We start from the raw sequence: 178,522 nt of genomic DNA on the forward strand, positions 1-178,522 counted from the left end.
ATTTTGATGCATTGAGTACGCATGAGCAGGGTTTTATTGAGGGCAATACCTGGAACTACAGCTTTTTTGTGCCGCATGATCCGGCGGCGATGATCGCCCTGATGGGTGGCGCAAAAAAAGTGGCTTCGCGCCTGGATTCCCTGTTTACCATGCACCTGCCGGATGAGTTTTTTGCGGATACGGAGGACATCACACGGGAAGGGATTATTGGTGGCTATGTACATGGCAATGAACCTGCGCATCATGTGGCCTATTTGTACAATTGGGTGGGCCAGCCCTGGAAAACCCAGGAAAAGGTACGAATGATTCTTAAAATGCAGTATAAGCCTACACCGGATGGCCTGGGTGGGAATGATGACTGCGGGCAGATGAGTGCCTGGTATATGTTTTCTGCATTGGGCTTTTATCCGGTTGCTCCGGGTGCTGATGTGTATTCATTGGGGAGCCCTGCGGTAAGATCGGCAGTGCTGACTTTGGAAAATGGAAAGAAGTTTAGGGTGGAAACACTTGGGCAAAGCGATAAGAATGTGTACGTGAAAGCGGTGTATTTGAATGGGAATCTGGTTAAGGGGCATAGCATCAGGCATTCGGATATTGTAAACGGGGGAACGCTGAGGTTTGTCATGAGTGGAAAAATTAAGTGATAGAAAAATTAAGTGATCTTTCTTCGGACTGGAAGATTTTCCCGATGAAGGATCGGGAAAAAATTCCTATGTCCTCTTAAAGACACTGAATTTTGTGGAAAGCGAGGGGGATAGGATAGTGCCGGATTAAAGGCCGGTCACACAACCGGCCTTTCTATATTACATTTTTAATTTGATAAATTGACTATTCTAAATGTTTAAACAAAAGCGGGTACGTCTGAGCGGGGATCGTTGCCCTGGATTTGGTTTTTGCGCATTTCGGCAGGTTCAGTGGGTTTTTTAATGATCTTCTTGTGGAGGCCGCTTGCGGCGCTGTACAACAGGATGCTGCCCAGGGTGATCTCTTCTATTCCCCGTAGGGTATGCTTACTGACGGTGCGGATGCCTCTTTGCAGTATGTAGATGCCGGCGATCACGGAAATGATTCTTTTTCCGGTATTTAATTCTTCGGTTTCGTAATTGGTTAATGAATTTATGATGGCCAGGGTAATTCGTTCTTTTGCTTGTTGTAACATAAAATTTGTATTAAATATATGGATTAGAACAGCTGAGGAGTAGATTTTGTTTGATTATTTTAAACAGGAGAGTTAGTTAGAGCTGATCGAGTACCATCTTGATGGCTTTATCGATCACCTTATCCGGCGCCTTGCTGAATTCAAAATTTGCCCTGCTGGCTAGTATGGCATTTACAGACAGGGCTTTGTGGCCCAGTACTTTTGCCAGGGCATATATGCCTGCGGTTTCCATCTCCAGATTGGTGATCCGGTATTGGTTGTGCCGGAAGGCCTGAAGTTGCCGGATGAGGTTGGGCACTGCGTTTTTTGCCCTGACCTGCCTGCCCTGAGGGGCGTAGAACCCCGGAGCGGTAACGGTGATTCCTTGCTCCATCTGTTTGCCTATGCTGCTTAACAGGCCATTATCAGCCGCTGTAACATAGGGATTGATGCCTTTATATTGGGAAAAATGGGTTTTTATACCATCGAGCAGGCTGTGTTCATCACCGGACAATTCATGGATATAGTAATTCATCAGGGCGTCGAGCCCGATGCCAAATGAAGAGGCCAGTATGGTACCTATAGGAATGTCTGGCTGTATAGCGCCAGAGGTACCGATACGGATGATGTTAAGGGAAGTCAGGTGTTCTTTTACTGTACGGGTAGCAAAATCAATGTTCACCAGGGCATCCAGTTCATTGAGTACGATGTCAATATTATCAGTGCCTATACCGGTAGACAATACAGTGATGCGTTTTTTGCCGAGGTAGCCGGTATGGGTGATGAATTCACGCTTGCCTTTTTGGAGTGCTATGCGGTCAAAATGCCTGGATATTTCAGAAACACGGTCGGGGTCTCCGACGGTGATGATGGTTTCGGCGATATCCTCTGGCAGGAGGTTGAGGTGATAAATGCTGCCATCAGGGTTAATGATGAGATCTGCCGGGGAGAGTTCTTTGGCCATGTCCGTTGGGTTTATGCGGTAAACTGGTATTTTACTTGAATGCCTTCAACTTTTTCTATTTTGCCGAGCACGGAATTGAGGGCTGATTTCCTGATTTCGAGCTGAATAATGCAAGAGTTATCAAAATTTTGAGACAGAATATTTAACTTTTCTTCTTTAACCAGTTTCATGACATCGTTCATCAGCAGGTAATCAAATCGGAGTTCGTAAACGTCATTCACTGTCTTTGTGATGATGCCTGCGGCCTGTATGGCTTCGGCAGCAGCTGTTTTATAGGCATTGATGAGCCCGGGCACGCCGAGTAAAGTACCTCCAAAATATCGGACTACAACCAGGAATACATTGGTCACATCTGCAGAAAGCAGGGTGTTCAATATAGGCCTTCCGGCAGTGCCGGAAGGCTCTCCATCGTCCTGGATGCGGAATATGCCGCGATCCGGACTTAGACGCAGGGCCCAGCAGAAATGCCTGGCTTTGGCATGTTCGGTCCGCAAACCGGCCAGCAAGGGTTTTATTTCGTCTTCTGAACGGATGGGGTAGGCGTAGCCTAAAAATTTACTACCCCTGTCCCGGAACAGGCCTTCTGCAGGGGCAGCTATGGTTTGATAGGTATCGTCGAATAACATTGAAATCTTCTGATTGTGCTTACCTGAACAACAGCAGCAAAGCCTGGTAGCTGGTTCCGATAACATTGGTGATGAGGACTATGGCCAGCAGGGCCAGCAACAATCCCCAGTAATTCAGTTTGTTTAATTTTTCTTTAAAAATGAAGATGCCAACCAGGCTGCCTGCAATAATAACTCCCATATTCATCGCCGCAAATACGACAGAGGGGTTATCGGCCATTGCCCGGTGTGCTTTGAGGTAAAAGAGAATGTTAAAGAAATTGAAAAAACCCAGGATACAACCGCAAATGAAGTTGATGAATTCCAGCTTTTGCTTCTTTACAGCCGAAAGGTAGAAAACTGAGGCCAGTGAAATGATAAAAGCAAGGATAAATACCACTATTAATGAACTGGTATAAGGGATCACTTTGATCTGGGCGATCTTTTTAAAGAGGATATCGATAATCCCAAAACCCAGGAAGACCAGTATCGGGTACAGCCAGTTTAAGCCCTGGTTCTTTTGGGCAGTCTTTTTATACAGGGTGAAAAATATAGCAACAAAACCGACCGCCAGCCCGGCTATTTTCAGGCTGCTGAATTGCTCTTTAAAAATAAAATAGGAGGCCAGGATAGGGATAAACAGGGATAATCGCTGGGCAATATCGGTTTTTACGATTCCGATACCTCTTATGGAGCCAGCCAGGAACCAGAATACAACAGGCAACAATACACCTAACGCGATATAAACTGAATTTACAGGTGCGGAAATGAGCTCGTTTAAACCGGGCCTGTAAAAAATGAAGCTGAGAAAAATGGCAAACAGGTAATTCCAGGTTACAGCCTGCACAATTTTGATTTTGTATCTTCTGGCCAGTTTTAAAAGGACGGCGACTGTAACGCTACAGCAAATACTAATGAACAGGTAGATCATAAAGGATTGTTTTTATAGATCGTCAATTGATCTTTTTCAACTGTAAACTGGTCTGTAATCGTTGATTTTTGAGGGTTAAGTTCAGGAGCGGGAATGCCTGTTTCCCAGGATTGCCCGGACCTGAATACCCTGGCCTCATCCCAGAGCCCTGCCTGTATAAATTGCCCGAGGATATTGGCTCCGCCTTCAATAATGACCGATTGCACATCCATCAGGTACAGCTGATAAGCAATTTTTTGTGGCAGGTAATACTGCATATCTTCCATTTCGATGAAATGTATGTTGTCCTGCACTGCTGTTTTTTGTTCGTTAAAAACGATCGTCTTTGCTTCTTTGTTGTAAATATGATGGTCTGAAGGGGTTTTCAGCTGGCTGTCGATCATGATCCTTATGGGATTCTTTCCTGGCCATTCCCGGGCCGTGAGCGCTGGATTGTCGAGGGTTGCGGTAAGCCGGCCAACCAGTATTGCATCTTCTTCTGTGCGCCATTTGTGCACCAGCTTTTTAGCTGCAGGGCCACTGATCCATTGCTGTGCTGGCTTTTCCGGTGCAAAGTAGCCATTTGCAGATGTTGCCCATTTTAAAATGATATAGGGGCGTTGCTGATAAATACGCGTGAAGAACCTGCGGTTAAGCGCTGTGCATTGTTGTGCCAGCATACCGGAAACAACTGTTATACCGGCATTTTTTAGCTTTTCTATGCCTTTGCCATTTACCCCTTCAAACGGATCCAGGTTGCCGATGACTACTTTTTTAAGGCGATGTTGGATGAGCAGGTCGGCACATGGGGGAGTTTTTCCGAAATGCGCACAGGGTTCGAGGCTTACATAGGCCGTAGCCTCTGCCAGTAAGGCAGCGGCCTCATCGCCGTATCGGGCGATCACGGATTTTATGGCGTTCACCTCTGCATGGGCCTCGCCAAATTTAGCATGATATCCTTCGCCAATGATCTGCCCATCCTTCACGATAACGCAGCCGACCATGGGATTCGGACTTACGCTACCCATTCCCATCATGGCGAGTTCAAGGCAGCGCTGCATGTATAATTCGTCCGTCATTACAGCAAAAATAGGATAAATTACCTGTTACAGTTAGAGATTATCGCTATTTTTACAAAATGACATTAAAGGATCTGGAGGCACATTTTGCCGGGGCTTTAAGTAGCAGTTATGGAAGGGAAGAAGCGCATGCCATTTTCCTGATGGCCATTGACCACCTGCTTGGCTATAAAAGGACGGATTATATCCTTAAAAAGACTGAATTACTTACTGACAGGCAATGGCTTCAACTGAAAAGCCTGCTAACTGAACTCCAAAGTGGTAAACCCATACAGTATGTGCTGGGGGAGACTGTTTTTTATGGATTACCCTTTAAAGTGAATCCTTCGGTGCTGATACCCAGGCCGGAAACGGAAGAACTGGTGGAATGGGTGCTGGAAAGTACTGCGCTGGATGCTGCGATAAGTACCAGACTGCGTTTGATAGATATCGGTACAGGTAGTGGCTGTATTGCTGTTTCTCTGAAGAAGAACCTGCCTGCGGCAGAAGTTTTTGCCCTGGATGTATCGCAAGCAGCATTGGATACCGCTAAAGCCAATGCCCTGTTAAATGGGGTGGATGTCACTTTTATATCCGCAGATATCCGGCAGTTCGGCAGCGGACAGAAATTTGATGTGGTGATCAGTAACCCGCCTTATGTTACTTTACAGGAAAAGGAGCAAATGCTGGACCATGTGCTGGATCATGAACCGCATCTGGCTTTGTTCGTTTCCAATGAAGATCCGCTGATATTTTATGAAGCGATCGCCGATTTTTCCTGGAATACCTTGCGTGATATGGGCCTGTTGTTTTTTGAAATCAACGAGTATTTAGCTAAGGAAACCATTGAACTGCTGAAAGCTAAATCGTTTACAAACATCGAGTTGAAGAAAGACATGCAGGGGAAGGACAGGATGATCAAATGCAGCAAGGGGACAGCAGTATAGTGTTTTAGCTTCTGGGATGGAATTCGGTGATTACACCTCTTAAATAGTCCCTGTCCAGGTGTGTATAGATCTCTGTAGTGGTAATGCTGGAATGGCCGAGCATTTCCTGTACAGCCCGCAGATCTGCGCCGCCTTCAATCAAATGCGTGGCAAAGGAGTGCCGGAAGGTATGGGGGCTGATGCTTTTTTTGAGCCCGGATTTAAGTGCCAGCGTTTTAATGATGCTGAAAACAGAAATCCTGGACAAACGGCTGCCACTGCGGTTTAAAAAGATATAATCTTCGAAACCTTTTTTGATGGGAAGGTGCAGCCGGCTTTCCTGTAAATAAATGTTAATGTATTTCAGTGCTGTATTTCCAATTGGAACCAGGCGTTCTTTATTTCCCTTACCAATGATGCGGATGAATTCATTTTCTTCGAAGACATCGGAAATTTTAAGGTTGATGAGCTCAGAAACCCTTAGGCCGCAACCGTACAAGGTCTCTAAAATGGCTTTGTTCCGCATGCCATCCGGTTTAGAGGCATCGATGGCATTGATCATGCCATTGATCTCATGGATATCAAGGGTATCGGGCAGGTGTTTGACCTGCCGGGGTGTCTGAAGCTGAGCAGCAGGATCATTCGTGATCACTTCTTCCAGCAGCAGGAAACTGAAAAATGATTTTAAACTGGATACGACCCGGGCCTGGGTGCTGGGCAGCATGCCCAATTCATTTATCCAACTGATAAAAAGCTTTAATTCATTGCTGCTAATCTCTTTTATATGAGGATATTGATCAACAGAGTCAAAGTATTGAAACAGTTTATTGACATCACCCAGATAGGCTTCAATGGAGTTAGCAGAAAGCGAACGCTCCAGTTTAAGGTAGTTTTTAAAAGGAGTTAAATAGGGATTGCTGATCACAAAATAAATTTTATACTCTTAATTTTTAAGGCTAAGTTTGAATTGATGAAGATACAAATTATTAACGGCCCAAATTTAAACCTTTTAGGACTTAGGGAACCTGGAATTTACGGAAGCCAGCGTTTTGAGGAATACCTGACTGAACTGCGCAACATATACAGCATTATTGAAATCGATTATTTTCAGAGTAATGTGGAAGGGGAACTGATCAATAAACTGCATGAAGTGGGCTTCAGTTATGATGGCATTGTGATCAACGGAGGGGCTTATACCCATACTTCGGTGGCCATAGCTGATGCCATTGCGGGCATTAAAACACCTGTAGTGGAGGTACATATCTCCAATATTTATGCCCGGGAAGAATTCAGGCATGTTTCCCTGACGGGAAAAAACTGCAAGGGTGTGCTGACAGGCTTTGGCATGGACGGTTACCGTTTAGCCATTGAAAGTCTGCTCAAACTTCAGCAATAGATCGGCTCTGTTACAACTGGCTGAAGATCCTGATCTTTTTGATGAAATAAGCCCATATGATACTGGATGGATATTGCCCGCTATGTTTTTGAAAGCGGATTTGCTGGTTTGTCCTTTTAGCCCCGTTTTTGGAGAGATTGATCAGAAAATGGTAATGTGCCTTATTTATTGCCCAGGCCATTTGTGTTTTGCCTTTTAACAGGAAATTCAGCCAGGCTACAAAATCAATAGCCATCCTGATGAAAATCCTGGAATACGCATCGTTTAAAGGCAGGTTTTTCTGCATGGTCACCAGGTTATTTCTAAAGTTCAGATAGGTTTTATAGGGGTTCTCTGCGCTAAGGGTACTTCCACCGAGATGATAGACTTCGGCAGCCGGGCAATAGATCACTTTATAACCCAGGTTTTTTAAACGCCAGCAAAGGTCGATCTCTTCCATATGAGCAAAAAAATCAGGATCAAGGCCACTGGATTCTTTCCAGCATTTGCTTTTGATAAAAAGGGCTGCACCACTGGCCCAGAAAATTTCTTTCTGGTCATTGTATTGCCCACTATCAGTTTCTATGGTATCGAACAGCCGCCCCCTGCAAAACGGGTAGCCATGCAGATCGAGGTAGCCACCGGCAGCACCGGCATACTCAAAACTGCGCTTGTCTTTTTGCCATTTAATTTTAGGCTGGGCAGCCGCAATGCTGACATCAGCCTCCATGGCTTCGATCACAGGCTGGATCCAGTTGGCCGGCACTTCAACATCAGAGTTGAGGAGGATATAATAATCGGCTTCAACCTGTTCCAGCAATTTATTATATCCTGCTGCAAAGCCATAATTATGGTCGTTCTCTATGACTTTTATTTGAGGGTAACTGGCTTTAACAAAGGCAACGGAATCGTCTGTAGAGGCATTGTCACCTACAATAAGCTGGAGGTTGGGATATACCGACTGGACTACACTGGGTAAAAATTGCTCCAGCAGGGCTTTTCCGTTCCAATTTAAAATTACTACTGCTACACTTGCTGCACTCATTATCCTTCGTGATCTGGTTTATGTTTCCATCGCCTGTGGCTCCAAAGCCAATAAGCGGGTTCTTCTTTAATGATGTTTTCCAACAGGTCAAATTGCATATCGGTGATCTGATGCCCTTCGGTTGATTTTGGATCAAGACAAAGGGGGATACAATCGATCTCATAATAACCTCTTTTTATTAGCCTGGATTTGAAATAAAATATGGGACGGTTGGTTTGGAGGGCTATTTTTTCAAGCCCGAGCAGTACGGCCGTTGGCTGGTTTAAAAAGTTGATCCAGTAATGTGCTTCTTCTTTTACGGGTGTTTGATCACCGGCAAAGCAGAACATCGTGGTTTCATTTCGGGTACCGGCTATGGTTCTTAAAGTTTGCCGCATCGGAATAAATTTGTTACCAAAACGGGTTCTGATGTGATAGAACCAATCGTCGTAGACCTTGTTGCTCAAGGGCTTATAGATGACATATTCCGGTTTAGAAAGATTTAACCCCAGGGCCAGCATACCGAGTTCCCAGTTGCCATAATGTCCTGTACAGGCTAGAACGCTTTCTCCTTTGTCAAAATAAGCTTCAACACGGTCCAGATTAACAAATTTAACCCGTTTATTTACTGCCGATTTAGATATGGAGCGCATTTTGATCACCTCAAAAACCATGGATACCAGGTTTTTAAAGAATTTCTTTTCAATAGCAATGCGCTCCTGGTTTGTTTTTTCCGGAAAAGCGTTGCTGAGGTTTTTCCGTACGATGTCTTTTCGATATGGGAATATATAGTATACGATGTAATAAGCCAGATCCGCTAAAAAAAATAAAAGGGAAAGGGGTAGCAGCGATAAAAAGTTTAAAAAAAATATTCCTATATGAGAAAAGGTTTTTTTTATCATTAATTTGGCGAATTGAGAATGCAAACATAAAATATCAGATGCAAAGTTCAGCTATATTCCCGCTTTTTTATCTTCCGCCTGTAAGTTATTTTTCTGGTCTAAAAGAATCGAATTACCATTTTTTACTGGAAAGGGAAGAGCATTTCCCTAAACAGACCTACAGGAACAGGGCTAAAATATATTCTCCAAACGGCAGCCTGGATCTGATCATACCGGTTATCAAGGGTTCCAAAGTACATACCAAAGTGAAAGACGTTAAGATCAGCAATGATTTTAACTGGCAAAGACTGCATTGGAAAAGTTTTGAAAGTTGTTACAGAAACGCTGCTTATTTTGAATATTATGAGGATGAGTTTGCTGTTTTTTATCAGCAAAAATTCAATTACCTTTTTGATTTTAACCTTCAGCTTTTGGAATGGCTGTTTAAAATGTTGAAATTAACACCTGTTTTTGATTTTACAACTGAATACCTGAAGGAAATTGATCCGGTCCTGGATTACCGCTCAAAGCTGCAGGTTAAACAGGCAACTGATGCCGGTAATTTTAAACCTTATTTTCAGGTTTTTGATGACCGGGAAGGATTTAAGCCAAACTTAAGTATAGCTGATCTGTTGTTCAATCAAGGTCCGCAATCCAAAAACTATCTCTGATCTTATGGGTAAACCAGCAAAACACAAACGTAAGCGCAAGCGTTATTCTTTACCGGTAGCAGGCTCCAGTCCGGGTGTGGTATACATTGATGAGCATGCTTTACAGCCTGTAATCAGGTTTCACAGTTACAATGACCACCATTATGCGGTTAAGGAGCTGGAAAACATTGAAAACCTTTCCAGGATACTGGCCAACCAGGAATTCAATTACTGGATAGAGATTAAGGGTTTTGGCTCTGTAGCCATGTTTGAAACACTGAGCAATGATTTTGGAATCAGTAAATTGGTGCTGGAAGACATTACCAGGACTTACCAGCGCCCGAAACTGGAGGAGTATGGCAGGTATGATTTTGCGGTGAGCAGAATGCTTCATTTTGATGAAAACAAGAACCTGGACAATGAACAGGTCTCCTTTATTTTAATGGAAAATGCTTTATTTACTTTTCAGGAGGGTTATGAAGATTGCCTGGAACCGGTGCGCATGCGTTTGAACGCCGGAAAAGGAAACATTAGGATAGCAGGCAGCAGTTACCTGATGTACGCCCTGATGGACATCATTATTGATACTTATTTTGAGATTTTGGGCGCATGGGGGGATGAGCTGGATTTGATCGAAGACCGCCTGTTTGATAAACCGGACAGAACGGTAATGTTTGACACCCAGATCGTTAAAAGAAACCTGATCAATGTAAGGCGGGTAGTTTGGCCGGAAAGGGACAAACTGAATGACATGCTGAGAAGCGACAGCAAACTGATCACTGACCAGAGCAAACTGTTTATCAGGGATGCTTACGACCACTGTATACAGATCATCGATATTGTAGAATCCTTAAAAGAGATATCGGCAAGCAATATCGATATGTATTTGTCCATCATCAGCAACCGGATGAACGAGATCATGAAGGTACTGACCATCATTTCTTCTATATTTATACCCCTTACTTTTATAGCGGGTATTTATGGGATGAACTTTGCAATTGAGGATCCTGTTACTGGTAAAGTATTGCCGCAAAATATGCCTGAACTGTACCAGGAACATGGTTATTTATATACTATGATTGTAATGGGGCTTATTGCTTTTCTGCAAATCATATATTTCTGGCGTAAAGGATGGTTCAAATAGAACCGATTATTACTACCTTTACCACCCATGCAATCTTTTGATCTAGACAAGACAGATTTATCTAAGATTAAGGTAGCCTTAAATGGTGATGATGAACAGCTCAAAGCTATTCTGGGGGAATATCATGCCTCTGAAATTGCCATTCTGTTTGAGAGTTTAAATAAGGACGACAAACAGAGGATCATCAATTTACTGGATGTGGAAACGGCTTCTGAGGTGATCTCGGAAATGCACGAGGAATCGCATCCTGAAGAACTGCTGTTGCAGCTTCATCCTGATAAACGTACGGAGATTGTTGAAGAGCTCGATTATGATGATGCAACAGACATCATTTCCCAGCTGGAAGAGCATGAGCAAAAAGAGATCCTGGCCGACCTGAGCGAGGATGATGCCTCTAACATCCGGAACTTATTGAGCTACCACGAAGAAACTGCGGGTGGCCTGATGAATACGGAGTTTATCCGGATCAACTTAAACCTGACCAAAAAGGACGCGATTGATGAGATCATCAGGCAAAGTGAGGAGATTGAAGAATTCTACACCATTTTCGTGGTAAATGATGAAAACATCTTCCAGGGGATCGTATCTTTAAAAGACATCATCAAGGCAAAAGGAAATGCCAAAATTACGGAACTTGTAAAATCTGAAGTAGCCTGGGTATACCCGGATACGGACCAGGAAGAAGTAGCCAGGCTGATCTCTCAGTATAACATTACCAGTATTCCGGTACTGGACAAGGACAGGAAGCTTTTGGGCCGGGTGACCTTTGACGATGTGATTGATGTACTGGAAGATGAGAATACGGAAGACATTTTAAAGATATCCGGGGTATCAGAAGATGAAGAACTGAGTGGTAACTGGGTGGAAGCGGTAAAATCCCGTTTGCCCTGGCTCATTTTAAACCTGGGGACTGCCTTTTTAGCCTCGGCAGTTATCCGGCATTTTGAGCCGACCATTAAGCTGATCCCGGTATTGCCTGCCTATATGACAATTATTGCCGGTATGGGTGGAAATACGGCTACACAGGCACTTGCAGTAACCATAAGAAGGATCTCATTATATGACCTGACAGATAACCAGGCTTACAGAACGGTATTGAAGGAACTCACTGTTGGGTTGATCAATGGGGCCTGTACAGGGATTATTGTATTTATATTTGCTTTATTATTTGATACCAATCCAATGCTTGGACTGGTTATTTTTCTGGCCATGACCGGTAATTTACTGATTGCCGGCGTTACGGGAGCGGGCATCCCGCTGATCTTAAAAAGGGTAGGGATAGATCCCGCCATTGCATCTTCCATAATTATTACCACATTTACCGACGTTTTCGGATTTTTGCTCTTGCTGGGACTGGCAAGTAAACTTTTACTTTAATTAATAAACGATATGCAACCAACTAAACACAACTGGACTAAAGAAGAGATATCGGCAATTTACCACAAGCCATTTCTGGATTTGGTTTATGAAGCTGCAACTATACACAGGGAGAACGAGGCTTACAATGAGGTTCAGGTAAGTTCATTGATCTCCATAAAAACGGGAGGTTGTGCGGAAGATTGTTCTTATTGCCCGCAGGCTGCACGTTACCATACCGACCTGGAAGTTCAGCCTTTAATGCAGCTTGGCCAGGTGGTAAGTGCAGCGGTGAAAGCGAAGGAGGGAGGTGCATCCCGTTTATGCATGGGTGCTGCCTGGCGTGAAGTTCGTGACAACCGCGATTTTGACCGGGTAATTGAAATGGTAAAAGCGGTTAATGACATGGATATGGAGGTTTGCTGTACCCTGGGTATGCTTACAGAGAATCAGGCGCAAAGACTTGCTGATGCAGGTTTATATGCCTACAACCATAACATCGACACCTCGGAAGAGGATTACAAACGCATCATTTCAACACGTACTTATGATGACCGGTTAAATACGATAAAAAATGTGCGTAAAGCAAAATTGACGGTATGCAGCGGGGGTATCATTGGTTTAGGGGAGACTACTGAAGACCGGGTGGCGATGTTACAGACCCTGGCCAATATGGAGGTACATCCCGAATCTGTTCCTGTAAATGCATTGGTGCCTGTAAAAGGAACCCCTTTGGAGGATCAGCCACGGGTACCGATCTGGGATATGGTAAGAATGATTGCTACCGCACGCATCGTAATGCCGAATTCGGTAGTGCGCTTATCTGCCGGAAGAAATGAAATGAGTACGCTGGAACAGGCTTTCTGTTTTATGGCCGGAGCAAGTTCAATCTTTGCGGGAGATAAATTGCTGACTACGCCAAACCCGGCTTTTGTAGACGACATGGCGATGTTTGAATTGCTTGGATTAAAAACAAGGGACGCGTTTAAGCACGGCAGACCTGTAAATACCATACCTAAAAGTGAAGAGGTAACAGCTATTTAAATAGCTGTTACCCTGGTTTCGATATTGCCTTTGGTAGCTTTGGAATAAGGACAGACCCGATTGGCTTTGTCGGCCAGTTTCTGGGTTTCTTCTACTGAAATGCCAGGGATATGTACATCAAGGTCAGCAGAGAGCAGGAAGGAATTGCCATCCTGGTTGAAGGAGACATGCACTTCTACTGTGGCTTCTGATGCATCAACACCATCGTGTTCTGCCACAGCTGCAAGTGCACCTAAGTAACAAGGCCCCCAGGCAGCGGCAAATAATTGTTCAGGATTTGTTGCACCGCCTTGCCCACCCATTTCCCTTGGTTTTCTCACATCAAATTCTATTGTCCCATCGCTGGATTTAATATGCCCGTTCCGTCCGCCTTTGGCTGTAACCGAGGCTGTATATAACTTTTCCATAATTTACTCTTGGTTTTTAACTGCTGATATAACAGTAAATAACACCCTAAAGTTTTTATATTTTAATTTTTTCGGATAGTTTGAAGATGTCATAGGCCACTTTTTGGATCAGGTCGATCTGTTCGGCAATGATGGTCTCATCTTGCGAGACTGGTTTATGCCCGTCAATATTTCTCCTGATCAGTGGAACATTACTTCCCTGTTCTTTGTTGACATGCAGGTTTTCTACCGCCAGGTTCAGCAGATATATGGTATTCTGGACGGTAGGATTAAGGTCTTCAAAATTGGCGACAATGAAGGCATGTTCTTTCTTATACAGGGACAGGGTTGCGATATAAGAGGAAAACAGGTGGTTAAGGGCGGTAAACTGATGCAATTCTTTGATCATCAACTGCTTGCTTTTAGGCTCTGAAAACATGCGTTGAAAAAGTGAGGCCAGATTAGCCGTTGCCACATATACTTCTTTTCGTGCTACTTTATAATTGGTCAGGTTATGCACCTCATCCACATAGAGTAGTATCACTTCTTCAAAATATTTCATATTTGCCTTTAGCGTATCAAGCATCGCTTCCTTCAGTTTTTCATGCTCCCAATTTGGGAAAAGAGAATAGCTGGCCAGCAGGGCAATGCCAGAGCCGATCAGTGTATCGTAAATCCTTTCCCTGGCTATGGACAGGCTCCCCATACCCAAAAAATCAAACAGGACCAGGATATAAGGGGTCATGAACAGAACGCTGACCACATAATTTTTGCGCTGGAAACTATAAGCACCGATCATGCAGAAGAGCAGGATCAAGAACAGGGTGTTTTTATCCTGCACATAGACCAGGATGCCCATTCCGATAAATGCACCGATGACGGTTCCAATGATCCGTTCGTAATTGCGTTGCTTGGTTAAACTGAAGCCAGGTTTTGAAATGACAAGGATGGTGAGCAGGATCCAGTAGCTATGGGAAAGATTTAGCGTTTTGGCTACAATGAATCCGACCAGCATCACAATGGCCACCCGCAGGGAATGCCTGAAAGTTGAAGAGCTAAAGGTCATGTTTTCATACAGCAATTTAGGATCGAGACTTTGCCTGGTTACAAATTTGTCTATTTCTATTTCCCTGGGCTTTAGATTTTTCTTCTCTTTTTTGTTGAAATAGCTGTTAATGGTTTTAACACGTGACAGGATATTTTCAATGTTGACCTCTATGTTTTTTAAGGCGATGATACCTAGTGTGCTGTATTTTCCATCGGTATTTTTGCGTTCAAGCCAGTTGATCTGATTCTTTAATCTTTGTACATCTTTAATCAGTGAGGTTGGCAGGCGGGGAGTACCACCGGTTTTCAGGGCAAATGCAATATCATCCAGTTCATCTGCTATTTTCTTGATTACGGATTCATAATGTCTTAAAATACCGGAGGAATCAAATTGTTCATGTAACTGCTTGTAGTTGTAATAAGTAGACATGACCTGTTCAAACAGATCGACCATGTCTACAAAAACCAGGAGGAGAAAACGTCCTTCGGGTGTAGATTCTCTTACAATTTCCCTGGTTTTAAACAACACTTCCCTGACCGCATCCTGTTTTTCATGCACGAGCACCTGAAGTTGCAGCAAATCGGCGTAATTTTCATCATAGTCGATATTTTTATGGTAAAACCTGGCCTTGGCCCTTAAAAAAAGACTGACTTCATGAATGGAATCACTTAAAGTTTGCTGAACCAAACGATAGGGGCGTATCCTGTAAAAAAAATAGCTCAACCCGGTATACCAGATGCTACCCAAAAAGATAAGTCCGGAGGAGAAAAGTACTTCCTGCCAGGGCCTGATGTCGTCAATACTCAATACCATGATCAGTAAGGCTGAAGTGCCAATTGAAGCAGCCCTGAGCCCATACAGAAAGAACATAGAAAAAACAAAGCTGAACAATACAATGAGTATGGCCGTAAAATAAATGTTGCTGTTGGTTAAACCGACAACAATGAAGATTAATGTGATCAGAGCGGTAGTGATCAGCATGGCATTCCTGCGGTGGACAATCGGGCCGGGTGAGTCGACAACACTGGCACACAACGCACCAAGTGATACCGTCATTCCATATTGCAGCAGGCCAAATTGTGCAAGGATCAATGAAGGGCAAAGAACGCCCAATGTTATGCGAAGGCCGTCAGCAAAATAAGTACTTAATAAAAAATCATGAATACTTCTGATCGGACGATTAAACATATTACAAATTTAGCGTTACCAGGACCTATCAATTATTTGACCATTTTAAGCTTAAGATCGGCATTTTTTAGATTTGTTCAATTGAAATGAGAAAATAAAAAAACAGATTGCGGAACCGGCAGGCAAATACAGGATATCTTTAAGTCACATAATTAATATTATGTTAAGTAATAGATTATACAATGCCCTATTTAGTCCGTTTGAGCCCATGGTACTAAAATTCTTCCAGCTTGCCTTTTAGTTCCTGTACTTTATCCAATCTGTTTTTACGGGTGTAGATCTCAATCAGCAATTGTACGGTGGCTTTGTCATTCTGATTGATCTCATGTGCCTGGAGCAATGCGATTTCAGCTCTGTTGATGTATGAGGCAAATTGCTGATTACGCTCGGCTTTTCCTGATTTGAAGGCTTCGTTTGCAGAATTGATATAAACCAGGCCCAGCTGGTATAATGCATCAAAATAATTTTCATCTAAACCTAAAGCTTTATTGTATGCCAATTCTGCAGTGCTGTTGTTGGCTTTATGTTGCTGTAAATAACCATACAGAAAATACAACAGTTTATTATTACTCTCTACCTTAAGTGTAGATTCGATGACTTGCATCGCCTCCGTATATTTTTCGTTGTCGAGCAACAGATTAATATAGTCATTGGTTAGAAAAACATTGTACGGATTTGCCTTAATTCCTTCTTCCAGTGTACGGATTGCCAGTTCATGCTCAAATTTTGAGGTATAAATACTAGACATATTCTGGAAAACAACAGGATTTTTAATTCCATTGTCTTTTGCCCTTTTAAAATAAACCAATGCTTTATCATAAGACTGGATATTTTGTGCAGCGAGTGCGGTATTAATTGCCAAAGTGGTATCCTTTGGCAACAAATCACTCACTTCTTTAAGCAATTCATAAGCGGCAGCAAAATCACCTTTTGCGTAAGCTGTATTTCCTTTCTTTTGTTTCCGGATATTTATATTAAATGCTGCAGCATCTATTAAACGGTAATTCGCCTGGAATTTATCGAGCCTTTTGGCAGAATCAATAGCCTGGATGGCAGAATTGTAATATTTATCAGCATTGCCCTCATTTTCATCAATGATGGAAATGTAAGAACTTAAATAGGCTTTAATTGCCCAGGTTTCCGGCCATTTTTTTGTTTTGTTGTCGTTTTGAGCAGCTTCTGCCGCCTTGATCCCCTCTCCCAATACGGCTAGCTGCTTCTTCTCATCTTGTTTGGCATTTATGGCCACCTGCAGCTTACCTACGCTATTGCGTGCAATCTGAAGCTGACTTTTTTGAGCGAAAGCAACGTTACAACTTAATGAAACCAGGACTATACTACTAACTAAAGATATCTTACTCATACAAAACGTGTTCTTGTTACAAACTTATAAAAAAAAAAGAGGGATAAAAATTACCCCTCTTTTTAATGTGTGATCAGGATGAATTATTGCTTTAATTCCGCCAGTTTTTTATTAACTACTTCATAGTTCACTTTATCATCTTTAAACAGGTAGATTATTTTCAGATTTTCCAAAGCGTTTACGTTTTTAGGGTCCAGTTCTAAAGCAGCTTTGTAATAAGGAACAGACTGGTCTATCAGTTTGGTCATCTTAACGCCCATCTCATTGAATTCCTTAGTTTTTTTCACATCTAAAGCATTTCTTTTGGTCTGGATCTCCAGTGCCTGCTTGTAATACGTATCGCCCATTAAGTATTGATAGATCGCATTTTTAGGATCTTTGGCAATCAGCTTTTGAAGCATTTCCTGAGATTTTGCAATGTCTCCTTTTTTAATATAAAGATCAGTTTCCATCCCAATAAAATAGGAATCATCAGGATATTTAGCGGAAGCTTCTTTTAAAAGTGCCAATCCGGCTACGCTGTCTTTGATTTTATCGAATGTAATACCAACAATTTCAGAGTACAGCACTTTTGCATCTTTATAATTCAGATCTATTGCCTTTTTGAAATTCTTCACCACTTCCGGATAATTTTTTAGTTCTTTCGCGGTTACCCCTGCATTTACGTACATGCTGGTGTCATTAGGGCTTTTGACAGTAATTTCATTAAATGCATCTAAAGCTGCAGCAAAATCTTTTTTATTGTAAGCATAGATCGCTCTGTTCCTCAATGCATTTTCTACGTTAACACTTGCTGTTTCGATATTCTCTTTTTCAGCGCCCTTGGTATCTAAAGTTTTCGCTTGTGCAATGGCCTCTTCAGCGATCTTTTGATTAGCCTTGGCATTATTCTGATCAACGGAATCCACTAATGCAATTCTGGATGCAAATAAAGCACGGTAAGACCATGCCTCAGGCATAATTTTAGATTTCTCATCTGCAATGGCTTTATCAGTATGTGCTAACCCACCATTTAATACTTTTAAATGGTCGGCTAAGGTTTTGCCTGAAGTAACCGCCAAAAGATTCCAGGCTTTCTTAGCCTCGTTAATTTCACTTTTTTGAGCGTTTGCAAATGAGGCAACACCTACAAACAATATACCTAAAAGTACCTTTTTCATTTTTCTATAATTTGTTCAACAATTATTATTTATTGGTATTAATGGGCCCGAGGGCCCGGTTAAATTTACTTTTCATCATTATCCTCAGCTGCATCTCCCTCCTCCTCATTCTCCTCTTCAGCTGGTTCATCTTCAACAGCTCCAGCTGGTTCACCATCGACAACTACATGGCTTTCTGTTTCTTCAACTTCTTCGTCCTCATGTTCAATTCTGGCCACAGATGCGATCTCATCGTTACCTTTCAGGTTAATTAAACGAACACCCTGTGTTGCCCTGCCCATAACCCTTAATTCACTTACTACAATCCGGATTACGATACCAGATTTATTGATGATCATCAGGTCATCTGCATCAGTAACGCTTTTTATAGCAACAAGGTTACCTGTTTTCTCTGTGACGTTTATGGTTTTAACACCTTTACCCCCCCTGTTGGTCACGCGATAATCTTCTATATCTGTACGTTTACCATAGCCTTTTTCTGAAACTACCAATATGGTTGCCCCCGGATCATCTACAGCAATCATGCCAACCACTTCATCTTTTTCATGAGCAAGGGTTACACCTCTTACACCAGTAGCTGTCCTGCCCATTGGTCTTACTTTTTCTTCGTTGAAACGAATGGCCCTTCCAGAGCGTAAGGCCATTACAATTTCGCTGGCGCCGGTGGTTAAACTGGCTTCCAGTAACTGGTCACCTTCATTGATGTTAATGGCATTGATACCATTTACCCTTGGTCTGGAATAAGCTTCTAACGAGGTTTTCTTAATTGTGCCCTTTTTGGTACACATGATGATGTAATTGTTTTCAAGATATTCCTGATCTTTCAGGTTTTTTACCTTAATAAAGGCCTTGATCTTCTCCTCTTTAGGAATGTTGATAATGTTCTGTATCGCCCTTCCTTTACTTAATCTTGTTCCTTCAGGAATTTCATAAACCCTTAACCAGAAGCAACGACCTGTTTCTGTAAAGAACAACATGTAATTGTGGTTAGAGGCTATAAGCAGGTGTTCAATAAAGTCTTCATTTCTGGAGTCACTTCCTTTGGATCCTTTTCCGCCCCTGCCCTGTGTACGGTATTCTGTTGCAGGAGTACGCTTAATGTAACCTTCATGTGAGATGGTAATTACCACTTCCTCATCTTCGATGAAGTCTTCCATGCTCATGTCTTCGGCTGAATGCACAATGGTCGTTCTGCGCTCATCGCCGTATTTATCCCTCATTTCCACAAGTTCGTCCTTGATGATCTCCATACGTTTACCTTCATCATCCAGAATAGACTGTAAGTATTCGATGGTTTTCATCAATTCATTGTATTCATCTTTGATCTTATCGCGTTCCAGACCTGTTAACCTGCGTAAGGTCATGTCCAGGATAGCTCTCGCCTGAATATCGGACAGGCCGAATTTCTCCATTAATCCGGTCCGGGCATCTTCCGGTGTATCTGAATTACGGATTAATTTGATGACTTCGTCTAAATGATCTAAAGCAATTAATAAGCCCTCTAAAATGTGTGCCCGTTTTTTAGCTTCGGACAACTCAAATTTAGTTCTGCGAACCACCACCTCATGTCTGTGTTCCACAAAATAGTGGATCAGGTCTTTCAGGTTTAACAATTGTGGTCTTCCCTTAACCAGCGCAATATTGTTTACGCTAAATGAGGTTTGTAAAGCTGTTTGCTTAAACAGGTTATTTAAAACTATCGAGGCATTTGCATCACGTTTAATCTCATAAACGATACGTATGCCATCTTTGTTGGATTCATCTTTGATGTTCGAAATGCCTTCCAGTTTTTTCTCACCAACCAGCTCAGCTGTGCGCTCGATCATCTGGGCCTTGTTTACCTGATAAGGTATCTCCGTTACAATAATAACTTCACGGTCTTTTACGGCTTCAATTTCTGCTTTGGCACGCATTACAATACGGCCACGCCCGGTTTCAAATGCTTCCTGAACACCTGTATAACCATAGATAATGGCTCCCGTAGGAAAGTCAGGTGCTTTGATGAACTTCATCAACTCTGCAATTGTTACCTCTTTGTTATCAATATAGGCTATAGTTGCATTAATGGTTTCGGTAATGTTATGCGGCGGCATATTTGTTGCCATACCTACCGCAATACCGGATGAACCATTGATCAGCAGGTTGGGTACTTTTGATGGAAGAACAGTTGGCTCTTGGAGGGAATCATCAAAGTTTAACTGGAAATCAACCGTATCCTTGTTGATGTCGGCCAGCATATCTTCTGCAATCTTTTGAAAGCGTGCTTCAGTATATCGCATTGCTGCAGGAGAATCGCCATCAATAGATCCATAGTTTCCTTGCCCCTCTACCATCAGGTAACGTAAGCTCCATTCCTGGGCCATCCTTACCATCGTATTGTATACCGATGCATCGCCATGTGGGTGGTACTTACCCAGTACCTCTCCAACAATACGTGCAGATTTTTTATATGGTTTATTGTTTGCCAAGCCCAGATCGAGCATTCCGTATAATACACGGCGGTGTACCGGTTTTAATCCATCCCGCACATCTGGTAAAGCCCTTGATACGATAACCGACATCGAATAATCGATGTATGCAGACCGCATTTGCTCGTCAATATCGATTCTAATTATTTTGTCGTTTTCCTGATTTTCTAAATCTTCTGCCATAAATATTAATGTTCCTTAAGAACGTTTTAAATGTGGTATTCTTATAACCTTGCGAAGCTAATAAAAAATGCGCCATTAAGACGCATTGTGGAAAAATTTTAACCTGTAAATGAATGCTTTTTTAAGGCATTTAAGCCCATACGATTCCCTTTTTGAGTTTACTTAGAGTATCAGACTCCAGGCTGCCCGAAACCGGCTGATAATTGTAGGTCCATTTGGCCATCGGAGGTAAACTCATGAGTATGGATTCTATGCGTCCATTGGTTTCGAGACCAAATTTGGTGCCTGCATCGTACACCAGATTAAATTCTGCGTACCGGCTTCGCCGCAGATATTGCCACTCTTGCTGCTGGGCTGTAAATTCCTGATCCCTGTTTCTTTCGATCAATTCTGTATAGGCAGGTATAAATGTGTTTCCAACAGCAACGGAAAAATCGAGCAGCTGCTCAAAAGATAATCCGGTATTTTCGGGTTTTAACCTGTCATAAAAAATACCGCCAACTCCCCTGGTTTCTTCTCTGTGCTTGATGTAGAAATAATCGTCAGCGTTGGTTTTAAATTTAGCGTAAAATGTGGGGTCAAACTGATCACAGGTCTGTTTTAAGAGGTGATGAAAAAACCTTGCATCGGTATCAATAACGTAATGTGGGGTCAGATCTATCCCTCCGCCAAACCACCTGGTTTGTTCATCCATTTCGAAATAACGGATGTTCATATGGATAATGGGTACAAAAGGATTCGCAGGATGCATGACAATGGAAACGCCTGTCGCAAAGAAATCGTCACTTTCTACATGGAAGGCTTTTTTCACTGCATCAGGTAATTTTCCATGTACTGCAGAAAAATTAACCCCTCCCTTTTCAATTACGTCTCCATGCTGCATGATACGGGTTCTTCCGCCACCACCGCCTGCCCTGTTCCAGATCTCTTGTTCAAACTTCGCCTTACCGTCAGCCAGTTCTAAACTGTTGCAGATCTCATCCTGAATTTTTTGATAGGCAGCTACTACTTTATCTTTAAACACCATCTTTTAAAACTAAACTCAAAGTTAACCTTAATAAAAAGTCATACCCCCTTAAATTTACAGATAGTACATTGTTTTGACACTATTCTTCTATAAAATTAAGGTCACGTCCGTAGGTTTCATCCAGGTTGTAGAGGGCGATGTAGGCCAGGCCAACTGTAAGTACTGCCAGGCATAACGCGGCATTGATAATCCCCATATGGCTACGCAGCCATTGGAAAAGAATGCTCACCAAAATTAATGAACCACGTACCATATTGGGTGCACTGGTGGTTACTGTAGCCCTTAAATTTGTGCCAAATTGTTCCGCTGCAATGGTCACAAATACCACCCAGTACCCCGTAAAAACGCCAAATAGGACACACAAGATATAAAAACCCGTGGCTGTCCATCCAGTATTTAACAGATAAAAAAGAATGGCGCAGAAAGTAAGTGTCAGGAAAATAAAAACAATTTTTTTTCTTGTCTTAAAAACCTGGCTCAGGGCGCCGGTCAGGAAATCGCCCAGGGAGATGCCGATATAAGCGAACATTACGCCTTTGCCATTATCCAATATTTCTCTGGCATTCAATGCTTTACCAAAATCAGGTGCTATACCTATCAGTATGCCTACCACAAACCAAAGCGGAACTGCGATCAGTATACAGTTGAGGTATTTAAAGAAGCGTTTCCGACTGGAAAAAAGCATCAGAAAATTCCCTTTCGGAACCTCTTTTTTAGCCATTATCTCAAACATCCCTGATTCAAAAACGCCAATGCGTAAAAGTAACAGGACAATACCCAATGCACCTCCTACGAAAAAAGCGGTACGCCATTCAAAATGATCGCCAACCATATATGCCGCTACTGCCCCACTTAAGCCAATAGCTGCAACCAGCATGGTTCCATAGCCTCTTTTTTCTTTGCTCATGCTTTCGCTTACCAGGGTAATTCCGGCTCCAAGCTCACCTGCCAAACCCAGGCCTGCAATAAACCTTAAAGCAGCGTACATGGGTATGCTGCTTACAAAACCGTTTGCAATGTTAGCCGTAGAATATAGGAGTATGGAACCGAAAAGCACCGAGAGCCGGCCCTTTTTATCGCCTAAAATGCCCCAGAATATTCCTCCGATAAGCAATCCAGCCATTTGCCAGTTCATCAGGTTTAAGCCGGTTTCCGTTATTTTATCAGCCGGAACGCCAAGGGCAGTTAAACTTTTGTTCTTAATGATTAAAAACAGCAGCAGATCATAAATGTCTACAAAATAGCCCAATGCGGCAACAAGGATCAAAAAAAATACATTTCTGTTTTTCTTTTCGGCAGTCATATCAAATTAGTTTGGGGAATGAAAGTACAAACAAATTTGATGATCAAAAATATTTAAATAAAAATAGGCCGACCATTTTCAGATCAGCCTATTTTGCTCGTTATTTTCTCCCCTTTTTTTAACTCAAATTATTGAGGTGGCATCTTAGTGGTATCAGGTGGCAATGTTTTAGTGGTATCAGGGGGCAATGTTTTGGTGGTATCCAGGGGTGCAGACATACTGGTATCTACTTTTGTAGTATCAGAAGTACCCGACATATTCTTCGTTGAGTTGCATGCAGAGACAGCTATACTTAATGTACCGGCAACCGCAAGGCTTAAAATTAGCTTTTTCATAGGATATCTATTTTAAATTCAACTAATTAACAAGCAGAAATACTTAATAGTTTTAAGTATTTAAAAAAATGAATGCAGGTAGGCGAGATTTATAGCTGATCACGGCCTGAAAACTTAATGATGAATCTTTAATTTGTCCAGCAGTTCGGGAGAAATATTTTCGGCATAAGCACCATAAGCATCTATAATTACCCCCTTCAAATTACCAACAGGAGATGAAATGGCATAAATTACCGAACTGTCATCAGGATCTGTCATTCCTTCAAAACGATAAAACTCATCGATTTCAAATTCTTCCGGCATGAGCTGAATATCAATGGCCTTGCATTCAATATATTCGGCTGATAAGTTAAAATCATATTCGTAGCCGCGCTTCTCAAGATCTGCGACAGCAGCAGTAAGGGTATCATATATATACATAATCCTAATTTACTAAAAAATTACCTTACGATCATATATATAATTTTATTGTTCAATAAACTTTCTGATATTTAAGCATCATGGTAGTATCAGAAAAAACCCTCAAATGGGCCTTATGTTTATATCCACCTTTATTGTTTCAACGCATCTGGGTTAAAAAATTTCATAATGGATTTCGTGGGGTTGACGTCAAGATTGTAAAAAGTTTGTGGAATAAGAATTATAACGGCTCCATTTTCGGAGGTACCATTTATGCAGCTACAGATCCCTTTTACGCGCTTCTTTTTGACCAGTTGTTACAAAGGGCCGGATTTAAAGTACGCGTATGGCTTAAAAGCGCGGCCATTCAATATCTGAAGCCAGGACGTGGCGATTTATATTTTACCATAAACATTACCGATGACATGCTAAATGAAGCCATAACAACGTTAAATACTACCGGCAAATTTATAAAAGCTTACCCCATGGAAATTACAAATGCTGAGGGAGAGATCTGTGCCACAGTAATGAACGAGGTTTATATCAGGAACCTGCATCAGGGAGAACAACCACGCATCGCTTATTAATGCTTTTAAGGAATACGCAAAATGAATATCAGGAAACTAATTTTACAGGGAGAAGGCACGACATTAGATTTTAAAAAAACGATCACCAGCAATGAGAAAATAGCAAAAAGCCTGGTGGCATTTGCAAACAATAAGGGCGGTCAGTTATTGATCGGTGTAGCTGATGATGGAAGCATCAAAGGTGTAAAATCTGAAGATGAGGAGCGTTATATGATCACCAAATCAGCCCATCAGTTTTGCAAGCCAGCGATAGAACCTGAATTTGAAGAGGTTTATATAGATGATAAGCTGGTACTTGTTGTTAAAATAGCACCAAGTGATATTAAGCCACATTACGCCCTGGATGAAAATAAAAAATGGTGGGTGTATTACAGGGTAAAGGACAAAAGTTTACTCGCCAGTAAGATCATTGTTGATGTGATTAAAAAAGGTAATGATAAAAATGATCAGCTGATTCCATATACGGATCAGGAAAAAAAACTTTTTGAGCACCTTGGCGAAAAAGGCCGGATTACCTTAAAGGAATTCAGCAAACTTACACGCAGTTCTTACAGGCAGGCCCAGAAGGTTCTGGTTAAGCTCATCATCAGTGGACTGATCATGCCGCACTCCTCTGAAAAAGAAGAATATTTTACCATAAATTAAGAGGCACATGTCATGCTAAATTCATTTCATGCTATCCAATATTATTTTAAACGTTTTAAAGCAGGTTTCTTGATTTATTTGGAGCAACGGTACTAAAATTGAGCTTGAAAAAGCCGATTTTTGCCAAAATGTTGACGAGCCTATACACAAAGTACAAACCTTATTATTCGGACAATTTACGTTTGGCAATGCCTATTGTGGTATCCCAATTGGGACACACCCTGGTACACCTCGCAGATAGTGTGATAGTTGGGCATTTTGCCGGCACCATACAGCTGGCAGCAGTATCTTTGGTAAACAGTCTGTTTATGCTTATTCTGGTTTTAGGTATGGGCCTTTCTTATGGGCTGACCCCCTTAATTGCACAGGAGAACGGACGGAAAAATTACGATGAATGTGGAAAACTGCTATCTAATAGCCTGATTATAAACTTTTTTACGGCTATACTTCTGTACGCACTGGTACACCTCGGCACTTTATTGGTCATAGACCATATAGGCCAGTCGCCTGAGGTGGTGGCTTATGCCAAGCCTTACCTGGGTTATTTAGGTTTTTCCATTATTCCACTAATGATCTTCCAGACCTTTAAACAGTTTGCTGAGGGGCTTGGCTTTACCAAACAGGCTATGTTTGTTTCTATTTGGGGAAATCTGCTCAATGTTATTCTTGGAGTGATCTTTGTAAAAGGAATGTTTGGTATAGAAGCTATGGGTGTTAAAGGCGTAGGATTAAGCACCCTGATAGACAGAACCCTGATGGCAATTGTAATGTCCGTTTACGTACTTAGATCCAGACACTTTAAGGTATATATACAAAGCTTCAAAATTAGCTTTATGGACAAGATAAGGAGCTTAAAAATTATAAAAATTGGTGCACCGGTAGCCTTACAATATTCTTTTGAAATCAGTGCTTTTAGTGGTGCGGCCATCTTGATCGGAACCATTGGTGCGGTAGAGCAGGCAGCACACCAGGTAGCGATAAATCTTGCAGCGGTAACTTATATGATGGGCAGTGGCATCGCTTCGGCAGCAACCATTAAAACAGGCAACAATTTTGGTAAGCGAAATTTCGGGGACCTTAGAAAATCTGCTATTGCCAGTTATCATGTTATCCTCTTATTTATGAGTATAACAGCTATACTGTTTATCGTTGCCAATAGCTTTCTTCCCTATATCTATACCGAAGACATGGCCGTAATAAACATAGCTGCCCAATTACTGATCATTGCAGGTTTTTTCCAGCTGTTCGATGGGACGCAAGTAGTTGGGCTTGGTATATTAAGGGGAATTGGGGATGTGAACATCCCTACTATTATCACCTTTATTGCCTACTGGATCATCGGTATCCCTTTGGGGTATTTATTGGGCATTGTATTGGGACTTGGTGTAAATGGGATCTGGTACGGCCTGACATTCGGTTTACTGACGGCCTCTACCCTGCTGTTCATCAGGTTTCAGCGAAGAACAAGGGCTTTGATCCTGAGTACCGTAGAATAAAAACCAGCTCCTTTTCCACTCCTTCGTTTTTAAAGCCCTGTAATTGGGCCTTACAGGTAATGTTGCGGGCTTTTAAAATTAACTCTATAAATTTAGTAGAATTATTTTGATTATTGAAAAACTTGGACTAATATTGTCGACTAATTCGATAGATATTATATAATGCAAGAGAACGAAATCAAGTTAACCATCCATCGTAAATCCCAGGAAAAGAAATGGAGACAGATCGCCTATTTATGTCTGCTTATTCTTGCGGCTTTGTTTGCCGGCTATGCGATGTATGCTTATTTATCCTACGAGTCTGTTTTGGCATTTGGCAAAGAAATGTATGGGCAAATGGATGAGAAATTCGTCTGGATGCTGGTGGTAGGCTTCATGGCCCAGCTGGTTGATGGTGCCCTTGGTATGGGATACGGCGTAGTTTCTACTACCCTGCTGTTGTCTGGCGGTTTAAACCCCGCTGTGATATCAGGCAGTATCCATACTGCAGAAATGTTTTCGAGTGGTGCATCCGGGTTCAGCCATTACCGGTTTGGCAATGTCAACAAGAAGTTATTTAAAACCTTATTGATTCCCGGCGTACTTGGCGCAATAGCCGGCGCACTCTTACTGGGTTATGCCGGAGAAGCTTTTTCTCAATGGATCAGACCATTGATATCTATTTACACCTTGTTACTTGGTATTAAAATTTTAAGCAATGCATTTAAGGATAAGCCTAAACCGCAGAAAGTGAAACGCGCTGGCTGGCTGGCTGGTGCAGGAGGTTTTTTAGATTCATTTGGCGGCGGTGGTTGGGGGCCTTTGGTTACTTCCACCCTCATTTCAAAAGGACGTACGCCAAAATATGTAATCGGTTCAGTGAGTTTAACCGAGTTTTTTGTAACCATGGCAAGTGCTATCACCTTCTTTTTCATCCTGGGTGTAAGCCACTGGCAGTCTATCATAGGGCTGATTGTAGGTGGTGTAATCGCAGCCCCCATAGCAGCCAGACTGGTTGGTAAACTTCCCATTAAAAAGATGTTTATCGGGGTGGCAGCAATCGTAATTATCTCCAGCATCCGTATCATATGGATGTCTGTTGGAAAACTGTTCTAAAAGAAAATAGCCCTGGTAAATCAGAAATTTGTCAGGATCATTGCTGATTTAAAAAGTTTAATCCAGCCGGTGTGATGGAAGCAGAATGCTGCACACTGTCCCTGTTTATCCGGATGTACCCCAGTTTTTCCAGCTCTTCATAAGTTTCTTCCATTCCACCTAATATAGAAGAACTCACCTGCTGGTCGATAATTTCCAATAATGATATCATAGCTTCTTTTTCCATAACGTTAAGTATTAATTTACTTAAAGATAGAGAAAATTAAACTTTTATTCTTTCTATTGTTTGGGTTTTAGTCGCTGTATTTACACCCTTCAACTCCACGTATTTTACATTAGGTAGCCAAAACGATCCCCCTTCAATCCTAAGAAAGATACGCTCCAGCTGTATTTTTTTCTTATTTACCGTAACGTATACATAGTATTTCTTGTCTTCCGGGGATTTCAAAAGATACATGGGAAACTTTTTATACGATACAAATTTTAGTTCGTACTGCCCATTACCAATATCCTTTGTTTGAATACCGTATGCAAATTTTTTCTGGATATAACTCAGATCTTCTTTTTTACCCTTTTCACCATAGCGGATCCAGTACACTTTTATCGGTTCTTTTCTGTCTAAATTACCATCTTCATTTACATTCAGTTCACAAATAATCGTATTGGTATTCGGATCTCTTTGCAGATAAAAAAGCTGATTAGTTATGCCTTGCGGAGTTGGAAATTTTAAAGGAGACGGATCACTGTGGTCAGCAGTTTGTCCGTATGCTCCAGGGTTTAAAAGTAACATGCCACAAAACCAAATGATCAAATGCGTACGGGTGCCCAAAACTGCTGGCTTCATATTTATTTTTTTTAAACTCAAATTTAGCTCAAAACAATTGCACAAGCAGGCCATGCTGGTTATTTTACATTACAACGATACTTGAGAAATGAAGATCAATTTAGTTCCCTTCAAAGACAACAGCTGAACTGTTTTGACTTAAAACATGAAAATCAATCCTTACAAAGTGATAATGCTTTTCACGTTTGGCGTTTGTTTTTTAAATATGTGTGCTTATTATTTTTCATTTAACAGATAATTTAAGATTAAATTAACAATAATTCAATCTTAAAAAACAGCCATAATCATATCAAAAAACGGATTATTTGAGAGAAATATTAAATTAATGTCATAATTATATTATTTCATTAGTGTATTATATACACTATATAAAATAAGTATGTATATTTGTCTTATTAAAAATGAACAACACTTCTACTCCGGATGCTAATCAATCCGGATAGAATTAAAGAGAAAACCCGTTCATACAGGTTTATATTTGGTTAGAATAGAGGATAGTCTGGATGGATAGCCTCTTTCTTTTTTTATAGGGGTTTTGTAATTATTTACATTGCTTAAAGCTATCATTAGCCGGATAGCTAAAATTATTCTGGAGAACCCACCTGGCCTTGTAAATTTTTAAGCCATTTTGTGAAAATACAGTATTTCCCTTTCCATCAATAACCTCATCCGACCACCAGGACTCCTTTGGCCTGAGCAGTATTACCGGAAAACCCTCAGGTCCGGAGGAAACACTTTTAATATCGGATTGCAATACCTCTGCCTGGCTAAGTTTTTTGGTCGCCATATCAAACTTATAAACATTTGTAGTATTGGTTAGCCATAAAGCATTTTCATTATACACAGGAAATAAGTCATGTGCTTCGGTACCTGGTATGTTTATGGACTCAACCTGAGTAAGGTCTGGATAATCACAATTAAAATTATATTTGAACGACTTTAACTGGTTCATAGCTGCCGACCAAAGCAATTGGTTTTTATGGTCCCAAACCACATTGTGTCCAAAATCAATAGGTATTGTTTTTACATATACCTGATCGGGAAAATTCAGTGTATCCACCCTGAACAAGGTCAAATAGTTACCGGTGCTGGAAGCACTTACAATATTTCCATCAGGAAGCAACTCTGCCGAATGTACATTTCCTCCTGCAAAAGCGTAAAACAAGGTCTTCTTATCCGTAATTCTCACCAGTGCTACGCCCCCTCCGGAGGCAGTTACCAATACATATTTTCCATTATACACCAATTTTGCATCGCTGATATTACTAAACCACTTTAATGCATCATTTTTGACATTGGCAGTTGAAGGACTCCATTCCCATATTATGGTTTTGGAAGCAACATCTGCAATCGCCACCCTGGTTTGAAGCTGTTCAGCAAGGATGATGCATTTTTTACAAGCTGCAACCGAAACCGGGGGATCAACCCCCGGAACGGTAACGGGTGGAGTGGTATTTTCTCCGGTCTCGGCTGTATAGCCTTTTTTCTTACATTGTGCTGCAAAAAATGAGATTGCAACAACAACAAATAAAAATTTTCTCATAAATATCTTCTAATAAACACCATTAATGATGCATAAGAAGCATCGTTTGACGCTTTTTATGCATCATTACGTTTTAATAATTATCGTTCTGTGCAAGGTTTGGATTGAGTTCTCTCTGGGTTTGTGCAATAGGCCACCAGTAATCCCTTAGCGGATTAAAATTGCGGATTACGATCTGCTGGTTTTGCGAATTAAATACAGGACCAGGTAATACCAGTTCCGCTATTTTCCATCTTCTGATATCGGTATAATAAAATCCCTCAAAGGCAAATTCTATTCTCCGCTCATGACGGATCAACTCGCGCATTTGGGGTTTGGTAAGTGTAACAGGTACCTGGTAAGGCACAAGCCCGGCACGCTGACGAACCAGTTCTACCGTATTTCGAACAGCAGCATCGGGAGCCGTTAGCACTTCATTTTGTGCTTCAGCATACATCAGCAGTATATCTGCATACCGTATGACCATATAATTGATCTGCGATCTTCCTGCACTGTTAATCAGATCGGCGGAAGGTACAGCTTCCTTGTCGTAGATGCCGTATTTTTTCACCCCATACCCGGTCTGTTTAAAAGTACTATTGGTGACAGGCGCTCCCAGATAGGTATCTCCAGGATAGACAATGCTTTGATACATGCGTGGATCCCGGTTTTCATAAGGTTTTGTGGCATCATACAAAGGCGATTGTGCAGGTGAAAGACCGTCTTTCATGTCATAAGCATTGATGAGATCCCGCAATGGAGCGTTTGTATTGTACAGGCGATTGATGAGGTCAAAAGAATTGCCAAACCCAGGAGCTGAAATGGTATATTGCACATCAAAAATTGTTTCCTGTTTGTTCTCGTTCGCTGGTAAAAACAATTGTCTGTAATTCGGAAATAAACCATAGCCAGCACCGGGAAGGTCCATTACCGCCTTGGCAGCATTTGCCGCCGCAGTCCATTTCACTGCATCTCCGGAAGGGTTATTGAGCGGGCTGGCTTCAAACAAAAGCATCCTGGCTTTTACCGCGAGCGCCGCGCCGCTCGTTGCCCGGCCAATGTCATTCCCGGTATATTTAGGCGGCAAAACTGCAGCAGCTTCATCCATATCCTTTATGACCTGCTGCACTACCTCTTGCCTGCTATTTCTTGGCAATTTACCCTGGGAATCCAGATCCGGGGGATCTAAAATCAATGGCGCCCCTCCATAATAAGTAGCCAGCAAAGAATAATACAGACCACGTAGAAATTTTGCTTCTGCTTTTGTCCTGTCTTTCAGCGCATCGGCCATGGGCACATCATTTACCTTCTTTAGAAAAGTATTGCAGCGGCCGATCCCGCGGTAACAATCTTTCCATCTTCCCTCAATAACACCGGTAACAATATTTCCAGTTTGGGCATTGCTTGCGGTATGGGTTCCAAGTGCAATGACACCGAAACCTGCAGAATTGTCATAATTGTATGCATTGGGTGTTGCTGTTTCCTCCCAAAGCGGTGTAGCATACCCATATAATGAATTTGAGGTTAAAACCTGGTAACATCCTGTTAAACCAGCCAAGGCTGTCTTTTCTGAGGTCCAGAACGTTTCTTCTGTGTACCTGTCATTCGGCTGGGTATCTAATGCATCTTTACAAGATGTAAACACAATGGCCAGCAAAAGTATAATTGATATCTGTTTCATATTATAATTTTTTAAAATGATGAAGCATATTGCTTCTAGAATGTTGCATTGATCCCGAAATTGAATGTTTTCAATGTTGGGTATTCATAAAAAGTATCAGATTTAATGTCTTTTTCCGGATCAAAGCCTTTAAACTTTGTAAAAGTGACCAGGTTTTCTGCGTTGACAAATAAAGACACCTTACTTAAAGACAGTTTCGAGATCCACTCCTTCTTAAAATCATATTTTAACTGTAGGCTTTTTAACCTCAAATAAGAGCCATCCTGTAACCAGAATGAAGAGGAATTTGGTGTGGAGTACATTTCAGGTGCACCTGTAGCGGTAGTAAGAATAGGTAATCTCGCTCCAGGATTTGAAGGTGTCCAGGAATCGGTCGCCCATTCCCTGGTGACACCAGCCCCATTATTAAATGGCTGGGCAAGATTTACGGTCGGATAAAGATCTATTCCCTGAACTCCCTGGAAGAAGGAATTCAGGCTTAAATTTTTATAAGCCAGATTTAAATTGAAGCTATAAGTAAACTGTGGATTGGACCTGCCTGTGATCACCCGGTCATCACCATCAATCTTATGGTCACCATTGATATCCTTATACCTTAAATAGCCAGGCCGCACGCCTGTACTTACTTTGGCACTGTTATCAACCTCCTGCTGGTTCTGGTAAATACCGTCTGCCTGGTAAATATAGTAAGAGTCAATCGGGTAACCCTCTTTGATGATCCTTCTGCCACTTATGATCGTTTCTCCATTTAAGCTGACTACCTTATTTTTCACATAACTTACCCCCCCGGTGAACGCATAGGTAAAATCGTTAATGGTATTGCGGTGCGACAAATTCAGGTCAAAACCAGTGTTATCTACTGTACCTACATTTTTTTGCGGGCCAGTTAGCCCGCCTACCTGTTGTGGAATTCCTACAGGCCGCAAGATACCGGAAGTTCTTTTCTTAAACACATCAAAGGTAAAACCAAGCAGTCCCTTCCAGCCTTCAAAATCCAATCCCAAATTTGTTGTTGTTGTCGTCTCCCAGGAAATGCTTGGATCATTGTAGGCGTTAACAGAGGCACCCGGACTAATTACATTGTTAAATGAATAATCTGAGCCCAGCCTTACTGAATTCAAATAACTGTAAAGCTCTACAGCCTGGTTACCCAGTTTGCCCCAGGAACCACGGAGCTTAAACTGATTGATGAATGGCATACCTTTCATGAAATTTTCCTGATCTATACGCCATGCAGCGGAAACGGATGGAAAAGCACCCCATTTATTTCCTGTCGAAAATCTGGAAGAGCCATCGTACCTGACAATTGCTTCCAGAATATACCGGTCATTAAAGGTATAGTTTAATCTTCCAAAATAAGAAGAAAGTACATCTTTGGTCCTGACTCCCAGCGTTGTAGGGTTAACTGAACCAGCAGAGAGGTCGGTTAAGGTGTTGTCGAAATAACCTTCTATCTGCCCGCTAAACCATTTCCGGTAAAAATTATTATAACTGGTACCAATTACCCCGGAAATGCTGTGCTTTTTGGCAATTAATTTATTCCAGGTTAAAGTCTGATAAAACGACATGTTTACCTCGTTCTCATTGTATTCATAAGAATTTGGATTGACATTATAATTGTTTACTGCTCCGGTAATAGGATGATAGGACATGATTAATGGGGTAAAAACACTGGCATAGCCATCTAACCTGTCAACCCCAAAATTGACACTGTATTTAAGGTCAAAAGGCAATTCGTAATCTGCAAAAACCTTTGCCAGTAAACGCTGGGGAGTACGAAAGTTCCGCCCTTCCTTAAGTAACATGATGGGGTTCTCGATGGTATTTCGTCCTGGGGTGGGAAATACAACTGATCCATATTTTCCGTCGGCAGTATAAGGGGTAAAAATAGGGAGCACACGCGTTAAGCGGGTGAAATAATAACTGGTTGCACTGCCAGAGTTTCCACCGAATGCGGGTTCTGTATAGCTACGGTAATTGCCCACAATATTTGTCCCGATCTTTAGTCTTTTCGTGATATCTGCTGAAATATTTGCATTTAAAGTATACCTGTTGGCATGATTAGCATCTATTAAAATTCCGTCCTGATCCATATAGCCCAGGCCTATATTGTACAGTACTTTATCAGTCCCTCCGGAGAACCTTAAATTGTGCTGCTGAATGTATCCGTTTTTTAGGACCAGGTCAAACCAATTCAGATTCGGATAGGCTATCGGGTTACTGGCCATTCCATTTTGGTACTCGGTAATCTGCGCGGCTGAATAATCAACGGCAGCAGCCGATTTACCCTCGTTGATCAGTGCCTGATTTTTCAGCTGCATATACTGTATGGGATCCCAAAGCACATCTGGTAAGGCAGTTGCTTCCTGTACACCATAGCTAAAATTATAATTAATCTCTGTTTTTCCTTTTATACCAGCTTTTGTAGTGACAAGGATAACTCCATTTGCCGCCCTTGAACCATAGATCGCAGCCGAAGCATCTTTTAAAACAGTCATCGTTTCAATAAAATCCGGATTGATTTCACTTAAAGGATACTCCACCCCATCCACTAATACAAGCGGGTTGTTGTTTCCAGATGCGCCTATCTGACTGATTCCCCTGATCCGGATGGTTCCTGCATCCTGCCCTGGCTTGCCACCGGCCTGGTTTACCCATAAACCTGAAACGCCCTGCAAAGCCTGACTGGCATTGGTAAGGGGCCTGTTCTCACGTGTAGACATGTCCAGGATAGACAAAGAACCCGTCAGGTTTACTTTTTTAACCGTACCGTAGCCTACCACAGCAACCTCGGTAAGCAGCTGCTGATCTTCTTTTAATTGTACGTTTATGTTTTTCCTGCCATCAACCTTAACTTCCTGGCTTAAAAAGCCAACATACTTAAAGATCAGGACAGCCTCATTATCTGGCGCCTTAATCAGGTATTGTCCATTTGCATCGGCCGTTGCAGCGATAGCGGTTCCTTTTACCATTACGGAGGCCCCAGGTAAGGGAGCACCATTTAAATCCGTAATTTTTCCGGTCACCTCAATAATCTTAAAATAATCAATGATTTTTTCTGTAAAGGTCTTTTCTTTCTCCCTGATTACAATGACGTTATTTTCAATGGTATAGGTTAAGGGAAACCCATCCAAACACCTGTCCAGTGCTTCCCGCAAGGGAATATTTTCAAAGTTCACGTGGATAAGCTGTGTATTCTTCACCTTTTTTGCAGACCATAATATGTTATAACCGGTTTGCTTGTTTATTTCATTAAAAACCCTTTTTAAAGTAGTTGATTTCTGATTAAGGGTAATGCGCTGTGCAAAACCCGAAGCGCTTACCTGCATTAATGTAACAAACATTAAAATCGTTGTAATTTTCATAATCAGCAGGAATTTCCTGATGCAGCCATGAGGCGTACAAAAAATCTTCGTAAAATTTTTATACATTTGAGTATCTGTTTAATTGAATAAAATTGTTTTCAGCAATGCATTTTGGTTTTATCAGATATTTGATCAGGAGCATTGCGAGTGTTCCTGATTTTTACCTTTAAAACCATTTCTGTTGCCCTTAAGTTGAGTTTTCTTTTTTCATCATGATTCTGGTTTATATTGGTTATTTATTTTGCGTTCAATACCCTGATCTGCCTGCCTTTAATTTGAAATTTAACTTCACCAGTCAGTTCCAGCATTCTCAGTAACTCAGATACATTGGTAAAACGAGTGGTTACACCAGCAAATGGTTCTTTCTTCAGCGCATCGTTTTCGAAAACAACTTCGATGTCATACCACCTGGATATTTTCCTCATTATACTTTCCAGTTTTTCATCATTAAAGCGGAAAAAGCCATTTTTCCAGGCCAGTTCTGTTTCGATATCTGCGGGCTCAATTTCCAGTTTATCCCCAGATAATATGCCCTGCTGACCGGGCTTTAACATGCCAGCAACTGCCTTTCCAATATTTATTCTCACCGACCCTTCCAATAAAGTAGTTTTTGTTGCCTCCTCATCGCCATATGCGTTTACGTTGAAATGTGTACCTAAAACTTCAACTTCCTGATCAGCTGTTTTCACAATAAAAGGACGTTCCTTATCCTTTGAAATTTCGAAATAAGCCTCTCCGTTAAGTTCAATTACCCTTTTTTTGAGCGCAGCAAAAGTTGAAGGATATTTAATGGAAGAAGCCGCATTGAGCCATACTTTAGAGCCATCCGGAAGGATGATCTGATACGTTTCTGATCTTGATGTAGTCAGGCTATTATAGGTTTGTTTTGCATCAGTTTGTACCGCAGGATCAATCTTATAAATCAATTGTCCGTCCGGGGTCTTAATAATGGAAACACCTGCCTGTTTCGCAATCTGCCCATTCAGCGCATCAGACAAAACAATTCTTTTACCATTTGCAAGTGTTAAAGTTGCCGTTTTTGTACCCGGTGCTACATCGTTGACATAAATATTTGAAGAACTAAGCGGTTTCCTGCTCTCCTGATGATTGTAAAAAAAAACTGAACCTGTGATGATAACTATCGCAGCAGCGACTGCAGAATACCAAAAACGATTTAAACCGGCAGATTTAACTTTCCGGTTTTTCATCAAAGCTTTGAATATCAATTCACTTTCTTCATCCAGTTCGGCTGCTGAAAGTTTAGAAATATCATCCTTATGAAAATAATGAAGCCAATATTTTGCTATTTCTTCCTCTTCTGCAGAAGCAGTGCCCGAATCTACTTTGTAAAGTATATTTTTGATATCCTTTCTGTCCATTACTTTTTTTAGAAAACCTTATATAAAGCAAAGGCAATTCAGAAAACTAAAATGGGTACAACCGGTAAAAATATTTTATCACTCAGAAATTAATGACAACGAGCACATAGATCAATAGACCAAGCTTTAATTTCAGGTGTTTCATTGCCCTTTTCATTTGTGTAGCTACGGTAGACTCCGCAATATCCAATTGTTGCGCAATTTCTTTGGCAGACAGGTATTGATTTCTTTTCAACTCATAAATCTCACGCATCCGCGCTGGCATAGCCAAAATTTCCTTTTCGATCAGCGCAGTAATGTCCTTTTCCCTGATTAGAAAATCCGTTTCTGAACTTTCCATATCGATATAATGATTACCCTCATCAGCATATTTCTTCAGTATCTGTTGGTGTTTAAACAAGTTAAATATCTTATTCAACACAGATTTATAAAGGTATCCGGAAAGTGTAGTTTTTAAATGGAGGGTATCCCGGTTGTTGAGCATCCATGCAAATACATCCTGAACAACATCCCTGGCTTCTTCTTTATTGCCTAGTTTATGATAAGCATACAGGTAAAGTAACTTGTCATACCGCAGATAAATCTCCTTAAATGCAGCATCATCGCCTGATACAAACAAGTCCATTAATTTTTGATCAGAATAGCTGGTATATGTTTCCATTGGTTATACAGTGATTACATTGCATCTCCGAATGATCACCCTCAAATGTAACAGCTCAATATTAAATATTTATTTTCATAAAATTAACTATTCATCCCGTCCATTTCTCAATTTTATCATTTTAACTATGCTCAATTTTATAAATCGTTGTTTGTTTATAAATCTCACCAGGTCTTAAAACTGTATTTGGAAACTGGGGTATATTAATCGCATTAGGATGGTGCTGTGTTTCTACACAAAAGGCTTCAAAAGGATGATAATCTTTTCCTGCTTTACCACCTTTCACGTCCATATATTTCGCTGTATAAAAATGCGCTACGGGTTCAGTTGTATATACAGATAGTTTTAGTCCCCCGCTTTGTTCTGAAGTTTCCGAAGCAAGTGTAAATTCCCCATACTCTTTATCAAGAACATAAGTCTGATCATATCCTTCTGCAGCATTCCAGTCACGTCCAATAGTTTTATCACCTAAAAAGTCATGTATCGTACCTGCTACCGGCAATAGTTTTCCGGTAACCACATAATTATCGTCCTGTTCCAGGTAATAACTGGCAGGCATCCTGTGCAAATGATCCGCCACTGAGCCACCATCAGGTGATAAATTAAAGTAACTATGATGAGTCAGGTTAATTGCCGTAGGGGCATCGGTTGTTGCTTTAAAGTCAAGAATCAACTCATTTTCATCCGTAAGCTTAAACGTAAGCTGAACAGTGAGGTTTCCTGGAAAATGCTCTTCACCTGCCGCACTGACATATTGCAGGGTAACGCTTGGATCAATTGTAGATAATACATCCCAAACCTTTCTGTCAAAACCAATATCTCCACCATGCAGGCAATCTCCGCCACTGGCTTGCGAAAGCTGATAGGTTTCACCATCTATCGAAAATCTTCCGTTTTTAATCCGGTTCGCATAACGGCCGATTACAGCGCCGAAATAAGGATAATTTTGCAGATAGTCCTCACTGGTATATTGATCTACATCATCAAAACCCAATACAATATCCTGTTTCTCTCCGTGCTTGTTGGCAACGATAAATTTGTTGATAATAGCGCCATAATTATATATTTTAACATAAGTGCCTTGCGTATTGGTCAGCTCTACACCTAATATCTCTTTCCCATCAATAATTTTTCCAGTCTTGATCAGCTTTGTTTTCATCTCTTTATTTATCGTTTTTTCATTTTTGATGGAACCATCCTGATCTTATCATCACCCTATGATATGATCCGTGAGATCATGATGGTTTCCCTGTTTATTCATTTCTTTTTTTGATGGAGTATCCTCGCTTTTTTATGTACTTTTTTACGAGTCCAAACCCATTTTGAGCTCATAAATCGTATCTTAGGAGCGTTGTTATTTAAAACAATACTATCAATACTTTATTTAAAACCGAAACTTAATTTAAAATATAATATTAAACCGAACAATGAAAACCGAAATGATCAGTAAATTCCTGGAGAAATATGGACATGAGCCAAAAAAGAACTATTTTACCCCCGGTCGTGTAAACCTTATTGGAGAACATATTGATTATAACGGAGGCTTGGTTATGCCCTGTGCCGTTACTTTAGGAACCTGGTTGAGCATTGCGCCCAACGACGATAATGTCATCCGGTTTAAGAGTGTAAACTTTCCTGAAGAACGTGAATTTGAACTTCAGTCTTCTTATACCAAAACCGGTCCTGAATGGTACAACTACCCATTGGGTGTGTTCCATGAAATCTTAAAAAAACACCAGATCCCAACAGGCTTAGATCTTCTGTTTTCCGGGAATATTCCAATTGGCTCAGGTTTATCTTCCTCAGCCTCTATAGAAGTAGCCATGGCTTATGCTTTAAATGATTATTTTAACCTTGGCTATGAAAAAATTGAAATCCCGTTATTGGCCCAAAAAGTGGAGAATGAATTTATCGGCGTAAATTGCGGTATCATGGACCAGTTTGCCGTTGCTTTTGGCGAGACAGACAAAGCCATCGTATTGAACTGCGACACCTTAAAATATAAAATTGTTGACTGTAATCTGGGCGACTACGTACTGGCCATCATCAATACCAATAAACCACGAAAACTGGCTGAGTCCAAATACAATGAGCGTGTGGCAGAATGTCAGACCGCATTGCAACAATTAAACCAGGAAATTACCCTGCATAATCTTTGCGAATTGACCGCGGAAAAATTTGCCTTGCACAGCCATCTGATTACAGATCCAACTGTGTTGAAAAGAGCAACCCATGTAATCCGGGAAAATGACCGTGTAAATTTAGCTGCCAAGGCTTTAAATGAGGGCAACTTAACTGAGTTTGGCCGATTGATGTATGCATCTCATCAGTCACTCAAGGACCTATATGAAGTAACAGGCGCAGAACTGGATGCTGTTGTGGAATTCTGTTCCGCTTATGAACACGTGATTGGTGCACGGATGACAGGTGCAGGCTTTGGTGGTTGCGCCATTGCTTTACTTAAGAAAGGCCAGGAAGATGACTTTGCCGGAAAGCTCGGTGATTTTTATGTAGCGCGCATCGGTTACCCTGCTGCCATTTATGTCAGTGAAATTGGTAATGGTGCTTCCGTGATTTAATTTTACTTTTGCCTTATGCAAAAGTTAAAATTAGATGAGCTGAACCGTGTAGGAGTTGAAGAATTTAAAGGGCAAGAGAAACTACCAGTTATAGTGGTATTAGACAACGTGCGCAGCATGCACAATATTGGCTCGGTTTTCAGAACAGCAGACGGCTTTGCCATTGAAAAACTATGTCTGTGCGGCATTACGGCCCGGCCACCGCACAGAGAAATTGAAAAAACAGCTTTAGGTGCTACACAATCAGTAGACTGGGTTCATTTTGAAACTACTCTTGATGCCATAGCTTCCCTAAAGGCCGATGGTTATCAGATCATTGGCATAGAACAGGCTGCCGGCAGTATCATGTTAAATACCTATAAGCCTTCCAGGTCTAAAAAATATGCACTAATTTTTGGCAATGAAGTGAATGGAGTTGCTGATGAGGTGATGGCCCGAATTGATGAGTGTATTGAAATTCCGCAGTTTGGCACCAAACACTCATTTAATATCGTTATCTCTGCAGGTATTGTACTTTGGGATTTCTTCGCTAAATTAAGATTGTAGCACTGCAACATGTACTTTAACAAGAAAGGCGCTGGTAAAATGCCAGCGCCTTCTTATTTCTTATCCTAATTACTTATGCGTAAGGAATACCATCTTTAGATGGTAAGCTGCTATGCCCCATCAGGTATTGGTCTACTTTGCGGGCAGCTTCCCTACCCTCAGAAATTGCCCAAACTACTAAAGACTGACCACGGCGCATGTCACCGGCAGCAAATATTTTAGCAATATTGGTCTGATATTTACCTTCCTCAGCTTTAACATTACCTCTGTTGTCTGTTTCCACACCTAATTTTTCAATTAAACCTTCTTTTTGCGGATGCAGGAACCCCATGGCTAACAATACCAGCTGGCAAGGCAAATCACGTTCTGTACCAGGTTTTTCCTTGAAGTTTAAAGGGCGGCCGGCAGGATCAATATCCCACTCTACATCCACCACTTTAACTGCTTTCAGGTTTCCATGCTCATCTTTGATAAACTCCTTGGTGTTCACCCCCCAGCCACGTTCACAACCCTCCTCGTGCGAGGTAGTTACTTTCAGCAGCATCGGATAAGTTGGCCATGGCATATTTGATGTACGTGCCGAAGCGGGCATTGGCATGATCTCGAACTGTGTTACCGATTTAGCACCCTGACGGTTAGAAGTTCCAATACAATCAGATCCGGTATCACCGCCACCAATTACAATCACATCTTTTCCGGTAGCTAAAATGTCTTCTCCTTCAACTGCAAAACCTCTTACACGTTTATTTTGCTGCTTTAAAAAGTCCATTGCAAAATGAACTCCTTTTGCTTCCCTGCCCTTAGCAGGGAGATCACGTGGAATGGTTGATCCGCCAGCAAGGATGATCGACTGATAATCCCTCAATAAGGTGTTCAGTTCTACATTCACACCCACGTTTGCATTACATTTAAATACGATACCTTCCTTCTCCATCAATGCAATACGCCTGGTTACCACATCTTTTTGCAGTTTAAAATCAGGAATGCCGTAATTTAATAAACCGCCCGGGGTATCGTCACGTTCGTAAACAACTACCTCATGTCCGGCTTTATTCAATTGTGCAGCAGCAGCTAAACCTGCAGGTCCAGAACCTATTACCGCAACTTTTTTACCTGTGCGGATCAGTGGCTGCTCAGCTTTGATGTAGCCTTTTGCAAAAGCAGTTTCGATGATGTGCTTCTCAATCTCTTCAATGGATACCGGAGACTTGTTGATACCCAGTACACATGCCGATTCGCATGGTGCCGGACAAATTCTACCCGTAAATTCAGGGAAATTATTGGTGCTCAGTAAAATAGTTGTTGCCAACTGCCAGTCACCTTTATATACAGCTTCGTTAAATTCAGGGATTACGTTACCCAGCGGACAGCCCGACTGGCAAAACGGCACCCCACAATCCATACATCTTGCTGCCTGTTTGTTCATTTGCTCAGCTTCAAAAGTTTCCACAAACTCGTTGTAATGTTTCAAACGAGTTTTAGCATCTTCTTTTACAGGAGCAGTTCTATCATACTCTAAAAATCCAGTTACTTTTCCCATTGTCTAAGCTATTTTTGAATTATTTATTCTGGTCATGTTTCTTTTTCGTTGATCTGTGAGTGGCTTAAACTTTAACTTTTTGAGCCCTGCTTTGTAATACTGCTTTGTATTCTTTAGGGAATACTTTGATGAAATGTGCAGATTGTGTAGTCCAGTCATTTAAAATGAACTTAGCCACATTACTGTCTGTCAATTGGATATGTCTTTTCAACAATACATTGATCCTCAGTTCGTCCTGCTCATCCAGTGGATCAAGATCTACCATTTCCTTATTGCATTTACTGGCAAAGTCACCTTTGGCATCATATACCCAGGCAATACCACCACTCATACCTGCAGCAAAATTGCTTCCTGTACCACCAATTACCAGTACTTCACCACCCGTCATGTACTCACAACCATGATCACCAAGTCCTTCAACAACGGCTGTGGCCCCAGAGTTTCTTACCGCAAAGCGCTCACCCGCCTGTCCGCGTACAAACAGCTCACCAGAAGTTGCACCATATAAAGCTACGTTACCAATGATGATATTTTGCTCAGGAACATACTTGATGTTACTGAAAGGATAAATGGCCAATCTTGCACCTGAAAGTCCTTTACCTACGTAATCGTTGGCTTCACCTTCCAATTGCAATGAAATACCTTTTGCTGCAAATGCACCAAAGCTTTGCCCGGCAGAACCTTTAAATTTAAAGTTGATGGTGTCTGCAGGTAAACCCTGGCTTTTATAGATTTTAGATACTTCATTAGAAAGCATAGTACCTATTGCGCGGTCTGTATTTTTCAATTCAAACTCTCTGTATATAGGCTCTTTGCTGGCTAAGGCCGGCTGTGCAGCTTTAATCAGTTCATGATCCAGCACGGTTGCCAGTCCATGATCCTGCTCTTCAGTCTGGTACAAGCTCAATCCGTTATCCGGTGCTTTATATAAAATGGCAGAAAGATCAAGGTCCTTTAATTTCCAGTCGGCCGGCTCTACCGCACGTACACTTAAAGCGTCTGCCTGTCCAACCATTTCCTGCACCGATCTGAAACCAAGTTCAGCCATAGTCTCCCTTAACTCTTCAGCCAAGAAATAGAACAGGTTAACTACATGTTCAGGTTCGCCTGTAAATAACTTCCTTAAATTAGGATCTTGTGTAGCCACCCCAACCGGACATGTATTTAAATGACACTTACGCATCATGATACAGCCAGAAGTTACCAGGGCTGCCGTAGCTACACCCCATTCTTCCGCCCCCAGTAAAGTTGCTATCGCGATATCTTTACCAGTTTTTAGCTGTCCGTCGGTTTGCAATACTACCCTGCTGCGCAACCGGTTTTTAACCAATGTCTGGTGCGCTTCCGCTAAACCAAGTTCCCATGGCAAACCAGCATGTTGTATGGACGTTAGAGGTGAAGCACCAGTACCACCGTCAAATCCTGATACCAGGATCACATCAGCATGCGCTTTAGCTACACCTGCGGCAATTGTACCGACGCCTGCTTTGGAAACCAGTTTAACATTGATCCTTGCCGCACGGTTGGCATTTTTAAGGTCGAAGATCAGCTGCGCCAAATCTTCGATAGAATAAATATCGTGGTGTGGAGGAGGTGAAATTAAACCTACTCCAGGGGTAGCATGACGAACCTTTCCGATCCAGTCGTCCACCTTTTCACCAGGCAACTGTCCACCTTCACCAGGTTTAGCACCCTGTGCCATTTTTATCTGCAGCTCATCTGCATTGCTCAGGTAATAACTGGTTACCCCAAAACGTGCCGATGCAATCTGTTTAATAGCAGAACGCATAGAATCGCCATTTGGAAGCAGCTCGTACCTCATTTCATCTTCACCACCCTCGCCGGTATTGCTTTTCCCGCCAATGCGGTTCATGGCGATGGCCAGGGTAGAGTGTGCCTCATGAGAGATAGATCCGAAAGACATTGCTCCGGTAGCAAAACGTTTCAATATGCCTTCAACCGGTTCCACTTCTTCCAATGGAACAGCCGGACGGTTATAATTAAATTCAAATAATCCCCTGATGGTAAAGGCCTGATTGGTTTGCTCATTTACCAGTTTTGAATATTGTTTGTAAACACTATAATCCTTTTTGCGGGTCGCGTTTTGCAGCAAGTGTATGGTTTGAGGGTTGAACAAATGTTGTTCACCTTTGCGTTTCCATTTGTAATTACCGCCGGTAGGTAATATCGGATCAGGACGATTGGCCAGTTTAAAGATCCTGTTGTGCTTGATTAAAGTCTCTCTGGCAATCTCATCTAAACCTAATCCACCAATTCTTGAAACCGCACCAGTAAAGTAATTGTCCACCACGCTTTTATTGATACCCAAAATCTCAAAGATCTGTGCACCATGGTAGGATTGCAAAGTAGAAATTCCCATTTTAGAGAAGATCTTCAGCAAACCGTTATTTACTGCATAAATATAATTCTGGAATAGTTTTTCTTTCTTAGCACCAAATTCCGTTTCAAAACCAGCGATGGTTTCCAGTGCCAGGTAAGGATTTACCGCAGTGGCACCAAAACCAATTAAAGTTGCAAAATGGTGCACTTCCCAAACATCACCTGCCTCCACAACGATACCTACCGCACCCCTGTGCCCTTTACGGATCAGGTGATGGTGAACCGTAGAAACAGCCAGTAATGAAGGGATGGCAGCATGTTCCGAATCCAATGCACGGTCTGAAAGGATGATCACCTGGAATCCGTCGTCTACCGCATCTACTGCATAACGACACAGACGATCCAGGGCCTTAGCTAAAGCTCCAGGCTGCCCATCTGCCCTGAAATAAGTTTGCAGGGTTTTGGCCTGGAATACACCGGTATCAATACTTCTTAATTTCTCCAGTTCTACATTGGTCAATATCGGATGCTTGATACCTACGCAATGACATTGCATGGCATTTTCTTCCAGTAAATTACCATTATTTCCCATAAAGCCGGCAAGGCTCATCACCACTTTTTCCCTGATCGGGTCAATCGGTGGGTTGGTTACCTGGGCAAACAATTGTTTAAAATAAGAAGAAAGGTGCTGTGGCTTTTGAGAAAGCACAGCTAAAGGAATATCAGTACCCATTGAACCGATAGGCTCCTTTCCATCTCTGGCCATTGGTTTTAAGATCAGGTCTACATCTTCCCTGCTGTAACCAAATACCTGCTGGTACCTGAAAATAGACTCCTGAGATAAACCACTGAACACTAATCTTGGTTCCGGCAATTCTTCCAGCCTGATCTGGTATTTGTTGATCCAGTCGCTGTAAGGTCTGCTTCCGCATACCTGTTGTTTAATTTCGTCATCGCTGATGATCCTGCCCTGTTCCATGTCTACCACGAACATTTTACCAGGAGTTAAACGACCTTTTTCAATGATCTTACTCTGATCCAATGCCAGGGCACCGGCCTCAGAAGCCATGATCACATGGTCATCTTCTGTAATGGCATACCTTTGCGGGCGTAAACCATTTCTATCCAGCGTAGCACCAATCAGGTTACCATCTGTAAAGGAAACAGCCGCAGGTCCATCCCATGGCTCCATTAAAGTAGCATGGAATTTATAGAATGCTTTTTTCAGTTCATCCATATCCTCATTACCATCCCAGGCTTCCGGGATCAGCATCATCAAAACATGAGGTAAAGAACGTCCTGAATGTAGCAACAGTTCAACAACATTATCTAAACATCCTGAATCAGAGTTGGTCTCATCAATTACAGGAAGCAACATATTTAATTCTTCAGTTGTAAAATAGGAAGATGCAAAAGACTTCACACTTGCCCTGAACCAGTTCAGGTTACCTTGTAAGGTGTTGATCTCGCCATTATGGGCAATATACCTGAAAGGCTGCGCCAGCTTCCATGATGGAAAAGTATTCGTTGCAAAACGGGAATGTACCAAACCAAAGGCCGAAACTACCCTTTTGTCGCTCAACTCCGTAAAATAAGACCGCACCTGCAGCGAAGTAAGCTGACCTTTATATACTATTGTTTTGGAAGAGAAGGAAGCAATATAAAACTCGCCATTGATACCTTTTACGGTGTTGTTAATGGTTTTAGACAGGTAATTCTTGAACACATATAATTTGCGCTCAAAATCAGCCCCGGCATTAATTGCATAAGGACGCGCGATAAAAACCTGTTCCATCTCCGGCTCTACTGATAAAGCCATATTCCCAATTCCTTCCGTATTGGTCAGCACCTTTCTAAAACCTAAAACCTCCAGGTTTAGTTTCTCAGCCGCACGATAAATAATCTCCCTGCATTCTTCTCTAGCTTTCACATCCTTTGGCAGGAAAAGCATCCCTACACCATAATCTCCCGATTCATTTAAGCTGAAGCCTATTTTAAGGCATTCATCATATAAGAATTCGTGAGGTATCTGTATCATAATACCGGCCCCATCGCCTGTATTGATCTCAGCTCCGACTGCCCCGCGGTGATCAAGATTTTCAAGAATAGTTATCGCGTCCGAAATGATTTGCTGCGACTTCCTGCCCTTAATATGAGCAACAAATCCAATGCCGCATGCATCATGTTCAAAACGTTGGTCGTATAACCCTTGGTTATCTTGTGTTAGTTCCATAAGTTCCGTTTAATAATAGTTTGGTATAGTGTATTTCGGACACTAAGATACGAATAAAAATTCATGAATTATAATATTGATATATTTTTTAGGAAATATACAACATATTGTAAATTAAACAACCTCCTATTAACATTATTGTAAAATACAACGATTGAAATTATAAAATTTACAACGCTGTTATTTAGAATAATTTTTCATAACAGGCAATACAGCGCCAGATCGCATTTTTTTTCTTTTCTTTCTAGCTATGAACCTGCAAAAACCTGCCAAACTTTATTGGCCATTTACCTGGATAGCTCAATAGCTATTATAAAAATAGTAAATAATTTCATTTTTTCAATATTCACAATTCATTTACCATCAATCAATTATAGGATTATAGCCCCAAAAGCGCAAATTATTCTGCTTTTACCTTTTGTAGATTAAACTCTTTTGCTACATTTGCGCCGGGCAAGTCTTTTACGATCAGCTCCTTTTGAACTCCCCCAGGGCGGGAACGAAGCAAGGGTAGAAGGTTGTAGCGATGCGATAAAAGTTGCTTGCCCATTTTTTACTTTTCTCCTGATGAAGTAAAAATTCATAAAATTCTATAATAATCTATTATTTCATAAAAGACCTCAGCGGAATTACCTAATTTTGGCTTCCGGTAATAGACAATAACTCATTAACCAATTTGATAATTAAAATAATATGAAATTTTTTATTGACACCGCTAATCTTGACCAGATAAAAGAAGCGCAGGACCTTGGGGTTTTAGACGGGGTAACCACAAACCCAAGCCTTATGGCTAAAGAAGGCATTACAGGTGCCGCCAATGTAATTGCACATTATAAAGCAATTTGCGCAATCGTTGATGACAATGTTAGTGCTGAAGTAATTTCAACGACTTACGAAGAGATCATTAAAGAAGGCGAAGCTTTGGCCAAATTAGACCCAAAGATCGTTGTTAAAGTTCCTATGATCAAAGATGGCGTAAAAGCGATCAAATATTTAACCTCAAAGGGTATCAGAACCAATTGTACTTTAATATTCTCTCCCGGACAGGCGCTTTTAGCAGCCAAAGCAGGTGCATCTTATGTTTCTCCATTTTTGGGCCGTTTAGATGATATCTCAACTGATGGCTTACAACTAATCGAAGACATCAGGTTAATATTTGACAATTATGGATATCCTACCGAGATCCTCGCCGCATCTATCCGCGGACCATTACATATTGTTGCCTGTGCTAAATTGGGTGCTGATGTAATTACAGCTCCATTGTCAGCCATCACTGCATTGTTAAAACACCCTTTAACTGATAGCGGATTGGCTACTTTCCTGGCAGATCATGCTAAAGCTTCTGGAAAACAATAGAAATTCACAACTATAAAAAAGCCTGTATCATGCGATACAGGCTTTTTTTTTATAGAAGCATAGGTTTTACTTTAAATCAGTCATTCCAGCACTGAGCGTCTGAAATTCATCGCCGGCAAGTACCTTTTTTACCAGGTGGTAATCAATTTGCTCATCTGGCACAATCAGTATCCCCTTTACTCCTGCCCCATTTGCAGCCTCAACATCACGCGGTTTGTCACCAATCATCACCGATAAGGCAGGATCAATATTATAGGTTGCAATGGCCTCCAAAAGCATTCCCGACTGAGGTTTTCTGCAATTACATGCCTCGGAAACTGTCGGATGATGCGGACAATGGTAAGCATGTGTGATCAATGCGCCCTGTTCTTCAAATTTAGCGTTTAAATCCCTGTGCATTTCATCAAGCACCTCCTCAGTGTAACGCTGCTGGGCAATTCCACCCTGATTGGTAATGATGATCAGCAGATACCCTTCATCATGAAGTTTCTTTAAGGGGGCTATCTGATATTCCAGTATCTTAAAATCTTCCAGCCTGGTAATGTAATCGTATATTTCATGGTTCAGTACACCATCCCGATCTAAAAAAATAGCTTTGTTCATTGTTGTTATGCTTTATGTACCCTTAGTTCTGTTTTCTTACATATTTGGTAAGAATAACAATCGTTTGTCCCTCAATTTTACCTTCAATCTGATCGGTATTGTTTTCAACCAGCCGGATGTTTTTTACCACGGTACCCAACTTTGCGCTCAAAGAAGATCCCTTAACATCCAGCGTTTTCGTCAATACCACTGAATTTCCGGCCTCCAGCAACTGTCCGTTACAATCTTTATGTACTTCATCGGCACCATTGCTTTCTTCATCAGCTCCGGCCTGCGCCCAGGCTAAAGTTTCCTCATCCAGATACATCATATCCAGGCTATCTGCAGCCCAGCTCTCCGTTTTCAAACGATTCAGCAAACGCCAGGTAATTACCTGCACACCAGGAACAGCACTCCACATGCTCGTCCTTAAACAATTCAAATGCTTAACATCCAAATCTTCTGTTTTTTCCACCTGCGCCAGGCATCTGTCACAGATCATGATGCAGTTATCTTCAGTTCTATCTGCCAGAGGCAACACCTCATATAACACTAAAGCTGCATCAGACTGACACAATTCGCACTTATTTTCGCTCCTTTTAAGTAACTCCTCTTCCAATATTTTCGTTGATTAAGTTAAGGCCATAAAGGTAGCGATTTCAAATGACTAAGCATTAAACCCGCCATCAATGGTAAGCGCCGTACCTGTAATGTATTTACCCTCATCACTGGCCAGAAAAAATACCAGGCCTGCCACATCATCTCCGGTACCATAATCTTTCAGCGCCATACGGCTCCTTAAAAAATCAGCCAGTTCCGTATCAGCCGGATTCATATCGGTATTGATAGGGCCTGGCTGTACCAGGTTCACTGTAATTTCACTTGAGCCCATGTCTCTGGCCAAACCTTTGGTAAATCCGCTCAGCGCAGATTTGCTCATCGCATATAACGTAGATTGCGGTGCTACCGCATTATCGGCCATATTACTCCCAATAGTAATGATCCTCCCGCCATTTGGCATGTGTTTAACAGCCGCCAGTGAAGCTACATAGACTGCACGCACATTTACAGCCATCACCGCTTCATAGTCTTCCAGCGTATGTTCTTCAAATGCTTTTCCAACATAAATACCGGCATTATTTACCAAAATATCAATATGCCCAAAGTCTGCAATGGTTTGATTAACTGCATTGGTCAGTTCTGCAGGATCAGCACTATCAGCCTTGATGGCTACAGCCTTCCCTCCTGTTGCGTTTATTTCCGCCGCCAGCTGCTCGGCCTGCGCTGCAGATTTTGAATAAGTCAATACCACAGTTGCACCTTCAGCAGCTAATCTTTTTGTAATGTTGGCCCCCATTCCACGACCTCCCCCTGTTACCAGGGCTATTTTGTTTTCTAAACGTATCATAATGATCTTTTTTATTATTTGTCATCAAAAGTAAGGTCTCAATGGTATATTTGTAAGTACGGACAAAATTGTTAGGTACTAACAAAACAGTAAGAAATGAGAAAAGATACTTCTACGAATGCTTTTAACGAAAAGCAGATCAATGACAGTTGTGGCATGGCCTACTCCTTGTCGGTTATCGGAGGCAGGTGGAAACCTGCAATTTTATGTAGGTTACTGTATGGAAAAATGCGTTACAGTGACTTAAGAAACTCGATTGCAAATATTTCTGAGCGCATGCTGGTTGCGCAACTGCGGGAGCTGGAAACCGATCAGGTGGTAAAGAGGATCGTACACCCCGTTGTTCCACCACGTGTGGAGTATGAATTAACGGAGCTGGGTTTAACCATGAAACCCATGCTAAAATCCATGTCTGATTGGGGCAACATGCACCGCAGTCAGGTTCAGCATATGGAAAAGTCAATCCCTGAGGATACTTGTTTGATAACGGAGGAACCATGAGCAAAAATGAAATTGTCGTATAAACATACCATCAAAACTCTTCCGCTGTTGACCTCCTCTCTAAACACCCATATATTCCTCAATAATATCCGATACGTTAATACCATCCGCATCACCAATACTATACTTTATAACCCTAAAGTCAGTACTTAATTCCCATTGCCCATTTTTTTTACGGGCTTTTCTAAAAAAGTGGGTTTGTTCATCATTGTCATAAAAGCTGATGGTATATTCAATGAGCAACCTGTTGTCATTCTTCGGATAACTGTACCACATCGCATTAATTACTGACGCCCGGTATTCCCCGATCAGCAATTGTTCCAGTTGTTTTTCATCATGAGCTGGAAGCTTTCGGCCAGCGCCTGGTTTAAGGACGATCATAGGGCTAATGTAACAGAAATCTGCTGATTTATCTTCAGCGCTACAAAATTCCCGGCATGGTTTAGTGAGAAGAAACTTTAAGCCTGAAGTATGCGAATTTTCAAAACTTAACGTTTAATTAATATTGAATCATTAAATTGGGTTAAAATCGCAAGGCTATGAACATCATCCAGGAATCGCTGAACGCGCAAGACTACAACAAAAAGATCCGTGCACTAACACTTAAAAGTGCGAAACTCAAAAAAAAATCGAAAGCGTTGAATGCACAGTTAAGTGCCACCTTAAAAGAATGTGATCATTTGCTGCATCCCGGGCAGAAAGAAAAGAAGTAAAAAACCAATTAAATTAGCACGATCAATTGTTTATAATTTATTTACCAATATTTTTAGTATTTTTAATTTTAACTTATAAATTTGTGTTATAAATTTAAATATTAACACATGTACAGGAGCATTGAAGATTTTACCAAAGATTGGGAAATGGAAACCCAGGGTACCTCAAAAGTACTTTCCACAATCACAGAAACCACCCGTAAAGAAAAGATCCATCCCGATGTCCGTTCCCTTGGCAGGCTGGGCTGGCATTTGACACAAACCGTTACTGAAATGGGACACAAGGCCGGCTTATTTGCCGAAGATGAGCTGGAATATATTCTACCCCCATCTGATTATACTGAACTCATCAGTTTATATCAGCAATATTGCGGGATATTAGCTAATTCAGTTCGCTTGAAATGGACGGACTCTGGTTTAATGGATCAGGTAGAAATGTATGGAGAACAATGGGAAAAAGGAAAAATTTTGCGGGTACTGATTGGCCATCAGACACACCACCGGGGCCAAATGACCATAATTATGCGGGTGCTGGGTTTACTGGTACCTGGGCTTTATGGGCCCGCTAAAGAAGAATGGGCAGAATTTGGCATGATGGCCCCAGAGTAATTGAGTATATGGATAAAGAAATAGAAATTAAGACTTTACACTTGTTCCCTTTGTTGAACAACATGCTGATCAACCTGTTAAAATCTTTAACAGATGAAGAATGGGCTGCCCAAACCATTGCAAAACTCTGGAAAGTTAAGGATGTTGCAGCCCACTTGCTGGATACAAATTTAAGGACATTATCCATATCAAGAGATGGCTACATCGGAGAGCGCACTGAAAACATAAACTCTTATCAGGAACTGGTAGCTTTTCTCAACAATTTGAACATGACCTGGACAAATGCCTGCAAAAGGCTTAGTCCTGACGTTTTGATATTTCTTTTAGAAAGCACAGGACAGCAATTGTCGCAGCACCTTAACGCGCTGGACCCATTTGAAGACGCAGTATTTCCGGTTGCCTGGGCAGGACAAAAAACTTCAGTAAACTGGTTCAATACCGCCAGAGAATACACGGAGAAGTTTCTGCATCAGCAACAAATCAGGGATGCGGTAGGCAAACAAGGTATAATGACAAGAGAACTCTATTACCCTTTTCTGGATACTTTTATGTATGCCTTCCCACATACTTTTAAAGATATTAAAGCAGACGATCGAACTGTGGTTTCCTTAATCGTAACCACTGAAATTGGTGGGCAATGGAACATTGTTAAAGATAAAGACATGTGGATATTGAATAAAGATACTAACCTGGAAGCAGCTGCGACTGTTAAAATTGCCCCTGATATTAGCTGGAAATTATTTTCTAAAAGCTGGACACCAAAACAGGTAATAGATGAGGTAGAAATGACAGGCAACGAACAATTGGGGCAACATGCTTTACAAATGGTATCCGTAATGGCCTGATATGATTTCATTTTCCATATCCTTCCTTCACTCATAGATTCTGGCTATTGAATTATAGATTTAATTGATTGTGATTATTTGATCCAATACCTTAAATTTATAATGCTTTGGAATTACCGGGCATAAGTACTGTAATATATAATTTATAAGACATGGAAAGAGATTCAAATGACATCAGTAAATGCCCCTTTCATAATGGCAGCATGAAACACAATGTTGGCGGCGGTGGTACCCGTAACCACGATTGGTGGCCCAACCAGTTAAAATTGAGCATCCTGCGTCAGCATTCGGCCTCATCCAATCCGATGGACGAAGATTTTAATTATGCCGAGGCTTTTAAAAGCCTGGATCTCGCAGCTGTAAAAAAAGACCTTCATGTGCTCATGACCGACTCACAGGACTGGTGGCCGGCAGATTTTGGTCACTATGGTGGTCTGTTCATCCGTATGGCATGGCACAGTGCAGGAACCTATCGGGTGGGCGACGGACGCGGTGGTGCCGGCGCAGGACTACAACGCTTTGCCCCCTTAAACAGCTGGCCTGATAACGTAAGTCTCGATAAAGCCCGCAGATTACTTTGGCCGGTTAAACAAAAATATGGCGCTAATATTTCATGGGCCGACCTGATGATCCTGACCGGTAATGTGGCCCTGGAATCCATGGGTTTTAAAACCTTTGGCTTTGCTGGCGGACGTGAAGATGTCTGGGAAGCAGATGAATCAGTATACTGGGGCGCTGAAAACACCTGGCTGGGTGGTGACCTGCGTTATGCACATGGTTCGCCTGGTGTAGCGGGTGATGGTGTATTGGTCACAGACGACAATGCCGATGGCGATATCCACTCCCGCAATCTGGAAAAACCACTTGCAGCTGTACAGATGGGATTGATCTACGTGAACCCGGAAGGCCCTGACGGCAACCCTGACCCTGTTGCTGCTGCCAGAGACATTCGCGATACTTTTGGCCGGATGGCCATGGACGATGAGGAAACAGTTGCGTTAATTGCCGGTGGGCATAGCTTTGGCAAAACTCATGGTGCAGCCTCTGCAGACCATGTAGGCAAAGAACCCGAGGCTGTTGATCTGGAAATGCAGGGCCTGGGTTGGAGCAACAGCTATGGATCCGGCAAAGGGGCCGACGCAATTACCAGCGGACTGGAAGTCATATGGACCAAAACACCTACCCAATGGAGCAATAACTTTTTTGAGAACCTGTTCAGCTTTGAATGGCAACTTACTAAAAGTCCTGCTGGTGCCCATCAATGGGTAGCTATAGATGCAGAAGCATTTATTCCTGATGCATTTGACAGTGAAAAAAAACACCTGCCAACCATGTTAACTACCGATCTCTCTTTAAGGTTTGATCCGGCTTACGAAAAGATATCACGACGCTTTCTAGAAAACCCCGATGCTTTTGCAGATGCTTTTGCACGTGCATGGTTTAAACTAACACACCGCGATATGGGGCCCAGAGAACGTTACCTCGGACCTGAAGTACCACAGGAAATATTGCTTTGGCAGGATCCTATTCCTGCAGTTAACCACATGCTGATTACAGAGAACGATGCCGCAGTACTGAAATCAAAAATTTTGGAATCTGGTTTAAGTGTAGCCGAACTGGTTTCCACAGCATGGGCTTCGGCTTCCACCTTCCGCGGCACAGACAAACGTGGCGGTGCCAATGGTGCACGCATTCGCCTTGCACCACAAAAATACTGGCAAGTGAACAATCCATCCCAATTGCAGAAAGTATTGGACCTACTGGAAAACATTCAAAAGGAATTTAATGCTGCACCAACAGACGGTAAAGAAGTATCGCTGGCAGATCTGATTGTACTGGCCGGTTGTGCAGGTATTGAAAAAGCGGCTGCAGCTGCAGGAAGCAGCATTAAGGTTCCTTTTACCCCTGGCCGAATGGATGCCACACAGGAACAGACCGATGTAGAATCTTTCGGTTACCTGGAGCCTGCTGCCGATGGTTTCCGTAACTACCGCAAATCTAAAGTTCCTGTATCTACCGAGGAGCTGCTGATCGACAAGGCACATTTACTGACACTCACCGCACCAGAACTAACGGTATTACTAGGTGGCCTGCGTGTATTGAATACTAATTTTGACGGTTCTAAACACGGGGTTTTCACTTCCCGTCCAGGTTTGCTGACCAATGATTTCTTTGTAAACCTGCTGGATATGGAAACCGCATGGAAAGCAATATCTGCAGACAGGGAAGTTTATGAAGGCCGGGATCGTGCGACTGACGAAATAAAATGGACAGGTAGCCGTGCAGACCTTGTTTTTGGCGCTAACGCAGAGCTCCGGGCTATTGCTGAAGTATATGCAGGCGCAGATGCTCAGGACAAATTCCTGAAAGATTTTGTAGCCGCCTGGACCAAAATAATGAACCTGGACAGGTTTGATATCACCTGATAGTAGATTATTTAAATAAGGAAATGAAAAAGGCACCTGATGAAGGTGCCTTCCTTACAAAGATCATCCGTTAAAACAACATGTTGTTTTTACCTGACAATCATTTTGACATCTGCATCATTCCATTTATCCGTCCTGAACAGCCCTACCGGAAGCCCGTTTGAAGATTTAAAATGCGTAAGATCGGTTTCCGTAAAGGCATAACGCAGCGCCACAGGCACAGGCACCGATTTACTCCATGCCCTCAGCTTATTACCCGAAATTTTGTATTCAGCAGGATAAAACTTTTTATCAGGCCCGGCAATATACAATTCGCTTATTTTTTCATTTTTGGAAACACTCAATTTTTCATTTCCCATAAAATAGAATTCCACAACAATCTGGTTTCCACTAATTGTATGACTTTTATAAACTGGTGAAAATGGATTAACCGATTTCGTTTTGTAGGTTTTTACCAAAGCAATATCAGCAAAACGATTGGCCACTTCATGCTTTCTGGTAGGATGTATATTCTTTACATCAGGCACCAGGTCAGAGGTAAGTACCATATATACATTATCATTATTCAGCATGGTTTTAGTTTGTGCTTCTCTGAGCAAAGCAGCTTTTGGCAACTCCTTGTTCTTATAATCATAAGGAGCTATTTGTGCAAAATAAAAAGGAAACTGATGGTTCCATGCTTTTCTCCAGGATTGTATCATCGCAGACATCAACTTTTCATACGAAAACCAGGTTCCTACATTATCCTCTCCCTGATACCACAATGCGCCTTTAATTGCATACCCCACCAGCGGATAAATCATACTGTTCCAGGTCCTGCCAGGTAAATTAGGTTTTCTTGGAGCCACTCCTTTTGCTAAAGAAGCCTTATGTAATACCGGATCTCCGCTTACCAGTTCTTCCGGAGTCCATACTTCGGCACATGTTCCACCCCAACTTGAATTGATGATACCGACGGGAACATTCAATTCCTTATGTAGTTTATCTGCATAAAAATAACCAATTGCGCTGAATGTAGAAGCCGATGCAGAATCGCAAACCGTCCAGGAGTCATTTAAATTATCTTGCGGATGATCCGCAGCAACATTGCCTACGTTCAACAAGCGGATGGAATTATTTTTTATTTTCGGTAAAATATCAATCATCTCCTGCAGTTTGTTAACCGAACTCCATTGCATATTGGACTGGCCGGAACACAACCAGACTTCCCCAAACAATATATCTTTTAAGACCAAAGTGTCCTTTAATGAAATGATGGTAAGCTGATGTGGTCCACCTGCGGCCCCGGTTTTGAGCTTGTATTGCCATTTGGCATTGCCTGTGGCAATCACCTTACTGGTATCATTATTCCAGCTTGGGATCAACTTAACTTCAGCCCCGGCTTTAGCCCAGCCCCAGACAAGCGTACTGGTATCACGCTGGATCACCATATGGTCTGAAAAAAAATTAGGCAGACGCAATTGTGCAGCTACCCTGTTTGTAAAAAATGTTCCGCTAGCGAATAGCAGTAAAATCAAATACTTCATTTAAGTTTATATTTAGGTTATGGTAAACGTACGACAAAATTGTTTAAACGTTTAAACAAGTATAGTAAATTGTTTAGATATTTAAAAATATGCTGGAAGTGATTTACCGTCAAATTCAGTAAATAGCATTAGCTTACCTCAGGACAAAGCGGAAATAAGCCATTTCATCTTAATCAAAACTTATTTTAAACAGATTGAAATAAAACACAACCATCTGATAAAAAAAAGTAACAAATTAAAAGAAAATATTAAATTAGCTATACAAACAACTGAATATTAGCAATTAACGCATGATAATAAAAAACAAATGGTCAGGTTTGACTGTTTTCGCCGGCCTCATCCTTGCATTCGCCATTTCGACAGCACTCATTACTGAAGAAGAACCACTGAAAATCATCCTTAGCCGCTTAGAGAAGTTTAGAGCATCCTACCCTCAGGAAAAGGTACACCTGCACCTGGACAAACCATTTTATGCCACTGGCGAGCAAATCTGGTTCAAAGCCTACGTGGTAACCGCCGAATCACATCAGCTATCCGGGCTGAGCAAAATCCTTAACGTAGAACTGATCAACGGCAGAGACTCGGTTACCCAAAGCCTCAGGCTACCACTAACTACCGGCATAACCTGGGGTGATTTCCAGTTGCCCGACAGCCTGCCGGAAGGAAATTACCGCATCAGGGCCTATACCAATTACATGCGCAACTTCGGCGATGAATATTTCTTTGACAAAACCATTCAGATAGGCAATGCTTTCAGCAGCGCCAACAACAGTCTTGACAAAACAAACGCAAAAAACACTGATGTACAATTCTTTCCCGAAGGTGGAAACCAGGTTTATGGCATACGTTCAAAAATAGCTTTTAAAGCACTTGGCGCAGATGGATTGAGCAAAGACATTAGCGGCTACATTTCTGATGGCAATGGTGAAAAAGTATTGGAATTTAAGTCTGAACATGCAGGAATGGGCATTTTCAGCCTGCAACAACTTAGCGGGCAAACTTACACCGCCACCGTTAAATTTCCTGATGGCTCCGAGAAAAAGACCATACTACCCAAAGCGCAAACAGAAGGTTTTGTATTGGGAACTGCAAACCTGGATAGCGCCTATCTGTGGGTAAAGATCAGTGCCAGTCCGGCAATGATCTCCGCCGGTGGGCAGCTTACGCTGGTTGCACAAAGCAATTCGGTAGTGAAATTTGTCTCTACAAATAAGCTGGACAACGCCACGTTTAGCGCCAAAATTCCTAAAAACCGTTTCTCAACCGGGATATTACAGCTCACCTTATTCGATCAGAAAAACCAACCTGTAGCTGAACGATTGGTGTTCATTAACCACAATGATTTTTTGAAGGTAAAGGTTAACGGGGCAAAAACAGCTGCCAGCCGTAAAAAAATGAAGATGGAACTGGAGGTACAAGATCCCTCCGGCAAACCTGTATTGGGCAGCTTCTCTATAGCTGTAACGGATGCCACTAAAGTCCCGCTGTCCACAGACAAGGAAACAACCATTTTAAACAACCTACTGCTCAGCTCGGACATCAGAGGTTATGTTGAACAGCCCAACTATTACTTTACGGCGACAGATGCGCAAAAGGTACGCGAACTGGACAACCTGATGATGACCCAGGGCTGGCGCAGGTTTACCTGGAAAAACATCCTGGCAGGCAATTTCCCTCAGCTTACTTATAAGGTGGAAGACGGCATTCACATCAGTGGCCGCATCAGTCAGAGTAAAAAGCCAGTTGCAGGCGGAAAGGTGACAATGATGTCGTCAAAGGATTTCTTTGTCATAGATACCCTCACCGACAACGATGGGCGCTTTGTTTTCAAAGACCTTGTTTTCCCCGACAGCACACGCTTTGTGATCCAGGCCAGAACAGCTAAAGACAAAAAGTTTGTGGATATTGAACTGGACCACATACTGCCGCAACGGGTTACTGAAAATAAAAATGCCGCGGAGATGGAAGCAGATGTGAACAAAAAGCTATTCGCTTACCTGCAAAACAACCGCGACCAGTTTGAAGAGATCCGCCGCAAATTTATGACGCAGAAAAACAACCTGCTTTCTGAAGTAAAGATTGTAAAGCGGGTAGAAAGAAAAGTGAAAGGTTCCGTAAATATGGCCGCCGGTGCAGATGTAATTGTAACTGGTGAAGAACTGGAAAACGGCATTACTTTAGACCAGGTGCTGCAAGGCAGAGTAGCGGGATTAACAATGATGGGTGGCGTGCCGTATATGGGCCGAAGTATGCACTCTTCCATAACAGGTCCTACAGCCATGGGTATTATACTTGATGGCGTAAGAGTAGAGTCTACCGCCCTTAGTGAAATCTACACCGACAATGTGGAAGGTGTAGAAGTATTGAAAGGTGCAAATGCAGCCATCTACGGCATGACCGGGTTTGGCGGCGTATTGATCGTAACCACTAAATCGGGAGGCGGAAAAACCGGCGCTAACCCTTATACCGCAGGCCTCATTACTTACAGCCCGAAAGCCTATGCCAGTGCCAGGGAGTTTTACATGCCCAATTATGATGATCCAAAAACAAACAAACAACTGCCCGATCTGAGGACGACGGTTTTCTGGCACCCCAACATCATCGTCAAGGGCGGAAAAGCATCCTTTGAATACTTCAACGCAGATGGCAAGGGACCATATAAAATAACCATAGAGGGCATTGATGGCGATGGTAAACTCGCCAGATATGTTTACGATTATATAGTAAATTAATATAAACAAAGAAGTATCATCAATGAAAGCAATGATGAAGAAACGCATAAAATCACAGTTGGCTGTTTTCGCCAGTCTTATCCTGGTATTTTTCTTTTCGGTAAGTCTCATTAACGAAAACGAAGCCCTTAAGGCGATGCTCAGCAAGCTGGAACTATACAGAATGAACTATCCTCAGGAAAAAGTGCAGCTGCACCTGGACAAACCATTTTATGCCACCGGCGATAACATCTGGTTCAAAGCCTATGTGGTAACTGCGGAATCACACCAGTTATCCGAACTGAGCAAAATCCTCAACGTAGAACTGATCAACGAAAAAGATTCCATCAGCCAAAGCCTCAGGTTGCCCCTTACGAATGGTATTACCTGGGGCGATTTTCAGTTGCCTGATAGCCTGCAGGAAGGAAATTACCGCATCAGGGCCTATACCAATTATATGCGCAACTTTGGCGATGACTATTTCTTTGACAGAACCATTCAGGTGGGAAATCCACTCAGCAACAAACTTGTTCACCCCAAAATTAAAAAAACGGCAGTTATCCCCATTTTAAACCAAACTGATGTACAATTCTTTCCCGAAGGCGGGAACCAGGTCTGCGGCATCAGCTCAAAAGTAGCCTTTAAAGCCATGGGGGCCGATGGACTGGGCAAAAATGTAACCGGCTACCTCTCCGACAGCAATGGTAAAAAAATATTGGAATTTAAGTCGGAATATGCAGGAATGGGTGTTTTCAGCCTGCAGCAACAGCCAGGACAAACCTATACCGCCACAGTTAAATTCCCCGATGGCAATGAAAAAAAACTGGTATTACCCAAAGCACTGGAACAAGGTTTTGTATTGGGCGCTACCAATCTGGACAGCACCTATCTTTCGGTAAAGATCAGCGCCAGCCCGGCAATGATCGTTGCAGGTGGACAGTTTACCCTGGTGGCGCAAAGCAATTCAGTGGTAAAATTTGTCTCCACAAACAAGCTGAACAATTCGGTATTCAGCTCCAGAATTCCCAAAAGCCGTTTCTCTTCAGGGATATTACAGCTCACCTTATTCGATCAGCAAAACCAACCTGTCGCAGAACGGCTGGTATTCATTAACCACAACAATGACGTATTGAAAGTAACAGTTAAGGCAGCAAGAGCAGCTGTCAGCCGAAAAAAAATGAAAATGGAAATGGAGGTGCAGGATGCCTCAGGTAAACCTGTCTTTGGCAGCTTTTCCGTATCGGTAACGGATGCTACCAAAGTTCCGGCTGATGGGTATAAGGAAAAAACCATTCTGAACAACCTGCTGCTTACCTCAGACATTAAGGGATATGTGGAACAGCCTAACTATTACTTTACAGCGACAGATCCGCAAAAAGTACACGAACTGGACAACCTGATGATGACCCAGGGCTGGCGCAGGTTTACCTGGAAAAAAATCCTGGCAGGCAATTTCCCACAGCTCATTTATAAGCCAGAAGATGGCATTCACATCAGTGGCCGCGTTACCCAAGGTAAAAAACCGGTTCCAGGAGGCAAGGTGACCCTGTTATCATCGAAGGAAAATTTATTTGTAATAGATACGCTGACCGATAACAATGGGCGTTTTGTTTTCAAAAATCTCGTTTTTCCCGACAGCACAAATTTTGTTGTTCAGGCCAGAACAGCTCAAGGCAAAAAGTTTGTAGATATTAAGTTAGACAATATTTTGCCGCAAGGAGTTGCCAAAAATAAAAATTTACCAGAAACTGAGGCTGATGTGAACAAAAAATTAGCTGCTTACCTGCAAAACAACCGCGACCAGTTTGAAGAAATCCGCCGCAAATTTATGCTGCAAAGAAACAACCTGCTTGCTGAGGTAAAGATTGTAAAACGGCTGGAAAGAAAAGTAAAAGGATCCGCAAATATTGCCGCTAGTGCCGATGCAATTATTACTGGTGAAGAACTGGAAAACGGCATAACTGTAGACCAGGTGCTGCAGGGCAGAGTGGCAGGGTTGATGGTGAGGAACGGCACCGCGATGTTGATGCGGAGCAGGCATGCTGCAATGGGCGTTATACTGGATGGTGTAAGGATGCCAGCCAACGCCCTCGGTGACATTTACACCCATGAAGTAGAGGCTATTGAAGTATTAAAGGGCGCATCTGCGTCTATTTATGGCATGACCGGGTTTGGGGGTGTTTTGATCATAACTACTAAATTTGCAGCCGGTAAACCTGTTCACTACCCCTATACCGCAGGCCTCATTACTTACAGCCCGAAAGCCTATACTAGCGCCAGGGAGTTTTACATGCCCAATTATGATGAGCCTAAATCAAATCAACAACTGTCCGATCTCCGGACAACCATTTTCTGGCACCCCAACATCATTGTCAAGGGTGGAAAAGCATCCTTTGAATATTTCAACGCAGATAGCAAGGGACCTTACAAGGTTACCATAGAAGGCATTGACGGCAATGGCAAACTGGCCAGACAGGTTGATAATTACACCGTAAATTAAGCCAATTTTACCAATCAATTTTGCTTAAACTTACTGTTTCGCTCATATTAACATTTGTTAAAATAAAAAACCCTGCTCATCTTGCGATTGCAGGGTTTTACGTTTTGATGATGAATCTTGTGATCCCGCTGGGATTCGAACCCAGGACCACTACATTAAAAGTGTAATGCTCTACCAGCTGAGCTACGGAATCATCGTTCTTGTTTGAACTTTTACTTTAAGCGTTTCCTTTTAAAGTGGTGCAAATATAGGGCTACGATACATATTGTGCAAATTATAAATTAAGAAATCTTTTATATCACTGATTCCTAGTTAGATTATTTGTAAATTCTCCTTAAAGCACATTTACAATCCCTAAATACTGGCTGTTACTGCGCCTTTTTCTATCTTCAGCCACAAAGGCAAGGTACACATGTACAGCTTTTCCTGAAAAATCTTCGCTCAGTTTAAATACCCCGGTCCTCATTCTGCGCTTTACGGCCGCGGTATCAAAATCAGCTGTAGCACCCTCGATATCATAAACCAGGAACATCGCCCGGTCATCGCCTTCACATTTACCACCTTCCCAGTTAAAAGTAATGGAATTCTCAGCCTCTGAAACTGCCGATGCGGTTGTGGCCTGTTCCTGATCGCCGAAACTCACCAGGGCAAGCGCCGGATCAATATGTGTGCCGGCATCATCTTTAACTAAAGCGTGTTTTGAGTTGTAAGATTTTGCGGCTACAAAACCCTCAAAGGTCGGCGCATAATCCTGAAATCCAACCCGGAGAAAAACGGTTAAAGGCTTTAGCCAGTACTGTAAATCTCCAAATCTCTGCTGGTTGGCGAGCTCTTTCTCTGTAAAGGGTTTGGTGCGCTCATTTGCTTCGCCACGCATAATCTCCTGCCCTTTTAGATGGTAGCCTATAACCGTGCCGACTTTGCCCTTAAAGCCTCCCAGAATACCGTTTTTAATGATTGCCATAGTTTAAATAGTTAAATAAGTTAGTACTAGTTGCCCAGTGAAATAATAATTAATTAATAATTATAAGAATATAATAAGGATTAAACAGGAATTTACCCCTGTTATCTCCCTGTTATATCCCTATTAAGTCCCTGTTTATTCCCTATTAATAATATTCGCTTCCATAAGCAAAGATTAGCAAAACCTCAACTTCATCCTCAGGAATTAACCAATAATTAAAATCCAATGCTAAACCTGGACAATTGCGGGAAATAAACCATGCAATATACTCAGTTATCGTTCAGTTTTGTCAGAATGGCCTAAGTTTTTTTCCGGATTTACCACATCCCGGACCAGTTGTTTCAATTCCTTTATCTCTGGAAAGCCACCCCGCTCCTTCCGGTCATATACTACCATTTCATTTACACTGATGGTATAGGCCCCTCCAATTGCTGCGGGTTTTAACAATACCCCATTGATGTCCTCGGTAAAAGTACCCAGCAGTTCCTGTGCCATATAAGCTGCCCGGAGCATCCAGCCACATCTGGGGCAATATTCTATAGTAATTGTTGGTTTCATTACTACAAATTAACATATAATTCACTCGTAAATTCTTTATTGGTTTAAATTTTATAAATTAAGCACATGCTAGCAAAAAAAGACATATTCGGCTATGAGCCCGATGCGCAGTACGATACTGCTGCCGCTTATTTTTCCATGGAGTTTGCCGTAGACCAGGCTTTAAAGATATACAGTGGCGGCCTGGGCTTCCTTGCTGGCTCTCACTTAAGGAGCGCTTATCAGTTAAAACAAAACCTGGTAGGGATAGGTATACTTTGGAAGTATGGCTATTACGACCAGGGCCGTGATAAGGACCAGCTGATGAAACCGGCCTATACCGAAAAACAATATGCCTATTTACAAGATACCGGGATACTTTTTACGGTTCCTGTGCACGATTCTCCGGTACATGTAAGGGCCTTTTTGCTCAAACCAGAAACCTTTGGCACTGCCCCACTGCTTTTACTCAGTACAGATGTACCGGAAAACGATTACCTGTCACGTACCATTACCCACCGTTTGTATGATCCGCATGAAACCACAAGAATTGCCCAATCTATCGTTTTAGGTACTGGTGGTGCTATGCTACTGGACATCCTGAATATGACACCCGATGTGTACCACATGAATGAAGGACACTCCGTATCACTCAATTTTTACCTGTATGCTAAGCATAAAAGTCTGGAGGAAGTTAAAAAACGTGTGGTATTTACCACGCATACACCAGAAATGGCAGGCAACGAAGAACACAGGTACAGCCTGCTCAAAGAGATGTCTTTCTTTTACCATCTGCAGGAGCATGAGGTGAAATATATACTGGGTATGGACGGCGATCAGTTCAGCTATACCCTTGCTGCACTTAAATTTTCAAGAAAAGCCAATGGGGTATCTAAATTGCACGGTAAGGTAGCACGGGAAATGTGGGGCCACTATCCGGGAATATGCGAAATTACCTCCATAACCAATGCCCAGAACCAGAAATACTGGGCCGATGAAGCAATGGCTAAGGCAATAGCAGGAAAGGATGATGCTGCTATACTGAAAAGAAAAAAAGAAATGAAGACGGCCTTGTTTAAAGTTGTAGCCGATCAATGTGGTAAGCTCTTCGACCCGGAGGTGCTCACCATAGTTTGGGCAAGGCGCTTTGCGGGCTATAAAAGGGCTGATCTGGTGATGCAGGACTGGAACAGGTTTTTAAGTCTGATCAGCAGCACAGCACTTCCGGTACAGCTGATCTGGGCAGGCAAGCCTTATCCCGAGGATTTCGGGGCCATCGGACTGTTTAACCAGATCATCTCGCGGGCATTGCCTTTAAAAAACTGTGCAGTACTTACCGGCTATGAGCTTGAATTATCAGCACTGCTGAAGAAAGGGTCTGATGTCTGGTTAAACAACCCCAGGATGTACCGTGAAGCCTCAGGCACCAGCGGCATGACTGCTGCCATGAATGGCAGCATCAACCTTTCATTACCAGATGGCTGGGTACCTGAATTTGCGGAAGATAAAGCAAATAGCTTTTTAATCCAGCCGGCACCGGATGGTTTACCCGAGCAGGAACAGGACAAACTGGAAAACATCAGCCTGATGGAAACACTGGAACAAACCGTAGTGCCCATGTATTACCAGCAGCAGGACAAATGGCTGAATATGGTAAAAAAAGCTGCTGCTGATGTGGTTCCGGCTTTCGAGTCGGGTAGAATGGCAAAGGCTTATGCTCAGGAAATGTACCGGGAATAACAACCTGCAGTTACAGGTGCAAGCGGCTTATGGAAATGAGCTGCATTTCTTTTTCTTTGCCCCGGAGCTTGATGGAGCCAAGGGTTTGCAGGATAAAACCATTCAGCTGAAGCACGGCGGCCAGGTCTGAAGATACAATGACCTCTGCATTGAATTCCCTGCAGATCCCTTGTATCCTGGAAGTGGTATTCAATACATCACCCGAATAGGTGATGTCTCTTTTGATGATGCCCACTTCCCCGGCTACGACCTTGCCACAATGAATACCCGCTTTAAATGAAGGCAGCAAACCATACTGTCTGAGGTACTTTTCTTTCCTTTCTTCCAGGTAGTTTTTAATGTCAAAAAAACACTGAATACATTTGCTGTCTTCAATTCCTTCTTTGTATTTCCAGGCAACTACAACCTCATCCCCTACGTACTGGTAAATTTCGCCATCATTGTCCAGTATCGGATTGGTAACATCGGTGAAGATATCTTTTAGAAGTTCATGGTATTTTTTGTCGCCCAGTTTCTCTGCAGTTGCCGTGGAAGAATTGAGATCAAAGAACATAAAGATCCTGAATTCTTCCTGTGGGGTATTGTACTTTCCGCGGATGATATTCCAGAAAACTCCCGGTCCGAATTTGCTGTTGACCTGCAATAAGAGCTGGGTAGTGGCCACCACTACTCCCCATACGAGCCCGCTTTTAAAAAGCCTGCTGGTATCGGAAAAGCCGATGTTGCGCAATAGAACATTGATCAGCAAAATGATCAGGATAAAGGAGCAGGTAACTGCTGTAACTGTGTATCCATAAGACCTGTCCTGGTACTTTACATTGATGTAAAATACAAGAAAGCTACCACCCAGCAAAGCACCGATTAATCCGGACCCCATGTTTATGATCACGGACAACAAAAAAGAGTAACCAGGGACCGGGCCTATTGAACTATGGGTATGTAACAGGAGATAATCGTATATGGAAATCAATAAGCCTATAATTAACCAGGCCAGCACAATGACCAGCAATTGTTTAAACTTATACCGGGTTCTTCTGTTCATGAACACTAATGTAATAAAAAAAGCCGTCCCTCCGGACGGCTTTACCAAAACACTAAAAAAACTATGGGTATTAATCTTTAACTGCTATTTTGATTTCTGTTTGAGCAGCTGTACTTCTTTTTTTAGCAACTCTATTTCAGCTTGTTGTTCTTTAATGGCAGCCACAAGTACGGGGATCAGGTTTTCTGTCTGTACCTCGTTGTATTTGGCTACTTTAGAATTGTTTTTACCGGACTCATACACCTTTGAAGCTTCGTAAACCATTGCCGGGAATTCGGGCTGTACATTGCTGGCCAAAAAGCCGTACTGCTCCCCGGCAGGAAGTTTCAGGTGTTTGTATTTATCTACATCGTATTTGTAGGTAACCGGTTCCAGGTTCTTTAAATGCTGGGTAGAATTGGAGATCTTACCCACATTTACCTTAAGTTCCTGTTCGTTAATTTTCTGTGCATTTGCTGTTATGGAAACAGCAGCTAATAAAAGGCCTATAACAGTACCTTTAAACAAAGTATAGTTCATAAAATTAAATTGAATGGTGTAAATATTTGCATGCAGGTTGTACTGGTGTACAGACCCGCTGATCCAGCTGTTAAATTATAATTTACAGCTGTTGGGAGGCGGATATGGCAGGGAAATATAAGGAGCCGTAATCTCTGGTACGATCAGATGGCCGGCTTTTTTTGAAAGTGTTAAAGAAGCCAGGTACAGGATGGGCTGATCAGGAAAATCCTCATCAACAGTTTCCAGCTGTTTGCTTTCCTTTTCTGCATCCGGGGTATTGGTCTTGTCATCAGTATCTTGTTGGGTGCTTATTACAACAGTATTTTGATCCTGTTGCTGCACAGCAAATAACGCGGTACTTTTTACCAGTAAAAACGAAAGTAAAATTAATATGCCCGTTATTCTTTTAAACATAAGCTGCTGACTCGTATAATCTTATATTGGATTGCCTGCAAATATAAGCGCTGACATTTGAATAGCCAGCGCCTGAATTGTATTTTTTTTGTCGGATTTTGTGTTACCTGCCTTATTTTGCAGCAGGGGGAATGCTTTTGTAAATAAAATTGTGCAAAGCGGTGGTGGTCGCTTTTAAATCGGCAGTAAGGTACCAGATGTTGTTGATTCTTTTCCCCGCACTTTGCCCATCCAGTGGAAACCTTGCCTGATCGATCACCTTATTTTTTGAATTCAACACGCTACTTGCAAAACTGAAGAGTGTCATTTGCCCCATGCTGGTTTCCAGGTTAGGCAATACTTGTGAAGCAATGGCCGGCAACATTTGCGAACCCGAGGTCTTAAGCGTACTGAAAAGTGCAACCAGCACATTTCTTTGGCGCTCTGTTCTCTCATAATCCCCGTTTCCTACACCTCTGATACGGGTATAGGCTACCGCCTGTCTGCCAGTTAACTTCTGAAGACCGGCAGTTTTTACCGGTACAGCAGGAATCTTTTCGTAAATGGCCAGTTCGTTCAGGTAATTATTTAAATAGGAAAGCTCAGGTTGTTTTACATTTACAGTTACCCCGCCCAGGGCATCCACAATCCTGGCCGCGCTGTAAAAATCGACATTGAGGTAGTCTTTAATGTCCAGATCAAAATTCTGGTTGATGGTTTTTATAGCCAGCTGAGGGCCTCCAAGGGCATAAGCAGCGTTGATTTTATCCATGCCATGACCATCTATGTTTACATAGGTATCTCTCATGATGGATGACATTTTTATTTTACCACTTTGCTGATCAATGGAGATGACCATGATCACATCGGAGTTTGCACGGTCCTCCGCCTTACGTCTGTCTACCGCAAACAACGCCATATTTACCGGCGGGTTTGGCATAGCTTTTACTTTAGCTGCAACTTTTGGCGATATCCCCAATGCTGCTGCACTCCTGTCCAATTGAACAGCCTGAGGCTTGGTATAGTTCTCGGGAGCGATGGCGGTACTGTCCTGCGCGTTAACCTTATGGGATAAGATCAGCAGAAAAACATAGCACAATAATTTCTTCATTGTTTAAATTTATAATCTGGTTTAAAATTACGAAAACGTTTGGACAATATTCCGGCCATATTTTTATGGAGGCCAGGAGCGCTGAAAAAGCATTTGGAATTTGATTTAAAAATTAATCATCTTTATATCAGCAAAACAGAACTTAATTAACCAATTCCATCATAAACCAGCTCATGATGGCTTCATAACAAAAGAACAAAATCAAACGACCATGAAAATCTTAAAAAAAGTATTGTTAGTTATTGTCGGGATTGTTATTCTGGCATTAGTAGTGGCATTGTTTCTGAAAAAGGATTATGCAGTTGAGCGAGAGGTAACGATCAACAAACCCGAACCAGAGGTATTCGAGTTCATTAAGCACATCAAAAACCAGGATCGGTACAGTGTATGGAACAACATAGACCCGGCCATGAAAAAGACCTATAAGGGTACAGATGGCACTGTTGGCTTTGTAGCTGGCTGGGAAAGTACCAACAAAGATGTAGGTAAAGGCGAACAGGAGATCACCAGCATTAAAGAAGGAGACAGAATTGACATGAAAATCCGTTTTAAAGAACCTTTTGAAACAGAAGATGATGCCTACATGGCAACCGAATCTGCGGGAGAAAGCCAAACCAGGGTAAAATGGGGCTTCAAAGGTAAAATGGCCTGGCCGATGAACCTGACGCTGTTGTGTATGGATATGGAAGGCATGCTGGGCAAGCATTTGCAGGATGGTTTGGATAAACTGAAAACGACACTCGAAAAGTAGCTTTTGGCGCTACGAAAACAAATTGCAGTACCGCACGTTGTTTATAGCAGCATACAAATATATCATGAGCATAACAGCTATTAATCCAACTGATGGGAAGGTCATTAAATCTTTCCGGGAAACGTCTGAGGCGCAAGTTATTAAAAAGATTGAGCAAACACATAAAGCCTGGACAATATGGCGGGAAAGCAGCTTTAAGCAAAGAGCTGCCCTATTAACAAAATTGGGAAACCAGTTGCTGATGCAAAGGGATGACCTGGCAAAGCTGATGGCTTTGGAAATGGGCAAACCTTTAAAAGATGGATTGGCCGAAATAGACAAATGTGCTGCTGTATGCAAGTATTATGCAGATAAAGGTGCTGGTTTCCTGGAAGATCAGCTGATCGAAACGGAGGCTTCAAAAAGTTATATCAGCTTTCAACCTTTGGGCGTCGTGCTGGCTGTGATGCCCTGGAATTTCCCTTACTGGCAGGTTTTCAGGTTCCTTGCCCCTGCTTTGATGGCCGGAAATTGTGGACTGCTGAAACATGCTGCTAATGTGCCCGCCTGTGCTTTGTCTATTGAAAAGCTGGTAAAAGATGCGGGTTATCCCGATCATGTATTTCAGACACTGATGATCGGCAGTAAGGCCGTAAGCAAGGTGATTGCCCATCCATTGGTAAAGGCTGTTACTTTAACAGGCAGTACAGAAGCCGGGATGAAAGTCGCGGCACAGGCAGGTATGCTGTTAAAGAAGACAGTGCTGGAACTTGGGGGCAGCGACCCTTACCTGGTGCTGGAGGATGCAGATCTGGAATTCGCTGCCGAAACCTGTGTAAACAGCAGGCTGATCAATAATGGTCAGAGCTGTATTGCGGCTAAAAGATTTATTGTTGTAAAAAAAGTAGCCAGGGAGTTTACCAGGCTTTTTGTGCAAAAAATGAAGGAGAAAATACTGGGTGATCCTTTTGAGGCAGCGACCAACCTGGGCCCCATGGCCCGGGCGGATCTGAGGGACGAATTGCATCAGCAAGTGCTGAAAAACATAGCAATGGGAGCAAAATGCCTACTTGGCGGCCAGATCCCGGCATTCAAGGGCAAGCATGCTTATTATGAACCTACTGTTCTTTCTGGTATAAAAAAAGGCATGCCTGCCTATGCTGAAGAAATGTTTGGCCCTGTGGCGGCAATATTGATCGTCAGGGATACCGAACAGGCTATTGAACTGGCAAATGACAGCGCATTCGGCCTTGGAGCTGCTGTTTTTACGCGCAATGAAAAACTGGCTGAAGAAATTGCAAGAACCCGCCTGCAGGCGGGCTCCTGCTTTGTAAATTCCCTGGTAAAATCCGATCCCAGGTTACCATTTGGCGGGATCAACCAATCTGGCTACGGCCGGGAACTGGGGGTATTTGGCATTCATGAATTTGTGAACATCAAAACCGTTTATGTAAAGTAATTTGACTTAACCACATAAATTTTCTTAATTTTGCAAGCTTAAAGATTAAAACACAATTATGTAGGATTCAATTTCTTTCAGAAAAATAAATCGGGCCGGCAAAGCGGGCCCAGGTATTGTTCAATTTATAGAAAGAAATCATGATTACCCTTCAAAATATTACCTATATACATCCCGACAGAGATTTATTGTTTAGTGGTTTAAACCTTATCATCAATAAAAAAGATAAAATTGCCCTGATCGGCGACAATGGAACAGGAAAATCTATCCTGATGAAAATCATGGCCGGAGCACTGAGCCCTTCGCAAGGAAGGGCAGAAATAAGTGCTAAACCTTATTATGTACCCCAGATTGTTGGTCAGTTTAATGATTACAGTGTTGCAAAAGCGCTTCAGGTAGCAGACAAGTTGCAGGCTTTGAACCTCATTTTAAATGGGGAGCTGAACCAGGAGCACCTGAACTGCCTGGATGAAGACTGGACGATTGAGGAGCGCTGTAAAAGTGCCCTTGCCCACTGGAAACTTGATGGCTTAGACCTGGAGCAAAAAATGGGGGGCCTGAGTGGCGGCCAGAAAACTAAGGTTCTTTTGGCAGGGATCCGTATACACCAGCCTGAAATTGTTTTACTGGACGAACCGAGCAATCATCTGGATGCCTGGAGCAGGAAAATGCTATATGATGATATCCGTTCAGCCGCACATACCCTGGTGGTGATCAGCCATGACAGGGCTTTATTGAACCTGTTAGACCATGTTGCTGAACTGAGCGAAAAGGGAATTGCAGTTTATGGGGGCAATTATGATTTTTATGGTGCACAGAAATCCATCGCAAACGAGGCATTGAACCAGGACCTGAAAAGTAAGGAAAAAGCACTGCGTAAAGCGAAGGAAACAGAAAAGATAGCTTTGGAAAGGCAGCAAAAGCTGGATGCCAGGGGGAAGAAAAAACAGGAAAAGGCCGGGCTCCCTACCATTTCCATGAATACGCTCCGGAACAATGCCGAAAAAAGTACTTCCCGTATGAAGGGTGTGCAGCAGGAAAAAGTTATTGCTGTTGCTAAAGAACTGGGTCAATTACGTGCCGCATTGCCGGATATTCATAAAATGAAAATGGATTTTAACCCTTCGCTACTGCATAGCGGAAAAATACTGATCACTGCTACTAACGTAAATTTTGGATATGCTGAACGAATGCTCTGGAAACAGGCTTTAAATTTTCAGGTGAGCAGTGGGGAACGCATTGTGATCAAAGGGGGAAATGGCTCCGGTAAAACGACTTTGATTCAAATGATTCTGGCCCGGATCGATCCCCTTTGCGGCAGTTTGAAAATGGCTGATGTTAAAGCCATTTACATTGACCAGGACTATTCATTAATTGAGGATGAGCTCAGTGTTTATGAACAGGCCCAGGCTTACAATTCGGGCGGTTTACAGGAACATGAGATCAAGATCCGCTTAAACCGCTTCCTGTTTGACAAAACCTTTTGGGACAAGCCTTGCGCTACGCTTAGTGGCGGCGAAAAAATGCGGCTGATGCTCTGTACTTTAACCATCGGTACGCAAGCTCCCGACCTGATGGTGCTGGATGAACCAACAAACAACCTGGATATTCAGAATACAGAGATTTTGACCGCAGCGGTTAATGCCTATGAGGGGACGCTCCTGGTGGTATCTCATGATGAATATTTTTTGAAAGAGATCGCGGTAACGCGTTCCATTGACCTGTAAGCTATGCCCGGATAACTGAACAAGTATTGTAAAACACTGAACATTTTGTGTTCAAATACCTGTGCAGTGCAAAACCGGGCATCTCTTTTCCAAAAGAATAATTTAAATTGAATGGACTAAAGCTACGCTGGCTATGCTATTTAATTCGATGAATTTTGCTTTTTTTCTCCCGGTGGTGTTGACCCTGTACTGGCTATTGGGGAAAAAAAAGTTGAGCTATCAGAATTCTCTGCTGCTGCTGGCCAGTTATTTCTTTTATGCCTGCTGGGATTGGCGCTTTCTATTTCTGCTGATCTTTTCAACGCTACTGGATTACTTTACAGGTTTAAAGATGTGCAGGGCGAGCCGGAAAAAGGAAAAAAGATTTTGGTTTTGGCTAAGTGTTACCGTAAATCTTGGTTTTTTGGGTGTTTTTAAATATTACAATTTCTTCATAGCATCTTTTGCAGCATTGCTTTCGGATGTTGGCTTACAGGTAAATCCCTGGTCGTTAAAAGTGATCTTACCTGTTGGGATCTCATTTTATACTTTCCATGGATTATCCTATGTGATAGACATTTATAAAAACCGGATCAAGGCAGAAAGAAATTTCATTGATTATTCGGTTTTTGTCAGTTTTTTTCCGCTTCTGGTTGCAGGCCCCATTGAACGGGCTACACACCTGTTGCCACAGCTTAAAAAGAAGCGTTTTTTTGATTATGGAAAGGCTATTGATGGGCTGAGACAGATCTTATGGGGATTATTTAAAAAGGTTGTGATTGCGGATTTATGTGCCGACACGGTGAATGCCATTTTCAGCAACTCAGCAAATGCGACGGGAAGTACTTTGGTTGTAGGTGCCGTACTTTTTGCTTTCCAGATCTACTGTGATTTTTCCGGCTATTCTGACATTGCCCTTGGTACGGCAAGGCTTTTTGGCATAGAACTCCTGAAAAACTTCGCCTTCCCTTACTTTTCCAGGGACATAGCGGAGTTTTGGAGGCGATGGCATATCTCCTTATCGTCCTGGTTCAGGGATTACCTGTATATCCCTTTGGGTGGAAGCAAGGGCGGCACCTGGATGAAAGTCAGAAATACCTTCATCATATTTATTGTCAGCGGGTTCTGGCATGGTGCAAACTGGACATTTATTGTTTGGGGCTCGTTAAACGCGCTGTACATTATGCCCTCCATCCTGTTTAGCTCCAACAGAAACCACCTTGATGTAGTGGCGGCAGGAAAGCTGTTGCCAAACCTCAGGGAACTTTTTTCCATGTGTTTCACTTTTGGTCTGACTGTTTTTGCCTGGATCTTTTTCAGGTCTGAAAGTCTGGGTTCGGCCTTTCATTACATTGCCGGCATCTGTTCGCCATCTTTGTTTTCTACTCCGGAGGTTTTACCCCGGATGTTAATTGTTTTAATCCTGATGTTTCTAATTGTTGAGTGGATTGGCCGTGAAGAATCCTATGCGATCAGCAAAATAGGATTGAATTGGCCAAGACCGATCAGATGGACTGCCTATTATAGTATTGTTCTGGCTATCTTCTATTTTGCAGGTCCCGAACAGAAGTTTATCTATTTTCAATTCTAACATGAAAAAATTCATACTTCAAATCGCGAAATTTAGTTTAGTCCTGCTTGTTCTGCTTGTTGCCGGACTACTATTCACGGCAAGTTACATCTCCAATAAATCCAATTTCAAAATTCCAGATTACGCTGATAAAATAATCATCGGGCACTCCCATCCGGAATGTGCTTTTAATGATTCTTTAATCACAAATACCATTAATATAGCCCAATCGGGCGAATCTTATTTCTATTCCTACTATAAGGTTAAACAATTGTTGCAGCAAAATAAAAATATTAAATATGTTTTTGTAGAGTTTACCAACAACCAGATTGAGAAAAAAATGGAAGAATGGATCTGGAGCGGGTTATTTCTATCTTATAAATACCATACATATGCCCCTTTCATTGATTATCAGGGCAACAGTTTGCTGATGAAAAACAATCCTAAAAGCCTGCTGAAGTTACAGATCAAAACACTGCTGAATAACATTAAAGTTATCCTGTTTAAGGATTACGATTATGCCAGGAAAACCGGCGGCTATCTGTACCTTGGAAAAAGTAAAACAGATTCGCTGATTAAATTAAAAGATATTACTATTGGTAAAAATGAAATACATGAATTATTACCTATTGAAAACTTAGCTTATTTAGACAGAATTGTGAATTTGTGCCAAATTAAGGGGGTAAAAGTAATATTGCTGAGAAGTCCGCTACATAAAAAATATCCGGGAATTAAGAATGAAAATGAGTTCAAAAAATTGCTGACTGTTAAGTACCGGCATATTCATTTTTTAGATTTTAAAAACTTCCCGCTTCAGGATGAGGAATTTGCAGATCTAGAGCACCTCAATTTTAAAGGGGCAAAGAAATTTTCTGCCTTCTTTAATGATTTGTTAGCGCATGGTTTAATGGATGTACCTGATCAGCAAAAAACAATAGACAGAAAAATATCATTGGCACATTTTGCAGTCGCAAAATAAAATTTAGTCCTGTTTTATGCCGTTTGATTTGTTAAACATCAAAAATCTTTTGGAATCACTTACCTTTTGCAGAATCGGAACGTTAGTGACTAAAGCATAATCTTCCGTGTTTCTATTGATAAATACGCCTGCCCCAATGATGTTGTTGGTTCCTATACAGACATCTTCTTTTACTGTAGAATGGATACCAAGGAAAGAATTGCTGCCAACAGTTACATTTCCGGCCAGGATGTTACCCGACAACAAGACGTTGTCTTTAATGGTGGAATGGTGGCCAATACGGGCGCCAAGTAGCATACAGTTGTTTCCAATGGTTACAAATGGGTGAATGTCACAGGCCTGATCAATAAATACATTTTTACCTATTGCTAAATTTGGCCAAAGGTTGGCTTTAGACGAAATGTAATTGGCGAAAGAATAACCGGCTTCTTCTACTTTGTAATATGCACTTTCCCGGGCACCGTTTCGGCCTATGGCAATATGCATCAGATGACTGTCATTAGGGTAAGCTTCTCTAACCTGATCGAAGCTAAGGATAGGTAATCCTAATAGTCTTGATCCTGCTTCCGGCACATAGACATCATCTACACAAAATGCCACCACTTTATGGGGGCTGTCATAATCAAAGGAATAACAGATCAATTCTGCCATTTTCCCTGTTCCGTACACAATAACTTTCATATTTGTAGATTTTAGATAATAATTTATTATAACTAAAGTTATTACTAAAATGTGTTTAAGTATAGTGCGGAATTATTTTTGACCAGAGCACTTTACAGTATGTGCAACCTTGGGGATGGGTTTAGCCAGAACGATTTGCGGAACGGTTATCAGACAAAATAACACAACAATCACAATATCAAATGCTTATTTTAAAACAACCTTACATGATATTGCAGTTGTAGCTGCCCGGAGATTAAATAAGAATCAACACAAGTTGTAAACTTACTTGGCAATATTGTCTGTTGTGATTATACATTATGATTTAATAGCTGCTATTGCAGCTGATGGGAAATCACTTAGAATATAAAACAAAAAAACCTCCTCAGAAATCGGAGGAGGTTTTTTGTGATCCCGCTGGGATTCGAACCCAGGACCACTACATTAAAAGTGTAATGCTCTACCAGCTGAGCTACGGAATCATCTTCTGTTTGAAGAGGGTGCAAAGATAGAATTATTAATTTATTTTGCTAAATATATTTAAAAATAATTATGACTAACTGATTCCCAGAATGGTTTTCGCTAAGTGTTGCCTCTTTGGTCTATTCTCCTCCTATGGAGAAGTTCGGTCATTTACGCGAATTGTAAATTCTGAACTTAGAAAAACTGTAAAATCTGTAAACATTTTAACAAAATGCTGGTCTTTTTGGCAATTTTTTATGTAAACATTTACAATTTAAAATACAACATGAACGGGCCTACATCTACCGGGCTTTTATTTCTATAACTTTATTCAACAAATTAAAGAATATCATTTAGTGAAATAATTTAACCTGGATCAAATGAAAAATTTATATTTTGCGCTTCTTTTAAGCCAGATTTTATTGTCTTGTTCTCCGCAGAGAAATTTGGTTTATTTCAGTAACCTTTCTGAGCTTACGAATAGCCAGATCAAAAACCAAGCTGAATTGAAGCTCCAGAAAAATGATCAGCTCAGTATTTCATTAAGCAGTTTAAATGTGGAATACGATGCACTGTTTGTAAGTGCTAATAATAATAATGCCATAAACGGCAGGCTTGGCTTTAGAGTAAATAATAATGGGAAAATTACCCTGCCCCGGATTGGCGATATCATGGTGGAGGGATTGAGCATCGAAGAGGCCCAGGGTTTAATCACAAAAGAACTTAAAAAACAGATTAAAGAACCTGTTGTTGTTGCCCAGCTCATCAATTTCAAAATCACGGTGATAGGCGAAGTGAACCGCCCCGCTTCGATAAATGTTCCCGGCGACGAGATCAATCTTCTGGAAGCGCTGGGAATGGCGGGCGATATGACTGTTTACGGCAAAAGGGAAAATGTACTGGTCATTCGTGAAGATAAGGGGGTACGCAATATGGTGCGGCTAAATCTGAATGACAAAAGCATTTATGAATCTCCATATTTTCAATTGAAACAGAACGACATCATCTATGTAGAGCCAGATAAAGCAAAGGAAAAAGAATTCAGTCCTAACAACCGCGCACTACCAATTATAACCGCCTGTATATCTGCTGTTGCCGTGTTGGCAACCGCCTTAATAAGATGATAGATTTTATTAAATAACAATGCCATGAACACGCCTACCCAGCCAAAAAAAAACATGCAGGAAAACCTGATAGAGATCGGGCAAAAATATCTTAAATACTGGTATTTCTTTGTGATAAGCATAGGTTTTTTCGGATTTGCTGCCTATTTATATTTACAGACTACATCACCAAGATATAAAGTTAGCAGTACCTTGCTGGTGCAGGATGATAAAAAAGGTAATGGCGAACTCAAAGAATCTGCATTCAGTGACCTGAATATGTTCCGAACAGACAGGAAAGCTGACAATGAAATAGAAGCGCTCCGCTCAAGAGATCTGGTCTTTAAAACCTTAAAAAGTCTTTCTTTAGAGGTGTCTTACTATAAAAAGGGCTTATTGAAGGACCTGGAACTCTATGGAAATGCGGTTCCCATAAAAGTCAGACTTATCGCTGTCAATGCTGCCGGATACAGCAAAAAACCCCAGATCAAACCCTTAAATGATACGCAGTTTGTTTTGAATGATAAAGATCGCCGTTTGGTGGCTTCCTATGGTGAAACAATACAGCAACCTGGATATAAAATCATAGTGAGTAAGGGGCCGGCCATAAATAAGTATCAAGGGTCAGTCCTGATAAACTTTAAAGATCTGTACAAGATGGCTGAGGCCTACAATATAGCCGGCCTGACGATAATGCCCGTAGTGAAGGAGGCAAATACCATAAAAATAAGTCTTAGCGACAACATTCCTCAAAGGGGAATTGACATACTTACCGTACTCATCGACACTTACAATAAGGAAAATGTGGTTAAAAAAAATATGATTGCTGTGAATACCATTAATTTTATAGATAACAGATTAAAGTATTTGAGTGAAGACTTATCTGTGGTGGAACACGATGTGGAGAACTATAAGCAAGACAATATGGTAACAGATGTGGGTATGGAGGCTCAGATGAATGTGACCAAATCGGGGGAGTATATCCAGATGTTAGCGAATACAAATGTGCAGCTTAGTGTACTGGCCTCGCTGGAAAGATACCTGAAGAACAACAGCTTAAACCTGGTACCTAGTTCTTTAAGCATCAACAACCTGACCTTGAACGAACTGACCAGTAAATTTAATGTCATACAGCAGGAAAGAACCAGAATGTTGCGGACTTCGGAAGAAGGCAATCCGCTGGTGCAAAACCTGACTGCACAACTCATCAGTCTAAAAGCCAATATCCAGGAAAACCTACAGAACATAAAAAGAGGATTGATTATTGAACGAAATAACCTGCAGGCCATGAACTCCAGGTTCAATTCTAAAATCCGGATGGTTCCTGCTGTAGAGCGGGGTATCCAGGAAAGAAACAGGGAACAAAGTGTAAAAGCAAGCTTATACAAATACCTGCTGCAAAAACGAGAAGAAACCACCCTGTCTCTTTCAGGAACGTTGCCTACTTCACAAATTATAGACAGGCCTGCTTACAGTAGTCTTCCGGTTTGGCCAAAACAAGAACTGATATACCTGGGAGCGTGTTTTATAGGTTGCCTTTTACCTGGCCTGGTGATTTACGGACGGTCTGTCCTGAATAATAAAGTAACAGATGTTAATGAAATCCAATTGCTTACAGGCGTGCCGGTATTAGGCGTAGTAAACCATATCAAAAAGAATGAGACTGCATTGATAGAGCGGAACAGCCGGTCAACCACATCTGAATTATTCAGATACATCAGGAGTAACCTTCATTTTATGAATTCAGGCATGCCTGACCAGGTGATGTTAATTACTTCCTGCATGAAATCTGAAGGAAAGACTTTTTTTGCCATTAATCTGGGCATCACTTTGGCTTCTGTTAATAAGAGGGTTGTTTTACTGGAGTTTGACATGCGTGAGCCGCAACTGCTGAATAAAATGCAGTTGAGTTCTAAAACAGGTATTACAGATTATTTGCTGAGGGCGGATTTTCCCCTTGACCAGCTCCTGGCTAATTCCAGGAAATATCATGACCTGCTGGTTGTAGATTGCGGACCAGTACCAGAAAACCCTGCTGAACTGATGATGCACCCGAAAATCGGGCAAATGGTAGAAGAGTTAAAGGCAAGGTTTGATTATGTAATTATTGATACTGCTCCTGTAGGTCAGGTAGCGGATGCTTTTAGTCTTTCGCCATATACGGATCTGAGCATATACCTGGTACGGTACAATTACACCGATAAATTACAACTGAATATTTTAAAAGATATCCTCTATTATAAGAAACTGACAAATCCACTGGTTGTATTTAATGATGCAAAGCCGGAAAATAACAAAATGTATGGATATGGAGGTTATGGCTACGGTTTGGAACTATCAAGAAACTAAATAAAATCACCCGGTTTGATCTTTTGAATGAAATCACTATGTAAGTGATATAGCGAAGCTATGTGACAAATCTACCTTACCGGTTATACATCAATACAATCTAAAATTTCTCAATTATGGAAACTAAATTTGGCTCCAGAACAGCCTGGAACAGACGCTGGCTGGTTGTTTACACCCGTCCGAGATGGGAGAAAAAAGTAGACAAACTGTTAAAGATGCAGGACATCAAATCGTATTGTCCACTGAGAAGGGTGACCAATCAATGGTCTGACAGGAAGAAAGTTGTGGACTTACCTCTTTTTAGTGGCTATGTATTTGTTTGGGTAAGTGAACGGGAAGAATATAAAGTAAGGCAAACCTTAGGGGTATTGAACTTCATCTATTACATGGCAAAACCTGCGGTGATCAGGGACAACGTCATTGAAAAAATCCAGAATTTAATGACGGCTGATGCAGACTATGAAATTGTCAGCTCGCAGGAATTAAATCTTGGAGACCGGATCCGGATCAAATGCGGTATATTTTATAATCAGGAAGGAACTGTGATCAAGGTTCGTGGCAAAAATGTACTCCTGGTCTTTGACCATCTGAATTGCGCACTGCTGAGCAATGTGCCCATCACTAACGTAATGCTGAGCACGGCGATATAACCGCTGAACCCTGGCAATTTATTTCTAACCTTAATTGTAATCTGATGATTCCTGTAACCAAACCATTTCTTCCAAAGGAAGAAGAATTTCAAGAATATGTTCACAGCATCTGGGAACGCCAATGGCTGACAAATAATGGGCCGCTGTTAAATGATTTTGAGTTGAAGTTGAAAGACTATCTGAACATTAAGCACCTGTTGTATGTTTGCAATGGTACTTTTGCCTTACAATTAGCCATAAGGGCCCTGCAGCTTAAAGGTGAAATTATCACTACTCCTTTCTCTTATGTGGCCACTACCAGCAGCATTGTATGGGAAGGCTGCCAACCTGTTTATGCAGACATCGATCCGGAGACTTTTAATATAGACCCAAAAAAAATAGAAGCAGCGATTACCCCGAGAACTTCGGCTATACTGGCCACACATGTTTATGGGAATCCATGTGACATTGAGGCCATACAAGATATCGCAGACAGGTACGGTTTGAAAGTAATTTATGATGCAGCGCATTGTTTTGGGACACGCTATAAAGGCAAATCGGTATTTGAGTATGGCGATATCAGCGCAACGAGCTTTCATGCAACGAAATTGTTCCACACCATTGAAGGTGGTGCCGTGATAACCAAAGATCCTGATCTGCTCAAGAAAATGTTATACCTCAGGAATTTTGGGCACAATGGTCCTGAAGCTTTTGCCGGTCTTGGCATCAATGGAAAAAACTGTGAATTTCATGCAGCAATGGGCTTATGCAATTTAACTTATGTAGATGAGATACTGGAAAGAAGGAAATTACTCTCCGAGCATTATTACCAAAGATTGGCTGATATTAAAGCGAAATTTCCAAAGCTTAACCAGGACAAGGATTATAATTATGCTTATTTTCCGATGTTATTTGACACAGAGAAATCGAGGCAAGAGGCCATGGACAACCTGGAGCTGGCTAAAATTTACTGCAGGAGATATTTTTCGCCTTCTCTGGCTACCCTGCCCTATGTTAAAAGGGTTAAAATGCCGGTATGTGATGAAGTGGTAAAAAGAATAGTCTGCCTTCCTTTATACCATAGCCTAACCTTTCCAGACCTGGATATGATTTGCCGCATCCTGATCAGAACTCAGAATTATGCGGCCAGTACACCTGTTGAAAATAAAAACTTCGGACTGGTCATCGCTGGTAAAATTGAAAAGGAGATCAATCACCTGAAGACCATAAACTGATCAGGGTATAAAAAAGCTATTACGTTTATTAAAATTTAAGGACATGAACATTTCATTTTCACCCCCCTTTATTGACCAGAATGTAATCAATGAAGTAGTGGACGCGCTAAAATCAGGCTGGATTACATCCGGACCGAAGGTTAAGGAACTGGAAGCAGAAATTTCCCATTTAACCAAGTCAAAATCTTCCATATGTGTAAATTCATGGACTTCAGGCGCCATAATGATGCTCAAATGGTTCGGCGTAAAAGAGGGTGATGAAGTGATCATACCGGCTTACTCCTACTGTGCAACGGCTTTATGTGTACTGCATTGCGGGGCTATCCCGGTAATGGTAGACATATCTGATGACCTGACGATAGATCCTTTGCAGGTCAAAAGGGCCATTACCGCTAAGACCAAGGCAATCATTGCCGTTGACATTGCCGGTCTGCCTTGTGATTACAATGCCATTAAAACCATCATCAAGAGCACCAGGAGCCGGAATTTATTTGTTGCGGAGTCAGAAAAACAGCTCAGGCTGGGCCGCATTCTGCTGATTTCGGATGCAGCACATTCCATTGGCGCTACCTATATGGGACATTCAGCTGCCCTGAGCAGCGACATAACCATTTTTTCTTTCCACGCCGTGAAAAACATTACGACAGCTGAAGGGGGCTGTATCTGTCTGAATCTTCCCGGGTTTTTCAACATCAATGAAGAATATGCTTTTCTGAAAATATTTTCCTTAAACGGACAGAACAAAGATGCCTATGCCAAATCAAGGGGTGCCAACTGGAAATATGACATCCTTTTTAAAGGCTTAAAGATAAACATGCCTGACATCTGCGCGGCAATTGGCCTGGCCCAGATCAGGCAATACAAAAGGGTTTTACTACCTGCCCGTAAAAGGATCGCTTTAAAATACTGCCAGGTACTGGGTAAATTTGACTGGTTCATTTCCCCTTCCTTAAAAGATTACACCAGAGAATCTTCCTATCATATTTTTCCGTTACGGATAAAAAACATTACTGAAGCACAACGGGACCAGATCATTGAGGATATTGTAACTCTTGGGATTACCGTGAATGTGCATTTTATTCCCATGCCAATGCTGAGTTATTTCAGGAAATCAGGTTACGATATTGTCAATTATCCAAATAGTTATAAGCAATATGCCTGTGAAATCTCCCTACCCATTTATCCCGGCCTGACGGACGAAGATACCGATTACATCATCGATGCGGTTGTTAATGTGGTTCAGGCTCAGCTAAGAAACAGCAAACTCAGGGAGCTGTCACTAACCTAATACCGACCTTACATTTGCCTTGTCCACGTAATATAAAAAAAAGAGGGTACCTGCAGCAGGTACCCTCTTTTTTTTATCCTTTAGTTTTAAAAATTATTGGTCTTTCGTAAAAGTTCGTTGTACTTTTCGAGCAAACTGATGTATTTGTTCATCCAGTAATTGACGGAATTGGTATAGGCATCATCCTCATGGTCATCCCCGTCGGTAAACAAAACGGCATTAGCCTTGCTTTCCTGGTTAGCAGCGATAAAATCATCGGGAAATTCTTTTGAAAAATCATGTTTAATGGCTTTTCCAATTTTATAGATGATTTCATAACTCAGTGTTTTTTGGTTGAACCAATTGTATATGGTTCTTCTGCTTACATGTAATTTTCTGGAGAGTTCACTGATTCCCACATGATCCTCTCTCACAATGTGTTCTATTACCCGACCTACATTTAAGTTCATAACAATGCATTTAGTTCATCAATTTTTAATTTATTTCATCAATAAGGTAGCAATCGATCTGTTCATACCTTGAGTTTTTACTTTTATAATCGGGAATAATTTCTTTCATTTTCTTTACCATATCAAAATCATTATTCAGGCTGTTCAGCGTTAACAACTCTTCGATGACATGTTGTACGTAAAAGAAACTATGGCTGATGATTTTTGAGATTTTAATTTTTGGATGGTAGGTAGGAATGGTTTGTTCTTCTACCAGCAGCAATTCTTCGTATAGCTTTTCGCCCGGCCTTAATCCTGAAAATACAATTTTAATGTCCTTATCGGGGATTAATCCTGCCAGTTTGATCATATTTGCGGCCAGGTCTGCAATCTTAACAGGTTCCCCCATATCAAACAGGTAAATCTCTCCTCCCTTTCCCATGGCAGCAGCTTCCAGTACCAGTTGAACAGATTCAGGTATGGTCATAAAATACCTGGTGATTTCCGGATGGGTAACCGTAACCGGCCCACCCCGTTCTATCTGCGCTTTAAATCTTGGAAGCACCGAGCCATTGGAGCCCAGCACATTGCCAAATCGGGTGGTGATGAATTTAGTGCTTACTTCTTCATTATTGAGGGATTGGATGTACATCTCGGCCAGGCGTTTGGAAGCCCCCATAATATTGGTTGGTCTTACGGCCTTGTCTGTAGAGATCATGATAAATTTATCTACCCCAGAATCTATGGCCAGATCGGATATGTTCTTGGTACCCAATACATTGGTCAATATGGCTTCTGAGGGATTGTTTTCCATCATTGGAACATGTTTGTAAGCTGCTGCATGAAAAACAATATGGGGAAGATATTCGTCAAAGATGGCTTTCATCCTGCTCCTGTTCTGGATATTTGCCATCACAATATATATTTTTGCCTCTGGAAAATCATCACAGATTTCGAGCTGCAGCTCGTGTAAAGGTGTTTCTGCCTGGTCGCAGAGTACCACATATTCGGGACTAAAGCTGATGACCTGACGGACGATCTCTGAACCGATAGACCCGGCTGCACCCGTTATTAAAATCCGTTTGCCCCTGATCTCCCTCAGGATATTATCTTTAGATAACACTATAGGCTCTCTGTGTAGTAAATCCTCGATTTTCAGGTCTTTGATCTGGTTGGGAGTTAATTTACCATATAGCCATTTATCTGACTGAGGAACAGTGAGCACCTTGATTCCCAACTCAATGCATTTGTCGATGGTGGATTTTTTTCCGTTCACATTCAGATCATCGCCCGTAAACAGGATCTTCTTAATATTGAATTTATCTTTTAAGGCAGCAATGGCGTTGGAATGATAAACGTGTTTTTGTTCGATATGCTTGTTTATTTTATCGGTATTGTCATCAACAAATGCAAATACGTTTAAATTGCTTGCCTTGCTGTCTTCCAAAGCTTTCTTAACTAAAATAGAGTCTGTCCCTGAGCCATATATCAATATATTTTCTTTCTCATCGCATGGCGCTATGGTTTTAAGGTAGCCGAATACACTTTTTACGGCAATTCTTAATAGGATCAGGAAGGAGGACGACACAAAAAAATTCATGATCAGGATCTCTGGAAACCAGCTGGCGGGCACAGCGGTATATGGGGTAAGAATGATATGGCATAAAGCCGTAAATATAAAGCCGGTGATCCAGGCAGCCATAAATATCCTAAAAATGTCTTCAGTATTGGAATACCTGATGATGCCGGTATGAATGCGCATAATGGTAAATACGATCAATGAAATCGCACAATACAGCGCCGTATACATAAAAAAATTAGAGTGCCATAGTTGTTGATAATCAAACTTATTGATTAACAGGAAAGAGACAAGAAGTGTGCAGAGTATGATCAATTGATCAATTAACAGGATCAACCAGCGTGAGTATATCTTTTCACGAAACAGGAATCTTTTCATAACATTATTATTTAGATTATCCAATGAAAACAACTGTAAGAAAGCATATTCATTACCGCCCGGTATAGCGGAAAAAAGTCGACATTAGCGTCTCTGTCTATTCCCTTTTGATCCACCAGTGAGCGATAAACTTCGTCATTGGCAATAAACCTTAAGCTTTTATAATTCAGATAGGAATCTGAAAACAGGGATTTCCATTTGAAGAGGGAGTCTTCTTTAAAACCAAAGCCTCCGCCCAGATGCATATATTTCATCCTTTCAGTTCTTCCAATCCTGGTGACTTCATCGACTAATAATTTAGCGGGAGAATCGTTAATATAGGCGGTTCTGGTGCCAATCAAATGGGCCTGAATGATTCCATGTGTAAAAGCGGCTATCATACCACTAATGGCCTCAGTTCCTTTAAACACCAAAAATAACCGGCAATCAAATTCATCGGAATACATGAGGTCGAGAAAATATTTTCGGCTAAAAAGGTAATAATCTGCAGAGTTTACACGCTCCATATTCTCTGTATAGATATCGATAAATGTCTCAATGTCTGCCGCGAGTTTAGTTTCCTTAACAACAAAGCCTTTTTTCCTGCTTTTTTTAATGGAATCAAAAACAGATGAATTGTATTTTTTATGCTGTTCTTCAATAGGTATGGTTAAATCAAGCACTACTGTTTTACCATTATCATAAGTGCCTTTAAAATCCCTTACCAGGATATCCTGGTTGAAAAAAGGGTTAAGCCTGGAAAAAACAGAAACAATCTGTTCATTTTTTAGAAAATTCAAAAACTCCTTTTTAAAATTATGGATCAGGTTTTTATTTAATCTTTTGCTTTCTCTGCTGGCAATAGGGCCCACATACCCGTATACAGAACTTAAATCAAAAAAACAGGTACCGGGTATCTTCCTTTTCATTACTGGAAATGCGATATAGTCATGATCTTCCTCGTAGACGAAGAGCAGGGCCATGCCAGTTTCATCCAGCGCGTGGTAGTACCAGGTATGGTACCAGTCATGTACAAAAGCATTGTCTATATAGAAATTCCAATCCTGCTTTTGAGTTAAAGTGAGTATCTTAATCATTGTACTTTGTTAGTTTAAATGGTACTGTCCAAGCAGAATTTCATTTCGGCGATGCGCTGGATTTTCAGCTAAGCTGACGATTTCCCTACCTCTGTTCCAGGTATAATTTTTCATTTTGGAAGTTTCATGATACAACCACAATGAAGTAAACAATACTAGGTAATTATCAAAATAATTGTGAAGGGTCATCATAAATAGGATCAGCGAAAAAGTGATGAAAAAGATGGAAGGATTCTTTTTGAAAAAATAAATTCCATTGACCAGCAGGTATCCGTATATCCATAAAAAAAGGAGAAAAACAAAAATGCCGGCTTCCCCGATAATCATTAAAAAAGTATTGTGCACCCCTACCCTGACGGTGAAAGTGTCTATTTCGCCCCCTGCCGTTTGGCCACTGAATGCTTTATATCCGCTGCCCCAAAGCGGGTGGCTTAATATTTTGTCATAGTAAAGGGCCCAGGTTTCTGTACGGGCACCTTCTTTCATTTTAGCATCTATCTTTCCACTTAAAATATCAGAAAACGCAGTCAGTCTTTGGGTATTGAGGTCAAACCTGTCACCGAAAGTGATGAATAAAGCGAACAATCCTATGCAGACAAAAATTTTGTAGACATTTTTATAATTCAGGAGTATGGACAACAGGTTGATAAGAACCCATATCAGTAAAAATGTACGCGAAAAAGTTACCAATCCTCCAATGGAGAATAAAAGCTGTCCAATTAACTTTAATCTCTTATTTTTAATGGACAACCCAAATGCATATCCAAAAATACAGCTGTAGGCAGCGAGATTTGCATTGAGATAAACCCCGCTGTAACGCCCTCCTATACCACTTACAAAAACTGCTTCATAAATAATACTGCTGCACCCTACCAGCAGAATGACATATACCTCTTCCGGCTTTAAGTCTTTGATCAGACTGGGCAGCATGATAATCACGATGAGATACTTGGTAAAGGTGACTAAAAATGTATCCGAATATTGCGCATCAACCAATAAGGAGATCAGCGAAAACCCGATACCTAAAATCACGAATTGGATGACAGGCTTTTCCTTTTCAGCCAGAAAATAATAAGCAATAATAGCAAGAAAGGTACTGTAACTTAAAAGACTGCCAAGGGTAGCCCCGGACTGCACCAGTGAATAGCCCGGAAGGTTACACAAGATCAACAGCAGAATAAAACGTTTTAACATTTTCATCAGTATTTAATTGTTTTTATCGGGGATGAAGCTATCATGAGCAATAGCATCTCGAAACGTCACAACTCCAGCAAGGGGTATTTGCGGCTAAAGCTTTCTCTGGTAAGGGTCATTTCCAAAAACCCATTTTTTTCATCTACACCGGTATAGGTAAAACCATTTTTTTCATAAATCTTATACGCGGCAACGTTTAAGGGATTAACAGACAGCTGCACGGATTTTAAGCCGAGTTCTGCAAAAGCATAGTACGTGACAATGGTTGTAGCTTTTTGTGAGATTCCCAATCCCCAAAGCTCCTTTTCACCAATAAAAATATGGAACCAGGCCTTCCCGTCTTGAATTTCCAGCAACTGGACATTACCTATATACTGATTGCTGTCGAGCAGGCAGATGGCGAATCTTTTTTCGTCTCTTTTTTTCAATTTGCGGCTTAGCCATTCGATCTCCATCTCAGGAGAAATATATCTGTCCGGCTTAAATCCGGTATATTCCCATATTTCAGGGTCATTTCTCCAACGGTAAGAAATATGGGCGTCTGCCAGTTCAAGCGGCCGTAGATAGATAAACAAATTCATATTATTTTTTTTATAACATTAACTATATACTCCATATCGTTCAGGCTGTACCGGTGATCTACCGGAAGGCAGACCATATACCTGGCCAGCTGATGTTCATACGTTTTGTATCCTGTCCATTTAAGTACATTAGGCCAGTAGGTGGGCACAAATATTTTTTTTGCGATCAGTTTTGACCTGATGTCTCTTTTTAACAGCAATAAAGGATACATCATTGCCGCCACTCCTTCAGGAAGAAAAAGTTCCAATTCATTGACAAGGAACAGCTGGTCGTTCAGATATTTAAAATTTTCTATGCGTTTATTTCTACACTCCTTGTAGTTTATACCTCGCAGCAGGGCCTGGGTTAACAAGGACATGGATTTGATGTCATTGTCTTTTAAGCAGAGCTCATTAGTTATGAAATCGGCATAACTATGTTCAATACCATAATCGATACTTCTTGTTAAATGCCCCACTCTATCAGCAGAATGATCTTTTTCGAGGATGAGACGGTCATCTGTATTGATTTGCAAGTACGCACCATCTGGCACACCGAAAAATTTACGGCAGGAATAAAAAGTATCTGAATACGGCAGCGGCCTTGAAAAAAAAGCCTGTGCATTATCGATAATCAGATTGCCGATGGTAGCTTTCAGTTGCTTTAAAACTGCATCTTTCAGTCCGAAATAATTGGTATACAGCAAACATTCTGTCGGCCCAACCTCAAAATCCAGGATTGGTTCCAGGTTCGGGTTTATCTTGTAAAATTGATAGGGAATATTTAACCTTATTAAGGGCTCCAATAGTACTTCACAGGTATAATAAGGGAAATACACCTTGGTATAGCCTTTAAGGATCAGGATGTATTCTAATGCATTCCGGGATGTATTCAATCGGATCAGTTCAGGATAGTATTCTTTACCCTGCACAAGCGTGAGGGGAAAATATCCTCCGATGGGTCTAACTGCCAGGCTTTCCATAATGCATTAACCTTGTCCGGGTTGATACATCCTTAAATGTACCGGTTGATAGAACTCATATAAATCGGCTGGTATGCGGGCATTATAGCCAACCACCTGCCTTAAATTTTCATCCAGGGAAATGCCAAATTCATAACCCAGAAAGCGGGGAAAATCAAACTGAGGCTTAAAATAAGGTTTCGTAAAACTCAGTGTAAGTACCCTGCGCGGTCCATCTGTTTCATTTTTTCCTGCCGCATGCCATAGATTTGAATCAAATACAATGATACTGCCTTTTTTTGCAATGGCCCTGTCTGCGTGTTTATAGAAAAACGCATCATCGGGCCTCGCATCTGTCTTATGAGATCCGGAAAGCAGATACGTGGCCCCGTTAGCTGTTGTAAAATCATCCAGCAGCACAATCATCTGTATCATCAGTTTCAGCGAGCCGGTAAAACTTCTTAAATCCCGGTGTACATTTTGTACATAGGGCCGGTCATTTTTCATGTTGATCACACCGCTCATTCCGTTCAGGATATAATTCCCGTCAAGAAAATGCCGCATTTCTTTGTCACAAAACATTTGTTCGAGGAAATGTAAGCCAAAATTATCGCGCTCCAGAATGTGATGAAGCGTCCCTTCCATATTGACTTCTATACCGTTCTCTATCTGAACCTGGCGCCGGGTATGGTATGCCGCTATCAGATCTTCCTGGATTTCACTGATCAGTTCCGGAGCCAAAGCATCTTCGTAAACTGCCCAACCATATTGGCTGATGGCATATTGAAAGTCGTCCAGGGTAGCTTCTCCGTAATTAAACTTATTTTTCATTGGAATATTAATTTGTCCTAAACATTTCTATATAAGGGAAAGTAACCTTTATCTTCTTCTATATTTTTTTGTGCAACCAGCTGGTTATAGCCTGGCTCGTCGCCAATGTAACACCAGATCTGATCTGCCATCAGCAGATCAGAAAACGAGCGTTTAAAATCGAACAGGGTATCTTCTTTACCACCTACACCTCCCCCAAGATGAAAAAACTTCATACCAAGCGTCCGTCCGATGATACTGATCTCGTCTGTCAGCAGTTTGCTGGGTGAAAACTGTACATGGGACTCGCTTGTTGCCGACAGATGATTACGGATGACCCCTCCCATCCACACCACTACAGCTCCGCAGATCATTTCTTCTCCTTCATAGACCAGGATCAGCTTGCAATTAAACTCTGAGTTTGTGAGCAGGGAAGAAAAGTATGCTTCATTATAAAAATAGCTGTTACCGGCCTGTAACCTGCGCATGTTCTGCTGATACATCTGGGTAAATAACTGAATCTCTTCCTGGCTATCGGCGTCTTTGATCTGGTATTCTCTTTTTCTGAGCTGCCTGATTTGCCGCTGCAACCTTTTAACGTATCCGGCCCTTTGCGCTTCCAGCGATTGTGTAAGGTCGATGTAAACCGTCCGTCCATTGCTCCTCAGGCCCCCCATTTTTTCCATCAGGCAGGATTGATGGAGAAAAGGGTTTAATCTGCAAAACACACTGACAGCCCTGTTATGCCGCATAAAACCTGCAAATGAACATTTAAAATTGTTCATGAAGCTATCGCTGAGCTGATCAAACTTTCTATTTGAAACTGGCCCCGCATACCCGTAACTGGAAGTAAGGTCACAAAAATCAGCCCCATCAATTCCTCTTTTTAAAAGTGGCAGGGCAATAAACATCCCTTCTTCTTCATAAACAAAGAGAATAGGCTCACCTCGGTTGTCTAATTTATGGTAATGAAGCGTATGATAAATATCATATGCTGCTGACTGCTTCATGTACCAGGCCCAGCGCTGAGCATCAGTAACCACCTGGTATTTTGGTTCGAATAAACAGTTTTCTGTATGAGACATCTTTTATATATTTAATTCAGCTGCATGATTTTGAGCATTGCAGCATTGACCAGGTTGACATCGAATTTTTCTTTGGCAAATTTTCTACCATTAACTCCGTAAATCAAAATATCTTTGGTATGATGGATATAATGTTCCATTTTGGAAGCCAGTGCAGTAATATTCTTCACCGGGATTAAAAATCCATTGGGCTGTTTAGCTGACGGGTTGATAGTTTCTCTGCAGCCAACAGAATCACAGGTAATGATTGCCCTGCCCATGGCCATTCCTTCCAGCATACACCTTGGAACACCTTCGCCATAGTAGGAAGGTAAGACCAGTATGGAAGCAGCCTTGATATGAGGCCTGACATCGTCAACCTGCCCAAGGTATTCCAGCACCTCCCCGGATCTGATCAGGGCATAAAGCTCCTGGTCTATGGCATCTATATTGTTGTCATAAGGCCCGAGGAGTTTAAATTTAATTTCAGGAAATTTTTGCTGCACCAGTTTGGCGGCCTCATAAAACTCTTTAACCCCTTTTGCATTGATCAGCCTCGAAATCATTAAAAAACTGATGTACCTGGTGTTGGGAATGGAATATTTATAGTTACTCAGGTCTACACCAGAGCCATTCACGATAAAAGCTTTGTGCCGCTTACTGATGATCCCTCCTTTCAGCAAAGTATGGTAATCGTCCTGGTTCTGAAAAATAATGTGCTGCCGTTCACTGTACAGCAGGCTCCACTTTAAGAGATGACCGGTAATGTGGCTAATGAAACTTCTTTTAGCTGCTTGCGGGGCAAAATTATAACCCAGGCCTGTTAGCATAGGGGTAATGCGGTTCACTTTGCAGAGCTTGGCAATTACAGTTCCATAAATTACCGGTTTGAAAGTGTAAGGAAAAAATATATCCGGCTTAATGGTACGAATCAGCTGAAAAAGCTGATAGATATATTTCAGGTCAGAAAAGACAGCTACATTACTGCCATTAAGGGCATTTTCATGAACAATTACCTGCATCGCCTTCAATTGATCAGCTGTCGCATCACAACAAATCTTAGGTGTAAAAACATGAACTTCATTACTTTTTACCAGTTCTGCTATCAGTTTACCCCGGAAACCCAGCAGTGTGGCAGAGGAATCGCAGGCGATCAGCACGCGTTTGCTTTTGTTTTCCATAACGCTATTGATTTGTAAATGAACCCAAAAAGCCACCTGACTCCCATCAGATGGCTTTTTAACCAGATATTTGAAACCTATTTAATATTACAAAGTTGCACCAGCACCTTTGGTGACTACTGCTGGAACATCCGCAGCAGCATGCAATGCTGATTTAAATTCATAACCAGGATCCCAGTTACCCGCCGGAGTGGTAATTTTTGGACTCCCGCTGTTCACATAGATATTGGTATTGGCCCCTGTAACAGTACCAGCAGTTTCACCAGCCTGATTGGTTGAAATCGGAACCGGGCAATTGGAGAAATAATCATTGTCTGTACGTAAGTTCACATTGGTTCTCGCGCCTATAGAGTAACCGCTGTTGTTCAGGTGATAGTTGTTAAACAGGTGCACACTTCCCCAACGTGTCAGTGGCTCCCTTTCTGAAATGTTATACCAGAAATTATGGTGCAGGGTTACATGCAGTTTACCTGCATCTGCTTCATGACCGGCACCACCGGCACTGATCAGCACAGAGAGGTTGTTGTCATGGAATTTATTCCAGGAAAGCGTTACATAATCTGATTGGGTGGTGATGGATACATCCTTACCCCAATATTCCCATCCCTGATTACGGTCAGTCGAAAACTCACAGTGGTCTACCCAAATGTGATGCGAACTTTCAGCAACCTGTACACCAGAGTAGGTTACATAATTTTTCATGACAAGGTTTTGAAAAATAATATTATTTACGCCAAACAACATAAATGATACCCCCTCTATTGACGAACCTGCCAAACCTATGACAGATTTATTTGAAGTCACATAAACTTTATTTATTCCGCTGGCCTTAATTGCACCTGATACGTAGATAATTTTTGCACCACTTGATCCAACTGCACTGATTAGGGCCTGTAAACTGGATACAGTAACTTCCGATCCGCCTTTACCACCGGTTGTTGAACCATTAACGGCTGCATAACCAATTAAAGTTGCAGTTCCTGCAGTTGGCGGTGTGGTAGGTGTAGTTGGTGTACCTGGTTCAACAGGTGTAACATTTGGCAGCCCACCGGTAGTGACGGTATATTTTCGGCCATTACTACGTGGATCTGAATTGTCTGAAGCAGTAAAAATTAAACTGCTGCCCCAATGGCTAAACCTACCATTTCCTTTAGTGCGGATATCTGCATGAAGGGTATGGGCGGGCCCTAATTCTTTACCATCTTCAAATACCCTGAGTTTTGAAATTGTGGGTTGCGAATTGGAATCGCCGGTAGTACCGAAATTCTGTGAAACCCTGTAAGCGAAGCCTTCATCTGTCGTAATTTTTGAGAGTGTTAAGGCGATTGGTGTGGTGTTGGAAACCGCACTTTGTGAATCTACCAATTCACTTTCATCATCAGTTGTTAAGTCGCCTGGAACTACGGGACTTTCTTTTTTGCATTGAGTGAATGTTAGAATTGTAGAGAGTAATAAACCTAATACAAGCACTCTTGTTAATTTGTCTTTCAATCTTTCCATTAATATTATTGTTTTTTAAGATACGCACTTTTAACGTGACAGTTAAAAATAAATTGTATTCTAAAAGTTACAAATACGGAAGGAAATCCAGGATTAATGAAAAAAAAACACGCTTAAATCTATCAAAAATAATGATTATACAATATTGTGTAATGTGTGAAATAACTTTACATTTAGGCTAAAACCGATTTTAATGACATTTATATGACCATTTGGCATAAACTAAAGGTTATCTTTTTGTAACTAAAACATTGTATTTAGTAACACCACCTAACCTAACGCGCTTCTTAGGTACTTCAACGCCATAAAATGTATCGTACCAGTTAATAAACTTTCTAACACCTTCTTTTACCGAAATTTTGGGAATATAACTTAATTGATTTTCCAAACCGGAAATATCAGCCCATGTTTCCGCGACATCTCCTTCCTGCATAGGTAAATATTTTTTATCAGCAAGCATACCGGTTACGTTTTCTATCTCCCAAATAAATTCTGAAAGACTTACCGGCGCGCCCCTTCCGATATTAAAAATCTGATATGGCGCTTTTGAACTTCCGGGATCTGGATTATGGGCATCCCAATCTGGATTGCCTTGGGAAGGCTTGTCTAAAATACGGACAATCCCTTCTACAATATCATCGATATAGGTAAAGTCCCTGCGCATGTTGCCATTGTTAAAAATCTCAATCGGTTTCCCTTCCAATATGGCTTTGGTAAAAATAAACAGGGCCATATCCGGCCGGCCCCATGGCCCATAAACCGTAAAGAAACGCAAAGCGGTACTTGGGATATCGAAAAGGTGACTATAAGCATGTGCCATTAATTCATTACTTTTTTTAGATGCAGCATACAGCGATACGGGATGGTCTACAGGATGTTGAACAGAAAATGGCATTTTTTTATTCAGGCCGTAAACACTGGATGAACTCGCATACAATAAATGTTTAATTTTAGTGCGCCTGCAGCATTCCAAGACATTCAAAAACCCATGGATATTGGCTTCTATATAGGCTTCCGGATTGGTTAAACTGTACCTCACCCCTGCCTGGGCAGCTAAATTACACACCGCATCAAAATGATAGGTATCAAACAGCTCTTCCATACCATGCTTATCACTAAGGTCTAACTTGACAAAAACATAGTTGCTGTATTTTGTGCTTACAACAGGGTTATTGTAAGTAATCAGTGCGCGCTCGATCCCGCTTTCTTTCAATCGGGCATACTTTAAGTTAACGTCATAATAGTCGTTAATGATGTCTATACCCACCACCTCGTCGCCCCTTTCTGCTATTTTTTTTGCCAGATGAAAGCCAATGAAGCCCGCAGTGCCTGTGATTAAAATTTTCATCGTCATGTGATTTGTTTTTATTTGTGATAGCATGCTGTTCCGCTCAATCAGATTCCTTTACGAACACGAACTGATTGGTTCCAGAATGATTGGTGTTCCTGATATTTTTGAGCTCAAAACCTTTGGGATGGAGAAAATTGAATATTTCCTCTACCGTGGCCACTTCAAATGGATAGCCGCCCAGCCAGTCAAACCAATCGTGCATAATGGACATGCCCCTGTTCTTTTTATAGGCTGCAAATTCATTTCTACTCCTGATAACACTGGATATCAATGTTTTGGAAAAAAAGTAGGGTATAAATATGGTTGATGTGATGGCTCTACCCAGGAGGCCGGAGCAGTAAAACTTCTTTATTTTTGTCCAGAGCCTTGATCGTCCGTCCTGGTTGTTATAAATCGCAATGAACAGGGTATTGTTTTTCTTTGCCAGCGAGGCTGCATTTTCAATTGCGGCCCACATATTTCCGGTATGGTGCAGTACCCCCCAGGAATAGATGAGGTCAAAACTGCCAACTGAGCTCAGGAAATCTCCGTCCAGTACAGAACCTTTTTCAACGATCCAGTTTGGATCTCCGGGAAAGTAGCGTGAGCGGAGCATTTTGGTACAGGCAACGGATGCCGGATCGTAATCGAACGAATGGACTTTTGCGCCCAGATTACGTGCTGCCAAAGAAAATAGTCCACTGCCGGAACCAATGTCTAAAACCCGTTTTCCTTTCAGATGCGCTACCTGTAACATCTCTTTTATGGAGTTCTCGGCTATTTTAATTCTTTCATCGGTTAAGGAGGACAAAAAGCTTTGCCAGTTCTTACCGAACTCAAAGCGTTGTCCTTGTTTAATTTCTTGTTCAAATGTTTTCATGTTGTTTTGCCGGATAAATTTGTTAATCATGATATGGCTGATAATTCGGAGGTATGAATGGCCTGATTTTTTGTGACCTGGTTAATTACAGCCTGCCAGTCTTGCATTACTTTTTCTTCCGAAAAATTTGTTGCGATGTATTGTCTTCCCCTGCTCCCTAGTATTGCTCTTTCCTGTAAAGAATAATTCATCACCTCGCTCATTTGCCGGGCAAGATCCTCAGCATCCTCCTGTTTAGAAAGAAAACCACATGCTGCTCCCTCCACCAATTCTTTATTGCAACTGATGTCCGTTGCTACTATGGGTTTTGCGTAAGCCATGGCTTCCATAAGGCTGTTGGACATGCCTTCACAAAACGAAGAAAGTACAAAGGCATCTGCGACTGCCAAATAGCTTTCGGGATTGTGCTTATGCCCCAGTAACTGGACAGATTCCTGAATTTTCAAAGCTTTAATCATCTGGTGAGGCCAGCTCTGGTTATGCAGGTTACCTACGATTTGCAAAAGAACATTGTTGCCTTTTATAAGTGACATGGCCTTAAACAGCGTTGGATAATCTTTGTTGTACTTGAAATGTGCTATACAGATCCAAACGAATGGTTTTGATTGTCGTAATGGAGAACCGTTGCTTTTAATAGCAGGAATATCAACGCTGTTGTTGATGACAATCCCCTCTTTAAGCACCAGTTTTTGATTTTCGAAACTAACTTTTGAGGAATAAGAATTGTAAACCACGGCATCATCTAAACCGCGGGTCATTTTAAAGAGCAGGTACCATTTTTTTTTAATTACAGATATCCTTATGGTAGATATCAATTTAAACCTGAACCAGATTTTTAATAAACGGGCAAATATAATGGCTATAAACATGAAAGCGATAACCACATCGGCCCGGTATGTGCCCAACGCTTTGAAAAGTGTAAAGCCGTTTGATACAAAGTGAGTTGACCAGTTTTTCAGATAAAGAACTGAAATGCCTTCCTTCTCCAGTTCAGTTCCAAAGGAGTTAATGGGTTTTAAGGAAATGACCATCACCTCGTGCTGTTTTGATTTAAAAAATCTGGCAACCTTAAGCAATTGTGTTTCGGCACCTCCTTTAAATAAGCCAGGCGTAATGAACAAAATTTTTTGTTTCATGAGCTGAAGGATTGAATTTGGGCAAAATCTTGCGCTGTCTTTTTTTGAGCTTTAAGCCACTGGGCCAGCACCAGCAATTTCCAGATCTGGGGATAACGGTTCCATCTGCCACTTAAATGTTCCTGTATAATTTCCAGTGTTCTGGGGATGTTGATCCCTGGAATATTTTTCAGCTCTCTTTCTGAAAGGTTATCCTGAACGTAATCTTTCAACTCTTTTCTGAACCAATGCTGGAAGGGCATGGTGAAGCCTGCTTTTGGCCTGTTAAAATAATGGGGAGGAATATGTTCGAAAAGCAGGTCTTTTAAGATTCTTTTTTGATTGCCTTTGTAAAATTTAAAATCAGTTGGCAATGTACGCGAAAACTCAATGATCCGGTAATCCATTAATGGCGATCTTGATTCCAGTGAAAATGCCATGGAGGCCCGGTCTACCTTGGTATTGATGTCTCCGTTTAAATAGGTTTTAATGTCAAAATCCGAAACACGTTCCAGCAGTGGTTTTAATGGATTATTTAAAATATGCATCATCGCATTATCCAAACCAATATCGTTTTTTAATACCCAGGAATTTTCCATGCCTGCAAATATTTTAACATAAAGCGCTGCTATGGTGGGCATGGAAATGCCCATCGCGATAAGTTTATGCCGGTATTTTGGGGAAAGCGCAATAAGAGCGGCAATTGCTTTTCTCATATGCAGAGGAAAACGAAACAACGGCTTCACATCATTGATCCACTTATAACGGTGGTAACCCAGAAAAGCTTCATCACCAGCATCACCACTTAAAGCTACAGTAACATGTTTCCGTGTGTGTTTGCTGAGCAGCAAAGAAGGGATTGCACTGGAATCTGCAAAAGGTTCATCATAGTACCTGGATACATTTTCTATCAGCGCTATCCCTTCCCTATAATCGCATACGATGGTATGGTGCTGGGTTCCCAGATGTCTGGCTACTTTTTCAGCATATACGCTCTCATCGAAACCATTTTCATTGAATTTGACCGAAAATGTCTTCACATTTTTAACCTGTTGTACCGCCAGTGCAGTGATCAGAGAAGAATCTATTCCTCCGGACAGGAAAACACCCAACGGCACATCGGCAAACATCCTGATCTTTACGGCATCAGTTAACAAGCTGGAAAGCTCCTGTTTAGCGTCCTGGTAAGTACCGGTAAACTTATTATCCCATTTGTAATCCAGGTCCCAGTACCGGGTGATATTCAATTTACCGCTAAAAAGATCAAAAGTAAAACGATGCGCCGCGGGTAATTTCTTCACTTCCTGATAAATGGATCTGGGTTCCGGAATATTGTTCCATACCAGGTACTCCTGAATTGCCGTTTCATCGATAGTTAATTTTTTTCCGATACTGAGCTGAGCTGGCTGACTGGCAAATTCGAACGAAGCTCCGGAATGGGCATAATAAAACGGCTTTTTACCCAGACGGTCCCTTGCACCAAATAACTCCTTTTTTATCGAATCATAAATTACGAAGGCAAACATTCCATTGAAATGATTTACACAATCGGCACCATAGGCGAGGTAAGCAGCACAAACCACTTCTGTATCGGAGCCTGTCCTGAAATGGTACTGCTGTTCTTTTAATGTTTTCCTGACATCCAGGTAATTGTATATCTCGCCGTTAAAAACAATATGAAGGTGCATATAACAAAATGGTTGGTTGGAACGGGGATCAAGATCAATAACCGACAAGCGGTTATGTCCTAAGGTAAGGCCATCGAATTGTTTAAAACCGGAAAAATCCGGGCCACGAAAATCAACACGGGCGAGTTTTTCACAAATGATCTCTTCACTGTACTTGACAGTAGAACCGTAAATACCACACATAATTGTTATTGGTTAGGATTTGAAAATTCAGTCTAACAAACATTCGTATTCAGGGACTACTTTATCTAAAGCATATTTGCTGAAAACATCAGCTTTAATTGCGGCGAAGTCCCAGGCCTGATTGCAGGTGGTTATGATCCGCGCTCTGAAAGCATCAAGATCATCCTGCTCCACGATGTAACCGTTAAATCCGTCTTTTAACAGGCTGTTTACACCGCCAACGCGAAAACTTACTACCGGAATACCAACGGACAACGATTCTAAAATTACATTTGGAAAACCTTCTGTCAATGAGCTCAGCACCAAACTATCATATTCAGGTAATATGCTGATGACATTACTTATGCTACCCAGCAGGTTCACTCTTTTGCTCAGTTTTAATGAAGCAATTTTTTCCAGAATTGCCTCCTTTAAAGGACCATCTCCGGCAATATTTAAAGTATAGGTTCCGGGCAGCCTCGAAAAAATATCCAGCAGGCGTTCCAGCCCTTTTTCTTTTGACAGACGGGCAATCACCAGTATCTTTTTGCGCACAGGTATTTTAAAGCCTTTATTTAACTCTTTAACTGTACTGGTATACAATACAGGATTCGGAATTACCACCAGGCGATTGGGGTCAAGGCGGTATTCAGAAAGAATTGACCTTTTCATTTCTCTTGTCTGACACACAATTACCTGGTATTTTCTATAGCTAAACCGGGTAAACAATGCCCAAAACCTTCCCTTAAATCCCTCATATTTTTTCATCTGATGAGGATTGTTTGATGCCCGGGCAATTAATTTTGGAATTTTAACAAACAGGGAAACGAAGGAAACCAGGATATTGATGTGATCTGTCGTGGAAAAAACTGCAAATGGCTTTTCCTTTTTAAATAGTTTATACATTTGAAAAAAAGACCTGGATGCTTTCCTGGTACCCAGGTCAATAAAGTTCACCCCAGGCAAATCTCTGGAAAATAAAGTTTTATCCGGATCGAGCAGAACCAGGCTCACATCGTATAAATTTTTATTAAAACCCTGACATAAAAGCCAGAATACCCGTTCCGAGCCGCCATCTTTCAGCGCAGTCATTACAAAAAAAACTTTCCGCTTCATACTAAATGATATTTTTCAAAAATTTGCCGTGTGCAGCACCTTTGGAATACCAGCTAATTGCTGAGCTCAATAGGCGATCAAACGCTTCAGTGTTAACCATAATATTTTAACATCTGTTAAAATATTATGGTCCCTGATGTACCTGAGGTTCTGACTGATTTTTTGCGGTATCAGCTGGTGTATGTAAAATGACTCGGGGTCTTCTACCTGTTCCAGCAACTCATTCTCATCATAAAACTCGATGGATGCCCAATCTGTAATTCCGGGTTTAACCGACAACACCTGCATCTGGTCGTTGTCATATAAGTTCACGTATTTTCTAACTTCCGGACGTGGCCCCACAAAACTCATGTCGCCTCTTAAAATATTGAGCAACTGCGGCAGTTCATCAAGTTTATATTTTCTGAGCAGGTATCCGATTTTAGTTATTCTGGAATCTTTTCCACCTATGGTAAGCAGGTTTTGATCTTCGTCATGAACATACATGCTGCGAAACTTATACAGATAGAAATCCTGCATATTCCTGCCAACTCTGATCTGCCGGTAAAATATTCCACCTTTGGAATCTAAGCCTACCAAAATACTGATCAGGATAAAAAGGGAGGCAAATGCAATCAGTCCGATTGTAGCCAATATAATGTCAAAAATCCTCTTGGTCATCATTTTCTTATTTGTTATGGTTTATCCGGTTCTATTTGGTAGCAACTCCTATAATGATATACTTGCTTGCACTTGGTATAATGGAATCAATCAGCCGGTCCAGTTTTCCAAGCATGATGCGTTGGTACTCATTTCTGCCCATACAGCCAAAAAAACCAACTGTAGTATAGGTTACCTTAGCGAATGAGGAGAAAACGGTTTCCACATCGCGAAGTTTAAGATAGTTCCAGTTTTTTGTACCAAACCATTTTCTTAAAATCTTATGAAAAATAGAAGCGTCCAGGTTTTCAGCAAACAATAGCTTGCCCCCGGGTTTAAGTGACTTGTACATCTCATTGATCACTTTAAGCTTAACCTGAGGTTCTTCGCCATTTATCCCACCTAAAATAGACTTAAACACGATATAATCGAAATGATCTGCATAGGGAATAGCAGTTGCGTCTATGGCTTCATATTGTATAGCGGAATGACAATTGTATTTCCTGTGGACCATTTGGGTATTCGCATCTGGTTTGTTTAAATTTGAACATGTGACCTTGTTTTTGTTTAAGGCCAACCATAAGGACAGACCACCTCCATAGGCACCGATCTCTAAACATTCATTGTTGGCCGTATTGATCTCCCCGAAACTTTCCCAAAAAGGCAATGCCCTTGACCAGTTTTCGATATCCCAGCCAATAATATCTTTCCTTAAATAGCTTTCCATAAGTTTTTGTTGATTAAGTTGGATCCAACAGCAGGTTGCGCCAGTGATTGGTTATATTTTTTACAGAATTTGCTTCGTTAATCAATTGTGCCTTCGCTGAAATTTTCTTTCTCAGGTTAGGGTTGAGCAGCAAATGATCAATAGCCTGGCTTAACTTGCCGAGGTTATTTTGTTCGATAAGGATCCCATTGAATCCGTTTTCTATGATTTCTGACGGGCCAAAATCACAATTTACGGCGATACAGGCACAGCCAAAACTCATTGCTTCTGTAAGGGCAATAGGATATCCTTCGTTCCTAGAGGGTAAAACAAACAATTCAGCCTGGTGATAATAATCTTGTAAATTGTCCTTTGAACCGATCAGTTTCACCCTGCCTGTTAGGTTCAATCTTTCAATCTGAATTTTCAGATTTTCGTATTCTGCCCCATCACCTGCGATAACCAGATCAATGTTGGAATTGTCAATATTGTTGTAAGCCTCAATCAAAATATCAAAACCTTTAACAAAAGACAACCGGCCTACTCCCAGAATAAATTTTTTATCATTTACGCTCCAATCAGAAGGTTCAGGAAATTCATTTATTGGATTTCTGATGAGTTTGAAATTATTTAAATTTCTGAAGGAATGATTTTCTTTAATGCGATCGGCGATACCTATGGACGGGACCACGACTGCGGTGGATTGTCTGTAAATAAGAAAAGACAGTTTTCTAAAAATATAATTGAAAGTATTGAGGGTGATATCGGGAGTGGTATGTTCAGATACGACAAAAGATACGCGTGTTAAGAGACATGCCAATCCCGTCCATAAATTTGACGTAGTCATAAAAGAAATGACATAAAATGGTTTTTCTTTCATTAACAAGATAATGAACCTGGAGTAGAGCAGACCAGCATACCACAGCCTGCTGAACGCATTTTCCCTGCCCCTTTTTTTTAACAGACTGATCACATTCACTTCCGGCAAAATCGTAAATGCAATATCAGCTTCATTAAGACAAACAATAGTAACCTCAAAATTTTGCTTATGAAGCTCGTTTGCTACTATCGATATCGCTCTTTCTGCTCCTCCTCTCTGAAGGCTGTTGATCACAAAAAACAACTTATTATTCATCACCATATCGTTCTTATCGTACTTAATGTTTCCTGCAAACCATGTTCCCTCAACTCAAAAAGAAAATACTTTTTCAAATAAAAAAAGAACAATTTTCCTTTCTGGATCCAGGTATACTTGAAGATCCTGATCATCATATACAGATCATTAAGTTCTTTCTGTTTCAAACTCCGGGGCTTTAATGAACTCCACATACCACCAGCATGCTGTCTGTAACAACTCATGGTCTCAGGCATAATGTAAATGCGCTTTCCAGATATAAACGTGGTATAAAGTTTAATAAATTTGTCCGGAGCATTACATCTTGTAAACCATTCTGCATCAAACATTTCCTGAATTTCCCTTGTATTCCTAAAAACGATAGTTAATGTGGATATTTCGGTCTTATTGCCCGACATGACATCGTCAAATGAGTAGATCAATGGCTTTGGGTTAAAATTCATATAATGTATTTCATCATTTTCTGAAATTCGTTTTGAATAATGCCCGCACATCACGTAATCTTCATTTTGCTCCAGAAAATCAATTTGCTTTTGCAGTTTTAAAGGATCTGTCCAGTAATCATCGCCATCACATACTGCAATGTATTCAGCGCCTGCAGCTTTAAAAACTCTTACCGCATTGACATTTGCACCAACATTAGCCGTTGAGGTAATTAACCGGATCTGATCAGGATATCGTGACTTGTAATCCTCTAAAATTATCCTGGTGTGATCTGTAGAACAGTCTTCTCCTACAATAATCTCAAAGGGAAAATTAGTCTTCTGCATCAAAAAACCTTCAATGGCCTGTGCAATGTAACGCTCATGGTTATAGGTGAGGCAGCAGATGCTCACCTTGATATCTTTTCTCATATTCCAGTTTAGTTTATTATCAATGGTATAATTTATATTAATCTTGACGCGCTTATGATCTTCCCTGAAGGATATACCTGAAGTCGGCAACTGCAGATAGTTTTACCAGGAAACCAAAGCCCAGATAACCTATGAAATATGCTGCAGCTGTTGCAGTGATCCTGAACAGGTCATTAAACTGAAAAGCATCAAAAAGATATTGGTCCAGCAAGTAACAACCCAGCCCTACCGAGCAGGAAATGAGCAGGGTTGGCAGGATATCTTCAATTTGTTTTAAAAATGGATAGCCGATGAACCTGACACTATAGATGGAGTTGATGTAAAAACCAAAAAAACTAAAAAACAATTGAAAGTATAACAGGCCGTAAATACCAAAAGGAAAAACACAACTGATGCCGATTACACAAAGCACCTTTTTTATGACTTCAAGTTTCAGGAACAGATGAGTTTGTCCCTTTACTTTTAATATATTGAGATTATAGGCATGCACCGGATACATAATACCAGCTATACATAAGATCCTGAAGTATGGAATAGCAGGTAGCCATTTATCCGTTAACACCAGCCGGAATAATGGTTCGGCAATTACACTCAACAGCACCAGCGATGGGGACATCCAAAAAAGTACCTGCAGCATTACTTTTTTATAAACGTTTGCCAGTTGTTCCTTATCGTGTGCAATTTTAACAAACATCGGAAAAGTAACTTTATTGATCGCGGATGAGATAATACCTACGGGCAGCTGACTGATCGATTCGGCCCTGGAATAAAAGCCAAGCTGGGCAGGTGCATAAAATTTACCGATCAATATGGTGTAAATGTTCTGGTAAACATTGTCAATCAATCCCGACAAGGTCAGTTTATAGCCATAATTGAAATGTTTTTTTAAACTGTCTGCACTAAACAAAATGACCGGCCGCCATGCTGAATACCACCAATGCAGCAGGGTGGATATCAGTGGATTCAGCAAGCCCATCCACACCAGGCTCCATACACCAAATCCCCGCTGCGCCAGTACAATTCCAAGAATCCCACCGCAAATGACTGAAGGAAGTTGAATCATTGTCATGGTTTTGAACCTCATTTCCTTTACCAGTAAAGTTTGCTGAATCACAAAAAAAGCATTAATAATTAAAGTTATACCGTACACCCTGATCACATTTTTTAATACTGGCTGATGATAAAACAAGGCAATTAAAGGCGCTGAAAAGAATAGCACACCATAAATAACCAGACTTCCCGCCAAATTAAAATAGAATACGGTAGTACAGTCTTTTTGCGTAACTTCTGGTGTCCGGATTAAAGACGAGCTTAAACCACTGTCCAGTAAGGAATTTCCAACCGCAATAAAAACAGATAGCATTGCAATCAGACCAAATTCGGCAGGCGACAAAAGCCTGGCCAGAACAATGGTGATAAAAAAGCTGATAAATTTTGAGCTCATTTCCTGGCCAATTGACCAGAGCACCCCATATATTGTTTTACTGCCTAAACTCATGATGCTTTACAAACTGGAATCTACCGATTCATCTGGTAGCAAAGATTTCACATCATAGATGACACTGTTTTTTTTGCATAGACTTTTTAAATCAATGGTTTTAAATTCCAGGTGTGCCACCGCCAATACGATTCCATCATATTTTCTGGTCTTTGATTCTCCATTCTCACATATAATTCCGTATTCATGCATAGCGAGTGCCACATTTGCCCAAGGGTCATGAACAGTAACCTGTATATGATATTCCTTTAAGCGGTTAATGACATCAATGACCTTGGTATTGCGCACATCAGGACAGTTTTCTTTAAAGGTGAAGCCCAGGACAAGTACTTTCGCCCCAATAATATGGATGTCTTTCTGAACCATTTGTTTGATGAGCTGATCTGCTACATAAGCCCCCATTCCATCATTCACCCGTCTCCCTGCCAGAATGATCTCGGGATGATAGCCAACTTCCTGTGCTTTTTGCGCCAGGTAGTAGGGATCAACACCAATGCAATGTCCGCCAACCAGCCCTGGTCTGAAGTTCAGGAAATTCCATTTCGTCGCCGCTGCATTTAAGACTTCAGTGGTATTGATCCCTAAGCGGTTAAAGATCATAGCCAGTTCATTGACAAAGGCAATGTTGATGTCCCGCTGGGCATTTTCTATAATTTTTGCAGCTTCCGCAACTTTAATGGAAGAAGCTCTGTACGTTCCTGCAAGGATAATGGAACCATAAAGCTTGTCAACGGTCTCGGCAGTTCCAGCTGTCGATCCTGAGGTTATTTTGAGAATATCAATCACAGTTCGGCTTTTATCACCGGGATTGATGCGCTCTGGCGAATAGCCTGCAAAAAAATCTACATTATAGGTTAAGCCCGAAGTTTTAGCTAAAACAGGTACACATTCCTCTTCTGTAACCCCTGGATATACAGTGGATTCATACACTACAATGTCTCCCTTTTTAAGTACGCGCCCAACGCTTGCACTTGCTTTTAAAAGAGGCGACAGGTCTGGGTGGTTATTTTTATCTACCGGTGTGGGTACAGTAACTATGTAAATGGTACAGCTGCTAATGTTCTCCAGCTCATTGGTACAATAAAGACCCAATGCCGAACTGCAGCTAGGTGTAAGTACCTGGTTTAATTCGGCCTTGCTTACTTCGAGTGTATGATCCGTTCCAGATTTGAGTGCTGATATACGGGATGCATCAATGTCAAAGCCCAGCACTTTATATTTTTTGGCAAACGCTACAGCCAGGGGCAAACCTACATATCCAAGCCCAATAACCGCAATTCTGGGCTGTACTGCTATCTTATTCATCATGTTTTGTCAATTAATAATCCCTGGATTTTTTAAATGAATGCAAGGCAACCAAGAAATTGGAAAAGAAGGTTTTATTTTTTATCTGTAAGAATTTTTATTTCCCAAAGAGATAATAAATTAAAATATAATTTTTATGGAAAGTGCAGAGCTGGTTTTGCTACAGCTTCGCTACATCAGTTACAGGAACCGATCTTTGAAGTTAAAGCTTATCAAAACGGATTTCAACCGTCATGACCTGGATTTTTATCGCTGCTCCATCTTTTCATACTGGGCGAAATATTCTTGTTTCTTTTGCCAGAACTATTTGCCATCAATTAATTTTATTAAATAAAGCTATGTAATATATCCCGGGAAGATATGCCTTTTTTAAAGTTGTAATTCTAATTGTATAGTTTGCACATATTGGTTTACAGATGTATACAAGAATCCCCTGATACTGTACAAACTGTAAACGAAATACGCCTATTCCACTCTAAATAAGCCTAATATATAAAATTGGGAAAAGACGGCATTACCAGGACATTTAACAATTATTATTATTATTTTCTATTAATGGTATTTTTTTTTTATCTTTCAATAAGATTAGCACATCCCTCTGATCTCAATATTTAGCTAATAGAATTAAGTATCATTTAAACTATTTACTAATGACTTCAAACAAAGGGGACGTAATCGAACGAATCGTACGCACCAAAATCGGAATCAGCGAACTCTCCAGAATACTACATGTAAGTAGAACATCTATTTATAACTGGTTTGAACACGGACATTTAAATCTGGAAACCATTTGCAAAATAGGCCAGGCAATAGACCACGATTTCACTAACGAATTTCCTGAGGAATTTGCAAAGGCCAAAAACCAGGTGTCAGCGGGCTTTACCGCAGTTCAAGACTTCAAAAACGAAAACTGCGAAAGCTCCATTCATTTTTGGATGAACAAATACATTACCCTGCTGGAAAAGTATAATGAACTGCTCACTGAAATTGCAAAACCCGATGCAAAACCGGGCCTGAAAAACCTTGGTAATATGCCTTATTATGGCTATGATACAGATGTAAACGATCGTTTTGACAAAAGAGACCAGAGCTTAAGCTGCATTTAGTGCAAAGCATAACATCATACTGATCAGTTGAACAAAATATAAGCGATAACCAGTGTAATCACAATATTGAATCCCTGAGCAATCAGAAAAGCATAGAAGGGTTTTTTGCTGTTTTTGCCAAAAAGATCTTTAAAGTTAGTTTCTAAACCTATACTCGTAAATGCCAGCGCAAACCAAAGACCTTGTAAATTTTTTAAACTTCCCTTCACTTCGGCATTTACTCCGGCTGAAATAAAAAAAGAAAACAAAACCGAAGCAGCGATAAATCCAAGTACAAATTTTGGAAAACGCTCCCATATTACTTTTAACGTAGGTTTGGCACGGGCACCTTTCCCCGCCGGATGCCGGGTATAGGTCCAGTATACAGAAATGGCAAATGCAGCAATTCCCAGTAGTACATTCTGAGAGAATTTAACAATCGTGCTGATCTTTAAGGCTTCCTCACCTACCAGGCTTCCTGAAGCAACAACTGCACCAGTGGTATCAATACTTCCCCCAAGCCAGGCACCGGTAACCGCCTGCGGGAAATTAAAATACTGCGCAATATAGGGCATAAAGATCATCATAGGTATGGCTGTGATCAAAACCATGGATATGACATAAGATAATTTCTTGGCATCTCCTTTTATGGCTCCTGAGGTTGCGATGGCAGCAGAAACACCACAGATAGACACCGCGCTGGAGATCATCATGGTCAGCTCCTCATCTATTTTTAACTTTTTACATAACCAGAAGGCAAAATACCATACAGACAAGACCACAACGAGGGCTTGTATCAAACCCAATGATCCAGCTTTCAGCACATCAGAAAAAATCACCGTTGTTCCTAGTAAGACCAAACCGATTTTTACAAATAATTCTGTTGACAAAGCCATTTTGAACCATTCCGGTAGGTTAAAGCAATTGCTGATCAGCAATCCTAAAGCAAGGCTAAAAATCACCGCTTCTAAATTCAATGCTTTTACCTGGCTGTTTCCGGCAAGAACAAGCGCAGCAATGGTTAACATATAAACAACAGGAAATGTAAGCAGCGCAGACTTGAGCTGCTTTCCGGTTAAAAATGCACCAACAGCGGCAATGACAATCACAAACAGGAACTGAAGGCCTATAAAGCTGAGATTTGAAGCTGAGCATACCGTACCAGAGAGTTCCCCGAAGTTTTTCCAGCCAAATACAGGCACGGGCAATAAAAGCCCTGATAAAGTTAACAGAATAGTTAATCCTCCGAGTATGACTACTACCCAGTCTTCATGTATGTTTAATTTTTGGTTTGCTGACATGCTGATCTGATTGCTGGTTATTACATTAACTCTTTCATGAGGTTATTAAAGGCTTCTTTTAACCCGGCCAGTTCTTCTTCTACTTTAGCTAAGCGTTCTTCCAGTTCAGTTGCAGGCTTTGCAAAGTTCTCCTGGCTTTCATACTGTTCTGGATCTGGTGTGCCGGCCAATAGGTGGACGTACCTCACTTCCTTCTGCCCCGCACGTTTAGGCAATTGCATTACGTAGGACATTTCAGGTTCAGAAAGCCTTTCCAATACCTCTTGCACCTCATCAAGAGATTCAAATTCATACATCCGGCCAGAATTGGTATTTAATTCACCAGGCGTTTGAGGGCCCCTTAACATCAACAGGCAAATTATGGCAACATCCTGTGGCAATACAGGAAATACAATGGCAAAATTATGCTTGTATTTAACACTCCTGCTGGAACCACCGGTTGCAGTAGAAACCAGACTTTTTCTTTTTAGGGTATCCAGCGCAAGTATTACGGTCTGTTCATCGTACTGCACTACAGGTTTTCTGGATGTTTTTTGATTGCAAGCGAGCGTTAAGGCATTGATCGTCATAGGATAATACTCTGGCGTTGTTTTGGATTTCTCCATGAGCACGCCTAAAACGCGAAGTTCAACACCATCAAGGATTGGTAAAATTTGTGAGGTTTCCATCCCTAAATATAGAAATAAATCACATGGGGCAAATAAAATTAAACATTAAGGGGCTGAAAGCGCCTGCTCAATCTGTTGAAGTTCAGTTTCGCTGAAACTGGTATTGTCCAGGCATTTTAAAGAGTCGGCGAGCTGTTCCGGTTTACTGGCACCAACCAACACAGAAGTAACGCGCTGATCTCTAAGTATCCAGGACAAAGCCATCTGCGCCAGTTTTTGTCCCCGGCTTTCTGCAATAGCATTCAACCGGTTCAGTTGCATAATTTTTTCAGCGGTAACCTGTTCCGTCTTTAAAAAACCATGCGGCTTCGCCGCCCTGGAATCTGCAGGAATTCCTTTCAGGTATTTATCGGTCAATAATCCCTGGGCAAGTGGCGAAAACGGAATGCAACCTACGCCTTCTTTTTCCAGAAGGTCAAGCAAACCGTCCTCTATCCAACGTTCGTACATGGAGTATTTAGGCTGGTGGATCAGACAGGGTGTTCCCAGATCTTTTAATATCCGGATAGCCTGCGCTGCCTCAGCTGGCTGATAATTGGAAATGCCTACATATAAGGCCTTGCCCTGGCGAACCAGGAGATCGAGGGCAGACATGCTCTCTTCCAGCGGTGTTTCCGGATCCGGACGGTGATGGTAAAAAATATCAACATAGTCAAGGTCCATGCGCTTCAAACTCTGCTCCAGGCTGGATACCAGGTATTTTTTTGAACCCCAGTCGCCATAAGGCCCATCCCACATGGTGTAACCGGCCTTGGTAGAAATAATCAGTTCATCCCTGTAAGCAGAAAAATCCCTTTTAAGCAAACGTCCAAAATTTTCTTCTGCTGAGCCTGGGGGCGGCCCGTAGTTATTGGCGAGATCAAAATGTGTGATACCATGATCAAAAGCAAGCTTTAAAATATTGCTGCAGTTTTCCAATTGATCTACATGTCCGAAATTATGCCATAAACCCAGCGAAATAGCAGGCAGTTTTAGTCCGCTTCTGCCGCATCGGCGATAGTTCATCTGGGTATACCTGGCTGGATTAGGGGTGTATAACATATTTCAAAAAAAATATCAGTAACCATCTGACCGGTTACTGATATTGGTGACCGGCTATTATTTACCGCTGTTTTTTTTCTCAGTTACTTCGGTACGGATGTCCTGAGCAAGTACTTTTAAATCCTGCATAGCTTTACGTACTCTCGTACCTGCAGCATTGTTACCTGCACTGTAAAATTTCTCAGCATCTGCTTCAATTGAAGCCAACAATTCTTTCACTTTTGAAAATTTTTCCATGTTTTTGTTTTTTCTTTTAATGGTGTGGAAACTGCATATACAGTTTCCGTGTTTTGATTTTCTAATTTAAGCCAAATATATATTTTTTTAGAAATAATCAAACAGAACTTGACCTGTATTGCATTTTTTCTACCTAAACTTTCGATTTACAAAACCTTTTAAGGAAAAACGGGTTGTTTTTACAATTGTCCTGTTGAGAATTATCTGGAAGTACGACGCGCAAATGGCTAAATATATATACATTGTTGAAGATGATGAAGACATTAGGTTTATTGTTGAATATGTACTGCGGGAAGAAGATTATACCGTCGAGTCTTTTGCTACCGCATCGGCATTTAATCTCGCAATTCAGGGCAATAAGCCAGATCTGATCATTCTGGATGTCATGTTGCCCGATGGTAATGGCATAGATATATGCAGAGCGTTAAAAACAAACAAAAGAACAGGCCACATTCCCATTATCATTATGTCTGCCCATGCAGCTGAAAAATCTGTACTGGAAGAAGCCTGCGCCGATGATTTCATCAGCAAGCCCTTTGACCTGAACCATTTCCTTCATCATGTTAAACAACAGTTGCGGGCTTAAACAGCAGTATTAGTGTGTGGGTAAGTCTTATCGGTGTCAATTAACAGAATTTACTTTGATTTTTAAAAAAAGCTGACGACCTTAGCCAGTAATGGAACAAAAAGGCATATATAGAGCTTTGATGGCGACTTACAATAAAAGTCAGCTGCAGGCCTATGCCCTGTTTAAAAAGTTTTTCAGGGAAAACTATCCACTGGGCTTCACCTTTCAAACGACCAGTAAAGACTTTATTATTTAAGCCCCGAATCAATCTTTTTTCTTCTTCGATTCAGGGGCTCAGAAATTTTCTGATAAATTATACTATACTAATTTTTAAAAAGAACATCATAACGCTGTATCTACCGGTACAGTGCTGCTGGCATTTTTAGCCCCGTCATCTAAATACAACATTAACATATCAAAATCATGGAAACAAAATCACTGTCGTTATCAAAAAGCGATTTCAAACTTTTAAAAGAGCATCTGGAAAAATCTAACATGAGTGCTTATAACAAAGAAAAACTACAGGCGGAACTTAAAGCTGCTACCATCTATTCTGCCGAGACGCTTCCTTCAGATGTTGTCTGCTTAAAATCAGAAGCAAGGATTGCAAATGTAAAAACCGGAAAAGAGTTTACGTTTAAACTGGTGATGCCGGAGGAAGCGAATATAAAAGTGCAGAAGGTATCTGTTTTTGCACCAATTGGCGTTGCTTTATTCGGGTATAGAACCGGCGACAGCATCAACTGGGAGATGCCCGACGGCATCCAGGAATTTAAGATACTGGAGGTGAGCAGGCCATAGCCGACTCCTACCTCCTTCCGGCCATTTTAATCATACGGTGCGCCAGGTCTTTACCCAGGTAGCCGTCGATAATGCCATGGACCAGGTATAAAATTGGAGTCATCAAAATGGCGACAACAAATTTGTAGGTATAATTAACCAGGCCAATAGCAGCAACCATTTGCCAGCTCCAGTGATACTGGGGATTTAAATAAAATGCAATAAAAATGACTACGAAACTGTCTATAAACTGTGAAACTACCGTTGAGCCGGTAGCCCGAAGCCATAAGGCTTTATCTCCGGTAATTTTTTTTATGCGGTGAAAGATCAGTACATCTGCGATCTGTCCAACTAAAAAGGCGACCACAGAACCAACAATAATCCACATCCCCTGTCCAAAAATACCCGCAAATGCGGCATTCATATTTACCATCTGTCCATTGATGTTTTGATTTATCCAGAAATCTGATGGTGTAAGGTGCATCGCTGCTCCTACAATAATAAAGGCATAGGAGATTAAAGTTGCTGTTAACACCGATAAAAAGCGTACCTGCCTGACACCAAAATATTCATTGATGATATCTGTCATGATAAATATCAATGGCCAGGTTAATACACCTGCCGACATATTAAAGGATAAATTGGGCACCCCCAGTAAACTAATGTCAAATTGTTTAATGCCAAGTGTGCCCTCAACAGTGAATATTTTCACTCCAATAAATTCGGAAAGTATGGCGTTGGCCACAAAAAAAGCTCCCAGAACGAGCAATAACTTGCTCTCTTTTGTTTTAAAAGTCATAGCAGGCTGAAATTATTAAATAAATCTGATATAAGCCGATAAAATATTATTTCTATTTTCGTTGTAACATGATAGCTATACAATCAAAACTACCACACACCGGCACTACCATCTTTACGGTAATGTCAAAATTAGCGGAAGAATATAAAGCCATTAATCTTTCCCAGGGCTTTCCCGATTACGATTGTGATCCGAAATTGCTGAATTTTGTTACCGAGGCTATGCAAAAAGGATACAATCAATACGCCCCGATGCCAGGATTACCTGCATTGAGAGCATTGATTGCGGAGAAAGTAAGTAAGCTTTATGGCGCAAATTATCATCCGGATACTGAAGTGACCATTACGGCAGGTGGTACACAGGCCATCTTTACTGCACTGAGCTCCTGCATCAGTTCGGGCGATGAGGTGATCATTTTTGAGCCGGCCTATGATTGTTATGCCCCAACGGTTAAGCTACTGGGCGGCCTGGTTAAGCCCTATGAGCTGGTTCCTCCCAACTACGAGATTGACTGGGAAATGGTCAAAAAACTGTTTACAGCCAATACCAAAATGATCATCCTGAACAGTCCGCAAAACCCAACAGGATGTATCTTATCAGAAAAGGACATTAAAGCCCTGATCAAGCTCACCAAAAATACCGATATTCTAGTCCTCAGTGATGAAGTATATGAGCACATCATTTTTGACAACAACAAACACCAGAGCATTGCTTTGTACCCCGAATTAAGAGAAAGAAGCTTTATTGCCGCTTCATTTGGCAAATTATTGCATACAACAGGTTGGAAACTGGGCTATTGCCTGGCCCCTGAACGTCTCATGAAAGAATTTAGAAAGGTGCACCAGTTTAATGTATTTAGCGTCAATACACCCATGCAGGTTGGTATCGCAAATTACCTGAAAGATGAGGAAACTTACAGGAGTTTAGCTTCATTCTTTCAGCAGAAACGCGATTTCTTCCGGCAGCTGCTGAAAGAAACCAGTTTTAATTTATTACCTTGTAACGGTTCTTATTTTCAATGCGTTAGTTATGAACATATGAGCGAAGAGAAGGATACAGATATGGCCATAAGACTGGTAAAGGAGTACGGGGTAGCCAGTATTCCCGTTTCCGCCTTTTATACCAGGAATACAGACCACAAAGTATTGCGATTTTGTTTTGCTAAAAAACAAGAAACATTGGAAAAAGCCGTTGAAAGACTAATGAAGTTATAATTTAAGCCCTATAAATTACAATGATGGAAAGTCCTAACTACTTAAATATAAATAACCTGAAGGTCACTATTTTCCAGGCCTACCTGTTTTGGGAGAACATTGACAAAAATCTGCAGAACCTTGCTTTACGCTTGTCGATTGGGGTCAAAGAAAAAACTGACCTTATCGTTTTGCCAGAAATGTTTAACACTGGTTTTAGCATGAATGCTGAAGCACTGGCAGAAGAAATGAATGGAAAAACCATGCAATGGATGATCCAGATTGCTGAGAAATACGAATGTGTAGTTGCAGGGAGCCTGATCATTAAAGAGCATGGCAAATACTACAACCGTTTGATCTGGATGCTGCCAAACGGTGATTTTAGCTATTACGATAAAAGACATTTGTTTGGCCTGGGTGAAGAAGATAAAAACTATAGTCCTGGTGCTGAAAAGATAATTGTTGAACTGAAAGGCTGGAAAATACGCCTGGCCATCTGTTACGATCTGCGTTTCCCGGTTTGGCTGCGTAATCAAAATGAAGAATATGATATATTGTTGCTGATTGCCAGCTGGCCTGATAAAAGATCTGCACATTGGAAAGCATTGATACCGGCCAGAGCAATTGAAAACCAGTGCTATGTTATAGCAGCCAACCGTATCGGACATGATGGCAAGGAGGTTTATTACAGCGGACATTCGATGTGTATAGACCCAATGGGTAAAACCGTTTACTACAAGCCGGAGGATGAAGATCTTTATACTTTCAGCATCGGTTATGAAGAATTGGTTAAAACCCGTCAAAACTTTCCGTTTTTAAAAGATGCGGACCATTTTAAGATCATTTAAATTAAAATTACCCCTATTTATCTACCTGAGCGTTTCCATTTAACGAAAGCATGGGCCACAATTAAATTACCCTGAAATAATCAAGGCAAAATCTTATATTTGCGCCACTGATGAAGCACATACGTAATTTTTGCATAATTGCACATATTGACCACGGTAAAAGCACTTTAGCTGACCGTTTATTGGAATACACTAAAACCATCAGCCAGCGTGAATCGCAGGCCCAGTTGCTGGATAATATGGATTTAGAGCGTGAACGTGGGATCACGATAAAAAGCCATGCCATACAAATGAATTATAAGGTCGGTGAAATTGAGTACAATTTCAACCTGATTGACACGCCGGGACACGTAGATTTTTCTTACGAAGTTTCCCGCTCTATTGCAGCCTGCGAAGGTGCGCTGCTTATTGTTGACGCATCTCAGGGAATTCAGGCGCAGACCATTTCAAACTTATACCTGGCTTTAGAGCATGACCTGGAGATTATCCCCATCTTAAATAAAATGGACTTGCCCGGAGCAATGCCTGAGGAAGTAAAAGACCAGATCATTGATTTAATTGGTTGCAAGCGTGAGGAAATTATCCCGGCATCAGGCAAAACAGGCATGGGTATTCCTGATATCATCCAGGCCATTGTAGACCGTGTCCCTGCTCCGGTAGGTGACCCGGAAGCACCATTACAGGCATTGATCTTTGACTCTGTTTTTAACCCGTTCAGAGGAATTATTGCTTATTATAAAGTAGTGAACGGCCAGATTAAAAAAGGAGATAAAGTTAAGTTCATTAACACAGGTAAACAATACCTGGCCGATGAAGTCGGTATCCTGAAACTGGACCTATCGCCACGTACTGTTGTTAAAACCGGAGATGTGGGCTATATCATTTCCGGCATAAAAGAAGCGCGTGAAGTTAAAGTTGGCGATACGATTACCACCGTTGACCGGCCTTCATTAGATTCTATACAAGGTTTTGAAGAAGTAAAACCCATGGTTTTTGCCGGCATTTACCCTGTAGATACGGACGAGTTTGAAGAACTGCGTGAGGCAATGCACAAACTGCAGCTAAATGACGCTTCTATAGTTTTTGAACCGGAAAGTTCCGCAGCTTTAGGTTTTGGTTTCCGTTGCGGTTTCCTGGGCATGCTGCACATGGAAATTATCCAGGAACGCCTGGAGCGCGAATTCGACATGACAGTGATTACCACTGTACCCAACGTTTCCTATATCGCACGCACCACCAAAGGCGAAGAAGTGATCGTGAACAACCCATCAGATCTGCCGGATCCAAGTAAACTGGATTCGGTAGAGGAACCCTACATCAAAGCAAATATCATCACCAAAGCCGAATTTGTTGGGCCGGTAATGTCACTTTGTATTCAGAAAAGGGGAATTATCGTCAATCAATCTTACCTGACCTCTGACCGGGTTGAACTGGTTTTTGAAATGCCTATGGGCGAAATTGTATTCGACTTTTACGATAAGCTAAAGACAATTTCCAAGGGCTATGCTTCATTTGACTATCACCAGATTGGTTACCGCAAATCAGATCTGGTAAGATTGGATATGTTGTTAAATGAAGAACCTGTTGATGCTTTATCTTCATTGATCCACCGTAGCAACGCTTACGATTTTGGGAAGAAGATCTGTGAGAAACTGAGAGAATTAATTCCACGTCAGCAATTCGAGATTAAAATACAGGCCTCTATCGGTGCAAAAGTTATTGCCCGTGAAACGCTGAGTGCCTTACGTAAAGACGTTACTGCCAAATGTTATGGCGGTGATATCTCGCGTAAACGTAAGCTATTGGAAAAACAGAAACAAGGAAAGAAACGTATGCGCCAGGTTGGAAACGTAGAAATTCCTCAAACTGCCTTTATGGCCGTATTAAAACTGGATTAGTTGCTTACTATATTTACATTGCTTTTATTTTTGAACAAAAACAACACCATTGATACATGCAGTTACTAGACGGAAAATTCGCATCAGAGAAGATTAAACAGGAAATAGCAGCCGAAGCTGCAGATTTTTTAGCCAAGAGTGGCAGAAAGCCTCACTTGATCGCAATTTTAGTAGGTAACGATGGCGGTAGCGAGACTTATGTGGCCAGCAAAATGAAAAACTGTGAAAAGGTTGGCTTCCAGTCTTCGCTGATCAGGTATGATGTTTCAGTAACAGAGGCAGAGTTATTGCAAAAAATTGAAGAAATTAACAAGGATGCCGGTGTGGATGGACTGATTGTACAGCTTCCCCTCCCTAAACACATTGATCCTGAAAAGGTAACTGAAAAAATCGATTACCGTAAGGACGTAGATGGTTTTCACCCTGTAAATTTAGGAAGGATGATGCGCAACCTGCCTTGTTTTATCCCGGCAACACCTTATGGAATTTTATTGATGCTCCAGGCCTATCAGATTGATACTGCGGGCAAACACTGTGTGGTGGTTGGCCGGAGCAATATTGTAGGTAGCCCGATGAGCATACTGATGGCCCGCAATGCCAGTCCTGGTAATTGCACAGTGACCCTTACCCATAGCAGGACCACAAATTTAAAAGAGATTGCCCTTCAGGCCGATATCATTGTTGCAGCCATTGGAAAGAAAAATTTTGTAACTGCTGATATGGTGAAACCAGGTGCTATCATTATCGATGTTGGCATCAACAGGGAAACTTCCGGGCAAACTAAATCTGGCTATAAACTTTATGGTGATGTAGATTTTGAAAATGTTGCCCCAAAATCATCATGGATCACTCCTGTTCCGGGTGGTGTAGGGTTAATGACCATTGTAGGTTTGTTAAAAAACACATTGGCATCAGCAAAAGGAGAAATTTACAGTTAACTGTTCAGCTGCCAAAAAGCCGCCGGAGCCAGCCTTCCTTTATTCCTACATATAGCCCATCGGTCCTGATTTCAACAGGATAAGTATCGATGTAATCGCCTTGTCCTTCTGCGCCCCTCCCGGTATGCAAATCATATTCCCAACGGTGGATCGGGCAAATCAGCTGCCCGTTTTTACACCAGCCCCCACTTAACACGCCCCCGGCATGCGGACAATAATTCTGTACCACAAAATATTCATGCTGGTGCTTTACCAGGCATAACTTCTTTCCTTCTACCAGGATCTGCTTCACAAAATCCGCTGCTGGTAATTCTCCTTCAATTTTATGCCATTTCAATTTATTCATAGCTTGGTCATATCTCAGGTTCAAGATACATATAATCTGATTTTCAACAGATATTTATTTACCTTTGCCCCCTTTATATGGCACATCAAATACCAGAAGACGGCACATTACTTCCTTTGATGGAAGAATTTTATACCATACAGGGCGAAGGATTTAATACCGGAAAAGCAGCTTACTTTATTCGTTTAGGTGGCTGTGATGTGGGATGCCACTGGTGTGATGTGAAAGAAAGCTGGGATGCAGAACTCCATCCTTTAACCCCGGCAGACGAAATTGTAGCCAAGGCAGAAAGTTACCCTGGCAAAGCAGTGGTGATCACTGGCGGAGAGCCCTTGATCTATAACCTGGATTACCTGACCGAAAAACTTCGGGAAAAAGGGATATTAACCTTCATTGAAACTTCTGGTGCCTATCCCCTTTCTGGCAACTGGGACTGGATCTGTTTGTCGCCTAAAAAATTTAAAGCCCCCCGCCCGGATATTACCCCTTATGCCAATGAACTGAAGGTAATTGTATTCAACAAAAGTGATTTTGAATGGGCAGAAAAATATGCGGAGACCGTTTCAGCCAGCTGCAAACTCTACTTACAGCCCGAATGGTCAAAATCTAAAGAAATTACCCCTTTGATCATTGATTACGTGATGGCCAATCCCAAATGGGAAATATCGCTTCAGACACATAAGTTTTTAAATATCCCTTAGTTGCCCTTCTGATTTTTTAGCTACATTTAATCTGTTATTAAATTACCGTAGCATTGATGAAGAAAATTGCGCTTCTTTTTTTCTTATATTTTATCCTGCAAAGCAGCATTGCCCAGACTTCTGCAGTTAAAAAAGCTCAGGTCAGTTTTGACAAAGCTCAGCATTACCTCAGATCCAACGATTACGAGCAGGCAATCCCATTGCTGCAGGAAGCCCTGAAAGCTGATCCAAATTTTCAGTTTGCTTATATCCAGCTCGCAGATGTAAACAGGAGATTAAAATTATATGAACCTGCAAAAATAAATTATGCAGCAGCTATTGCATTGGCAGGAAATCCCGATCCAAGAATCTATTATGGCTTTGCAGAAGTACAAATGTATACGGGTGATTATGCAAATGCCTTAAATAACCTCAGCATTTTTATCAGGGATTATAAAGGCAATGATCCGGATTTCCTCAACAGGGCTAAAAAATATGTAAAGGATTGTGAATTTGCCATTGGCGCTTTAAAAAAGCCTGTAAAGTATGAACCCCTGAATATGGGTGCTGAAATTAATTCTGTACACCGCGATTATTTTCCATCTGTAACTGCTGATGGGACACGTTTGATATTTAGCCGGAACATCAATGGCAATGAAGATTTTTTTGTTTCAGAAAAAAAAGACAAATCCTGGAGCCTGCCCCTTCCTTTAAGTGAAAAGATCAATACCCAAAAATATAATGAAGGTGCACAATCCATTTCTCCGGACGGACGCTACTTATTTTTCACAGGCTGTAACCGGCCTGACGGATTGGGACGCTGCGACATTTACGTAAGCCATAAAAATGGAAAAGACTGGTCTGAACCATTTAATCTTGGCGCTCCGGTAAACACTCCTTACTGGGAGTCACAGCCTGCGATCAGTCCTGATGGCAGTACTTTGTATTTTGTAAGCAACCGGCCCGGAGGTTTAGGTGGCTATGACATATGGAGAACCACTTTAAAAACAGACGGTTACTGGTCGCAGCCCGAAAACCTGGGACCTGAGATCAATACCCCTTACGACGAGCATACTCCTTTTATGCATCCTGACGGGAAAACCTTATACTTTTCATCCGATGGATGGCCTGGCATGGGCAATAAAGACATCTTCATGAGCCGCATGAACGAGACAGGTCAATGGAAAATTCCGGAAAACCTGGGTTATCCAATCAATACTTTTAACGAAGAAACCGGCCTTATTGTTACACCTGATGGCAAATACGGACTTTTCTCTTCCATGCTAAAAGGCGGCTACGGTGATATGGACATTTACCAGTTTAACATGCCGGAGCCTAAAAAGCCACTTCCGATAACTTATGTAAAAGGGCTGGTGACGGATAAAGAGACTAAAGCATTTCTGGACGCCAAAGTTGAAGTGGTTAACTTAAAAACAAAGAAAATAGCCTACAGTGATCATACCTCTGCAGCAACCGGCGATTTCCTGGCGGTAATGCCCATTGGTGGAAACTATTCTTTTAACGTAAGTGCAGATGGATACCTGTTCTATTCAGAGAATTATCAGCTGGATAGTGCTTATATCAGCAATCCGTTTATCGTGCAGGTGGCGTTGGAAAAACTGAGCACTGGAAAAAACATGGTGCTGAAGAATATATTTTTTAATACCAACGAATACGTCCTTTTACCAGTCTCAATGACAGAACTTTACACGCTCCAGCAATTGCTCAAAAATAACGCAAGCCTTTGTATAGAGATTCAGGGGCATACAGACAATGTCGGAAATGCCCAGTTCAATGAAAAACTCTCTTTACTACGGGCGAAAGCCGTATATGATTACCTGATCCGGGAAAAAATTGATCCGGGAAGGTTAACTTTTAAGGGATATGGAGAAACGAAACCTATAACAGCCAACGATAACGATGCACAGCGCAGACAAAACAGGCGAACCTCTTTCATCATTACCAAAATCTAAGGGTCTTAAATAACCGCTTTTCTTATTCTGATCAGTTTAACAAGCAATTGTTCCAGTAAATCCAGCTGCAGCATATTTGCGCCATCCGATTTTGCATTTGCAGGATCAGGATGTGTTTCGATAAACAAACCATCAGCACCAACTGCAATTGCTGCTTTAGCAATGGTCTCTATCAATTCTGGTTTACCTCCGGTAACGCCTGAACTTTGATTGGGTTGCTGTAAAGAGTGCGTACAATCCATCACCACAGGTACACCAAAGCTTTGCATTTCCGGCAGCCCCCGGTAATCCACAATCAGATCCTGGTAACCGAAAGTATTTCCCCTGTCAGTAAGTATGACCTTCTGGTTTCCCGATTCTACAATTTTCTCCACTGCAAATTTCATCGAGCCGGCAGATAAGAACTGTCCTTTTTTCACATTTACCACCTTACCCGTTTTTGCAGCGGCAATGAGCAAATCAGTTTGTCTGCATAAAAAAGCAGGGATCTGCAAAACATCCACATAAGCAGCTGCCATAGCCGCTTCTGCACTTTCGTGAATATCAGTAACCGTAGGCACGTTAAAGGTTTTTCCTATTTTTTCCAGTATCTTCAGCGCTTTTTCGTCCCCGATTCCAGTAAATGAACCACCTTTAGAACGGTTTGCTTTACGGTAAGAACCTTTAAAAATAAATGGGATCTCCAGTTTATCGCTGATGTTGATGATGCGCTCTGCAATGCGTAGTGCAATATCTTCGCCTTCTATCGCACACGGTCCTGCCATCAAAAAGAAATTACCGGAGTCTGTATGTTTTAATTTATCTAATGAAAAGTTGATCATTATTGTTTTTATGCTATTAATTACCTAATTCGGACATGAACTTGATCCGCATCAGTTGTATTTCTTCACGTGAATAATCGGTTTCGCCCAGCTCTTTAAGTGCTGCATCAATAGAATCGTTTTCGGCCGATTGAAAATAATCGAATACTTCATCCTGACGGTCTTCATCGATAACTTCATCCACAAAATAATTCAGGTTCAGTTTGGTACCAGAGTTTACAATGGCCTCAATTTCCTTCAAAATGTCATCGTAAGTTATGCCCTTAGCCTTTGCAATATCTTCCAATCCAATCTTTCTGTCTATATTTTGAATGATAGACACTTTAAGCTGCGATTTATTGGCCTGGGTTTTAATGATCAGATCTATAGGACGTTCAATATCATTATCTTCCACATATTTCTTGACCAGTTCCAGAAAGGGCGCGCCAAATTTTAATGCCTTGCCGTTACCCACACCAGAAATCTGCTTCAGCTCATCCATGGCAATAGGATAATGCGTACACATCTCTTCTAAAGACGGATCCTGGAAAACAACAAACGGTGGAACATTTTTCTGTTTGGCAATCTTCTTGCGCAGGTCTTTCAATAGCTGCAGCAGTTGCGTATCCAGGGTTCCTGTTCCATGTTTTACATCATCCTCGTCATCATCCGCTGCACTGTCTATCGGTTCATTTAAGAGAAACTTAAGACTATACGGGTTTTCAATAAAATCCCGGCCCGAATTGGTCAGGCCCAGCAGGCCGTAATTGTCTATGTCCTTGGAAAGGAAGTTGTTCAATACCGCCTGCCTCACCAATGATTTCCAGTGGTTTTCTCCCTCAACAACACCCAGACCAAATTCCGGGAGCTTACTGTGTTCATAGGCAATGGTCTGGGCTGTTTCCAGCCCCATCAGTACATTAATAATGTGGGCATCGTCAAACTTCTCCCCAATCTTCCGGATCAGCTTTAAGAGTACAGACAGGGATTCCTCTGCATCAAAAAGTTTTTTAGGCTTTTTACAATTGTCGCACATGCAGTTACAACCGGTCTCATTAAAGTTTTCCCCGAAATAATGCAGGATCTGCTTCCTGCGGCAACCACCGGATTCGGCATAATCAATCACTTCTTTCAGGATCTGGGTACCTATTTCCCGTTCAGAAACAGGCTTGTCCTTCATGAATTTTGCCAGCTTATCCACATCTTTCTGCGCATAAAAAGCAATACAAACCCCTTCACCACCATCTCTGCCTGCTCTTCCGGTTTCCTGGTAATATCCCTCCATACTTTTTGGGATATCATGATGGATCACAAAACGCACATCAGGTTTATCTATCCCCATACCAAAAGCAATAGTGGCTACAATTACTTCTACGTCCTCCATCAGGAACTTATCCTGGGTATCTGCCCTAACCTTGGGTTCTAAGCCGGCATGATAAGGCAGGGCCTTTATACCATTCAGATTTAATGATTCTGCAACTTCCTCGACCTTTTTACGGCTTAAACAGTAAATGATCCCTGATTTCCCGGTATTGTATTTGATGTAACGGATGATTTCCTTCAATACATCCCGTTTAGGCCTGATCTCATAAAACAGGTTTGGCCTGTTAAAAGAAGACTTAAACAAAGTTGCATCACTCATGCCCAGGTTTTTGATGATGTCCTGCTGTACTTTAGGTGTTGCTGTTGCGGTTAAGGCAATGATAGGGATCCCCTCACCTAAACCATTGATCACCTGCCTGATTTTTCGGTATTCAGGCCTGAAATCATGTCCCCACTCCGAAATACAGTGGGCTTCATCTACCGCTACAAAAGATATCTTGATGAGTTTCAGGAAATCAATATTGTCCTGTTTAGAAAGCGACTCAGGGGCTACATACAATAACTTGGTCTGTCCGTTAAGTAAATCACTTTTTACCTGGGTAATTTCCGTCTTGTTTAAAGAGGAATTTAAAAAATGTGCAATACTATCACTTCCACCGAAAGCCCGCAACTGATCCACCTGATTTTTCATCAGGGCAATCAGCGGGGATATCACAATTGCAGTACCCTCATTGATCAATGCTGGTAATTGGTAACATATGGATTTCCCCCCACCTGTAGGCATAATAACAAAAGTGTTCTTCTTTTCAAGAACATTGGTGATTATTGACTCCTGATCACCTTTAAAATTATCAAAACCAAAAAAGGTTTGTAAGTTGTCAAACAACGACTTTTTCACATCCATTTCGTCTATAAAATATTCAGTGCTATTTTTACTTCAAAATAACATAATTTTGCACTAATTCAAAGCATCAATATACTAATTAATTCTGTTTGAAAAGTAAAAAATCTATTATCGAGGCCGGTGTCAACACTTTACAACTGGAAGCCCAGGCCATATTGGGCCTGATTAATAATATAAATGATGATTTTGTAAAGGTAGTTGACCTGATTATCGAAAGTAAAGGCCGGGTAATTGTCACTGGAATCGGGAAAAGCGCCATAATTGCCCAAAAAATTGTGGCCACTTTTAACTCAACGGGCACTCCTTCCATTTTTATGCATGCTGCAGATGCCGTTCATGGCGACCTGGGCATGATCCAGCAGAATGACATCGTCATCTGCATTTCAAAAAGCGGAAATACCCCGGAAATTAAGGTGCTGGCACCCTTGCTGAAACAATCGGGGAATACCATGATCGGCATGATCGGGCAATTGAATTCAGAACTCGCCATGCAGGCAGACCTGGTTTTAAATACTTATGTAGAAAAAGAGGCCTGCCCCCATAACCTTGCCCCAACCACCAGCACTACAGCTCAACTTGCCATGGGTGATGCACTGGCCATTTGTTTACTCCATGCCAGGGATTTTAACGAACAGGATTTTGCCAGGTACCATCCCGGAGGAGCACTTGGAAAAAAACTGTATTTAAAAACGGGTGATCTTGCCTTAAAAAATCAAAAACCAGAAATCAGCCCTGATGCATCAGTAAAAGATGTCATCGTAGAAATTAGTCAAAACCGTTTAGGTGCTGTTGTTGTTGTTAACCAGAATGTGATCCTGGGGGTCATCACTGATGGAGACATCAGAAGAATGCTGGAGAAACATTCAGATTTAACCAATATTAAAGCAAGCGACTTAATGAATCCGAACCCTAAAAAGATAGAAAAAGATCTTTTAGCCCTGAATGCACTTGAAATCATCAAAGAGAACAATATTACCCAATTATTAGTTACCGATGCCGGAAGTTATTTTGGTATCGTACATTTGCACGACCTTCTTCAGGAAGGCATCATTTAATCTTTCCAATTTAGCATGAATAAGAACAATTACGCATTGATCATGGCAGGTGGAGTTGGCAGCCGCTTTTGGCCTGTAAGCAGAACCGAACATCCCAAACAGTTTATCGACTTTTTTGGCGTAGGAAAAACATTGATCCAAAGCACTTACGATAGATTTTTAAAGATCTGCCCTGCAGAAAACATATTTATAGTTACCAACGAGATCTATACTGATATCATTAAAACGCAATTACCTGATTTAGATGAAAACCAGATCCTGGCCGAACCGATCATGCGCAATACTGCACCATGCATCTCTTATGGATCCATGAAAATTGCAAGCCTGAATCCTGACGCGACTATCGTAGTCGCTCCTTCAGATCATGCCATAACCAATCAGGATGCCTTTATTGAAGCGATTGAACAGTCTTTAAAAGCAGCCTCAGAAAATGATTGTCTGATTACTCTTGGCATAAAACCCAGCCGCCCTGATACCGGATACGGTTATATCCAATATGTTGAAAACACCTTAAAAACAGATGATCAGATCCATAAAGTAAAAATCTTTACGGAAAAGCCAAACCTTGAACTGGCCAAATCCTTTATACAAAGCGGAGATTTTTTATGGAATGCCGGTATCTTCATCTGGTCTGCCAGCGCCATAAACAAAGCTTTTTCAAAACACCTGCCCGAAATGCATGAAATCTTTTTGCAAGGCAACACTATATACAATTCTGAAAGTGAGAAAGCGTTTATCAGTGACGCTTACCAGCAGTGCACCAATATCTCCATTGACTTCGGAATCATGGAAAAAGCAGATAATGTTTACGTATTGCCTGCCGATTTCGGCTGGTCTGACCTGGGTACCTGGGCTTCTATTTACGACATTGCAGAACATGATTATGTAGGAAACGCAGTGATCCCTGCAGAACAGGTCATGATGTTCAATTCTTCAAATTGCATGGTAAATGTACCTAAAGATAAACTGGTCATTTTACAGGGACTGCACGATTACATTGTGGTAGAATCAAACAATACCCTGCTCATTTGCCCAAGATCAGAAGAACAAAGCATTAAACAGGTAGTAGCAGACGTAAAAGCCAGGTTCGGAACAAAGTTCATTTAAACCGGCCAGCACAAAAAAATCCGGACAACTTATGTGTCCGGTTTTTTTTGTGCTTTTTAAACCGAAAATTGCCTTTGCCTGATGGCCTCATAAAGGATGACCCCTGCCGATACCGATACATTCAATGAACTGATCTCCCCGATCATTGGAATTTTAGCCAGATGGTTCGCCATCCGCATGATCTCATTGGAGATGCCTTCATCTTCGGCCCCCATTACAATAGCTGTCGGAGCCGTATAATCCGGTGCATAGATCAGGTCATTGGTCTTTTCTGTGCAGGCCACAATCTGCAAACCGCATTCCTGTAAAAATAAAGCTGTTTTATGTAAATTCGGGTGCCGGCAAACCGGAATACTGAACAGGGCCCCTGCCGAAGTTTTAATGGCATCAGCGTTAATCTGTGCCGAATTTTTACTAGGTACAACAAGGGCATGCACCCCGGCACAGGCCGCTGTGCGGGCAATTGCGCCCATATTCCTTACATCTGTAATTCCATCCAGGATCAACACCAAAGGTGTTTCCCCTTTTTCATAAATTGCAGGAATGATGTCTTCAATTTTTTGAAAGGTAATGGCAGAAATCACAGCAATAACTCCCTGATGATTTTTCATGGTCATCCGGTTGAGTTTTTCTACCGGAACATTATGTACCGGCGCATCCACCTCCTTCAGCAATGCTTTTAGTTCCATAATTATGCCAGCCGTTAAACCACGTTGTATATAAATGCTCTCTATTTCTTTTCCGGCTTTAATTGCCTCTATAACAGCACGTATACCAAATATAAACTCATTATTTTCTTTAGCTCGGGCGGGTCTTCTGGAATTTTCCATTTCTATAAAATTGAGCGGCAAAAATAGGCATTCTTTTCCACATAGTTTTGTTAGCAAAAAGCTAAAATTCAGCAAAGCGATATTGGTATCCTAGTATTGGTGATGGTGGAAATGTGTATAAAGAAATGCAGAGACGACTTATATTTTGCCTATTTTTGTACTATGAGTAACGATCAATCCCAAGGACAAGATAGGGCAAATTTCAGTGCAAGGAAAAACAGGCTGAGCAATACCATGAACACGATGGGAAGAATACCTCCCCAGGCGATTGATCTTGAAGAAGCTATTTTAGGCGCACTGATGCTTGAAAAAGATGCCTTATCTACTGTTATTGACATTCTTAAGCCTGACATGTTTTACCATGAGGCACATAAAAAGATTTTCGAAGCCATACAGGGACTTTTCCAGAAATCCAAACCGGTTGATATCTTAACCGTTACTGCTGAACTGCGCACTTTAGGCTTGCTGGAAATGATCGGCGGAGCATACTATATTACCAATCTGACCAATAGGGTCGCTTCTGCAGCCAATATTGAATTTCACGCCAGGATCGTTTCCCAGAAATACATACAGCGTGAACTGATCAGGATCTCTTCTGAGATCATTCAGAACGCCTATGAAGACACCACTGATATTTTCGACCTCTTAGATCACGCGGAAAAGAACCTGTTTGATATCGCCCAGAACAACCTGCGCAGGGATACGCAAAAAATGGACGAGATTGTAAAACAATCCCTGGCCACATTAGAAGAACTTCGTGGCAAAAGCGACGGCTTAACCGGTGTACCTTCAGGCTTTACTGACCTGGACCGCATTACAGGTGGCTGGCAAGCATCCGATCTGGTCATTATCGCAGCACGTCCGGCAATGGGGAAAACAGCTTTTGTATTGACCTGTGCCAGAAATGCAGCCGTTCAGTTTAAACGTCCGGCAGTCGTATTCTCTCTGGAGATGTCATCTGTACAGCTGGTTAATCGTTTAATTTCAGGAGAAGCTGAAATAGAACAGGAAAAGATCAGAAAAGGAAACTTACAGGAATGGGAATGGCAGCAGCTACATAGTAAGATAGGCGGGCTTACCGAAGCCCCTCTCCTCATAGACGATACCCCGGCCTTAAATATCTTTGAATTCAGGGCCAAATGCAGGAGACTGAAGGCCCAGTACGACATACAGCTGATCATCATCGATTATTTGCAGCTGATGCATGGTAAAGGAGAAGGGCAAAGTGGTGGTGGTAACCGTGAGCAGGAAATCGGTAGCATTTCGAGGGCCCTTAAATCGGTAGCTAAAGAGCTAAATGTGCCTGTACTTGCCCTGTCCCAGCTGAGTCGTGCAGTAGAAAGCAGGCCGGGAGTAAATGGAAAACGGCCAATGCTATCGGATTTGCGGGAATCGGGCTCTATTGAGCAGGATGCAGATATGGTATTGTTCCTGTACAGGCCGGAATATTACGGCATCACTGAAGATGAACAGGGCCGTTCTCAGGCTGGTGTGGGTGAAGTCATCATCGCGAAGCACCGTAATGGGGAAACCGGTATCGTACCACTTCGCTTTATCGGTAAGTACGTAAAATTTGCAGATCTGGAAGAAAGCTTTGCCGCACCTACATCTTTTTCTATGGATAGTCCAAGTGCAGGAATGGCCCCATCGCAGGATTTTGACAGGCCTTCAGGTAATGTCATTATTAAGCCTTCCCGTATGGATGATATGCACGATGATGCCCCTTTTTAAACAGCTACAAAAAGTAACCGAGTAAAATTCCGGCGAGCACAATAAAAGGGGTGCTGATTTTCGTATAATTCAAAATTAAAAAAGTAATCACCATAATCGCTATGGCAAGCCCGTTCAGGGCAACAGGTATCAGCAACAGCACAAAGGCTGCAATGATAAAGCCCACACTTACGGCATTGATACCGGTTAAAGAATACCTGATGCGGGTAATTTTTTTCAGGTCTTCCCAAAATGGGACAATAAACAGCACCAGGATCAAACCAGGCAGATTTATGCCCAGCACCCCTACTAGTCCGCCTAAAATTTGCCCGGTTAGCCCAAAGCCAAAGTTGCGCATACTCAATGCACCCAGGTAACTGGTAAAAGAAAACGTAGGCCCGGGCAAAGCCTGCTGCAAAGCAAAGCCAGATAAAAAGCCGGAAGCACTCAAATATTGCTTCATCTGTACAAACTCCGTGAACATCAAGGGCACCAGCACCTGTCCGCCACCAAAAATTACAATGCCGTTCCGGTAAAAATTCTCAAACAGTCTGATGGGCAAACTAAAAGGTGAAGTCCTGTTGATGATTGCCCCCAACAGCGCCAAAAACAGCAATACCCCAAAAAAATAACTTAGCTTTTTAGGATTTATATTGGAGAACAGGTTTAACCTGATGGTACTTTCCTCTGCCGGTGTTCCTATAGCTGACGACACCATCCCTCCCATCAAAATGGCCATAGGAAACACGTAAGCATTACGCAAAACCAGGGTTACAATAGCAGCAGATATCGCCAGGAATATCGTAAGTTGAGAAACCAGTACCCTTTTAGCCAGGTTAATAGCACCGTAAGCAACGATGCCCAGCGCAATCGGCTGTATGTATTCTAATATTTCTGTAAATTTTCCCTTTTGGTCCAGCTTTGCAAAGCTGATGGCCGCAAAAGTCATGATCGCTGCTGATGGCAATATCCAGATCAAAAAAGTAAGGAGGGAAAGCTTTAATCCGCCAACCTTATAAGCCACACCCACAAGTGTTTGCGTAGATGCCGGCCCCGGCAATACCTGCGCAAGAGCGTTCAGTTCCAGCAGTTCCTCTTCAGTAACGAACCGGGTGTTCTTCACAAAATATTTGAGCAAAAGCGCCAGGTGTGCCTGTGCACCTCCAAAAGCAGTGAAGGTAAAAAGAACTACATTCCTGAGAAACAACAGTTTTCTTTTGCCCACCTTGCCTGCCAATTAATCGTCTTCGTAATCTAAACCGGCAGCTGAATTATAAGCACCCTGCAATTCAGAAAAAGCATGCATATCACGCTTGTTCCGGGCAACCAGCATTCCCTGCTGGTAAACGGCTATTGCCTGCTCACTTTGCTGCAGCTTTTCATAAAGTTTACCCAAATGGTAATAAGTGCCTACATAATCAGGATGATCAGTAGTCAGCTTTAAGTAATATTCCAGCGCTTTTTCTGTATCGTTTGCCGTATTATATTCTGTAGCCAGTGCGTACAGTACAAAGGGATCATTGGGATCACTTTGTAAAAACTCCAATAACTTTGCCAATCGGGTACTTTGCATTTTAAATCCCTGCTTTTTTAATTAGATTTGCAAAAGGACAATGAAATTTCATATCAAATCATCATCATCTTAAAAATCAATTTATGAAAATATTAGTTTGTATCAGTAACGTGCCAGACACAACGACAAAAATAACTTTTACCAACGATAATACACAATTCAATACCTCCGGAGTTCAGTTCATTGTAAATCCTTATGACGAGATTGCCCTGTCGAGGGCAATTGAGCTTTGTGAAGGTGGAAAAGGAACAGTAACCGTAATTAATGTTGGAGAGAGCGCTACAGAACCTACCATAAGAAAAGCACTGGCCATTGGTGCAGATGATGCCGTAAGGATCAATGCCACACCGAGAGATGCATATTTTACCGCCTATCAGATTGCCGAATATGCGAAGAGCAATGAATTTGACATGATCCTTTGCGGACGTGAATCTATTGACTACAATGGTTCACAGGTTGCAGCAATGATCGGTGAATTCCTTGACATCCCTTCTATATCCATCATCAAAAAACTGGACTATGACGGCAGCACCGCTACTATTGAACGTGAAATTGAAGGCGGTAAGGAAGTCATTTCTGTAAGTGGTAAATTTATTGCCAGCTGTGCAGAAGGCACTGCAGAACCTAAAATACCAAACATGAGGGGAATCATGTCTGCCCGCTCCAAACCTTTGCAGGTGGTGGAGGCTAAAGAAATAGAACAATTGAGTAAAATACAACAATTTGAAACACCCGCTCCCCGTGGAGCGGTTAAATTGGTTCCGGCAGAAGAAGCTGCCAGCTTAATCACACTGCTGCACCAGGAAGCCAAAGTTATCTAATCCCCTGTTTCAAATTTTAAAAATCATTTAATAAAGATCCTATGTCAGTTTTAGTATATGTAGAGCAAGTAGATGGTAAGTTTAAGAAATCTGTATTTGAAGCGGTTTCTTATGCAAAAGCCATTGCAGACAAACAAAATAGCCATTTAACGGCCATCTCTATCGGCAACGTTGCAGACAGCGAACTCAAAGAATTGGGTAAATACGGCGCTGCTAAAGTGTTAAACGTTTCGAACGAGCAGTTAAAAAGTTTTGTAAACCAGGCTTATGCTGCTGTAATCGCAGCAGCAGCCACAAAGGAGAATGCTGATGTGGTGGTATTGTCCAATTCTTTTTCTGGTAAAGGTCTGGCACCAAGAATTGCTGTAAAACTTAAGGCAGGGCTGGTTGATGGCGCTGTAGAATTGCCACAGCTGGATGGCGGAAAATTCCAGGTAAAGAAAACGGCTTTCTCCGGAAAAGCTTTTGCCATTACCGAACTTAGTTCGGTGGTGAAGGTAATTGCCCTGAACCCAAATGCTTTTGGTGTAAAGGAAAATGCTACTGAAGCGGCCATAGAAGCTTTTAGTCCGGAAATCAAATCGACAGACCTTGTGGCTATCGTAAAAGAAATTGTAAGGGCTACCAATAAAATATCTCTGCCCGATGCAGAATTGGTTGTTTCGGCAGGAAGAGGTTTAAAAGGACCAGAAAACTGGGGAATGATTGAAGAGCTGGCTTCATTGCTTGGTGCGGCTACCGCCTGTTCGAAACCGGTTTCAGATGCCGACTGGAGACCACATTCGGAACACGTTGGTCAAACCGGTATTGCGATCAGTCCAAACCTTTACATTGCCATTGGTATTTCAGGAGCGATCCAGCATTTGGCCGGGGTAAGTTCATCAAAGGTTATTGTAGTGATCAATAAAGATCCCGAAGCGCCTTTCTTTAAAGTTGCCGACTATGGTATTGTTGGCGATGCATTTGAAGTTGTACCAAAATTAATAGAAGCATTAAAAGCACATAAAGGTTAATTGAACACCCGGAAGCAATATTTTCTTTGTTTCCGGGTGTTTTACTTCATATGAAAAAAGTAAAACTAGATATTGTTGGTCTATCTTATAGCCAAACCCAATCGGGCGCTTACGCACTGGTATTAGGAGAAGTAAATGGCAGAAGACGTTTACCTATTATTATTGGCGCTTTTGAAGCCCAGGCCATCGCCATTGAAATTGAAAAGATGACCCCAAGCAGGCCATTGACCCACGACCTGTTCAAAACTTTTGCCCAGATCTACAACATTGATATTCAGGAAATCCTGATCTACAACCTCGTAGAAGGTGTATTTTACGCTAAATTGATTTGTACAGATGGCACCACCACCCATGAAATTGACGCCCGTACCTCCGATGCCATTGCGCTTGCCGTAAGGTTTAACGCAGCCATTTATACCTACGAATTCATTCTTTCTTCTGCAGGTATCGTTATCGAAGGAAATGATTTCCTTTTTCTTGAAAATATTGACAATTTATCCAAAGAACAGGGCACTGAAGACCTCTCTTCTATCCCTTCATCCAGCTATAAGTCGCTGAGCATAGAAGAGCTACACCAGAAACTGCAGGAAGCAATTGCTGAAGAAGCCTACGAAAAAGCGGCCAGGATACGAGATGAGATCAATAAAAGAGGAGCTAAATAAAAGCTTATGATGAACGTTAAGTTTCGCCTGACCCTGATGAATTTTATGCAATTCTTTATTTGGGGTTCATGGCTGATCACGATTGGGGTGTACTGGTTTCAACATAAAAAGTGGTCTGGCTCCGAATTCGGGGCGATCTTTTCTACCATGGGCATCTCCGCTATTTTCATGCCTGCACTTACGGGAATCATCTCTGACCGTTTTATCAATGCGGAAAAACTATATGGACTGATGCACATCTGCGGCGCAGTGGTGCTGTTCTGTTTACCCATGGTCGACAACCCGGGTACTTTTTTCTGGGTAATCCTGTTAAACATGATCTTTTACATGCCCACCCTATCGCTTTCTATTACAGTTGCTTATTCTGCCTTAAAAAGTAGCGGAAAAGATGTGGTAAAAGATTACCCACCCATCAGGATCTGGGGAACGATAGGCTTTATTGCTGCATTGTGGGTAGTCAGCCTTTCTGGCAGCGAAGCCACATCCAACCAGTTTTACATTGCTTCGGCAGTTTCCATGGCATTGGGCCTTTATGCCTTTACTTTACCAAAATGCCCACCACTGGCCAACAAAGTTGATTCCAAATCATTTATTGATGCCTTGGGTTTACGCGCTTTTACCCTATTCAAACAAAAAAAGTTTGTTGTATTTTTTCTTTTTTCCATGTTCCTCGGGGCTGCCCTGCAACTCACCAATGCTTATGGCGATACCTTTCTGCATGATTTCAAAAACGTACCCGAATTTGAGGATTTGCTGGCAGTAAAATACCCGGCCATCATCATGTCCATTTCACAGATCTCAGAAACCCTGTTCATACTGGCCATCCCCTTTTTCCTAAGAAAATTTGGCATCAAGTACGTCATGCTGTTCAGTATGCTGGCCTGGGTATTGCGATTTGGGTTATTTGCTTTTGGCGATCCTGCCGGTGGTCTGTGGATGATCATCCTGTCCTGCATCATTTACGGAATGGCATTTGATTTTTTCAATATCTCCGGATCACTGTTCGTGGAAACCCAGATCGATGCAAAAATACGTGGCAGTGCCCAGGGCTTATTTATGATGATGGTAAACGGTTTTGGTGCACTCTTTGGTAGCTTTACCAGCGGCTTTATCATTGATAAGTTCTTTACCTACGCAGACCAGAGCAAAGACTGGCACAACATCTGGATCACCTTTGCAACCTATACCCTGGTACTCGCCATTATCTTTCCTTTTGTATTCAAATACAAACACAACACTGCCGAAAAAAAGGCCATCGAAGCAATGGGCCATTGATAAAAAATACATTCGGGTACACCCCATAAAAAACCCCGGTCTGCAAATGCAGCCGGGGTTTTATGTTGAATTATATAACCTTGTTATCTGTCTTTTATTGCCGTAAAATTCCTGTCGGTATGCCCTACATAGATTTGACGCGGACGACCGATAGGTTCTTTGTTCTCATGCATTTCTTTCCACTGGGCAATCCATCCTGGTAAGCGGCCCAATGCAAACAATACCGTAAACATGTCTGTCGGGAAGCCCAAAGCCCTGTAAATGATACCTGAATAAAAATCTACGTTAGGATATAACTTACGCTGAACAAAATAAGGATCGCTTAAGGCAGCCTCTTCCAGTTTTTTTGCAATCTCTAATACCGGATCGTTGATGCCTAGTTTTTCTAAAATATCATCACAGGCTTTTTTGATGATCTTGGCCCTTGGATCAAAGTTTTTATAAACCCTATGCCCAAAACCCATCATGCGGAAAGGATCGTTTTTATCTTTGGCTTTGTTGATCCATTTTTCAGTATCTCCCCCATCTTCTTTGATCAGCTCCAGCATTTCAATTACAGCCTGGTTTGCACCACCATGAAGTGGCCCCCATAACGCATCAATACCTGCTGAAACGGATGCATATAAGTTACAATCAGAAGAACCTACAATCCTTACCGTTGATGTAGAACAGTTCTGTTCATGATCTGCATGTAAGATCAGCAGCGTGTTCATCGCACTGACTACAACAGGATCAATCTCTACTTCCTCTGTACGCTGACCAAAGATCATGTTGAGGAAGTTGCTGATATAGTCATATTTATTTTTAGGATAGATCAGCGGATGACCCAAAGATTTTTTATATATGAAAGAAACAATAGTTGGAAACTTAGCCAACAATTTGATCATGGTTAAGTCCATGGTTTCCGGAGATGAATTCGCATTTAAAGATTCCGGATAGAAAGTTGACAAAGAACACACCAATGATGCCAGCTGGGCCATCGGATGCGATTTTGACGGATAACCATCCAGGAACTTCTTCATGTCCTCATGGATCAGGGTGTGCCGGCTGATTTGTGATTGAAAATCATTCAGCTGATCCTGTGTAGGTAAATCGCCATATATCAATAAATAGGCTACCTCCAAAAAGGTAGATTTTTTTGCCAGTTCTTCAATTGGATAACCGCGGTATTTTAACACACCCAGTTCTCCGTCTAAAAAAGTTATTGCACTCTTGGTAGAGCCTGTATTTTTGTATCCAAAGTCTAAAGTGATATGACCTGTTAGGTCTCTAAGTTTCGAAATATCTATAGCTTTCTCCCCTTCGGTACCAGTGATAACGGGGAATTCATACACTTTTCCATCAATCTTAATTTCTGCAATATCTGACATATATATTCTTAAATTTATAAAAACAAACTTAACTAATCCATTCCGGTTAGCTTTTAGCTTATTATAACAAAGCTGTTAAATTATTATTAAATGCGCGTCAAAAACAAGTAAGAATCAAAAAAATTACTTACCAGATTTGATTTCTTCTACTACCCGGCCACAGTCCATCATTTCCTCGCCATAGTAAGGGTTTTGTATTTTCTTTTCAGTAGCCAGCCAATCACCGCCATCACCATTATTGGCCATAGGACAGTGCTGTACAAAAATGCTTCCTTTACTGATATCCGCATGTTTAAACAAAGCAATCACATCAGCACTTAAAGAAGTGAAAGCCTTCCTCTGGGTTTTGATATCCTTTGCGACAGCAATTTCTCCGGCAGTCAGGGCAGTACTTTCGCAACCTTTATAAGCGGCCAGGTCAGTTTTAAGCGCAGCCGCTGCCTGCTGTGCTGCTCCAAATTTGGTTTGCACCAATGCATTTTTTAATCCGATGTAGCCATCGTAGATTGCCTGAACTTTACTGTCCTTCAATGCTATCACCTGGCTTTTCACATCAACCTTCGAAGTGCTGTCTTTATTCAAGTTTCCTGCAGACTTTTGATCGGTATTATTGCAAGAAATTAAGCCAAAAAGCAGCACAACTGCCAAATAATTCCTCATTATCTCTATTTTTTGGTTAAAATAGCATTTTAATTTTAAATAACTAAAAAAGCCCCTGAAAAAATCAAGGGCTTTACCGAAATTAGCTGATTTACAAGCCTACAATTTAAAGGCGTAAGCAAGACGCAAGGCAAACTGCCCATTATATGGCACGTAAGTCGTGGAAGCACTATTCTGACTGTAAGCCTCATACCTTGTGCTGATGTCTAAACCTTTAACCCATTCGTAACCAATTCCACCAGACCATAACAAAGAGGTTTTAGCGCCTTCTTCTATGCCAAAGCCTGCACCTATTTCTCCCAGGGTATAAAAACCTGTAGCGTCAAAAGGATAAATCTTAATGCCGCCTTTAGCCGGAATAAAATCATAATCACCGCCACCGTTTTCCCAGGCTAAACGTGTGTACCCACCTGTAGCAGTAATAGATAAATTTTCCATCAGCTCGAAATCCAGCCTTAAATCTGCTCCATATCCATTTTTAAATGGAGAATTTTTCTCAGCGATCCCGCCGTTAATCCCAATACCAAGTCTAACTCCCCTGCTTAAGTTAGTCATTTGAGCATTTGCTGTAACAAACGCTGCCATAAACAATGCGGTGAAAGTGAATAATTTAGTAGCTCTTTTCATAATTGTGTTTAAGTTTAAATGATGTTTTTTGCTTTAGATATACGTAATTTTTATTCATTCCGGTTTTCAGGAAAAGTCATTTAAATAAAAAAGCCGGACAGTATAAATACCATCCGGCTTTTGTTTTAAGTAAAAGTGGTTACAACTTAAATCCGTAAGCAATCCTCAGGGCAACCTGACCCAATGATGCGCCGCTAAATTCGGCACCTTCATAACGTAAGCCAAGGTCTAAACCATTGTCAAAACCATAACCAATTCCAGGGGCCCATAAAAAAGCAGTGCTTGAACCAGATTCTGTACCAAATCCTGCACCCACTTCGGCTGATGCATATAAGCTTTCTGCTAAGAAAAATTTAGCACCGGCTTTAACAGGTACCATTCCGAAGCTTCCGCCACCATAGCTGTCTTTTAATGAAAAACTGGTATAACCTGCAGATAACAATCCTGAAACATTGGAACTGAAATCTTTTTGTAAACGCAAATCACCCCCTATTGCAAGGCTATACCCTGTGGTAGTAGGTACACCAACATTCAGCCCAACACCCAAGCGCCATGCTTTAGAATCACCGGACTGAGCATTAACATTACTGGTAAAAAACAAAGCCACGACAGCTACTGCAGAAGCTAATAATTTTGTAGTTCTTTTCATTTTTGATTCGTTTATTTAAATTATTAATGCTGAACTAAACAGCACTGATAATTTCTTTACAAATGGCATGCCACAGAAGAAAAAATAAACAATTAATACATTAAGAACCGTCCTGGTATAAAGAAATTATACCCTCAATTAATTGATCTGCACTGCCATCCGTATTAACCCAATGGATTTTAACCCCATCTTTTTCCATTTTCCGAAAAAAGGTCATTTGCCTTTTTGCATACTGGCAGATTGCGGTCCCCAACCGGATCTTAAGGTCAGCATAGGAAATTTCATGATGCAGATAGGACACAATAAATTTATACTCCAATCCATAAAAAGTAAGCATATCTTTGCTTACCCCCTGATCCAGCAGTCCCTGAACTTCGGTTATCATCCCCTCTTCCAGTCGCATTTCCAATCTTTTCACAATCCTTTCCCTCCGCTTAACCACATCAGAACAGAGGCCGATCACAGTAGGATCAATCGCCGGGCGTTTGGGTATCTCCAATGCATGATGACTTAAATATGCTGCAATTTCTATAGCCCTGATCAGTCTTTTTACAGAAGAAAGGTCAGCATGCCTGGTATGGGCCTGAGGATAATCCGATAATAGCTTTCTCAGGTCAGTTATGTCCAGCAGCTGCAGCCTCTCCCGCAATTCAGGATCAACAGGCACAGTGGTATAAGCATGGTTTTGTAATAAGCTATGGATATACATACCGGTACCGCCGCAGAGTATGCCCCTTTTTCCCTCCCTGTTCAACTGCTCAAATACCTGGTAAAAATCCTCCTTAAATTCATTTACATTGTATTTTTCTCCTGGATTTCTGATGTCTATCAGGTGATGTGGAATTTGTTTTCCATCCAGCTGGTACTCCTTAAGATCTTTACCTGTACCGATGTCCATTCCCGAGAATACCTGTCTGCTGTCTGCGCTGATAATTTCCGCATCCAATGCCCCGGCCAATGCTACAGCCAGTTTGGTTTTACCTGAGGCCGTTGGTCCGATTAGAATGAGTAATTTGTGCGCTTCCATTTACAAGTATAAGATGTATTTTAAGTTTCCCGTATTAAAAATACGTAAATAACCTTCCGCATTTGAAATCACATCAACAGGTAAACGGTGCACAAAATACCTGGAAAAATCTTTTTTATAGAGCCAGATCTCTGCAGGCGCTGTAGTTTCTGTAAGTACAAAGCCAGCTTTTGCATAAGCATTCCCAAGCGACCAGTCGCGGTCAGCATAACTCATCACATCATCCGGACAGGTCAGTTGCACAAAATGTTTCAGCAGCTTACGGAATCCCCCCGTTACGGTATAACCTGTAAGACTGGCAAAACGGATCAGTTCTGCAGATTGGTAAGTTGGAGCAATTCTTTTCATTGGCCTTAAACTGCTGAAACAAGCCACAGCAACAATTTCTCCTTCCATAGAAAGTGCAAATTTATATTTGGCCCTGGCCGATGCCTGAAGGTGATGCAAACTCAAAAAATCGTCTGCCTGCTGTTGGTTGATCACCATTATTTCAGCCTTACGGGCATGAAGGCGCTTATTTAGGCCTAGTACCGAGCGTATCCTACCCAATACCTGCGCCGGCCTGGCATACCAGATATCCTCCCATATCTGTAACAAGAGCATATCTTTAGCCTGGTATTCAGCTTGCAAGGCAATGAGCGCAGAAGGTTGATAATGCTTATCCAAAGATAAGAGGTTGAGCAGTATTTTTTTATTACAAAGTAACAAGGTGTAGGAATCCTGCATTTGCAGTTCAACTTCCAGGCCTATTTCTTCAAGCGCCAAACACAATTCATTTTGCCAGACTGATGTTATACCCAACCTTTTTCTTTATATAATCTATAGCCCTCGGCCAGCGCGTCTTCAATATGCCCTAAAAGTGCATCATCTAATTTTTTAATGTGAAAACACGACTTACCTTTTAACAATTGTAAAAGCGAAGGGTCAAAAATACGTTTCATTTCCGGTTCGGCATATACCGGCATGTAATAAAAACCAACATGACCTTTATGGATCATCACCGCAGCAAAATAGACCTCGTTTCTTTTTTTTTCATCAATAACTACATTTTTATCACTCCAAAGGTCGTAAGTGGTTTCCGTGTTCAGCCTGTTGCTGAAACCCAAAGTAGCATAAGGCTGTAAAACAGCCCTGATGGTTTGAAATATTTCTATAAAATCTGTCTTCATGATCTTAAGCTCAATTGCTATTACAACAGTAAATTAAAGCTATTGTTTAGGAATAAATGCTTAATCCAGCCACCATTCCTTTGAGGGATAACTTTCATCTAAAATAACAGATTCGCCCAGTAAAGGCGTAGTAATCTTAAAATTTTCTGCTTTTGCCTGCTTTACCACCCGGATGGCCGGCTCATTCCAGGCGTGCATGGCCAATGTAAACTTAGCCCAGTGAACAGGCAGCAGTACTTTTGCATTCAGATCTTTAGCCGCCTGCACAGTCTGTTCCGGAAACATATGGATCAAAGGCCAGTAAGCATTGTATTGTCCACATTCCAGTACTGCCAGGTCAAAAGGACCATATTGTTCGCCTGCCTGTTTAAAATGCGTGTCATATCCCGAATCACCGCCCAGATATAGTTTATGTATGGCACCCTCTAAAACAAAGGCCGACCATAAAGTCTGGTTTCTTTTAAATGCCCTTCCCGTAAAATGTCTTGCAGGAGCTGCAGTAAATTTTAAGCCCTTAAACAGTGTTTCCTCCCCCCATGCCAGTTCCCGGATCTTACTGGCCGGCACACCCCAGTATTCCAGGTGTGCACCTGCACCTAAAGAAGTGATGAACAATCCGGTTTTATCCTTCAGCTTTAAAATACTCTGATGGTCCAGGTGATCATAATGATCGTGCGTAATTAAAACGATGTCTATTTCCGGAAAATCATCCACTTTGATAAAATCTGTACCGGGGTAAGCGCTACTGCCCATAAAAGAAAATGGCGAAGGACGTTTGCCGAATACCGGATCTACCAGGATCTTCAGCCCGTCTATCTGTAAAAAATAAGAAGAATGGCCAAACCAGATGAGCTTAGTCTGAGCCGATGTACTAAAATCAGGTGCAATATGCGCTAAAGCTTTAGCCGGCGAACTGTGTTCATTTCCTTTGATCATTCCCTTGATCATATCCCAGTAACTCACACTATCCGGCTTCATCGGCGTTGGTGAAAGATTTTGCAAGGCACCTTCTTTATAATTGGGCAGTTTCTTAATCCGCTCCAAACGGCTGCCGGCAGGCAGATTTCCGAATACAGGCATGCGAAGTACCAAAGCCGTCAGCAGGCCCAGTAACACGAGGATCACTACAATAACATACATAGTTTTTTTCATTAAATCATTCTTTTGTGCCTTCCGGCCTTGCTCATTTACGCAGCCCAACAAATATAATTAACCTGAGGATGCTGTAAAGCATTCCTTCGGGCGCGGCATTAAATTTACACTGTAGCTACACATCAATTGCATCTTAGCCAACATATCCTTAATATTGTGCATGTTAAAAAAGTTCGCTTTCCTGCTCTGTTTACTGTTCCCCCTGCTCCTGTCCGCACAGAAAAAATTAAGGGCAAGTGCTTACGGAATTAAAATCGGGGTATTGCCTGCAGGCCCGCTTAATGCCATTACCGATGTTCCGGGAGTTAAAGTTGGACATAGCACCCTGATTGAAGGCAATAAGATCCGTACAGGTGTAACCGCCATAATACCTCATTCCGGCAACCTCTTCCAGCAAAAAGTACCGGCGGCGATATTTGCTGGCAATGGGTTTGGTAAGCTTGCCGGAAGCACACAGGTAAAAGAACTGGGCAACCTGGAAAGCCCAATTGTGCTGACCAATACCCTAAATGTGGCTACCGCCATGGAAGCACTGATCGGATATACCCTGCAACTGCCGGGAAATGAAAAAGTGCAATCGGTAAATGCATTGGTTGGCGAAACCAATGACGGTTATTTAAACGACATCCGGGGCAGGCATGTAACTATACAGCATGTGCTGAATGCGATCAGCAGCGCAACAACCGGAAAGGTAGCCGAAGGAAATGTTGGCGCTGGTACGGGTACCGTTTGTTTCGGCTTTAAAGGTGGCATAGGCACTTCATCCAGGAAGTTACCTTCCAGTTTGGGCGGTTATACGATTGGCGTGATTGTACAAAGCAACTTTGGGGGCGTATTGGAAATCAACGGCGCTCCCGTAGGAAAAGAACTGGGCAAATTCTCCTTCAGCAACCAGCTGCTGAATAATGTAGATGGCTCCTGCATGATCGTACTAGCTACCGATGCACCAATAGATAGCCGCAACCTGGAACGTCTGGCCAAAAGGGCATTCATGGGGCTGGCAAAAACCGGCGGCATTGCCGCTAACGGCAGCGGGGATTATGTCATTGCATTTTCTACAGCCGAAAAACTCCGGGTTGCACACCAACCATTAAGCGCCACACAGACAAGCGAACTGCTCAGCAACGATCATACTTCAGCATTGTTCATGGCTGCCATTGAGGCTACCGAGGAAGCCATCATTAACTCACTTTTTGCAGCAGAAGACCTTAAAGGGAACGGCCATGAAGTACCTGCCATCCCACTTGATAAAGTGATCCCCATCTTAAAACGCTATAATATCCTAAAACAATGAGCAGCAATTTTGTCTTTATCAATGATGCCTTTTTTCAGGCCAGTCAGTCTGCTATCCTCGTAAAAGACCTTTCTGTCCAGCGTGGTTATGGAATATTTGATTTTTTTAAAACCGTAAACAACAGGCCCATATTCCTGGACGATCACCTGGATCGGTTTTACTATTCTGCAGCGCAGATGCACCTACAGGTAAGCCAGTCGCGTGCCCAGCTCAAAGAAATCCTTAAAGAACTGATGAAATTGAACAACATGCCAGATTCCGGCATCAGGATCACCCTTACCGGTGGTTATTCAGCAGATGGCTATAACCTGGCAGAGCAGCCCAACCTGATCATCACACAAAATAGCTTTAGCATTCATCAACACGCTATCGACAAAGGAATTAAACTGGTTACCTATAATTATCAGCGTCAGCTTTCACACATCAAAACCCTCGATTACCTGACAGCGATCTGGCTGCAGCCTCTTATTAAAGAAAATGCCGCCGAAGATGTACTTTACCACAACAATGGGGCCTTAAGAGAATGTCCAAGGGCCAACTTTTTCCTGGTTACCGCCAACAATGAGGTACTTACCGCTGGTGATGGCATATTAAAAGGCATTACCCGTAAAAATATCCTTAGCCTGCCACAAACAGAAATACCCATCATAGAAAAGGAAATTACGCTGGATGAACTGGCTGGCGCAAAGGAGGCTTTCATTACCAGCACTACCAAAAACATTATGCCCGTTACCACAATTGATGGAAAAAGCATAGGCAATGGAAAGCTCGGGCCGCTTACTTCGAAACTTCAGGAACTGCTCAAAATAAAAGCGAGCTAGCCTTGAGCCCCTTATATTTTTTCTGCCAGTGTCAATCCCGCCGCCAGCAACTCGTTGGTGATGGTGGTGGTATAATCGGCTATTTCAGCCTTAAAATCAGTTACTGAAGCACCAGACCTGATCTCTTCCAACCTTTTTTCCCATTGCCCGGTCAGTTCGGCCTGTGCAATTTTCTGATCCTTTACTACCTCATAAACTGCCAGGCCTTTGGCCGTCGGTACCAGGTTCCGTTTTTCCCGGGAAACATATTCTCTGCCGATCAGCGTTTCAATGATTGCCGCGCGGGTAGCCGGTGTCCCCAATCCGCTGTCCTTCATGGCATACCGCAGTTCCTCATCCTCAATATCCTTTCCTGAAGTCTCCAGGGCTTTCAGTAAAGAAGCCTCATTGTACATCGGTTTAGGCTTGGTCTGCTTTTCCAGCAATGCCTTATTCGTTACCGGCAGCTCCTCTCCTTTTTTTACTTTAGGCAGGGCCGGGTTGTCCTCATCTTTTTTCTCTTCATCTGATTCATTGAACACCGCCCTCCATCCGGCAGCGCGGATCACCGTACCGTTTGCAATAAATAAAGAGCCCGATTCCACCGATATTTTAGTGATCTCTTTCACACATTCCTGGTGAAAAGCCTCCAGCATCCGTCCAACTACCATATCATAAATGGCTTGTTTATCGCCACTTAACTGATACGGGGACTCGCCGGTAGGTAAAATGGCATGGTGATCGGTTACTTTTTTAGCATTCACACTGCGTTTATTCAAAGGTATACTGAGCAGAAACTCTGCCTGCCTGCCAAAGTCCTTATGCGTTTTCAGCTTGTCGATCAGCTGGGGTACACCAGCAAATACATCATCCCCGATATACCTGCTGCCAGTACGGGGATAAGTAACCAGTTTACTTTCGTAAAGGCCCTGCAGCAAACTCAGGGTCTGATCTGCAGTAAATCCTTTGCGCTTATTGGCTTCCTGCTGCAAACTGCTCAGGTCATGCAGCAATGGTGGCGGTTCTTTTCTGGGCTTGGCCTCTACCCCTATAATTTTTCCTCCATTAGTAAATCCTGAGGCTACATCTTCAATTTTTTCCAATAAGGCCTCAGCTTCTTCCTTTTTATCAAAATTATTGACCGACATCGCCCTGAACAGCTGTCCGTCCTTATCCAACTGTATCGCCAGTTGGTAATAAGTCTGGGGTACAAAGTTTTTGATCTCGAGAAAACGCGAGCAGATCATGGCCAGCGTAGGTGTTTGCACCCTGCCCAATGACAATACCGAACGGTTCCCCGCCGAAATGCTCAAAGCCTGTGTGGCATTCATCCCCACCAGCCAGTCCGATTCCGACCTGCAATGCGCCGAATTGAACAAAGTATCATAATCTGTACCCGGCTTCAGGTTCCGGAAACCTTCTTTAATGGCTTCATCAGTTTGCGAAGAGATCCATAGCCTTTTAAAAGGCTTTTTGCATTTCAGAAAATAATAGATATAACGGAAAATGAGCTCACCTTCACGCCCCGCATCCGTGGCTACAATGATCTCTGTAGCCTCGTCAAACAATTTTTTAATGATATCCAGCTGTTTCCTTACACCAGGATCCTCCACCATACCGTCCTTGGTCTTGATCTTACGGATGGCCAGCTTGAATTTTTTAGGCAGCATCGGCAGGTGTTGCCTCCTCCAGCCTATAAAGCCATATTCCTGCGGTGGCGCCAATTGCAGCAAATGCCCGAATGCCCAGGTAAAAGAATAACCTTTCCCTTCAATATACCCGTCTTTTTTGGTTGTAGCACCGAAAACCTTAGCCAATTCACGTCCCACCGAAGGTTTCTCTGCAATAACGATCTTCATAATTATTCAAAAATATCTAAACCAATTTTAAATGTGATGCAATGCGCATCCACAATATCTTTAATGTTAGGCGAATACCCACCTCCCATACTTACCTGCACAGGCAAATGATGGTCTTTACAAAACTGCAGTACCATTCTATCCCTTTCCCTGCAACCCGCTTTACTCAGGGCTAGTTTACCCAGTTTATCAGTTGCCAAAACATCTACACCGGAAAGGTAAAATACAAAATCCGGCTGATGGGCCAAAAGCAAAGGTAAAGTTTCCTCCAGCCTCGCTAAAAAATCAACATCACCAGTTCCGTCTTCCAATGCAATATCCAGATCAGAGCGTTCTTTTCTGAAAGGGAAATTCTTATCGCCATGCATGGAAAAAGTAAATACCCTGGGCTCATTATAAAAAATTTCAGCAGTGCCATTACCCTGATGAACATCTAAATCTATAATTAATATGCGATTGGCTAAACCTTTATTTAACAAATAGTTTGCAGCAATAGCCTGATCATTCAACAAACAAAATCCCTCTCCCCAGTTGCTGCCTGCATGGTGTGTGCCCCCGGCAACATTAAAGGCAATTCCGTAGCGCAACGCATGGCCCGCGGCATCCACTGTTCCTTTCGCAATCCGGACCTCCCGTTCCAGTAATTGTGCTGTTAAAGGAAAACCAATCCGTCGCTGTGCCCTTGCAGGTAAGCTGAGTGATTTCAACTGCTCCCAGTAAGCTTTTTGGTGCGAAAGTAACACGACAGCTTCTTCCAGCGGATCTGGCGCAAATAAATTAGCTGCAGTAATTATTCCTTCATGCAGCAATTGTGCGGGGATCAGCTCGTACTTGAGCATAGGAAAACGGTGCCCCTCTGGTAGCGGATGAGCATATAAAGGATGCCAGGCTATTTTTACCATTATTTCAGGATTTCTCCAACATGTTTTTCGATGTTGTTACAGATCTCATCTACCGGAAGATCGTTTGCATCTTCACCAAAAGGGTTTTCTATTTCTTCAGCGATCAGCTCCAGACTAGCCAGAACATATAAGATAAAAGGTACAATTGGCACCACGAAATAGCCCAGGCTAAACACCCAGCCAAAAGGAAGGGTAATGACATAAATAAAGATAAATTTCTTGATAAATGCGCTGTAAGAATATGGAATTGGAGTCCGCTTAATCCGTTCACAGCCACCACAGATATCTGTAAACTGCTGAACATCTCCATTAAGTATAATGAGCTGCTCCTGGCTGATCTCCCCGTTGGCCTGTAATTCGAATATCCTGGAAGAAATGCTTGCCGCCACCTGGTTGGGAATGTGTTTGCCAGCATCAACTTCTATCAACAGGCTGTTCTTTCCAAAATACTGTTTCTCTCTCAGGTGTTCTTTCAAAGCAAAGGCATATTTAGCAATGGCATAATCAAAGAACTCATTGTGCACCGTACTTAATTTCAAGGATTTGATCTTGATGGCAAAGTTGCGGCTCACATTGGTCAAAGCCCCTAAAAACCTGCGTCCTTCCCACCAGCGATCGTAGGAAGTATTGGTCCTGAACACCAGCAACATCGATATTACAAAACCCAGCAGGTTGTGCATCATACCTATATTTTTGACATAAGTGGTTTCTGCAAGTTTAAGATGGTTCAGTTCAAGGTAAGCAATTACACCTGAAAATATGGCTACACTTACCATTAACGGCCATAAGGTACGGATGGTATCCGCTTTATGTACATGAAATATAAAGGTTACCCAATCTTTGGGATTGTAATTTATCATATCGATGTGAAAGCTAAATTATGCGCTTTTATGGTTTCAAATATCCACAAAAAACGGGGATAAATAAATCAGGCAATTCATTTTGTTATCCACAAAACAAATGATCTTAGCCATTTGGCTTACTCACATACCTGTTTCCCTTAATATAATACCGCCATGGCAGCAGGGCATGATCAGCTGCATAGTCTACCCCAACACGGGGAACTGCGGCGATAGCTTCGTTGTTAAACCTCAGGCCATGGTCTTCTATCCAGATCTCATCCCCCAAAAGGTCTTTTTCATTCAGCAACTTATCTATGCCCATGGCTTTGGCCAGTGCGCCCGGTCCGGCAGTCAGATTGGGTTTTAAAACAGGCATATTTCTGCGCTGCAGCATTATTTCAATCCCGGTGATGGGTTCTATGCCCCTGATCAGCACCGCATGTGGGGTACCTTTTGGTGCGGTAACCACATTAAACAGGTGATGGATCCCATAGCAGAGGTAGACATAAGAAAGGCCACCCGGGCTATACATTACCCTGGTACGGGGCGTAAACCTACCCCCATAAGCATGCGAGGCTTTATCGATCACCCCCTTATAAGCTTCAGTTTCTACAATGGTACCGGCGGTTAGTTGTCCGTCGATCAGGGTAAACAGCTGCTTACCCAATAACTGGACAGCCAGGGCATTTACATCCTCATTCTGGTAAAAGGAAAATGGAAGTTTAGCCATTTAACAAGTTGATTATTTGCTGCAGGTATCTGGCATCAATAGCATCAAAATGAGCAACATACTCACTATCCACATCCAACACTCCTATTACTTTATTTTCTTTGTGCAAAGGCAGGACGATTTCCGATCTTGAAGCGGATGCACAGGCGATATGCCCTGGAAAAACTTCCACATCGGGAACAATCAGCGTCTGATCTTGTTGCCATGAAGCCCCGCAAACACCTTTTCCTTTTTTAATCCGCGTACAGGCTACCGGCCCCTGAAAAGGGCCGAGCACCAATTCATCGCCTTTAACCAGGTAAAAGCCTACCCAAAACCATTTGAACTGTTCCTTTAAGGCTGCTGCAATATTGGCCAGATTGGCAATCAGATCAGTTTCTCCATCAATTAAGGCTTTAATCTGGGGAATTAAAGTTTCGTATTGAACTTCCTTAGTGGCATTTTCTACAATAATCAGGTCTTCTGCCATTTTTTTAAATTATATCCAACAAAAATAAGGAAGTTCCGGATATAAAATTCTCAAAAGCATGTCATGATTTAAGGGCTGCAGCGATACGCTAAAGTGCAGGAGCCGCTCATCTGATCAAAAAGCATGTCAGTGAATGGTTTAAAATAAGTAGATTTGGAATTTTTAATTGACAACTAACTTATCATAACTGATGAAGAAAAAAAACCTCATTACGGCTGCACTAACTGGCACGCTTATCACAGTTGGTGTACTGCAATCGGGCTATAAGCCCTGGGAAGAAGGGATGTTTCCTTTAAGCGAAATCCACAAACTGGATCTGAAAAAAGCTGGCTTAAAGATCAATCAGAACGAAATTTACAATCCCAATGGCACCAGTCTGGTTGATGCACTGGTTAATGTTGGCGGCTGCACCGGCTCATTTATTTCCAACGAAGGGCTGATCATCACCAATCACCATTGTGCTTTTAGCGCTGTACAACAGGCCAGCACACCCGAACATGATTACCTGACCAATGGCTTTGTAGCCAAAACACATGAACAGGAAATTGAAGCAAAAGGACTAACCTGCCGGATTACTGACAGTTATGAAGATGTGTCAGATCGGGTATTAGGTGCCGTAGCACAGGTAAACGACCCCTCTTCCAGATTAAAACTGATCAACGATGCCATGAAAAACATTGAGGTTGAGGCAGAGAAAAATGATCCAGGCATACAGGCTGAAGTATCGGAAATGTTTATTGGAAAAAGCTATGTGCTGTTCAGGTACAAGACCATACAGGATGTAAGGTTGGTTTATGTACCCAACAGGCAGATCGGAGAATATGGAGGAGAAACGGACAACTGGGTATGGCCACGTCATACCGGTGATTTCTCTTTTATGCGCGCTTACGTGGCACCAGACGGAAGCCCCGCTAAATACGCAAAAAACAACATCCCTTATCAACCAAAAAAATTCCTGAAGGTAAACCCCAATGGAACAAACGAGGAAGACTTTGTATTCATTCTGGGCTATCCGGGCAGAACCTACCGCCACCGCCCTGCCCAGTTTATTGAATACCAACAGCAATTTGTACTGCCTTATGTTTCAGAACTATATAGTTTCCAGAATACAATCATGGAAAACGCAGGTAAAAAAGACAAAGCTACCGAGATCAAACTGGCCACCAGGATTAAAAGAAACGCCAATGTGATGAAAAATTACCGGGGCAAGCTCCAGGGCCTTAAAGGCATTGACCTGGTTGGTAAAAAGAAAACCGAAGATGCTGGTCTTGCAAAGTTCATCAACGAAAACCTGGAAGTAAAAGCCAGGTATGGCAGTTTAATGACCGACATTGATAACCTTTACAAACTGATTAACGGTGATGCAAAACGGGATTTATGGCTTACTCAAATTTACAATTCGACCAGCTTACTGGGTGTCTCGAAAAACATCCACATTTTTAAAACAGCACTGGAAAATCAACCGGCCAGCCAGCAGGAAGCTTTTTTTACCCAGAACCTGCCACGCTTAAAACAATTTCTGTCAGGAAATTACGCTTCATACGATATCGATGCCGACCAAAAGATCTTTAAAAAGATGCTGACAGATGCTACAGGTTTCTCTTCAGCAGAAAGGGTAAACGCAGCAAATATACCTGCAAATGGAGCTGAAGGCATCGAAAAATCGGTTGAGGATTTTGTAAACAAAGCATTCAGCACAAGTAAACTGAAAGACAGCGCCTATGTATTTAACACACTTTTGGCAAGCCGGAAATCACTTGCCGCTTACAATGACGAGCTGATGGTTTTTGAACGGGCTGTAGCCAATCAGATTGAAGTGCTAAAACCGGAGAAAGACCGCAGAGAAGGCGTATTGAACAAACTGATGGGCGACTACGTCAACGTAAAAGAGAAATTTCTGAAGAAAGACTTTATCCCTGATGCCAACAGTACCTTGCGGTTAACTTATGGTTATGTAAGGGGTTACTGGCCTGCAGACGCCTCCTACATGCGCCCTTACACTACCATTAAAGGGATATTGGAAAAAGGCACGACCGGAAATCCTGAATTTGATTATCCTGCACAGATCAGGGCCCTTTGGGAGGCTAAAGATTTTGGTTCATTTGCTAAAAAAGACCTTAATGATGTACCTGTGGCCTTTCTTTACAATATGGATACCACCGGCGGCAATTCGGGCTCTCCCATTATGAACGCTCGGGGCGAACTGATCGGAGTAAATTTTGACCGGGCTTACGGAGCAACCATTAATGATTATGCCTGGAATGAAAGCTACAGCAGATCTATCGGAGTAGACATTCGCTATGTGCTATGGGTAGCCGCAAAAATTGACAAAGCCGACTTCCTTTTAAAAGAGATTGGTGTTAACATATAAAGCCTTAAATGCCATTTATAAACCAGGGCGGCTTTCCGGAGAAATGCATATCATCATGTGTTTTTCGGAAGCCTCTTTTTAAAAATTAAAATATATGAGAATAATTGCAGAACTGCCACATCCGGAATGTAAGATCACCTTGTTTAACATGAACCAAAAATACATCGTCAAATTTGAACAGGGAACACTGGAGCAAAGCTATAAGTTATCGGAACTTGACCTGACGGGCGGCGGGGCAAATGAAATTTTCCAAATCCTTGACGAGGCTTTTATCGCTACAGTAGTGGAACGTTTTAAGGGAATGAGAAGTGATTTTTCGGCGGCTTACAACAGGCAGCAGTATTAGTTTAAATAAACAACATAACTCACTGTACAATAGCATAAAAATATATCATTCAGAATATAATTTTACCATTTGGCCATTTTATCCGGCGATGTGCATCAAATTAAGTAAATAAAAAATTAAATTATATATCTATATACATATTGAATATTAGCTAGTTATCAATACATACAAAATATTATTTTGAGAAATAAATTTGCCAAATATCCTGTAAGTCAGTCCTTTTTTCAGGAAATTATTTGATACAACGACCTTACTTAAAAAAAGGAACAAATCAACAGACAGCAACTATAAAAGAATTGATGGTATCGATTTAATTTCGAATATTTGTTGTGTACAAACACACCTCTACCCAGGGAACACATCATGACATATAAAGGCTTATCTATCGCGGCACTATTTCTCCTCCTCATTTATACTTCATGTAGTAAAATAACGGAAAGCCTGCAGCGGGATGTCGTAATTGTAGATACGGTTTATTTTGAAATTCCTGTTATTCCAAACATCGGCGACGAGGCTACCCTGCCTGACATTGCAACAACCATAGATCTTGAAGCACAGATCAAGGCCCAGGTCCAGGACCTGACAGCATCAAATCTTCTATCGGCCAGGCTTAAAAATTTGCATTTGGCTTTAGCCGAAGTCAAAAAAGACTCTATTGATATTGATAACAATTTCGCCAACCTGCAGTCCATAAAGTTCAGCCTTACCGATGGCAGCAAAACCGATAGCCTGGCCAACATAACTATTCCATCTACAAACTTAATCGGGGCACTGGCCCTTACGCCTGTTATACTGCCTGAAACATTAAAACCCCAGCTCTCAAATCCTTCCATGAAGTACAGGATAACCGTTAAAGCAAAGAAAGCAACCGTGAAAGTAATGAATGTCCGTGCAGCGGCAAGCTATATTGTTACCCTGGCTAAGTAAAAGGGATAAAAATATTCAGATATAATTCCTTATATTTGCATGAAACGGGATATTCTAACACTATTCTCTTCCATTACCTGCCAATTCATCTTATTGAATGGGCTTCAGATTCTACCGGTTGCTGATCCGTTGCCAACCAGGAATTAAATTATAGATTAGGCCAGCATGATCATTGCGAATCATTGCAAGGCTGCACAGGTAAGCGCAGAGAAAAGTTATTTTTTAACTAATACATTGAATTTATGGCTAAATCTCAGGCTACCTTCATGAAGAAGCAACTAGAAAAAAACAGACAAAAGAAAAAAGAAGATAAAGAACAACGCAAACAGGAACGTCAGCAAAATTCTACAGGAGGCGATCTGGAAAGCATGATGGCCTGGGTTAACGAATTTGGAGAAATTGTAAATACACCTCCGGAAAAAAAATAAAAGAGCTGCCTTAAGGGCGGCTTTTTTTATGAGATTAATATTGACGCTATTTAGCGATAACAAAAAAGTTACAAAGACGTTTAGTGGCGATATTTTTATTTATACGATCAAAATTTTAACGATCAATACATTAAGTACAAACCTTATTAAAAAACTTTATCTTTTGACGGCCTTATTTGGCTGTTATGAGCATTTTTTTAGTATTTTTGGAGAAACAGATAGTTAAACAGCATCCTTTATCTGGGGAATATTAGAAAAATAAGCAGAAAGCTTTTAAACCACTAATCTAGCCAATGTAATGATCATTTTAAGTCTCTCGCATGCACACAGCTAATACCTCTTTAAACAGCAGCCAGAAAGCTCAATTTGTTCACGAACTTTTTGAAATGACTGCTTATCAGCATCCTGATGCCCTAGCGATAATGTTTGGTGAGCAGCATATCAATTATCATGATTTAAATCTGAAATCGGATCAACTGGCCGCCTCTATTTTAGCCCATACTGTCGGAGAAGAAATTATAGGGATCAGTACTACGCGATCTGTTGATATGATCATTTCCCTGCTGGCTATACTAAAAGCCGGAAAGGCATACCTTCCCTTAGACCCGACCTATCCGGAACAGCGGCTTAAACAGATCATTACCGATTCGAAAATAAAATCCTGCATTGCCGAAAAGGAGACACATGCCTTTTTCCGGTCGCTCGACCTGAATATATTTGCCGAACCAGACGAAAATAAAAACCAGGGCAATACTGCACGCATACAAAATCCAAATGTGTACGTGCTCTATACTTCGGGTTCAACCGGCACCCCAAAAGGGGTATACATGACGCATGAAGCTATGGTAAACCTTATTTACTGGCAACATGCAAGTTCATTGGCGGGGGCAGGCAGCAGAACCTTACAATTTGCGCCACTTACCTTTGATGTTTCTTTCCAGGAGATTTTTACTACGCTGACCATTGGCGCAACACTGGTATTGATCAATGATGATCTACGGCTTGATCCGGAGAATCTACTAAAACACATTGACCAATATCAAACCGACCGTATTTTTCTTCCTTTTGTAGCACTACAGTTCCTTGCAGAAGCTGCTGTGAGCACAAAGCATTTTCCTGACAGCTTAAAAGAGGTCATGACTGCCGGAGAACAGCTAAAGATTACCCCGCAGATCAGGGAGTTGTTCAGTGAATTGAACAATTGTAAACTTTACAATCAATATGGCCCAACAGAATGCCATGTAGTCACCCAGCTTGAACTGACCCGCCCGATTAGTAACTGGCCACTACTGCCAAATATTGGTATTCCGATATGGAATACTGCCATATATATTGTTGACGATGCTAAAAACCTGTTGCCGGACGGAGAAACCGGAGAACTGGCTATTGGCGGAGCCGGTGTTGCTGCAGGTTATTTAAACAGGCCTGAACTTACCGCAGAAAAATTTATTAACCTACAGATTGCCGGATCCGAAAACAGGGTTTACCTTACCGGAGACCTGGCTCGTTATGAGGCTGATGGGACAATTGAGTTTCTGGGCAGAAGAGATGACCAGGTTAAAGTCAGGGGTTACCGGATAGAGCTGGGCGAAATAGAGGCTATTTTAAATGAAATTGAAGGCATAAAACAGGCTGTAGTAACCGCAAAAAATGATACTGGAGGCCAAAGTAAGTTGTTTGCTTACCTGGTTGCAGCTAATCAAGCGCTAAAAACGCCGGACATAAGAGCTTACCTGGAAAAACATTTGCCTGATTATATGATCCCGTCCGCTTTCACCTGGATGGATGATTTTCCTAAAACCAGCAGTGGAAAGGTAGATAAAAAGGCGCTTCCTGCTCCTGAACAAAAGCGGCCGGAGCTTGCTGTACTGTACACACCAGCAACTACCCTTAAAGAAAAAAAAATAGCGGCGATCTGGGAAGCAGTGCTGGAGTTGGATAAAGCTGGCATTCATGATAACTTTTTTGAGCTGGGCGGCAACTCTTTACTGGCATTAAAAACTGTTTCCATACTGAGGGCCAGCGCGCAAATAGATTTGCCAATTACAAAGTTATACCAGTTTCCGACGATACATGCTATTCTGAATTACCTGGAATCAGGAAGCAGCATAAAAAACCCAAGGAGAAAATCTGTTCCTTCTGATGCAGCACAGCCTGTTGCCATAATTGGCATGGCAGGCCGTTTCCCCGGAGCAAACACCATTGATGAGCTTTGGAAAATACTGATAAATGGGGAAGAAACGGTTTCTTTTTTTAAGGATGAGGAACTGGATGAGACGATTCCGGAGGCAGTCAGAAAGGACCCCTTATATGTTAAGGCAAGAGGTATCCTGAAAGATGCAGCATTCTTTGATGCAGCGTTTTTTGGCATCAGCCCTAAGCTGGCTGAAGCAATGGATCCGCAACAAAGGATATTTTTAGAGATCAGCAGGGATGTATTGGAAAAAACAGGTCATCTTCCTGCTGTATATGATGGACTGATAGGCGTTTTTGCCGGATCGGGAAATAACAGTTATTACCAGCATAATGTGCATGGCAATATAGAGCTGATAGATCAATTGGGCAGTTTCCAGGTGATGACGGTGAATGAGAAAGATTATATATCTTCCAGAACAGCCTATCAGCTGGATTTAAAAGGACCTGCTGTAAGTGTATTTTCAGCCTGTTCTACTTCGCTGCTTGCTGTTTCGCAGGCAGTAGAAAGTTTAAGAAGAAACCAGTGCGATGTGGCCATAGCGGGCGGGGCAAGCATTTCATCGCCGGTTAACAGCGGCCACCTTTACCAGGAAGGCGCCATGCTAAGCAGGGACGGACATTGCAGAACTTTTGACGAAAATGCTACCGGAACGGTATTTAGTGATGGTGCAGGCGTTGTACTGCTAAAAACATTGGCGAATGCGCTTGAAGATGGTGACACGATATACGGGCTGATTAAGGGTGTAGGCGTAAATAACGACGGGAACCTGAAAGGTAGTTTTACAGCGCCAAGTACCGACGGACAGGCTGGTGCGATTGCAATGGCCATATCCGATGCAAGTGTAGACCCGGCGACCATTTCTTATGTAGAAGCACATGGAACCGCTACTCCCCTCGGTGATCCTATAGAAATTGAGGGGCTTAAACAGGCTTTTGGCCTTCAGCCGCAACAGGCTTATTGTGCTGTAGGTTCCATAAAAAGCAATATGGGCCATATGACTGCAGCTGCCGGTGTTGCAGGGCTGATAAAAACGACATTGGCATTATACCATAGACAACTTCCTCCCTCTATTAATTTTCACCGTGCTAACCCCAATGTTGCCTTTGAAGGTTCACCATTCTTTGTAAATGATAAGCTAAGAGCATGGGAAACAGATGGCCCACGAAGGGCAGGTGTCAGCTCTTTTGGGGTTGGCGGTACAAATGTACATGTGGTAGTAGAGGAATTTACACAGGAAATCAAAGATGAATCAGGCCCAGGCCGATCGGAGCAGCTTTTTACCTGGTCGGCAAAATCACTTCCTAGTTTACAGCAATACAGTAAAAACCTGAAGAACTATCTCGAAGAAGTTTCGGCTGATCTGCCGGATGTTGCCTATACCCTGCAAACAACCCGGGCAGATTTTAACTACCGTAGCTTTGTTGTAGCAGGAAATGCGGAAGAGTTTAAAAGTAGTCTGGAATGGGCATGCGGACTTGAAGTGCCACTGTTGAACCAGCTTCCCGGGGAAACTGTATTCCTGTTCCCTGGACAAGGCGCACAATATACTGGTATGGGTAAAGAACTGTACGATAGTGAACCTGCCTATCGCCAGGCCGTTGATGAATGTGCGTTGTTGTTAAATGCTTACCTGGACCGGGATATCCGCGAGGTTATTTATGGAGATGGAAATGACGGACAGGCAGCCACAGATCTGAATAATACAAAATATACGCAGCCTGCGCTTTTTGCAACCGAATATGCTTTGGCCAGGTTATGGATGAGCTGGGGAATCACACCCTCTGTATTGTGCGGGCATAGCATAGGAGAATATGTTGCTGCTCATCTGGCAGGTATTTTTTCGCTGGAAGATGCGGTTAAGCTTGTAGCTTATCGTGGTTTGCTGATCAGTGAGCAGCCCGGCGGAAGCATGCTGAGTGTAAGGGAAAAATTTGATGATGTAAAACCTATGATACCTGCCGATTTGTCGGTTGCCGCCATAAACAGCGATAAGATCTTTGTCGTATCCGGCAGTCATGAAGCCGTAGTGACATTTCAGAGAGTACTGGATGCAAAAGGTATTTTGAACAAAAAACTATTTACCAGTCACGCTTTTCATTCTGCGATGATGGATCCTGTTCTGGATGACTTTGCCCGAATAGTTGAAGATGTAAAATTAAACAGACCGCAAAAACCTATCGTTTCGACCGTAACCGGACAATTTTTAACTGACCGGGAAGCACAAGACCCCGTTTACTGGACCAGGCATCTCAGGGAAACGGTTAAATTTTCGGCTGCTATACATACCCTACTGGAACTGAACAATCCGGTTTTAATAGAAACCGGTCCGGGTACAGTTTGTACAACATTGGTTTATCAGCAACAAAATAAAAGTTCTTTTGCTGCTGTTGCCAGTTTAGACAATAAAAAACACACAGACGCAGTTAAATCTGTAATGCTGGCCTTGGGAAGGGTTTGGCAATTGGGCTTAAAACCTGATTGGCAGGCCTTTTATGCCGGGCAGCAACGACATAAAATAGATATACCTACTTATAGTTATCAAAGGAAAAGATTTTGGTCGGATATTAAACAACCTGTAATCATTGAAACAGAAAATCACAGTAACATGAGGAAAGACACTTTACTTGAAAGAATAAAACACGTTTTGGAAAATGCTTCAGGCATAGAAATGGACGGAGTAGGTGCCCACCAGAGTTTTATGGAAATAGGCCTGGATTCTTTATTGCTTACACAGGTTGCCATTTCATTAAAAAATGAATTTAAACTGCCCATTACTTTTAGAAAACTTCACGAAGAATATCCCAACCTTGAGGCCCTGGCAAATTACATTGACCAGCATACTGCTCCAGAAGTTGGGGCTGTGTTTCAAAACCAACAGGCAAGCCAGCCTGTACCACAGCAAATGGTTTCTGCCAACAGTTTAACTATTGCTCCGGAAAATGGAGCTGTATTGGGTCTTCTCGCTCAACAGCTGGAAATTTTATCGAAGCAGGTAATGTTGATGCAAGGACAACAACAGGACTACTCTCCTGCTGTTGCTGACAGTAAGCCAGTACAACAGGCAGACCTGAGCATTTTGGAAAAAAAGGAATTACAAAAACCCTTTGGCGCTACCCCAAAAATAGAAAGGGCGAGTGATGAGCTTAGTGCCAGACAGCTCAAATTTATTGAACGGCTAACGGAACGCTATACGAATAAAACTTCAAAAAGTAAAGCATATGCTGCCGAGAGCAGAAGCTATATGGCCGACCCAAGAGTTGTTTCAGGCTTCAGGCCACAAACTAAAGAGCTTGTTTATCCGATAGTCGTAAACCGGTCGAGCGGTAGTACACTGTGGGACATTGATGGAAATGAATACATTGATGCCCTGAATGGCTTTGGCTCTAACATGCTGGGTTATCAACCTCCAATAGTTAAGAAAGCAATGCAGGAGCAGATTGAAAAAGGCTATGAGGTTGGGCCACAGCACGAACTTGCAGCTGAAGTAAGCAAACTGGTATGTGAATTTACAGGTTTTGACAGGTCGGCTTTATGCAGTACAGGTTCTGAAGCTGTACTGGGCTGCATCAGGATTGCAAGAACAGTTACCGGCCGCTCGCTCATTGTTGCTTTTTCAGGTTCCTACCATGGCATTAACGATGAGGTACTGGTTCGGGGAACTAAGAAACTGAAATCCTTTCCTGCAGTTGCCGGTGTAATGCCGGAAGCCGTTCAGAATATACTGGTTCTGGATTATGGTACGGATGAATCGCTGGCTATTATTAAAGAACGAGCACATGAAATTGCGGCCGTTTTGGTGGAGCCGGTACAAAGCAGGAGACCTGAATTTGTACCTGTTGAATTTGTAAAACAGCTGAGGGAAATCACCCTATCTTCAGGTTCCGCATTAATATTTGACGAAGTAATCACTGGATTCAGAATGCATCCGGGAGGTGCACAAGCTTTATTTGGCATTCGGGCAGACCTTGCTTCATATGGTAAGGTAGTAGGCGCAGGAATTCCCATTGGAGTTATCGCTGGTAAAAAAGAGTATATGGATGCCCTGGACGGCGGAAGCTGGGAATATGGGGACAGTTCGTTTCCGCAAGTTGGTGTAACCTATTTTGCCGGAACATTTGTACGCCATCCGCTGGCACTGGCTTCGGCAAAGGCTGCTTTAGGATATATGAAGGAGAAAGGCCCATTGCTACAGGAGCAATTAAACGAAAAGGGCAAACGTTTAGCCGATGGTTTGAACAGGGAAATTGAAAAAAGGGGACTTCCTTTTTTTGCAGCAAATTATGGTTCATTGTGGAAAATCAAATTCCATGAGGAACTGCCTTATGCCGAACTGCTTTTTACACTGATGAGGGAAAAAGGTATTCATATTCTTGATGGTTTTCCTTGTTTTATTACCGAAGCTATCTCGAATGAAAATATAGATTTGATGGTAAGATGCTTTGAAGAGAGCATGGACGAAATGGTCGAAGCAGGCTTTTTCACTAAAAAAGAACCTGTCAATGGCTCTGCTGTAAACGGCCATGTGGTAATCAATGCGAACACTCCGCCTGTTGAAGGTGCGAAACTGGGAAAAGATGCCGAAGGAAACCCGGCCTGGTTTATTAAAGATGAACAGAACCCGGGAAAATATTTACAAATCCAGCTTTAGAAATCAACAGATAGAATGCATAACAATTATAATCTTGTAGCTGTTGATTTTGATCCTTTTGAGGGTAATGAAATTGAAAAGGTTGTCATCACCAATGAACCTCAGAGAGAAGTCTGGTTATCCTGTATTTTGGGCGGTAACGAGGCGAGTTTAGCGTATAACGAGTCTGTATCGCTTGAATTAACTGGAAAGTTTGATGAGCGTGCTTTTCAGCAGGCCCTTCATGGTCTGGTTGGACATCATGAAGGTTTAAGAGCAGTTTTAAGTAAAAATGGTGAAGATTTAATTATATATAAAGAAATATCATTTGATATTTACAGGTCAGATAGCCTTTCCGACCTTGAGCACGTTACACAGCAACATGCACTTAAAACCTTCATCAATGAGGAAATGGGCAAGCCATTTGATCTTAATAATGGTCCGCTTTTTAGGTTTTATGTACACAAGCTTAGTGAAAACCTGCATTATTTTACGATCATCATTCATCACCTTATCGGAGATGGCTGGTCGCTGGGCATTATACTGGAGGATCTGAGCTTATTTTATAATGCGCATTTATCTGGCCAGAAACCTGATTTACCCCATGCTGAGCAAATCAGCGATTACGCAGCGCAACAAACCGCATTTGGACAGGGCGAAGAATACCAGCTGACAAATGATTTCTGGCTTGATCAGTATAAGGACATTGTGCCTGTTTTAAACCTGCCTTTAGATTTTAACAGGCCTGCAATACGGACCTATAAGGGTAAAAGAAACGACTATGTGCTGGATGAAGAGCTACTTGTTCATATCAGGCAGTTATCTGCAAAGACAGGGAGTAGCCTGGTTGTTACCTTGATTACTGTTTTTGAAGTTTTATTGTATCACCGTACCGGACAAACAGACCTGGTAATAGGGCTGCCCGCTGCCGGACAACTGGCAACAGAAAACCTGAGGCTGGTTGGGCATTGCGTTAATTTACTACCGCTATTGAGCAATATTGATCCGGACCAGTCATTTATCAGTTATCTGATAAAACGCAGGTCTGAAATATATGATGCTTATGACCATCAAAGACTGACATTTAGTGAACTCATCAGGAAGTTAAACCTGAAACGCGATAAGGCCCTGATCCCTTTAGTTCCTGTCGTTTTTAATGTAGATATGGGAATGGATGAGAAAGTAAGGTTTGAAGGTTTAGCACATCAGTTAATTTCCAATCCCAGGGTTTCGCAGACTTTTGAAATATCTTTAAATGTAAATGGGTCTAAAAATTCCCTGGTCTTTGAATGGGCTTACAATACGCAGCTTTTTACGTCTGCTACGATAGACGGAATGATGCAGGAGTTTGAATCATTACTAAGAACGGTAACTTCAACTCCCAATGTACTGATTAAAGATGCCATAATCCATCAGTCTCCGTTCCCAGAAATCGCAATACACCATTGTGATTACCCTAAAGACAGCACCTTTTTAGAGCTGTTTGCCGAACAGGTAGTCAAAGGACCAGATCAAACCGTTGCAGTATTTGAGGGTAAAAGATTAACCTACCTGGAACTCGACACAAAAGCCAACCAGCTGGCAAACTATCTGATCAGTAAAGGTATAAAAAACGGGATGTTGGTACCTGTTTGTATCAGTCCTTCAGTAGAAATGTTGGTAGGAATTCTAGGCATACTAAAAACCGGCGCTGCTTATTTACCGGTTGATGTTGAATTTCCAGCCAGGAGAATCGAATACATGCTCAGCGAATCGGAATCTGATGTTATCATAAGTGACACACAGACTTCGGAATCACTAGCCAAAATAACGGAAAAAAAGATCCTTTGCCTCGATAATCCGGAAATAAATGTCTGGAAAGAATCAGTTAAAAATCCTGAAGTAGCTATATCACCAACTGACCTCTTGTACGTTATTTATACTTCTGGTTCTACCGGAAATCCAAAAGGCGTAATGATCCCACATGGTGCATTAGTAGATTACCTGTTTGGCTTAAAAGGAACCCTTCCTGTTCTTAATTCCTGCAAACGTTTTGCCCTTGGTTCAACTATTGCCACCGACCTTGGCAACACCATCTTATATAGCGCATTAATCTTAGGTGCTGAGCTTCATATTTTCAGCAAGAACAATTTTAATGACGCTGATTATGTGCACGATTATTTCAATAGAGAAAATATTGATTGTTTGAAAATCGTTCCATCTCAATGGAAATTCTTAATACAGTCAAACCGCGCTTTGTTACCTGAAAAGCTACTTATTTTTGGAGGGGAACTACTCCCTGGAGAATTTATTAAGGAAATCAGGGAATCAAAAGCCAAGTGTGCAGTAGTAAATCACTATGGGCCTACTGAAACTACAATTGGAAAGCTCCTGCACAAAGTGGATAAAAGTTTAAATTATCCCGCAAGCGTTCCCATTGGTAAACCTTTTTCCAACACTTCCGTGCTGGTCCTTAACCAGCATATGAAATCGTGCCCGGTAGGCATACCAGGAGAGCTTTATATTGGTGGGGCAGGTATCGCCAGGGGTTATTTAAATAACTTGGCGCTAACAGATAAAGTTTTTGTAAAGGATCCACTCAAACTTCGGGATGATATCCGATTTTATAAAACAGGCGATCTTGTCAGATGGTTAGCAGATGGCAATATCGAATACATCGGCCGCATTGATGACCAGATTAAAATCAGGGGAAATCGAATTGAACTTGGGGAGATCCAGAATGTGCTGCAAAAATATAAAGAGGTTAAACAATGTGCCATTACTGTAGAAGACCATCCTACTGCAGGTAAAATGCTGGCTGCTTATATCGTAAGCGAACAGCAATTCAATAAAGAGCAGATCGTAGCATATTTAAGAAATCATCTGCCAGAATACATGATTCCGAGGCTAATGATGAGGATTGACCAGATTCCGTTAACCCAAAATGGAAAATTGGATAAAAGAGCCCTTCCTAAAATCGAAAGTCTGATCGAATTCGAAAGAAAAGAATTCATTAAGCCACAAACAAAAGAGCAGGAACTCGTCGCCAGGATATGGACAGAAAATCTTTCTTTAAATGAAGTAAGTATCACAGATAATTTTTTTGAACTGGGAGGACATTCTCTCATTGCTGTCAAAGTTATGACTACAATAGAGAAAGAAACCGGAAAACGCCTACCTCTTGCCGCCCTCTTTGAAAATCCCACCATTGAAGGGCTTGCAAAAATGCTGGTTGCTGATGAAGATGAAATAAAATGGGATTCTTTGGTTCCAATTAAAAGAACGGGAAGCAAAACTCCTGTTTATTTGATACATGGTGGAGGATTAAATGTACTGGTATTTAATCCATTAGGAAAATACATGGATCAGGACCAACCTGTTTATGGGATGCAGGCTTTAGGTCTCGACGGAAAAACAGAATTTCGTTACAATATGGAAGATCTGGCTGATCGTTATAATACTGAAATACTGAATAATGATCCGATTGGCCCCTATTGCTTAGTAGGGTATTCTTTTGGTGGCCTGCTTGCTTTTGAAATGGCTAAAAAACTTATTGCAGCTGGTAAAGACGTTAAAATGCTTGGTATATTAGATACTTACGCAGGTGGTAAAGATAAAAGCCATACCAGATGGTATAAAATCTACAAAAAAGTATTCCGACAGCTTTATAAGGTATTATTTTTTGGAAAAATGTTACTCAGTAACCCAAAAGAAACGCACAGTTATCAGGTCTTGGTTTTAAAACGAAAAATAAAGAACTTTTTTAATAAAAAACCACTAACTCAAGAAGAAACGCAAAGCTATCTGGATGAGATTGAACATGCTTATGATATGGCTTCACATAATTACTTTATGCAGCCTCTAGCCATTGAAGTTGACCTGTTTAGAGTAAAGAAAAGGTTGTATTTCCTTGACGATCCAGTATCATTAGGCTGGAAGGAATATGCGAAAAAGGGAGTGAATATTCATGAAGTTCCTGGTGACCACAAGACTTTTCTTTTCCCTCCTTACGACAAAGAATTTGCTGAGATACTTCAAAAGGCACTGGATAATAAAAATTGATCTAAGAAATGGATGTCTTATTAGATGTGGATATTAAGTGGAACAACTATCGTGAAGATCAGGAATTTAATATTAACCATGTTAATATTTTTAAACTGTCAGTAGACATGGTCCATGATCAGATAGCATCGATATATACTAAGGTGTTATCGGAAAACGAACTGATGAAGGCCGATCGCTTTTTACATATTGAGGATAAGAAAAGATTTATAGTAAGCAAATATATGTTGCGTAAACTATTGTCAAAATTTATTTCGATACCTCCAGGTTCCATTCAATTTGAACTGTCTCACTATAAAAAGCCTTTTATAACTACCGGAATCGAATTTAACACCACATATAGCAAAAATATCGTTCTAATCGCAATTCACAAGAAACCGGTTGGAATCGATGTTGAATTTGTAAATAAAGATTTCAATTATAAAAACCTGATTCTGACCGTTTTTAATAAGCAAGAGCAATTACTTATCGATTCCGGATTAAATAGCTTGATCAACTTCTATTTATTATGGACCAGGAAAGAAGCCGTTCTAAAAGCAACAGGTGAAGGTTTAAACGATGAGCTTAACCAGATTGATATCTTGCAACCTGTGGTAACTAGGAATGCTGTTAACTTTAGTGTTAAAAGTTTATGGATAGATGGAAGCTATATAATGAGTTTAACTGCAGAAAATAACAATGATCAGATATATTACTGGAATTATGAATAATTTATTTGGAATGCTGATTATTAGATAGATATTTATATATCTTTTTAAACGTATCACATGGAAGTACAAAGAAAATCTAACATTAGTTATCAGGAGTTTATGGAAGAGCATCATAATCCAGGGATTCCTGTGATTTTCACTGATGCGACGAAGGTTTGGAAGGCAAATAATTTACTTACGCCAGATTGGTTTAGAGAGCACTATCCAAATAAGTTAAGTGAAGTAAAAAACCAGGAAACCGAAGAATTCTATACCATGACAGAGGTATTGGATTTGGTGGAGCAAAGTACTACTGAAAAGCCAGCGCCTTATCCACTTACTTTTAACATTACACACGAAATTCCTGAAATGCTGGATTTAATAGCACCACTGAACCTGAATTATGCAAAACCCAACTGGCTGGAAGATAAACTTTTTAAACGTGGCTACTGGGGCGGGGTAACAGAATTGTTCATTGGAGGGCCCGGAGGTAAGTTTCCCTATGTTCACAAAGATTATTATCACCTAAGCGCATGGATTAACCAGTTATATGGGGAAAAAAGATTCACCGTATTTCCACGGGGACAAGAAGAATTTCTTTACGTAACAGAGAAAAATCAGTGGCGTTCTGAGGTTAATATTTTTGAACCCGATTATGAAAAACATCCTAAATTTAAACATGCAACACCGATTAGTTTTACTGTGGGCCCTGGAGAGACATTATATATTCCATTTGGGGTGTGGCATTCGGCTTACTCCCTAACACCTACAATTTCTGTTGCCTTTGACCAATTGAACAGTAAAAACTTCTCGCCGTTTATGAAAGACGTATGGCATTTTAAAAAGCAAAATGGCAAAACAAAAGCATTAGCAGCTTGTGCTTATGCGTTGCTTTCAGGACTTAAGTGTCGTTTAAATGAGTAATAACTTTACTTATTACTTGTAATTGACTGAAGAAAACCCATACCTCTTAAATATGCACCAATTAATAACGCTTTTTTAGTATTTGAACTATTTTTCTTATAGAATTGAATTAAATCTTTCCAGTTGGAAGAATTTGAAACACTTATTACAGTTGAAAGTGAAGTTCCTGGCACCTTTGTGGTATGCCACCAGCCACTCGGCATAAAGGCAGTTTCACCGGCCTTCAATACAACCCGTATGGCTTTTGCATTTTTAAAAAGTGGATAATTATCTAAATCAGGTTTATCAACATCATATATTTTTGAGAACCTGGTATTTTCGTTTCGATATAAAAAGGGTTCCTGATCGGGTGGATACACAATCAAATTTTTGTCACCATAATGTTGTGTGATAAAGGCATGTACTCCTAAGTCATCAACATGTAGATAAGGAAATATTCTACGGCCACAAAAATTAACTTCCAGATGAGATTCCCGATTCAATCTTTTACTAATTGAGCCTACATAATAGTTTGCTCCCAGCCAGTTTGGTCTGACATAAGCTGGCATAGGCGATACATGATCCATCAAGTCAGGAAAAATATCTTTTATGGGTTGTTCCCGTAGAAATGGTCCTGGTTGATCTGAGTCCCTGGTAATTTCATCAATAAAATCACCCATGCGCATTAATCCCTGATCAGTTTTCACCATCTTTTCTGCATACCTTTCTTTAAACCATTGAGGGGTCCATTCAGAAGCTTTCCATTTCGATGTTGCATCGGTAATAATGACGGGTTTTCTTGGGAAAAGATATTCATTTTGAAATTCATCATAAGAAAGGTTCGTTCTCCTATCTATCGTTAACTCATCCGAAACTGCTTCAGATTTATTTTCTTCTTCTTGAATAATCATTGAGGATTATGAATTTATTACAATATAGCTTTTAATTCTAAATTAAGAAAATAGATTTACTTTCTTCTGGATTTTTCCCAGGCGGCGCTCTGGCTCTTCTTAAAATACCTGATGATACCAGCGATCACCGCATAATTCATGACGCAAAAATAGTAAGGAATAAAAAAAGGTTTGATGCGTATATTTTTACTTTCAAAGAAAAGCCCCAGCAAACTGAGCAGGTAAAATAGTATTTGTGCAGCAAATAGCATTTGATAAAGTAAAGTACCATCGTTGAGGGCAATCAAACCATTTAATATAAAAGCTAAAATGAGTAAAAAAGGCGTAATTGTCCATCTTAAAACCCTATGGCTGATGTACTGGAAGGTAAGCACGGGATAATAAAGCGGATTTGCCGCCTTTTTTAACCTCAAAATCGATTGAATTCCTCCGGCTGCTATTCTTATTTTTCTTTTTAATTCCTCTTTAGTATTGGCCGATGCTGTTTCCATCGCATAAGCATTGGGTTCATAGGCAATCGTATAACCTTTTTCAGCTATTCGCATGGCAATCATGTGGTCATCAATAATAGTATCCGATTCCACAGGCTGATACAACGCTGTTCTAATGCTAAATAATTCTCCGGCAGCCCCAACATTTGAATACAGCTCATAATCCCATTTTTTAAGCGCCGATTCATACTTCCAGTAAAAGCCTTCTCCTGCCGAACTGGCATCGGCTTTTTCTTCCACCAAAATTCTTTTTTCGCCAGCTACCGCACCTACTTTATTGTTCTGATAGTGTTTTACCAACTCAAGGATGGCATCTTTATTTAAAAAGGTATTTGCATCTGTAAATACAGTAATGTCTCCATTGATGAAAGGTATGGCCCGTTTAATAGCTGCCATTTTTCCAGCGCGCGTATCTTCATGCAATAAAGTGATGCCCTCCCTATTCCTTAACCGTTCAGCCGTCCGGTCACTGGAACCGTCCGTAATAAAGACAATCTGCAATTTGTCTTTTGGATAATTCAGTCCTAATGTATTATTTACCTTATCGGTAATAATGTCTTCCTCATTATAAGCGGCAATCAGCAAGGTAACATTAGGAAGATCATCTGGTACCAGTATAAAAACCTGTGGTTTAGTGAAAATTCTTTTAATTTTAATAAGTACAAATAATACCAGCCCGTATCCAACAAAAGTATAAATGATGATGAAAAGGCTAATCCAGAAAGCTATAATCATATTTTATATTTTAAAGCCAAGTTTATGGCTATTTTTTGAATTGGTAAAATTCCAAAGTATCCCTTTAAAAACCCAGGGTACCAGATCTGTCCGCCCTTTCAAAAAGTAAACAACAATCTGCTTGGTACAGGCAAACACCACGTAATAGACGCTAAATAATAGTGTATTGAGCAAGTCCGTATTTCTTCTGATAAAAAGCATCCGATTACGGGTCATGAAATAGGTTTTGATGTTACTTTCTTTCCCAACGCTGATCGATTCTTTGTGATAAACTTTAGCCTTTCCGGTAAACCAGATCTTTTTTCCTGCCTTTTTAAAGTGCTCACACCAATCCAATTCTTCATAGTACAAAAAGAAATGCTCCGCCATCAGGCCAACGGCTTCCAGATCTGCTTTACGGCACATCATGGCAGCACCATGGCAGAACCCTGTTTCCCTGCTATCCCCGTCGTATTGCCCCTTATCAGTTTCCATATTACCTATCCCTTTGTTCCTACAGGTTAAATAATTCATTTCCGTAAAACCAGCATATTGTATAATTTCCGGCTGGTCGAAGTACAAAAGCAAAGGTGACAAGATCCCGATTTCCGGATGGCTGTCAAACTCAGCAATCATTGTTTCGATCAGGTTTTCTGTAATTTCTGTATCGTTATTTAATAGCAGCAGATAATCTCCCTTCGCCACTTTAATCCCCAGATTGTTGCCACCGGCAAATCCAAGGTTTACAGTAGATCTGATATAAACCAGTTCAGGGTAAACCAGCATATACGCTTCTTCATGGTCTTCCCTACTCCCATTATCCACCAAAATGACCTCTACATATTTTGCAGAAGTATTTGCTTTCACAGATTTAAGAAAATCAATTGTTACCTGGGGCTGGTTAAAATTAACAGTAATTATTGTAATGTGCTCCATTTGATGTAAAAGTAATTGATTTTCGATTAAATTACAGAATTTTTAATCATTTCCACCCGATTACATCTACTTTGCTAGTAATTCACCTTTGGACAATTATAAGGCAGATAGTTCAGCATACAGGTAATTTCTTATTGAAACAACAAAATCCCACATTAAAGTTACGAATCAGTTTTTTTTTAACGGGATAAAAGGATTAAATTGCGAACCGATAATTAGCCGAACAAACTACCTTTATTAAGCAGCAATGATTGACAAAATTGAGCATGGAAATGTAATACTAGCCATTATAATCCGTGCTGGTTACAAAAAAGAAGGAATATCATTTTTCACACCAAATGATTTTTCTCAGCAGCTTGGATATATGAACAGACCAAAAGGTTATACTATTGAGCCGCACGTGCATAACCTCGTTGACCGTAAGGTTAATCTTACTCAGGAAGTACTTTATATTAAATCCGGCAGTGTTCGTGTAAATTTTTACGACGATGATAGAAATTATCTGGAAAGCAATATTGTCAATACCGGGGATGTTATCTTGCTCGCACATGGAGGTCATGGTTTTGAAATCTTGGAAGATGCTGAAATGATTGAAATAAAACAGGGGCCTTATGTTGGAGATGAAGATAAAATACGATTTACACCGTAGCCATGGGAAAAGTTTTTAATGCCCTAAGCACCTACTACGATTTAATTTATGAAAACAAAGACTATACTGCTGAAGCAGTTTATGTCATTGAACTCATAAGCTCATATAAACCAGATGCGAAAACAATGTTGGAGTTTGGATCGGGAACAGGCATACATGCTACCATTTTTAATGAAAGAGGATTTGACATACACGGTGTCGAACCCAGTACCGAAATGCTCGTTATAGCTAAAAAAAAAGAACGTCCAGGACTTTTTTTTCAGCAAGGTAATATGATTTCTTATAAAAGTGATAATAAGTTCGACGTCGCAACCGCACTATTTCATGTAGTGAGTTATTTAAATAGCAATGAGGAACTTTTTTCATCTTTTATAAATATAGGCAATCATATCAAATCCAAAGGACTTTTTATATTTGATGCCTGGTACAGCGCAGCTGTACTGACACAGTTACCAGAAAAAAGGATTAAAATTGTAGAGAATGATTTGTACAAAGTTACCAGACATGCCAATCCTGTTAACCATTGGAATGAAAACGTAATTGACGTAATTTATGATATTGATGTTTTGGAGAAATCCTCAGGCGACAAGCAACAATTTTCAGAAACACACAAGATGCGGCACTTCAGTATTCCTGAAATCGAATTATTGGCTAAGAGTACCGGTTTTGATTTGATAAAAACAGAGGAATTTGGTACTTCTAAAATAGCAGGTCCCGATACATGGGGAGTTAGTTTTGTACTTAGAAAGAAATAATTTTAATAAATAGTAATTATAAATGAGATTTATACCAGTCAATACACCCTTACTTAGTGGGAATGAACTAAAATACATTTCTGAATGTATCACCACGGGCTGGATTAGTAGTGAAGGACCATTTATATCTGAATTTGAAAATAAATTTGCAGATTACATCGGACAAGATCATGGTATTGCTGTGAGCAATGGTTCTGCGGCCTTAGATATTGCGATAAAGGCCTTACAAATAGGCGACGGTGATGAAGTTATCATGCCAACTTTTACCATTATCTCTCCTGCTCAGTCTCTAGTTACTGCTGGAGCAATCCCTGTTTTGGTAGATTCCGATCTGAACACCTGGAATATGGATGTTAATCTGATTGAAGCTAAAATTACTGCCCGCACAAAAGCAATACTGGTGGTTCATATTTATGGTCTGCCCGTTGACATGGATCCAGTTGTTAAATTGGCAAAAAAATATGGCTTAAAAATTATTGAAGATGCAGCGGAAATGCACGGACAAACTTACAATGGTAAGATGTGTGGTGCATTAGGCGACATCAGTATTTTCAGCTTTTATCCTAACAAGCATATTACAACGGGAGAAGGGGGTATGATTTTAACCAACGATGAAGCGGTTGCGAAAAGGTGTAGAAAATTGAGAAATCTGTGTTTTGAGCCAGATGGTCCCAGGTTTATTCATCATGAGTTGGGCTGGAATTATAGAATGACGAATATGCAGGCAGCACTCGGACTGGCACAGCTTGAACAAATAAATGTCTTTTTAGAAAAAAAGAGGGAAATGGGGCGATATTATCAGAAAGGGTTGAAACATTTAACTGATAAAGGTTTTGCACTGCCTTTGGTAAAAACAGATTATGCAGAAAACATTTACTGGGTTTTCGGGATAATGGCTCCTTCTGATTTGGCAAAAACTGAAATTGTAAATACCCTTCATCAAAATAAAATCGCCACAAGACCATTTTTCTGGTGCATGCACGAACAGCCTGTTTTTCAGAAAATGGGGCTATTTAAGAATGAACAGTACCCAAATGCTGAAAAAATGGCAAGGGATGGTTTTTATCTACCTTCAGGACTTGGTCTCGAAGATGATGACTTGGAAAGGATAGTAAAAGTAATTGCAGATGCTTATGAATAGAATGAAAATCGGAGTTTTATTGAAAGATTATAAGAAACAGGAAGGTGGTGCCTATTCTTATTACAATGCTCTCGTTGAAGGAATTGCAGCCTATCAGTTTCATAAAGACCTTGAATTCGTTTTTATTATTGTGGATAGCGCGGCAGATAAATCCGCGCCAAAAAAAAATTATGTCATTGAACCTGCAAAAACAGTTGAAAGGAAACATTTTTTTTTAAATATGCTGAATAGTATTGCCAAATTAAAAGGGATCAGTTATTTACCCTTATCTGGAAAAATACAAGCATCTTTTCAAAAAAAATATAATGAGGAAATAAAGCTTAAATTAATTGAAAACGAAATAGATATTGTTTATTCACTAACGCCATATTATTCGGATCTGGATTATCCAACTGTAGTTACCCATTGGGATATAGGACATAAAAGTACTTATGTCCTTCCAGAATTAATTTACAATCATGAATACAACTCCAGAAGTGACTATTATAAAAAAATACTTCCAAAGGCATTTTCCATATTCTGTGAATCAGAAGCCGGTAAAGAAGAGCTTTGCCGTTACCAGCATATAAATCCAGAACGGGTGCATGTAGTCCCTTTGTTTCCCGGAAATATAATTGATATTAGACTTACAGAAGAGCAAGAAAAAGAACTATTGGATAAGTATGGATTATCTGGAAAAGATTTTTTTATTTACCCTGCTCAGTTCTGGCCACATAAAAACCATTTTAACCTGGTTATGGCATTTGATATCTTTAATAAACAATATCCCGGAACGAAACTAATATTGTCCGGTGGAGATATGGGAAATCTTAAATATATTAAAGCACTGGTGACAGAACTAGAACTTGAGGAATGTATTTTTTTTCCCGGCTTTGTAAGCAACGAAGAGCTTCATGCATTCTATAAAAACGCCATATCCATGGTAATGCCCACATTATTAGGTCCTACTAATATGCCTCCTATCGAGGCACAAGCATTGGGATGCAGAATTATTTGCAGTAATTTTGCTGGTCATAAAGAAAGTTTAGGCGATGGTCCAATCTACATTGATCCGTTGGATAGAGAAGCCATTTTTAAAGGTATGGAGAATCATTATCTCAACAAAGATATTTTTGAAAGCACTAAAGTAGCCCATACAACTATAAATGATGCGCTAAATGCAATCAATAACGCTTTTTTAAGTTTAGCACCAATTAGAAAGACCTATCCATTAAATTTTGGACACTTAAAGATACTTTTAGCATTATGGCTCTTCTCGTACCCTTCTTTTCTGTAACGCTATAAGTTGTGCAAATAACGTTAGGTATTAGGTTTATTATGGGAACTCCTAATCCGAAAGCAATCCAGATAAAGATCAAACGGACCTAAAACTTAAAAATGTTACTTCATTTATCCGCATGCAGATCAACCGAGCAAATAGATTTAAGAAAATTAATAGAAAATTATTACTTTTTATTTTAGCAGTATAAAAATAGAAAGGCAACAATTTTCATTATAACATTATTTTACCTAGAAAACACCGGATGTTAACGATTACTCTCATTAATTTTCTATTTTTGAAACATAGGATAGTTACCTCCCGTTATTAGCGCTTTTTTACAAAATACAAATATGCGACTTGCCCCTCTTATATTAACATATACTAATCCAAAACAAACTGAGCGCGTGATTAGAAATATAGCTCATCCTAATTTCGATTTAAATATACATTTGGATAATAAATATGATATCAATACACATTTGTTTTTAAAAAATCTTCCCAATGTCTTTTTTATAAATAACAGCATAGATGTTAAATGGGCTGCATTTAATTCGATGATTGTATCCTTCGAGGGCATAAAAAATATATAGCTTTAGACAAATTCAGTTAACCCGTTATGTATATTCAACATAAAAAAATTAAGAGGATCTAAGCCTGCACCAACGAAAATATGTATCTTCATTTCATCAGTTTTCAAACACTTACGTTTTTATGATTGAATCGATAACTCATAAAATAGCAAAACTTAAAAGCAATTTAAATGTAAAACGAACACTGATTTTAGTCTGGCATGCTGCCAAGGGCTGGATGATCATGTCTATTACAATGATTTTTTTAGAAACAGCTTTGTTTTTAGGGTCAATTTATGCTTTAAAAATATTGATTGATAAGGTAGCCCATGTTAACATTGCCAATTCTGAGGAAACCATTGTTAGAAGCGTGGTTATAGCAGGCTTGTTAGCTGTTCTTTATGCTATTTCAAAAGCTATCTCTGCATATGTTACAGAGGTACAAGCCAGTAAGGTATCTAATTATATTGATGAAAGAATACATAACACTGCAGTTCAAATGGATTTATTACATTATGAAAGTCCTGACTATTATGATATTTTAAAACGTGCAAAGGATGCAGGTGCAGAACGGCCGAATATTGTAATCACCACTATCATGGAGATTGTAAAAAACATGCTTAACTTGATTGCGGTCGGTTCGCTCTTCATAACCATAAATTGGTTTTTAATGCCCTTACTTGTATCATTTGTTTTACCAACTCTTCTTGTTCGGATATATTTTGCGAATAAACAGAATGTCTGGCGAATTAAACATACGCCCTTAGAACGCAAATCATCTTACCTGAGTAACCTGATTACATCTGATACTTCAGCCAAAGAGATCAGAAGCTTTAACCTGGGTAATTATTTTAAAGATTTGTATCAGCTAATCAGAATCGAAGTCATACAACAAAGACTAAAATTGAGTTATAAGAGAACATTAAATGAGACAATCACCGGTTCTATCGCGACAATTGGATTTTTTACCTGTATAGGATATATAGCGATAGGTACCGTCCGTGGCACAACAAGTGTCGGTGATATTGCATTATTTTTGATCATATTCCCACAGTCATTTTCATTGATCCAAAACGTCTCCTCGGGAATTTCTGCATTATACCATAATAATATATTCATCAAAAGTATATTTGAATTGTTTGACCTTAAGCCTGCCGAACAAGGTTTACAAAGTGAAACTCCCATACCCTCACACGGAAACCTGGATTTAGAGCTTCAAAATATTAGTTTTACTTATCCCCACGCGATAAAGCCCGCGTTAAAGAACATTAGTTTAAAAATTCCTTCAGGGAAAATAATAGCGGTAGTGGGATTAAATGGAGCAGGAAAATCTACTTTGATTAAAATTTTGTGTAGATTATACAATCCCGATTCAGGAAAATTGACACTAGGAGGAACAGACGTTCAGAATTTCAATTTAATAGATTATCGTAAAGAAATAAGTGCCGTATTTCAGGATTTTTCAAGATATAATGTTTCGGCAAATGACAACATTAGATTTGGTGCATTGGACAAAATATACGATAAGAAGAATATCATTGAAGCTTCTAAAAATTCTGGAGCCCATTTTTTCATTGAGAAACTGCCAAGCAGCTATGATACCATGATGGGTAGATTGTTTGAAGATGGACATGAAGTAAGCATAGGCCAATGGCAAAAATTGGCAATCGCCAGAGCACTTTATAGCGATGCGAAATTTATTATACTCGATGAAGCTACAAGTGCTTTAGATGCAATAGCAGAAAAAGAATTGTTTGATTCTTTTAGAAAAAGTATTGGAACTCGTGGCGCATTGATTATAAGTCATAGACATTCAGCCGTCAGACATGCAGATTATATTTATGTACTTTCAAGTGGAAGTATTCTTCAACATGGTACAGATAAGCAATTACTGGCAATGGAGGGTGATTATGCTAATTTATTTGGAGAAAATCATTCAAAAGATTAAACGTTAATACCAAGTCGCTTAAATTCCAGCCATTAAATGAAATTAAAATAAATCCCAAAAATAAAATGAAGAAAGAAGATCTTTGGAAAATTTATGACAGTAATTATGCGAATGATTATAATGAAAGGTATCTATTAAATCCATTCTCACAGGTCAGCTCGTCAACGGAATTAAACATATTAAAAGACCTTATAAATGAGAAGACGCAATGGCTGGATCTCGGTTGTGGAACCGGGTATTTTTTAAGTTTATTCCCGGGGATTGACAGAGCCGGTTTAGATATGTCTCCAAAAATGTTAGAGCACGCTATCAAAACAAATCCCGATGCCCTATTTTTCAAAGAAGGTGATTTTAGGGAGAAAGTAAGCGAATGGAATAACAAATGGTCATTAATAACCTGCATGTGGGGAGCATATTGTTATGTTGATTCGGTTCAGGAAGTCGAAAAAGTAATTGAAAACATCATAAGTTGGACAAGCCAAGGTGGCGCTATATTCTTTCCGACTGTGGATCTTGAAGATGTTCGGCCCAACATGCAGATACCATATGAAGAGTTTACGGATGTTTTTGGTGGAAAAATAGCATTGACAAGTGTAACCTGGTCCTGGAAAGAACAGGAAAGTGGAAAAGAACATGAACACCTTGTGTCACCGCATATTGAACATTTCATTAAGTTACTGGAACCTCATTTTGAAACTATCGAAGTTATTCGATACCCACCGTATATGCCTGGATGGGTATCTAGAAAGGCCATATTGGCAAAAGGTAAGCGAACGTTTAACGAAAACGCAGAAGCAGCCAAAGTTATTTGGCATGAAATTCCAGCACCTAATGTTCAGGCTTCCGAAGAAGTAAATACCTCGTTTGTAAGTCCCCTTGCGCCTATTTCCAATAAACATTTACTTTTAGAGGTACTACATAGAGTAAGATCTGGTTCTTTCTATCAAGCCTTAAAAAGAAGACTTTTTCCAAGAAAAAATTAGCCTTTTTACAGCCAGCCAACCGTATTAGGAACTATATTATTTTTTATTTATTAAATGGAAGACAAAAATTATAAAACCATATCGATTCTAACATCATGTGAAGAAGATTGGGGCGGTAGTGAAGAGCTTTGGGCCAAATGTATTCCAATGCTAGATGCTGTAAAGGTTACAGTTTATAAGAAAAACATAAATCCACTTCATCCTGAGTTTGTCCGGTTAGCGGATTTAGGAATGCGATTAGTAGAACTGAACCCTGATTTATCTAAAGCAAAAAGAACAGTGAGGAAGTTTAAACAACTCATGAATAAAGCACTATATAATATCTACGTGGATCTTCAGGAGGTGAAACTGTTTCAAAAGAGCATAAAACAAACAAAACCAGACTTGGTTGTAATCTCTCAGGGTATAAATTTCGATGGGCTAATTTATGCCTATCAATGTCTGATCTGCAAAATTCCTTATGTCATCATTGCACAGAAGGCAGTAGATTTTTACTGGCCTAATCCGGATGCCAGGACGTTTATGAAAGAGACATTATTAAATGCAGAAATGTGTTTCTTCGTATCTAACCACAATAAAAAGTTGACAGAAGAACAATTCGGCATGCATCTTAAAAATAGTAAGGTCATATTCAATCCCGTAAAAACTTCGGTTAACCCACTCCCCTTTCCCTCAGCAGCAAATGGATACCATCTAGCCTGTGTCGCGCGCTTATTTATCATTGATAAAGGACAGGATATTCTTTTAAGAATCATGGCAAAAGATAAATGGAAGCAAAGAAATTTAAGTGTTTCATTTATAGGAACAGGCGTAGACGAGCATGGTTTGAAAGAAATGGCTGAGCTGTTGGGATTGAAAAATGTTCATTTTAAAGGTCATGAAAGCAACATTGAAAGTTCTTGGCTAAGTTATCATGCATTAGTACTACCTTCAAGAAGTGAAGGTTTGCCACTGGCAATGATTGAAGCCATGTCTGTTGGTAGACCAGTAATTGTAAGTAATGCTGGTGGAAATGAAGATGTGATCATTGATGGTCTGAATGGGTTTATAGCTGATGCTACAGAAAAGGATTTTGAAGCAGCGATGGAAAGGGCCTGGAACTTACGTGATGAATGGAAAAAAATTGGTGAAAATGCTTCTGCCTATGTAGCAGATAATATCCCTGATTCACCAGAAAGGGATTTTGCCGATGAACTTAACAACATACTACATGAATTACAAGATAGAAATCCCGCTTAATAGTAACTTTATTTTAAGGGATGTATAAATGAATGTCTTAAAAACAATAAGATCTGTGGAATGGTGGGAATACAAGCTACCCCCCTTACTTGCCATTGGATATGCTGCAGCCCTAAAATCCGGTACTTCATTTATTGATTTGGTCCCGCACATCTTATTTTTATTATTGTCTGTTACCATTGGGGCTATATATGTGAGTATTATCAATGATCTCACCGATATTGAAATAGATCTGGCTAGCGGAAAAAAGAACAGAATGGCAAATGTAAGCACTTTATGGAGATGGTTGTTGCCTGTTACCTGCTTACTGATCGGTGCTATATTTATGTATTATTTTTATCCTGACAGACTATCCCTTCTTTTATATCTTATGCCTTGGATGTGCTTTAGTTTGTATTCATTTGAACCCGTTAGATTAAAAGACAAGGGCATATGGGGTGTATTTGCAGATGCCTCCGGCTCTCATATTTTTACCAGTCTGTTGATGATCAGTAGTGTAAGTTTTTATGCAGGAGCTGCTATAGACTGGTTTTTTTTTTGCAGCACAGCAATTTGGGCATTTTGTTACGGGTTGAGGGGTATCTTATGGCATCAGTTTTATGATCGGGATAATGATATCACCGCTGGTGTTAATAGTTATGCAGTGAATGTTTCACCGCAGCAATTTAAATCAAAAGAAGTTTTCCTATTTCTGCTCGAATTGACTGCCATATCCGTAATGCTCCTCCGAATACAATTAATTTTACCTTTCGTGTTTTTATTGCTTTACGGTGCGCTATCTTTAATTAAGATATATTCTTTAAAGGATATCCCTGTGATTATTATTTCGCCAGACAAGCATTTTTTTATTTTAATGGGCGATTTTTATCAGGTATTTTTACCAATTGCACTGTTAATTACTGCGGCAGCGAAAGACCCATATGTTGTACTGGTTCTGATCGTGCATGTCGCTCTATTTCCGAAGAACACCAGCAATGCGCTCAGACAGTTTAGGGATTTTTTACTAACAAAACTGTAATCCAAGAAATTATATTTGTTTTTTGATGATTACAAGCTACCCTAAACATTGTTAAATAATAAAAATATTACTATTAGAGTTTTAAAATTGGTTAATTAGTATGATATTTAAGGAATTTAAAAGATTATATCTTCTGTAATTTGGTTACCTGCTTAAACGATTTTTAATTTGATTGCCTTTATATTTACTAAATATATTATTAAATGATATTTAATAACTTAGTTACAATAATAATTCCAACATTTAATAGAGAAAAAAAACTACCTAATGCAATTGACAGTGCTTTAAGTCAATCTTACAAAAATACCCAGATCATTGTTGTTGATGATGGCTCCGTTGATCAAACAGCAGAATTGGTTAAAAAATATCCTCAGGTAGAATATTACTATAAAGAAAATGGCGGACAGGCTTCAGCAAGAAATCTGGGGTTAAAACACGCTAAAGGTTCAATTATTGCTTCACTGGATTCTGATGACATCTGGTATACCGACTTTCTGAAAGATTGCGTGGAAAAACTGGAAGCTGATCAACTCGATTTTGTGTTTGCCAATTGGGATCAGGATTCAAAAAGTGGTGAAACCTGGGATTTTTTGAATAATGATCCATTTTTAGCATCCTATTTACATAAAGAAAAAAACCAATGGGTTAACTTAGATTATAAAGAAGTTAGAGATCTTTACATCAAATCCTGCCCTTCTCCTTCCTCATCATTAGTGATGAGAAAATCTTCCATTGTATCCGGATGGGATGAGGAAATGAATATTGGCGACGATTGGTGTTTATACCTGGAGATGATATTGACCAAAGAATGCCGGGCTGCTTTTACGCTTACTAAATTATGGCACAAAAGGATTGATGAGATCAATGTTTATGATGGCAGAAAATGGAGTGAGGTGGTCGAGTTCCTCTATATTGCAGATGCTAAAGCGAAGATTATTAAATTTGATAAGCTACTTACTTCGGTAGAAAGAAAGACCTTGGAAGAAAGGTATATGGCAGGCCTGGTTGAGTTCGCTAAACACAATTTAATCCGCGAGCTTAACTTCAAATATTCATTCATTTTACTCATCAGATCATTCTCAGTGAATATCCCTTTCACCTTAAAAGAAATCCCGAAAGTTTTTATCGCTGGTTTGCAGAACAAAAATAAGAAGCTGAAAAAGTTGTTGACGTAAAAGCGCCCGCTATTGATGATAACTAACTCTATGAGCCTTACAGTACCATATGAAAATTTAAAAATGCTCAATAGGCCATTTGAAGCTGCGTTTAAACAAAAATTTACCGATTTTCTGGACACCGGCTGGTATATACTAGGAAATGAGGTTACCAAATTTGAAGAAGAATTTGGCGACTACCACAATGAACAATACGTTGTTGGTGTAGCCAATGGACTAGATGCGTTAATCCTTTCCTTAAAGGCCTGCGACTTTAAAGACGGAGATGAAATCATTGTTCCCTCCAATACTTACATTGCTACAATCCTGTCTATTTTGCATTGCGGTTTGGTACCAGTTTTGGTTGAGCCGGATATGGAGACATACAATATAGATCCGGAAAATATACTTAAAGCCATTTCCAACAATACAAAAGCCATAATGGTAGTTCATTTATATGGACAATGCTGTGATATGGATCCAATCATATCAATTGCGTTGGATAAAAAGCTTAAAATAATAGAAGATTGCGCACAGGCACATGGCGCGTCCTATAAAGGAAAAATGGCAGGAACATTTGGCGATTTCGGTGCCTTTAGCTTCTATCCTACCAAAAACCTGGGGGCTTTGGGTGATGCAGGAGCACTAATTTGCAAGTCGGAAGCACACTATCAAAAGTTAAGACAGCTTAGAAATTATGGCTCTGAAAAAAAATATCACAATGAAGTTGTTGGGTACAATTCCCGATTAGATGAAATACAGGCAGCATTTTTAAGGATAAAGCTACCTTATCTTAATGAGATCAATCTCCATAAGAAAAAATTAGCGGCTATTTATCTTACAGAACTAAGAGAAGATTTCATAAAACCTGTGCTGAATAAGGACTTCGACAATGTTTACCATATATTTAACATCCGGCATCCTCAACGTGACAGGATAAAGGCATATTTGATGGAAAATCGCATCGGAACAGAAATTCATTATCCTATTGCTCCGCATAAACAGAAAGCACTAAAGTTTATGAACCATCTAAATTATCCGGTTTCTACAGAAATTCACAATACGACATTGAGTTTACCTTGTTCTTTTGCCCATACTGTTGAAGACATTTATTATGTTGTTGAAACCTTAAATAATTTTACTTTATAGCCCTGAGGACTTAATCTCCCTAAAAACGCCTTATACGCTTCAACTGCTCCTATTGTTGGTGGATTAATTCTTACCGTACTATAATAATCAGTTGGTAAATCAATGTCTGCTATACCCGCTCCTTTTAACGCGCTATCTGAAGCAGGAATAAAAGTGCTGAGATTTAGCTTTGTTGTTGTGTTATCTGCATAAGCTATATTGTTAGTTTGAGTTTCTACTGGGCCATTTATGGGATAAGGCGCCCCTCCTCCATCCATATAAGGGTTAACTGCTACGCAATCTCTAATTGTAATTCCGTCCCCATCTATTTCGCCACCAAATATGTCAACGCAGGTAGACGTATATTCATTACCTGGATCTACACCATCCATGGTTCCCATATTAACTGCTGTTATTCCAAGAATTTTTACATCACTTGATACCGATATCCCAGGCCATACTCTTTGACCACTTTCATATTGATTGATCTCTGCACAAGAGTATTTCCTTGATTCATAACCTATGATATTTCTAATCATAGAAGTTTCAATCGTACCATCATCAGTTCTGTTGAAAGGAACTATCCTATACATATTTCCATAATGACCTGTCCCCTTCATCCTTTCTACAATCCCTTTACCCATAAAACCAAATATTCTGGCATGATGAGTGGCAACAGGGTTTACATTTATAATTTCTATATCTTGTAAGGTCTTATCCGCCTATAGCTTTACAGTTGGTCTTATCCGCCTATAGCTTTACAGTTGGTCTTATCCGCCTATAGCTTTACAGTTTTTGGATAAACCATTTACTGTCAATGAAAGAAGAAGCAATTGCAAGATTTGATTATCCTGATGAACTTAAGGAAAAACTGG

At 41.2% G+C, this 178,522-nt stretch carries 156 protein-coding genes, 2 tRNA genes and 1 other RNA gene (1 of these 159 only partly in view); 69 read left to right on the forward strand and 90 right to left on the reverse strand.

What is annotated here, in order from left to right:
- Positions 1-644, forward strand: the end of a protein-coding gene (locus tag R2Q85_RS11220) for a GH92 family glycosyl hydrolase (protein ID WP_410478882.1). 1,642 nt of this gene lie to the left of the window's left edge; 644 of the gene's 2,286 nt are visible here — the last part of the coding sequence; the start codon falls outside the window, past its left edge; it ends in the stop codon at positions 642-644.
- Between the two features lie 197 nt (positions 645-841).
- Here the strand turns inward: R2Q85_RS11220 and R2Q85_RS11225 are convergent, their stop codons facing one another.
- The 5 genes from R2Q85_RS11225 to ribD all read right to left on the reverse strand — a co-directional run bounded on the left by R2Q85_RS11225 (position 842) and on the right by ribD (position 4,696).
- Positions 842-1,159 (reverse strand): hypothetical protein, encoded by a 318-nt coding sequence (locus R2Q85_RS11225; protein WP_316811877.1) that lies wholly within the window; start codon positions 1,157-1,159, stop codon positions 842-844.
- A 76-nt stretch (positions 1,160-1,235) separates the two neighbouring features.
- Entirely contained in the window at positions 1,236-2,102 is an 867-nt protein-coding gene (locus tag R2Q85_RS11230; protein ID WP_316811878.1) for a nucleoside phosphorylase, read from the reverse strand.
- Positions 2,103-2,113: 11 nt separating this feature from the next.
- Positions 2,114-2,728 (reverse strand): IMPACT family protein, encoded by a 615-nt coding sequence (locus R2Q85_RS11235; protein ID WP_316811879.1) that lies wholly within the window; start codon positions 2,726-2,728, stop codon positions 2,114-2,116.
- Positions 2,729-2,747: 19 nt separating this feature from the next.
- A complete protein-coding gene (locus tag R2Q85_RS11240) occupies positions 2,748-3,638 on the reverse strand; it encodes an EamA/RhaT family transporter (protein WP_316811880.1) in 891 nt (296 codons plus the stop codon).
- Entirely contained in the window at positions 3,635-4,696 is a 1,062-nt protein-coding gene (ribD, locus tag R2Q85_RS11245; protein ID WP_316811881.1) for a bifunctional diaminohydroxyphosphoribosylaminopyrimidine deaminase/5-amino-6-(5-phosphoribosylamino)uracil reductase RibD, read from the reverse strand. The genes R2Q85_RS11240 and ribD overlap by 4 nt, the downstream gene beginning before the upstream one ends.
- Positions 4,697-4,755: 59 nt before the next feature.
- On the opposite strand from ribD, the gene prmC reads away from it, so the two are divergent.
- A complete protein-coding gene (gene prmC, locus R2Q85_RS11250) occupies positions 4,756-5,622 on the forward strand; it encodes a peptide chain release factor N(5)-glutamine methyltransferase (protein WP_316811882.1) in 867 nt (288 codons plus the stop codon).
- A 4-nt stretch (positions 5,623-5,626) separates the two neighbouring features.
- Here the strand turns inward: prmC and xerD are convergent, their stop codons facing one another.
- Positions 5,627-6,526 carry a site-specific tyrosine recombinase XerD gene (gene xerD, locus R2Q85_RS11255; protein ID WP_316811883.1) on the reverse strand — a complete coding sequence of 300 codons (900 nt, stop codon included), beginning with the start codon at positions 6,524-6,526 and terminating at the stop codon, positions 5,627-5,629.
- Positions 6,527-6,571: 45 nt separating this feature from the next.
- Between xerD and aroQ the strand changes: the two genes are divergently transcribed.
- Positions 6,572-6,997 carry a type II 3-dehydroquinate dehydratase gene (aroQ, locus tag R2Q85_RS11260; RefSeq protein WP_316811884.1) on the forward strand — a complete coding sequence of 142 codons (426 nt, stop codon included), beginning with the start codon at positions 6,572-6,574 and terminating at the stop codon, positions 6,995-6,997.
- 10 nt (positions 6,998-7,007) lie between these two features.
- Here the strand turns inward: aroQ and R2Q85_RS11265 are convergent, their stop codons facing one another.
- Positions 7,008-8,021 (reverse strand): glycosyltransferase family 2 protein, encoded by a 1,014-nt coding sequence (locus R2Q85_RS11265; protein ID WP_316811885.1) that lies wholly within the window; start codon positions 8,019-8,021, stop codon positions 7,008-7,010.
- Positions 8,021-8,902, reverse strand: a complete 882-nt coding sequence (locus R2Q85_RS11270) for a lysophospholipid acyltransferase family protein (RefSeq protein WP_316811886.1) — start codon at positions 8,900-8,902, stop codon at positions 8,021-8,023. The genes R2Q85_RS11265 and R2Q85_RS11270 overlap by 1 nt, the downstream gene beginning before the upstream one ends.
- A 38-nt stretch (positions 8,903-8,940) precedes the next feature.
- Here R2Q85_RS11270 and R2Q85_RS11275 point away from each other — a divergent pair, with 38 nt between their 5' ends.
- From R2Q85_RS11275 to bioB, 4 genes are read left to right on the forward strand one after another with little or no spacing between them, the layout of a single operon-like run.
- Entirely contained in the window at positions 8,941-9,552 is a 612-nt protein-coding gene (locus tag R2Q85_RS11275) for a WbqC family protein (RefSeq protein WP_316811887.1), read from the forward strand.
- A gap of 4 nt (positions 9,553-9,556) precedes the next feature.
- A complete protein-coding gene (corA, locus tag R2Q85_RS11280; RefSeq protein ID WP_316811888.1) occupies positions 9,557-10,675 on the forward strand; it encodes a magnesium/cobalt transporter CorA in 1,119 nt (372 codons plus the stop codon).
- Positions 10,676-10,702: 27 nt separating this feature from the next.
- Positions 10,703-12,052, forward strand: coding sequence for a magnesium transporter (gene mgtE / locus R2Q85_RS11285; RefSeq protein ID WP_316811889.1), 1,350 nt, complete (start codon positions 10,703-10,705; stop codon positions 12,050-12,052).
- 12 nt (positions 12,053-12,064) lie between these two features.
- Entirely contained in the window at positions 12,065-13,075 is a 1,011-nt protein-coding gene (gene bioB / locus R2Q85_RS11290) for a biotin synthase BioB (protein ID WP_316811890.1), read from the forward strand.
- Here bioB and R2Q85_RS11295 read toward each other — a convergent pair.
- The 9 genes from R2Q85_RS11295 to R2Q85_RS11335 all read right to left on the reverse strand — a co-directional run bounded on the left by R2Q85_RS11295 (position 13,072) and on the right by R2Q85_RS11335 (position 23,956).
- On the reverse strand, positions 13,072-13,482 hold the full coding sequence (locus R2Q85_RS11295) for an organic hydroperoxide resistance protein (protein ID WP_316811891.1): 411 nt from the start codon (positions 13,480-13,482) through the stop codon (positions 13,072-13,074). The genes bioB and R2Q85_RS11295 overlap by 4 nt on opposite strands.
- Before the next feature lie 55 nt (positions 13,483-13,537).
- Positions 13,538-15,697 (reverse strand): FUSC family protein, encoded by a 2,160-nt coding sequence (locus tag R2Q85_RS11300; RefSeq protein WP_316811892.1) that lies wholly within the window; start codon positions 15,695-15,697, stop codon positions 13,538-13,540.
- A 214-nt stretch (positions 15,698-15,911) separates the two neighbouring features.
- On the reverse strand, positions 15,912-17,060 hold the full coding sequence (locus R2Q85_RS11305) for a hypothetical protein (RefSeq protein ID WP_316811893.1): 1,149 nt from the start codon (positions 17,058-17,060) through the stop codon (positions 15,912-15,914).
- Between the two features lie 83 nt (positions 17,061-17,143).
- A complete protein-coding gene (locus tag R2Q85_RS11310; RefSeq protein ID WP_316811894.1) occupies positions 17,144-18,220 on the reverse strand; it encodes a tetratricopeptide repeat protein in 1,077 nt (358 codons plus the stop codon).
- A gap of 65 nt (positions 18,221-18,285) precedes the next feature.
- On the reverse strand, positions 18,286-20,871 hold the full coding sequence (gene gyrA / locus R2Q85_RS11315; RefSeq protein ID WP_316811895.1) for a DNA gyrase subunit A: 2,586 nt from the start codon (positions 20,869-20,871) through the stop codon (positions 18,286-18,288).
- 130 nt (positions 20,872-21,001) lie between these two features.
- The gene (gene hemF, locus R2Q85_RS11320) at positions 21,002-21,898 is read right to left on the reverse strand and encodes an oxygen-dependent coproporphyrinogen oxidase (protein WP_316811896.1); all 897 of its coding nucleotides are present in this window, start codon (positions 21,896-21,898) and stop codon (positions 21,002-21,004) included.
- Between the two features lie 79 nt (positions 21,899-21,977).
- Positions 21,978-23,201: an MFS transporter gene (locus tag R2Q85_RS11325; RefSeq protein ID WP_316811897.1), complete on the reverse strand. Its 1,224-nt coding sequence runs from the start codon at positions 23,199-23,201 to the stop codon at positions 21,978-21,980.
- Between the two features lie 128 nt (positions 23,202-23,329).
- Positions 23,330-23,536: a coproporphyrinogen III oxidase gene (locus R2Q85_RS11330; RefSeq protein WP_316811898.1), complete on the reverse strand. Its 207-nt coding sequence runs from the start codon at positions 23,534-23,536 to the stop codon at positions 23,330-23,332.
- 114 nt (positions 23,537-23,650) lie between these two features.
- Complete coding sequence (locus R2Q85_RS11335) at positions 23,651-23,956, reverse strand: phosphoribosylpyrophosphate synthetase (protein WP_316811899.1); 306 nt, start codon at positions 23,954-23,956, stop codon at positions 23,651-23,653.
- An 80-nt stretch (positions 23,957-24,036) separates the two neighbouring features.
- Between R2Q85_RS11335 and R2Q85_RS11340 the strand changes: the two genes are divergently transcribed.
- The 4 genes from R2Q85_RS11340 (at position 24,037) to R2Q85_RS11355 (ending at position 27,758) form a co-directional block, all read left to right on the forward strand.
- Positions 24,037-24,522 (forward strand): DUF4442 domain-containing protein, encoded by a 486-nt coding sequence (locus tag R2Q85_RS11340; RefSeq protein ID WP_316811900.1) that lies wholly within the window; start codon positions 24,037-24,039, stop codon positions 24,520-24,522.
- Between the two features lie 21 nt (positions 24,523-24,543).
- Positions 24,544-25,167 carry an ATP-binding protein gene (locus tag R2Q85_RS11345; RefSeq protein WP_316811901.1) on the forward strand — a complete coding sequence of 208 codons (624 nt, stop codon included), beginning with the start codon at positions 24,544-24,546 and terminating at the stop codon, positions 25,165-25,167.
- A gap of 128 nt (positions 25,168-25,295) precedes the next feature.
- Positions 25,296-26,663: an MATE family efflux transporter gene (locus tag R2Q85_RS11350; RefSeq protein WP_316811902.1), complete on the forward strand. Its 1,368-nt coding sequence runs from the start codon at positions 25,296-25,298 to the stop codon at positions 26,661-26,663.
- Positions 26,664-26,825: 162 nt separating this feature from the next.
- Positions 26,826-27,758: a sulfite exporter TauE/SafE family protein gene (locus tag R2Q85_RS11355; RefSeq protein ID WP_316811903.1), complete on the forward strand. Its 933-nt coding sequence runs from the start codon at positions 26,826-26,828 to the stop codon at positions 27,756-27,758.
- A 37-nt stretch (positions 27,759-27,795) separates the two neighbouring features.
- Here the strand turns inward: R2Q85_RS11355 and R2Q85_RS11360 are convergent, their stop codons facing one another.
- The 8 genes from R2Q85_RS11360 to R2Q85_RS11395 form a co-directional block, all read right to left on the reverse strand.
- The gene (locus R2Q85_RS11360) at positions 27,796-27,984 is read right to left on the reverse strand and encodes a hypothetical protein (protein ID WP_316811904.1); all 189 of its coding nucleotides are present in this window, start codon (positions 27,982-27,984) and stop codon (positions 27,796-27,798) included.
- A gap of 36 nt (positions 27,985-28,020) precedes the next feature.
- Positions 28,021-28,602, reverse strand: coding sequence for a DUF4833 domain-containing protein (locus R2Q85_RS11365; protein WP_316811905.1), 582 nt, complete (start codon positions 28,600-28,602; stop codon positions 28,021-28,023).
- A gap of 541 nt (positions 28,603-29,143) precedes the next feature.
- The gene (locus R2Q85_RS11370; protein WP_316811906.1) at positions 29,144-30,145 is read right to left on the reverse strand and encodes a DUF6528 family protein; all 1,002 of its coding nucleotides are present in this window, start codon (positions 30,143-30,145) and stop codon (positions 29,144-29,146) included.
- Positions 30,146-30,218: 73 nt separating this feature from the next.
- On the reverse strand, positions 30,219-31,805 hold the full coding sequence (locus R2Q85_RS11375) for a RagB/SusD family nutrient uptake outer membrane protein (protein WP_316811907.1): 1,587 nt from the start codon (positions 31,803-31,805) through the stop codon (positions 30,219-30,221).
- A 35-nt stretch (positions 31,806-31,840) separates the two neighbouring features.
- Entirely contained in the window at positions 31,841-35,149 is a 3,309-nt protein-coding gene (locus R2Q85_RS11380; RefSeq protein WP_316811908.1) for a TonB-dependent receptor, read from the reverse strand.
- A gap of 257 nt (positions 35,150-35,406) precedes the next feature.
- Entirely contained in the window at positions 35,407-36,549 is a 1,143-nt protein-coding gene (locus R2Q85_RS11385) for a FecR family protein (protein WP_316811909.1), read from the reverse strand.
- An 82-nt stretch (positions 36,550-36,631) separates the two neighbouring features.
- Positions 36,632-37,210, reverse strand: coding sequence for an RNA polymerase sigma-70 factor (locus R2Q85_RS11390; RefSeq protein WP_316811910.1), 579 nt, complete (start codon positions 37,208-37,210; stop codon positions 36,632-36,634).
- Between the two features lie 121 nt (positions 37,211-37,331).
- Entirely contained in the window at positions 37,332-38,369 is a 1,038-nt protein-coding gene (locus tag R2Q85_RS11395) for an aldose epimerase family protein (RefSeq protein ID WP_316811911.1), read from the reverse strand.
- 268 nt (positions 38,370-38,637) lie between these two features.
- Between R2Q85_RS11395 and R2Q85_RS11400 the strand changes: the two genes are divergently transcribed.
- Both R2Q85_RS11400 and R2Q85_RS11405 read left to right on the forward strand, forming a co-directional pair.
- The gene (locus R2Q85_RS11400; RefSeq protein ID WP_316811912.1) at positions 38,638-39,789 is read left to right on the forward strand and encodes a galactokinase; all 1,152 of its coding nucleotides are present in this window, start codon (positions 38,638-38,640) and stop codon (positions 39,787-39,789) included.
- A gap of 15 nt (positions 39,790-39,804) precedes the next feature.
- Positions 39,805-40,335, forward strand: a complete 531-nt coding sequence (locus tag R2Q85_RS11405; RefSeq protein WP_316811913.1) for an RNA methyltransferase — start codon at positions 39,805-39,807, stop codon at positions 40,333-40,335.
- 73 nt (positions 40,336-40,408) lie between these two features.
- Here the strand turns inward: R2Q85_RS11405 and R2Q85_RS11410 are convergent, their stop codons facing one another.
- Positions 40,409-41,875: a glutamate synthase subunit beta gene (locus tag R2Q85_RS11410; protein WP_316811914.1), complete on the reverse strand. Its 1,467-nt coding sequence runs from the start codon at positions 41,873-41,875 to the stop codon at positions 40,409-40,411.
- Between the two features lie 64 nt (positions 41,876-41,939).
- Positions 41,940-46,448, reverse strand: coding sequence for a glutamate synthase large subunit (gene gltB / locus R2Q85_RS11415; protein ID WP_316811915.1), 4,509 nt, complete (start codon positions 46,446-46,448; stop codon positions 41,940-41,942).
- 451 nt (positions 46,449-46,899) lie between these two features.
- On the opposite strand from gltB, the gene ffs reads away from it, so the two are divergent.
- Together ffs and fsa are read left to right on the forward strand one after the other, a co-directional pair.
- An RNA gene (gene ffs, locus R2Q85_RS11420) (signal recognition particle sRNA small type) lies at positions 46,900-46,999 on the forward strand.
- Between the two features lie 142 nt (positions 47,000-47,141).
- Positions 47,142-47,804: a fructose-6-phosphate aldolase gene (fsa, locus tag R2Q85_RS11425; RefSeq protein WP_316811916.1), complete on the forward strand. Its 663-nt coding sequence runs from the start codon at positions 47,142-47,144 to the stop codon at positions 47,802-47,804.
- A 66-nt stretch (positions 47,805-47,870) separates the two neighbouring features.
- Here the strand turns inward: fsa and R2Q85_RS11430 are convergent, their stop codons facing one another.
- The 3 genes from R2Q85_RS11430 to R2Q85_RS11440 are packed head-to-tail and all read right to left on the reverse strand — an operon-like array spanning position 47,871 to position 49,794.
- The gene (locus R2Q85_RS11430) at positions 47,871-48,407 is read right to left on the reverse strand and encodes an HAD family hydrolase (protein WP_316811917.1); all 537 of its coding nucleotides are present in this window, start codon (positions 48,405-48,407) and stop codon (positions 47,871-47,873) included.
- 22 nt (positions 48,408-48,429) lie between these two features.
- Positions 48,430-49,005 (reverse strand): PhnA domain-containing protein, encoded by a 576-nt coding sequence (locus R2Q85_RS11435; protein ID WP_316811918.1) that lies wholly within the window; start codon positions 49,003-49,005, stop codon positions 48,430-48,432.
- A 48-nt stretch (positions 49,006-49,053) separates the two neighbouring features.
- Positions 49,054-49,794, reverse strand: a complete 741-nt coding sequence (locus R2Q85_RS11440; RefSeq protein WP_316811919.1) for an SDR family NAD(P)-dependent oxidoreductase — start codon at positions 49,792-49,794, stop codon at positions 49,054-49,056.
- Positions 49,795-49,890: 96 nt separating this feature from the next.
- Here R2Q85_RS11440 and R2Q85_RS11445 point away from each other — a divergent pair, with 96 nt between their 5' ends.
- Positions 49,891-50,295 (forward strand): winged helix-turn-helix transcriptional regulator, encoded by a 405-nt coding sequence (locus R2Q85_RS11445; RefSeq protein WP_316811920.1) that lies wholly within the window; start codon positions 49,891-49,893, stop codon positions 50,293-50,295.
- Positions 50,296-50,355: 60 nt separating this feature from the next.
- Here the strand turns inward: R2Q85_RS11445 and R2Q85_RS11450 are convergent, their stop codons facing one another.
- Complete coding sequence (locus R2Q85_RS11450; RefSeq protein ID WP_316811921.1) at positions 50,356-50,676, reverse strand: hypothetical protein; 321 nt, start codon at positions 50,674-50,676, stop codon at positions 50,356-50,358.
- Positions 50,677-50,834: 158 nt separating this feature from the next.
- On the opposite strand from R2Q85_RS11450, the gene R2Q85_RS11455 reads away from it, so the two are divergent.
- The 4 genes from R2Q85_RS11455 (at position 50,835) to katG (ending at position 54,888) form a co-directional block, all read left to right on the forward strand.
- Positions 50,835-51,008 carry a hypothetical protein gene (locus R2Q85_RS11455; protein WP_316811922.1) on the forward strand — a complete coding sequence of 58 codons (174 nt, stop codon included), beginning with the start codon at positions 50,835-50,837 and terminating at the stop codon, positions 51,006-51,008.
- 108 nt (positions 51,009-51,116) lie between these two features.
- Entirely contained in the window at positions 51,117-51,617 is a 501-nt protein-coding gene (locus R2Q85_RS11460; protein WP_316811923.1) for a DinB family protein, read from the forward strand.
- Between the two features lie 8 nt (positions 51,618-51,625).
- Positions 51,626-52,462: a maleylpyruvate isomerase N-terminal domain-containing protein gene (locus R2Q85_RS11465; protein ID WP_316811924.1), complete on the forward strand. Its 837-nt coding sequence runs from the start codon at positions 51,626-51,628 to the stop codon at positions 52,460-52,462.
- A 152-nt stretch (positions 52,463-52,614) separates the two neighbouring features.
- Positions 52,615-54,888 carry a catalase/peroxidase HPI gene (gene katG / locus R2Q85_RS11470; protein ID WP_316811925.1) on the forward strand — a complete coding sequence of 758 codons (2,274 nt, stop codon included), beginning with the start codon at positions 52,615-52,617 and terminating at the stop codon, positions 54,886-54,888.
- An 89-nt stretch (positions 54,889-54,977) separates the two neighbouring features.
- Here katG and R2Q85_RS11475 read toward each other — a convergent pair whose 3' ends face one another.
- Positions 54,978-56,414, reverse strand: coding sequence for a sialate O-acetylesterase (locus R2Q85_RS11475; RefSeq protein WP_316811926.1), 1,437 nt, complete (start codon positions 56,412-56,414; stop codon positions 54,978-54,980).
- Between the two features lie 290 nt (positions 56,415-56,704).
- On the opposite strand from R2Q85_RS11475, the gene R2Q85_RS11480 reads away from it, so the two are divergent.
- Positions 56,705-59,146 (forward strand): TonB-dependent receptor plug domain-containing protein, encoded by a 2,442-nt coding sequence (locus R2Q85_RS11480; RefSeq protein ID WP_316811927.1) that lies wholly within the window; start codon positions 56,705-56,707, stop codon positions 59,144-59,146.
- 22 nt (positions 59,147-59,168) lie between these two features.
- On the forward strand, positions 59,169-61,625 hold the full coding sequence (locus tag R2Q85_RS11485) for a TonB-dependent receptor plug domain-containing protein (protein ID WP_316811928.1): 2,457 nt from the start codon (positions 59,169-59,171) through the stop codon (positions 61,623-61,625).
- 120 nt (positions 61,626-61,745) lie between these two features.
- Here R2Q85_RS11485 and R2Q85_RS11490 read toward each other — a convergent pair.
- The 3 genes from R2Q85_RS11490 to R2Q85_RS11500 form a co-directional block, all read right to left on the reverse strand.
- Positions 61,746-61,818: transfer RNA gene (locus R2Q85_RS11490), tRNA-Lys, on the reverse strand.
- A gap of 141 nt (positions 61,819-61,959) precedes the next feature.
- Positions 61,960-62,589, reverse strand: a complete 630-nt coding sequence (locus tag R2Q85_RS11495; protein WP_316811929.1) for a DUF6266 family protein — start codon at positions 62,587-62,589, stop codon at positions 61,960-61,962.
- A 273-nt stretch (positions 62,590-62,862) separates the two neighbouring features.
- Positions 62,863-63,147 (reverse strand): SelT/SelW/SelH family protein, encoded by a 285-nt coding sequence (locus R2Q85_RS11500; RefSeq protein WP_316811930.1) that lies wholly within the window; start codon positions 63,145-63,147, stop codon positions 62,863-62,865.
- A 66-nt stretch (positions 63,148-63,213) separates the two neighbouring features.
- Between R2Q85_RS11500 and glgP the strand changes: the two genes are divergently transcribed.
- Positions 63,214-64,866 (forward strand): alpha-glucan family phosphorylase, encoded by a 1,653-nt coding sequence (glgP, locus tag R2Q85_RS11505; RefSeq protein WP_316811931.1) that lies wholly within the window; start codon positions 63,214-63,216, stop codon positions 64,864-64,866.
- Between the two features lie 10 nt (positions 64,867-64,876).
- On the opposite strand, the gene R2Q85_RS11510 is transcribed toward glgP, so the two are convergent.
- From R2Q85_RS11510 to R2Q85_RS11525, 4 genes are all read right to left on the reverse strand, one after another.
- Entirely contained in the window at positions 64,877-65,908 is a 1,032-nt protein-coding gene (locus R2Q85_RS11510; RefSeq protein ID WP_316811932.1) for an adenylate/guanylate cyclase domain-containing protein, read from the reverse strand.
- 84 nt (positions 65,909-65,992) lie between these two features.
- Positions 65,993-66,427: a tail fiber domain-containing protein gene (locus R2Q85_RS11515; protein ID WP_316811933.1), complete on the reverse strand. Its 435-nt coding sequence runs from the start codon at positions 66,425-66,427 to the stop codon at positions 65,993-65,995.
- A gap of 75 nt (positions 66,428-66,502) precedes the next feature.
- A complete protein-coding gene (locus R2Q85_RS11520; RefSeq protein ID WP_316811934.1) occupies positions 66,503-66,823 on the reverse strand; it encodes a hypothetical protein in 321 nt (106 codons plus the stop codon).
- Between the two features lie 112 nt (positions 66,824-66,935).
- Positions 66,936-67,913 carry an LCP family protein gene (locus tag R2Q85_RS11525; RefSeq protein WP_316811935.1) on the reverse strand — a complete coding sequence of 326 codons (978 nt, stop codon included), beginning with the start codon at positions 67,911-67,913 and terminating at the stop codon, positions 66,936-66,938.
- Between the two features lie 211 nt (positions 67,914-68,124).
- Between R2Q85_RS11525 and R2Q85_RS11530 the strand changes: the two genes are divergently transcribed.
- The 5 genes from R2Q85_RS11530 (at position 68,125) to R2Q85_RS11550 (ending at position 74,357) form a co-directional block, all read left to right on the forward strand.
- Positions 68,125-68,664, forward strand: a complete 540-nt coding sequence (locus tag R2Q85_RS11530) for an SRPBCC family protein (protein ID WP_316811936.1) — start codon at positions 68,125-68,127, stop codon at positions 68,662-68,664.
- Positions 68,665-68,728: 64 nt separating this feature from the next.
- Positions 68,729-70,102: an NAD-dependent succinate-semialdehyde dehydrogenase gene (locus R2Q85_RS11535; protein ID WP_316811937.1), complete on the forward strand. Its 1,374-nt coding sequence runs from the start codon at positions 68,729-68,731 to the stop codon at positions 70,100-70,102.
- Positions 70,103-70,242: 140 nt separating this feature from the next.
- Positions 70,243-71,829 carry an ABC-F family ATP-binding cassette domain-containing protein gene (locus R2Q85_RS11540; RefSeq protein WP_316811938.1) on the forward strand — a complete coding sequence of 529 codons (1,587 nt, stop codon included), beginning with the start codon at positions 70,243-70,245 and terminating at the stop codon, positions 71,827-71,829.
- 148 nt (positions 71,830-71,977) lie between these two features.
- A complete protein-coding gene (locus R2Q85_RS11545; protein WP_316811939.1) occupies positions 71,978-73,399 on the forward strand; it encodes an MBOAT family O-acyltransferase in 1,422 nt (473 codons plus the stop codon).
- 1 nt (position 73,400) lies between these two features.
- Positions 73,401-74,357 (forward strand): hypothetical protein, encoded by a 957-nt coding sequence (locus R2Q85_RS11550; RefSeq protein ID WP_316811940.1) that lies wholly within the window; start codon positions 73,401-73,403, stop codon positions 74,355-74,357.
- A 3-nt stretch (positions 74,358-74,360) separates the two neighbouring features.
- On the opposite strand, the gene R2Q85_RS11555 is transcribed toward R2Q85_RS11550, so the two are convergent.
- Both R2Q85_RS11555 and R2Q85_RS11560 read right to left on the reverse strand, forming a co-directional pair.
- Positions 74,361-75,038, reverse strand: coding sequence for an acetyltransferase (locus R2Q85_RS11555; RefSeq protein ID WP_316811941.1), 678 nt, complete (start codon positions 75,036-75,038; stop codon positions 74,361-74,363).
- A 388-nt stretch (positions 75,039-75,426) separates the two neighbouring features.
- A tRNA-Lys gene (locus R2Q85_RS11560) sits at positions 75,427-75,499 on the reverse strand.
- Between the two features lie 360 nt (positions 75,500-75,859).
- Between R2Q85_RS11560 and R2Q85_RS11565 the strand changes: the two genes are divergently transcribed.
- From R2Q85_RS11565 to R2Q85_RS11585, 5 genes are all read left to right on the forward strand, one after another.
- On the forward strand, positions 75,860-76,603 hold the full coding sequence (locus R2Q85_RS11565) for a polysaccharide biosynthesis/export family protein (RefSeq protein WP_316811942.1): 744 nt from the start codon (positions 75,860-75,862) through the stop codon (positions 76,601-76,603).
- 24 nt (positions 76,604-76,627) lie between these two features.
- Positions 76,628-78,931, forward strand: coding sequence for a polysaccharide biosynthesis tyrosine autokinase (locus tag R2Q85_RS11570; protein WP_316811943.1), 2,304 nt, complete (start codon positions 76,628-76,630; stop codon positions 78,929-78,931).
- Positions 78,932-79,047: 116 nt separating this feature from the next.
- Positions 79,048-79,581: a UpxY family transcription antiterminator gene (locus R2Q85_RS11575; protein WP_316811944.1), complete on the forward strand. Its 534-nt coding sequence runs from the start codon at positions 79,048-79,050 to the stop codon at positions 79,579-79,581.
- A 44-nt stretch (positions 79,582-79,625) separates the two neighbouring features.
- Positions 79,626-80,795, forward strand: coding sequence for a DegT/DnrJ/EryC1/StrS family aminotransferase (locus R2Q85_RS11580; protein WP_316811945.1), 1,170 nt, complete (start codon positions 79,626-79,628; stop codon positions 80,793-80,795).
- 43 nt (positions 80,796-80,838) lie between these two features.
- Complete coding sequence (locus tag R2Q85_RS11585; protein WP_316811946.1) at positions 80,839-82,083, forward strand: DegT/DnrJ/EryC1/StrS family aminotransferase; 1,245 nt, start codon at positions 80,839-80,841, stop codon at positions 82,081-82,083.
- Positions 82,084-82,169: 86 nt separating this feature from the next.
- Here R2Q85_RS11585 and R2Q85_RS11590 read toward each other — a convergent pair whose 3' ends face one another.
- From R2Q85_RS11590 to R2Q85_RS11690, 21 genes are all read right to left on the reverse strand, one after another.
- Positions 82,170-82,532: a helix-turn-helix transcriptional regulator gene (locus tag R2Q85_RS11590; protein WP_316811947.1), complete on the reverse strand. Its 363-nt coding sequence runs from the start codon at positions 82,530-82,532 to the stop codon at positions 82,170-82,172.
- A 25-nt stretch (positions 82,533-82,557) separates the two neighbouring features.
- On the reverse strand, positions 82,558-84,468 hold the full coding sequence (locus R2Q85_RS11595) for a nucleoside-diphosphate sugar epimerase/dehydratase (protein ID WP_316811948.1): 1,911 nt from the start codon (positions 84,466-84,468) through the stop codon (positions 82,558-82,560).
- Between the two features lie 11 nt (positions 84,469-84,479).
- Positions 84,480-85,544 (reverse strand): GNAT family N-acetyltransferase, encoded by a 1,065-nt coding sequence (locus R2Q85_RS11600; protein ID WP_316811949.1) that lies wholly within the window; start codon positions 85,542-85,544, stop codon positions 84,480-84,482.
- Positions 85,545-85,553: 9 nt separating this feature from the next.
- Positions 85,554-86,744 carry an O-antigen ligase family protein gene (locus R2Q85_RS11605; RefSeq protein WP_316811950.1) on the reverse strand — a complete coding sequence of 397 codons (1,191 nt, stop codon included), beginning with the start codon at positions 86,742-86,744 and terminating at the stop codon, positions 85,554-85,556.
- 59 nt (positions 86,745-86,803) lie between these two features.
- Positions 86,804-87,319, reverse strand: a complete 516-nt coding sequence (locus tag R2Q85_RS11610; RefSeq protein WP_316811951.1) for a GNAT family protein — start codon at positions 87,317-87,319, stop codon at positions 86,804-86,806.
- Positions 87,316-88,281, reverse strand: a complete 966-nt coding sequence (locus tag R2Q85_RS11615) for a hypothetical protein (RefSeq protein WP_316811952.1) — start codon at positions 88,279-88,281, stop codon at positions 87,316-87,318. The genes R2Q85_RS11610 and R2Q85_RS11615 overlap by 4 nt, the downstream gene beginning before the upstream one ends.
- A 6-nt stretch (positions 88,282-88,287) precedes the next feature.
- Positions 88,288-89,091 (reverse strand): phytanoyl-CoA dioxygenase family protein, encoded by an 804-nt coding sequence (locus tag R2Q85_RS11620; RefSeq protein ID WP_316811953.1) that lies wholly within the window; start codon positions 89,089-89,091, stop codon positions 88,288-88,290.
- 17 nt (positions 89,092-89,108) lie between these two features.
- Positions 89,109-90,155 (reverse strand): GNAT family N-acetyltransferase, encoded by a 1,047-nt coding sequence (locus tag R2Q85_RS11625; RefSeq protein ID WP_316811954.1) that lies wholly within the window; start codon positions 90,153-90,155, stop codon positions 89,109-89,111.
- 11 nt (positions 90,156-90,166) lie between these two features.
- Positions 90,167-91,315, reverse strand: a complete 1,149-nt coding sequence (locus R2Q85_RS11630) for a glycosyltransferase family 4 protein (protein WP_316811955.1) — start codon at positions 91,313-91,315, stop codon at positions 90,167-90,169.
- Positions 91,316-91,402: 87 nt separating this feature from the next.
- Entirely contained in the window at positions 91,403-92,815 is a 1,413-nt protein-coding gene (locus R2Q85_RS11635) for a pectate lyase (protein WP_316811956.1), read from the reverse strand.
- 229 nt (positions 92,816-93,044) lie between these two features.
- Positions 93,045-94,163 carry an NAD-dependent epimerase gene (locus R2Q85_RS11640; protein ID WP_316811957.1) on the reverse strand — a complete coding sequence of 373 codons (1,119 nt, stop codon included), beginning with the start codon at positions 94,161-94,163 and terminating at the stop codon, positions 93,045-93,047.
- Positions 94,164-94,206: 43 nt separating this feature from the next.
- Complete coding sequence (locus R2Q85_RS11645) at positions 94,207-95,055, reverse strand: class I SAM-dependent methyltransferase (RefSeq protein WP_316811958.1); 849 nt, start codon at positions 95,053-95,055, stop codon at positions 94,207-94,209.
- Positions 95,052-96,161, reverse strand: a complete 1,110-nt coding sequence (locus tag R2Q85_RS11650; protein WP_316811959.1) for a glycosyltransferase — start codon at positions 96,159-96,161, stop codon at positions 95,052-95,054. The genes R2Q85_RS11645 and R2Q85_RS11650 overlap by 4 nt, the downstream gene beginning before the upstream one ends.
- Complete coding sequence (gene asnB / locus R2Q85_RS11655; RefSeq protein ID WP_316811960.1) at positions 96,158-98,011, reverse strand: asparagine synthase (glutamine-hydrolyzing); 1,854 nt, start codon at positions 98,009-98,011, stop codon at positions 96,158-96,160. The genes R2Q85_RS11650 and asnB overlap by 4 nt, the downstream gene beginning before the upstream one ends.
- A gap of 27 nt (positions 98,012-98,038) precedes the next feature.
- The gene (locus tag R2Q85_RS11660) at positions 98,039-99,106 is read right to left on the reverse strand and encodes a glycosyltransferase (RefSeq protein ID WP_316811961.1); all 1,068 of its coding nucleotides are present in this window, start codon (positions 99,104-99,106) and stop codon (positions 98,039-98,041) included.
- A 66-nt stretch (positions 99,107-99,172) separates the two neighbouring features.
- On the reverse strand, positions 99,173-99,769 hold the full coding sequence (locus R2Q85_RS11665; RefSeq protein ID WP_316811962.1) for a sugar transferase: 597 nt from the start codon (positions 99,767-99,769) through the stop codon (positions 99,173-99,175).
- Positions 99,770-99,797: 28 nt separating this feature from the next.
- The gene (locus R2Q85_RS11670) at positions 99,798-100,472 is read right to left on the reverse strand and encodes a class I SAM-dependent methyltransferase (RefSeq protein WP_316811963.1); all 675 of its coding nucleotides are present in this window, start codon (positions 100,470-100,472) and stop codon (positions 99,798-99,800) included.
- Between the two features lie 13 nt (positions 100,473-100,485).
- Positions 100,486-101,586 (reverse strand): glycosyltransferase, encoded by a 1,101-nt coding sequence (locus R2Q85_RS11675; protein ID WP_316811964.1) that lies wholly within the window; start codon positions 101,584-101,586, stop codon positions 100,486-100,488.
- A complete protein-coding gene (locus R2Q85_RS11680) occupies positions 101,586-102,440 on the reverse strand; it encodes a glycosyltransferase family 2 protein (protein ID WP_316811965.1) in 855 nt (284 codons plus the stop codon). The genes R2Q85_RS11675 and R2Q85_RS11680 overlap by 1 nt, the downstream gene beginning before the upstream one ends.
- Before the next feature lie 52 nt (positions 102,441-102,492).
- Positions 102,493-103,938: a lipopolysaccharide biosynthesis protein gene (locus tag R2Q85_RS11685; protein WP_316811966.1), complete on the reverse strand. Its 1,446-nt coding sequence runs from the start codon at positions 103,936-103,938 to the stop codon at positions 102,493-102,495.
- A gap of 6 nt (positions 103,939-103,944) precedes the next feature.
- The gene (locus tag R2Q85_RS11690; RefSeq protein ID WP_316811967.1) at positions 103,945-105,246 is read right to left on the reverse strand and encodes a nucleotide sugar dehydrogenase; all 1,302 of its coding nucleotides are present in this window, start codon (positions 105,244-105,246) and stop codon (positions 103,945-103,947) included.
- 647 nt (positions 105,247-105,893) lie between these two features.
- Here R2Q85_RS11690 and R2Q85_RS11695 point away from each other — a divergent pair.
- Positions 105,894-106,349, forward strand: coding sequence for a hypothetical protein (locus R2Q85_RS11695; protein WP_316811968.1), 456 nt, complete (start codon positions 105,894-105,896; stop codon positions 106,347-106,349).
- Positions 106,350-106,372: 23 nt separating this feature from the next.
- On the opposite strand, the gene R2Q85_RS11700 is transcribed toward R2Q85_RS11695, so the two are convergent.
- The 4 genes from R2Q85_RS11700 to R2Q85_RS11715 are packed head-to-tail and all read right to left on the reverse strand — an operon-like array spanning position 106,373 to position 109,575.
- On the reverse strand, positions 106,373-107,629 hold the full coding sequence (locus tag R2Q85_RS11700; RefSeq protein ID WP_316811969.1) for a YeiH family protein: 1,257 nt from the start codon (positions 107,627-107,629) through the stop codon (positions 106,373-106,375).
- Between the two features lie 20 nt (positions 107,630-107,649).
- A complete protein-coding gene (locus R2Q85_RS11705; RefSeq protein WP_316811970.1) occupies positions 107,650-108,297 on the reverse strand; it encodes a YceH family protein in 648 nt (215 codons plus the stop codon).
- A gap of 45 nt (positions 108,298-108,342) precedes the next feature.
- Positions 108,343-109,338, reverse strand: a complete 996-nt coding sequence (gene mgrA, locus R2Q85_RS11710; protein WP_316811971.1) for an L-glyceraldehyde 3-phosphate reductase — start codon at positions 109,336-109,338, stop codon at positions 108,343-108,345.
- Between the two features lie 57 nt (positions 109,339-109,395).
- The gene (locus tag R2Q85_RS11715; RefSeq protein ID WP_316811972.1) at positions 109,396-109,575 is read right to left on the reverse strand and encodes a histone H1; all 180 of its coding nucleotides are present in this window, start codon (positions 109,573-109,575) and stop codon (positions 109,396-109,398) included.
- Between the two features lie 193 nt (positions 109,576-109,768).
- Here R2Q85_RS11715 and R2Q85_RS11720 point away from each other — a divergent pair, with 193 nt between their 5' ends.
- Together R2Q85_RS11720 and R2Q85_RS11725 are read left to right on the forward strand one after the other, a co-directional pair.
- Entirely contained in the window at positions 109,769-110,161 is a 393-nt protein-coding gene (locus R2Q85_RS11720; RefSeq protein ID WP_316811973.1) for a response regulator, read from the forward strand.
- Between the two features lie 405 nt (positions 110,162-110,566).
- Positions 110,567-110,944, forward strand: coding sequence for a GreA/GreB family elongation factor (locus R2Q85_RS11725; RefSeq protein ID WP_316811974.1), 378 nt, complete (start codon positions 110,567-110,569; stop codon positions 110,942-110,944).
- A 7-nt stretch (positions 110,945-110,951) separates the two neighbouring features.
- Here the strand turns inward: R2Q85_RS11725 and R2Q85_RS11730 are convergent, their stop codons facing one another.
- Entirely contained in the window at positions 110,952-111,722 is a 771-nt protein-coding gene (locus R2Q85_RS11730; protein ID WP_316811975.1) for a queuosine precursor transporter, read from the reverse strand.
- Between the two features lie 68 nt (positions 111,723-111,790).
- Between R2Q85_RS11730 and R2Q85_RS11735 the strand changes: the two genes are divergently transcribed.
- The 4 genes from R2Q85_RS11735 (at position 111,791) to R2Q85_RS11750 (ending at position 116,599) form a co-directional block, all read left to right on the forward strand.
- On the forward strand, positions 111,791-112,936 hold the full coding sequence (locus R2Q85_RS11735) for a methionine aminotransferase (RefSeq protein ID WP_316811976.1): 1,146 nt from the start codon (positions 111,791-111,793) through the stop codon (positions 112,934-112,936).
- Between the two features lie 20 nt (positions 112,937-112,956).
- Positions 112,957-113,763, forward strand: a complete 807-nt coding sequence (locus R2Q85_RS11740; protein ID WP_410478881.1) for a nitrilase family protein — start codon at positions 112,957-112,959, stop codon at positions 113,761-113,763.
- 110 nt (positions 113,764-113,873) lie between these two features.
- Positions 113,874-115,661, forward strand: coding sequence for a translation elongation factor 4 (gene lepA, locus R2Q85_RS11745; protein WP_316811977.1), 1,788 nt, complete (start codon positions 113,874-113,876; stop codon positions 115,659-115,661).
- Positions 115,662-115,717: 56 nt separating this feature from the next.
- Complete coding sequence (locus tag R2Q85_RS11750; RefSeq protein ID WP_316811978.1) at positions 115,718-116,599, forward strand: bifunctional 5,10-methylenetetrahydrofolate dehydrogenase/5,10-methenyltetrahydrofolate cyclohydrolase; 882 nt, start codon at positions 115,718-115,720, stop codon at positions 116,597-116,599.
- Between the two features lie 4 nt (positions 116,600-116,603).
- Here the strand turns inward: R2Q85_RS11750 and R2Q85_RS11755 are convergent, their stop codons facing one another.
- Positions 116,604-116,945, reverse strand: a complete 342-nt coding sequence (locus R2Q85_RS11755) for a Rieske (2Fe-2S) protein (RefSeq protein ID WP_316811979.1) — start codon at positions 116,943-116,945, stop codon at positions 116,604-116,606.
- Between the two features lie 77 nt (positions 116,946-117,022).
- Here R2Q85_RS11755 and R2Q85_RS11760 point away from each other — a divergent pair, with 77 nt between their 5' ends.
- A complete protein-coding gene (locus R2Q85_RS11760; RefSeq protein ID WP_316811980.1) occupies positions 117,023-117,646 on the forward strand; it encodes a 7-carboxy-7-deazaguanine synthase QueE in 624 nt (207 codons plus the stop codon).
- Between the two features lie 56 nt (positions 117,647-117,702).
- Positions 117,703-119,598, forward strand: coding sequence for an OmpA family protein (locus R2Q85_RS11765; protein WP_316811981.1), 1,896 nt, complete (start codon positions 117,703-117,705; stop codon positions 119,596-119,598).
- 5 nt (positions 119,599-119,603) lie between these two features.
- Here R2Q85_RS11765 and kdsA read toward each other — a convergent pair whose 3' ends face one another.
- Positions 119,604-120,419: a 3-deoxy-8-phosphooctulonate synthase gene (gene kdsA / locus R2Q85_RS11770; protein WP_316811982.1), complete on the reverse strand. Its 816-nt coding sequence runs from the start codon at positions 120,417-120,419 to the stop codon at positions 119,604-119,606.
- Positions 120,420-120,435: 16 nt separating this feature from the next.
- Entirely contained in the window at positions 120,436-122,625 is a 2,190-nt protein-coding gene (recQ, locus tag R2Q85_RS11775) for a DNA helicase RecQ (protein WP_316811983.1), read from the reverse strand.
- A gap of 89 nt (positions 122,626-122,714) precedes the next feature.
- On the opposite strand from recQ, the gene R2Q85_RS11780 reads away from it, so the two are divergent.
- Both R2Q85_RS11780 and R2Q85_RS11785 read left to right on the forward strand, forming a co-directional pair.
- Positions 122,715-123,680, forward strand: a complete 966-nt coding sequence (locus R2Q85_RS11780) for a KpsF/GutQ family sugar-phosphate isomerase (RefSeq protein ID WP_316811984.1) — start codon at positions 122,715-122,717, stop codon at positions 123,678-123,680.
- Between the two features lie 15 nt (positions 123,681-123,695).
- Complete coding sequence (locus R2Q85_RS11785) at positions 123,696-124,787, forward strand: mannose-1-phosphate guanylyltransferase (protein WP_316811985.1); 1,092 nt, start codon at positions 123,696-123,698, stop codon at positions 124,785-124,787.
- 56 nt (positions 124,788-124,843) lie between these two features.
- On the opposite strand, the gene rlmB is transcribed toward R2Q85_RS11785, so the two are convergent.
- Positions 124,844-125,617 (reverse strand): 23S rRNA (guanosine(2251)-2'-O)-methyltransferase RlmB, encoded by a 774-nt coding sequence (rlmB, locus tag R2Q85_RS11790; protein ID WP_316811986.1) that lies wholly within the window; start codon positions 125,615-125,617, stop codon positions 124,844-124,846.
- A 162-nt stretch (positions 125,618-125,779) separates the two neighbouring features.
- On the opposite strand from rlmB, the gene dnaB reads away from it, so the two are divergent.
- Positions 125,780-127,348, forward strand: coding sequence for a replicative DNA helicase (dnaB, locus tag R2Q85_RS11795; RefSeq protein WP_316811987.1), 1,569 nt, complete (start codon positions 125,780-125,782; stop codon positions 127,346-127,348).
- A 4-nt stretch (positions 127,349-127,352) separates the two neighbouring features.
- Here dnaB and chrA read toward each other — a convergent pair whose 3' ends face one another.
- Together chrA and R2Q85_RS11805 are read right to left on the reverse strand one after the other, a co-directional pair.
- Positions 127,353-128,552: a chromate efflux transporter gene (chrA, locus tag R2Q85_RS11800; RefSeq protein ID WP_316811988.1), complete on the reverse strand. Its 1,200-nt coding sequence runs from the start codon at positions 128,550-128,552 to the stop codon at positions 127,353-127,355.
- Between the two features lie 12 nt (positions 128,553-128,564).
- Positions 128,565-128,900, reverse strand: coding sequence for a tetratricopeptide repeat protein (locus tag R2Q85_RS11805; protein ID WP_316811989.1), 336 nt, complete (start codon positions 128,898-128,900; stop codon positions 128,565-128,567).
- Between the two features lie 83 nt (positions 128,901-128,983).
- Here R2Q85_RS11805 and R2Q85_RS11810 point away from each other — a divergent pair, with 83 nt between their 5' ends.
- The 4 genes from R2Q85_RS11810 to R2Q85_RS11825 are packed head-to-tail and all read left to right on the forward strand — an operon-like array spanning position 128,984 to position 132,671.
- On the forward strand, positions 128,984-129,721 hold the full coding sequence (locus R2Q85_RS11810; protein ID WP_316811990.1) for an electron transfer flavoprotein subunit beta/FixA family protein: 738 nt from the start codon (positions 128,984-128,986) through the stop codon (positions 129,719-129,721).
- Between the two features lie 41 nt (positions 129,722-129,762).
- The gene (locus R2Q85_RS11815; protein WP_316811991.1) at positions 129,763-130,734 is read left to right on the forward strand and encodes an electron transfer flavoprotein subunit alpha/FixB family protein; all 972 of its coding nucleotides are present in this window, start codon (positions 129,763-129,765) and stop codon (positions 130,732-130,734) included.
- A 50-nt stretch (positions 130,735-130,784) separates the two neighbouring features.
- Positions 130,785-131,396, forward strand: a complete 612-nt coding sequence (locus R2Q85_RS11820; RefSeq protein WP_316811992.1) for a bifunctional nuclease family protein — start codon at positions 130,785-130,787, stop codon at positions 131,394-131,396.
- Between the two features lie 9 nt (positions 131,397-131,405).
- Complete coding sequence (locus R2Q85_RS11825; RefSeq protein WP_316812030.1) at positions 131,406-132,671, forward strand: nucleoside permease; 1,266 nt, start codon at positions 131,406-131,408, stop codon at positions 132,669-132,671.
- 83 nt (positions 132,672-132,754) lie between these two features.
- Here R2Q85_RS11825 and R2Q85_RS11830 read toward each other — a convergent pair whose 3' ends face one another.
- The 8 genes from R2Q85_RS11830 to R2Q85_RS11865 all read right to left on the reverse strand — a co-directional run bounded on the left by R2Q85_RS11830 (position 132,755) and on the right by R2Q85_RS11865 (position 139,325).
- A complete protein-coding gene (locus R2Q85_RS11830) occupies positions 132,755-134,041 on the reverse strand; it encodes a citrate synthase (protein WP_316811993.1) in 1,287 nt (428 codons plus the stop codon).
- Positions 134,042-134,164: 123 nt separating this feature from the next.
- Entirely contained in the window at positions 134,165-134,701 is a 537-nt protein-coding gene (locus R2Q85_RS11835) for a DUF3347 domain-containing protein (RefSeq protein WP_316811994.1), read from the reverse strand.
- 99 nt (positions 134,702-134,800) lie between these two features.
- Entirely contained in the window at positions 134,801-135,328 is a 528-nt protein-coding gene (locus R2Q85_RS11840) for a hypothetical protein (RefSeq protein WP_316811995.1), read from the reverse strand.
- A 139-nt stretch (positions 135,329-135,467) separates the two neighbouring features.
- On the reverse strand, positions 135,468-135,977 hold the full coding sequence (locus R2Q85_RS11845; protein ID WP_316811996.1) for an outer membrane beta-barrel protein: 510 nt from the start codon (positions 135,975-135,977) through the stop codon (positions 135,468-135,470).
- A 100-nt stretch (positions 135,978-136,077) separates the two neighbouring features.
- On the reverse strand, positions 136,078-137,004 hold the full coding sequence (gene miaA, locus R2Q85_RS11850; protein WP_316811997.1) for a tRNA (adenosine(37)-N6)-dimethylallyltransferase MiaA: 927 nt from the start codon (positions 137,002-137,004) through the stop codon (positions 136,078-136,080).
- A complete protein-coding gene (locus tag R2Q85_RS11855; RefSeq protein ID WP_316811998.1) occupies positions 137,005-137,805 on the reverse strand; it encodes a hypothetical protein in 801 nt (266 codons plus the stop codon). It lies immediately after the preceding gene.
- Complete coding sequence (locus R2Q85_RS11860) at positions 137,796-138,173, reverse strand: hypothetical protein (protein WP_316811999.1); 378 nt, start codon at positions 138,171-138,173, stop codon at positions 137,796-137,798. The genes R2Q85_RS11855 and R2Q85_RS11860 overlap by 10 nt, the downstream gene beginning before the upstream one ends.
- A 60-nt stretch (positions 138,174-138,233) precedes the next feature.
- Positions 138,234-139,325, reverse strand: a complete 1,092-nt coding sequence (locus R2Q85_RS11865) for an MBL fold metallo-hydrolase (RefSeq protein WP_316812000.1) — start codon at positions 139,323-139,325, stop codon at positions 138,234-138,236.
- Between the two features lie 160 nt (positions 139,326-139,485).
- Between R2Q85_RS11865 and R2Q85_RS11870 the strand changes: the two genes are divergently transcribed.
- Positions 139,486-140,619 carry a P1 family peptidase gene (locus tag R2Q85_RS11870; RefSeq protein ID WP_316812001.1) on the forward strand — a complete coding sequence of 378 codons (1,134 nt, stop codon included), beginning with the start codon at positions 139,486-139,488 and terminating at the stop codon, positions 140,617-140,619.
- Positions 140,616-141,440, forward strand: coding sequence for an aminotransferase class IV (locus tag R2Q85_RS11875; protein ID WP_316812002.1), 825 nt, complete (start codon positions 140,616-140,618; stop codon positions 141,438-141,440). Before R2Q85_RS11870 ends, R2Q85_RS11875 begins: the two co-directional genes overlap by 4 nt.
- A gap of 11 nt (positions 141,441-141,451) precedes the next feature.
- On the opposite strand, the gene R2Q85_RS11880 is transcribed toward R2Q85_RS11875, so the two are convergent.
- The 5 genes from R2Q85_RS11880 to R2Q85_RS11900 all read right to left on the reverse strand — a co-directional run bounded on the left by R2Q85_RS11880 (position 141,452) and on the right by R2Q85_RS11900 (position 146,221).
- Positions 141,452-143,278 (reverse strand): DNA topoisomerase 3, encoded by a 1,827-nt coding sequence (locus tag R2Q85_RS11880; protein WP_316812003.1) that lies wholly within the window; start codon positions 143,276-143,278, stop codon positions 141,452-141,454.
- A 2-nt stretch (positions 143,279-143,280) separates the two neighbouring features.
- Entirely contained in the window at positions 143,281-144,180 is a 900-nt protein-coding gene (locus tag R2Q85_RS11885) for a histone deacetylase (RefSeq protein ID WP_316812004.1), read from the reverse strand.
- Positions 144,180-145,040 carry a bestrophin family protein gene (locus tag R2Q85_RS11890; protein WP_316812005.1) on the reverse strand — a complete coding sequence of 287 codons (861 nt, stop codon included), beginning with the start codon at positions 145,038-145,040 and terminating at the stop codon, positions 144,180-144,182. Before R2Q85_RS11890 ends, R2Q85_RS11885 begins: the two co-directional genes overlap by 1 nt.
- A 106-nt stretch (positions 145,041-145,146) precedes the next feature.
- Positions 145,147-145,752, reverse strand: coding sequence for a DNA-3-methyladenine glycosylase (locus R2Q85_RS11895; RefSeq protein ID WP_316812006.1), 606 nt, complete (start codon positions 145,750-145,752; stop codon positions 145,147-145,149).
- Positions 145,745-146,221, reverse strand: a complete 477-nt coding sequence (locus R2Q85_RS11900) for a GAF domain-containing protein (protein WP_316812007.1) — start codon at positions 146,219-146,221, stop codon at positions 145,745-145,747. The genes R2Q85_RS11895 and R2Q85_RS11900 overlap by 8 nt, the downstream gene beginning before the upstream one ends.
- A 190-nt stretch (positions 146,222-146,411) precedes the next feature.
- Here R2Q85_RS11900 and R2Q85_RS11905 point away from each other — a divergent pair, with 190 nt between their 5' ends.
- From R2Q85_RS11905 to R2Q85_RS11940, 8 genes are all read left to right on the forward strand, one after another.
- On the forward strand, positions 146,412-148,592 hold the full coding sequence (locus R2Q85_RS11905; protein ID WP_316812008.1) for a S46 family peptidase: 2,181 nt from the start codon (positions 146,412-146,414) through the stop codon (positions 148,590-148,592).
- Positions 148,593-148,686: 94 nt separating this feature from the next.
- Positions 148,687-148,938: a hypothetical protein gene (locus tag R2Q85_RS11910; RefSeq protein ID WP_316812009.1), complete on the forward strand. Its 252-nt coding sequence runs from the start codon at positions 148,687-148,689 to the stop codon at positions 148,936-148,938.
- A gap of 363 nt (positions 148,939-149,301) precedes the next feature.
- A complete protein-coding gene (locus tag R2Q85_RS11915) occupies positions 149,302-149,865 on the forward strand; it encodes a hypothetical protein (RefSeq protein ID WP_316812010.1) in 564 nt (187 codons plus the stop codon).
- 266 nt (positions 149,866-150,131) lie between these two features.
- A complete protein-coding gene (locus R2Q85_RS11920; RefSeq protein WP_225874691.1) occupies positions 150,132-150,293 on the forward strand; it encodes a hypothetical protein in 162 nt (53 codons plus the stop codon).
- Positions 150,294-150,613: 320 nt separating this feature from the next.
- Complete coding sequence (locus tag R2Q85_RS11925) at positions 150,614-157,138, forward strand: polyketide synthase (protein WP_316812011.1); 6,525 nt, start codon at positions 150,614-150,616, stop codon at positions 157,136-157,138.
- A gap of 15 nt (positions 157,139-157,153) precedes the next feature.
- Positions 157,154-161,158, forward strand: a complete 4,005-nt coding sequence (locus R2Q85_RS11930; protein WP_316812012.1) for an amino acid adenylation domain-containing protein — start codon at positions 157,154-157,156, stop codon at positions 161,156-161,158.
- Between the two features lie 8 nt (positions 161,159-161,166).
- Complete coding sequence (locus tag R2Q85_RS11935; RefSeq protein WP_316812013.1) at positions 161,167-161,868, forward strand: 4'-phosphopantetheinyl transferase family protein; 702 nt, start codon at positions 161,167-161,169, stop codon at positions 161,866-161,868.
- Between the two features lie 57 nt (positions 161,869-161,925).
- Complete coding sequence (locus R2Q85_RS11940) at positions 161,926-162,771, forward strand: cupin-like domain-containing protein (protein ID WP_316812014.1); 846 nt, start codon at positions 161,926-161,928, stop codon at positions 162,769-162,771.
- A 5-nt stretch (positions 162,772-162,776) separates the two neighbouring features.
- Here the strand turns inward: R2Q85_RS11940 and R2Q85_RS11945 are convergent, their stop codons facing one another.
- The 3 genes from R2Q85_RS11945 to R2Q85_RS11955 are packed head-to-tail and all read right to left on the reverse strand — an operon-like array spanning position 162,777 to position 165,802.
- Positions 162,777-163,661 (reverse strand): cupin-like domain-containing protein, encoded by an 885-nt coding sequence (locus R2Q85_RS11945; protein ID WP_316812015.1) that lies wholly within the window; start codon positions 163,659-163,661, stop codon positions 162,777-162,779.
- A 56-nt stretch (positions 163,662-163,717) separates the two neighbouring features.
- Complete coding sequence (locus R2Q85_RS11950) at positions 163,718-164,887, reverse strand: glycosyltransferase family 2 protein (RefSeq protein ID WP_316812016.1); 1,170 nt, start codon at positions 164,885-164,887, stop codon at positions 163,718-163,720.
- Between the two features lie 3 nt (positions 164,888-164,890).
- Positions 164,891-165,802: a glycosyltransferase family 2 protein gene (locus R2Q85_RS11955; RefSeq protein ID WP_316812017.1), complete on the reverse strand. Its 912-nt coding sequence runs from the start codon at positions 165,800-165,802 to the stop codon at positions 164,891-164,893.
- 247 nt (positions 165,803-166,049) lie between these two features.
- Here R2Q85_RS11955 and R2Q85_RS11960 point away from each other — a divergent pair, with 247 nt between their 5' ends.
- The 10 genes from R2Q85_RS11960 (at position 166,050) to R2Q85_RS12005 (ending at position 177,668) form a co-directional block, all read left to right on the forward strand.
- On the forward strand, positions 166,050-166,451 hold the full coding sequence (locus R2Q85_RS11960; protein ID WP_316812018.1) for a hypothetical protein: 402 nt from the start codon (positions 166,050-166,052) through the stop codon (positions 166,449-166,451).
- A gap of 2 nt (positions 166,452-166,453) precedes the next feature.
- Positions 166,454-167,206, forward strand: coding sequence for a class I SAM-dependent methyltransferase (locus R2Q85_RS11965; RefSeq protein ID WP_316812019.1), 753 nt, complete (start codon positions 166,454-166,456; stop codon positions 167,204-167,206).
- A 22-nt stretch (positions 167,207-167,228) separates the two neighbouring features.
- Positions 167,229-168,347: a DegT/DnrJ/EryC1/StrS family aminotransferase gene (locus tag R2Q85_RS11970; protein ID WP_316812020.1), complete on the forward strand. Its 1,119-nt coding sequence runs from the start codon at positions 167,229-167,231 to the stop codon at positions 168,345-168,347.
- Positions 168,340-169,623 carry a glycosyltransferase family 1 protein gene (locus R2Q85_RS11975; protein ID WP_316812021.1) on the forward strand — a complete coding sequence of 428 codons (1,284 nt, stop codon included), beginning with the start codon at positions 168,340-168,342 and terminating at the stop codon, positions 169,621-169,623. The genes R2Q85_RS11970 and R2Q85_RS11975 overlap by 8 nt, the downstream gene beginning before the upstream one ends.
- 696 nt (positions 169,624-170,319) lie before the next feature.
- Complete coding sequence (locus R2Q85_RS11980; RefSeq protein ID WP_316812022.1) at positions 170,320-172,125, forward strand: ABC transporter ATP-binding protein; 1,806 nt, start codon at positions 170,320-170,322, stop codon at positions 172,123-172,125.
- Between the two features lie 65 nt (positions 172,126-172,190).
- Positions 172,191-173,108, forward strand: a complete 918-nt coding sequence (locus R2Q85_RS11985) for a class I SAM-dependent methyltransferase (RefSeq protein WP_316812023.1) — start codon at positions 172,191-172,193, stop codon at positions 173,106-173,108.
- 54 nt (positions 173,109-173,162) lie between these two features.
- Positions 173,163-174,347, forward strand: coding sequence for a glycosyltransferase (locus R2Q85_RS11990; protein ID WP_316812024.1), 1,185 nt, complete (start codon positions 173,163-173,165; stop codon positions 174,345-174,347).
- A gap of 28 nt (positions 174,348-174,375) precedes the next feature.
- Positions 174,376-175,365 carry a UbiA family prenyltransferase gene (locus R2Q85_RS11995; protein WP_316812025.1) on the forward strand — a complete coding sequence of 330 codons (990 nt, stop codon included), beginning with the start codon at positions 174,376-174,378 and terminating at the stop codon, positions 175,363-175,365.
- Between the two features lie 203 nt (positions 175,366-175,568).
- The gene (locus R2Q85_RS12000) at positions 175,569-176,540 is read left to right on the forward strand and encodes a glycosyltransferase family 2 protein (RefSeq protein WP_316812026.1); all 972 of its coding nucleotides are present in this window, start codon (positions 175,569-175,571) and stop codon (positions 176,538-176,540) included.
- Between the two features lie 30 nt (positions 176,541-176,570).
- On the forward strand, positions 176,571-177,668 hold the full coding sequence (locus tag R2Q85_RS12005) for a DegT/DnrJ/EryC1/StrS family aminotransferase (RefSeq protein ID WP_316812027.1): 1,098 nt from the start codon (positions 176,571-176,573) through the stop codon (positions 177,666-177,668).
- Here the strand turns inward: R2Q85_RS12005 and R2Q85_RS12010 are convergent.
- The gene (locus R2Q85_RS12010; protein WP_316812028.1) at positions 177,632-178,291 is read right to left on the reverse strand and encodes a hypothetical protein; all 660 of its coding nucleotides are present in this window, start codon (positions 178,289-178,291) and stop codon (positions 177,632-177,634) included. The two genes, R2Q85_RS12005 and R2Q85_RS12010, sit on opposite strands and share 37 nt — an antisense overlap.
- Positions 178,292-178,522 lie beyond the last annotated feature (231 nt).

The organism is Pedobacter heparinus (assembly GCF_032678725.1).
Classification (GTDB): Bacteria; Bacteroidota; Bacteroidia; order Sphingobacteriales; family Sphingobacteriaceae; genus Pedobacter; species Pedobacter heparinus_A.

Coding starts and splice junctions, on each gene's coding strand:
- R2Q85_RS11755 (WP_316811979.1), bottom strand. CDS start 116,945: ATGAATAAATTGAAATGGCATAAAATTGAAGGAGAATTACCAGCAGCG.
- R2Q85_RS11330 (WP_316811898.1), bottom strand. CDS start 23,536: ATGAAAAAGCTAATTTTAAGCCTTGCGGTTGCCGGTACATTAAGTATA.
- R2Q85_RS11535 (WP_316811937.1), top strand. CDS start 68,729: ATGAGCATAACAGCTATTAATCCAACTGATGGGAAGGTCATTAAATCT.
- R2Q85_RS11805 (WP_316811989.1), bottom strand. CDS start 128,900: ATGCAAAGTACCCGATTGGCAAAGTTATTGGAGTTTTTACAAAGTGAT.
- fsa (WP_316811916.1), top strand. CDS start 47,142: ATGAAATTTTTTATTGACACCGCTAATCTTGACCAGATAAAAGAAGCG.
- R2Q85_RS11500 (WP_316811930.1), bottom strand. CDS start 63,147: ATGAAACCAACAATTACTATAGAATATTGCCCCAGATGTGGCTGGATG.
- katG (WP_316811925.1), top strand. CDS start 52,615: ATGGAAAGAGATTCAAATGACATCAGTAAATGCCCCTTTCATAATGGC.
- R2Q85_RS11610 (WP_316811951.1), bottom strand. CDS start 87,319: ATGAATTTGTTTATCTATCTACGGCCGCTTGAACTGGCAGACGCCCAT.
- R2Q85_RS11465 (WP_316811924.1), top strand. CDS start 51,626: ATGGATAAAGAAATAGAAATTAAGACTTTACACTTGTTCCCTTTGTTG.
- R2Q85_RS11820 (WP_316811992.1), top strand. CDS start 130,785: ATGAAAAAAGTAAAACTAGATATTGTTGGTCTATCTTATAGCCAAACC.
- R2Q85_RS11580 (WP_316811945.1), top strand. CDS start 79,626: ATGATTCCTGTAACCAAACCATTTCTTCCAAAGGAAGAAGAATTTCAA.
- R2Q85_RS11975 (WP_316812021.1), top strand. CDS start 168,340: ATGAATAGAATGAAAATCGGAGTTTTATTGAAAGATTATAAGAAACAG.
- R2Q85_RS11830 (WP_316811993.1), bottom strand. CDS start 134,041: ATGTCAGATATTGCAGAAATTAAGATTGATGGAAAAGTGTATGAATTC.
- R2Q85_RS11840 (WP_316811995.1), bottom strand. CDS start 135,328: ATGAAAAGAGCTACTAAATTATTCACTTTCACCGCATTGTTTATGGCA.
- R2Q85_RS11355 (WP_316811903.1), top strand. CDS start 26,826: ATGCAAGAGAACGAAATCAAGTTAACCATCCATCGTAAATCCCAGGAA.
- R2Q85_RS11385 (WP_316811909.1), bottom strand. CDS start 36,549: ATGGACAGAAAGGATATCAAAAATATACTTTACAAAGTAGATTCGGGC.
- prmC (WP_316811882.1), top strand. CDS start 4,756: ATGACATTAAAGGATCTGGAGGCACATTTTGCCGGGGCTTTAAGTAGC.
- R2Q85_RS11325 (WP_316811897.1), bottom strand. CDS start 23,201: ATGACTGCCGAAAAGAAAAACAGAAATGTATTTTTTTTGATCCTTGTT.
- R2Q85_RS12000 (WP_316812026.1), top strand. CDS start 175,569: ATGATATTTAATAACTTAGTTACAATAATAATTCCAACATTTAATAGA.
- R2Q85_RS11905 (WP_316812008.1), top strand. CDS start 146,412: ATGAAGAAAAAAAACCTCATTACGGCTGCACTAACTGGCACGCTTATC.
- mgtE (WP_316811889.1), top strand. CDS start 10,703: ATGCAATCTTTTGATCTAGACAAGACAGATTTATCTAAGATTAAGGTA.
- R2Q85_RS11365 (WP_316811905.1), bottom strand. CDS start 28,602: ATGAAGCCAGCAGTTTTGGGCACCCGTACGCATTTGATCATTTGGTTT.
- R2Q85_RS11510 (WP_316811932.1), bottom strand. CDS start 65,908: ATGAACAGAAGAACCCGGTATAAGTTTAAACAATTGCTGGTCATTGTG.
- R2Q85_RS11995 (WP_316812025.1), top strand. CDS start 174,376: ATGAATGTCTTAAAAACAATAAGATCTGTGGAATGGTGGGAATACAAG.
- R2Q85_RS11865 (WP_316812000.1), bottom strand. CDS start 139,325: ATGAAAAAAACTATGTATGTTATTGTAGTGATCCTCGTGTTACTGGGC.
- R2Q85_RS11955 (WP_316812017.1), bottom strand. CDS start 165,802: ATGGAGCACATTACAATAATTACTGTTAATTTTAACCAGCCCCAGGTA.
- rlmB (WP_316811986.1), bottom strand. CDS start 125,617: ATGGAAAATTCCAGAAGACCCGCCCGAGCTAAAGAAAATAATGAGTTT.
- R2Q85_RS11530 (WP_316811936.1), top strand. CDS start 68,125: ATGAAAATCTTAAAAAAAGTATTGTTAGTTATTGTCGGGATTGTTATT.
- R2Q85_RS11815 (WP_316811991.1), top strand. CDS start 129,763: ATGTCAGTTTTAGTATATGTAGAGCAAGTAGATGGTAAGTTTAAGAAA.
- R2Q85_RS11590 (WP_316811947.1), bottom strand. CDS start 82,532: ATGAACTTAAATGTAGGTCGGGTAATAGAACACATTGTGAGAGAGGAT.
- R2Q85_RS11945 (WP_316812015.1), bottom strand. CDS start 163,661: ATGATTATTCAAGAAGAAGAAAATAAATCTGAAGCAGTTTCGGATGAG.
- R2Q85_RS11985 (WP_316812023.1), top strand. CDS start 172,191: ATGAAGAAAGAAGATCTTTGGAAAATTTATGACAGTAATTATGCGAAT.
- R2Q85_RS11640 (WP_316811957.1), bottom strand. CDS start 94,163: ATGAAAATTTTAATCACAGGCACTGCGGGCTTCATTGGCTTTCATCTG.
- R2Q85_RS11860 (WP_316811999.1), bottom strand. CDS start 138,173: ATGAAGACAGATTTTATAGAAATATTTCAAACCATCAGGGCTGTTTTA.
- R2Q85_RS11380 (WP_316811908.1), bottom strand. CDS start 35,149: ATGTTTGTTACATTAATGCAGGTAAGCGCTTCGGGTTTTGCACAGCGC.
- R2Q85_RS11345 (WP_316811901.1), top strand. CDS start 24,544: ATGAATATCAGGAAACTAATTTTACAGGGAGAAGGCACGACATTAGAT.
- R2Q85_RS11300 (WP_316811892.1), bottom strand. CDS start 15,697: ATGTTTAATCGTCCGATCAGAAGTATTCATGATTTTTTATTAAGTACT.
- R2Q85_RS11690 (WP_316811967.1), bottom strand. CDS start 105,246: ATGATGAATAAGATAGCAGTACAGCCCAGAATTGCGGTTATTGGGCTT.
- R2Q85_RS11675 (WP_316811964.1), bottom strand. CDS start 101,586: ATGAATAATAAGTTGTTTTTTGTGATCAACAGCCTTCAGAGAGGAGGA.
- R2Q85_RS11765 (WP_316811981.1), top strand. CDS start 117,703: ATGAAGAAAATTGCGCTTCTTTTTTTCTTATATTTTATCCTGCAAAGC.
- R2Q85_RS12010 (WP_316812028.1), bottom strand. CDS start 178,291: ATGGGTAAAGGGATTGTAGAAAGGATGAAGGGGACAGGTCATTATGGA.
- R2Q85_RS11495 (WP_316811929.1), bottom strand. CDS start 62,589: ATGGCAATCATTAAAAACGGTATTCTGGGAGGCTTTAAGGGCAAAGTC.
- R2Q85_RS11405 (WP_316811913.1), top strand. CDS start 39,805: ATGCAAAAGTTAAAATTAGATGAGCTGAACCGTGTAGGAGTTGAAGAA.
- R2Q85_RS11880 (WP_316812003.1), bottom strand. CDS start 143,278: ATGAAGATCGTTATTGCAGAGAAACCTTCGGTGGGACGTGAATTGGCT.
- R2Q85_RS11445 (WP_316811920.1), top strand. CDS start 49,891: ATGAGAAAAGATACTTCTACGAATGCTTTTAACGAAAAGCAGATCAAT.
- R2Q85_RS11885 (WP_316812004.1), bottom strand. CDS start 144,180: ATGGTAAAAATAGCCTGGCATCCTTTATATGCTCATCCGCTACCAGAG.
- aroQ (WP_316811884.1), top strand. CDS start 6,572: ATGAAGATACAAATTATTAACGGCCCAAATTTAAACCTTTTAGGACTT.
- R2Q85_RS11750 (WP_316811978.1), top strand. CDS start 115,718: ATGCAGTTACTAGACGGAAAATTCGCATCAGAGAAGATTAAACAGGAA.
- R2Q85_RS11525 (WP_316811935.1), bottom strand. CDS start 67,913: ATGAAGAAATTATTGTGCTATGTTTTTCTGCTGATCTTATCCCATAAG.
- R2Q85_RS11635 (WP_316811956.1), bottom strand. CDS start 92,815: ATGGAAAGATTGAAAGACAAATTAACAAGAGTGCTTGTATTAGGTTTA.
- R2Q85_RS11455 (WP_316811922.1), top strand. CDS start 50,835: ATGAACATCATCCAGGAATCGCTGAACGCGCAAGACTACAACAAAAAG.
- R2Q85_RS11810 (WP_316811990.1), top strand. CDS start 128,984: ATGAAAATATTAGTTTGTATCAGTAACGTGCCAGACACAACGACAAAA.
- R2Q85_RS11835 (WP_316811994.1), bottom strand. CDS start 134,701: ATGAGGAATTATTTGGCAGTTGTGCTGCTTTTTGGCTTAATTTCTTGC.
- R2Q85_RS11460 (WP_316811923.1), top strand. CDS start 51,117: ATGTACAGGAGCATTGAAGATTTTACCAAAGATTGGGAAATGGAAACC.
- R2Q85_RS11595 (WP_316811948.1), bottom strand. CDS start 84,468: ATGAAAAGATTCCTGTTTCGTGAAAAGATATACTCACGCTGGTTGATC.
- R2Q85_RS11920 (WP_225874691.1), top strand. CDS start 150,132: ATGAAGAAGCAACTAGAAAAAAACAGACAAAAGAAAAAAGAAGATAAA.
- R2Q85_RS11965 (WP_316812019.1), top strand. CDS start 166,454: ATGGGAAAAGTTTTTAATGCCCTAAGCACCTACTACGATTTAATTTAT.
- R2Q85_RS11265 (WP_316811885.1), bottom strand. CDS start 8,021: ATGAGTGCAGCAAGTGTAGCAGTAGTAATTTTAAATTGGAACGGAAAA.
- R2Q85_RS11665 (WP_316811962.1), bottom strand. CDS start 99,769: ATGATGACCAAGAGGATTTTTGACATTATATTGGCTACAATCGGACTG.
- R2Q85_RS11450 (WP_316811921.1), bottom strand. CDS start 50,676: ATGATCGTCCTTAAACCAGGCGCTGGCCGAAAGCTTCCAGCTCATGAT.
- R2Q85_RS11650 (WP_316811959.1), bottom strand. CDS start 96,161: ATGAAACAAAAAATTTTGTTCATTACGCCTGGCTTATTTAAAGGAGGT.
- recQ (WP_316811983.1), bottom strand. CDS start 122,625: ATGGATGTGAAAAAGTCGTTGTTTGACAACTTACAAACCTTTTTTGGT.
- R2Q85_RS11730 (WP_316811975.1), bottom strand. CDS start 111,722: ATGACTTTTAAAACAAAAGAGAGCAAGTTATTGCTCGTTCTGGGAGCT.
- R2Q85_RS11555 (WP_316811941.1), bottom strand. CDS start 75,038: ATGAAAGTTATTGTGTACGGAACAGGGAAAATGGCAGAATTGATCTGT.
- glgP (WP_316811931.1), top strand. CDS start 63,214: ATGCTAGCAAAAAAAGACATATTCGGCTATGAGCCCGATGCGCAGTAC.
- R2Q85_RS11735 (WP_316811976.1), top strand. CDS start 111,791: ATGATAGCTATACAATCAAAACTACCACACACCGGCACTACCATCTTT.
- R2Q85_RS11575 (WP_316811944.1), top strand. CDS start 79,048: ATGGAAACTAAATTTGGCTCCAGAACAGCCTGGAACAGACGCTGGCTG.
- lepA (WP_316811977.1), top strand. CDS start 113,874: ATGAAGCACATACGTAATTTTTGCATAATTGCACATATTGACCACGGT.
- asnB (WP_316811960.1), bottom strand. CDS start 98,011: ATGTGTGGTATTTACGGTTCTACTGTCAAGTACAGTGAAGAGATCATT.
- hemF (WP_316811896.1), bottom strand. CDS start 21,898: ATGGTGTTTAAAGATAAAGTAGTAGCTGCCTATCAAAAAATTCAGGAT.
- miaA (WP_316811997.1), bottom strand. CDS start 137,004: ATGGAAGCGCACAAATTACTCATTCTAATCGGACCAACGGCCTCAGGT.
- R2Q85_RS11565 (WP_316811942.1), top strand. CDS start 75,860: ATGAAAAATTTATATTTTGCGCTTCTTTTAAGCCAGATTTTATTGTCT.
- R2Q85_RS11475 (WP_316811926.1), bottom strand. CDS start 56,414: ATGAAGTATTTGATTTTACTGCTATTCGCTAGCGGAACATTTTTTACA.
- R2Q85_RS11550 (WP_316811940.1), top strand. CDS start 73,401: ATGAAAAAATTCATACTTCAAATCGCGAAATTTAGTTTAGTCCTGCTT.
- R2Q85_RS11235 (WP_316811879.1), bottom strand. CDS start 2,728: ATGTTATTCGACGATACCTATCAAACCATAGCTGCCCCTGCAGAAGGC.
- R2Q85_RS11585 (WP_316811946.1), top strand. CDS start 80,839: ATGAACATTTCATTTTCACCCCCCTTTATTGACCAGAATGTAATCAAT.
- R2Q85_RS11615 (WP_316811952.1), bottom strand. CDS start 88,281: ATGGAAAGCCTGGCAGTTAGACCCATCGGAGGATATTTTCCCCTCACG.
- R2Q85_RS11700 (WP_316811969.1), bottom strand. CDS start 107,629: ATGTCAGCAAACCAAAAATTAAACATACATGAAGACTGGGTAGTAGTC.
- R2Q85_RS11970 (WP_316812020.1), top strand. CDS start 167,229: ATGAGATTTATACCAGTCAATACACCCTTACTTAGTGGGAATGAACTA.
- R2Q85_RS11390 (WP_316811910.1), bottom strand. CDS start 37,210: ATGGAAACATATACCAGCTATTCTGATCAAAAATTAATGGACTTGTTT.
- corA (WP_316811888.1), top strand. CDS start 9,557: ATGGGTAAACCAGCAAAACACAAACGTAAGCGCAAGCGTTATTCTTTA.
- R2Q85_RS11515 (WP_316811933.1), bottom strand. CDS start 66,427: ATGAACTATACTTTGTTTAAAGGTACTGTTATAGGCCTTTTATTAGCT.
- R2Q85_RS11910 (WP_316812009.1), top strand. CDS start 148,687: ATGAGAATAATTGCAGAACTGCCACATCCGGAATGTAAGATCACCTTG.
- mgrA (WP_316811971.1), bottom strand. CDS start 109,338: ATGTTATACACCCCTAATCCAGCCAGGTATACCCAGATGAACTATCGC.
- R2Q85_RS11570 (WP_316811943.1), top strand. CDS start 76,628: ATGAACACGCCTACCCAGCCAAAAAAAAACATGCAGGAAAACCTGATA.
- R2Q85_RS11295 (WP_316811891.1), bottom strand. CDS start 13,482: ATGGAAAAGTTATATACAGCCTCGGTTACAGCCAAAGGCGGACGGAAC.
- R2Q85_RS11270 (WP_316811886.1), bottom strand. CDS start 8,902: ATGATAAAAAAAACCTTTTCTCATATAGGAATATTTTTTTTAAACTTT.
- R2Q85_RS11600 (WP_316811949.1), bottom strand. CDS start 85,544: ATGATTAAGATACTCACTTTAACTCAAAAGCAGGATTGGAATTTCTAT.
- gltB (WP_316811915.1), bottom strand. CDS start 46,448: ATGGAACTAACACAAGATAACCAAGGGTTATACGACCAACGTTTTGAA.
- R2Q85_RS11990 (WP_316812024.1), top strand. CDS start 173,163: ATGGAAGACAAAAATTATAAAACCATATCGATTCTAACATCATGTGAA.
- R2Q85_RS11630 (WP_316811955.1), bottom strand. CDS start 91,315: ATGGAAAACAAAAGCAAACGCGTGCTGATCGCCTGCGATTCCTCTGCC.
- R2Q85_RS11605 (WP_316811950.1), bottom strand. CDS start 86,744: ATGAAAATGTTAAAACGTTTTATTCTGCTGTTGATCTTGTGTAACCTT.
- R2Q85_RS11870 (WP_316812001.1), top strand. CDS start 139,486: ATGTTAAAAAAGTTCGCTTTCCTGCTCTGTTTACTGTTCCCCCTGCTC.
- R2Q85_RS11480 (WP_316811927.1), top strand. CDS start 56,705: ATGATAATAAAAAACAAATGGTCAGGTTTGACTGTTTTCGCCGGCCTC.
- R2Q85_RS11725 (WP_316811974.1), top strand. CDS start 110,567: ATGGAAACAAAATCACTGTCGTTATCAAAAAGCGATTTCAAACTTTTA.
- R2Q85_RS11960 (WP_316812018.1), top strand. CDS start 166,050: ATGATTGACAAAATTGAGCATGGAAATGTAATACTAGCCATTATAATC.
- R2Q85_RS11930 (WP_316812012.1), top strand. CDS start 157,154: ATGCATAACAATTATAATCTTGTAGCTGTTGATTTTGATCCTTTTGAG.
- R2Q85_RS11940 (WP_316812014.1), top strand. CDS start 161,926: ATGGAAGTACAAAGAAAATCTAACATTAGTTATCAGGAGTTTATGGAA.
- R2Q85_RS11275 (WP_316811887.1), top strand. CDS start 8,941: ATGCAAAGTTCAGCTATATTCCCGCTTTTTTATCTTCCGCCTGTAAGT.
- R2Q85_RS11825 (WP_316812030.1), top strand. CDS start 131,406: ATGAACGTTAAGTTTCGCCTGACCCTGATGAATTTTATGCAATTCTTT.
- R2Q85_RS11540 (WP_316811938.1), top strand. CDS start 70,243: ATGATTACCCTTCAAAATATTACCTATATACATCCCGACAGAGATTTA.
- R2Q85_RS11950 (WP_316812016.1), bottom strand. CDS start 164,887: ATGATTATAGCTTTCTGGATTAGCCTTTTCATCATCATTTATACTTTT.
- R2Q85_RS11705 (WP_316811970.1), bottom strand. CDS start 108,297: ATGGAAACCTCACAAATTTTACCAATCCTTGATGGTGTTGAACTTCGC.
- R2Q85_RS11670 (WP_316811963.1), bottom strand. CDS start 100,472: ATGGAAAGCTATTTAAGGAAAGATATTATTGGCTGGGATATCGAAAAC.
- R2Q85_RS11935 (WP_316812013.1), top strand. CDS start 161,167: ATGGATGTCTTATTAGATGTGGATATTAAGTGGAACAACTATCGTGAA.
- R2Q85_RS11660 (WP_316811961.1), bottom strand. CDS start 99,106: ATGAAGCGGAAAGTTTTTTTTGTAATGACTGCGCTGAAAGATGGCGGC.
- R2Q85_RS11410 (WP_316811914.1), bottom strand. CDS start 41,875: ATGGGAAAAGTAACTGGATTTTTAGAGTATGATAGAACTGCTCCTGTA.
- R2Q85_RS11400 (WP_316811912.1), top strand. CDS start 38,638: ATGAAAACCGAAATGATCAGTAAATTCCTGGAGAAATATGGACATGAG.
- R2Q85_RS11760 (WP_316811980.1), top strand. CDS start 117,023: ATGGCACATCAAATACCAGAAGACGGCACATTACTTCCTTTGATGGAA.
- R2Q85_RS11370 (WP_316811906.1), bottom strand. CDS start 30,145: ATGAGAAAATTTTTATTTGTTGTTGTTGCAATCTCATTTTTTGCAGCA.
- R2Q85_RS11895 (WP_316812006.1), bottom strand. CDS start 145,752: ATGGCTAAACTTCCATTTTCCTTTTACCAGAATGAGGATGTAAATGCC.
- R2Q85_RS11620 (WP_316811953.1), bottom strand. CDS start 89,091: ATGAAAAATAAGTTTAATTACGGAGAAGCTACCCTGGACGACTTTCAA.
- R2Q85_RS11335 (WP_316811899.1), bottom strand. CDS start 23,956: ATGTATATATATGATACCCTTACTGCTGCTGTCGCAGATCTTGAGAAG.
- R2Q85_RS11715 (WP_316811972.1), bottom strand. CDS start 109,575: ATGGAAAAATTTTCAAAAGTGAAAGAATTGTTGGCTTCAATTGAAGCA.
- kdsA (WP_316811982.1), bottom strand. CDS start 120,419: ATGATCAACTTTTCATTAGATAAATTAAAACATACAGACTCCGGTAAT.
- R2Q85_RS11440 (WP_316811919.1), bottom strand. CDS start 49,794: ATGATACGTTTAGAAAACAAAATAGCCCTGGTAACAGGGGGAGGTCGT.
- R2Q85_RS11520 (WP_316811934.1), bottom strand. CDS start 66,823: ATGTTTAAAAGAATAACGGGCATATTAATTTTACTTTCGTTTTTACTG.
- R2Q85_RS11305 (WP_316811893.1), bottom strand. CDS start 17,060: ATGAGTAAGATATCTTTAGTTAGTAGTATAGTCCTGGTTTCATTAAGT.
- R2Q85_RS11845 (WP_316811996.1), bottom strand. CDS start 135,977: ATGAAAAGAACTACAAAATTATTAGCTTCTGCAGTAGCTGTCGTGGCT.
- R2Q85_RS11230 (WP_316811878.1), bottom strand. CDS start 2,102: ATGGCCAAAGAACTCTCCCCGGCAGATCTCATCATTAACCCTGATGGC.
- R2Q85_RS11740 (WP_410478881.1), top strand. CDS start 112,957: ATGATGGAAAGTCCTAACTACTTAAATATAAATAACCTGAAGGTCACT.
- R2Q85_RS11925 (WP_316812011.1), top strand. CDS start 150,614: ATGCACACAGCTAATACCTCTTTAAACAGCAGCCAGAAAGCTCAATTT.
- R2Q85_RS12005 (WP_316812027.1), top strand. CDS start 176,571: ATGAGCCTTACAGTACCATATGAAAATTTAAAAATGCTCAATAGGCCA.
- R2Q85_RS11685 (WP_316811966.1), bottom strand. CDS start 103,938: ATGAGTTTAGGCAGTAAAACAATATATGGGGTGCTCTGGTCAATTGGC.
- R2Q85_RS11225 (WP_316811877.1), bottom strand. CDS start 1,159: ATGTTACAACAAGCAAAAGAACGAATTACCCTGGCCATCATAAATTCA.
- R2Q85_RS11485 (WP_316811928.1), top strand. CDS start 59,169: ATGAAAGCAATGATGAAGAAACGCATAAAATCACAGTTGGCTGTTTTC.
- ribD (WP_316811881.1), bottom strand. CDS start 4,696: ATGACGGACGAATTATACATGCAGCGCTGCCTTGAACTCGCCATGATG.
- R2Q85_RS11395 (WP_316811911.1), bottom strand. CDS start 38,369: ATGAAAACAAAGCTGATCAAGACTGGAAAAATTATTGATGGGAAAGAG.
- R2Q85_RS11785 (WP_316811985.1), top strand. CDS start 123,696: ATGAATAAGAACAATTACGCATTGATCATGGCAGGTGGAGTTGGCAGC.
- R2Q85_RS11980 (WP_316812022.1), top strand. CDS start 170,320: ATGATTGAATCGATAACTCATAAAATAGCAAAACTTAAAAGCAATTTA.
- dnaB (WP_316811987.1), top strand. CDS start 125,780: ATGAGTAACGATCAATCCCAAGGACAAGATAGGGCAAATTTCAGTGCA.
- R2Q85_RS11350 (WP_316811902.1), top strand. CDS start 25,296: ATGTTGACGAGCCTATACACAAAGTACAAACCTTATTATTCGGACAAT.
- R2Q85_RS11545 (WP_316811939.1), top strand. CDS start 71,978: ATGAATTTTGCTTTTTTTCTCCCGGTGGTGTTGACCCTGTACTGGCTA.
- R2Q85_RS11360 (WP_316811904.1), bottom strand. CDS start 27,984: ATGGAAAAAGAAGCTATGATATCATTATTGGAAATTATCGACCAGCAG.
- R2Q85_RS11645 (WP_316811958.1), bottom strand. CDS start 95,055: ATGATTAACAAATTTATCCGGCAAAACAACATGAAAACATTTGAACAA.
- R2Q85_RS11625 (WP_316811954.1), bottom strand. CDS start 90,155: ATGTCTCATACAGAAAACTGTTTATTCGAACCAAAATACCAGGTGGTT.
- R2Q85_RS11900 (WP_316812007.1), bottom strand. CDS start 146,221: ATGGCAGAAGACCTGATTATTGTAGAAAATGCCACTAAGGAAGTTCAA.
- R2Q85_RS11680 (WP_316811965.1), bottom strand. CDS start 102,440: ATGAGAAAAGATATCAAGGTGAGCATCTGCTGCCTCACCTATAACCAT.
- R2Q85_RS11695 (WP_316811968.1), top strand. CDS start 105,894: ATGACTTCAAACAAAGGGGACGTAATCGAACGAATCGTACGCACCAAA.
- gyrA (WP_316811895.1), bottom strand. CDS start 20,871: ATGGCAGAAGATTTAGAAAATCAGGAAAACGACAAAATAATTAGAATC.
- R2Q85_RS11310 (WP_316811894.1), bottom strand. CDS start 18,220: ATGAAAAAGGTACTTTTAGGTATATTGTTTGTAGGTGTTGCCTCATTT.
- R2Q85_RS11915 (WP_316812010.1), top strand. CDS start 149,302: ATGACATATAAAGGCTTATCTATCGCGGCACTATTTCTCCTCCTCATT.
- bioB (WP_316811890.1), top strand. CDS start 12,065: ATGCAACCAACTAAACACAACTGGACTAAAGAAGAGATATCGGCAATT.
- R2Q85_RS11890 (WP_316812005.1), bottom strand. CDS start 145,040: ATGATAAATTACAATCCCAAAGATTGGGTAACCTTTATATTTCATGTA.
- R2Q85_RS11340 (WP_316811900.1), top strand. CDS start 24,037: ATGGTAGTATCAGAAAAAACCCTCAAATGGGCCTTATGTTTATATCCA.
- R2Q85_RS11240 (WP_316811880.1), bottom strand. CDS start 3,638: ATGATCTACCTGTTCATTAGTATTTGCTGTAGCGTTACAGTCGCCGTC.
- R2Q85_RS11430 (WP_316811917.1), bottom strand. CDS start 48,407: ATGAACAAAGCTATTTTTTTAGATCGGGATGGTGTACTGAACCATGAA.
- R2Q85_RS11875 (WP_316812002.1), top strand. CDS start 140,616: ATGAGCAGCAATTTTGTCTTTATCAATGATGCCTTTTTTCAGGCCAGT.
- R2Q85_RS11375 (WP_316811907.1), bottom strand. CDS start 31,805: ATGAAACAGATATCAATTATACTTTTGCTGGCCATTGTGTTTACATCT.